Origin of the sequence: Thermomonas sp. S9, from assembly GCF_024704365.1 — a bacterium.
Classification (GTDB): domain Bacteria; phylum Pseudomonadota; class Gammaproteobacteria; order Xanthomonadales; family Xanthomonadaceae; genus Thermomonas.
In genome coordinates, this window is the sequence record NZ_JAJDFY010000001.1 from 1231895 (window position 1) to 1460845 (window position 228951).

Consider the following 228951-nt stretch of genomic DNA (forward strand, 5'->3'; position numbering starts at 1 on the left):
AGACATGGGCAAGCAGGACATGACGACGGAACGCAGCGCGGCCTTCCACATGGCCGACATCCGCAACAAGCGCCCGACCCGCCGCCGCGCGGTGGCGGTGGGCGAATTGCGGGCCGGCCCGGTGGCTTTCCCGATGATCGTGGAGCGCCGCCTGCCCAAGGGCGATGCGCTGGCGATGGCCGAGGTGGCTGGCATGCAGGGCGCGAAGATGGCATCACAGCTGATGCCGCTATGCCACCCGTTGTCGCTGGAACTGGTGCGGGTGCGCTGCGAGCCGGTGCCGGCGCGCCACGCCATCCGCGTCTATTGCGAATGCGCCGCCGAGGCGCGCACCGGCGTGGAGATGGAGGCGCTGGCCGGTGTCAACGCCGCGCTGTTGACCCTGTACGACCTGAGCAAGCCGGTGGAGCCGGCGCTGGCGATCGGCGGCATCCGCCTGCTGTTCAAGGAAGGCGGCAAGAAGGGGCTATGGCTGCATCCAGACGGGATGCGCGAGGACGAGCGCGCGCATTACAAGCCGCTCGATCTGGCGCGCCTCGATGGCGTGCGCTGCGCCGTCATTACCCTCAGTGACCGCGCCAGCAGCGGCGAGTATGAAGACCGCTCCGGTCCGGAACTTATAGACGGGCTGCGCAAGCTCGGTGCGGAGGTGACGGACATCGACATCCTGCCGGACGGCATCGAACCACTGGCGCAGCGGCTGCGCGCGCTGGCGGCCGGTGGCGTGCGGTTGTGCCTGTGCACCGGTGGCACTGGCCTATCGCCGCGCGACCTGACCCCGGAAGCGCTGCGCAGCGCCGCCGACCGGCGCGTGGACGGCCTGGCGGAACTGCTGCGCAGCGAGAGCGCGAAGCACACCCCGCTGGCCTGGCTCAGCCGCGCCGAGGCTGTGCAGGTGGGCGGCATGCTGGTGCTGGCGTTGCCCGGCAGCCCGCGCGCGGCGCGGCAGGGCATGGACATCCTCGCGCCGCTACTGGCGCATGCGCTGGCGATGATCGAAGGCGGGACACACGCATGATCGGTTACGACGAAGCGCTGGCGATCATTTGCCGCGAGGCACATCCGCTGCCGGTGCGGCGGCTCGCGCCGACACGCGGCCTGGTGCTGGCGGAAGATATCGCCAGCGGCGAAGACCTGCCGCCGTTCGACAACTCGGCGATGGACGGCTTTGCCCTGTGTGTGGGTGAGTGTGGCGCCCCGGCGGGCAGCGAGTTCGAGGTAGCCGGTGCACAGGCGGCCGGCGACGCGCGGGTGGACATGGCCAGCGGCGCATGGGAAATCATGACCGGCGCGCGCCTGCCGGGTGGACTGGACGCGGTGGTGCCAGTGGAGCAGGTCGACGTGCTCGCATGCGACGGAGACGGGCGGCCGCGGCGCATCCGCATTCAGTCCGACGTGGCACCAGGCCAACATCTCCGCCTGCGTGGCGAGGATGTCGCGCGCGCTGATGTCGTGCTGACCGCGGGCACCCCCCTGCAGGCGCCGCAGCTGATGCTGCTGGCGGCGCTGGGTGCTGTCGATGTCGCCGCACGACGGGCACCGCGGGTGGCGCTTCTCAATACCGGTCGCGAGCTCGTGGACGATCCTGCGCGACAGCTGGAATCGGGCGAGATCCGCAACAGCAACGGCCCGTATCTGGCCGCGCGCCTGGCTGATGCCGGTGCCGACTGCGTGCTGCGTGAGACCGTTGGCGACGATGTCGCCGCCTTCGCTGCTGCGTTGCAACGTGCCCTGGACGCGGATGCCGACGTGGTGGTCAGCACCGGTGCTGTGTCGATGGGCCGTTACGACTTCGTCCCCGAAGCGCTGCGCGAGCTGGGTGCGCATATCCATTTCCACAAGGTGCGCATCCGTCCGGGCAAGCCGCTGCTGTTTGCGACGCTGCCCGACGGGCAGCTGTTCTGGGGCCTGCCAGGAAACCCGGCGTCCGGCGCGGTGGGGCTGCGGTTTTTCGTCGAACCGGCCTTGCGTCGAATGGCAGGGCTGCCGCCGGAGCAGCCGTTACGTGCGCCGCTGGCCGCGTCGCTGCACAAGCGCCACGCGCTGCGCTTCCACCTCAAGGGCCGATTGTCGGTGGATGCCGGGGGACGGCTGTCCGCGCGGGTGTTGCCGGGCCAGGAGTCGTTCCGCATCGCACCGCTGGCGCACAGCAACTGCTGGATCGTCGTAGACGAGGCGGTGCAGGATCTGCCGGCGGGCGCGCTGGTGGACGTGTACGGTCCTGGGCACCTGCTCGGTCCGCAACTGCAGGAGTGATGTCATGAAGATCGAAGTGAAGTTGTTCGGCGCATTCTGTGACCACCAGCCGGACGCCAGGCTAGAGTTGGAGCTGGCCGACGGCGCGACCGTGGCCGACCTGCGCCGTGCCTTGGAAGCCCACGCGGTCGACCACTGGCCCGGCCTCAAACCGGAGCTGCTGGCCTATTCCGCGTTCGCCAGCGAGCGCGCGGTGCTGCGTGAAGCCGAGGCGGTTCCGACCTGTGGCAGCGTGGCGGTGTTGCCGCCGGTGAGCGGGGGCTGAAATGGTTCTGCACCACTGCGCCATTGTCGATATCGCCGAGGGCAGGCTCGATCCGTCCGCCGCCCTGGCCTTCGTCTCCGCCCCCGGCTTCGGCGGCATTGCGATGTTTGTGGGGCGCGTGCGCGACCTCAACCACGGACGTGCCGTCACCGGGGTCAGTTACGACATATACGATGCGCTGGCGCTGAACGGGTTTGCCGATATCGCCGCGCGCTGTAATGCTGGGTTCGGGCCGAAACTCCGGTTATACATAGCCCACGCGAAGGGCCGCCTTGCCGTGGGCGATCTGGCGGTGGTAGTGGCCGCCGGCACGCCCCATCGCGACGAGGCGTTCCGCGCCTGCCGGCAGGCGATCGAAGAGGTGAAGCACACCAGCCCTATCTGGAAGCAGGAGCATTACGCGGATGGCGACAGCGCCTGGAGCGAGGGCTGTTCGCTGTGTGGTCATGAACCTGCCGCGAACGCCTATGCCGGCCATAGCCACTGATCGGGCCTGGACGGGTCTGGTATTGGCCGGTGGCCGGTCGAGCCGGATGGGGCGCGACAAGGCGGCACTGGTCTGGCATGGCAAGTCGCTGCTGCGGCACATGATCGACATGCTGTGCCTGGCCGGCGCGGCGAAGGTGGTGGTCAGCGGCGACTACCCGGAGTACGGCGGTATTCCCGACGTAGAGCACGATCTTGGTCCGCTTGGCGGCCTTGCCAGCGTCGCTGCCGTGTTGCCGGACGGCCCGCTACTGGTCGTGCCGGTGGACATGCCGATGCTTTCCGTGGACGCGCTGCGCCGGCTGGTGGCCACAGGGGCGCGGTGTGCCTGTTTCCACGGGCACATGCTGCCACTGCGGTTGCAATTGGATTCGCGCGTGCGGGACTGGCTGGCGACGGCATTGCGCCTGCCGCAGGCTGGCCGTTCATTGCATGCACTGCACGCGGCGCAGGGCGGTATTCAGCTGGCGCTACCAGACGGTGCCGTCAGCTGGCTGTGCAATCTCAACACCCCAGAGCAATGGCGGGAGGCTGCAGGATGAAGGTACAGATGCAGGGTCAGCGGCTGCGATTCCGCATCGACGAGGCGGAGCTGGCGGCGCTGCAGGCGGGGCAGACGGTAAAGAACATGACGTGCACCCCCGGCGGCAGCTCAGCGGCAGTCTGTCGCGCTGTCGGATGCGGCAGGGCCGGTGTTCGGGCCGGGGATGCATCTGGCGCTGCCGCGGGATCTTCTGGAGTCCTATGCGCAGCGCCTGCCATGTCGCGACGCGCTGGTGATCCGGTTGCCGCTGGATGGTGGAGACATGCTCCAGGTCGATTTCGAGGTGGATGTGCGCGACAGCGTGCGCAGCCGCGGGCACCGTGCGCCCGTGACTTGACCGGTGTCAAGCGGAGCACGGCCGCGCCGGAGGATTTGATTCCGGTCAAATTTTTCGGCAGGGGTGCAGGCACACTGGTGTCATCGCGATGGCACCGTCCAGCGGCGCGGCCATCGACAGACCGGCTTCCCCCTAGTACAGGCGAATACCATGAGCGCCGAACCGGCCGTCAAGCCACTCAACGGCGGTTTCCTGATCCGCGACTGGCACCCGGAGGACACCGCATTCTGGGCGCAGACCGGCAGTCGCATTGCCAACCGCAACCTCGCCATTTCGATCCCCGCGCTGCTGCTTGCATTCGCGATCTGGCAGATGTTCTCTGCCGTCACCGTCAACCTGCCGCAGATCGGATTCCAGTTCGATACCAACCAGCTGTTCTGGCTGGCGGCGCTGCCGGCGCTGTCGGGGGCGACATTGCGCATCTTTTACTCGTTCGTGGTGCCACTGTTCGGTGGCCGGCGCTGGACAGCGATCGCAACGGCTTCGCTGCTGCTCCCGGCGGTCTGGTTGGGTGTCGCGGTGCAGGATGCGACAACGCCCTACTGGCACTTCGTCGCCATTGCCATTCTTTGCGGCTTCGGCGGTGGCAACTTCGCCTCGTCGATGTCCAACATCTCGTTCTTCTATCCGAAGGCGAGGCAGGGCTTTGCGTTGGGATTGAACGCGGGGCTGGGCAATCTGGGCGTGTCGGCCACCCAGTTCGTGATTCCGATGGTCATCACGGCCGGCCTGTTCGGTAGCATCGCCGGTGGGCCGCAGTTGACCGCCGAGGGCAAGCAGTTGTTCCTGCAGAACGCTGGCTTCGTGTGGGTGCCGTTCCTGGTGATCTGCTCCATCGCCGCGTGGTTCGGCATGCATGACCTGGCCGCTGCGCGTTCCTCGTTTGCCGAGCAGGCGGTGATCTTCAAGCGCAAGCACAACTGGTTGATGTGCTGGTTGTACATCGGTACCTTCGGTTCGTTCATCGGCTTCTCGGCTGGATTTCCGATGCTGATCAAGACCCAGTTCCCGGACGTCAATCCGATGGCCTACGCCTTCCTCGGCCCGCTGGTCGGCGCATTGATGCGGTCGGTGGGAGGCTGGTTGTCCGACAAGCTGGGCGGCGCGCTGCTGACCTTCTGGGTGTTCGCGCTGATGATCGTTGGCGTGTTCTTCGTGCTGCACTTCCTGCCTGATCACGACGGCCGGGGCGGTAGCTTCTACGGCTTCCTCGGCAGCTTCATGGCGCTGTTCGTGCTCAGCGGGATCGGCAACGCCTCGACGTTCCGGATGATCCCGGTGATCTTCCGTACCCTGCACGAGCGCTGGTCCGCCGGCGCCGATGCGGAGGGCAAGGCCGCCGCGGCGCGCCAGGCCGGTATCGAGTCTGCGGCAGTGATCGGTTTCAGCTCGGCCATCGGCGCCTACGGCGGCTTCTTCATCCCGAAGAGCTATGGTTCCTCGATCGCCTGGAGCGGCGGCCCCGAACTGGCGCTGTATGGCTTCATCGTGTTCTACGCCACCTGCCTGGCGGTGACGTGGTGGTGGTACTTCCGGCGCGGCGCGGAGACGCCGTGCTGAGCTTCGACGAGGCAATCGCGGCGGCAGTTTCCGCCATCAGCAGGATACGTGCGCGCGGGTTGTGCACACCAGCTCAAGAGGATGTTCCCATGAGTTATTTCCTTGACCGTCTGCAGTTCTTCAAGCGCAATCCGGAGACGTTCGCCGGCGGCCATGGCTTCACCAAGACCGAAAGCCGAGAATGGGAAAACAGCTACCGCGCGCGCTGGCAGTACGACAAGATCGTGCGTTCCACCCACGGGGTGAACTGTACGGGCTCCTGCAGCTGGAAGATTTATGTCAAGAACGGCCTGGTGACCTGGGAAACCCAGCAAACCGACTATCCCCGCACGCGTCCAGACCTGCCCAATCACGAGCCGCGCGGCTGCCCTCGAGGCGCCAGCTATTCCTGGTACCTGTACAGCGCCAACCGCCTGAAGTACCCGCTGATCCGCGGCGCACTGCTGCGCATGTGGCGGCAGGCGCGCAAGACCATGAGCCCGGTGGATGCGTGGGCCAGCATCGTGGAAGACAAGGCCAAGGCGAAGGACTACAAGTCCCGCCGCGGCATGGGTGGTTTCGCGCGCGTGCGCTGGGAGGAGGCCAACGAGCTGATCGCCGCCGCCAACCTGTACACGGTGAAGCGGTACGGTCCCGACCGCGTTGTCGGGTTCTCGCCGATCCCGGCGATGTCGATGGTGTCCTACGCGTCGGGCGCGCGCTATCTGTCGCTGCTGGGCGGCGCCTGCCTGTCGTTCTACGACTGGTACTGCGACCTGCCGCCGTCGTCACCGCAGGTGTGGGGCGAGCAGACCGACGTGCCGGAATCGGCGGACTGGTACAACAGCCGCTACATCATCGCCTGGGGCAGCAACGTCCCACAGACCCGCACGCCCGACGCGCACTTCTTTACCGAGGCCCGCTACAACGGCACCAAGACGGTGGCGATCACCCCGGATTATTCCGAGGTCGCCAAGCTCACCGACCACTGGCTGCATCCCAAGCAGGGCACCGACGCTGCGCTGGCGTTCGCGTTCGGCCACGTGATCCTGAAAGAATTCCACGTCGACCAGCCTTCGCCGTACTTCACCGATTATTGCCGGAAGTACACCGACATGCCGCTGCTGGTACGGCTGGAGCGGCGCGAGGACGGCCGGCTGGTGGCGGGGCGTTACCTGCGTGCCTCCGACCTGGGCGGGCTGGGCGAAGCCAACAACCCGGAATGGAAGACGCTGGCCTTCGACGAGGCCACAGGTGCCATCACCGTGCCGAACGGCTCGATCGGTTTCCGCTGGGGCGAGAAGGGTAAGTGGAACATCGAGGAGAAGGACAGCGCCGGCCGCGAGACCCGCCTGCAGCTGAGCCTCAAGGACGGCAATGACGGAATCGAGGCGGTCAGTTTCCCGTACTTCGGCGGCGTCGAGCACGAGAAGTGGACGGCCTCGAAGTTCGAGGGCGTGCTGGAACGCAATATCCCGGTGCGCCGGGTTGCCACCGCTGGTGGCGAGACGCTGGTTGCGACAGTGTACGACCTGCTGCTGGCGCAGTACGGCGTCGACCGTGGCTTTGGCGGCGGCAACGTCGCCACCAGCTTCGACGACAACGTGCCGGGCACCCCGGCGTGGCAGGAAACCATTACCGGCGTGCCGCGTCTGGACGTGATCGAGATCGCCCGCGAGTTTGCCCGCACCGCCGACAAAACCCGTGGCCGCAGCATGATCATCGTCGGCGCGGCGATGAACCACTGGTACCACAACGACATGAACTACCGCGGCCTGATCAACATGCTGGTCATGTGCGGCTGCGTGGGTCAGACCGGCGGCGGCTGGGCCCACTACGTGGGACAGGAAAAGCTGCGCCCGCAGACCGGCTGGCAGCCGCTGGCGTTCGCGCTGGACTGGAGCAAGCCGCCGCGCCACATGAACGGCACCTCGTTCTTCTACTTCAACTCCGACCAGTGGCGCTACGAAAAGCTGGACGTGAAGGAGATCCTGTCGCCGCTGGCCGACCCGTCGAAGTTCACCGGCGCGATGGCCGACATGAACCTGCGCGCGGTGCGGATGGGCTGGCTTCCCAGCGCCCCGCAGCTGGACCGCAATCCGATCGAGGTGGTGCGCGAGGCCGAACGGGCCGGCGTGGCGCCGATCGACTATGCGGTGTCGCAGCTGAAGTCGGGCGCACTGGACTTTGCCTTTGCCGATCCGGATGCGCCGCAGAATTACCCGCGCAACATGTTCATCTGGCGCTCCAACCTGCTGGGATCCTCCGGCAAGGGCCACGAATACATGCTGCGCCACCTGCTGGGCACCCGCCATGGCGTGCAGGGCAAGGACCTGGGCGAGCGCGGCGCGGTCAAGCCGGAGGAAGTGAAGTGGCGCGACGAGGCACCGGAAGGCAAGCTCGACCTGCTGGTCACGCTGGACTTCCGCATGTGCACCACTGCGCTGTATTCCGACGTGGTGCTGCCTACCGCCACCTGGTACGAGAAGAACGACCTCAACACTTCCGACATGCACCCCTTCATCCATCCGCTGTCGAAGGCGGTTGATCCGGCGTGGGAGTCGCGCAGCGACTGGGACATCTTCAAGGGCATCGCCAGGACCGTCAGCGAACTGGCCCCCGGCGTGCTGGACGTGGTCAAGGACCTGGTATTGGTGCCGACCCTGCACGACACCCCCAACGAGCTGGCGATGCCGCTGGGCGTCACCGACTGGAAGAAAGGCGAGTGCGAGGCGATTCCCGGTAAGACCATGCCGTCGATGGTGGTGGTCGAGCGGGATTACCCCAATCTGTACAAGAAGTTCACCTCGCTGGGCCCGCTGCTGGACAAGCAGGGCAATGGCGGCAAGGGTATGAGCTGGGATACGAAGGACGAGGTCCACTTCCTTGGCGATCTCAACCACCGCGTGCGTGAGGAGGGTGTCAGCCAGGGCCGGCCGCGAATCGACTCGGCCATCGATGCCTGCGAGGTGATCCTGCACCTGGCGCCGGAAACCAACGGCCACGTGGCGGTGAAGGCGTGGGAATCGCTGGGCACGTTCACCGGACGCGACCATACCCACCTGGCCGCCGGCAAGGAACACGAGGCGATCCGCTTCCGCGACATCCAGGTGCAGCCGCGCAAGATCATCTCCTCGCCGATCTGGTCAGGGCTGGAGGACGAGCACGTCAGCTACAACGCCGGCTACACCAACGTCCACGAGCTGATTCCGTGGCGCACCCTGACCGGCCGCCAGCAGTTCTACCAGGATCATGAATGGATGCTGGCGTTCGGCGAGGGCTTTATGCAGTACCGCCCGCCGGTGGACACCAAGACCATCGTGCCGATCCTTGGCAAGAAGCCGAACGGCCACAAGGAGATCGTGCTGAACTGGATCACCCCGCATCAGAAGTGGGGCATCCACAGTACCTATTCCGATAACCTGATCATGCAGACGCTGTCGCGCGGCGGCCCGATCGTGTGGCTGAGCGAAGACGACGCGCGCAGCGCCGGGATCGAGGACAACGACTGGATCGAGCTGTTCAACGTCAACGGCGCGATCGTGGCGCGAGCGGTGGTCAGCCAGCGCATGATGAACGGCATCGCGATGATGTACCACGCGCAAGAGCGCATCATCAACACGCCCGGCTCCGAGATCACCGGCACCCGCGGCGGCATCCACAACTCGGTCACCCGGGTGGTGCTCAAGCCCACCCACATGATCGGCGGCTATGCGCAGTATTCCTATGGGTTCAATTACTACGGCACCGTGGGCACGAACCGCGACGAACTGGTGGTAGTGAGGAAGATGGACAGGGTCGACTGGCTGGACGGCGAAGCGCATGGATACGCAAGTGCCGAGGATGCAGGAAGCGCAGGAGCGGCCGAACCCGTGCCAGGAAGTGCCCAGGAGGTGGTGTGATGAAGGTCCGCGCACAGATCGCGATGGTGCTGAATCTGGACAAGTGCATCGGTTGCCACACTTGCTCCATCACCTGCAAGAACGTCTGGACCTCGCGCGAGGGGGTGGAGTACGCCTGGTTCAACAACGTCGAGACCAAGCCCGGCGTTGGCTATCCCAAGGAATGGGAGAACCAGGACAAGTGGAACGGCGGCTGGGTGCGCACCCGTACCGGCAAGCTGGTGCCGCGCGCCGGCGGACGCTGGCGGATGCTGTCGAAGATCTTCGCCAACCCCGACCTGCCGCAGATCGACGACTACTACGAGCCGTTCGACTTCGACTACCAGCATCTGCACGAGGCGCCGGATTCCAGGCACCAGCCGACTGCGCGCCCGCGCTCGCTGATTTCCGGCCAGCGCATGCAGAAGATCCACTGGGGTCCGAACTGGGAGGAGATCCTCGGCACCGAGTTCGCCAAGCGCAGCAAGGATCGCAACTTCGACAACGTGCAGAAGGAGATCTACGGCGCGTTCGAGAAGACCTTCATGATGTATTTGCCGAGGCTGTGCGAGCACTGCCTCAATCCGGCCTGCGTTTCCGCCTGCCCGTCGGGCGCGATCTACAAGCGTGAGGAGGACGGTATCGTCCTGATCGACCAGGACAAGTGCCGCGGCTGGCGCATGTGCGTGTCGGCCTGCCCGTACAAGAAGATCTATTACAACTGGAAGTCGGGCAAATCGGAGAAGTGCATCTTCTGCTACCCGCGCATCGAGATGGGCGAGCCGACCGTATGCTCGGAAACCTGCGTGGGCCGCATCCGTTACCTCGGCGTGCTGCTGTACGACGCCGACCGCATCCAGGACGCCGCTTCCGTGCCGGCCGAGAAGGATCTGTACCAGGCGCACCTGGACATTTTCCTCGATCCCAACGACCCGGCGGTGATCGAGGCCGCGCGCAAGGAAGGCATCCCCGACAGCTGGCTGGAGGCGGCGGTCAATTCGCCGACCTACAAGCTCGCCATCGACTGGAAGCTGGCGCTGCCGCTGCACCCGGAATACCGCACCCTGCCGATGGTCTGGTACGTGCCGCCGCTGTCGCCGATCCAGTCCGCTGCCGAGCGCGGCCGGGTGGGCATGAATGGCGACCTGCCGGACGTGGGCTCGCTGCGCATCCCGGTGCGCTACCTCGCCAACATGCTGACCGCCGGCGACGAAGCGCCGGTGATCCGCGCGCTGGAGCGGATGATGGCGATGCGCGCCTGGCGCCGCGCCAAGAACGTGGACGGGGTGGAGGACCTGGCGGTGCTGAAGCAGGCCGGCCTGACCGTGGCGCAGGCCGAGGACATGTACCGCTACCTCGCCATCGCCAACTACGAGGACCGTTTCGTGATCCCGTCGGCGCACCGCGAGTACGCCAACGACGCCTTCGGTGAGCGCGGCGGCTGCGGCTTCACCTTCGGCAACGGCTGCAGTGGCGACTCCCCGGCCGACCTGTTCGGCCAGCGCAAGACCACCACCTACGCGGTACATCCGAACCGTCAGGAAAAATCGCTCGAGGTGGTCGAATGAGCCTGCTCAAGCTTGTCAGCGTGCTGCTGGACTACCCGCAGGACGTGCTGTGGCAGCATGGCGATGAGCTGCTGGCCGCCGCCGCCGATCCCGGCCTGCCGCCGGCGCGCCGCACCGCGCTGGTCGGCTTCGTGCACGAGCTGCTGGACAGCGATCCGCTGGAGGCGCAGGACCGCTGGCTGTCGCTGTTCGATCGTGGCCGTTCGATGAGCCTGCTGCTGTTCGAACACATCCACGGCGAATCCCGCGACCGCGGACAGGCGATGGTCGACCTGATCGAGGCCTACCGCAGAAACGGCTTCGAGCTGGATGCCAGAGAACTGCCGGACTACCTGCCGCTGCTGCTGGAATACCTCAGCCTGCGTCCGCAGGAAGAGGCGCGCGATTGGCTGCATCACGTCAGCCACATCATCGGCCTGCTGGCCGCGCGTGCCGGCGAGCGGCAGAGCCCCTACGCGCTGCCGCTGGAACTGCTGGTCGAATATGCCGAAGGCGGGCTCGACCTCGGCGCCCTGCGCAAGCGCGCCAGCGAAGAGCCCCGCGACGATACCCCCGAGGTGATGGACCGGTTGTGGGAGGAGGAAGCCGTGCGGTTCGGGGCCGAGGCGCCCGGAGAGGACTGCACGCCACCTACCCGCATCCCCGCCCGCGCCGCGTCTCCCGCCGCTCCCCGACAGGTGCAGCCATGAATTACCTCAATACATTCGCGTTCCAGTTCTATCCCTACATCGCGCTGGCGGTGTTTTTCATCGGCAGCTGGGTGCGTTTCGACAAGTCGATGTACACGTGGCGCACCGGTTCCAGCTCAACTGCTGTCCGACAGGGGCATGCGAATCGGCAGCAACCTGTTCCACCTCGGTATCCTCGCCATCCTCGGCGGCCATCTGGTCGGCCTGTTGACCCCGCATGCATTGTACGAGGGCTTCATCACCGCGCCGCAGAAACAGCTGCTGGCGATGGTGGCGGGCGGCGCGTTCGGCGTGGTCTGCCTGGTGGGCATCACCATCCTGACCGTGCGCCGGCTGTTCAACCCGCGCGTGCGCGCCACCGGCACCACCGGCGACACTGCGATCCTGCTGCTGCTGTTCGCGCAGCTGCTGCTGGGCCTGTACACCATCGTGGCATCCACCCACCACATGGATGGCAGCGTGATGATGATGCTGGCCGAATGGGCGCAGCACATCGTCACCTTCCGCGGCGGCGCGGCCGAGTTCGTGGCACCGGTGGCCTGGGTGTACAAGGCTCATATCTTCCTAGGCCTGACCCTGTTCCTGCTGGCGCCATTCACCCGCCTGGTGCACGTCTGGAGCATCCCGGTCAGCTACCTGTGGCGCCCGTACCAGGTGGTGCGTCGTCGCCAGCCGGCGCTGCGCTACGGGCCGAGGGCATAAGAGTAAGAGCGATGGAGACAGGCAAGCCGCGGCGCGAGTTGCCGATCACCGTCATCGACAGCGGGAAGCCGATGACCGAGGAGGCGCATACGCACCACCACGATCACGCCGATGAAGGCCCGCGTTCGCTGGGCCAGGCGGCGCCCGCCTACCTGTTCGTCGGCGCCGTGGCGATCAGCGAAGCGGAGATCGCACGCGAGATGCAGTTCCACCGGGCGATGACCCCGGAGCGCTCGCGCGCCGACGCGGCGCGGGCGCTGGTGGTGCGCGAGCTGCTGCGGCAGGAAATCGTGCGGCTGGGCCTGCAGGACGCCGTGCAGCCGTCCGGCGGCGAGACGGTCGAGGAGGCCTGCATCCGCATGCTGCTGGAGCGCGAGGTGGAGAATCGGGTGCCATCTGAAGACGACTGCCGGCGCTACTACGAGCAGAACCTCGACCGGTTCCGTGCCCCGGATCGCATCCGCGTGCGCCATATCCTGCTGGGCGCCGCCACCGACGACGTCAGCGGCCGATTCGCTGCGCGCGAACAGGCGGAAAAGCTGATCGCCGAGCTGAAGACCAAGCCCCACCTGTTTGCCGACTTCGCCATGCGCCACTCGGACTGCCCGTCGAAGGGCGAGGGGGGCGAGCTGGGCTGGCTGGAGCGTGGCCAGACCACGCCGGAGTTCGACCGCCAGGTATTCCGCCTGCGCGCAGGCCTTGCGGCGTTCCCGGTGGAGTCGCGCTGGGGTTACCACGTGGTGAGCGTGGACGCGATCGAAAGCGGCGAGGAACTTGCGTTCGATCAAGTTCGCCAGCGCATTTCCGACTACCTTGAGCTGCAGGTCCGTCAACGCGAACTCCAGCAGTACCTGCAGGGCTTGCAGGAGCGCTACGAGGTCCGCGGACTGGACGCCATCGAAGCCGAGGCGGCCTGATCCCACGATACGGTCGCCACGGCAACAACGCGTTTCCAAACCTCGACCGGAAGTGACCCATGCAAGACCTTTCGCAAGTCAGTAGCGCCCGCCAGCAGCGGGCGCTGTGGTTGAGCACTATCGCTTTTACCACGTGTTTCGCGGTCTGGATGATCTTTTCGATCATCGGCATCCAGATCAAGCAGCAGCTTTCCCTCAACGACACCGAATTCGGGCTGCTGATCGCCACGCCCGTCCTCAGCGGCTCGCTTCTGCGCATCTTCCTGGGCGTCTGGGCCGACCAGTTCGGCGGGCGCAAGGTGCTCACCGGGGTGATGCTGGCCGGCGCCATTTCCACCTGGTTGCTGACCCATGCGCAGACCTACCCGCAGTTCCTGCTGGCAGCGCTGGGCGTGGGCATCGCCGGCAGTTCGTTCTCGGTCGGGGTGGCCTACGTCTCGAAGTGGTTCCCGGCGGAGAAGCAGGGCACTGCGCTGGGTATCTTCGGCGCCGGCAACATCGGCGCGGCGGTCACCGCAAGCTGCTGGCGCCGATGGTGATGGTGGCGGCTGGCTGGACGATGGTGGCCAAGGTCTGGGCGGTGGGCCTGGCGGTAGTGGCGATCCTGTATTTCCTGTCCTCGCAGGAAGACCCATCGCTGGAGCAGCGCCGCAAGTCCGGCGCCAAGCCGATGCCATTCCACGAGCAGATGGCGCCACTGAAGAACCTGCAGGTCTGGCGCTTCGCGCTGTACTACTTCTTCGTGTTCGGCGGCTTCGTGGCGCTGGCGCTTTGGCTGCCGCGCTACCTGATCGGCGCCTACGGCATGGATGTGAAGACCGCCGGCGTGCTGGCCGCGTGCTACTCGATCCCGGCCAGCCTGTTCCGCGTGGTGGGCGGCTGGATGTCCGACCGGATGGGCGCGCGCAAGGTGATGTACTGGACCTTCGGCGTCTCGGTGATTTGCTGTTTCCTGCTGTCTTACCCGGATACGCAGTACGTGGTGAAGGGTATCAGGGGCGATATCGTCTTTCATCTCGCCATCGGTGTGGTGCCGTTTACCGTGCTTGTATTCGTGCTGGGTTTCTTCATGTCGCTGGGCAAGGCGGCGGTGTACAAGCACATTCCCGTGTACTACCCGCAGTACGTCGGCGCGGTGGGCGGCGTGGTCGGGATGATCGGCGGGCTGGGTGGCTTCCTGCTTCCGATCGCGTTCGGCGCGCTCAACGACCTGACCGGCATCTGGACCAGCTGTTTCATGCTGCTGTTCGTCGTGGCGGGTAGTGCGTTGGCATGGATGCACTTCGCCATCCGCCGGATGGAGCGCCGTCACTTCCCGCAGATCGACCGTGAGACCGACCTGCCGGAAATCATCGACGCGCGGGAGGCGTCGCGCTGAGGGATTGCACGGGGCGTGATGTACGCTGTCACGCCCCATCCGCGTTTTTCCTTCTTTCATCATGTCCGCCGTTTCTCTCGTGCCCCTGATCGACCTGCGTGGCGCAGGCACCAGCCTCACCCCGCAGCGGGCAGGGCTGCTGCAGGCGCTGGATGCGCATGGCTCGATTAGTGCTGCCGCGCGCGCAGTCGGCATGAGCTACAAGGGCGCATGGGATGCCATCGCCGCGCTCAACGGCTTCGTCAGCGAACCGCTGGTCAGCGCGGAGACCGGCGGCAGCGGTGGCGGCGGCGCGCGACTGACCGATATGGGGCGGCGCGTGCTGGCCTTCCATCAGGCGCTGACGGCGCTGCAACGGCGGATGCTGGCGGGGCAGGGTGAGCCCGCCAGCGCCAGCGATCTCGACGAACTGCTCAAGCGACTGGGAAATCTCATGCTCCGGACAAGCGCGCGCAACCAATACGAAGGCACCGTGCAGGCGATCCAGCGCGGCGCGGTGAACAGCGAGGTGATCATCGATCTCGGTGGCGACGACCGGTTGGTCGCCATCATCACCAATCGCAGCGTCGATGACCTCGGCCTGCGCGAGGGGGGCAGTGCAATCGCGCTGGTCAAATCCTCGTTCGTGACGCTGGGCGTGCCCGGGGCGCGCACCAGCGCGCGCAACGCGCTGGCCGGTACTGTGCTGTCCTGCCGTGAGGGCGCAGTCAATGCCGAAGTGGAATTGCAGCTATCCTGCGGTCGGCGACTGGTCGCTACCGTCACCAACGAAAGCGTGAAGGAACTCGGCATTCGCGAAGGTGCATCGCTGCTGGCGCTGGTGAAGGCCTCGCACGTGATCCTTGCGGTGGCGGTGTAAGCGCTCCCGCCAGCACGTGTCAGGCGGGAGCACGATGCGGCATCAGAACCGGTAGCTGACGTTGGCGAACCAGGTCCGCCCCGGCATCGGATAACCCTCCACCAGTTCGTACCACCTGTCGCCGAGGTTGCGCCCGCCGGCTTCGATGTCGAGGCCGTCCAGCGGCGCCCACACCAGCTTCGCACTGAATGTCGCATAGCCGCCCAGTCGCAGGAAGCCGCCCTGGTTGCCTGGCCCGGCGTAGGTGACAATGCGACCCTGTTCGGCCTCGGCGTTGATGAGCGCCTTCCACCGCGGCGAGAACGCCCATCGCGTGTATGCGAACAGGCGCTGGCGCGGGCTGTTGGTCAGCGGTACGGCGGGATCGCCGAGGTTGTCGCGATCCAGCCACGTATAGGCTGCGCCCACTTCACCGCGTTCGCCGAAATGTTGTTGCAGCGACAACTCCACGCCGCGATTGCTCGTCTTGCCGATGTTCTGCGCCTGGTTGCAAACGGTGCTGCCGCACTGGTTGGAGGCGACGATGGCGTCCTGGATCAGATCGTTGATGCGGATGTAGAACAGCGATGCTTCCAGCTGCGCATCGGACCACGGCTCTCCCCGCCAGCCTAGTTCGAGGTGACGCGCGGTTTCCGGTTTCAGGTCAGGGTTGGGCAGGGCTCTGCCCATGCGCGCGGAGTAGCGATCCTTGATGGTGGGGAAGCGGGTCTTGTGCGAGACGCTGGCGAACAACTGGCCGTGACCGCCGAGGTCGCGCTGCAGTTCGACCAGCGCGTTGTTGGCGCTGGTCTTGCCGGTCGGCCAGTAATAGACCCCCTTCGCGTCGCGCTGCTCATGGCTCGCGCCCAGCCGCAGGGTGTAGTCGCCGCCCAGCGCGATGGTGTCCTCCAGCGCCAGCGAGGTCGTGACGTCGCGGTAATTCTTGGTTGGCGACTTCGGGTTGGCCTCCTGATGGCGGTCGTCCTTATAGTGCAGCGCCAAATGCAGGTCGTGATTAGCGATGGCCTGCGTGGACAGTTCAAGGCTGACGCCGCGCGTTTTATCCGAATAGACACTGGGAAAACTGGTGTTGAACAACTGGGTGGTGTAGGTGCCGTCGCTATAGGCTTCCAGCCCGTTGCCATAGCGGTCCTCATACGCCCGCAGCTTCAAGCTGCTGCGTTCGCCAAGGCCCATGTTGCCAATGAAGTACAGGCTTTCCTTGTCCCACCACGGCCAGCGCCAATAGCGGATGCCGCTGTTGGCGCGGCCGGTGTAGACCGGATTGCCCTTCTTGCCATCCTGTCTCACGTAGCCGATGGCGAATTCGCTGCGCTCGCCCGGCGCATAGCCGATCTTGATCGAGGCGCGGTGGTCGCTGCGGTAGGCATTTTCGCGTTCGTCGCCGGTATCGGTCGGCTTGGCCTTGTAGTCCTTGAAACCGTCCGGCAGCGGGAAGCTGTCGGCATCCAGCCACGACCAGCCCGCTTGCAGATACCAATCGCCCCGGAGCATGCCGAGGTTGGCCGCCGCCTTGCGTTCGCCGCCGCTGCCTACGCCGAGGCGCACGTCGCCTTCCAGCGGCAGGGTGGGCTTGCGCGAGACCAGGTTGATCGCGCCGCCCAGCGTGTTCGGGCCGTACAGCAGCGAGGCCGCGCCCTTGGCAACGCGGATTTCGCCGAGGTCGAAGGTGGTGAAGCGGCCGAAGTCGATGTAGCCATCGTAGGGGACGTACTGCGGGATGCCGTCGAGGAACATCGGCACCTGACGCGGATCGAAGCCGCGCACATACACCAGCGATTCGTTGCGGCTGTTGTTGGACAGCGCGACGCCGGGGGCGATGGCGACGGCTTCGCCGACGGTTTCGCGGTTGAGCGCATCGAGCTGTTCGCGGGTGATGGCGGATTCGCCGGTCGGCGGCGGCGCGGTTTTCTGGCCCTGCACCACCACGCGGCCGAGCTCGAACGGCTTGCCGGTCTTGTCGGCGTCCTCGGCGTGGGCGGCGGCTAGGCAGGCGAGGCCGGCGAGCAGGGCGGTGACCAGCGCGCGGCGGCGGGGCGTTGTGCGGAGGGGAAGCATGGTCGTTTCTCGGCGTATGCAAAAGGGGAATCGCGGGCACGACGGGCCGTTGCCGCCGTCCATGCGTCCGGACGACGGGGCGTGCGTGCGGGTTGTGTGCGGCCGGGGCGGCGAAGCGGCCTGCGCCGCCCGCCGCGCGGGGCGTCACTTCATGCGGACGATTTCAATCTCGCTCAGCCAGCGCACGTGGCGCGGGCCGGTCTTGATGTCCTGGCCGGAGATCAGCAGCAGCTGGCCTTCATGCGCGTCCAGCGGCTTGCCGTCCTTTTCCCACGCCACCAGCACGTCCCTGCCGATCGGCGTGTTGTACAGCTCGCTCCACGAGAAGGTGACCACGTAGCCGTCGGTGGCGCGCGCCACGATCACCATGCGGCGGTCGTCCTTGTGCTCCTTCAGGTCGATGCCGACGCGGTCGAGCACATCGGTGAGGCGCACGCCGCGGAAGTTCTCCACCTTGCCGACCACGGCCCCGGAGGCGCAGACCACGTCCACCGGGCCGCTGTTGCGCGGCAGCAGCTTCTTGAGCGCGGCCACGTCGAACTCGGCCGGCGCCTTCACCGCGCCGGTGATGCGGACGGAGTGGCTGGGCGTGCCTGCCATCGGATGCGCGGCGGGCGTGGCGGAGAGCGCCGGGGCTAGCAGCAGGGCGAGCAGGAGAGCAGGGGGTTTCATTGGATATCCTCAATATGTAGTCAAGTACATAGCGAGACGCAGGGTAGCAATGGCCATGCTGCCGCGATTTGATCGGAATCAATCCGCCGGTGTTTGCGGCGCTGTCCGCCACTGCCGGTGCAACGCCCGCAGTTGACCGGCGAACAGCAGCGTCCACGCCGCCATGCCGACGGTGAACGCCGCGTGCGGCAGTCGCCCGAGGAAGGGCAGTTGCAGCGCTTCCATCATCCGCAGCGTGCTGGCCGCATACATGCCCAGCGGGAACACCGCGCCCCAGTACATCGGGTCATAGCTGAAGGGGAAGCGGCGCACGCCGTGCCGCCAGATCGCCAGCACCACCAGCATCGGGATCCACCAGGTACCGGTGGCCCAGTAGAACACCGTAAAGCCCTTGATGAAGGGCAGCATCGAGCGCAGGAACGGTGCATGCGGCGTATTGAGGATCAGCAGCGATCCGGCCAGCGTCGAGATGGCCATCGCGCCCATGTTGATCCAGTACGGCGGCGACAGGTCGGCCGGCGAGAACGTGAAGAAGGTGTAGCGGTAGAAGATCAGGGACATCATCCAGATGTAGAGCATCCCGCCCCACAGCCACATCGACAGCGCAAAGAAGTTCAGTTCCAGCCGCAGCGGCTGCGTTGCGTCCGGTGCGATCAGCGCGGCCAGAACCGCCATCGATTGCGTTGCCACCACCGCCAGCAGCCAGCCACCATTGATGCCGCGGGCCAGCTCGGGCTTGTCACGCTTGACCGTGAGCACGGTAAAGATGGTGTAGGTGAAGGCCACCCAGGCCAGCAGGCCGGCGACGCCGAGCGCGGCCGCCACCCGCAGGCTGCCGCCGATCAGCAGGCTCTGGCTGCCCAGCACCGAGCAGGCGGCGACGAAGGTGAAGAAACCCGGCGCGTTGAGGTGGCTGAACAGGTCGTCCAGCACCCGCCGCGGATGCCAGTACAGGTGCGCCAGCGCCAGTGCGCCGATCACCACGAACAGGCACCAGTTCAGCGCCAGCAGCACGATGGGCAGTACCGGGACATGCAGCATGTGCGCGGCCAGCGACAGGATGCCGGTGGCCATCACCATGCTGAAATAGCCCGGCGACAGGTTCTCGGTGGAGGCGCGGACGCGTTGGAGCAGGGCAGGCATGGCGGTTCAGTTCTCCCGCGGCGAGTTGAGGCGGTGGGCCGGCGCCGTGGGGAGGCTGATCGAGATTAGTGGCGGGGGCGTGCAGGCTGTTTGATCGGGATCAATTCGGGGGCGTGTGGATGTCGCCGCTTATACCAGCAGGGCGACCGCTTTCACCTGCGCCCATAGCGCCATGCCGGGCCGCAGTTCCAGCCGTTCCACCGAACGGTGCGAGATGCGCGCCAGCAGAGGAACGCCGGAGGCATCCAGCCGCGCCAGTACCTGCCCACAGGGTTGCGGATCGAGGCCGAGTAGTGTTGCCGGCAACAGATTCAGAAGGCTGGAATCCGCATGGCGTTGCAGGGCCAGGCTGACATCGCGGGCCTGCACGCGCAGCCGCAGCAATGTACCCGGCGCGTACGCGGGGCCATGCGCATGCAGGGCGCCGGCGCGGGTCTGCAGGGTGAGCAGGCCGTGCGCATCGGCTGCGTCTACCCGCGCTTCCAGCACCACTCCAGCATCCTCGCGTAGTGCCAGCGGCAGGTCGGTGCGGTTGAGTACGTCGAGCGCGGGGCCAGCGGCAACCACCTTGCCAGTGTCCATCAGCACCAGGTGATCCGCCAGCCGCGCTGCTTCATCCATCGCGTGGGTGACGTAGAGGATGGGAATACCGGACTCGCGCCGTACCGCTTCCAGATACGGCAGGATCTCCGCGCGGCGCTCGCCGTCCAGCGCGCTCAGCGGTTCATCCAGCAGCAGCCAATGGGGATTGCAGACGAGTGCGCGCGCCAGCGCCACCCGTTGGCGTTCGCCGCCGGACAACGTGTCGGGACGGCGTGCCAGCAGCGGCGCCAGCGCCAATCGTTCGATCCAGTCATCCAGAAGGGCGTGCGGCGCGCCGGCGCGCTTCCAACCGTAGCGCAGGTTGCCCTCCACGCTCAGATGCGGCAGCAGTGCCGTGTGCTGGAACACTACGCCGGTGGCGCGCCGATGGGCCGGAAGTTGGCGGCGCGCATCCTGCCAGATTTCACTTCCGATGCGCACTTCGCCAACGGCGTTCGGCTCCAGCCCGGCGATGGCACGCAGCAGGGTGCTCTTGCCGCTGCCGGAGGGGCCGAATACGACGGTGACGCCGCGACTAGGCAGTACCAAGTCCACATCTAGCCGGAAACCGCCGTGCGCCACTCGCAGTGCGATGTGAATGTTTCCGCGCATCGACCGGTCAACCGGTGCATGCTCAGACACTGGACACCGCCAGGCGTTGGCCAAGCCATTGCATGATCAGCAGTAGCATGAAAGAGAACAGCAGCAGCCCTGCCGCCAATACATGTGCCTCGGGATAGGCCATTGCCTCCACCTGGTCGTACAGCAATACCGACAGCACCCGCGTCTCACCGTCGATGTTGCCGCCTACCATTAGCACCACGCCGAACTCGCCCACAGTGTGAGCGAAGCTGAACAGCGTGGCGGTAATCAAGGCCGGGCGCGATAGCGGCAATATCACGGTCAGGAAGCGATCGAGTGGTGAGGCACGCAGGGTAGCCGCAGCTTCCAGTGCTGCCGTTGGAATGGCGGCGAAGCCGGCCTGCAACGGATGCACCGCGAATGGCAGTGAATACAGTACCGAGGCTAATAGCAGGCCGTTGAAGGTGAACGCGATCGAGGCGAGTCCAAAAGCATTGGTGAGCTGGCCGATTGGGCCATCTGGGGCCATCCCCAGCAACAGATAAAAGCCCAGCACTGTCGGTGGCAGTACCATAGGCAAAGACACCATTGCGCCGATGGGTATCCGCCAGCGTGATCGGGTAAATGCCAGCCACCAGGCCAGAGGGGTGCCCAGAACCAGTAGCGCCAGAGTGGTCAGCGTCGCCAGCTTTAGCGTCACCCAAATGGCGGAAATCCAGGTGGAGTGGCTGGTGAAATCCATGCGCGTCAGTCGTAGCCGAAGTTGCGGATCTGTTTCTGTGCGGCTGGGCTGCGCAAGTACACAAGGAAGCCGCGTGCTGCGGGATTGCGTTCGCCACGCTTGAGCAGGACAGCGCTTTGCACGATCGGGGCATGCCACGCCGCCGGGATTTCCCAGCTAGAGCCCCGATGCTTGCGGTTGGCTTCCATGGCAAGTGAGCGCGGCAGCAGGCCAAGCGGGGCCGCGCCGGTGATCACGAACTGGCTGGCTTGGTTGATGTTTTCCCCCATCACCAATCGTGGTTTGAGTTCCTCCCAGCGACGTACATGCTGTAACACTTCGCGGGCGGCAGCGCCGTAAGGGGCAAGATCGGGATTGGCGATGGCGAGCCGCTCGATCGGACCCTTGCGCAGCAGCGCCTCGCCGTCTGTCACCCGGGCCGGATCGCGGCTCCACAGCACCAGCCGGCCAGTGGCATAGTCGTGCAGCGTACTGGCATCGGCCAACCCTGCGTCCACCAGCTTGCGAGGGGTTTCCGCATCGGCCGACAGCAGCGCGTCGAACGGTGCGCCACTGACGATCTGCGCGTACAGCTTGCCGGTGGATGCGGAGCTGATCTCGATCTTCTGCCCGCTCTGTTTTGCGTAGTCCGCCGCCAGCTTGCGGGCAGCGTCGGCAAAATTGGCGGCCACCGCGATCCGCGCCTGCATGGTGGGGGGCTTGGCCGGCTGCGCCACCGCCGCCATCGGCAGGCAGGCTGCTAGTGCCGACACCAACAGCAGTTCCGTGAGCCAGTGGCGTGGCATGTCCCGCATCCCGAGTCGAGGTCGCGACAGTTTATCGGGTTGCCCGCTGTGCCGGAGTGACCTGGATCAAGCAGCCGCTATAATCCCAAAAGCGCGTTTCCCCCGCCCCACGATAAGGTCACACTGCGTGTTCGAATCCCTCACCCAACGCCTGTCCGGCACCATCGAGCGCCTGCGTGGCCGCGGCCGTCTGACCGAATCCAACATCAGCGAAGCTGTGCGCGAGGTGCGCATCGCGCTGCTGGAGGCGGACGTGGCGCTACCGGTGGTGCAGGCGCTGGTCCAGCGCATCAAGGTGCGCGCGGTCGGGCAGGAGGTGATGCGTTCGCTGACGCCGGGCCAGGTGCTGGTCAAGATCGTGCGCGACGAACTGGCCGCGGTGATGGGCGCGCAGGCCACCGATCTCAACCTGAACGTGCAGCCGCCGGCGGTGATCCTGATGGCCGGTCTGCAGGGCGCCGGCAAGACCACGACCGTGGCCAAGCTGGCCAGGCACCTGAAGGACAAGCGCAAGAAGAAGGTGATGGTGGTCTCGGCCGACGTGTACCGCCCGGCCGCGATCGAGCAGCTGCAGACCCTGGCCGGGCAGGTGGGCGCGCTGTTCTTCCCGTCCGATGCTGGGCAGAAGCCGGAGGCCATCGTCAAGGCCGCGATCGACGAGGCCCGCCGCTCGTATGTGGACGTGCTGATCGTGGACACCGCCGGCCGCACCAGCATCGATGATGCGATGATGGCCGAAATCAAGGCCCTGCACGCTGCGGTGAATCCGGTCGAGACCCTGTTCGTGGTCGACGCCATGACCGGCCAGGACGCCGCGGTCACCGCCAGGCACTTCGGTGAGGCGCTGCCGCTGACCGGCGTGGTGCTGACCAAGACCGATGGCGACGCCCGCGGCGGCGCGGCGCTGTCGGTGCGCTACATCACCGGCAGGCCGATCAAGTTCGTCGGCACCGGCGAGAAGCCCGACGGACTGGACGTGTTTCACCCCGACCGCGCCGCCGGCCGCATCCTCGACATGGGCGACGTGCTGTCGCTGGTGGAGCAGGTCGAGGCCCAGGTCGACAAGGACAAGGCGCAGAAGCTCGCCGAGAAGGTCGCCAAGGGCAAGAAATTCGACCTCAACGACATGCGCGACCAGCTCGAGCAGATGCAGGCGATGGGCGGCCTGCACGGGCTGATGGACAAGCTGCCGGGCATCGGTCAGCTGCCGGAGCACGTCAAACAGCAGGTCACCGGCAAGGAAGTGCCGCGCATGATTGCGATCATCAATTCGATGACCAAGAAAGAGCGCCGCAACCCGGACCTGCTCAACGGCTCGCGCCGCGCACGCGTGGCGCGGGGTGCCGGCCTGACCCCGGCCGACGTGAACAAGGTGCTCAAGCAGTACCAGCAGATGGAAAAGATGATGGGCAAGCTGGGCCGCGGCGGCATGAAGGGCATGCTGCGCGGTCTGTCCGGGATGATGGGCGGGCGCGGCGGGCTGCCGCTGCGCTGACCGTCGCGGTCGCCTGCGCGCGGCGGAAAGCTTGCAATCCGGGGCGTTGCCGGCTATCTTGCCCGCCTCGCGATGGGGTGCGGTGCCGGGCGTTCGGCGCCCGCCCCTCCACCAGTTTGGATGCCGTGGATGCGGCAGCGGACTCGGGCTCGCGGACGCCGCCTGCGGCATCCGCACTCCAGCGTCATCGGACAAGGGCCCTGCGGGTCCTTTTTTCGTTTCCGGGCGTCCGTTTTTCCGGGCGTTTCGTGTCCCGGGCCGGTTCGCCATTCAGCCATTCATTCGTTCGTTCATTCAACGGGTTTCCTGGGGTATCCCAGGGCAGCTTTTCCAGGATTTCGACAGGCAAGACGTGACTGACAAGGCCGACGACATCGCCGCGCTGCTTTCCCCCACCGTCGCCGCGATGGGGCTGGAACTGCTCGGCATCGAATACCTGCCCGCGCCGGGCGGCGCCACGCTGCGCCTGTACATCGACGTGCCGGCCGCCGAGGCCGCCAGCCGCATGGTGGGCATCGAGGATTGCGAGGCGGTGAGCCGCGAGGTCTCCGCGCAGCTGGACGTGGAAGACCCGATCAGCGGCAACTACACCCTCGGAGGTGTCCTCGCCGGGGATCGACCGCCCGCTGTTCGGCGCCGCGCAGTTCGCGCGCTTCGTCGGCGAGTCGGCCAAGGTCACGCTGAAGCTGCCGCAGGATGGCCGCCGGCGGCTGCAGGGCGGCATCCTGCGGGTCGAAGGCGACACCGTCGTGTTCGCGCTGGACGGCGCCGAATTCGCGGTGCCCGTGGCCAACATCGACAAGGCGCGACTGGTGCCCGACTGGGTGGCGCTGGGGCTGGCGCCGGCGCAGGACAAATCGGGGCGCGACCTGCGCCCGGGCAAGCAGAAGAAGGCCGCCGGCAAGGCGGGCAAGGCACATCCAACCAACATGGCGGCGACCAGCGGGTCGTCAGATGCGGAGTAAGCGGGCATGAGCAAGGAACTGTTGCTGGTCGTTGATGCGGTGGCTGCCGAGAAGGGCGTGCCGGAATCGGTGATCCTGGAGGCGATCGAGGCGGCGCTGGCATCGGCGGCGAAGAAGCGCTATGTGGACCAGGACGTGCTGGTGCGCGTGCAGATCGACCCCAAGGACGGCAGCTACGAGACCTTCCGCCGCTGGGAAGTGGTGGCCGATGACGTGGTGATGGAGTCGCCCGACCGCCAGGTGCGGTTGATGGACGCCATCGAGGAAGCCGAGGGCGTCGAGGTCGGCGATTACATCGAAGAGCAGATCGAGAACCCCGAGTTCGGCCGCATCGCCGCGCAGGCCGCCAAGCAGGTGATCGTGCAGCGCGTGCGCGAGGCCGAGCGCCAGCAGGTGGTGGACGCGTGGAAGGACCGCGTGGGCGAGCTGGTGACCGGCGTGGTCAAGCGCGTGGAGCGCGGCAACGTGTACGTGGACCTGGGCGGCAACGCCGAGGCGATCATCCCCAAGGACAAGGGCATCCCGCGCGACGTGCTGCGCACCGGCGACCGCGTGCGCGGCTACCTGTACGACGTGCGCAGCGAGCCGCGCGGGCCGCAGCTGTTCATCAGCCGCGCCGCGCCGGAATTCATGATGGAGCTGTTCAAGCTCGAGGTGCCGGAAGTCGGCCAGGGCCTGGTCTCGATCATGGCCTGCGCGCGCGACCCCGGCGACCGCGCCAAGATCGCGGTGCTGGCGCACGACAATCGCACCGATCCGATCGGCGCCTGCATCGGCATGCGCGGCTCGCGCGTGCAGGCGGTGACCAACGAGCTCAATGGCGAACGCGTAGACATCGTGCTGTGGAGCGACAACCCCGCCCAGCTCGTGATCAACGCGATGGCCCCGGCCGAGGTGCAGTCGATCATCGTGGACGAGGACAAGCACTCGATGGACCTGGCCGTGGCCGAGGAGAACCTCGCCAAGGCGATCGGCCGCGGCGGCCAGAACGTGCGCCTGGCCAGCCGCCTGACCGGCTGGCAGCTCAACGTGATGACCGCCGACCAGGTGCAGGCCAAGTCCGAGGCCGAGCAGGCTGCCGCGCGCCAGCTGTTCATGGACAAGCTGGAAGTGGACGAGGAGATCGCCGGCATCCTGGTCAGCGAGGGCTTCGGCACCGTGGAGGAGGTCGCCTACGTGCCGGTGGCCGAGCTGCTGGCGGTCGAGGGCTTCGACGAGGACATCGTGGAGGAACTGCGCTCGCGCGCCCGCGACGCCCTGCTGAACGAGGCGCTGGCCGCCGAGGAGACTCTGGAAGAGAACCAGCCGGACGAGGACCTGCTCTCGCTGGAGGGCATGGACGAGGCCACCGCTTACGCCCTCGCCGAGCGCGGCATCCGCACCCGCGAGGACCTGGCCGAGGCGGCGACCGATGAAATCGCAGGCATCGAGGGCATCGGTAAGGAGCGTGCCGCCGCGTTGATCATGGAAGCGCGCAAGCACTGGTTCGAATAAGCGCCGCCGGCCCGGGCGCCGGCAACCGGCGGGGTCGGCCCCGTCCTACAATCGCCACATCCGGCCGTCCGCGCGGCGGCCAATGACACCGGAAACCGAATGTCGCAGCAAACCACCATCCGCAAGCTGGCCGAACTGGTGAACACCCCGGTCGAGAAACTGCTGGAGCAGCTGGCCGAGGCCGGCATGCAGTTCAGCGGTCCCGACCAGGTCATCACCAGCGCCGAGAAACTCAAGCTGCACGGCTTTCTGCGCCGTGCGCACGGCAAGGCCGACAAGCCGGCCGACGAGGCCATCGCGCCCAGCAAGATCACCTTGAAGCGCAGCCGCAAGCAGGAAATCACCGTCGGCGGCAGCGGCAAGTCCGGACGTGGTGCCAGCACCGTGGAGGTGGTGACGCGCAAGAAGATCACCCTCAAGCCGGGCGAAGGCCGCCTGCTGAGCGCGAACGAGAAGCTGGACGCCGAGCGTGCCGATGCGCTGCGCAAGCTGGAGGAATCGCGCGCGCGCAACCTCGCCGAGCAGCGGGCGCTGGCCGAGAAGGACCGCCAGCGCGCCGAGGAGCTGGCCGAGATCCGCCGCCGCGAGCAGGAGGAGGAGGCGCAGCGCGCCGCCGCCGAAGCCGCGGCCGCCGCCGAGATGGCGCTGGAGGAGGGCGGCAAGGCGAAGGGGCATGGCCACGGCCATCCGAAGCCGGCCGGACCCGCGCGCGAAGCCGACAAGGGCACCACGCACAAACCCAAACCGCACCGCGGCTCGCATGTCATGCAGGCCGGCGTCGAGGACGACGAGACGACCGCGCGCTTCGCCGGCCAGTTGCATCTGTCCGCCTCCGACCGCGCCCGTCGCAGCAGCGTCTCGCGCGGGCGCGCGAAGCCGGTCAAGCGCGGTCTCGACCAGTCGCGCACCGGCAGCGGCTTCACCAAGCCCACCGCGCCGGTGGTACGTGAAATCGCGATCGGCGATGCCATCACCGTCGGCGATCTGGCGCAGAAGCTGGCGCTGAAGGGCGGCGAGGTGGTCAAGGCACTGTTCAAGATGGGCGTGATGGCCACCATCACCCAGACCATCGACCACGACACCGCGGTGCTGGTGACCGAGGAACTGGGCCACAAGGCGGTGCACGCCGATGCCGGCGACGCCGAATCCGAGCTGCTGGCGCACGTCGAGCAGGCCCAGGGCGACAAGGCCCCGCGGCCGCCGGTGGTCACCATCATGGGCCACGTCGACCACGGCAAGACCTCGCTGCTGGACTACATCCGCCGCACCAAGGTCGCCAGCGGCGAGGCGGGCGGCATCACCCAGCACATCGGCGCCTACCACGTCACCACCCCGAAGGGCGTGATCAGCTTCCTCGACACCCCCGGCCACGCCGCGTTCACCCAGATGCGCCAGCGCGGTGCCAGGCTGACCGACATCGTGGTCCTGGTGGTTGCGGCCGACGACGGCGTGATGCCGCAGACGGTGGAGGCGATCCAGCACGCGCGCGCCGCCAAGGTGCCGCTGATCGTGGCGATCAACAAGATCGACAAGTCCGACGCCGATCCGTCGCGGGTCAAGAACGACCTGCTGGCGCACGACGTGGTGGCCGAGGAGTTCGGCGGCGATGTGCAGATGGTGGAGCTGTCGGCCAAGACCGGCCTTGGCGTGGACGACCTGCTCGACGCGATTTCACTGCAGGCCGAGGTGCTCGACCTGCAGGCGGTGCCGGAAGGCCGCGCCACCGGCGTGGTGATCGAATCCGCGCTGGACAAGGGCCGTGGCCCGGTCGCCACCGTGCTGGTGCAGCAGGGCCGCCTGGCCAAGGGCGACTACCTGGTGTGCGGCATCCAGTACGGCCGCGTGCGCGCGCTGTTCGACGAGACCGGCAGCCAGGTGCCCAGCGCCGGCCCGTCGATCCCGGTGCAGATCCTGGGCCTGTCCGGGGTGCCCGAGGCGGGCGACGACTTCGTGGTGGTGGCCGACGAGCGCCTGGCCAAGGACGTGGCCCAGCAGCGCGATACCAAGCGCCGCGAGCTGCGGCTGGTGGCCTCCGCGGGCAACCGCATGGAGGACATCATGGCGCAGATGGGCGAGGGCAGCACCCAGCAGACCCTCAACCTGGTGGTGAAGGCCGACGTGCACGGCACCATGCAGGCCCTGCGCGAGGCGCTGACCGGGCTGTCCAACGACCAGATCCGGATCAACGTGATCGGCTCCGGCGTGGGCGGCATCACCGAGTCCGACGCCCAGCTGGCGGTGACCTCCAAGGCCACCGTGATCGGCTTCAACGTGCGCGCCGACGCGTCCGCGCGCAAGGTGATCGAAGGCAATGGCGTCGACCTGCGCTATTTCTCGATCATCTACGACGTGATCGACCAGGTGAAGCAGGTCGCCTCCAACGTGCTGGGCAAGGAAGTGCGCGAGGAGATCATCGGCATCGCCGAGGTCCGCGACGTGTTCCGCAGTTCCAAGTTCGGCGCGGTCGCCGGCTGCATGGTGGTCGAGGGCGTGGTCAAGAAGTCCAAGCCGATCCGCGTGCTGCGCGACAACACGGTGATCTTCGAGGGCGAGCTGGAATCGCTGCGCCGCTTCAAGGAGAACGTGGACGAGGTGCGCGTGAACACCGAGTGCGGCATCGGCGTGAAGGCGTACAACGACGTCAAGCCGGGCGACCAGATCGAGTGTTTCGAGCGGATCGAGGTGCAGCGCACGCTGTAAGGCGTGCGTCCCCGCCATGGCGCAGAAATCCTTCCACCGTACCGACCGCGTCTCCGCCCAGCTCCGTCGCGAGCTGGGCACGCTGGTGCATGCCTTCGTGCGCGAGCACGGCCTCGCCTCGGCCAGCGTGTCCGACGTCGAGGTGACCCGCGACATGGCGCATGCCAAGGTGTTCGTCACCGTGCTCCAGCCCGAGCGCGCGGCGGAGACGCTGAAGGCGCTGAAGGCGCTGGCGCCGGAGATCCGCCACCAGCTGGCGCGCGCGGTGCGGATGCGGCACGTGCCCGAGCTGCATTTCCATTACGACGAATCGGTCGATCGCGGCGAGCGCATCGACAACCTGCTGCGTGACCTGCCCGACGTCAACGGCAGTGGCGACGCCGACTGACCCGCGCGAGCGCCGTCCGCGCACCGTGTTCCGCCGCCTGGACGGCATCCTGCTGCTGGACAAGCCGCAGGGGTTGTCGTCCAACCAGGCCCTGCAGCGCGTGCGCCACCTGTTCCGCGCCGAGAAGGGCGGGCACACCGGCAGCCTCGATCCGCTGGCCACCGGCCTGTTGCCGGTCTGCTTCGGCGAGGCCACCAAGATCGCCGGCGGCCTGCTGGGCGCGCGCAAGGCCTACGAGACCGTGGCCCGCCTCGGCATCACCACCGACACCGACGACGCCGAAGGCCAGGCCCTGCGCGAGCGCCCGGTGCCGGTGCTCACGATCGACGCCATCGACGCCGCCCTGCGCCGGCTGACCGGGCGCATCCGCCAGCGCCCGCCGATCTATTCCGCGCTCAAGCGCGGCGGCGAACCGCTGTACGCGAAGGCGCGCCGGGGGAAACGATCGAGGTGGAGGAGCGCGAAGTCGAGGTGCACGCCTTCGACCTGCTGAACGCCGCCGACCTGCTGGATGGCGGCGAACCGCTGCTGCGTCTGCACGTGGAGTGCGGCTCCGGCACCTACGTGCGCAGCCTGGTCCGCGACCTCGGTGAATTGCTCGGCTGCGGCGCGCACGTGGCCGAGCTGCGGCGGCTGTGGGTGGATCCGTTCCGCGAGCCGCGCATGTGGACGCTGGAAGGCCTGGAGCAGCTGCGCGAGCAGGCTGGCGAGCGCGTGCTGGATGCCTGCCTGCTGCCGATCGAGGCCGGCATGGCCTCCTGGCCCGAGGTCCGGGTGAACGCGGCGCAGGCGCAGCGGCTGGGCCGCGGGCAGGGCCTGCGCGGGCCGTACCCGCCGCGTGGCCGGCAGGTGGCGATCCTGGACGAGCAGGGGCGCGGCCTGGGCCTGGGCGAGGTGGATACCGAGGGCGGCCTGCGCCCGACCCGGCTGTTCCGCTGGGCGGCCATCGCCGGCGCGGCCGAGGCCCACGCGGACGCCCTGCGTTGCTCGTGACCCCCGCGGGGGGCTATACTTCCGCCGCTCTCCAAGGGGCACACCAACATCCTTTCCGCATCATCACGGCGAGCCGTGCGGTGCGGGCGAGCGTTTTCCGCCCGTTCCTGCCGGCCACGCGACTACGAGGCCATCATGTCCATCGATACCCAGAAAGTCATCAGCGAGCACAGGCGCGGCGACAACGACACCGGCTCGCCGGAAGTCCAGGTCGCCCTGCTCACGGCGCGCATCGAGCAGCTCACCGAGCACTTCAAGACCCACAAGCAGGACCACCACAGCCGTCGTGGCCTGCTGATGATGGTCAACCGCCGCCGCAGCCTGCTCGATTACCTGCACCGCAAGGATGCAGAGCGCTACAAGGCGCTGATCGGCAAGCTCGGTCTGCGTCGCTGATCGACCCCCACCGCGGCGCAGGAATGCGCCGCGGTTCGTTGTGCGGTATCCGTTCCACCCGCCGCGGCCAGGCCGCATTCCCGCATCGCTTGCGCGATGCAGCGCAGCAAGCAGGGCTTGCCTGCGCCGACGTTCAAGACATCAAGGATTCCCAAGTGGCAAAGATCAGCAAAACCTTCCAGTACGGCAAACACCAGGTGACCCTGGAGACCGGCGAGATCGCACGTCAGGCCGGCGGCGCCGTGCTGGTGAAGGTCGACGGCACCGAGGTGCTGGTGACCGCAGTGGCGGCCAAGTCGGCACGCGAAGGCCAGGATTTCTTCCCGCTGACCGTGGACTACCAGGAGAAGTTCTACGCTGGCGGCCGTATTCCCGGCGGCTTCTTCAAGCGCGAAGGCCGTCCGACCGAGAAGGAAACGCTGATCAGCCGCCTGATCGACCGCCCGATCCGCCCGCTGTTCCCGGAGGACTACAAGAACGAAGTCCAGATCATCGCCCAGCTGCTGTCGCTGAACCCCGAGGTCGAGGGCGACATCCCCGCGCTGATCGGCGCGTCCGCCGCGCTGTCGCTGTGCGGCAGCCCGTTCCAGGGCCCGATCGGCGCCGCCAAGATCGGCTACATCAACGGCCAGTACGTGCTGAACCCCTCGGTGTCCGAACTCAAGGCCAGCGACCTGGAACTGGTCGTGGCCGGCACCTCGAACGCCGTGCTGATGGTGGAATCGGAGGCCAAGGAACTGTCCGAAGACGTGATGCTGGGCGCGGTGATGCTTGGTCATCGCGAGATGCAGAAGGCAATCAACGCGATCAACGAGCTGGTGACCGAGGCTGGCACCCCGCCGTCCACCTGGCAGGCGCCGGAGAAGAACGCCGCCATGATCGCCGCGCTGAAGGAGGCCGTGGGCGACCAGTTGGCGCAGGCCTTCCAGGTGCGCGACAAGCTGCAGCGCCGCGATGCCATCGCCGCGATCAAGAAGGACGTGATGCAGGCGCTGGCTGGCCGCGCCGAGGCCGAAGGCTGGAGCAGCGCCGAGCTGTCCAAGGAGTTCGGCGAGCTGGAGTACCAGACGATGCGCGGCTCGGTGCTCGACACCAAGATCCGCATCGACGGCCGCAAGCTGGATGACGTGCGCCCGATCAGCTGCAAGGTCGGCGTGCTGCCGCGCGTGCACGGCTCGGCGCTGTTCACCCGCGGCGAGACCCAGGCGCTGGTGGTCACCACCCTCGGCACCGCCCGCGACGGCCAGATCATGGACGACGTGGCCGGCGAGTGGAAGGAACACTTCCTGTTCCACTACAACTTCCCGCCGTACTCGGTGGGCGAGACCGGCCGCTTCGGCGCGCCCAAGCGCCGCGAGATCGGCCACGGCCGCCTGGCCAAGCGCGGCGTGCTGGCGATGATGCCGGGCATGGAGGCGTTCCCGTACACCATCCGCGTGGTGTCCGAGATCACCGAGTCGAACGGCTCTTCGTCGATGGCCTCGGTCTGCGGCTCCTCACTGGCGCTGATGGACGCGGGCGTGCCGATCAAGCGCCCGGTCGCCGGCATCGCGATGGGCCTGGTCAAGGAGGAGGACAAGTACGTGGTGCTGTCCGACATCCTGGGCGACGAGGACCACCTCGGCGACATGGACTTCAAGGTGGCCGGCAGCGAGCACGGCATCACCGCGCTGCAGATGGACATCAAGATCCAGGGCATCACCGAGGAGATCATGAAGGTCGCGCTGGCGCAGGCCAGGCAGGGCCGCCTGCACATCCTCGGCGAGATGGCCAAGGCGATCACCGCGCCGCGCCCGGAACTGTCCGACTACGCGCCGCGCCTGATCACCCTGAAGATCCATCCGGACAAGATCCGCGAGGTGATCGGCAAGGGGGGCTCGGTGATCCAGGCGATCACCAAGGAAACCGGCACCCAGATCGACATCCAGGACGACGGCACCATCACCATCGCCTCGGTCAATGCCGCCGCCGGCCAGGCCGCCAAGGCGCGTATCGAGCAGATCACCTCGGACGTCGAGCCGGGCCGCATCTACGAGGGCAAGGTCGCCAAGATCATGGATTTCGGCGCATTCGTGACGATTGCCCCCGGCAAGGACGGCCTGGTGCACGTCTCGCAGATCTCCAGCGAGCGCGTGGAGAAGGTCTCCGACAAGCTGAAGGAAGGCGACCTGGTGAAGGTCAAGGTGCTGGAAGTGGACAAGCAGGGTCGCATCCGCCTGTCGATCAAGGCTGTCGCCGAAGGCGAGGGCACCGGCGAGTAATCGCCGCGTCCCGCGCCGGACACGAAAAAGCGGGCAGTGCCCGCTTTTTCTTTGCCCTGTCCGCTGGCGGATGCCTGGCCCAGCGCCGTGGTGCGGCTTATTCGACTGGCGACTCGTAGCGGCCCGGCCGCGGGTTCAGCGTGCCGCACTGCGCGCAGGTGCGCAGGTGGTCGTCGCGGTAGAAGCGCTCGAACACGCGGAAGAAATCCTGCTCGATATCGACGAGGTGGAAGAACTCCGCGTAGAGCTTGTGGTTGCAGTTGACGCAGAACCACATCAGCGCGTCGTCCTCGTGCGGCAGGCGCTTGCGTTCGATCACCAGCCCCACGGAGTCCGGCATCCGCTGCGGCGAATGCGGCACCCGCGGCGGCAGGTAGAACACCTCGCCGGCGCGGATGGGAATGTCGCGCACGCGGCCGTGCTCGCCGTCGAAGTCTTCCTGCACGCGCAGCACCATCTCGCCTTCCAGCTGGTAGAACCACTCCGGGCCGTCCTCGAAGTGGTAGTCGGTGCGCGCGTTCGGGCCGCCGACCACCATCACGATGAAGTCCTCCTGCACGATGCACTTGTTGCCCACCGGCGGCTTCAGCAGGTGGCGGTGGTCCTCGATCCAGGCGTGCAGGTTGAAGGCGGCGGGCAGCATGGCGTTCAGTCCTCGATCCGGGCGATGCACTTGAGTTCGATGGCGATCGGCGTGGGCAGCGCGGTGATGCCCAGCGTGGTGCGGCAGGGCGCCAGCGCGGGGTCGGGGAAATACTCGGCCCACACGGCGTTGTAGGCCGTGAAATCGCGCGCCATGTCGGTGAGATAGACCGTCACGTCCACCAGGTCTTCCCAGCGCGCGCCGCTGGCCTCCAGCACCGCGCGCACGTTGGCGAACACCGCGCGCGCCTGCGCCTCGATGTCGTAGCCGACCAGGCGGCCTGCGTCATCATGGCGGTTGCCGGGGACCGCGTTGGTGGCGGGATCGCGCGGGCCGATGCCGGACAGGAACAGCAGTCCGCCCGCCCGGCGCGCGTGCGGGTAGTGGCCCACCGCTTGCGGCGCCTGGCTGGCGTGAATGCCGGTGTTCACGCGCGGCCCCGGCGGCGCCGGCCGACCCCGGCGATCGCCGCGGCCTGCACCTGTTCCAGCGCCTCGGCGGACTCCACGTCCATGCCCAGCTGGCGCACGCGGCCGTCGGCCAGGCTGTACACCAGCTCATGCACGGCCAGCGGCTGGCCGCGCGCCCAGGCATCGGCGATCACCGTGGTCTGGCACACGTTCGCCGCCTGCTCGATCGCGTTCAGCTCGCACAGCGCGTCGTGGCGCTGGTCGTCGGGCAGGCCGTCCAGCAGCGCGGCATGCTTCAGCGCCACGTCGCCGACATGGCGGATCCAGTTGTCGGCCAGCCCCAGCCGGGTGCCGTGCAGCGCGGCGCCGACGCCGCCGCAGCCGTAGTGGCCCACCACCAGGATGTGCTTCACCTTCAGCACGTCCACCGAGAATTGCAGCACCGACAGGCAGTTCAGGTCGGTGTGCACGACCACGTTGGCGATGTTGCGGTGGACGAACACCTCGCCCGGCAGCAGGTCCACCACCTGGTTGGCCGGCACCCGCGAGTCGGAGCAGCCGATCCACAGGTATTCCGGACTCTGCTGGCGCGAGAGGCGGTCGAAGAAGGTGGGGTCTTCCCGGGTGACGCGGTCGGCCCACGCCTGGTTGTTGCGCAGCAGGGTATCGAGGCTGGTTTTCATGAATGCTCGGGTCGAGTGAACGTGGGGAGTGCAATGCAGACATTGCGCGGCTCGGTGAAGAACCGCATCGCCTCCAGCCCGCCTTCGCGGCCAAGGCCAGAGTGGCCGGTGCCGCCGAACGGCGTGCGCAGGTCGCGCAGCAGCCAGCCGTTGATCCACACGATCCCGACCCGCAGCTGCGCGCCGAAGCGGTGCGCGCGGGCCAGGTCGCGCGTCCACACGCTGGCGGACAGGCCGTAGTCGCAGGCGTTGGCCAGCATCAGCGCGTCGTCGTCCGAATCGAAGGCTTGCAGCGTGGCCACCGGGCCGAAGATCTCCTCGCGGTTGCTGGCGCAGTCCGGGCCCAGGCCGTCGATCACGGTCGGCGCGATGAACCAGCCCTCGCGCGCCACCGCCGCGCCGCCGCACAGCACGCGGCCGCCTTCGCTGCGCGCGCGTGCGATCGCATTCATCACCTTGTCGAAATGCGCCTGCGACACCATCGGCCCCAGCTGCGCACCGTCCTCCAGCGGGCCGCCGATGCGCAGCGCGCGGGCGCGTTCGACGAAGGCGTCGCGGAACTCGGGGTAGATCGCGCGCTCGACCAGCAGCCGCGAGCCACACAGGCAGATCTGCCCGCTGTTCTGGAACGCGCTGCGCACCAGGGTGTCGAGCTGCGCGCGCCAGTCGCTGTCGGCGAAGACCACGGTGGCGTTCTTGCCACCCAGTTCCAGCGAGACCTTCTTCAGCTGCGGCCCGGCGATCCCGGCGATGCGGCGGCCCACCGCGGTGCTGCCGGTGAACGAGACCGCCTTGACCTGCGGGTGTGACACCAGCGGCTCGCCCACGTCCGCGCCGGGGCCGTGCACGATGTTGAGCACGCCTGGCGGCAGGCCGGTCTCCAGCGCCAGTTCGCCCAGCAGCGTCGCGGTGGCGGGGGTGATCTCGGAGGGCTTGGCGACCACCGCATTGCCGGCGGCCAGCGCCGGCGCGATCTTCCAGGTGAACAGGTACAGCGGCAGGTTCCACGGGCTGATGCAGCCCACCACGCCCAGCGGCAGGCGCAGGGTGTAGTTCAGGCCGGCCTCGCCGTGGTGCGATTCGCTGGCGAACTGGGTGGCCGCGTGCGCGAAGAAGCGCAGGTTGGAGATGGCGCGCGGGATTTCGATGTCGCGCGCCAGCGCCAGCGGCTTGCCGGCGTCGATCGCCTCGGCGCGGGCGAAGGCGTCCAGCCGCGCTTCCAGTGCGTCCGCCAGCCGCTCCAGATGGCGCGCGCGTTCGCTGCTGCGCAGTGCGGCCCAGCCCGGCGCGGCGGCGGTGGCGGCGGCCACCGCGGCCTCGACGCTGGCGGCGTCACCGGCGGCGACCTCCGCATACGGGTGCGCGTGGGCGGGATCGAACACCGGCATCCAGCGCGTGCTGGTCGCTTCGCCGCAGGCGGCGCCGATCACGTGTCCGAAGCGTGGCATGTGCCAAGTTTACCAGCGGCGCGGCTGGCAGCGTGGGCACAGGAACAGCGGCCGCGACTGGCTGGCGATGCGTGCGATCGGCGTGCCGCAGCGCTCGCAGGGCTCGCCTTCGCGCTGGAACACGCGGAAACGGAAGGCCTCGCCCTCGCGCGCGAGGTAGTCGGCGCGCATGCCGCGGGTGGGTTCGATGCCGCGGGTGGCATAGCTCCGGCGCGGGATCGCCAGCAGTGCCTCGGCCAGCCGCGCGGTCTGCGCGTCGTCCAGATCGCGCGGGCGCAGGGCGGGGTGCAGGCCCGCGTCGAACAGCACTTCTGCGCGCAGATAGTTGCCCATCCCGGCGAGGAAGCGCTGGTCCAGCAGCAGCGCGCCCAGCGCACGGCCGCGGAACGCCGGCGCCTCAAGCCGCGCGGCCACGCTGGCGGCCTCCAGGCTCGGGTCCAGCACGTCCGGGCCGAGCCGCTGCAGGAACGGATGCGCTTCGATCGCGTCGCTGCGCCAGAGTTCGACGTCGGAGGCGGAATAGAGCAGGATCGACGCGCGCCGGGTTTCCAGCGCGACGCGCAGGCGGCGGGATGTCGCCGGGCGCTCGCCCGGGGCGGCCACGCGCCACACGCCGTAGAGCTGGTTGTGGGTGTACAGCGTCCAGCCGTTGTCGAACGCGGTCAGCAGCGCCTTGCCGCGCGGGGTGATCGACAGGATCCGGCTGCCCGGCAGCGTGCGTTCGAAGCGCTTCAGCACCGGGAACGCGAAGTCCGCGCGCACCAGCACCTGCCCGGCTACAGCAGCGGCCAGGCGGTCGGCGGCGCGGCGGATCTCGGGGCCTTCGGGCATGCGCTCAGATCGACTGCATGCGGCCGCCGTCCACCGCGATGGATTGGCCGTTGACGTAGGCGGCGGCGGGGCTGCACAGGAAGGCGATCACCGCGGCCACTTCGTCCGGCGCCGCGAAGCGGCCGGCGGGAACGCTGGCCAGCATCGCCTGCGCCACATCGTCTTCGGTCTTGCCGCTGGCGGCGCTGCGCTCGGCCAGGATCTGCTCCAGCCGGCGCGTGCGGGTGTAGCCGGGCAGCACGTTGTTCACGCTGATGCCGTCGCCGCCGAGTTCCTTCGACAGGGTTTTGGCCCAGCTGGCCATCGCGCCGCGCACGGTATTGGACACGCCGAGGTTGGGGATCGGTTCGTACACCGAGGTCGAAATCACGTTGACGATACGGCCCCAGTGCGCCGCGCGCATGCCCGGCAGCAGCGCCTGCACCAGCGTCTGCGCGGCGATGAGGTGCTGCTGGAAGGCCGCGAGGTAGGCCGCGGCAGGCGCGGCGTGCGCGGGGCCGCCCGGCGGGCCGCCGGTGTTGTTGATCAGGATGTGGACCGGCGTGCGCGCAGCCAGGGCGTCCACCGCAGCGCGCAGGGCCTCGGCATCGGCCAGGTCGGCGGCCAGCAGGGCGTGTGCCTGTCCGGGCGTGCGCGGCAGGCGGCTGACGACTTCACGCAGGGCATCCTCGCGCCGCGCCAGCACGGTGACGCTGGCGCCGAGGCCGGCCAGTTCCAGCGCGGTGGCGCGGCCGATGCCTTGCGAGGCGCCGCAGACCAGCGCGTGTTTTCCGGTGAGATCGAGCTGCATGCGGGCTCCCAGGGCAGGGCCCGATTGTACGGCGTGCCGGGGTCAGGCCATGCCGCCGACCATGCCACCCAGGCCCGCCGCCAGCCACAGCGAGGCGCTGGCCAGCGTGCCGCCGATGGCGGTCGCCGCCAGCACATCGCTGGGGTAGTGCAGGCCCAGCACCACCCGCGAGGCCGCCACGCTGGCGGCGAACGGCACCAGCAGCCAGGCCAGTGCCGGATAGTACGCCACCGCCACCACGCTGAAGGCCACCGCATGCAGGGTGTGCCCGGAGGGGAAGCTGAACTCGTCCAGCGGCGCCACCCAGGCGCGGATGCGGCCGTCGCGGGCGAACGGCCGCGGGCGTCGGGTCCAGCGCTTCAGGCGTTTGTACAGCAGCAGTGCGACCGCGCCGGTGGCCGCCAGGTGCAGCGAGGCGCGCAGCCCGTCCAGCCCGTCCACCACCACCAGCGCCGCCATCAGCGCGTACCAGAACAGGCCATCGCCCAGGCGGCTGACCGCGGCGAAATAGTGCAGGGGCCAGCGCCGCGCGCACAGCGCATTGGCGTGCAGGCACCAGCGGTGTTCGGCCGCCAGCAGGCGCTCAGGAGACATGGGCCGCGGCATGCGCAGGACTCCCGGAGTTGGCCATGGAGTGCAGCAGGCGATCGAAATCCTCGGCGACCCGCGCCGGGCGCAGTGCCGCCACTGCCTCGCGGCAGGCATCGCGCATCGCTTCGCGTAGGGCGTCGTTGGCGCCCAGCCGCAAGGTGGCCGCGATGAAGCCGGTGTCGTCGTCGCAGGCCACCGCCGCGCCGTGCACGCCATCGCGCACCAGCTCGCGGGTGGCACCATAGTCGAAAGCCACCAGCGGCACCCCGCTGGCCAGCGATTCCAGGGTGACGTTGCCGAAGGTTTCGCTGCGGCTGGGGAACAGGAACAGATCGCCGCTGGCGAAGTGGCGCGCCAGTGCGTCCCCCCTCTGCACGCCGCAGAACACGAAATCCGGATGCTCGCGCTGCAACGCCTCGCGTGCCGGGCCATCGCCCACCCACACGAAGCGGGCGTCCGGGCGGATCCGCTGCAGTTCGCGGAAGGCGCGCACCGCCAGCGGCAGGTTCTTTTCCGGGGCGATGCGGCCGACGTAGATCACCGCCAGGGCGTTTGCGTCCAATCCCCATCCGGCCCGCAGCGCCGGATCGCGGTGGCCGGGGTGGAAGGCCTGGGTGTCCACCGCGCGCGGCAGCCGCACGACATTGTGGAAACCGGCCTCGCGCAGGAAGGTCTGCAACTCGCGCGTCGGCACCAGCGTGGCCTGCGCACCGTTGTGGAAACGCCGCATCCAGCGCAGCGCGGTGCCCTGCAGCCAGGGCGCGCCGTAGCTGCGCACGTAGTCGTCGAAGCGGGTATGGAAGCCGGTGGCGGCAGGAATGCCCAGCCGGCGCGCCGCGCGCAGCGCCGACCAGCCCAGCGGGCCTTCGGTCGCGACGTAGATCGCATCCGGCCGCTCGGCCTGCCAGTGCCGCATGAGCGCGCGGGTGGCCGGCAGGCCGAAGCGCAAGCCGGGATAGCGCGGAAGCGCGGCGCCGCGCACCAGCAGGGTATCCGGCCGCTGCAGCCCGTCGTCCGGCTGGCGCGGGCGCACCAGCGTCAGCGCATGCCCGCGTCCGCGCAGTCCCTGCTCCAGCCCCTGCACGGTCAGCGCCACGCCGTTCACTTCCGGCGGATAGGTCTCGGTGACGAGGCTGTAGCGCATGGCCGGTCTTTCCCGGTGGCCGGTGCGCTCTAGCGTGGTCATGCGCCATGACGGCCGCGTGTCGGGCAGATGAAGCCGAAGTGACGCGGGTTCGGATGTCGATTCGGCAGCACGTCCACGCGCCGGATCGGGCACGGGCCGCGGTGGCAGCCTGCCAGCCTCAGTTGCCGGGATCGACGGTCAGGCAGCACTGCTCGCGCACGTACCAGTCGTCCCCGTCGTGGCGGAACCGGGCACAGCGCACCAGCGGCGCCTGGTAGACGTGCACCGACACGGCGACCGCGTCGTCATGCGAATTGCGCAGCACGTGGTGCTCGTGCGGTGGAATCAGGCTGCCCGCGCTGCCAGAGCCGGCGCGCAGCGTTCCGGCGGTGCGGAAGCGGGCGCGTTCGCCGTCGGTTTCCAGCAGTTCGTAGCGGATGATGTCCAGCTCGCCCTGCCATACGCCTTCCACGCACCAGCGGCCGTCGTGGTCGTGCAGCGGGGTGTCCTGGCCCGGGCCCCAGGTCATCGCGACCACGCTGTAGCCGTGGACCGGGCTGCGGTACAGCTCGCGCCGGGCGTAGTGGCCGGCGACCGGCGTGCGTACCACTTCGGGCAGTTGCACCGCCGGGTCGCGGATCAGGGATTCCAGCGCCGCGCGCAGGGCATCGGTGGTGGCCTCCGGCTCGCCCAGCGCCACGGCGGCGTCCAGCAGGGCGTAGAAGCGGTCGCTTCCGGGGAAGGTGGTGGCGGGCAGGGCGTTCACCGTCACGAGTGTACTGCAGCCGGGCGTACATGATCACCCGATGGCATTTCGGTATGTCGGATATGCATGACGTTGCGTGGCCGCGGGCAGGCCGTGGCGCCCATTGCGGGAATGAGGCCAGCAACGCCTGGCGGGGCTGGGGGCGCTGCGCGTTGAGGTGTCGGCGCACGTGCCGCCCCGGAAACGGAAAACCCCGCGGGAGCGGGGTTGCGGGCGGAGCACCGGACCGTCGTGCAGGCCGATGGCGCGGACATGGTGCCGGAAGTGGGACTCGAACCCACACGCTTTTGAGGGCGGCGGATTTTGAGTCCGCTGCGTCTACCGATTCCGCCATTCCGGCGCGGACGGCGAGTATAGCCGAGCGCGGCGGTCAGGCCACCTTGCCGGTGTCGTTGGCGGCGCGGGGCAGGGTGGCGAGGAAGCCGGCCACGGCGGGGGCGAAGCGCGTCTCGTCCACCAGGAAGGCGTCGTGGCCCTGTGGCGAGGGCATCGCCAAAAAAACGCGTCTGGCAACCGGCCTGACGCAGCCCGGCGGCGATCTCCTCCTGCTGCTGGATCGGGAACAGGATGTCGGTCCGCACCCCGATCACCAGCGCCTGCCGCCCCCGGTGAGCGCGGCCAGCCCGGCCGCGGTGTCGCCGCCGTGGGCTTCGCCGAGGTCGAACCAGTCCATCGAGCGGCTCAGGTACAGATAGCTGTTGGGGTCGAAGGCATGCACGAAGCGGCGCGCGTGTCCTTCCAGATAGCGTTCGACTTCGAACTCCAGCCCGAACGGGTCGTCGTCCCGGCGCTCCGCGTCCAGCCGCACGCGGCCGAAGCGGCCATCCCATTCCAGCGCCGAGCGGTAGGTGATGACGCCCAGCTTGCGCGCCATGCGCATGCCGTTCTCCGGATAGGTGCCGGCGGCTTCGTAGTCACCGTCGCGCCAGTCGGGATCGAGCCGGATCGCCTCGCGCTGCAGCGAGCGGATCGCGATCGAGAACGGCAGCGCGCGCGCCGCGCCGCAGATGTTGACGTGGCTGCGGGCGATGCCGGGATGGCGCGCCAGCAGCGCCAGCGCGCTCATGCCGCCCATCGAGTTGCCGACCACGCAGGCCAGCTGCGCGATGCCCAGCCCGCGCACCAGCGCGGCCGCGGCGTCGGCGCCGTCCTCGATCGACAGCGCCGGGAAGTCGAGCCGGTACGGCCTGCCGGTGGCCGGATCGACCGAGGCCGGGCCGGTGCTGCCTTTGCAGCTGCCGAGCGCGTTCATGCAGATCACGAACCAGCGGCGGGTATCGATCGGCTTGCCCGGGCCGATCATCCATTCCCACCAGCCCGGCGCCGGGTTGTCGGCATGGCTGGCGGCGTGCGCATCCGGCGACATGCCGGTGAGGAGCAAAATCGCGTTGGAGGCCTGCGCGTCCAGCTGGCCCCAGGTTTCATAGGCCAGGCGCGCGCCGTACAGCGCGCCGCCGCGCTTCATGGGAAACGGCGATGGCAGCGCGAACCAGCGGGTGCCGGGAGGGATGAACTCGGCCATGAGACGCGGCGGCAAACGGGAACCGGTGCGCCATCATCGCCCAGCGGCGGCCCTATTGACATGCCGGATCGGCATGCCGGCATGCCGATCCGGCGGCGGCCGCCTGCATCCGGGCGCGGGATTCGCGCGTAGGCGTCGCCCTCAGCGTGCCCCGATCACCAGCGTGATGGGCTGGGCGGCCGGCAGCGTCACCCGCACCGGTGCCGATTCGAGATCGCCGTCCTGGCGCATGGCCTGGCCGCTGGCCGACAGCCGCGCCACCAGCTCCACCTCATGCAGCTGCGACAGCGTGAGGGTGGGCATCGGGCTGTCGGCATCGCCCAGCCGGACCGCCAGCGGCAGCGCACTGGCCGGATGCTTCTGCACCGCCACCGGCATCGGCGGCCCGCCGGCCTGGCGGGCGATCACGAAGACCGTGGCGTCCGGCTGCAGGCGCACGCGCGCGGCCAGCGCGGGGTCCAGGGAGACCTTCACGGACAGCAGTGGTGCCGGCGCGGCGGGTGCGGCCAGCGGTGCCAGACCGGCCTGCGCGCGGGCGGCATTGATTTCCTTGCGCAGGCTGGCGGCGGTGGCGGTATCCACCTGCGCCAGCAGCGGCTCCCAGGTGGAGGCCGCCTGCGCATTCTCGCCGCGCTGGCGCTGCGCCACGCCGAGGAACCAGCGCGCGCGCTGGTGCGCGGGATTCGCCTTCAGCGCCGATTCGAGCAGGGCAATGGCCTGCGCATCGAAGGCATGTGCCGGGTCTGCCAGCGCCCGCGCCTGCGCCGCTTCGGTGAGAAGATCGGGATCATCCGGCGCCAACGCCGCCGCCCTGGCGAGGGCATCGCGCGCCTTGCCTGGATCGCCCAGCCGCAGGTAGGCCTGCCCGAGCAGCGCCCAGCCTTCCACTCGCTGCGGATCGCGCGCCAGCGCCGCCTGCAGCTGCGCGACCGCGTCCGCCAGCGTGGCCGGGGCCTGGCGCACGGCCGCATCCAGCGCCTGCGGCGTGCCCACCAGGCGGTACAGCAGCGCGGCGGAAGCCAGCACCACGAGGCCGATGCCCAGCGCCACCCCGCGCGCCTGTGGCCACAGCGGCCGCAGCAGGGTGGCCAGCACCAGCAGGCCCAGCAGCAGCGAGAGGGCGAGGAATACGGCCATCACCACTCCTGCCCGTCGTCGGCGGCGGGCGCGGTCCCCTTTGCGGCGGCGCACCCGCGCGACCACGACCCCGGCGCCGGCCAGCAGCACCAGCCCCGGGCCGAGCCACAGCAGCAGGGTGCGGCCTTCCAGCGGCGGCCGGTACAGCACGAACTCGCCGTAGCGCTGCACCAGATACTCTTTGATCGCCGCGTCGCTTTTGCCCTGCCGCATCAGGTCCAGCACCTCGCGCCGCAGCTGCAGCGCGATCAGCGCGTTGGAATCGGCCAGCGACTGGTTCTGGCACATCACGCAGCGCAGTTGCACGGTCAGCGCGTGGAAGCGCGCCTCCTCGGCGGCATCGCGGAACTGCAGCGGCGCGGCGTCGGCCTGTTGCCCGGCCTGGGCGAAGGCGGGCAGTGCGGCCAGCATCAGCAGGGCGGCGAGCAGGTGGCGGATCATCGCCCGGCCTCGAGCTTGGCCAGCAGCGGCAGCAGTTCCTGCGTGATGATGGCGTCGTCCAGCGGACCGACGTGCTTCCAGCGCACGATGCCCTGGCCATCGACCAGGAAGGTTTCCGGCGCGCCGTACACGCCCCAGTCCAGCGCGGTGCGGCCATCCTGGTCGGCCAGCACCACCATGTACGGGTTGCCGAACTGCTCCAGCCAGCGCAGCGCGTCGCTACGCTCATCCTTCCAGTTGTAGCCGACCACGCGCACGCGCTTGCTCTCCGCGAACCGGGTCAGCACCGGATGCTCGACCCTGCACTCCACGCACCAGCTGCCCCACACGTTGAGCAGGAACGGCTGGCCACGCAGGTCCGAGAGCGTCACGACCTGGCTGGGGTCGTGCAGCACCGGCAGCGCGAATTCGGGCGCCGGCTTGCCGATCAGCGGCGAGGGCAGGGCGTCGCGGTCGGGCTTGCGGCTCATCCACACCCCGGCGGCGAGCAGCGCAGCGAGCAGCACGAACAGGGCCAGCGGTAGCCAGCGCGACGCTTTCATGCGGTTTTTCCCTCTCTCGGAAGACTGCGGAAGCGGCGGTCCAGCGCGGTGACCGCCGCTCCCAGCGCCATCAGCAGCGCGCCGACCCAGATCCAGCGCACGAACGGCTTGACGTACAGGCGCATCGCCCAGGCATCGCCGCCCAGCGGTTCGCCGATCGCAACGTACACGTCGGCCAGGACGCCGGAGGCGATCCCGGTCTCGGTCATCACCTGACCGCCGGCCAGGTAGCGGCGTTTTTCCGGATGCAGGGTGGCGACGGCGTGGCCGTCCCGCAGCACCCGCACGCTGGCGTAGTCGGAGCTGTAGTTGGGCCCCTGCGCCGCGCGGATGCCGTCGAAGCGGAAGACATAGCGGCCCAGCGTCACGCGGTCGCCGGCCTTCACCGCCAGTTCGCGCTGCTGGCCCAGCCCTTCCACCAGCAACGCGCCGACCAGGAACACCGCGATCCCGAGGTGGGCCAGGCTCATGCCCCACATCTCCAGGGTCAGGCGGCCGCTGGCGCGCAGCCGCATCCACACGAAGCGCAGCGTGCCGGCCGCCACCCAGGCCGCGCCGAGCAGGCCGGCGGCGGTCTTCCAGCGGCCCTGCGGGGCCAGCACGAACGCGATCACGCCCACGATCAGCGCCAGCACCGCCCACGGCGCCAGCAGGCGCAGCGGGGTGGCCATGTCCTCGCGCTGCCAGCGGGTCAGCGGGCCCAGCGGCAGCAGCGCCACCAGCGGCGCCATCAGCAGCACGAACATCGCCGCGAAATACGGCGGCCCGACCGAGATCTTGCCCAGCTCCAGCGCATCCGCCAGCAGTGGATACAGCGTGCCCAGCAGCACCATCGCGCAGGCCGTGGCCAGCAGCAGGTTGTTGACGAGCAGCAGGGTCTCGCGCGAGGCGGCGGCGAATGGCTTGCCGTCACTCTCGGGCGCGCGCAGCGCGTACAGCAGCAGCGAGCCGCCGACCACGAGGCCGAGGAAGATCAGCACGAACAGGCCGCGGCCGGGGTCGGCCGCGAACGCGTGCACGCTGGTCAGCACGCCGGAGCGCACCAGGAAGGTGCCCAGCAGCGACAGCGAGAACGCGGCGATCGCCAGCAGCAGCGTCCAGCCACCGAAGCTGCCGCGCTTCTCGGTCACCGCCTGCGAATGCAGCAGCGCCGCGCCGGCCAGCCACGGCATGAAGCTGGCGTTCTCCACCGGGTCCCAGAACCACCAGCCGCCCCAGCCCAGCTCGTAATAGGCCCACCAGCTGCCGATGGCGATGCCCACGGTCAGGAAGGCCCAGGCGGCGTTGGTCCACGGCCGGCTCCAGCGCAGCCACTGCGCGTCGATGCGGCCTTCCAGCAGCGCCGCGATGGCGAACGCGAACGGCACCGAGAAGCCCACGTAGCCGGCGTACAGCAGCGGCGGATGGACGATCAGCCCCGGGTCCTGCAGCAGCGGATTGAGATCGCGGCCGTCCACCGGCATCGGCAGCAGCCGCGCGAACGGGTTGCTGGTGAAGATCAGGAACGCCAGGAAACCGGTCGCCAAGATGCCCATCACGCCCAGCACGCGCGCCACCACCGGCATCGGCAGCGCCGAGGAGAAGCGCGCCAGTGCGGCCGTCCACAGCGCCAGCACCAGCGCCCACAGCAGCAGCGAGCCCTCGTGTGCGCCCCAGACCGCGGTGTAGCGGTACATCAGCGGCAGCAGCGAATTGAGTTCTCGGCCACGTAGCGCACCGAAAAATCGGCGGTGACGAACGCATGCGTGAGCAGCACAAATGCCAGTCCCACCAGCAGTAGCTGCAGATAGGCGGCCGGGCGGGCCACCGCCATCAGCGCCGGCTCGCCGCGCCACGCGCCCAGCAGCGGCAGCAGCGCCTGCAGCGCGGCCACCAGCAGCGCCAGCACCAGCGCCACCTGCCCCAGTTCGGGCAGCATCAGGGCGTGCCCCCGGCGGGCGTGACTGGCGCATCCTGCACCTGGTGCTTCCTGTGCGCGGCGCCCATCTTGTCGGCCACTTCCTTGGGCATGTAGGTCTCGTCGTGCTTGGCCAGCACCTGCTCGGCCACGAACACGTCGCCGCGCATGCGCCCGGTGGCGATCACCGACTGCTTTTCGCGGAACAGATCGGGCAGGATGCCGGTATAGACCACCGGCAGGCGGGCATCGCCGTCGTCCACCTCGAAATGCGCTTCCAGTGAGCCAGGCGCGCGTTTGAACGAGCCGGCGGCGACCATGCCGCCGAGCCGGAAGGTGGCACGGCCGTCACGCACCTCGCGCCCGGCGCTGCCGTCCAGCACTTCGTGCGGGGTGTAGAGGTAGGCGACGTTGCGCTGCAGCGCCAGCGCGACCAGGGCGGTGGCGAGGCCGGCGGCGGCGACCAGTGCCAGGACCAGCCACAGGCGGCGTTTGCGGGTGGGGTTCATCGGTGCAGTTCGGTCGGAGTGGGGGGCGAGGCCTGGCGCGCCAGCCGCCGGCGCACGGCGCGCAGTGCGGCGCGGATCTGCAGCCGTGGCACCAGGAAGTCCCACAGCAGGAACACGGCGAACACCGCGTAGGCGGCGATGACGTAGTCGCGGTAGCTCATCCGGCCCGTCCCGTGGCGGCGAGCCGGGCCACCCAGTCCTTGCCGGCCTCGCGGCGCAGGTTGTCGGCGCGGGCGCGGGCCAGCAGCGCGCCGAGGAACCACAGCTTGGTGCCGACCAGCATCCACACCAGCGGCGGCAGCATGCTCGCGTCCATGCTGGAGGGGCCGAACAGGCGGATGGTCTGGCCCTGGTGCAGCGAGTTCCACCACACCACCGACCAGCGGATCACCGGCAGCAGCGCGACGCCGACGATCGCCAGCAGCCCGGCCGCGCGCGCGGCGTTGCGGCGATCGTCGATCGCGGCGTACAGGCCGATCACGCCCAGGTACAGGAACAGCAGGATCAGCTCGGTGGTCAGGCGCGGGTCCCAGTCCCACCAGGTGCCCCACATCGGCTTGCCCCAGATCGACCCGGTGGCCAGGGTCACCGTGGTGAAGGCGGCGCCGCTGGGCGCGCAGGCCATCGCCAGGATTTCGCACAGCTTGATCCGCCAGATGAGCGCGATCGCGGAATAAAGGGCCATCAGCGCGAACACCGCCATGCTCATCCAGGCCGCGGGCACGTGGAGGTAGAGGATGCGGAAGCTGTCGCCCTGCTGGTAATCGGCTGGCACCTGGAACAGCGCGCCGTAGGCGCCGATCAGGATTGCCAGCAGCCCCAGCCCGTAGCCCCACGGCGCCCAGCGCGCGGCGAAGCGGTCGAAGGTCGGGGGCGAGCCGAGTTGGTGGAACCAGCGGATCAGCGGGTGCATCGTGGCCTGTGCGAAAGCGGCGCGCATCGGGCCGCGGACGATCCAGGCAAGAATACCAGCCCGCGCCAGCGCGGGCGGTCATGCCAGTGCCGACAACATGGCAGATGCAGACCGGGCAGACCTTGATCCGGAGCAAGGGCGGTGCGCCCGCCGGCCGTCCGTGCAGTTGCCCGTTCAGGAATGGGCGATGCGCAGCGCGGCGGCCGCGGTCGCGGGTGCCAGCGCCAGCGCCAGCACCAGCCCGGCGCCCAGCAGCAGCAGCGCGCCGACCGCATCCAGCCCCTGGGCGGACGCGGCGACGGCGCCGGCGCCGAACACCAGCACCGGCACGTATAGCGGCAATGCCAGCAGCGCCAGCAGGATGCCGGCGCGGCGCATGCCCACGGTCAGCGCCGCCACCACCGCGCCGAGCAGGCTCAGGATCGGCGTGCCCAGCAGCAGCGAGAGCAGCAGCACCGGCAGCTGCGTGCGCGGCAGATACAGCAGTTCGCCCAGCAGCGGCACCGCCACGATCACCGGCAGCGCGGTGGTGGCCCAGTGCATCAGGGTGCGCACCAGCACCAGCCACCACAGCGGCACCGGGGACAGCATCCACTGTTCCAGCGAGCCGTCCTCGGCATCGCCGCGGAACAGGTTGTCCAGCGCCAGCAACCCGGCCAGCAGCACCGCCAGCCACAGCACCGTCGAGGCCACCGGCGCCAGCGCGCGCGCCTCGCCGCCGAGGCTGAGCGCGAACAGCACCACCGTCAGCAGCGCGAACAGCACCGGCTGCAGGGCATCGCCGCGGCGCGCCCACAGCAGGCGCAGGTCGCGCAGTACCAGCGCGTGCGCGGCCTGCCACATCATGCCGGCGCTCCCGCGGGCTGCGGCTTTTCCAGCACCAGCAGGGAGGTGCGCACCGGAGGCGCGGCATAGGCGCCGTGGGTGGTGATCAGCGCCGCGCCGCTGGCCTGCAGATGCGCCTGCACCATCCGGTTGACCAGCCCGATCCCGTCCAGGTCGAGGTTGGCGTATGGCTCGTCCAGCAGCCACAGCGGGGCCGGCGACAGCCACAGCCGGGCCAGGCCCAGGCGCTTCTTCTGTCCGGCCGACAGCGTGCGCAGCGGGGCATCCTCGAAGCCGGCCAGGCCGACGAGCGCCAGCGCCTGCTCCAGCCCCAGCCCGGAGCGGCGCCCGTGCAGCCCGCACAGGTAGTCGAGGTTGCGCAGCGCCGACAGGTCGGCCTTCAGGCCGGGCAGATGGCCGAGGTAGGCCATGTGCCGCGCGCGCGCCTGCGGCCGCGCCGGGCGCCCTGCGATTTCCACCGCGCCAGAGTCCGCGTGCAGCAGCCCGGCCAGCACCCGCAGCAGGGTGGTCTTGCCGACACCGTTGCCGCCCTGCACCAGCAGCGCCTCGCCGGCATCCACCGCGAAATCCAGTGGCCCGAACACCGGCAGCTCGTCGCGCGAAAACGCGAGGCCGCGCGCGACGAGCAGGGGGCTGGCGTGGACGGCGGCGGGTGCGGACATCGGGCGCCGATTCTACGGGATGTCCGATGGGAAGCCTGCCCGCATGACGAACGGGCAGCCGCGCACGCATCCGTTCCCGGAGGGATTCCGTACACTTGCAAGCCCGTTTGACACGGCATTGCAATGCACATTGACACCAAACTGCCGAAGGTCGGCACCACCATCTTCACCGTGATGTCGCAGCTGGCGGCCGAACACGGCGCGGTCAATCTCGGCCAGGGCTTCCCCGATTTCCCGGTGCCGGCGCGGCTGGTGGACGCGCTGGGCCGCGCCATGCAGGCCGGCCACAATCAGTACGCGCCGATGACCGGCATCCCCGCGCTGCGCCAGGCGATCGCGGCCAAGACCGAGCGCTGCTACGGCTGGCGCCCCGATGCCGACGCCGAGATCACCGTCACCAGCGGCGCCACCGAGGCGATCTTCAGCGCGATCCACGCGGTGGTGCGCGCCGGCGAGGAAGTGATCGTCCTCGACCCCTGCTACGACTGCTACGAGCCGGCGATCGAACTGGCCGGGGCGAAGGCCGTGCACGTGCCGCTGGACCCGGCCACCTTCGCCCCCGACTGGGACGCGGTGCGCAGCGCCATCACCCCGCGCACGCGCCTGCTGATGGTCAACAGCCCGCACAATCCGTCGGGCGCGATGCTGAGCGCGGCCGACATGCAGGCGCTGCAGGATCTCCTGCACGGCACCGACATCCTGCTGCTGAGCGACGAGGTGTACGAGCACATCGTGTTCGACGGCGCCCGCCACGAATCCGCGCTGCTGTATCCAGCGCTGCGCGAACGCGCCTTCGTCATTTCCAGCTTCGGCAAGACCTACCACTGCACCGGCTGGAAGCTGGGCTACTGCATCGCGCCGCCCGCACTCTCGGCCGAGTTCCGCAAGGTGCACCAGTACAACGTGTTCTGCAGCTTCAACCCGGCGCAGCATGCGTTCGCGGAGATGATCGAGGCCGAGCCGGAGCACCATGAATCACTCGGCGCGTTCTACCAGGCCAAGCGCGACCGCTTCCGCGAACGGCTGCAAGCCACCCGCCTGAAGCCGCTGCCGGTGCCGGGCGGCTATTTCCAGCTGGTGGACTATTCGGCGGTCAGCAGCCTGCCGGACGTGGAGTTCGCGCGCTGGCTGACGGTGGAACACGGTGTCACCGGCATCCCGCTGTCGCCGTTCTACGCCGCGCCGCCGCCGGGGCAGCGCCTGCTACGGCTGTGTTTCGCCAAGAACGACGAAACCCTGAACCTTGCGCTGGATCGCCTGTCCAAACTGTGAGTCCATCCGTCGGAGGTCGCCATGTCCAGCGAGAAAACCGTCGCCCTGTTGCTGGCCCTGCTGGTGACCGCCGGGGCGGTGATCTGGGGCTGGCGTGGGCTGCAGGCGCAGCCGGCGGGAGCCGTGCGAGGAGGTGAAGCCGTGAACGAGGCCAATCTGCAGGACATCTATTTCGGCATGGGCTGCTTCTGGGGCGCGGAAAAGCGCCTGCGCGCGGTGCCCGGGGTGGTGGCGGTGGAGGTGGGCTATGCCGGCGGCGATGCGCCGAAGGTGACCTACGAAGACGTGCTGCGCGAGGAGCGCCTGATCCGCCTCGGCCGCAGCCATGCCCGCAACCACGCCGAGGTGGTGCGGGTGCGCTATGACCCGCGCCGGCTCGACCTGATGACGCTGCTCGCCGCGTTCTGGGAGAACCACGACCCCACCCAGGTGGGCGGGCAGGGCAACGACATCGGCAGCAACTACCGCAGCGCGATCTACTACACGAGCGAGGCGCAAAAGGTGGTCGCCGAGCAGAGCCGCGACATCTATCAGAAGAACCTCGCCCGCGCCGGCTTCGGCCCGATCACCACCGAGATCCTGCCGGTGCGCCACTACAACCGCGCCGAGGACTACCACCAGGACTACCTGGTCAAGAACCCGGATGGCTACTGCGGGCTGGGCGGCACCGGGGTGAAGTTCGGGCTGGACGCCGTGGCCGGCGCCACCCCGCCGCCGGATGGCGCGAGCCTGCATGCCGATCGCCAGCTGGTGGTGTACGAGGCCGAGGACTGCCCGTACTGCGAGAAGTTCGAGGCCGATGTGCTCTCCACCTGGAAGGCCGAGGTGCCGTTCGTGCGCACCCGCGCGCAGCAGGCCCCGACCGGCTGGACGCTGGCCGGGCCGCTGCTGGGCACGCCGACCATCGTACTGTTCGGGCACGGCAAGGAGACCGCGCGTTTCACCGGCTACGCCGGCGACCCGAAGAAGTTCTGGCAGTGGCTGGGGTTCTACCTGCTCACGCCCGAGCAGCAGCGGATCGCCTTTGACAGCGGCACCGAGCTGCCCGGCACCGGCGCGCACCTGTACGAGTCGCGGCCGGGCACCTATTACGACCCGGTGAGCGGGGCGGCACTGTTCCGCAGCGATGCCAAGTTCGACAGCAGCTGCGGTTGGCCGAGCTTCTTCGAGCCGCTGCCGGGCGCGCTGCAGTTCCTGGCCGACGACAGCCACGGCATGCACCGCATCGAGGTGCGCAGCCGCAGTTCCGGCATCCACCTCGGGCACGTGTTCGACGACGGCCCGCCGCCCACCGGCAAGCGCTACTGCATCAACGGCAACGTGCTGAAGTTCGTGCCGGATCCGCCCAAGGCCTGAGCGCGGATTTCCTTCCACGCGCGCAGGTGGAACAATCCGGCACTGTCCTTCTACGCGCCGAGCCCCGTCATGCGCACCGCACCATCGCTTTCCGATCTGCGTGTCTCGCTCGTCCAGGGCGAGACACGCTGGCACGACCCGGACGCCAACCGCGCCTATTACGGTGCGCTGATCGCGCCGCTGCATGGCCTCACCGACCTGGTGGTGCTGCCGGAGACCTTCACCAGCGGCTTCTCGAACGAGGCCATCGCCAATGCCGAAGGCATGGACGGCCCGACCGTGGCCTGGCTGCGCGCGCAGGCGGCGGCGCTGGATGCGGCGATCGCCGGCAGCGTGCAGATCCGCACGCCGCAGGGTGTGTTCAACCGGCTGTTGTTTGCCACTCCGGACGGCAAGCTTGCGCATTACGACAAGCGCCATCTGTTCACCTTCGCCTGCGAACACGAGCGCTACGCGCCCGGGCGCGAGCGCGTGGTGGTGGAGTGGAAGCGCTGGCGGATCCTGCTGCAGGTCTGCTACGACCTGCGATTCCCGGTGTTCTCGCGCAACCGCTTCGACCCGGCGCGCGCCGGCCTGGCCGACTACGACCTCGCGCTGTACGTCGCCAACTGGCCGTCGCCGCGCGCCTATGCCTGGCAGACCCTGCTGCGTGCGCGCGCGATCGAGAACCTGTGCTTCGTCGTCGGCGTGAACCGGGTCGGCAGCGACGGCAATGGCCTGCACTACAGCGGCAACAGTGCAGTGATCGACTTCCTCGGCCAGCCGGTCAGCGAATGCATGGACGAGCCGGTGGTGGTCACCACCACGTTGCAGGCGGCCGAGCTGCTGGCGCACCGCCAGCGCTTCCCGGCGCTGCAGGACGCCGATGGGTTCGATCTGCGCGCTTGAGCCGGGCGCGCTGCATCCACGCGGGCGACCCTGCACGTAGCGGAAACCCGGATGCCGTTAGCATGCCGCTACCGTCTCCAATCCAGACGCCCGCGGCCATGCGTCCGGAGCGGTCCTTTCCATTCCCCGCCAACCCCCAGGAGTCCCACATGTCCAGCGTCACCCTGAAAGGCAACCCGGTCCGCGTCGGCGGCCAGCTTCCGGCCGTCGGCAGCAAGGCCCCGGCGTTCACCCTGGTCGGTACCGACCTGTCCGATCGCTCGCTCACCGACTTCGCCGGCAAGCGCAAGCTGCTCAACATCTTCCCGAGCGTGGATACCGGCGTGTGCGCCGCGTCGGTGCGCCATTTCAACCAGGACGCCGCCAAGCTGGCCGATACCGTCGTACTGTGCATCTCCGCCGACCTGCCGTTCGCGCAGGCGCGCTTCTGCGGCGCGGAGGGCATCGACAACGTGGTGATGCTGTCCACCCTGCGCGGCGGCGCGTTCCTGCGCGACTACGGCGTGGCGCTGGAGGATGGCCCGCTGGCCGGGCTGGCCGCGCGCGCGGTGGTCGTGCTGGATGCCGACGACACCGTGCGCTACGTCCAGCTGGTGCCGGAGATCACCCAGGAACCGGACTACGCCGCCGCGCTGGCCGCACTGGGCTGACGCCGGGGCGGGGTTTCCCCGTTCGCGGCCCTTCGGTCCGTTCGTCGTTTGCCTGCGATGCCTTGTCCACCCTGAGGCCCGTCGCCTGCAATGGCCCGTCCACCCGTTCGTCCTGAGCCTGTCGAAGGATGAACGGGGCGGCGGGCCCGCCCGTGGTTCGACAGGCTCAGCACGAACGGGCTTTCGAGATGCGCCAATAACGGGCTCGCGGCGTGCGCATCGAGCCGGCGTTCGTGAACTCGCCGCAGCGTGCTCGGATGACGAATCCGCTTCCGCGTCCACCCGTTCGTCCTGAGCCTGTCGAAGGATGAACGGGGCGGCGGGCCCGCCCGTGGTTCGACAGGCTCACCACGAACGGGCTTGGACACCAGCACCAACGCCAAGCCGCAACCCGCGCGGCCGTGGAGCGTCAGGAGGCGAGGGTGCCGAAACGGTCGCTGTTGAAATCCGCGATGGCCTGCAGGATTTCCTGCTGGCTGTTCATCACGAACGGGCCGTAGCCGACCACCGGCTCGTCGATCGGCTCGCCGGCGAGCAGCAGCAGCTTGGCATCGCCGCTGGTCTCGATCGTGACGCCGGTGCCCGCGGTGGACAGCGTGGCCATCTGCGCCGGGCGCAGCACCTGCGTGCCGTTCAGCTGGATGGTGCCGTCCAGCACCACCAGCAGCGTGGTCCAGCCCTCCGGCTGCGGCAGTTCCACCGTCTTGCCGGCGGCCAGGCGCAGATCCCACACGTTCATCGGGGTGAAGGTGCGCGCAGGGCCGCGCCGCTGGCCCGCGTATTCGCCGGCGATGATGCGCGCGCTGCCGGCGCCGTCCGCCAGTGCGACCGCCGGGATCTGCGCGTCCAGGATGCTCTGATAGCCGGGTGGGCCGAGTTTGTGTCTGGCAGGCAGGTTCACCCACAGCTGCACCATCTCGAACGGCCCGCCCTTTGCCGCGTAAGCGGCGGAGTGGAACTCCTCGTGCAGGATGCCGCCGGCGGCGGTCATCCACTGTACGTCGCCCGGGCCGATCACGCCGCCGTTGCCGGCGGAGTCGCGGTGCTCCACTTCGCCCGCGTACACGATGGTCACGGTCTCGAACCCGCGGTGCGGGTGCTGGCCGACGCCGCGGCGCTCGGTGGTCGGTTCGAAGCGGGTGGGGGCCGCATAGTCCAGCAGCAGGAACGGGCTGCGCGTTGCCACCCCGGGGCCGCTGTAGCCGAACATCCCATGCACGGGGAAGCCGTTGCCGACCCAGTGGCGGCCGGGGGCGCTGGTGATGCCGAGGATCTGCTTGCGCATGGCGGGACTCCTGTGGCGGCGCGGGCCGGCGGGTAGGCCATGCAGGATGGGGCGGGCGGCGGCGGCGTTCAATTCCATCGCGCGGCGACGGATCGTTGCATCCATGTCGCCCTGCCGCGCGCCTGTCTGCAATCACCTGGTGAAGCTGATCTCCAGCGCGCTGTAAAACGGCGCCTTCGGCGGCACGAACACGGTCTTGTCGCGCACGTAGCGCTGCAGGCAGATCGCCAGCGGCGAGCTGCCCTGGCGCCAGGTCTGCTGCACGCGGCCCTCGGCATCCAGGCGCATGACGATGGTGAACGCGGTGAAGTCGGTCTGCGGCCGGCCCAGGGCGCAGTCCACCACTCCGGCATTCAGCAGCGACTGCTGCGCGGCCAGCATCGCCGCGTGCGCCGGCCCGGTCACACTGGCCTCGTCGGCATCGGCGAGGCGCTTGGCGTCGATGTAATCGAGATCGGCCGGGGCCGCCTGCGCGGCGGCCAGCCACAGACCGAGCAGCAGGGCGGACATGGCCTCAGCGATTCCCGCCGCGCGGGCCGCGGTGGCCACCGCCGGGCTTGCCGCCGGCCGGACGCGGGCCACGCGGGCCGGCGTTGCCGCCCGGGCGGCCGCCACCGCCGGGCTTGCCGCCGCGGGGCCGCTGCGACGCGGCGCCGTAGGGGTTGAAGCCGCCGCCGTGGGCGTGGTCGGAGGGGGAAGTGCGGGGCGTTGCCCGGATGGCCGTAGGGCTTGGGCGCGCGCTGCGGACGGGCCTCGCCTGCGCCACCGAAGCCGCTGCCCGGTGTCCGCGGCTTGCCGCCGAACTTCTTCGGCCCACGCTGGCCGGGATTGCGGTGGCCGGCCGGGCCGGTGTCCACCCCGTCCGGCACGTACCAGGTGCGCATCGCCGCCGGGTTCTCGCCGCGCTGCTCGCCTGGCTTCATGCGTTGACCGGGCTGGCGCGGGCCCTTCACCTTCAGGCGCTTGTCGCGCTGCTGCGCGGCCATCTCGCCGGTGACAGTCAGGCCGCCGGCCTTGCGCGGCGCGGCGCGGCGGCCACGCTCCTCGCGGAACTGGTCGAAGCGGCGCAGCTCGCGGCCTTCATCGGCAGTGGTGTGGCCGCCCACGTAGCCGTGGCCGCGTGCGTTGCCGGCGACCACGGTCTTGCCCGCCTTGCGCTGGCCCAGTACCGGCATCAGCGTCAGCGCGGACGGTGTGCCGTCTTCCAGCCCGACCGCCTTGCGCAGCGCCTCGACCTCGGCCTGCGGCAGCTCCTGCGACTGCCCGCGCAGCAGCGGCTGCGGCAGGCGCACCTGGCCGTAGCGGATGCGCTTGAGGCGGCTGACCTGGCAGCCCTGCGATTCCCACAGCCGGCGCACCTCGCGGTTGCGGCCTTCCTTCAGCAGCACCCGGAACCAGTCGTGGCTGCCTTCGCCGGCGCCCTGGCCGCTGATACGCTCGATCTCGTCGAACCTGGCCGGGCCGTCCTCCAGCGCCACGCCGCGGGCGAGGCGGTCGACGATCTTGTCCGACACCGTTTCTTCGCCCTCCGGCGCGCGCACCCGGCAGACGTATTCGCGTTCGACCTCGTGGCTGGGATGCATCATCGCGTTGGCCAGCTCGCCGTCGGTGGTGAGCAGCAGCAGGCCGGTGGTGTTGATGTCGAGGCGGCCGATCGCGATCCAGCGCGCGCCCTTGAGCGCGGGCAGGGAATCGAAGATGGTCGGGCGGCCCTCGGGGTCCTCGCGGGTGGTGACCTCGCCTTCCGGCTTGTTGTACATCAGCACCCGCGGCGGGTCGGTCAGCGCGGTAGCCACGAAGGTGCGGCCGTCGATCTCGATCTTGTCGCCGCCGGTGATGCTCATCCCGGTCTGCGCGACCTCGCCGTTGACCTTCACCAGGCCATCGGCGATGCGTTGCTCCAGCGCCCGGCGTGAACCGAGGCCGGCCTGCGCCAGCACCTTGTGCAGGCGCTCGCTGATGCGCGGCGCTTCGGCGACGGGGGCGCCGCGCTTGAGGCTCAGCGGGCGGCGGGCGTGTTCCTTATTGCTCATCTGTGTGCTCCGACGATGCGGCGTCCGCCTCGCCTCCATGGGGGGTCTTCGAAAGTGGGGGAAGTGGGATCAGCGTCGATTCCTGTTTCCGGCTGGTCCGGTGCCGCTGGCTCCGGGTCGGGAATCGGCCCCGGCCCGGCTTCCGCGCCGGCGGGGATCGCCGGCGCGAACGGCAGCTGCGGTTCGAGTTCGCCGATGTCGCGCAGTTCCGACAGCGGCGGCAGTTCATCCAGCCGCTTCAGGCCGAAGTAGTCGAGGAAGGTCTTGGTGGTGGCCAGCAGTTCGGGCTTGCCGGGCACGTCGCGGTGGCCGACCACGCGGATCCAGTCGCGCTCTTCCAGCGCCTTGATGATGCTGCTGTTGACGGTGACGCCGCGGATCTGCTCGATCTCGCCGCGGGTGATCGGCTGACGGTAGGCGATCAGCGCCAGCGTCTCCAGGGTGGCGCGGGTGTACTTGGTCTGGCGCTCGGTCCACAGCCGCGCCACCCACGGGTGGACGTCGGCCTTGACCTGGAAGCGCCAGCCGCTGGCCACCTCCACCAGTTCCACCCCGCGCCCGTCGCAGTCGGCGCGCAGCTGCTCCAGCGCGGCCTCCACGCTGCCTTCCGGCGCCGGCTCGTCGAGCGGGAACAGGCCCTTGAGCTGGACCAGGGCCAGCGGCTGGCTGGAGGCCAGCAGCGCGGCTTCGACGATGCGGTTGACGAGGGTCTGGTCGATCTCGGTCATGCGTTCGGCTCGGTTGCGTCCTCGAATTCATCCGGCAGCTCGGAGACCGCCGGCGCGCCTTCGCCGGTGGCCAGCGATTTCACGTAGATCGGCGCCAGCGGCCCTTCCTGCACGATGTCCAGCAGCTGCTCCTTGGCCAGGGTCAGCAGGCCGAGGAAGGTCACCACCACGCCCAGCCGCCCTTCCTCCGGGGAGAACAGCGCCTCGAAGCGGTGGAACGCGCCGTCGGCCAGCCGCTCCAGCAGCTCGCCCATGCGCTGGCGCACGCTCAGGGTCTCGCGCTTGATCGCGTGCTTGCCCTGCAGTTCGGCGCGCTTGAGCACGTCGTGCAGGGCCAGCAGCAGCTCGCGCATGTCCACCGGCGGCGGCAGGCGCACGGCCGCGCGTTCGGGCACGTGGGCCGAGGCCACGCTGGTGTCGCGCTCCAGCCGCGGCAGGGTGTCCAGATCCTCGGCGGCCTTCTTGTAGCGCTCGTATTCCTGCAGCCGGCGCACCAGGTCGGCGCGCGGGTCCTCCTCCACGCCCTCTTCGCTGGGCGGGCGCGGCAGCAGCATCCGCGACTTGATTTCGGCCAGGATCGCGGCCATGACCAGGTACTCGGCGGCCAGCTCGAAGCGCAGCTCGTGCATGGCCTGGATGTAGTCCACGTACTGTCGGGTGATCTCGGCGACCGGGATGTCGAGGATGTCCAGGTTCTGCCGGCGGATCAGGTACAGCAGCAGGTCCAGCGGGCCCTCGAACGCGTCGAGGATGACCTCCAGCGCATCCGGCGGGATGTACAGGTCCTGCGGGATCTGCAGCACCGGCTGGCCGAGCACCACCGCCAGCGGCATTTCCTGCTGCTGGGGGCGCGGATCCGGGTTTTGCGCGGGGGCGTCGGCCACGGCGGCGACGCGGGATTCGGCGGTCATCGGGTTTGCGGCCCCCTCCGGGCCACAGCATGGATCTTCAGGATCGGATCATCGGAAGCTTGCAGGCCGGGGTGCGGCCGGGCGTGTCGCGCTTGCTGCAATCCGCCATGCCTGCACGCCTGCGGCCCGCGCGGGACGGCATCGGAACAAGTGGCGGGAAGGCCGGATCGGCGGGCGCGGGGCGGCGTGGGGAGCCGGCTGGCCGCGCGGGCCGCAGGATCGGGCCGAACACGATGGATCAAGGGTACGGGCTGCCGGCGCGGCTGTCCACTGGGCACCACTACAATGCCGGCTCCGGTTCATGGAGGCAGTGGCATGTGGTACGCGATCGAAGGCTACGACGGGCAGGACGTGCTGGCGCAGCGGCTGGCCGCGCGCCCGGCGCATCTGGCGCGGCTGCAGGCGCTGCGCGATGCCGGCCGGCTGCTGCTGGCGGGCCCGTGCCCGGCGATCGACGCCGAGGATCCCGGCCCGGCCGGGTTCTCCGGCAGCCTGGTGGTGGCGGAGTTTCCCTCGCTGGAGGACGCCCGCGCCTGGGCCGACGCCGATCCCTATGTCACCGCCGGCGTGTACGCGCGGGTCGAGGTGCGGCCGTTCCGCAAGGTGCTGCCATGAGCGCCGGCTGGAGCGAGGCCGACATCCCGCGGCTCAACCCGGCGCGGGTGGAGCGCATCCACGCGCTGCTCACCGCGGCGCTGGCGCCGCTGGCGCTCAAGGTGCACGACGACAGCCACAAGCACGCCGGGCATGCCGGCGCGCGCGGCGGGCAGGGACACTTCCGGGTCGAGATCGTCAGCGCGGCGTTCGCCGGCAAGCCGCCGCTGGCCCGCCACCGCATGGTGTATGCCGCGCTGGGCACGATGATGCAGACCGACATCCACGCCCTGGCGATCGATGCGCGCCCGCCCGACGAGGCCGGCTAGCCCCGCTATACTCGCTGTCCGGCACCCGCGTGCCGCACGGTTTCCCTAGATAAAACAACCATTTAGGGGTCGATCCAGTCCAATTTCTGCAAGCGGCGCGCTGCAGGCGCCGCCGAGGTTCGCCGACGCGCATGCGCCTGTCCACCATCAAGCTGTCCGGCTTCAAGTCCTTCGTCGATCCGACCACGCTGCACCTGCCGACCAACCTCACGGGTATCGTCGGTCCGAACGGATGCGGCAAGTCCAACATCATCGACGCCATCCGCTGGGTGATGGGCGAGAACGCAGCCAGCCGCCTGCGCGGCGACTCCCTGGCGGACGTGATCTTCTCCGGCAGCGCGGGCCGCAAGCCGGTGTCGCAGGCCAGCGTCGAGCTGATCTTCGACAACAGCGACCATGCCATCGCCGGCGAATATGCGGCGTTCAACGAGATTTCGGTCAAGCGCACGGTGAGCCGCGACGGCCAGAGCGCTTATTACCTCAATGGCGCGAAGTGTCGCCGGCGCGACATCACCGATCTGTTTCTCGGCACCGGTCTGGGGCCGCGCAGCTACTCGATCATCGAGCAGGGCATGATCACCCAGGTAATCGACGCCAAGCCGGAGGAATTGCGCGTCTATCTCGAGGAGGCAGCCGGCATCTCCAAGTACAAGGAGCGCCGCAGGGAGACCGAGACCCGCATCCGCCATACCCGCGAGAACCTCGACCGCCTCAACGACCTGCGCGAGGAAGTCGGCAAGCAGTTGCAGCATCTGGCCCGGCAGGCGCGCCAGGCGGAGCAATACACCGCGATCCAGGCCGAGCGCAAGGTCAAGGATGCGCAGTGGCGGGCGCTGGAGTTCCGCGCGCTGGATGCCCAGCTGCAGGCCCTGCGTGAGCAGCTGGCGCGCGAGGAAACCCGGCTGGAACAGCTGGTCGCCGAGCAGCGGCATGCCGAGAGCGAACTGGAGGCCGGGCGCGAGCGCCGCGAATCCGCCAGCGCGGCGCTGAACGCTGCGCAGGCCGAGGTCTACAAGGTTGGCGGCGTGCTGGCGCGGGTCGAGCAGCAGATCGCCCACCAGCGCGAGCTGGGCCAGCGCCTGCAGCGCGCGCGCGACGAGGCGCAGGCGGCGCTGGCGGAACTGGGGGGCCACATCAGCGGCGACGAGCAGAAGCTGGAGGCGCTGCGCGCCGCAGTGGACGAGGCGCAGCCGCGGCTGGAGGCCCTGCAGGACGAGGACATCCAGCGCCAGGACGCGCTGCGCGAGGTGGAGGCGCGGCTGGCCGAATGGCAGCAGCGCTGGGACGCCTACAGCCGCGACCAGGCCGACGCCGCGCGCGCCGGCGAGGTGGAGCGCATCCGCATCGAGCAGCTCGACCGCCAGATCCTGGACGCCGACCGCCGCCGTCAGCAGCTGCGCGACGAGCGCGCCGGGCTCGACCTCGACGCGCTGGCAGAGACTTTCGAGCAGCTGCAGCTGCAGCACGAAACCCAGAAGGAATCGCTGGAAACGCTGACGGCCGAGGTCGAGGCGCGCAAACAGGCCAGCGCCGACGTGCAGGAGCGCCAGCGCCAGGTCCAGGCCGAGCTGGCCGAATTGCGCAAGCAGGCGCAGGCCGCGCGCGGCCGGCTGGCGTCGCTGGAGACCCTGCAGGCGGCTGCGCTGGGGCAGGAACAGGGCGCCGCGCGCCAGTGGCTGCAGGCGCAGGGCCTGCTGGATGCCGCGCGCGTGGGCGAGCGCCTGCGGGTGGAGGCGGGCTGGGAGAACGCGGTCGAGGCCGCGCTGGGCCAGCTGATCGAAGCGGTGCTGGTGGACGCGCCGGAACAGCTGGTGGACGCGCTCGGCGAGCTTGGCGAGGGCCGGCTGGCGCTGGTGGCGGCCGCGGACGATGCCAGCACCTATCCGGCCACCTCGCTGGCGGCCAGGGTGCAGGGCCCGCGCGCGATCCGGCGCCTGCTGGCGCGCCTGCACGCCGCCGATACCCTGGCGGAGGCGCGCGCGCTGCAGGCCACCCTGGGCGAGGGCGAATCGGTCATCACCCGCGGCGGCGAGCGCCTCGGCGCCGGCTGGGTGCGGATCGCACGTTCCGGCGCCGCCACCCAGGGCGCGCTGCTGCGCGAGAAGGAACTGCAGGCGCTGCGCGCGGCGATCGTGCAGCACCAGCAGCGCGAGCAGGCGCTGGAAGCGCAGTCGGCCGAACTGCGCCAGGCGCACCTCGTCGCCGAGCAGCAGCGCGAGGACGCGCAGCGCCAGCTCTACATGGCCCACCGCGGCGTGTCGGAACTGGCCGGCCAGCTGCAGGGCCAGCAGGGCCGGCTGGACGGCGCGCGCACCCGGATCGCCCGGATCGACACCGAGCTGGCGCAGATCGAGGAGGCGCTGGAAGCCAACAAGGAACAGGCGGCGCAAGCGCGCATCCGCATCGAGGATGCGCTGGGGCGCATGGGCAACCTCGAGTCCACCCGTCAGACCCTCGAGAACGAACGCCGCTACCTCACCGACAAGCGCGAAGCCGCGCGCACCGCCGCCCGCGAGGCGCGCGAGGCCGCGCATGCGCTGGCGCTGGCGCTGGAATCGCAGCGGGTGCAGATGGTCGCGCTGGCGCAGGCGCTGGAGCGCATGGGCGGCCAGCGCGGCCAGCTGGATGCCCGCCTGGGCGAGCTGGCCGCGCAGCTGGCCGAGGGCGATGCCCCGGTGCAGGCGCTGGAGGCCGAGCGCCAGTCCGCGCTGGAGGAGCGCGTGCGCGTGGAGCGCGCGCTGGCGCAGGCGCGCTCGCAGCTGGAAGGCATCGATGCCGAGCTGCGCCAGCACGAGCAGGTACGCCAGCAGCGCGACGCGCAGGCGCTGGCGCAGCGCGAGGCGATTTCCCAGCACCGGCTGGAGCAGCAGGCCCTGCTGCTGAAGGCCGAGCAGTTCACCGCCGCGATCGCCGAAGCCGGCTTCGAACTGCAGGACCTGGTCAACGCGCTGCCCGAGGACGCCGCCGCGGCGCAGTGGGAGCGCGCGGTGGCCGAACTGGACGCGCGCCTGCGGCGGCTGGAGCCGGTCAACCTCGCCGCGATCGCCGAGCACGCCGAGGCCGCCCAGCGCAAGGAATACCTGGACGCGCAGGACGCCGACCTCAGCGCCGCGCTGGAGACCCTGGAGGAGGCGATCCGCAAGATCGACCGCGAGACCCGCGGACGCTTCAAGGACACCTACGACCGCGTCAACAGCAATTTCCAGGAGCTCTATCCGCGCCTGTTCGGCGGCGGCCACGCCTACCTGGAGCTGACCGGCGACGACCTGCTGGATGCCGGCGTCACCATCATGGCGCGCCCGCCCGGCAAGCGGGTGTCCAGCATCTCGCTGCTGTCCGGCGGTGAAAAGGCGATGACCGCGGTGGCGCTGGTGTTCGCGATCTTCCGCCTGAATCCGGCGCCGTTCTGCCTGCTGGACGAGGTGGACGCGCCGCTGGACGAGGCCAACGTCGGCCGCTACACCGCGCTGGTCACCGAAATGAGCGAACAGGTACAGTTCCTGATCGTGACCCACAACAAGGTGACGATGGAGGCGGCCCGCCAGCTTTCCGGCGTCACCATGCGCGAGCCGGGCGTGTCGCGCCTGGTCTCGGTGGATCTGGCCGAAGCCGCCCGCCTGGCGGGCGCCGATTGATGCCGGCGGTGGCCGGCGGTGTGATCCTGGTTCTGGAGGACGCGGAATGTCGGACATGACCCTGCTGCGGATCGGCATCGCGGTGGCGATGTCGCTGCTGCTCGGCGCGATCATCTACTTCGGGCGCAGCCGCAACGGCGGGCAGGGCCGGCGCCTGCCGCGCCCGCCGCGCGAGCCCGGCCGCGGCGAGCCGGCGGCGAGCGCCGGTGACGGCGCCGGCGATCGCGGCTGGGACGATGCCGCGGTGGCGCAGGAGGAGCTGCCGCTTTCCGCGCCCGAGCGGCAGCTGCCGGGCAAACGCAACAGCGACCAGTTCGACCGCATCCTCACCCTGTACGTGGCGGCCAAGGCCGACTGCAAGCTGCGCGGCCCCGACATCGTGGTGGCGGCGGAAAAGGCCGGCCTCACCTTCGGCTACATGGACGTGTTCCACCGCCTGGTGGACGGCCGCCCGGAGCTGGGGCCGATCTTCAGCGTGGCCAATATCATCAAACCCGGCAGTTTCGACATGGCCGGCATCGCTGAGCTGGAAACCCCGGCGATCGCCTTCTTCCTGACCCTGCCGGCGCCGGTGCCGGCGCTGGATGCGTGGGAAACCATGGAGCCGGCGGCGCAGCGCATGGCCGACCTGCTGGACGGGGTGGTGCTGGACGAGGAGCGCAACGCGCTTGGCCGCCAGCGCATCCAGCACATCCGTGAGGAGCTGCGCGCCTACGACCGCCAGAACGCCGCGCCGCCGCTGGGCAAGTCCACCCGCTGGTGATCGGCGCATCCGGCGCGCCGCCCGGGGCTTGGGGCGGGCAGCCGGGCAGGCGACAATCGCCGGCATGAACGACACCGCCGCCCGCATCGCCGATCTCCGCCAGCGCATCGAGGACGCCAACCGGCGCTACCACGCGCTGGACGATCCCGACATCACCGACGCCGAATACGACGCGCTGGTGCGCGAGCTGGAAGCGCTGGAGCGCGCGCACCCCGAGCTGGCGGCGCCGGATTCCCCCACCCGGCGGGTCGGCGCGGCGCCCTCGGGGCGGTTCGCGCCGGTGGTGCACGCGGTGCCGATGCTGTCGCTGGGCAATGCCTTCAGCGACGCCGAGGTGGCCGATTTCGTGCGCCGCATCCAGGAGCGGCTGGAGCGCGAGGACCTGGTGTTCTCGGCCGAGCCCAAGCTCGACGGGCTGGCGATCAACCTGCGCTACGAGGACGGGCTGTTCGTGCAGGGCGCCACCCGCGGCGACGGCGCCACCGGCGAGGATGTCACCGCCAACCTGCGCACGATTTCCGTCATCCCGCAGCGGCTGCAGGGCGCGGGCTGGCCGCGGGTACTGGACGTGCGCGGCGAGGTGTACATGGCGCGCGCCGACTTCGAACGCTGGAACGAACACGCACGCCTGCACGGCGGCAAGGTGCTGGCCAACCCGCGCAACGGTGCGGCCGGCTCGCTGCGCCAGCAGGACCCGGCGGTGACCGCGCAGCGGCCGCTGAGCTTCTATGCCTACGGCATCGGCCAGGTCGAGGGCGGCGCGCTGCCGGACACCCATTCGGCCACCCTGGCGCGGCTGCGCGAGTGGGGGCTGCCGGTCAGCGACCTTGCCACCGTCGTGCACGGCGTGGACGGGCTGCTGGGCTACTACCGCCGCATCGGTGCGGCCCGCGACGGCCTGCCGTTCGATATCGACGGCGTGGTGTACAAGCTCGACGACTACGCCGGCCAGCGCGAGATGGGTTTCGTCGCGCGCGCGCCGCGCTGGGCGATCGCGCACAAGTTCCCGGCACAGGAGCAGCCCACCGTGGTGGAGTCGATCGAGGTCAGCGTCGGCCGCACCGGTGCGGTGACTCCGTGGGCGCTGATGCGTCCGGTGCAGGTGGGGGGCGTCACCGTCACCCGCGCCACGTTGCACAACGCCGACCATGTGGCGCGGCTGGACGTGCGCGCGGGCGACACCGTGATCGTGCGGCGCGCCGGCGACGTCATCCCGGAAGTGGTGCAGGTGGAGCTGGCGCGGCGTCCGCCCGGCACCGTCCGCTGGCAGATGCCGATTCACTGCCCGGTCTGCGGCGCGGAGCTGGTGCGCGAGGAAGGGCGCCGCGGTGTGGCGCTGCTCCGGCGAACTGAGCTGCCCGGCGCAGCGGGTGCAGGCGGTGTTCCATTTCGCCTCGCGGCGGGCGATGGACATCGACGGGCTGGGCGAGCGCTACATCGAATCGCTGGTGGACTTCGGCTACCTGCGCGACGTTTCCGACCTCTACCGGCTGACGCTGCACGACCTGCTGGAGATGAAGCGGCGCGCCGATGAGCGCGATGGCACCGTGCCGGAGACAGTCAAGGCCGGCAAGGTCGCCAGCAAATGGGCCGAGAACCTGATCACGGCGATCGACCGCAGCCGCGCCACCACCCTGGCGCGGTTCCTGTACGCGCTGGGCATTCCGCAGGTCGGCGAGAGCACCGCCAAGGCGCTGGCGCAGTGGTTCGGCGATCTGGCGCTGATCCGCCACCTGCCGTGGCCGCTGCTCAAGCGCGTGCCGGACGTGGGCGGCGAGGTGGCGCGTTCGATCGGGCATTTCTTCGACCAGCCCGGCAACCAGCAGGTGATCGACCGCCTGCTTGCGTGCGGCGTGCGCATCCGCGACACGCACGCCCCCGACCCGCGCCTGCGCGACGGACTGGATCTGGCGACGCTGCTGGTGGATCTGGAGATCCCGAAGGTCACCGCGATCCGCGCCGCCCAGCTGGGCGCGGCGTTCGCCGATCCGCAGGCGCTGCTGGACGCACCGGTGCACATGCTGGTCACCGCTGGGCTGCCGGCCGAGACCGCCGAGGCGCTTGCCGCGTGGCTGGAGGTGGAGGCCAATGCCGCCCTGCTGCTGCGCAGCGCGCAGGCGCAGGCGGAGCTGCGTGCGCGCCTGCCCGCGCAGGCGACGGCGGCCGCCGGCCCGCTGCAGGGGCAGACCGTGGTGCTGACCGGCACGCTGGCCGCGATGGGTCGCGAGGCAGCTCAAGGAACAGCTCGAAGCGCTGGGCGCCAAGGTCGCCGGCAGCGTGTCGAAGAAGACCAGCTTCGTGGTGGCCGGGGCCGAAGCTGGCTCCAAGCTGGCCAGGGCAGAGGAACTGGGCGTGCCGATCTGGGACGAGGCCCGGCTGCTGGCCTTTCTGGCGGAGCACGCATGAGCGGAGCCGACGGCTTCGACTGGCGCCCGACCGCAAGCATGGACGCCTTGCGCCTGCGCGCCGCCTTCAACCGGCTGGCGCGCGGGTTCTTCCACGCCCGCGACGTGCTGGAAATCGAAACGCCAGTGCTATCCCGCGCTGGCAACACCGAGCCGAACATCGCCTCGTTCGCGCTGGCGTTCTCCGGGCGCACCGACGGCGCGCCGCGCACGCGCTGGCTGCGCACCTCGCCCGAGTTCGCGCTCAAGCGCCTGCTGGCGGCCGGCATCGGCGACTGCTACGAGCTCGGACGGGTGTTCCGCGACGGCGAAGCCGGCACTCGCCACAATCCCGAGTTCACCCTGCTCGAGTGGTACCGCGTTGGCTGGAATCACATGCAGCTGCTCGATGAAACCGTGGCGCTGGTGCGTGAGGCGCTGGCGCTGGTGGAGCGCACCGCAACCCTGCGGGTGACCACGTTCCGCGACCTCTACCGCGACCGCCTGGGGCTCGACCCGCTGCTGGACGATGTCGAGATGCTGCGCAATGCGCTGGGCGGCGTGGCCATCGCGCCCGACGGCCTGACCCGCGACGACTGGCTGGACCTGCTGATGACCCACCGCCTGCAGCCGGCATTCGATACCGACACCCTGCTGGCGGTGCACGACTGGCCCGCCTCGCAGGCGGCGCTGGCGCGCATCCGCGCAGGCGATCCGCCGGTGGCCGAACGCTTCGAGCTGTACCTGGGGCCGCTGGAACTGGCCAATGGCTACCACGAACTGCTGGATGCCGGCGAGCAGCGCGCCCGCTTCGAACGCGACGGCCGCGTGCGCGCGGCGCGCGGACTGCCGGCGGTGCCGCTGGACGCGGCGCTGGTCGAGGCGCTGGAACACGGGCTGCCGGCCTGCGCGGGAGTGGCGCTGGGCGTGGACCGGCTGCTGATGGCGCTGCTCGGGACCGACCGCATTGCCGACGTGCTGGCCTTCGATTTCGCCCGGGCATGAGCCTCGGCGCCGGCGGGTGCCCATCGCTGAATGGCATCGCTGAATGGCCTGTGTCCGCGCCGGCGCGCCGCGCGGGATTTTCGGGAAGGGTTAATTCCGCGCCGCTAGAGTCGAGGGCGAGGATCGTGCCCGTCCCGGGCCGAGGGAGAGGAGAGGCGAACCATGCGCAGCACCCTGATCGCAACCGGCCTGGCCCTGCTGGGCAGTGCCGCCGCCGCGCCCGCCGCGGCCCAGTACTACGGCGACGGCTACCGTGACGGCTACCGCGGCGACTATCGCGACGGCGAGATCGTGCGCTGCGAATCCAACGACGGGCGCACCCGCGAATGCCCGATCCGCGGTGGGCGCGTGGTGCTGGAGCGCCAGCTTTCGCGCGGGGCCTGTATCGAGGGCGTGAACTGGGGCTACGGCCGTAACGGGATCTGGGTGTCGCAGGGCTGCCGCGCCGAGTTCCGGGTGCTGGGCTGGGCCCGGCCGGGCGGCCCGGGCTACGGCGGGATCGTCCGTTGCGAATCGGATGATGGCCGCTACCAGCGCTGCGCACTGCCCGACCGCGGGCGCGCCCAGCTGGTGCGCCAGCTCTCGCGCGCGGCCTGCATCGAGGGGCGCAGCTGGGGGTCGGATTACGGCAGCGTGTGGGTCGCACAGGGCTGCCGGGCGGAGTTCACCACCACCCGCGGCCGCGCGCGCGGCTGGAGCGACTACGGCCAGGGCATTGGCGGGCGGGTGTTCCGCTGCGAATCGGAGGACGGCCGCTACACCGAATGCGCCGCCAATACCCGCGCCGGGGTGCAACTGGTGCGCCAGCTCTCGCGCGCGGCCTGCATCGAGGGCCGCACCTGGGGCTATGGCCGCGCCGGCATCTGGGTGGCGCAGGGCTGCCGTGCGGAGTTCCGCAGCGACTGAGCAAGGCGGTGGGGCAGGGGGCGTGGTTAAATGCGCGGATGACCGATGCCGCCCTCGCCCTTGCCGATCTCGACTTCGACCGCTACGACCACGTCCGCCCGATCCGCTGGACCGGCGAAGCGCTGGAGCTGCTGGACCAGCGCGTGCTGCCGTTCACGGTGGTGCACGAGTCCTGCCGCAGCAGCGACGAGGTGGCCGCCGCCATCCACGCGCTGGTGGTGCGCGGGGCCCCGGCGATCGGGATCGCCGCGGCCTGGGGCGTGGTGCTGGCCGCGCGCGGTATCGAGGCGACGCATGCGCAGGCCGCGCTGCACCAGCTGGAGCCGGCCCTGCAGCGCCTGAACGCGGCGCGGCCGACCGCGGTCAATCTGATGTGGGCGCTGGCGCGCATGCGCCGCGCGCTGGCGACGGCCGATGGCGATTGGCGCGCCGCGCTGGAGCGCGAGGCACAGGCGATCGAACGCGAGGACCTGGCCGCCAACCGTCGCATGGGGGCGCTCGGCGCCGCCCTGGTCGCGCCCGCCAGCGGCGTGCTGACCCACTGCAATACCGGCTCGCTGGCCACCGCCGGCTTCGGCACCGCGCTCGGCGTGATCCGCGCCGGCGTCGCCGCCGGCCGCGTCGCGCGCGTGTTCGCCACCGAAACCCGCCCCTGGAACCAGGGCGCGCGCCTGACCGTGTGGGAGCTGATGCAGGACGGGATCGACGCCACCCTGATCGCCGATTCCGCCGCCGCGCACCTGATGAAGACCGGGCAGGTGCAGTGGGTGGTGGTCGGCGCCGATCGCATCTGCGCCAACGGTGACACCGCCAACAAGATCGGCACCTACCAGCTGGCGATCGCCGCGAAGCACCATGGGGTGAAGGTGATGGTGGTGGCGCCGTCCTCGACCGTGGACATGGCAACCGCGGCGGGCGATGCGATCGAGATCGAAGAGCGCGATCCGGCCGAGCTGCTCAGCGCCCGCGGCAAGCGCGCGGTGGCCGAGGGCGTGCGCGCCTGGAACCCGGTATTCGATGTCACCCCGCATGCCCTGATCGACGCCATCGTCACCGAGCGCGGTGTGGTCGAGCGGCCCGATGCGGTGCGCATGCGCGCGCTGTTCGGCTGATCCAGGCGGCTGCGCGCAAAGCGCCCGGAGCAGGCCGCGATTCTCCGCGCAAGCGATTGATTTTCCCGGCGAAATCCGGGTGCTTTGGGTGCCTTCGGATGGTACAATCCGACGTTCGCCCGATCCCCGCCTGATGCCCGCGCGGACGCCGCTTCCGCAGGCCTTGCGCGGGCCCGCAATCCCGCCCCAGAACCGCGACAGGACACACACGCACGATGGCCGATCTCGCCAAGGAAATCATCCCCGTCAAGCTGGAAGACGAGCTGCGGCGCAGCTACCTCGATTACGCCATGAGCGTGATCGTGGGGCGCGCGCTGCCGGACGTGCGGGATGGCCTCAAGCCGGTGCACCGGCGCGTGCTGCATGCGATGAACGAGCTCGGCGCGCACAGCAACAAGCCGTATTACAAATCGGCGCGCATCGTCGGCGACGTCATCGGTAAGTACCATCCACACGGCGACAGCGCGGTGTACGACACCCTGGTGCGCATGGCGCAGCCGTTCTCGCTGCGCTACCTGCTGGTGGACGGGCAGGGCAACTTCGGCTCGATCGACGGAGACTCCGCCGCGGCGATGCGCTATACCGAGGCGCGCATGTCGCGTCTGGCGCACGAGCTGCTGGCCGACATCGACAAGGACACGGTCGATTTCCAGCCCAACTACGACGAGAAGGAGCTCGAACCCACGGTCATGCCGACCCGGGTGCCGAACCTGCTGGTCAACGGGTCGGCCGGCATCGCCGTCGGCATGGCGACCAATATCCCGCCGCACAACCTGGGCGAAGTGGTGGACGCCACCATCGCGCTGATCGACGACCCGGGCATCGACATCGACGGCCTGATGGACTACATCCCGGGCCCGGATTTCCCCACCGCCGGCATCATCAACGGCGTCGGCGGCATCCATGTCGCCTACCGCACCGGCAAGGGCCGCGTGCGTATGCGCGCCAAGGCCGAGATCGAGGTGGCCGACAACGGCCGCGAGTCGATCATCGTCACCGAGATCCCCTACCAGGTGAACAAGGCGCGCCTGATCGAGAAGATCGCCGAGCTGGTCAAGGAGAAGAAGCTCGAAGGCATCAGCGAGCTGCGCGACGAGTCCGACAAGGACGGCATGCGCATCTACATCGAGGTCAAGCGCGGCGAGTCGGCCGAGGTCGTGCTCAACAACCTGTACGCGCAGACCCAGATGGAGTCGGTGTTCGGCATCAACATGGTGGCGCTGGTCGATGGCCGCCCGCAGCTGCTGAACCTCAAGCAGATCCTCGAGGCCTTCGTGCGCCACCGCCGCGAGGTGGTGACCCGCCGCACCATCTTCGAGCTGCGCAAGGCGCGCGCCCGCGCCCACATCCTGGAAGGCCTGACCGTCGCGCTGGCGAACATCGATGCGATGATCGAGCTGATCAAGACCTCGGAGAACCCGCAGGTCGCCAAGGAGCGCATGCTGGCGCGCACCTGGCAGCCGGGCCTGGTCGGCAGCCTGCTGGCCGCCGCGGGCGCGGAGGCCTCGCGCCCGGAGGATCTGCCGGCCGGCGTGGGCCTGTTGGCGGAGGGCTACCAGCTCACCGAGACGCAGGCCCAGCAGATCCTGGAAATGCGCCTGCACCGCCTGACCGGGCTGGAGCAGGAGAAGCTCACCGACGAATACCGCCAGCTGCTGGAGGAGATCGCCGGGCTGATCCGCATCCTCGAGAACCCGGACGTGCTGCTGGAGGTGATCCGCGAGGAGCTGCGCGCGCTCAAGGCCGAGTTCGGTGATCCGCGCCGCAGCGAGATCCGCGCCTCCGAGGAAGACCTCGACATCCTCGACCTGATCGCGCCCGAGGACGTGGTGGTGACCCTCTCGCACGCCGGCTACGCCAAGCGCCAGCCGGCCACCGCCTACCGCGCGCAGAGGCGCGGTGGCAAGGCCGCAACGCGGCGGCGACCAAGGACGAGGACTTCATCGACCAGCTGTGGCTGGTGAACACCCACGACACCCTGCTCACCTTCACCAGCTCAGGGCCGCGTGTTCTGGCTGCCGGTGTACCAGCTGCCGGAAGCCGGCCCCAATGCGCGCGGCCGCCCGATCATCAACTGGATCCCGCTGGAGGACGGCGAGAAGGTGCAGGCGGTGCTGCCGGTGCGCGAGTACGAGGATGGCAAGTACGTGTTCTTCGCCACCCGCAACGGTACGGTGAAGAAGACCCCGCTGACCGAATATGCGTTCCGGCTTGCGCGCGGCAAGATCGCCATCAACCTGGCCGAGGGCGACGCGCTGGTGAACGCGGAACTGTCCGACGGCACCCGCGACATCATGCTGTTCGCCAGCAACGGCAAGGCCGTGCGCTTCGGTGGCGACAGCGTGCGCCCGATGGGCCGCACCGCCACCGGCGTGCGCGGCATGAAGCTGGCCGAGGGCGAGCAGGTGGTGAGCCTGATCGTGGTGGACGGCGAGGGCGACATCCTCACCGCCAGCCAGAACGGCTACGGCAAGCGCACCGCGCTCACCGAATTCCCGAAGAAGGGCCGCGGCACCCAGGGCGTGATCGCGATGAAGACCAGCACGCGTAATGGCGCCCTGGTCGGCGCGATCCAGCTCTCCGACCACCACGACGTGCTCTTGATCTCCGACGGCGGCACCCTGGTGCGCACGCGCGCGGCCGAGATCTCGCAGGTTGGGCGCAATACCCAGGGCGTCACCCTGATGCGCCTGGCCGAAGGCGAGACCCTGCAGGCGATCGAGCGCCTGGATGCCAGCCTCGACGGGGACGCCGACACGGATGCCGGCGGCGAGGCGGCCGCCGACTGACCCGGCCGATGTGCGGCTGGCCTGCGCGCGTGCGCCGCCGTGCTCAGTCCGGCAGGTGGGCCAGCACGTGCTCGGCCGAGGACACCCGGTATTCGCCGGGGGCTTCCACCCACAGGCCCTTGACGATGCCGTTCTCGGCGTACAGCGCGAAGCGCTTGCTGCGTATGCCCATGCCGTAGCCGCTGGCGTCCATCTCCAGCCCCAGCGCGCGGGTGAAGTCGGCATTGCCGTCGGCCAGCAGCTGGATCTCGGCCGGGACGTGGTAGGCATTGCCCCAGGCCTGCATCACGAAGGCATCGTTCACCGCCATGCAGGCCAGGCCGATCCCGCGCGCGCGGAATGCGTCGGCATGCGCGATGAAGCTCGGCAGGTGGCGTTCGGAGCAGGTGGGGGTGAATGCCCCGGGCACCGAGAACAGCACCAGCTTGCGATGGTCGAACAGGGTCGGGGTGTCGAGCTTGTGCACCCCGCTGGCGTCGATGAACTGCAGCACCGCCTCCGGGATGCGGTCGCCGATCTGGATGGGCATGGTGCGATCTCCTGCGGCTGAAAAAAACCCTGACTGCCCGCGCCTGCCGGCGCGCGCGCCTCTTGACGGGCGCAAGCGGGATTCCCATCTACCGGCACGCGGCGATGGTGCGCCGCCACCAGCAGGAGGACGACATGAACCCGATCACTCATACCCACGATTCGCGTTTCGCGCAAGCCTCGCGTCGCCAGGCCGCGCCGGCCGACGACCTGCGCCAGCTGTTCGAACGGTTCTTCCAGATGGGCGATCTGTCCGACGGTTCGTCGGTGGTCACCAGCCAGTGGACGCCGCGGGTGGACATCCGCGAGGAGGACGGCCGCTTCGTGATCCTGGCCGACCTGCCGGGGATCGACCCGGACGACGTCGAGATCATGATGGACAAGGGCATCCTGTCGATCAAAGGCGAGCGCAAGAGCGAGGCCGAGCAGCAAAGCGAGCGCTACAGCCGGATCGAGCGCCGCTACGGCATGTTCCACCGCCGCTTCGCGCTGCCTGACAGCGCCGACCCGGAGGCGGTCACCGCGCGCGGCTACAACGGCGTGCTGGAGATCAGCATTCCCAAGCGCCCGGAGACCACCCCGCGCCGGATCCACGTCGGCAAGGGCGAGGGCCGCGTCTCCTGACGCACTTCCCGCGTGCGCGCCGCGGTGCAGTGCCGCGGCGCGCAGGTCTGCACGCTGCGCAGGGACGCTTGCGACTAGACTACGGCCCGCGCCAGGTGCGGGCCGGGTCGTTTGACGGCGGCCTTGCGCGCAGCCGGCGCCGGCGCGATCGTGGGCCGGCGCGATCGGATCAACGGGAAGCAGCTCAGGCATGCAATTCAAGGACTATTACGCCATCCTCGGGGTGGAACCCAGCGCCGGCGAGGCGGAGATCAAGACCGCCTACCGCCGGCTGGCGCGCAAGTACCACCCGGATGTGAGCAAGGAAAAGGGTGCCGAGGAGAAGTTCAAGGCGGTCAACGAGGCCTACGAGGCGCTGCGTGATCCGCAGAAGCGGGCGGCCTACGACCAGCTGCGCGCCGGCGGCTATCGGCCGGGCGACGAGATCCGGCCGCCGCCGGGCGGGTTCCACCGCGGCCCGGGCGGGCAGCCGGACTTCGATTTCGAGGAGATCTTCGCCGGCGGTGGCGCCGGCGGCGGATTCTCCGACTTCTTCGAGAACCTGTTCGGTCGCGGTGGCCCCGGCGGGCGTGGCGGGCGTGCCGGGGCGGCTCCGGCCGGGGATACCCGCGCCAAGCTGGCGGTGCCGCTGAAGGCGGTGTACGAGGGCAGCAGCGTGCGCGTGACCGTCAACGGCAAGACCCTGGACGTGCGCATCCCCAAGGGCGTGCGCCCGGGCCAGGTGATCCGGCTCGGCAAGCAGGGCCGCGGCGGGCGCGACCTGCTGCTGGAAATCGAATACGCCGCCGACCCGCAGTTCGAGGTCGATGGCCGCAACATCCTCTACACCCTGCCGGTGGCGCCGTGGGAAGCTGCGCTGGGGGCTACGCTCAGCGTGCCGACGCTGGGCGGACAGGTAGAACTGAAGATCCCGGCGGATTCCGAGTCCGGGCGCAAGCTGCGCCTGCGCGGGCGCGGCCTGCCGGGCAGTGGCAATGCGCCGGCCGGTGACCAGATCGTGGAGCTGGAGATCCTGGCGCCGAAGGCGCATACCGAGGCCCAGCGCAAGGCCTACGCCAGGATGCGCGACGCCTTCGGGGACGACTGGCGGCGCAGCTGAGGCCTGCGCCCGGTGCGGTGCCTGCCGGCGTCAGGCGGTCCCGCCGCCCAGGTACTGGCCGATCATCGCGGCCAGCTCGGATTCGCTGAACGGCTTGGTGATGTAGGCCTTGGCGCCCTGGCGCATGCCCCACACGCGGTCGGTGTCCTGGTCCTTGGTGGTCACCAGGATCACCGGGATGTGCCGGGTGGTGGGCTCGCGGGTGATCGAACGGGTGGCCTGGAAGCCGTTGAGGTTGGGCATCACCACATCCATCAGGATCAGGTCGGGCAGCTCGCGCTTGGCGGCCTCCACCCCGGCGGCGCCGTCCTCGGCGGTCAGCGCCTCGTGGCCGAGCTTCTCCACGATGCGGCGGATGCTCATCAGCTGGGAGGGCGAATCATCGACGATCAGGATGCGTGCCATGGACAATCCCCGGGGTTTCTTCGTCGATTGTAGCGACCGTCCGGCCGCCTGCAAGCCGCCTATGACTGGCCTGCGACGCGCACCACGGTACGCCCCAGCGAACCGCCGGCCAGCATGCCGGCGAACACCTCCGGCAGGGCGTCCAGACCGACCTCGCGGGTGCAGATCGCGTCCAGCGCGTCCGGTTTCCAGTCACTGGCCAGGCGCCGCCACACCTCGTCGCGGATGGCGCGCGCGGTGCCGGCCGAGGCCACGCCCAGCAGCGACACGCCGCGGATGATGAAGGGCATCACCGTGGCGTGCAGCTCCGGCGAGGCCGCCAGCCCGCAGCTGGCCACGTTGCCGTAAGGCGCGGTTTGCGCCAGCAGGCTGGCCAGCATCGGCCCGCCCACGTTGTCGAGGCCGCCGCCGAAACGCGCCGACTCCATGGGCCGGGTGGTGGACAGCGCGTCGCGCCCCAGCACGGCGCTGGCGCCCAGGGATGTCAGGTAGTCGGCATGCTCCGGTTTGCCGCTGATCGCATGCACCGTAAAGCCGGCTTTGCGGAAGATCGCGATCGCCAGCGAACCCACGCCGCCAGTGGCGCCGGTGACCGCCAGCGGCCCCAGATCCGGCGTCTGCCGGTTCTCGACCATGCGCAGCAGCGCCAGCGCGGCGGTGAAGCCGGCGGTGCCGAGGATCATCGCCTCGCGCAGGGTCAGCCCCGTCGGCAGCGGGATCACCCAGCGCGCATCCAGCCGCGCGTAGTCGGCATAGCCGCCATCGCGGGTTTCCGACAGGCTGCTGCCGGTCACCAGCACCGCATCGCCTTCCCTGAAGGCGGGGTCGGTGGAGGCGACCACGTGGCCGGCGACGTCGATCCCGCCGACCAGTGGGAAGCTGCGCAGGATCTTGCCCTGGCCGGTGCCGGCCAAGGCGTCTTTGTAATTGACCGAGGAATAGGCGGTGCGGATGACGACCTCGCCGGGGTTGAGGTCGTCGAGCGCGATGGTTTCAAGGCCGCTGCGATAGCCGCCCTGGCCATCGTCGCCGTGGATGCGGAAGGCGCGGAAATGGGGCGGGATGCTCATACGTCCTCCGGGGTGAGCTTCAGCTGCGAACGGCGCTTCTCGTCCAGCCACTTGTCGGCGCGGGCCGGCACGTAGGCGTGCATCCACGTCAGCAAGGCGTCGATATCGCTGCCGTACCACATGTCGGCGCGCTGCTCCGGATGCAGAAAGCGCTCGCGCACCATGGTATCCAGCATCGCCATCAGCGGCTGCCAGAAGCCGTTCACGTCGAGGAAGGCGCAGGGCTTCTTGCCCAGGCCCAGCTGGCGCCAGGTCAGCATCTCGAACATCTCGTCCAGCGTGCCGAAGCCGCCGGGCAGGGCGACGAAGCCGTCGGCCAGTTCGAACATGCGCGCCTTGCGGGTGTGCATGGAGTCGACCACCTCCAGCCGGGTCAGGCCGGTGTGCGCCACTTCCCAATCGACCAGTTGCTGCGGAATCACCCCGACCACCTCGCCGCCGCCGGCCAGCACCGCATCGGCCAGCGTGCCCATCAACCCGACGTTGCCGCCGCCGTACACCAGCGCGATGCCGTCGCGCGCCAGGCGCGCACCGAGGGCGCGGGCCAGCCCGGCATAGGCCGGATCTCCGCCGGCGTTGGAACCGCAATAGACGCAGAGGGTCTTCATCCGTGGACCTTGGAATGGGTGAGCAGGAATTGCACCGCGCTCATGCCGGCGAAGGCGGCCAGGGCCGCGAGCAGGAAGCCGAGCCAGACCGGCCAGCCGGCCTTCAGCGCCAGGCTCAGCGCCGGGAAGAACAGCAGGCCGCCGAGCACGAACCAGAAAATCTCCATGGCGAGATTCGCCACCCGCTGCGCATCGCCGGTTTCCGCGTACAGCCAGCCCAGCACCAGCAGCGAGGTGACCGGCAGCGACGCCACCAGCGCCCCCAGCAGGCCGGGGCGCCTGGCCAGGCCGGAGGCGATGAGCACCAGCATCACCGTGATGGCCGTCTTGAGCAGGAACTGCAGCGTCATCGGCGTATCCAGCCTTGAAATGCGAACGGCACCGTGCGGGCGCCGTCCGGGGATGCGGGCGGCCTTCAGGGAAGGTCTGAACAACGCCATCCAGGCGTTGTCAGCCAGCCCTCCATGGCCGGCGGGAACCCCCGAGTTGATCAGAGGTTCCTTAGTTGGCCTTGTGGATCGCCCGCTTGTGTACCGCCATCGCGGCATCGTGCACGGCTTCGCTCAGCGACGGATGGGCGTGGCAGATGCGCGCCAGGTCGTCGGCGCTGCCCTTGAACTCCATCGCCAGTACGCCCTCGTGCACCAGCTCGGAGACGTTGGCGCCGACCAGGTGCATGCCGAGGATGGTGTCGGTCTCGGCATGCGCCAGCACCTTCACGAAGCCCGCCGGTTCGGCCATCGCCACCGCGCGGCCGACCGCCGCGAACGGGAAGCTGCCGGCCTTGTACGGGATGCCCTCGGCCTTCAGCTGCTCCTCGGTCTTGCCGACCCAGGCGATCTCCGGCTCGGTGTAGATCACCCAGGGGATGGTGTCGAAGTTGACGTGGCCCGGCAGGCCGGCGATCAGCTCGGCCACCGCGATGCCTTCCTCGAAGCCCTTGTGCGCCAGCATCGGGCCGCGCACGCAGTCGCCGATCGCCCACACGCCGTCGACCCCGGTATGGCAGTGCGCATCGACCACGATCCGGCCGCGCTCGTCGAGCTGCACGCCGGTGCCCTCGGCCAGCAGGCCCTGGGTGGCGGGGCGACGGCCCACGGCGACCAGCAGCTTGTCTACCACCAGTTCCTGCGCGGCGCCCTTGTCGTCGGTGTAGTGGACGTGCACGCCGTCCTTCTTCACTTCGGTGTTGCTGACCTTGCAGCCCAGCTTGATGTCCAGGCCCTGCTTCTTGAACTCGCGCGCGGCGACCTTGCCGACCTCCGCATCGGCCGCCGCGAGGAAGGTCGGCAGCCCTTCCAGGATCGTGACCTGCGCGCCCAGGCGGTTCCACACGCTGCCCAGCTCCAGGCCGATCACGCCGGCGCCGATCACGCCCAGGCGCTTGGGCACTTTCTCGAGATCCAGCGCGCCGACGTTGTCGATGATGTGCTCGCCGAACCTGGCGAACGGCAGCTCGATGGAGTCGGAGCCCGCGGCGAGGATCACGTTGGTGCCCTTGAGCGCGACTTCGCTGCCGTCGTGCTGTTTCACCTTCACCACGTTGCCCGGCTGCAGCTGGCCGTAGCCGTAGAACGCGGTGATCTTGTTGGCCTTGAACAGCGCCGCGATGCCGCCGGTGAACTGCTTCACGATCGCGTCCTTGCGCGCGATCATCTTCTTCACGTCGATGGCCGGCTTCTCGAAGCTGATGCCGTGCTGGTCGAAGAGGTGGCCCATGTTCCAGAACTGGCGGCTGGAATCGAGCAGCGCCTTGGACGGGATGCAGCCCACGCGCAGGCAGGTGCCGCCCAGCGCCGGCTTGCCGTCCTTGCCCAGCGCGGCGTCGATGCAGGCGGTCTTCAGGCCCAGCTGCGCGGCGCGGATGGCGGCGTGATAGCCAGCGGGGCCGGCACCGATCACGACGACGTCGAATTGCTGTTGTTCGCTCATTGCTAAGGTTCCTTGTCTGCAAGCAGGAAGCCCCGCGGAGCGGGGCTTCGGGCCGGGGTGCTTACATGCCCAGCAGCATGCGGTGCGGGTTCTCGAGCTGGTTCTTGATGTCCACCAGGAACAGCACGGCGTCCTTGCCGTCGATGATGCGGTGGTCGTAGCTCAGCGCGATGTACATCATCGGTGCGGCGACGACCTGGCCGTTCTCGACGATGGCGCGCTCCTTGATCGCGTGCATGCCGAGGATGGCGCTCTGCGGCGGGTTCACGATCGGGGTGGACATCAGCGAGCCGAAGGTGCCGCCGTTGGTGATGGTGAAGGTGCCGCCCTGCAGATCGTCCAGGCCCAGCTTGCCGTCGCGCGCCTTCTTGGCGAAGGTGGCGATGCCCTGCTCGATGTCGGCGAAGCTCATGCGCTCGACGTTGCGCAGCACCGGCGTCACCAGGCCCTTGTCGGTGGCGACCGCGATGCTGATGTCGGCGTAGCCGTGGTAGATGATGTCGTTGCCGTCCACCGAGGCGTTGATGATCGGGTGCTTCTGCAGCGCGTTGGCGGCGGCTTTGGCGAAGAAGCTCATGAAGCCAAGCTTGATGCCGTTGGCCTTCTCGAACTGCTCGCCCAGCTCCTTGCGCATCTGCATGACCTTGGACAGGTTCACCTCGTTGAACGAGGTCAGCATGGCGATGGAGTTCTTGGACTGCATCAGGCGCTCGGCGATGCGGGCGCGCATGCGGGTCATCGGGACGCGTTCCTCCGGGCGCGCGCCGCCGGTCACGCCGGCGGTCTTGCCGCTGGCATAGTTGACGATGTCCTCCTTGGTGACCATGCCGTGGCGGCCGGTACCGGCGACCTCGGCCGGGTCCACGCCGCTGGTGACGGCGGCGAAGCGCGCGCCCGGCGGCAGCGCATCGGCGGCGGGCGCCGCGGCCGTGTTGGCGGGTGCGGCAGCGGCCTTCGGCGCTTCCTTCGCGGCCGGGGCGGCGGCCTTCGGCGCTTCCTTCGCGGCCGGGGCGTCCGCAGTGGTGGTGGCCGCGGCCACGGCGCCTTCCTCGATCACCGCGATCACCTGCTGGCTGGTGACGGTATCGCCCTCCTTGAACTTGATTTCCTTCAGCACGCCGTCCACCGGCGCGGGCACTTCCAGCACGACCTTGTCGGTTTCCAGATCGAGCAGGTTTTCGTCGCGCTTCACCGCGTCGCCGGCTTTCTTGTGCCAGCTGGCGATGGTGGCGTCGGAGACGGATTCGGGGAGAACCGGGACTTTGACTTCGATGGCCATGAGGGCGTCCTGTCGGAAGGCGGGGATGGGTCAGTCGGCGGCGGTGTCGCCGGCGGCGGGGTTGACGAGTGCGTCGGCCAGCAGCTGCGCCAGCTCGGCCATGTGCTCGGCCATGTGGCCGGCGGCGGGCGAGGGCGAGCGCGGACGACCGGCGTAGCTGAGCGATTGCTTCGGCTGCAGGCAGGCGCGCAGGTGGTGCTGGATCTGGTACCACGCGCCCTGGTTCTGCGGCTCTTCCTGGCACCACACGACCTCGGTGGCGGAGGCGAAGCGCTTGAGCTCGGCGGCCAGCTCCGGGCGCGGGAACGGGTACAGCTGCTCCACGCGCACCAGCGCCACGTCCTGGATGCCCTGCTTCTGCGCTTCTTCCAGCAGGTCGTAATAGACCTTGCCGGCGCACACCACCACGCGCCGGACCTTCTTGGCGGTCGCGGTGGTGTCCGGGATCAGGCGCTGGAACTCGCCGTTGGCCAGCTCGTCCAGGGTCGAGACCGCCAGCTTGTGGCGCAGCAGCGACTTCGGCGTCATCACCACCAGCGGCTTGCGCGTGCTCTGGCGCATCTGGCGGCGGATCATGTGGAAGTCCTGGGCCGGCGTGGTCGGCGTGCAGACCACCATGTTGTCCAGCGCGCACAGCTGCAGGAAGCGCTCCAGGCGCGCCGAGCTGTGCTCGGGGCCCTGGCCCTCGTAGCCGTGCGGCAGGTACAGGGCGAGGCCGCACAGGCGATCCCACTTGGCTTCGCCGGCGGCGAGGAACTGGTCGATCACCACCTGCGCGCCGTTGGCGAAATCGCCGAACTGCGCCTCCCAGATGTCCAGGGTCTGCGGGTCGGCGGTGGCGTAGCCGTATTCGAACGCCATTACCGCTTCCTCGCTGAGCAGCGAGTCGATGATGGTGACGTCCTCCGGGTTCTGCGCCAGCTCGCGCAGCGGCAGGTAGTAGGCGTCGGTGTTCTGGTCGTGCAGGATCGCGTGGCGGTGGAAGAAGGTGCCGCGCCCGCAGTCCTGGCCGACCAGGCGCAGGCGGTAGCCTTCGTCGAGCAGGGTGGCGTAGGCCAGGTTCTCGGCGAAGCCCCAGTCGCCCGGCAGCTCGCCGGCCGCCATCTTGCGGCGGTCGTCATAGATCTTGGCCACGCGCGGATGCAGCTTGACCGTGTCGGGCACCGCGTTGATGCGCGCGGCCAGCGCGTCCAGGGTCTTGCGCGGCACCTGGGTCTGCACCGGGTCGGACAGCTTGCCGGCCAGGTAGGGCGTCCAGTCCACGGCCAGCGCGTCCGGCTGGCTGGGGGCGACTTCGGTGGTCAGTTCGCCCGCGTCCAGCTTGTCGCGCAGCGCATCCACCAGCGCCTGCGCCTCGGTGGCCGGCACGCTGCCCTCGGCGTCAAGGCGCGCGGCGTACAGCTCGCGGGTGGTCTTCATCGCGCGGATCTTGCTGTACATCAGCGGCTGGGTGGCGGCCGGCTCGTCGGCCTCGTTGTGGCCGTGGCGGCGGTAGCAGACGAGATCGATCACCACGTCCTTGCCGAAGGCCTGGCGGAAATCGAACGCCAGCTCGGCCACGAAGGCCACCGCCTCCGGGTCGTCGCCATTCACGTGCAGCACCGGGGCGCCGACCATCTTGGCGACATCGGTGCAGTACAGCGTGGAGCGCGCGTCCTCGGCGGCGCTGGTGGTGAAGCCGACCTGGTTGTTGATCACCACGTGCACGGTGCCGCCGACCGCGAAGCCGCGCGCCTGCGACATCTGGAACAGCTCCATCACCACGCCCTGGCCGGCGAACGCGGCGTCGCCGTGCATCAGGATCGGCAGCACCTGCTTGCGCGCCTTGTCGCCGCGGCGATGCTGGCGCGATCGCACGCTGCCGGCCACCACCGGGTCCACGATCTCCAGGTGCGAGGGGTTGAACGCCAGCGCGAGGTGGACCGGGCCGCCCGGGGTGGCAACGTCGCTGGAGAAGCCCATGTGGTACTTCACGTCGCCGGTGTGCGCGTGGTCGCCGGCGCGGGCGTGCTCGAACTTGCCTTCGAATTCGTCGAACAGCTTGCGCGGCGGCTTGCCCAGGGTGTTGACCAGCACGTTCAGGCGGCCGCGGTGGGCCATGCCGATCACGATGTCCTTGACCCCGTTCTGGCCGGCGCGGCGGATGGTGACGTCCAGCAGCGGGATCAGCGATTCGCCGCCCTCCAGCGAGAACCGCTTCTGGCCGACGTATTTGGTGTGCAGGTAGCGCTCCAGCCCTTCCGCGGCGGTCAGGCGTTCGAGGATACGGCGCTTGTCGCCCTGGCTGCGGCCGTAGTTGCCGGCGGCGGCTTCCAGGCGCTCGTACAGCCAGCGGCGCTGGTCGGCGTCGGTGATGTGCATGAACTCGGCGCCGATGCTGCCGGTGTAGGTCGCGCGCAGGCGCGCCAGCAGGTCGCGCAGCTTCATCCGGGCCTGGCCGCCGATGCCGCCGGTGCTGAACTCGGCATCGAGGTCGCGCTCGGACAGGTGGTGGAAGGCCAGCTCGAGGTCCGGCGGGTTCAGCGGCGGGGTCAGGCCCAGCGGATCGAGCTTGGCGCCGAGGTGGCCGCGCGAGCGATAGGCGGTGATCAGGCGGCCGACGTGGCGCTCGCGCTCGTCGCCGGAACCGGTGGCGGTGTCGACCAGCCCGCGCGCGGCCTGGCGGCCGGCCTCCGCGATCTGGTCGATGATCGCCGAATGCGGGATATCGCCGGCCTCGCGCCCCTTCAGGCCGTCGAAATACTGCTTCCACTTCGGATCGACGCTGTCCGGCGCGACCAGGTATTGCTCGTAGAGGTCTTCGATGTACGCGCCGTTGGCGCCGAGTTGCGAGGATTGGGCGAACTGCTTGAGGAGACTGTCCACGGCGTGGCTAGCAACCTGATCGGGTGGGGAAGGGGGACGTGCGGGCCGTGGCAGGTGCCGGGGAACCGCGCGGGCAACACTGAATGCGTACCGCAAAGAATCGAAATTATAGACCCAAGGACGTGCCGGGACACCCGCCGCGAGGTCGGGAGCGGCAGCGAACATGCCTGCGTCAGAGCCCCAGCGCCCGGTATTCAGCCACCGGTCGGGATCGCTCCCAGATTTCCTCGAAGCGCTGCTGCAGCTGGCGGGCGCGGGCGCGGCCGTCCAGACAGGCGCTGCCGGCCACCGCGTCGCCCTGGGCGCGGGCGTAGTAGCCGCCGGCGTCGTTGACGAGCACCGCGCTGCGGTCCTCGCGGTATACCGGGTCGTCCACCTCGCGGAACTGGAACACGCTGGGCAGGCGTTGCGCCAGCTCCAGCAGCATGGCGTGGGCGGCCTGCGGCGCGGCGGCGTCGTGCAGCAGCACGCGCACCTGGACCTCGCGGCCGGAAGTGGCGAAGGCCCGCAGGGCCGCCAGCACCTCGGGATGGTCGAACAGCTCAGGGCTCCAGGTCCAGGCTCTTGATCCACAGCGCACGCCGCGCCTCGGCCACGATCCGTGCGGTGACGGCGATCGCCGCAGGATGGTCGTCGATCCGGAGCAGATCGGTGCGCGCGGGAGCGGCGCCGGCAGCGCCAGGGGCGTCGGTGGGGCGGTGGTCGCTCATTCGGCATCCTCCGGTTCCAGCCGGTAATGGCCGGCGCCGACCAGAGCCAGCAGCACCGCGCGGCCCGGCTCGGACAGGGCGGTGTAGGCCCCGGCGTCGATCCGTTCGGCCGCGGCCAGGCGGCGCGCGTCCCCGGCATCCAGCAGGTGCATGCCGCCGCCGGCGTACAGCCGGGCGTGGCCGTCCGCGCCGCGCCGCCAGGCCATCCGGGACCAGGGGTGACGCAGCAGGCCGCCGCCCGCGGCCAGCCCGCGTTCCAGCGCCTCCACCGATGGCGCGGCCTCGGCGGCTGTGGGCAGCACCGCACTGCGGTAGGTGGTGATGAAGCCGCCGAACCAGTCACCCAGACGGTCGGGGTCGTCCATCCGCAGCTGGCGCAGGGCGGCCTCGACCCGCCCCAGCGCGGCGGCGTCGATTTCGTTGGGGTCGGCCACCGGGGTGATGTCGGGGTCGGCGTAGCGCAGCGTGTCCGGCGCTTCGGCGGCCAGGCTGTCGGCGTAATCGGCCAGCAGCTCGCCGGCACCCGGCGCGCGCATGCCGACCGAGAAGGTCAGGCACGGGTCCTCGGCGATGCCGTGGTGCGGCACGCCCGGCGGCAGGTAGAGCATGTCGCCCGGCGCCAGCACCCAGTCGTGGGTCGGGGTGAAGCGCTGCAGCAGCTTCAGCTCGACGTCCGGGCGGAAATCCAGCGGCGGGTTGGGCGAGGCGTCGATCCGCCAGCGGCGGTGGCCGCGCGCCTGCAGCAGGAACACGTCGTACTGGTCCACGTGCGCGCCGACCGAGCCGCCGGTGGCGGCGAAGCTCACCATCACATCGTCGATCCGCCAGCGCGGCAGGAACGCGAACTGGTCGAGCAGGGCGCGCAGGTCGACGTCCCACTTGTCCATGTCCTGCACCAGCAGGGTCCAGTCGTGGTCGGGCAGGCCGGGAAGTCGTCTTCGGCGAACGGCCCATAGCGGACGCGCCAGCCGTCCGTCGCGCGGTCGTGTTCGATCAGGCGCGCCAGCACGCCGTCCTCGCAGGCCAGCCCGGCCAGGTCCTCGGGCTCCAGCGGTGAGACATAGCCTGGGAAGGCGTTGCGGATCAGCAGCGGGCGCTTCTGCCAGTACTCGCGCAGGAAGCGTTCGGGCGGCATGCCCAGCGGGAAGGGGCCGGCGGCGGCGTCGATTTCGATGGCGGGCAGCAGGCCGGCCATGGGTTCAGATCTCCCGCGCCAGCCGCTCGGCCAGGCCGGTGTAGCGGGCCGGGGTCATGTCCAGCAGGCGCTGCTTGTCGGCGGCGGGCAGGTCCAGCGCTTCGATGAAGGCGCGCATCGACTCCGCGCGGATGCCCTGGCCGCGGGTCAGGGCCTTCAGTTGTTCATAGGGGTTCGGCAGGCCGTGGCGGCGCATCACCGTCTGCACCGCCTCGGCCAGCACTTCCCAGCTGGCGTCGAGGTCGGCGGCCAGCCGCTCCGGGTTGGCGCTGAGCTTGCCCAGGCCGCGCTGCAGGGCGTCGAAACCGATCAGCATGTGGCCGAAGGCGGTGCCCAGCGCGCGCAGCACGGTGGAATCGGTGAGGTCGCGTTGCCAGCGGCTGATCGGCAGCTTGGCGGCGAAGTGTTCGAACAGGGCGCTGGCGATGCCGAAATTGCCTTCCGCATTCTCGAAATCGATCGGGTTGACCTTGTGCGGCATGGTGCTGCTGCCGACTTCGCCGGCCTTCACCGCCTGCCTGAAATAACCTTGGGAGATATAGCCCCAGATGTCGCGGCAGAGGTCGATCGCGATGGTGTCGATCCGCTTGCAGGCGTCGCACAGCTCGGCCACGCCGTCGTGCGGTTCGATCTGGGTGGTGTAGGGCTGCCAGTCCAGGCCCAGCGACTCCACGAAGCGGCGCGAGAAGGTCGGCCAGTCCACGTCCGGATAGGCCGTCACATGCGCGTTGTAGTTGCCCACCGCGCCGTTGATCTTGCCCGGCATCGGCAGGGCGGCCAGCACTTCGCCCTGGCGCCGCAGGCGCGCGCCACCACGTTGGCCAGCTCCTTGCCGACGGTGGTGGGCGAGGCGGTCTGGCCGTGGGTGCGCGAGAGCATCGGCAGCGCGGCGTATTCGTGCGCCAGCGCGCGCAAGGTTTCGATCAGCGCATCGAGCTTCGGCAGCAGCACCTCCTGCCGCGCCTGGCTGAGCATCAGCGCGTAGGACAGGTTGTTGATGTCCTCGCTGGTGCAGGCGAAGTGCACGAATTCCAGCGCCGGGCCGAGTTCGGGGTCGTCCTTCAGACGCTCTTTGATGAAGTATTCGACTGCCTTCACGTCGTGGTTGGTGGTGGCTTCGATCGCCTTCACCCGCGCCGCGTCGTTCACCGAGAAGCCATTGGCCAGCGCCCGCAGGCGTGCCGCGGCGGCATCGGGAAAAGGGCTTGAGCTCGACGATGCCAGGATCGTTCGCCAGCGCCAGCAGCTCATTCCACCTCGACCTGCACGCGCGCCCGGATCAGTCCGTATTCGGAGAAGACCGGCCGCAGCGGGTCCACCTTGCCGGCGTAGCGGCCATCCAGCGGGGACAGGGCGGTGAGGGCGTGCGACATGGGCGGCGGGCGGCGTGCGAAAGGAAGCGCATTCTAAACCGTCGCGGCGTTATCCTCCGGACATTCCCGACCCGGAGCAGGCCATGACGACACGCGCATCCCGCCGCAAGCCGGCAAGCGGCTTCCGCACCGAGCACGACAGCATGGGCGCGCTGCAGGTGCCCGCCGCCGCGTTGTGGGGCGCGCAGACCCAGCGCGCGATCGCCAACTTCCATATCTCCGGACGGCCGCTGCCGCCGGCGTTCCTGCGCGCGCTGGCGCTGGTCAAGGCGGCGGCCGCCGTGGTCAACGGCCATCTCGGGCTGCTGGACGCGGCACGCAGCGAGGCCATCGTGCAGGCGGCCACCGCGATCGCCGCCGGCGCGCATCTGGACCAGTTCCCGATCGACCGCTACCAGACTGGCTCGGGCACCTCCAGCAACATGAACGCCAACGAGGTGATCGCGCACCTCGCCGCAGCGCGCTCGAAGCTGGCGATCCACCCGAACGATCATGTGAATCTCGGCCAGAGCAGCAATGACGTGGTGCCGACCAGCATCCGGGTGATGGCGGTGGTGGAGGCGCGGCAGACCCTGCTGCCGGCGTTGGCGCATTTGCGCAAGACCATCGACCGTCGCGGCAAGGCGCTGAAGGGCGTGGTCAAGACCGGGCGCACGCATTTGATGGATGCGATGCCGCTGACTTTCGCGCAGGAGTTTTCGGCGTGGTCGGCGCAGCTCGCCTCCGCGCAGGCACGGATCGAGGACAGCCTGAAGCGCGTGCACCGGCTGCCGATCGGCGGCACCGCCATCGGCACCGGCATCAATGCGCATCCGAAGTTCGGCAAGCGCGTGGCCAAGGCGCTGGCGGCCGCCACCGGCGCCAAGTTCGAGCAGGCCGGCAACCTGTTCGAAGGGCTGGCCGCGCAGGACGATCTGGTGGAGCTGTCCGGCCAGCTGTCCGCGCTGGCGGTGGCGCTGATGAAGATCGGCAACGACCTGCGCTGGATGAACTCCGGGCCGCTGGCGGGCCTGGGCGAGATCGAACTGCCGGCGCTGCAGCCGGGCAGCTCGATCATGCCGGGCAAGGTCAACCCGGTGATCCCGGAGGCGCTGTGCATGGCCTGCGCGCAGGTGATCGGTCTGCACCAGGCGATCACCGTGGCCGGCCAGAGCGGCAACTTCCAGCTCAACGTGATGCTGCCGCTGATCGCCAGCAATCTCGACGAGCAGCTGGTGCTGCTGGCCAATGCCATGCGCGCGCTGGCCGACCAGGCGATCGCCGGGCTGAAGGTGCGCACCGAGGGTGTGGCCGCCGCGCTGGAGCGCAACCCGATCCTGGTGACCGCGCTCAATCCGGTGATCGGCTACGAAAAGGCCGCGGCGATCGCCAAGCGCGCCTATGCCGAAGGCCGTCCGGTGCTGGCGGTGGCGCTGGAGGACAGCGGGCTGGACGAAGCCCGACTGCGCCGTCTGCTGGACCCGGCCGCGCTCACCCGCGGCGGCATCCATGCCGGCGCGGGCGGTGCAGGCTAGCCAGCGCGCGATTTTCCCGCCTCAATCCTCTTTGAACGCGCGAATGCTGCTGGCGCTTTCCACCACCCGGATGCGGTCGCCGACGGCCAGCGGATGCTCGGGGTCCTTGGCCTGCACCAACACGTACTCCTGGTCGCTGCCATCTTCTCGCCAGGTGATTTCCAGGCCGGCCTGCCTGGCCAGCGCGCGTTCGGCTTTCTCGCCCAGCGCCTGGCCGATGCCGGCCCCGAGCACGCCGCCGACCAGCTGCCCACGTCCGCCGCCGGTTTCGCTACCGGCGATGCCGCCCAGGCTGCCGCCCAGCACCTGGCCGGTGCCGGTGGTCGGGTTCTGCAGCGTCACCTCGCGCAGGGCCACGATGACCCCGTGGTGCACGATCATCTTCTGCATGACGTCCATCGGGCCGTAGGTGCTGGGGGGCGGGGTGCTGGCACAGCTGGAGAGCACACCCAGCAGCAGTGCCAGAAAGATCGGCTGGAGTGGATTGCGGGTGCCGGAGTGATTCGGGCGGAGCGACATACAGGCATCCTGAAAGCGCAGTCGTGGATGAGGAGCCGGGCCGCTGCCGCCGCCGGAACGACGAGGACTGGGGCGGCCCGCTGTCATCGCTATCGGATGCGGGCGTCGTTTTTTCATCGGGTCGGGCGCGTGCCGTGCGCCCGACCGGGCGGCTCACTTCACTGGCTGGTGACCGCCACGCCGCTGCCCTTGCCCTGCGACTTGCCGCAGTCGTCGATATCGGCCTGGGTCATGGTGGCGTAGGGCCTGAACGCCGGCAGCGAGGCCGCCAGCGACTGCTGCAGCGCCAGCAGCGGCGGCAGCTGGACGCACAGCTTGCGCGCCTCGGCCTCGATCTGGTCGCTCTTGGCCTGCATCCGGCGCTCGAAATCCTGGCGCGCCTGCTCGCCGCCGAAGGCAGCGCCCAGCGCGCCGCCCAGCGCCTCGCCGGCGATGTCCGCGCCACGGCCGCCGATCGCGATACCGGCCTCGGCCAGCGCGATCACGTGCTGGCGGTAGTCCAGCAACTGCCGGCGCTGGGCGGCGTCGATGGCGACGGCTTTGCCCTCGATCAGCAAATCGCCCTGCGGGGTGATCTCGGCCTTCGGCAGGCGCGAGGTGTCGTGCCGCACCTGCCTGCCGTTGATGTTGAGGTCGATGTTGCCGTTGAGGCTGAGGTTTTTTTCGCGCAGTTCCTTGCGCGCCTCGGTCAGGGCCTTGTCCACCTGCTGGCCGATGAAGCCGAGCGGGGCGTCGGCGGAGGCAGGGGCGGCCGGCGGCGCGGGCGGGGCCGGGGGGCTTGCTGCAGGCGGCCAGCGGCAGGGTGGCGGCGAGCGCGAGGGCGAGATGGGTGCGGTGCGTGCGGTGCATGGTTGGATCCTCGAAAGAATGGGGCAGTGGCGGGCGCTCAGTTGTCGTCGCGCCAGCGGCGCAGGCGGATGCTGGCGGTGATCATCACCACCCCGGCGGCGACACCGATCCAGAGCTGCGGGGTGGCCAGCGTCGCGTACATCGTCCTGAGCGCGGCCATGTGCCCGAAGTGGCCGTCCTTGAATATGCCGAGGTCGGTCACGCCGAACCAGGAACCGGGGAACACGCCGCCCAGCAGGTGCGCCACCACGTGCTTCCAGAACCAGCTGCTCTGGAGGTCGAACAGGTGCAGCAGGTCGAACCAGCTGATGAACACCCCGGCGAACACCGGCAGCATGATCGCCCACAGGAACGGCTTGCTGCGCGCCCAGGCCGAGCACAGCATCAGCCAGCCGGCGCTGGGCAGCGCCCACAGCGCGTACACCGGGATCGCCGCGATCGCCAGGCCCGCGTTGGCCAGCAGGTTGCCGGGGCTCCACAGCAGGGTCAGCGGGTTGCCGTGGTGGAGCAGCACGAACACGCTGAGCACCAGCAGGAACGCGACCATGCAGGCGATCCCGACCGCCACCGCGAGGGCCGGCGCCACCAGCAGCGCGCTGGCCGCCTTCGCCAGCACGGTGTCGCGGTCGGAGACCGGCAGCGACTTCCAGAACAGCACGCTGCGGTTTTTGCGCTCGTCGTACAGGCTGCCCAGGCAGTAGAAGAACACCACGAAGCCGAGTGCCAGCAGGGGCCAGAACATGGCCGTGGCGGTGCTCATGCTGACGCCGTCGGCCAGCTTCTGCAGGTCCTCCGGCGACATCTTGTCGGTCATCAGGCTCAGGTCGAGGCCGTTGACGATCACCTGGCCATCGACCCGGAGGCCGCCGTGCTCGGTCACCGTCCGGCGCAGCCCCACCTCGGCCATCACCAGCGCCATCAGGGTCAAGAGCAGGGAGATGCCGCCGGCCCAGACCGGCGCCCAGAGGAAGCCGCCCTTGTGCTCCCAGAACTCGCGCTTGAGCAGCAGCCTCAGCTTGTGGGTGGCGTGCGGCGGGGTGCGTGCGGGCGCGCGCGAAGCGGCGTCGAAGCCGTCCATGTCGGTGCGGGCGTTCATGCGTAGGTTCCTTTCATGGTGGCGACGAACAGGTCGGCCAGGCCGGGGGTGCGGGTTTCGCCAAGCTCGGCCAGGCGCGCCGGGTCGGCGCCGTCGAACAGCATCACGGTCTTGCCGAACGGCAGGCTGCGCTCGTCGACCGGCCGCAGTGCGCGCGCTTCCTCGAGCCGGTCGGCGTTCACCAGGACCTCGAGATAGCGCTCGCCGAGCGTGTCCATCGCGGTTTCCAGCACGATCTTGCCGGCGCGGATGAACATCACGTCGGTCAGGATGTGCTCGATCTCCTCGACCTGGTGGGTGGTGACCAGGATGGTCTTGCCCTCGTCGAAGTAGTCCTCCAGCAGGCGCTGGTAGAACTGCTTGCGGTAGAGGATGTCCAGGCCGATGGTGGGCTCGTCCAGCACCAGCAGGCGGGCGTCGATCGCCATCACCAGCGCCAGGTGCAGCTGCACGATCATGCCCTTGGACATCTCGCGCACCTTCATGCCGGGCTTGAGCTGGGTGCCTTCCAGGAAGCGCTGGCAGCGCGCGGCATCGAAGCGCGGGTGCACCCCGGCGACGAACTCGATCGCCTGCGCCACCGTGATCCAGCGCGGCAGCACGGCCACGTCGGCGATGAAGCAGACGTCGTTCATCAATGCGTCGCGCTGGGTGCGCGGGTCCTTGCCCAAGACCTGCAGCTCGCCCTCGAACGGGATCAGGCCGAGGATCGCCTTGAGCGCGGTGGTCTTGCCGGCGCCGTTGGGGCCGATCAGGCCGACGATGCGGCCGGCCGGGATTTCGAAGCGGGCATCATCCAGCGCCAGCGTGTTCTTGTAGGCCTTGCGCAGGCCGCGGGCGGCCACCACGGGCAGGTTCGTGTCGGCGTTCACTTCTTCCCCCATTTCTGCTGCGGATCCAGCAGTTCTTCGATGTTCAGGCCCAGGCGCTGGATGCGTTCCAATACCTGCGGCCATTCCTCGCGCAGGAAGCGCTCGCGCTCGCTCTGCAGCAGGCGCGCGGTGGCGCCCTCGGTGACGTACATGCCAAGCCCCCTGCGTTTTTCGACGAGTTGGTCGTCCGCGAGCTCCTGGTAGGCGCGCGAGACGGTGATCGGGTTCAGCTGGTATTCGGCGGCCACCTGCCGCACCGAAGGCAGGGCATCGCCCGGCTTCAGCACGCCGTCCAGCATCATCGCGATCACGCGCTCCTTGAGCTGGCGGTAGATGGGAGCGCCATCGCTCCATTCGACGGTGGCCATGGCTCAGCTCCGCGGTGCAAAGGAGAAGAACGGCATCCGTACCGATTGTCGCAACGGGCGTGTGCCGGTCCGCGCCGCGGGGGCGTCCAGCGCGGGCGCCAGGCCGGCCAGGGCGGCGTCCTGCAGTGGCGCGTCCTGGGCCAGCGATGCCGGGGCGGAGGAGGTGGCCGGGGTACTGGCCAGCAGCGCGATGACGAACAGGGCGCTCGAGGCCAGGGCCGCCATCAGGGAGTTGTGGAGCTTGCGGTTCATGGGGAACGTCCTGCTCTGGGCATTTGGTGTTGTAGGAAACTATAACACTGGGGCCTTACCTGTCAAGCCCCCTTGTGCCCCCAACCAAAGACAGGGGTGGGCACGGGCCGGCGCGCGCGAAGGCGATGCGAAGGATTGCCGCTGCCGGGCCGGGGAACGACAATGGCGCGTTGCCCGGCCGGCCTGTGTGCCCGTGGCGGGCGCTTCCGGAGAGCGACACGATGCGGTTTTCATTGCGGCGGCCCTGGGCCGCGCTGCTGGCCCTGGCCCTGGTGGTGGGTACGCTGCAGGCGCAGGAAGCAACGCTTTCCGGCGAGCGCGAGCAGGTGGGCTACATGCTGGGCCTGGATGCCGGCCGTAGCGTCGGCCCTGGCCTACCGGACGTGGACATGGCCGCATTCCAGCGCGCGGTCGAGAACGCACTGGCCGGCGGCAAGCCGCTGCTGGCGCCGGACGAGGCGCGCGCCACCTGGCAGGGGCTGATGGCGAACATCGCCGCGCGCAAGGCCGGCAAGCCGGCGGCGACCCTGGACCGCGCCAGGGTGGGCCTGCTGCTGGGCGCCACCGTCGGCCTGACGCTGCAGGATGCGCGCGGAGAATTCGACATGCCGATGTTCCTGCGCGGGGTGAAGGACGGCGCCGACCCGGCCGCCAGGCCGCTGCTGGACGCGGCGCAGCTCGCCCAGGTGCGCAGCCGCTTCTCGGCGCGGCTGGAGGAAAAGCGCGCGGCGGAGCGCAAGCGCGAGGGCGACTCCGCGCTCGAGAAGGAGCAGGCGTTCCTGGCCAGGAACCGCCAGGTGAAGGGCGTGTTCGTCACCCCCAGCGGGCTGCAGTACCAGATCCTGCGCCAGGGCAGCGGCGTGCGCCCGAAGCCCGGTCAGCGGGTCAAGGTGGATTATGTCGGCACCCTGCTGGACGGCACCAAGTTCGACAGTTCCTACGATCGCGGCGAGCCCGCCGAATTCGGCCTCGACCAGGTCATCAAGGGCTGGAGCGAAGGCGTGGCGATGATGCCGGTCGGCGCCAAGTACCGGTTCTGGATCCCGGCCGCGCTCGGCTACGGCGAAAAAGGCGCCGGCCGCGACATCCCACCCAATGCCACCCTGGTGTTCGACGTGGAACTGTTGGGCGTCGAATGAGTCCAACCCCACTGGTTTGCCCGTAATCGCGTTCCTGCCAGCGCCCGCGCCGGCTTTCCCGCCACGCCGTTTCCCATGCCACTTCCCCGGAGTTTCCCGCAGATGAAGCCGATCGTCCGTCCCACCCCTGCTTGCCCTGGCCACCGTGCTGGCCGTGTCCGCCTGCAATACCGAAAAGAAACCGGTGGAGGTGTCCGATGCCGCCGCGCAGGCAAGCCAAGTCCGCCGACGAGAAGACCGGCTACCCCGGCCTGCCGACCGAGAAGGAGCAGGTGAGCTATGCCATCGGCATGGCGATGGGCAAGCAGCTGTCCGAGATCAAGGACGAGGTCAATACCGACACCGTGGTGAAGGCCCTGCGCACCCAGATGACCGGCGGCAAGGCGCTGATCACCGAGGCCCAGGCGCAGCAGATCATGCAAGGCTTCGGCCAGCGCATGCAGGCCAAGCAGATCGCCAGGATGATGGAAGAGGCCAAGGCCAACCTGGAGAAGGGCGAGAAGTTCCTGGCCGAGAACGCCAAGAAGCCGGGCGTGGTCACCACGGCGTCTGGGCTGCAGTACCAGGTCATCACCGAGGGCAAGGGTCCGAAGCCGGGCGCCAATGATGGCGTGAAGGTGAACTACAAGGGCAGCCTGCTGGACGGCACCGAGTTCGACAGCTCCTACAAGCGCGGCGAGCCGGCGGTGCTGCCGCTGCAGGGCGTGATCCCGGGCTGGGCCGAGGGCCTGCAGCTGATGCCGGTCGGCTCCAAGTACAAGTTCTGGATCCCGGCCAAGCTGGCCTACGGCGAGCAGGCGCCGCCGATGATCGGCCCCAACCAGGTGCTGGAGTTCGAGGTCGAGCTGCTGGAGATCGTCAAGCCGCCGCGCGGCGCGCAGTAAGGCCGGCGCAGTAAACTCCGCGCTGTCGTTCGAGGCCCGGCGCTGCGAGCGCGCCCGGGCTTTTTCTTTCCGGAGGCAATGGATATGCGCATCTGCATTTTCGGTACCGGCTACGTGGGCCTGGTGACGGGCACCTGCCTGGCCGAGGTGGGCCACGAGGTGGTGTGCGTGGACATCGATGCGGCCAAGGTCGCGGGCCTGAACCGCGGCGAGGTGCCGATCTACGAGCCGGGCCTCACGCCGATGGTCAAGGCCAACCATGCCGCCGGGCGGTTGCGCTTCACCACCGACGCGGCGGAGGGCATCGCCCATGGCGAGGTGCATTTCATCGCGGTCGGCACGCCGCCGGACGAGGATGGCAGCGCCGACCTGCAGTATGTGCTGGCGGTGGCGCGCACCATCGGCCAGCATCTGCAACGCCCGGCAATCGTGGTGGACAAGTCCACCGTGCCGGTGGGCACCGCCGACCGCGTGCGCGCGGCGATCAAAGACGAGCTGGCATCACGCGGGGTGGAGATTGCCTTCCACGTGGTCTCCAACCCGGAGTTCCTGAAGGAGGGCGCGGCGGTGGAGGACTGCATGCGCCCGGACCGCATCGTGATCGGCACCGACAGCCCGCAGGCGCTGGAGACACTGCGCCGGCTCTATGCGCCGTTCAACCGCAACCACGAGCGGATCGTGGCGATGGACGTGCGTTCGGCCGAGCTGACCAAGTACGCCGCCAACGCGATGCTGGCGACCAAGATCAGCTTCATGAACGAGATCGCCAACATCGCCGAGCAGGTCGGCGCGGACGTGGAGATGGTGCGCAAGGGCATCGGCTCCGATCCGCGTATCGGCTGGCATTTCATCTATCCCGGCGCCGGCTACGGCGGCTCCTGCTTCCCAAGGACGTGCAGGCGCTGGCGCGCACCGCGCAGCAGCATGGGGTGACGCCGCGCCTGCTGGGCGCGGTGGAGGCGGTGAATGCCGCGCAGAAGCAGCATCTGTTTACGTTGATGACGCGCCATTACGGGGGTGCCGAATCCCTGCGCGGCAAGACCGTGGCGCTGTGGGGGCTGGCGTTCAAGCCGAATACCGACGACATGCGCGAGGCGTCCAGCCGCGCCCTGCTGGCGCAGCTGTGGGAAGCAGGGGCGCGGGTGCAGGCCTTCGATCCCGAGGCGATGGGCGAGGCGCGGCGGCTCTTCGGTGCGCGTGAGGACCTGCAGCTGTGTGACAGCGCGCAGGCCGCGCTGCAGGGCGCGGATGCGCTGGTGGTCGTCACCGAGTGGAAGCAGTTCCGCAGCCCGGATTTTGCGCAGCTGCGCACGCAGCTTGCGGATGCGGTGATCTTCGACGGCCGCAACCTGTACGCTCCGGCCGAGGTCGAGGCGGCGGGCATCGCCTATTACGGCATTGGGCGCGGCCGTTCGCTGCGGCGGGAGGCGCTGGCGTGATCGATCCCGAGCTCGAGCGTCGGCTGGTGGATCTGGAAACGCGGCTGGCGTTCCAGGAGCACGCGCTGCAGGAGCTCAGCGATGCGCTGGCCGCCGCGCGCGCCGAGGAATCTGCCAATGCGCTGCGCCTGCATCGCGCATTGGAGGAGTTGCGCCAGCTGCGCAGCGCGCTGGCCAACAGCCCGGCGGTGGGCGATGCTGCCAGCGAGCCGCCGCCCCCGCATTACTGATGGTTCCGATCGTCCGTTTTTCGCCAGCGAGTACGCCATGAGCAATTCCCTCCGCGACCAGCTGCTGGGCCTGGGCTTCAAGGACGTCCCGAAGCCCGCCGCGCGCCCGAAGCAGGAACCGCGCCGGCAGGACGCCCGCAAATCGGCGCCGGGACAGAGCGGCAAGCCCGCGCGTCCGTCGCGCCCGCCCGCGCCGCGCACGCGCGAGGACATCGACCTGGCCAAGGCCTATGCGATCCGCGCGCAGAAGGAAAAGGACGAGCGCATCGCGGCCGAGCGCCGCAAGCAGGAGGAAGCGCGCCAGCGCCGCGAGGCCAAGGCGAAGCTGGAGGCCTTTCTGCAGGGCAAGGCGCTGAACGCGGCCGACGCCGAGCACGTGCGCCATTTCGAATACGGCGGCAAGATCAAGCGCGTGCACGTCACCGCCGGGCAGCTGAAGGCGCTCAACGCCGGCCAGCTCGGCGTGGTCCAGCTCAACGGGCGCTACCTGCTGGTGGACGCCGCGGTGCTGGCCGAGGCCGAGGCCATCTTCGCCCCGGCCGTCGCGCTCAAGGTGGATCCGAATGCTCCGGCCGAGGAAGATCCCTATTCCGACCCGAAGTACCAGGTGCCGGACGACCTGATGTGGTGAGGTCTGGGCGCGCGGCGGTCATCCCGCGGCGCGCTGGCGCATCCACTCCCGCATCGCCTGTTCTGGCAGCGGGCGGCTGAACAGGTAGCCCTGGAAGATGTCGCAGCCGGCCTGCAGCAGGCGGGCATGCTGGGCCTCGGTTTCCACGCCCTCGGCCAGGACCTGCATGTCCAGCTGGTGGGCCATGCCGATGATCGCCTCGATCAGCGCGGCCGGCCGCTTGCCGAGGTCTGGATGCGGCTGCGCGTCGATGTCGATCACGAAGCTGCGGTCGATCTTGAGGGTGTTGATCGGCATCCGCTTGAGGTAGGACAGGCTGGAATAGCCGGTGCCGAAGTCGTCCAGCGCCAGCTTCACGCCGTGCCGGCGCAGCACCTGCATCTTCTCCAGCGTGGCCTCCAGGTCGTCGGACAACACGCTCTCGGTCAGCTCCAGCTCCAGCAGCAGCGGGTTGCCGGCAAGCCGATCCAGCAGGTCCTCGATCCGGTGCACGAAGTCCGGCTCGCGGAACTGGCGCGGGCTCACGTTCACGCCCATGGCCAGGTCATGCGGCCATGGCGCGCCGTCCTCGCGGTTGGCCCGGCAGCGCTGCATGCAGGCCACCGCTTCTTCCAGCACCCAGTAGCCCAGCGGCACGATCAGGCCGCTGGCCTCGGCCTCCGCGATGAACTCGCCCGGGGCCACCAGCCCGCGTTCCGGGTGCTGCCAGCGCACCAGCGCCTCGATTCCGCGCAGCTGGCCGTGCGCGTCCACCTGCGGCTGGTAATGCAGCAGCAGCTGGCCGCCGGCATCCAGTGCGGCCTTGAGGTCGTTGCGCAGGCGCAGGCGCCGGCTGGCGGCCTGCTGCAGGTCGTGGGCGAAAAACCGGATACGGTTGCCGCTGGCCAGCTTGGCCTGGTGCATCGCGGTCTCCGCCTCGCGCAGCAGCTCGCCGGGATCGCGGCTGTCGTTGGGGATCATCGCCACCCCGGCGCTGGCGCTCAGGTGCAGGGTATGGTCCTGCACCGCAAGCGGTTGCTCAAGACTGGCCAGCAACCGTTCCACGGTGCGCGCGGCCTGGGTGGAAGCCTGTTCCAGCGCCGGCTCCAGCTCCGGCATCAGCAGACTGAAGGTGTCGCCATGCAGGCGCGCCAGCAGCTGGCCCTGCTGCAACTGGTGGGTTAGGCGCTGGGCCACCCCGCGCAGCACCGCGTCGCCGACGGCCATGCCCAGCGATTCGTTGATCGCGGTAAACCCGTCGAGATCGAAGGCAGCCAGCGCGGCGTGCTGGCCACGCAGTCTGGTGGTGGCGAGCTCGTCCACCACCCGTTCCTGCAGGTATTTGCGGTTGGGCAGGCCGGTCAGCGGGTCGAAGTTGGACAGCTGCCGGATTTCCTCCTCGGCCGCCAGGCGTTCGCGGATGTCGTGGGCGGCGACCACCCGCAGGCTGTGCCCGCCGCTCTGCCATTCGCGCACCGCCACCTCGGTGGGCACGATGCTGCCGTCCGCGGCCAGGAAGTCCAGCGCCCAGCGCCCCTCCATGCCGCGTGTGGACAGCTCGCGCTTGCGCTGGCGGTCGTGTTCGGCGATCAGGGTGTAGATGTCGCGCCCCCTGAGCGTCTCGGCCGGCAGGCCGATCAGGCGGCCGGCAGCGGCGTTGGCATCGACAATGGTGCCGCCGTCATGGATGAAGATGGCTTCGGTGGCGGCATCCGACAGGTGGCGGTAGCGCGCCTCGCTCTCGGTCAGGGCCAGGCGGCTGTGCTGCAGGTCCTCGGCCATGCGGGCCATGGCGTCCCCCAGCGCCTTGAACTCGCCGCTACCGCGCAGCTGCGGGATCGCATCGAACTGGCCCTGGCCGATCCATTGCATGCCCTGTGCCAGCGCCTGCGCCGGGCGCAGGATGAAGCGCTGGGCCAGTGCGTACAGCAGCAGCATGGTCAGTACCAGCACCGCGGCTGACAGCCCGGCCATCTCCAGGCTGCGTTGCCAGGCCTCGGTCTGCAGCGGCGTCAGGTCGTAGTCGATCAGCAGCAGTCCGATTCGATTCGAGCGCAATTCGTCGGGCCGCAGCTCCATCACCAGGGGCGCCACTGCAAGCAGGTGGTTGTGTGCGGCATCCCACGCCAGGTACTCATGCCGCTGACTGCGGGCCTGCGCGGTCAGCTGGAGGGGGTAGCCAGGAATGACCCTGAGGGCGGGTTGGCCTTTCCATGCAAAGCGCGTGGCGGCCAGCACCTGGTTGCTTTCGTCGATCAGCGCGGCGCGCTGGACCATTGGCTCCAGCCCCAGCTCGGACAGGATGACGTCCACCCCGGGGCCGGTGTGCTGGCGCAGCACGGCTTCCAGGTTGCGGCGGGTCTGCAGCAGCTGCGCATGCGCGTTGCGATCAATGAACGTCTGCAGGTGCTGCCGGTAATTCTGGTGTTCCACCCACAGCAGCATGCCCAGCCGGATGATGGCCACGAAGGCGAGAAACAGCGGCAACCACAGCCGCAGGTTGATGACGCGGAGTGCGGGGATCGAAGTGCGTTCCATGCTCATTGGGCAGCCTCGTCACGGGTGAAACGGCCATCGAGCAGGCCGCGGGTATCCGGTGCGGTGGCCAGCAGGCCGTGCTGCTGCATCAGCGCCGCCTGGCGCCGGGCACTGGCCTGAAGCGCGGGCGTGCTCCCGCCGATCAAGGCCCGGTTGTAAGGCATGTCCGGCAGCACCAGGTCGGACAGCGACTGCGCCACGCCGGCCGGCGGCAGGCCCAGCCGCGGCGCCATCCGGGCCAGCGCATCCTCGCGGTGGCGGGCCAGATAGGCCAGCGCGCGCTGCTGGCCTGCGATCAGGCGGCGGATGTCCTCGGCGCAGCACCTCAGCGCTTCGTCGCGCACCACCAGCACGTCCACGATCTCGCCGGGCAGCTGGCGGCTGTCGAACAGCGCGTGCGCGCCTTCGTTTAGCAGCGACAGGCGCGATGGATCGAAGGTCACCAGCGCGTCCACGCGGCCTTTCCGGAATTCATCCGCATGCGCATCCACCGGTAGCGGGACGATATCGACATCGGCAGGAGTCAAGCCGGCCCGGTGCAACGCGGCATCCAGCAGGTAGGCGCCAGTCGCGGTCTGCTCCACCCCGATCCGGCGGCCGCGCAGGTCGGCAAGGGTCTCCACCCCCGCACGGCCCAGCACCGCATCCGCGCCGGCCGAGACATCCAGCACCCAGACGACGCGCAGCGGCACGCCCTCCGCGACGAGGGTCAGCGCCTCGTCCAGCGTCAGCGCGGCCGCGTCCAGCCGGCCCGAGCGCAGCGCATCCATCGATTGCGTGTTCGAGCTCAGCTCCACCAGCCGCAGCCGGCTGCCGTCGTAATACCCGAGGTCGCGCGCCAGATACAGCGGTTCATTGCCGGTCCAGACGTTGGTGCCGACGGTCAGCGGCTTCTGGTAGGTGGACGAGCAGGTGACAGGCAGCAGCAAAGGCAGGGCGGCCAGAAGCAGTACGCCCAGATGGGGCAGGTATCCCAATCCCTTGGCGAACAATCCCACGCATCCCCCTTGCGTTGCCGGATGGAACCCAGTGGCTAGTGGAACCGACGGTATCGCATTCAAGCGATACCTGCATTTTGCGGATTGCGCATCGCCCGCAGCCTGCTAGGCTTGGCCCCGGAGGGCAGCATCGGTTTCGGGCCGGGGCGTCCGCGGTTTGGTTTCCCGTCCGCGTCGTAGCGCGATGGCCAGATCCCGGGCGCCGGCAGGCCGATGGCCTCTGCGATGATTGCTTCGGCCAGAGGATAGGGCCGGTGCAGCGCAGTGGTCAGGCTGTTCTGGTTGCCGTATCCGTTGAGTTTGGCCAGTTGCCGCAGCGAATAGCCTTTCATGCGCAGCGCAGCGACCACCTCGGCAGGGTGCCAGTCCTTGTGACTGGCTTTTTTCGGGGATTGCTTTGCTGTCACGTCGGCGCTGTCGGGTTGAGTGGGCGGCTTAACTCTCTAGGGTATACGCACAAAATTGCATCAAGTCAAGCAATTTGTTGCGCATTGCGTCTAGGGCGGAAAACTTCGCTCGGGCTTTGGGGCGCAAAAGGATTGACGGAATGTCCGAATTTTTACGGGGCAACGAAAAAAACAGTCAGGCACGGATCTGGCCACGGGATGGACGGTGCGGCATCCGGATCTGCGCACGATAGGGCAGCGTCTAGCGTACATACGTGCATCCATCGGTGGCAGCCAGGCCGACATGGCCGGGCGTATTGGAGTGGCGCTCCGCACCTGGCAGAACTACGAACAGGATCGTCGTTCGCCGGATGCGCAGGCGCTGGTCGCATTGTTCCGTCTGGGCTGGAGCCCGACCTGGGTGTTGACCGGGATGGAGGCGGCCTGCACCGGCGAGCCCGGCACGACTGCGGGACAGGACGGGCAAGGCCTGATGGTGTCCCACGAGCTCGCGGAAGAGGCCTTGCGGGGTCTATGGCTGCCCAAGCACCAATTCTTCGCGCTGATGGCACGCATCCATGCATGGCTGATGCATGGGCGTCCCTACGGTGAAATCCTCGAATTCGCGCGGACCGAGGCCGCACGCCTGGCACAGGATCGCAATAGCGAAGGCAATGCCAGTGGCATCGAGGCCGGGGCCATGCCTCACTCCGGGTCGTAATCCAGCTCGGCCGCCAGCCAGCGCTCGGCCTGGGTGAGTTCGACGCCCTTGCGGCGGGCGTAGTCGGCAACCTGCTCCCGCGTCAGTTGCCCGACCACGAAATAGCGGCTGTCGGGATGGCTGAAGTAGTAGCCGCAGACACTCGCCGCCGGGCTCATCGCGAAGTGCTCGGTCAGGCGGATGCCGGTATGCGCGCGGGCATCCAGCAGGTCGAACAGCGCCTGCTTTTCGCTGTGTTCGGGGCAGGCCGGGTAGCCCGGGGCCGGACGGATGCCGCGGTAGGCCTCGGCGATCAGGGCCTCGTTGTCCAGCGCCTCGTCCGGCGCGTAGCCCCAGAACCCGGTGCGCACGCGCTGGTGCAGGCGTTCGGCGAAGGCTTCGGCCAGGCGGTCGGCCAGCGCCTTGAGCAGGATCGCGCGGTAGTCGTCGTGCTCGGCTTCGAAGCGCGCCACGTGCGCTTCGATCCCGATTCCGGCGGTGACCGCGAACGCGCCGATCCAGTCCTGGCGGCCGCTGTCGCGCGGGGCGACGAAGTCGGCCAGGCACAGGTTCGGGCGGTCGGCGGGCTTGTCGGCCTGCTGGCGCAGGAAGCGCAGCCAGTGTTCGCCGCCATCGGCCTGCAGCACCACGTCATCGCCCACGCTGTTGGCCGGCCACAGGCCGATGACGCCGCGCGCGGTCAGCCATTTTTCGGCCACGATCTGCTCCAGCATCGCACGCGCATCGCGATACAGCTCACGCGCCTGGGGGCCGACCACGGCGTCGTCGAAAATCTTCGGGTATTTGCCGGCAAGCTCCCAGGCGCTGAAGAACGGCGACCAGTCGATGCAGTCGATCAGTTCGGCCAGCGGGTAGTCGTCGAACACGTGGATCCCGGGTTGCCGGGGCATGGGCGGGGCATAGGCCTCCCAGTCGGCGCGGAAGCGGCGCGCGCGCGCCTGTTCCAGCGGCACGAGGAGGCGCCCGCCGCCGCGGTTGCGGTGGCGCTGGCGCACGTCGGCATAGTCGTTGGCCGCGGCCTGCACGAAGCCGCCGCGCAGTTCGGGGCTCATCAGCGACTGCGCCACGTTCACCGCGCGCGAGGCGTCTTTCACCCAGATCGTCGGCGCTGCGTAATGCGGGTCGATCTTCAGCGCGGTGTGTGCGCGCGACGTGGTGGCTCCGCCGATCAGCAGCGGGATGGTGAAGCCCTGCCGCTGCATCTCCTTCGCCACGTGGCTCATCTCTTCCAGCGAGGGCGTGATCAGGCCGGACAGCCCGATCATGTCGGCGCCCACCTCGCGCGCGGTATCCAGGATCTTCTGCGCCGGCACCATCACCCCGAGATCGGTCACCTCGAAGTTGTTGCAGGCCAGCACCACGCCGACGATGTTCTTGCCGATGTCGTGCACGTCGCCCTTGACCGTGGCCAGCACGATCTTTCCATTGCTTTTGCCGGTGTCGCCGCTGCGCAGCTTCTCGGCCTCGATGTAGGGCAGCAGGTACGCCACCGCCTTCTTCATCACCCGGGCCGATTTCACCACCTGCGGCAGGAACATCTTGCCGGCGCCGAACAGGTCACCGACCACGTTCATACCGGCCATCAGCGGCCCTTCGATCACGTCCAGCGGGCGCGCGGCGGCCTGCCGGGCTTCTTCGGTGTCCTGCTCGATGTGCTCATCGATGCCGTGCACCAGTGCATGCGACAACCGGGCGGCGACCGGCTGCTGGCGCCAGGCCAGGCCCTCGGTTTTCTTTTCGCCTTTTTTCTTTTTGTATGTGCCTGCGATTTCCAGCAGGCGTTCGGTGGCATCCGGGCGGCGGTTCAGCACCACGTCCTCGACCCGTTCGCGCAGTAGCGGGTCGAGGTCGTCGTAGATCGGCAGCGCGCCGGCGTTGACGATCCCCATGTCCATCCCGGCGCGGATGGCGTGATAGAGGAATACCGAGTGGATCGCCTGCCGCACCGGCTCGTTGCCGCGGAAGGAGAACGAGACGTTGGAGACGCCGCCGGAGACGTGGCAGTGCGGGAAGCGGCGGCGCAGCGCGCGGGTGGCCTCGATGAAGTCCACCGCGTAGTTGTCGTGCTCCTCGATGCCGGTGGCGATCGCGAACACGTTGGGATCGAAGATGATGTCCTCGGGCGGGAAGCCCACCCGTGTGGTGAGCAGGTGGTAGGCGCGCGCGCAGATCTCGACCTTGCGCGCCGCGCTGTCGGCCTGGCCGGCTTCGTCGAAGGCCATCACCACCACCGCCGCGCCGTAGCGGCGCACCAGGCGGGCCTGGCGCAGGAACTCCGCCTCGCCTTCCTTCAGCGAGATCGAGTTGACGATGCCCTTGCCCTGCAGGCACTTCAGGCCGGCCTCGATCACCTCCCACCTGGAGGAATCCACCATCACCGGCACGCGGGCGATGTCCGGCTCGGCGGCGATCAGGTTGAGGAACTCCACCATCGCCCGCTTCGAGTCCAGCAGGCCCTCGTCCATGTTGACGTCGAGGACCTGCGCGCCGCTTTCCACCTGCTGGCGCGCCACCGCGACCGCCTCGTCGTAGCGGCCTTCCAGGATCAGCTTCTTGAACTGCGCGCTGCCGGTGACGTTGGTGCGCTCGCCGACGTTGATGAAGTTGGACTCGGCCGTGATGACCAGCGGCTCCAGCCCGGCCAGCCGGGTGTGGCGGAGCAGGGCGTTCACGCCGCGGCCTCCGTGGGCACGGCGGCGAGTGCCGGCACCGCGCGCGGCGGCAGGTCGCGCACCGCCGCGGCGATCGCGCGGATGTGCTCGGGCGTGGTGCCGCAGCAGCCGCCGACCAGATTGAGCAGCCCGGATTCGGCGAATTCGCGCAGCAGCGCGCCATGTCCTCCGGGGTCTCGTCGTAGCCACCGAAGGCATTGGGGAGCCCGGCATTGGGATGGGTACTGACGCGGGTATCGGCCACCCGTGCCAGCACGTCGATGTGCGGGCGCAGATCGCGCGCGCCGAGCGCGCAGTTCAGGCCGATCGCCAGCGGGCGCGCATGTCGCAGCGAATACCAGAACGCCTCGGCGGTCTGCCCGGAGAGCGTGCGCCCGGAAGCATCGGTGATGGTGCCGGAGATCATCACCGGCAGCCGCGCGCCGACTTCCGCGAATACATCGTCGATCGCGAACAGCGCGGCCTTGGCATTGAGCGTGTCGAACACGGTCTCCACCATCAGGATGTCCGCCCCGCCTTCGACCAGGCCGCGTGCGGCCTCGCGGTAGGCATCCGCGAGGCCGTCGAAGGTGATGGCGCGAAAGCCGGGGCGGCTGACGTCCGGCGAGAGCGAGGCGGTACGGTTGGTGGGACCGAGTACGCCGATCACGAAGCGCGGCTGCGACGGATCCCGCGCCTCGACGGCATCGCATTCGCTGCGGGCCAGGCGCGCGCCCTCGCGGTTCAGCTCGCGCACCAGGTGCGGCAGGCGGTAGTCGGCCAGCGAGACGCTGGTGGAGTTGAAGGTGTTGGTTTCGATCAGGTCGGCGCCGGCCTCGAGGTAGGCGCGGTGGATGCCGCGGATGATGCCTGGGCGGGTCAGCGTGAGCAGGTCGTTGTTGCCGCGCTGGTCATGCCCCTCGCAGCCACAGCCGGGGCCGTGGGCGTGGCCGGCGGGCGCGCACAGGGCATCGAAGCCGGAGGCGAAGCGCTCGCCGCGGTAGTCGGCTTCGGTCAGGTGGTGGCGCTGGATCATGGTGCCCATCGCGCCGTCGATCACCAGGATGCGGCGAGCCAGCGCATTCTCGAGCGCGGCGACGCGGGCGGGGGCGAGCCAGGGCAGGGACATGGGGGAAGTCCTCCGCTCACGGCTTGACGCCGGTCAGCGCGATCACCTCGAAATGGGGCGGGCGGCGCTCGCGGGTGACGGTCTCGCAGTTGGCGACCGTCAATCCGGCCTTCTCCGCGAACCTGCGCAGTTCCTTGTGGGTGAACCCCAGGTTCACGTGGCCGTAGGCCTCCACCACGCTGCGGTGCTCGTGGCGGGCCAGGCTGGACAGCAGCAGGCGTCCGCCCGGGCGCAGCAGCGCGCGGCCTCGGCCACCGCCTGCGCCGGCCGGGTGGCGTAGGTCAGCGCGTGCATCAGCACCACCAGGTCGAAGCTGGCGTTGGCGAAGGGCAGCGCGTGCATGTCGCCCTCACGCACTTCGACGTTGTCGAAGCGGCGCAGGCGCTCGCTCGCCGCCGCGACCACGCGCGGGCTGGAATCCACGCACACGTAGCGGTCGGCGTGCGGGGACAGCAGTTCCGCCAGCACGCCGTCGCCGGAGGCGATGTCGAGCACGTCGCCCGGCCACAGCAGCGGCAGCGCGGTGCGCGCCAGCGCCTCCCAGGTGCGCCCCGGCGAGTAATGGCGTTCCATGTCGCCGGCCACGCTGTCGGCCCAGTTCTGGTCGGCCGCGCGCATCGCCAGCACGGCGGGCACGCGTTCGGCGTCCTGGCGCAGCAGGGGGTCGTCGCTACCGGTGCGGATGGATTGCCACAGCATGCGCTGGGCCGGCTCGATCGCGGCATCGTCGAAGCGGTAGTAGGCCGAGACCCCGGAGCGGCGGTCGCGTACCAGGCCCGCCTCCTTGAGCTTGGCCAGATGGGTGGACACCCGCGGCTGCGCCAGCTGGGTGATCGCGGACAGCTCCGCGACGGTCAGCTCCTCGCCTTCCAGCAGCGCCAGCAGGCGCACGCGGGTGGCATCGGCGAACACCTTCAGGTGCGCGGACCAGCCTTCCAGATCCATAAATATCTTTCCATCGCGATTCAAAGATAATTATTCCGCGATGGCGCTTGCAGGTCAAGCCGGGCCGACCCGGGGAGCCCGAGGCGATGCGGCCGGCGAGGGCCGTCGGATCGCCCGGTGCGCGATCGGAATGCACGCTGCGCGACGCCTGCATCGGCGTTTCGCACGGGGCCGCCCGCGAAGCGCCGGACGCCGCCGCATGGCTGGGGTTCGTCGCGGCGCGGGGCTACAATGCCGCATCTTCGGAGACACGCATAGAGAGGCGCTCGTGGATTTCGGCTTCAGCGAAGAACAATTGATGATCCAGGACGTGGCGCGACGGATCGCGCGCGAGAAGATCGCGCCCAGCGCCGAGCACCACGACCGCAGCGGCGAGTTCCCGCTCGAGAACATCCGCGCCCTGGGCGAGAACGGCCTGATGGGCATCGAGGTGCCGGTCGAATACGGCGGTGCCGGCATGGATCCAATCAGCTATGTGCTGGCGATGATCGAGATCGCTGCGGCCGATGCCGCCCACAGCACGATTGTCTCCGTCAACAATTCGCTGTTCTGCAACGGCATCCTCACCTTCGGCACCGAGGCGCAGAAGCAGAAGTACGTGCGCGCGATCGCGGAAGGCCGTGAGATCGGCGCGTTCGCGCTGACCGAGCCGCAGTCCGGTTCGGACGCCACCGCGATGCGCTGCCGCGCGGTGAAGCAGGCCGACGGCCGTTTCGTGGTCAACGGCAAGAAGAGCTGGATCACCTCCGGCCCGGTCGCCCGGTACATCGTGCTGTTCGCGATGACCGATCCCGACAAGGGCGCGCGCGGCATCACCGCGTTCATGATCGACACCGGGCGCGCCGGCTTCCACCGCGGCAAGACCGAGCCGAAGCTGGGCATCCGCGCCTCCGCCACCTGCGAGATCGAGTTCACCGACTACGTGGTCGAGCCGGATGAAGTGCTGGGCGAGGAAGGCCAGGGCTTCAAGATCGCCATGGGTGTACTGGATGCCGGCCGCATCGGCATCGCCAGCCAGGCGATCGGCATCGCCCGCGCCGCCTACGAGGCCACCCTGGCCTACGTCAAGGACCGCAAGGCGTTCGGCCAGCCGATCGGCGCGTTCCAGATGACCCAGGCCAAGATCGCCGACATGAAGTGCAAGCTGGATGCGGCCCTGCTGCTGACCCTGCGCGCGGCGTGGCTGAAGGGGCAGGGCCAGCGCTTCACCACCGAGGCCTCGGTGGCCAAGCTGACCGCCTCGGAGGCGGCGATGTGGATCACCCACCAGGCGCTGCAGATCCACGGCGGCATGGGCTATTCCAAGGAAATGCCGATCGAGCGTTACTTCCGCGACGCCAAGATCACCGAAATCTACGAAGGCACCAGCGAGATCCAGCGGCTGGTGATCGCCCGCAACGAAACCGGGCTGCGCTGAGCATGCCTCCCGACGGCCGCGCCCGGGCGCGGCCGTTTCCTTGAAGGTTCCCATTCGATGAAAACCTCCGTCGCACCCTCCGAAAGCGCCGATCTCACCCCCATTCTCGATGCCCTGGCCAAGCGCATGGGCAAGGCCGACCGCGCCGAGGCGCAGGCGTTCGCCGCCGCGTTCTACCGGCGCATGGACGCCGAGGAATTCGCCAGCCGCAGCGCCGCCGGCTGGGCCGAGCTGGCCGCCGACATGCTGGAGTTCGCGCGCAGCCGCAAGCGCGGCAAGGCCAGCGTGCGCCTGTTCAATCCCGCCGATTCGGCCCATACCCTGCTGCAGATCGTCAACGACGACATGCCGTTCCTGGTCGATTCGGTGACGATGGCGCTGGCCGAGGCTGGTATCGGTGTGCACGTGCTGGGGCACCCGGTGATCCGCATGCAGCGCGACAAGGCTGGCAAGCTGCTGGCGGTTGGTGAAGGCGCGCCGGAATCGCTGATGCACCTGGAGATCGACCGCCAGCCGCATGCGGAAATCGCCCGGCTGAAGGCCCACATCGTCCAGGTGCTGGGTGACGTGCGCGCGGTCGTCTCCGACTGGCAGCAGATGCGTTCGAAGATGCAGGGCATCGCGGACGACCTCTCCACCCGCCGCCTGCCGGTGAACGAGGCCGGCCGTCACGAGGCGCAGGAGTTCCTGCGCTGGGCGGCCGACGACCACTTCACTTTCTTTGGCTACCGCGAATACCGGATCGAGAAGCGCGGCAAGGAGGAGGTGCTGGCGGCGGTGCCGGGCAGCGGCCTGGGCCTGCTGCGCGGCGAGGACGACAGCAAGCCGCGTCCGCTGAAGTCGCTGGCGGCGCATTACATGCCGCAGTCCGGCTCGGTGGATGCGCTGATCCTGACCAAGACCAACGCGCGTTCGACCATCCACCGCCCCGGCTACATGGATTACATCGGCGTACTGGAATTCGACGCCAAGGGCCGCGCGGTGGCCGAGCAGCGTTTCCTCGGCCTGTACACCTCCAGCGCCTACACCCGCCGCCCGTGGGACATCCCGCTGGTGCGCGAGCGCTTCAACTACGTGATGGAGAAGTCCGGGCTGGATCCGTACAGCTCACAGCGGCAAGGCGCTGCGCCACATCCTGGAGACGCTGCCGCGCGACGAGCTGTTCCAGTCCGGCGAGGAGGAGCTGCACCGCACCTGCATGGGCATCCTCGGCCTGCAGGAACGCGTGCGCAGCAAGCTGTTCCTGCGCCGCGACCGCTACGGCCGCTACTACTCCGCGCTGGCCTACGTGCCGCGCGACCGTATGAGCACCCAGGTGCGCCAGCGGATCGAGGCGATGCTGATGGATGCCCTGGGCGGCGAGCGGGTGGATACCAACGTGCAGATCGGCGACTCGCCGCTGGCGCAGCTGCACATCATCGTGCGCCAGCGCGCCGGCGAGGACGCGGTGCAGGTGGACATGCCCGCGCTGGAGGCCGGCCTGGCCGACATCGTGCGCGACTGGCGCGACGAGCTGCGCGAGCAGCTGGTGGCAAGGGAGGGCGAGGAAGCCGGGCTCAAGCTCGCGGCCCGCTACGGCGGCGCGCTGCCGGCCGGCTACATCGAGGAGGTCAGCCCGCAGGTGGCGGCCGACGACGTACGCCAGATCGCCGGCCTGCACCAGCCCGGCGACATGTGCCTGAAGCTCTACCGCACCCCGGCCCCGCAGCACGAGCGCCTGCGCTTCAAGGTGTTCCGCTACGCCACCCCGCTGGTGCTGTCGGAGGTGATGCCGGTGCTGGAGAACATGGGGTTGAAGGTGCTGTCCGAGCGCCTGTTCGAGGTCGAGGTCGGCCACGAGTCGGTGTTCATCCAGGACTTCGAGGTGATCAGCCAGCAGGACCAGGTCGGCTTCGAGGCGCTGGACGTGGAGGCCGTGCGCGAGGCGTTCGAGACCGCGTTCGAGCAGGTCCTGCGCGGCAATTCCGAGAACGACGGCTTCAACCGCCTGGTGCTGCTGGCCAAGCTGGACTGGCGCCAGGTCTCGGTGCTGCGCGCGTATTGCAAGTACCTGCTGCAGATCGGGGTGCCGTTCTCGCAGAACTACATGGAAGCCACCCTGGCGCGCTATCCGCTGCTGGCGCGGCTGCTGGTGGAGCTGTTCGAGGCGCGCTTCCACCCCGGCACCGGCAAGGAAAGCCGCGCCGAGATCGAGCAGGGCATGGCCCGCCTGCAGGCGCAGCTGCGCGCGCTGGCGCTCGGCGACGAGGCCACCGTGGCCGCGCTGCAGCCGCTGGTGGAGGCCCGCGGCAGCGACCGCGTGCGCCAGGAGCAGGCCGCGCGCGGCGCCCTGCTGGGGCTGCTGGACCGGGTGTCCAGCCTCGACGAGGACCGCATCGTGCGCAGCTTCATGGGCGTGATCGACGCCACCCTGCGCACCAGTTTCTACATCCATTACCCGCACGGCCTGCGCAAGGACGGCGGCCCGGCCGATTACGTCAGCTTCAAGCTGGATTCCTCGCGCGTGCCCGACCTGCCGAAGCCGCGCCCGTACCGCGAGATCTGGGTGTGCGGCCCGCGGGTGGAAGGCATCCACCTGCGCTTCGGGCCGGTCGCGCGCGGCGGCCTGCGCTGGTCCGACCGCCGCGAGGACTTCCGCACCGAGGTGCTGGGCCTGGTCAAGGCGCAGATGGTGAAGAACACCGTGATCGTGCCGGTCGGCAGCAAGGGCGGCTTCTTCTGCAAGCAGGCGCCGGACCCGGCACAGGACCGCGACGCCTGGTTCAACGAGGGCGTGGCCTGCTACAAGCGCTTCATCAACGGGTTGCTGGACATCACCGACAACCTGTCGGCCGACGGCAAGGTGCTGGCTCCGGCCGGGGTGGTGCGCCACGACGGCGACGATCCGTACCTGGTGGTGGCGGCCGACAAGGGCACCGCGACCTTCTCGGACATCGCCAACGGCATCGCCCAGGCGCATGGCTTCTGGCTGGATGACGCGTTCGCCTCCGGCGGCTCGGCGGGCTACGACCACAAGGGCATGGGCATCACCGCGCGCGGTGCGTGGGAATCGGTCAAGCGCCACTTCCGCGCGCTCGGCCGCGACTGCCAGCGCGAGGACTTCACCGTGGTCGGCATCGGCGACATGTCGGGCGATGTGTTCGGCAACGGCATGCTGCTGTCCCGGCACATCAGGCTGGTATGCGCCTTCGACCACCGCCACATCTTCCTCGACCCGAACCCCGATCCGGCGGCCTCGTTCAAGGAGCGCGAGCGCCTGTTCAGGCTGCCGCGATCGAGCTGGAACGATTACGACAAATCGCTGATCAGCGCCGGCGGTGGCGTGTATGCGCGCTCGCTCAAGGCCATCGAGATCACCCCGCAGGTGCAGCAGGCGCTGGGGCTGGATCCGGAGGTCAAGTCGATGACGCCGAGCGAGCTGATCAGCGCGGCGCTGCGTGCGCCGGTGGGCCTGCTGTGGAACGGCGGGATCGGCACCTACGTCAAGGCCAGCGGCGAGAACAACGCCGACGTCGGCGACCGCGCCAACAACGCGCTGCGTGTCAATGGCGCCGACCTGCGCTGCAAGGTGGTGGGCGAGGGCGGCAATCTCGGCATGACCCAGCTCGGCCGCATCGAGGCCGCGCAGGCGGGGGTGCTGCTGAACACCGACTTCATCGACAACTCGGCCGGCGTGGACACCTCCGACCACGAGGTGAACATCAAGATCCTGCTCAACGGCGAGGTGCAGAAGAAGCGGCTGACCCTGCCCGCGCGCAACAAGCTGCTGGCAGAGATGACCGATGAAGTGGCGCAGCTGGTGCTGAACGACAATTACCGGCAGAACCAGGCGCTGACCCTGATGGAGCGGATGAGCGCCTCGCGTCTCGGCTCGAAGATGCACTTCATCCGCACCCTGGAGGCGCAGGGCCTGCTGGACCGCCAGATCGAGTTCCTGCCCAGCGATGCCGAGATCGCCGAGCGTACTCTGCGCGGGCAGGGCCTGACCCGCCCGGAGCTGTGCATCCTGCTGTCCTACGCCAAGCTGGTGGCCTATCCGCAGCTGCTGGAATCGGACGTGCCGGAGGATCCGTACCTGTCGAAGGAGCTGGTGCGCTACTTCCCCGAGCCGCTGCAGAAGAAGTGCGCCAGGGCGATGGAGAACCACCGCCTGAAGCGCGAGATCATCGCCACCGCGGTGACCAACTCCACCATCAACCGCATGGGCGCGACCTTCTTCCTGCGCATGCAGGAGGACAGCGGCCGCAGCATCGGCGAGATCGCGCGCGCCTACACCATCACCCGCGAGACGCTGGATGCGCGCGAATTGTGGGCGCAGATCGACGGTCTCGACGGCAAGGTGGCCGAGTCGGTGCAGATCGACGCCCTGCAGGTGATCTGGGAACTGCAGCGCAGCTTCACCCGCTGGCTGCTGTCGCGCCCGGGCGCGGTGCCGGCGATCGCCACCGCAGTCGAGCGCTACCACGACGGCTTCCGCGACATCCGCGCCGGCGAGGGCATCCTGCCGCCGTCGCAGCGGCCGGACTACGAGGCCAGCCGCCGGCTGTGGCGCGAGAAAGGGGTACCGGATGCGCTGGCCGACCAGCTGGCGGCGCTGCCCTATCTCGATGCCAGCCCGGACATCATCGAGCTGGCGCGCGAGCGCAAGCTGCGTCCGGTGGAGGTGGCCAAAGTCTACTTCCGTCTCGCCGATGCCCTGCATGCGCCCTGGCTGCGTCAGCAGATCGAGGCGCTGAAGGTGGAGGGGCGCTGGCACGCGGTCGCGCGCGGGGTGCTGCGCGACGAACTGTTCGCGCAGCTGCGCACCCTCACCGGCCAGGTGCTGGCGATGCCGGGCAAGGACGCGGATGCCAAGGTGCAGGCATGGCTGGGCCGCGACGATGCCTCGCTGCGCTTCACCCTGGCGATGCTGGCCGAGCTGGCGGCGCAGAAGAGCGTGGACTATCCCACCGCCTCGGTGGCGGTGCAGCGGGTGGCGCAGCTGGCCCAGCGCGGTTGAGCGCGTCGCCTGCGTTGGCTGCAAAGGGCGTCCCGAACCGGACGCCCTTTGCGTTTTCGCCGTGGAAGCGCAACGCACCGCTGCGCTGCGTCTTGTTATTCTCCAGGCATGAATGCTTCCCGCCTTGCCCTGCTTGCCAGTCCCGCTGCCGAGGCCCAGGCCGCGCTGGCCGAACTGCAGCGTATCCACGGAGCGTATCCACCGGCGGACGCCGACGTGATCGTGGCCCTCGGCGGCGATGGCTTCATGCTGCAGACCCTGCACCGCCACGGCGCGCTGGGGCGGCCGGTGTACGGGATGAAGCTCGGCACGGTGGGGTTCCTGATGAACCAGTATCGCCCCGGCGACGACTTGCTGGCGCGGATCGCGGCGGCGGAACCGGCGGTGCTGCATCCGCTGGAGATGCGCGCCCAGACCGAATCCGGCGCCAGCGTCACCTCGCTGGCCTACAACGAGGTCTCGCTGCTGCGCCAGACCCGCCAGGCCGCGCACATCTGCATCGCGCTCAATGGCGAGGTGCGCCTGGACGAGCTGATCTGCGACGGGGTGATGCTGGCCACCCCGGCCGGCAGCACCGCCTACAACTTCTCCGCGCACGGCCCGATCCTTCCGCTCGGCGCCAACGTGATGGCGTTGACCCCGATCGCCCCGTTCCGGCCGCGGCGCTGGCGTGGCGCGGTACTCAAGGCGGGCACCGAAGTGCGCTTCCGGGTGCGCGACCCGCTCAAGCGCCCGGTCAGCGCCACCGCCGATTCGCATGAGGTGCGCGATGTCACCGAGGTGCTGGTGCGCGAGTCCCGCAACCGCCACGTCACCCTGCTGTTCGACCCCGAGCACAACCTGGAAGAGCGCATCCTGATCGAGCAGTTCACCGTCTAGTCCTGCCCCCCGAGCGCGCCTTGCATGACATTCGAAACCACGCCCAGCGGTAGCGAGCCGATGCAAGGACCAGCGGCGCGCAGGCGCATCCCGGCCTGGGCCTGGGGGCTGCTGGTACTGCTGCTTGGCCTGGGCGGCACGCTGTGGCTGGCCGACCTGGAGCGTGACCGCGGCGAGCGCGAAGCGCGCCGCGAGTTCGTCAAGCAGGTCGGATATTTCTCCTCGAGCCTGCACGAGCAGCTGCGCCAGTGCGAGCACCTGATCCGGGCGTTCCAGTCGATCTTCCTGTCGTCCGACGCGGTGACCCCAGACGAGTACATGCGTGCCTACGAGAACATGCAGGCCAGCGGCGAGGTGCGGGTGAGCCTGCAGGCGCTGGCCTACGCCGAACGCCGCGTCATCGACGGGCGCGAGCACTACATCACCACCCTGTACGCGCCACTGGAGGGGAACGCCGCCCTGCGCGGCCTGGACATCACCCGCCAGCCGATGAACATGGAGGCATTGCGGCGCTCGCGCGACGACAACCAGGTGGCGATGTCGCCGCCGTTCCGGTTGATCCAGAGCCGCGACAGCGCAGGGCCGCTGGACGGCGTCATCCTGCGCCTTCCGGTGTATCGCCCCGGCCCGATTCCGGACAGCATCGAGGCGCGCCGGCTGGACATGGTCGGCTCGCTGGGCGCCTCGTTCCGCATTTCCGACCTGATTGATTCCATCATCCCCGAAGCGTCCTCGGAACTGGCGAGCGTGAAAGTGGAGGACGTGGGCGACGGTTCGCCGCGCCTGCTGTACGCGCGGCGTTTTGCGGCAGTATCCGGCGGGGTGCCGCACGTGGTGGAGTTCAGCTTCGGTGGGCGCACCTGGCGGTTCAGCGCCACCCCGCGGGCGGTTCTGGACGGGCAGGGCAAGTGGTGGACCGTGCTTTGGATCGGCGCCGCGATCAGCGTTTTGCTGGCGGCGCTGGCGTGGTCGCTGGTGAGCACGCGCGAGCAGGCGATTGCGCTCGGCGCCGCGATGAGCGCGCGCTTCCGCGCCAGCGAGGAGCGCTTCCGCACCCTCAACGAGCTGCTGCCCTGCCTGGTCCTGCTGGTGCGCAAGGACGACGGAACGATCGTTTATCGCAACGCGGTCGCACGCCAGAAGCTCGACCCCCACTCCGGCGCCCGCGGCGGCTTCGGCACGCTGCTGGAGATCGGCGGCCAGGACCGCCTGCAGGCGGCGGAGACGGGCAGCTCGCAGGCGCTGGAAGTGCAGATGCGCGATGCCGAGGGCCGACCATTCTGGGCCACCACCTGGATCAGCTCGATCGAAATCGACGACGTGCCGATGTGGCTGCTGGTGGCCAGCGATACCACCGAGCAGCGGCAGTTGACCGAGCGCCTCAGCTACCAGGCCAGCCACGACCCACTGACCCGGCTGTTCAACCGCCGCGAGTTCGAGCTGCGCGCACAGGCGCTGCTGTCCGGCAGCGGGCGCCAGGTCGGCGCGCTGCTGTTCATCGACCTCGACCAGTTCAAGCTGATCAACGACACCTCGGGCCACGCTGCCGGCGACGAACTGCTGGTGCGCCTGGCCATGCTGATGCGGGAGAACCTGCGCCCGCACGACATGCTGGCGCGGCTGGGCGGCGACGAGTTCGGCGTGCTGCTGTCCGGCGTGCGCACCACCGAGGAAGCGCTGCAGGCGGCCGAGCGCATGCGCGCCGGGATCGAGACCTTCGTGTTCACCTGGGAAGGCCGCAACTACACCATCAGCGCCAGCATCGGGGTAGTGATGCTGCGCAGCGCGGCCTCGCTGAAGGAGCTGTTCGCGCACGCGGACGCCGCCTGCTACCTGGCCAAGGAGGCCGGCCGCAACCGCATCCACCTGTATGCCGAGGACGATGCTGCGATCGCGCGCCGGATGGGCGAGATGGAATGGGCCAACCGCATCCGTGAGGCGCTCAACGACGGCCGCCTGCTGCTGGACTACCAGGAGCTGCATCCGCTGCGTGGCGAGGGCAGGGTGCACATCGAACTGCTGCTGCGCCTGCGCGACAAGGATGGCGGCGAGGTGATGCCGGGCGCCTTCCTGCCGGCGGCCGAGCGCTACGGCTTGATGCCGCTGGTGGACCGCTGGGTGGTGGAGACCGCGCTGGCCAACCTGGACCGCCTGCATCCCAGCGGCGCGGCGCTGGCCACCTGCGCGATCAACCTGTCCGCGGCCAGCCTGGAGGATCCGGGCCTGTTCGAGCGCATCGCCCAGCTGCTGGAACTGCACCGGATCGACCCGCGGCGGCTGGTATTCGAGATCACCGAGACGGTGGCGATGCGCGATTTCGCCGCCTCCAGCGCGCTGATCGCGCGCCTGCGCAAGCTCGGCTGCCGGGTGGCGCTGGACGACTTCGGCGCCGGCATGTCCTCGTTCGGCTATCTCAAGGACCTCGAACTGGACATGGTGAAGATCGACGGCATCTTCGTGCAAAACATGGTCAGCGATCGCATATCGCGCTCGATCGTGCGCGCGGTGGCCGAGATCGGTCACGAGCAGGGGCTGCAGGTGGTGGCCGAATGGGTATCCTCGCAGGAGCTGCTGGACCTGCTGGCCGGCATGTCGGTGGACTACGCGCAGGGCTTTGCCCTGCACCGGCCGCAGCGCGTGCTGTTCCAGCGCGATGCCGGCGCCGGCGCGTGACCTGGCCCTGGTTCAGCGCGCGATCCCGCCCTTGCCCGCATACTTGCCCCGATGCCCGACCACGTTCCGCCCGCGCCATCCGATTCCGACGACCGCATCCCGCCGCCGCTGGTGGTGGCGATCACCGCGCGCGCGCTGTTCCACATGGAGGACAGCCATGCGGTGTTCGAGCGCGAGGGCATCGATGCGTTCGCCGAGCACCAGCGCCAGCGCGAGAACGAGGTGCTGCCGCCGGGCATCGCCTTCCCGCTGGTACGCAAGCTGCTGGGCCTGAACGCGGGCGCGCGCCGGGTCGAGGTGATCCTGCTCTCGCGCAATTCCTCCGACACCGGGCTGCGCGTGTTCAATTCGATCCAGCACCATGGGCTGGACATCCGCCGTGCCACCTTCACCGCCGGTGCGCCGGTCTGGCCCTACATCAAGCCATTCGGCGCGCAGCTGTTCCTCTCGGCCAACCCGGAGTCGGTGCGGCGTGCGCTGGAGGCCGGGGTGGCGGCCGCGACCATCCTGCCGGAGAAGGCCAGCGAGCCGCGCCAGCGCCAGCTGCGGATCGCGTTCGACGGCGATGCGGTGCTGTTCGGCGACGAGAGCGAGCGGGTGTCGCGCGAGCAGGGCGTGGAGGCCTTCGGGCGGCACGAGCGCGAGCGTGCCCACGAACCGCTCTCCGGCGGCCCGTTCCGCGGCTTCCTGGCGGCCCTGCACGACCTGCAGGCGGCGTTCCCGCCGGGCCAGGATGCGCCGATCCGCACCGCGCTGGTCACCGCGCGCTCGGCGCCTGCGCACGAGCGGGTGATCCGCACCCTGCGCGAATGGGGCGTGCGCCTGGACGAAGCGCTGTTCCTCGGCGGACGCGACAAGGGGCCGTTCCTGGAAGCGTTCGGCGCCGATATCTTCTTCGACGACTCCCCGCACAACATCGATTCCGCGCGCCGCCACGTGGCCGCCGGACATGTGCCCCACGGCGTGGCCAACGAGGCCGCGTCCGGCTGAGCGTGCGGATCAGTCCGGCAGGCGCAGCCCGGTCAGCTTCCAGTTGAGACCGTCGCGGCGGAACTCGAACACCACCGGCCTGCCTTCGGCGCTGGGGACGGTGGCGGTGAACAGCGAAGGGGACTGAAAGCGGGTTTCCGCCTGTTTCAGGCCGTCATTGGGGGCGCCGGGCGCGGTGGTATGCGCGAGCGCGCTGCCCTGCAACAACGTGGCCAGGCCCTGGGGCGAGGCGATCGCCTTCAGCGCGGGCTCGGTGAAGGCTGCGCTGACCTTGCCGATGGCCAGCGGTCCCGAACGGGAAGCGGTGCGGGCCAGGATGTCGCGCATGATCTTCTCTTCCAGCTGCGGGCGCAGGCTTTCGCGCAGCCGCTGGAAATCCACGAACCGCCACAGCTCGTCCTGCTGGCCCGCGGCCACCAGCCGGCGGATGCCGTGGAGCGCCAGCCACGGCCCCGCGGCCACGTAGGCCAGGAGCAGCAGCGCCAGCAGGCCCAGCGGGATCAGGGCCCATTTCAGTTTCGTGCGCATGTTCTGTTTCTCCGGATCCCGTTCTCCGGATCCCGCCACAGCCTGCCCAAATGGCAACGGCCGGGCAAGCCCGGCCGTTGGTCGCGCGCGGTTTTCAGAACCGGGCGGCGCGCTCGCGCAGCTCCAGCTTGCCCAGCCGGGTCTGGTCGTTGAGTTCCAGCTGGCGCAGCTCGAACGGGGCGCCGTAGCCGGCGGGCAGATGCTCGCGCGGGAATTGCAGCACCAGGGTGCCGCTGCCGGCCTCCATCCAGGCCGCGGCATGCGCTTCGGAAACCGGGCGCAGGCTACCGTCAGGGGCGGTGGCATACAGCGTGCCGCGCGCTTCGTAGCGGCCGGGCGAGGCCGCCTGCACCGGCAGCGAGACGCGCAGCCGGCTGGCATCCAGCGCATAGCTGCCGGCCAGGCGGGCGGTCGGCTGCGCGACGGCGAAGGCGGTGCGCGCATCGCGGGGAATTTCGCCCACGTTGGCGAACACCTGCAGTTCCCACAGCCCGGGCGTCGATACCGCCCGGGTCGGCAGCTGGAACGCCGCGACCTGGCGGCCATCCGGCGTGCTGCGCACCGTCACCGGACGGCTGCTGCCATCCGGGCCCACCAGCAGCGCGCTGGCGCGCAGCGCGCCCGCACCGCGGCCGGAGGCGGCGACCGTCACCTGCATGGGCTCGCCGGCCAGCGCCTGGCTGCGGTCGGCGCGGGCGTGCAGCACCACGGGGCTGCCGGGTTCGAACACGTGGATGACATAGCGCCCCTGCGCGCGCGGCGCCTGCAGGATCGCCTTGCCAGCGCCGCTGCCGCTGCCGAGGCGCAGCACCTGGGTGCCGGCGCTGGCGTCCATCCCGGCACGCCGCAGCGCTTCGGCGTCGGCGCTGTGGGCGATGCCGAGGCGGCGACCCTGCAGGCTCACGCTGAGCTCGTCGGCGCGCAGGGCGGTCGCGCCGGCCGCGGGGCTGACGCGGACCAGCGCGTTGGGCGCCGACATCGGCAGTGTCACGCCCTGCTGCAGCTCGCGCCCCTGCACCGTCAGCCAATACTCCCGGCTCTCGGCCAGGAATGGCGGCGTATTGGTGAGGGCCAGAGTGGGGTCGAGCGCCCAGGCGAAAGACACCGGCTTGCGCTCGAACGCGCCTTGCGGCGCCGGCAGGGTCGCCAGCCGGGTTGGCACCTGGTCATGCCCGCCGGCGGGCAGCAATGGCTGCGCGGCGAAGGCAGGGGCCGCCAGCAGGATCGGGAGTGCGGCCGTGGCCGCCGCGCGCAGAAAGATCGAACGCATCGTCAGGCCCTCACTTCATGTCGTTGCGGAGGATGGCATCCAGGCCGAAGCAGGCGCGCCGGCTCTGGTTGTGGCTGAGCGGTTCGCTGCCGGCCATCCGTGACTTGTCGTAGAACCACACCGCGCCTGCGGCGGACTGGCTGCTGCAGTTGAGGAAGCCGTCGGAGCAGCTGTCCAGCCAGGCCTGGGTGATTTCCAGACCGACGTTGAGGGTGTAGCCGCCGCAGTAGCTGTCCGGATCCCAGACCGCGGTTTCCACGTCGGTACCGACCACGCTGCGGAACTGCCGGGGCAGCGAAGGCCGCCCGCCGGTGCCGTACAGGTAGTTGCCGTTGTAGTAGGCCATCCAGCTCACCTGCTGCTGGCGCACCGCGTCCGACTTGTAGCCCAGCAGCCAGCCGAGCGAGGTTTCGAACACGTTGCCGTTGATCACCGCATCCGCCAGCGGAGTGCCGGCAGAGGAGGGCGCAAGCGCGTTGACCCGCACGATGCGGCTGATGATCGCCGGATAGCGGCTGTCCCAGGTGGGGTTGGAGAGCATCCAGCGCACGATGTTGCCGCCGTTGGAATGGGTGATCACGATCAGGCGGGTGATGCCCTTGGCGTTGATGAACCGGGTGAGCTGGTCGGCCAGGCAGCCGGCGGCGCGGCTGTCCCACATGTACTGGTCGAAGTCGCAGTTGATGACCACGTAGTTGGCGGGATTGGCCAGCCCGGCGCGGACGTTGTTGACCATCGTCGGCTGCCAGTAGTCGTTGTAGGCGTCGGTCTGATTGCCGGTGCCGTGCACGAACGCCACGCCGGTGACATCCGCGGCGCGGGCCGCGGGAGTGGAAACGAGGGCGACGCACAGCGCGAGCGCCGCCAGGACGAGCCTGATCATGAAGAGTCCCCGAAACGATGCCGCGCGGCCTGCGGCAGGCGCCGCCCCGGTCCCCGATGATCGGGCGGCAGCGGGCAGCATACGAAGTGGTATGGAAAAGTCATGCCGCAGCGCGGCAAACCCGGTGCATCAGGCCAGTTCCCGTTCGCGCTGGCGTCCCCAGTCCTCCAGCGCCTCCAGCAGAGACTGCGTGGCGGCGGCATCCGCATGCAGCGCCCGCAGCTGCGCGATTTCCGCGAAGAACTGCGGCAGGGTCAGTTCGGACAGGCCGCTGTCGGTGAGCAGACGCTGGCGGCGGTAGGCGTCCCAGGCCGCGCGGTCATCGGCGCCGAGCGTCTTGGGCCAGTTGCGCGCGCGATAGCGCAGCAGCAGGGTCGGCAGGCGTGCGTCGCAGAATGGGAAAGATGTTTGCCCGAGCTGTTCGGGCGGTGTCGCGCGCACCTGCGCCAGCAGGTGCTTGTCGGATGGCGCGATGAAGCCGTCGTACAGCGCCGCATCCGGGTCGGTGGCTGCCTGCGGGCGGTTGCGCGCGTACACCCGGCGGATCTTCTCGGCCAGCGCGGGGCCGGCGGCGCGCAGGCGGGCGGCGCGCTGTTCCACCACGGCCGGATCGATCTTGAGCCGATCGAAGTCCGACGGGCGCAGGTTCTCCCATTCCACCAGCGCCGGGCATTTGTTGGCGTGCACTTCCTTCAGCGCAATGCGCGATTCGCCCTCCGCCAGATCCTGCTGGCGCACATACAGGCGCGCGGCGATGGCCTCGGCATCCAGCGCGAGCAGCGGCTCCGGGTCGCTGGCCAGATCGAACACGATCGTGCGCGCTTCGTAGTCGGGATGCCGCGCCAGCGGCAGCACCGGCGCCGCGCACAGGCGCGAAGCCGGGAAGCGCTGCGAGACGTGCAGCACCGGCGTCATCGCCACCGGGTCGAGCAGGGAGGCGGCGTAGCGCTTGTCGCGCAGGCGCAGGGCGTAATCCCACAGCCTGGGCTGGTGGCGGCGCAGCCGCCGGGCCAGCCCGATCAGCGCGCGCACGTCGCTCAGCGCCTCGTGCGCCGTGCCCTCGCGCAGGCCGTTGTCCGCGGCCAGGTGCTCGAGCTTGAAGCTGGTGCCCTGGCCGTCTTCGCGCGCGCGCCATGCGATCCCGTCCGGGCGCAGGGCATGCATCAGGCGCAGCACGTCCAGCAGGTCCCAGCGCGAGTTGCCGTGTTTGTATTCGCGCTCGTAAGGGTCGTGGAAGTTGCGGTACAGGCCGTAGCGCACGAACTCGTCGTCGAAGCGCAGCGAGTTGTAGCCCACGCTGCAGGTGCCGGGACGGCCCATTTCCTCGACGATGCGGGCGAATGCGGCCGCTTCGTTGACGCCGTCGCGCAGGGCCTGCTGCGGGGTGATCCCGGTCACCAGGCTGGCGCCCGGCGAAGGCAGCAGGTCGTCCGCCGGCTTGATGAAGAAGCTGATCGGCTCTTCGATCGGGTTCAGGTCGGGATCGGTGCGGATCGCGGCGAACTGGGCGATGCGGCTGCGGCGCGGATCGGCGCCGAAGGTTTCGAGATCGTAGAACAGGAAGGATTCGGCCATCGCCGGGTCAGCGGTTCGGATCGAACTGGATCGGCACCACCACCTCGGCCTGCACCGGCTGGCCGTTGCGCAGGGCGGGGCGGAAGGTCCAGCGGCGCACCGCCTCCAGCGCGGCGCGGTCCAGATAGCGGTTGCCGCTGCCTTCCGCCAGTTCCAGGCGATCCACCCGGCCATCGGGCGCCACCGTCACCCGCACTTTCACGCTGCCGCCGATGTTCATGCGCAGGGCTTCCTGCGGATAGCGCGGGGCCGGGGAGGACAGCGGCGTGGGCTGGGCCTGGTTGTCGCTGCTGCCGCCAGTCGCGGCGGGGGCGGCCTGCGCGGTCGCGGGGTTGCCGGTGGCGGCGTTCGCCACCGTGGCCGCAGGCCGGGCCGGGGGCGGTGGCGATGGAGCGGCCTGCGCATTCGGATCGACCCGCAGCCCGCTGACGTTGCCGCTGGCATTGCCATCGGCCAGATCGGGCGGCAGCGGCGCGGGCAACGCCTCCGGCGGGGTGGCGTTGGCCGGGGCGTCGCCGGCCTTGTAGAAGTCATTGGGCTGGCGCGAACCCAGCCAGACCAGCAGGAACAGCAGCAGGCCGGCGGCGAACGCGAGGGCGACCAGCTTGGGCAGGGTGGGCGACAGCAGCGAGGCGCGCTTCGGGGGCAGGACAGGCTCGGTCATGCCCGCATTCTGGCACAGCCGCGCGGCGCGCCCGCCACCGCGGGCCGGGCTCGGCGATAATGCGGGCCCATCCTTCGCGCCATCCGGTACTTCCATGCTCGATCCCGTCCTGCTGCGCCACCATCCCGCCGACCTCGCCGAGCGCCTGCGCGTCAGCCGCGGCTTCGACCTCGACGTGGCCCGCCTGGAGGCGCTGGAAGCCGACCGCAAGCGCATCCAGGTACGCACGCAGGAGCTGCAGAACCTGCGCAATACCCGCAGCAGGCAGATCGGCATGCTCAAGGCCAAGGGCGAGGACGTGGCCGCGGTGATGGCCGAGGTGGCCGGTTTCGGCGATGAGCTGAAGGCCTCGGAGATCGAGCTGGAGCGCCTGCGCGCCGAGCTGGACGCGATCGCCGCCGGCATCCCCAACCTGCCGGATCCTTGCGTGCCGCTGGGCAGCGACGAGTCCGGCAATGTCGAGCAGCACCGCTGGGGCACGCCGCGCGAATTCGACTTTGCGGTGAAGGATCACGTCGAGCTGGGCGCGCGCCACGGCTGGCTGGACGGCGAGACCGCGGCCAGGCTGTCGGGCGCGCGCTTCACCGTGCTGCGCGGTCAGCTGGCGCGCCTGCACCGGGCGCTGGCGCAGTTCATGCTGGATCTGCACACCGGCGAGCACGGCTACGAGGAAACCAACGTGCCGGTGATCGTCAACGCCGAGGCGATGCGCGGCACCGGGCAGCTGCCCAAGTTCGAGGAGGACCTGTTCTCCACCCGGCTGGGCGACCACACCCGCTACCTCATCCCGACGTCGGAAGTCCCGCTCACCAACATCGTGCGCGACGAGATCCTCGATGCCGAGCGCCTGCCGCTGCGGATGACCGCGCATTCGATGTGCTTCCGCGCCGAGGCGGGTGCGGCCGGCCGCGACACCCGTGGCATGATCCGCCAGCATCAGTTCGAGAAGGTCGAGCTGGTGAGCATCGCCCACCCGGAGCAGTCCGATGCCGAGCACGCGCGCATGACCCGCTGTGCCGAAGTGGTGCTGGAGCGGCTGGGCCTGCCGTACCGGCGCATGCTGCTGTGCAGCGGCGACATGGGCTTTTCCGCGCGCAAGACCTACGACCTCGAGGTCTGGCTGCCGTCGCAGGGCAGCTACCGCGAGATCTCCTCCTGCTCCAACTGCGGCGATTTCCAGGCCCGGCGCATGCAGGCGCGCTGGCGCAACCCCGCGACCGGCAAGCCCGAGCTGGTGCACACCCTCAACGGTTCGGGCGTCGCGGTCGGTCGCGCGCTGATCGCGGTGATGGAGAACTACCAGCAGGCCGACGGCAGCATCGAGGTGCCGGCCGCGCTGCGTCCGTACATGGGTGGGCAGGACCGGATCGCTTGATCGTTCGCGCGTCTCCGCTGCGCGCGCCAGCGGAAGCTTGTACGGGAGAAGAGGCATGCACGATCTCAACGATCTCTACTACTTCGCCGCAGTCGTCGACCACGGGGGCTTCGCCGCTGCGGAACGCGCGCTCGGCATCCCCAAATCGCGCCTGAGCCGGCGCATCAGCGCGCTGGAGGCGGAGCTGGGCGTGCGCCTGCTGCAGCGCTCCACCCGCCGCTTCGCGGTGACCGATGTCGGCATGAGCGTGCACCGGCACGCGCAGTCGATGCTGGCCGAGGCGCAGGCCGCGCGCGAGGCGGTGGACCGCCTCAGCGCCGAGCCGCGCGGCAGCGTGCGGGTCAGCGTGCCGGTGTCGATGGCGCAGCAGCAGATGCCGAAGCTGCTGCCCGAATTCCTGTCCCTGTACCCGCAGGTGCGGGTACAGCTGATCGTCAGCAACCGCCGGGTGGACGTGATCAACGAGGGTGTGGACGTGGCGATCCGCGTGCGCAGCAAGCTGGACGAGGACGGCAGCCTGGTGATGCGCAGCTTCGGCCAGATCCAGGAACTGCTGGTGGCCAGTCCCGGCTACCTCGATCGCGCCGGCCGCCCGCAGGCGCCGGAGGATCTGGCCCAGCACGTCACCCTGAGCATCAGCGAGGACGAGGCGCGCCAGCGCTGGGAGCTGCATGGTCCGGATGACGAGGTGCGCCGGGTCGAGCTGCAGCCGCGCATCACCGGCTTCGATTTCCCGATGATGCAGGCGATGGCCGAAGGCGGCGCGGGCATCACCCTGCTGCCGGAGACCATCTGCGCCGAGGCGGTGCGCAGCCGGCGGCTGGAGGTGGTGCTGCCGCAGTGGCGGCTGCCGCAGGGCATCGCGCACGCAGTGTTCGCCTCACGCCGCGGCATGCTGCCGGCGGTGCGCGTCTTCATCGACTTTCTGGCCGAGAAATTGCCGCCGATGCTGGAGGCCGCGCGTCTGGAGTGCAGCGATCCTGAATGCCTGCAGCGGCTTGCCGCCGGCCGCAGGTGCGCCTGAGGCTGCACCGTCGGGGCGGCCTGCGGCCCCGGGGATGGCAATGGGGAGCGCGATGGGGAACGCGATGGGAGCGGGCGGTACGTGCAGTCCGCCGCGGCGGCGTGTCAAAATCGCGACCACGGAAGCGTGGCCGAGTGGTTTAAGGCACCGGTCTTGAAAACCGGCGACGGTCAAACCGTCCGTGAGTTCGAATCTCACCGCTTCCGCCACCGTCCGGATCGGAAATTTCCGATCCCGCGATGCGGCGTCGCCTGCTGGGATGCCGTCTGGGGACGGTTTAGCGTAGTCGCATCCACATCGTAGCTGGGGAGCTGCCATGTCCATCCGGGTGTTCATCGTCGACGACCATGCGCTGGTGCGAACCGGCTTTCGCCTGATCCTGGGCGCCGAGCCCGACATCGAGGTGGTGGGGGAGGCCGACAGCGCCGAGCAGGCGCTGCCGCAGATCCGCAAGCTCAAGCCGGACGTGGTCCTGTGCGACCTGCATCTGCCGGGATTGAGCGGGCTGGAAGTGACCGAGCGGGTGGTGCGTGGCGACTATGGCAGCCGCGTGATCGTGGTGTCCGTGCTGGAGGACGGGCCAATGCCGCGGCGACTGCTGGAGGCAGGGGCGTTCGGCTACGTGGGCAAGGCCTGCGATGCGGCCGAGCTGCTCAAAGCGGTGCGCGACGTCGCGCGCGGGCGCAAATACCTCTCCAGCGCGATCGCCCAGGGGTTGGCGCTGGCCGGCCTGCAGGGTGAGATGGCCTCGCCTTTCGATGCGCTCACCCCGCGCGAGCTGGAGGTGGCGCTGCTGCTCAACCAGGGACTGCGGCAGGAAGCCATCGCGCGCCAGCTGAGCCTGAGCGCCAAGACCGTCAACACCCACAAGACCCGGCTGTTCGAGAAGCTGGGCATCCACGACAGCATCGCGCTGGCGCGACTGGTCACCCAGTACGGGCTGGCGGATCCCGCGCAGGCCGTGCACTGAGGCCTGCGCGAGAAAGGCCTGACGGATCAGGCGTCCTGCCGGCGGCTGGCGTCGGCGGGATGTGCTGCGGTGGCTGCGGCCGGTGGTTCCTGGCGGGCGGTGTCGAACAGCCCGCGCAGTTGCTCCGCGCGCCGCTGCGCGACGGCGGCGGGCACGCCGTGATCGCGCTCGGCCTCGGCCTGGATTCCGGCATGCGCGGCGGCCGCGACGGCATCCGCCTCGGCGATGGCGACGGTTTCCACTTCGCCCTCGGCCTTGGTACCCACGGCGGTCACGACCGTGGTGGAGGCGGCGACGGCGGGCGCCTCCATCTGCATGGAGCTGGCCGGTGCATCTTCAACCTGGCCCGGTGCCGCCGCGGTGGCGGGGTCTGCCGGCGGCAGCGGCTCTGCGATCGGCGCCGGGGCGACAGCCGGTGCCGGGCTGATGGCGGCCGGTGCCGGGGTCGACGTCGGGGCGGAAGCCGGCGTCGGGGCGGCGACAGGAGCCGGCGGCGCGGCCGGCGTGATGTCGTCGAAATCGAACTCGGGCTGGCTGGCATCGCTGCCGACCACCTCGTCCAGCGCCTCGTCGTGCTCCAGGCTGGCCTCGCCGGCGCCGCCGGCAGCGGCGTCGCCATTGCCACGGCGACGACGGCGGCCACCGCGGCGACCGCGACGGCGCTTGCCGCCGGCCTTCACCCTGCGGGGCGTCTTCGCTGCCGGGGGCGGTGCCGGTGACGGCGGCATCCATCGCGGCAGCGGCAGCCGCGGTCTCGCTGTCAGCGGCGGCGTTGGCTGCGGCCTGCGCGCTCACGACGGCCTTGGCGGCCTCGCGCTCGTGCGCGGCGGGCGCGGTGTCCGCAGCACGCGCCGGCTTGGCGGGACGCGGCTCCTGGCGGGCCTCCTGCGGGCGCGGTTTGTCCTGGCGCGGCTCCTGTTGCGGCTTCGGCTCCTGGCGGGCATCCTGCTTCTGGGCCTGCTTGGACTGGCCCTGCGCCGGCTTGGCCGCCTGCTGCGGCTGCTTCTGCTTTTGCTCTGCGGCCCCTCGTTGCGGGTGTCGCGCTGGCGGCCGTCGTCGCGGCGGGCGTCGCCCTGGCCGCGACCATCACGCCCGTCGCGACGATTGCTGCCACGCTCGTCGCGACGGCCCTGGCCGGGCTGCGGGCGCGCCGGCTGCGCCGGAGCGGGCGCGGCGGCCGGGGTGCCGGTGAACAGGCCGCGCAGCCAGCCGATCACGCCGCCGCCGGCGGGTGCCGGCTTGGTCACCGGCTGGGTGAAGGCGGGGGCGGCAGCCTGCGCGGCCTCGGCCTCCTGCGGCATCGGCTTGGGCTCGCGCAGCGGGCCGGCTGCGCCGGCTTGACCTTGGTGACGGCCGGCGGCGGGATGTTCAGCTGGGCCTTGGTCAGGGCGATCGTGTTCAGCCGGCGCGGGGTGCCGCGCTGGTAGCTGGGCTTGCTGGATTCCTCGCCCAGCTCGTTCACGCGCAGGCGGGTGACCTCGTAGTGCGGCGTGTGCAGCTGTTCGTCGGCGACGATCACGATCGGCGCGTCGTGGCGCTGCTCGATCTCGCGCAGCGCGCTGCGCTTCTCGTTGAGCAGGAAGTTGGCGATCTCCACCGGTGCCTGCACCAGCACCTGCCCGGTGTTGTCCTTCATCGCGTGCTCCTCGGCGACGCGGATGATCGACAGCGACAGCGATTCGACGCTGCGCATGCGGCCGTGGCCCTCGCAGCGCGGGCAGACGATCTGGCTGGCCTCGCCCAGGCTGTTGCGCAGGCGCTGGCGGCTCATCTCCAGCAGGCCGAAGCGGCTGATGCGGCCGATCTGCACGCGCGCGCGGTCGTACTTCAGCGCGTTCTGCAGGCGATTTTCGACTTCACGCTGGTGCTTGTTCGACGTCATGTCGATGAAATCGATCACCACCAGCCCGCCGAGGTCGCGCAGGCGCAGCTGGCGGGCCACTTCCTCGGCCGCCTCCAGGTTGGTGTTGAACGCGGTTTCCTCGATGTCGCCGCCCTTGGTGGCGCGCGCCGAGTTGACGTCGATCGCGGTCAGCGCCTCGGTCTGGTCGATCACCAGCGCGCCGCCGGAGGGCAGGCGCACGGTGCGCTCGTAGGCGCTCTCGATCTGCGATTCGATCTGGAAGCGGTTGAACAGCGGAATGTCGTCGGTGTAGTGCTTGAGCTTGCGCAGGTTGTGCGGCATCACCTGCTCGACGAACTCGCGCGCCTCGGCGTACATCTCCGGGGTATCGACGAGGATCTCGCCGATGTCGCTGCGCATGTAGTCGCGCAGCGCGCGCACGATCAGGCGGCTTTCCTGGTAGATCAGGAACGGCGCCGGCTTGCTGAGGGCGGCCTCGGCGATCGCGCGCCAGATGCTGAGCAGGTAGTCGAGGTCCCACTGCAGTTCCTCGGCGTCGCGGCCGACGCCGGCGGTGCGGATGATCACCCCCATGTCGTCGGGGATGTTGAGCGCGTCCATCGCCCGCTTCAGCTCGGCGCGGTCGTCGCCCTCGATCCGGCGCGAGACGCCGCCGGCGGTGGGCGAGTTCGGCATCAGCACCATGTAGCGGCCGGCCAGCGAGATGAACGTGGTCAGAGCCGCGCCCTTGTTGCCGCGCTCTTCCTTGTCCACCTGCACCACCACTTCCTGGCCTTCGCGCAGGAGTTCCCTGATGCCGGCCTTGTTCGGGTCCACCCCGGCCTGGAAGTAGTCGCGGGAGATTTCCTTCAGCGGCAGGAAGCCGTGCCGCTCGGCGCCGTATTCGACGAAGGCGGCTTCCAGCGAGGGTTCGAGCCGGGTGATGCGGCCCTTGTAGATGTTGGACTTCTTGTTGTCGCGGGCAGGCTGTTCGATGTCGATGTCGTACAGGGACTGGCCATCGACGATGGCAACCCGCAGTTCTTCCGCCTGCGTGGCGTTGATCAGCATTCGCTTCATTGTGCGTTCCTTGTGCGCTGCCCACCCGCGGGGGCGGGTGTCGCGCGGAACGCCATGGGGCGTCTTGCTTCTGGATACCGCAGGCGCACGGCTGCGCAGGGGCGCAGGCCGTGCGGCTCTCTCGTTGTCCAGCGCTGCCACACCACGGCGAACCGCGGGAGCGCTTGTTCCTTCAATTGATGTTGCGGGGCCGGCGACCGCCGCCGCCCACCCGTGGGTGGTTGGCGCGTCGCGCGGGGCATTGTTCAGCGGGTGGGGTCACGGCAGGGCCGGTGATGGGCAGGTCTGCCGCGCAGCCGTTAACATGTCCACCCCGAGGGTGGTGGCAACGTCACTGCGGCGGGGCTCGCCAGGCAGGCCGGCTTTCGGCCGGATGGGCGATGGATTGCCCGACACTTCCTGCGAAATCAAACCCTTGCACCACGCCCCGAGTGTACCAGATCAACCCTCGATGACACAGCCTGCTTCCCCTGCCGGTGGCGGCGCGCGCAGCGTGCGCGTGCCGGATGAACGCGCCGGCCAGCGGCTGGACAACTTCCTGCTGGGCCAACTGGAAGGGTGCGCCGCGCTCACTGGTGTACAAACTGGTGCGCAGCGGGCAGGTGCGGGTCAATGGCGGCCGGGCCAAGGCGGAGCGCAGGCTGGAGGCGGGAGATGAGGTCAGAATCCCGCCTGTTCGCATCGAATCGCCGCAGGATGGCGACCGTTCGCCGCCGAAAGGGCTGCTGGCGGCGCTCGAGTCGGCGGTCGTGTTCGAGGATGCCCGCCTGCTGGCGATCAACAAGCCCTCGGGCATCGCCAGCCACGGCGGCAGCGGCATTTCGTTCGGCGTCATCGAGGCCCTGCGCGCGCTGCGGCCGCGCGACAGCCTGGAGCTGGTGCACCGGCTGGACCGCGATACCTCCGGCCTGATGGTGCTGGCGAAAAAGCGCTCCGCGCTGACCGAACTGCAGCGATTGTTGCGGGAAGATCACGGATCCGGCATCGAAAAACGCTATCTGGCGCTGCTGGTCGGGCGTATGCCCGACGGTACCATGCGCGTGGATGCACCGCTGCACGTCGGCCTGCGCCAGGGCGGCGAGCGCCACGTGCAGGTGAACCCGGCCGGCAAGCCCTCGATGAGCCATTTCCGGGTGCTGGAGCGGCGCGGCGGCCAGAGCTATTGCGAGGTCCGCATCGAAACCGGCCGCACCCACCAGATCCGCGTCCATGCCCGGCATATCGGCCACCCGGTGGCGGGCGACGACAAATACGGCGATGCGGACGCCAACAGGCGCCTGCGCGAGCAGGCGGGCCTGAAGCGGCTGTTCCTGCATGCCTCCACGCTGGAGTTCGCGCTGGACGGTGGCCAGACCCCGTATTCGCTCAACGCGCCGCTGATGCCGGAGTTGCTCGAGGTGCTGGACCGGCTGCGCTAGCCGGAAGCGTGCGGCCGGTTCAGTCCGCGAGCAGGCCGGTCTTGGCGGCGCAGATGAAGTCGTTCTCGCTCAGGCCGCCCACGTCGTGAGTGGACCAGCGCACCACGCAGCGGTCGTAGTGCACCGACAGGTCGGGGTGGTGGTTTTCACGATTGGCCATGTGCGCCAGCGCGTTCACGAACGACATCGTGCGGTAATAGTCCGGGAAGGTGAACGTGCGGGTCAGCGCGTGCCCGCTCTCCGCCAGTTCCCAGCCCGCCACCTGCGGCAGCAGTTCGCGGATGCTGGCTTCGGTCAGCCGGTGCTCGTGGCCGCGGCGCGGGGTGCAGTGGGCGTGGGCGAGGGGGATCAGGTCGGCCATGCGGGGGTCCATCTTGCGGGGGCTGAACATCGGCGCGGCGTGCGCGGCGCAGGCGGCGCCTGGGTGGCTAGAATAGCCGCATGATCCGGATTTCCGAAGCCGCGCAGGCGCATTTCCGCAAATTGATCGAGCGTGAGGCCATGCCCGGGCTGGGCGTGCGCCTGTCGGCCTCGCACGCGGGCACGCCGCGCGCCGACGTGCGCCTGGAGTTCGCCGGCGAGGGCGACCTGCAGGGCGATGAGTGGGCGATCGACTGCGACGGCTTCACCCTGTGGCTGGATGCGCCCAGCGCGCCGTTCCTGGAGGGGGCGGAGATCGACTACGCCAGCCTCGCCACCGGCGGCCAGCTGCAGATCCGCGCGCCGGGCATCAAGGGCCGAGCGCCCGCGCCCGAGGCCCCGCTGGACGAGCGCGTGCGCTGGGTGGTCGAGCACGACATCAACCCGCAGCTGGCGATGCACAAGGGCCATGTCGAGGTCGCCGAAGTGACCGCCGACGGCGTCGCGGTGCTGCACTTCGGCGGCGGCTGCCACGGCTGCAGCATGGTCGATATCACCCTCAAGCAGGGGGTCGAGAAGACCCTGCTGGAGAAGGTGACGGGGCTGGCGGGCGTGCGCGATGCCACCGACCATGCCAGCGGCAGCGCCCCGTACATGCCGCGCGGCCAGGCCTGAGGCGGCCGGCGCGCGTGACGACGGCCACCGACGTCATCGCCGCGCTCAACCAGCGCCGCCTGCTGCGCACCGGGCGATTGGATGCCGCCGGGCGCTTCCCCGCGGGCTGGCAGGGCTGGTTCGATGCGCTCGAACCGATCGACACCGCCGCCGCGCGCGCGCATGTGGAGGCCTGCGTGGCTGGCCTGGCCCAGCGTCCGCCGCCGTTGCGCGGCCAGGGCGGTGGGCTGGGCGCGCCGTTCTTCCAGCTGCTGCGGCGCACGCGCCCGCCGGATCCGCGCGAGGATCGCGGGCTCCGGATCGGCGCCGGGGTGGCCGACCTGCTGCTGCATATCGTGCTGCTGGGCCTGCTGCTGTGGCTGATGTACCTGCGCTTCCTGGCGCTTTCGCCGGCGCCGGAGGAGGAGCAGGCGGTGCAGGTCGAGTTCATCGGGCGCGGCAATGCGGTGGCGGGCGGTGGCGCGCTGGCCAATGCCGGCGCGGAAGCGGCCCCGGCCGCGGCGGCCAGCCGGGCGCTGCCCCTCCCGGTGCAGGCCCCGCCGGCGGCCAGCGCCAGCGCTGCGACCAGCGACAGTGGCCGCCCGCAGCTGGAGCAGCAGGCGCTGCCCCCGCCGCCCGCACTGCAGGCACAGGCGGAGGCCCCGGCGCGCCTGCCGCCGCCGCAGCCGGTGCAGGCGAGCGCAGCACAGGAGCTTGCGGTCAGCAACGTCCCGCAGCCGGCGCCGCAGGCGTTCCAACTGCCGCCGCCGCGCGAACATGCGCTGCGACTGCCGGACCTGCAGCCGCGCGACGTGCCGCTGCAGGCGACGGTCGAAACACTGCCCAACCGCCCGGTGCTGCCGCTGCGCACCCTGCAGCCGGCCGAGCGCGCGCTGCCGCTGCGGGCGCCGGAATTGAAGGAGCAGGTACAGGCGATCGAGGTCTTCACCCCGGACACCCGCGCCATCGCGCACCAGCGTGCGGCGCCAGCGGTCGATCTGCCGCTGCGCGAACCGCAGCTGCGCGGCCAGGTGCAGGCGCTGCCGTTGCGCGAAGGGCAGGCCAGCGCCGTGGCGGCCGGCGGCGCGGTCTCCGCCCAGCCCGGTGCAGGCAGCGCCGCCAGTGGCACCAGCCCGGCCCGCGGCGCGGGGGCGATGCGCGCCTGCCGGCGGGCACCGGCCAGGCCCAGGCCGGCACCGGCGCCGGTGCGCGTGCGGCCGCCGAGGGCGGGCGCGGGGTGGGTACGGTCGGGGCGGGGGCCGGGCCGGGCCTGAAGCCGGCGCCGGGCGGCTGGCCGGGCGCGGCCAAGAGCGACGATTGGGGGCTTCCAACCGCAACGTGGCCGGCACCGGCAACGGCGGCCGCAGTGGCGATGGCAAATCCGGGCTGTTCAATCCCGATGGCAGCGTGCGCCTGCCGGACGAGTGGTCGAAGACCAACCGCCTCGACCTCGACCGCGCCGGCACCTGGCTCAAGCGGCCGGGACTGGAATATCGCGGCACCCGCTTCGACAAGTACTGGATCCCGGACGGCAGCCTGCTGCAGGAGTGGGTGCGGCGCGGGATCAAGGAGCTGTCGATCCCGATCCCGGGGACCGGGCTGCAGCTGAAGTGCGTGGTGTCGCTGCTGCAGTTCGGCGGCGGCTGCCTGCCGGTGGACCCGGATGCCAACGAACAGCCGTCCAGCGGGCGACCCGCGCCCGACATCCCGTTCAAGCCGGAGTTGCAGGAAGACAACGGCAGCGTGCGCCCGTCCGCGCCCGCGCCGCCCGGCGACCGGCCCTAGGCGATGATCATCCCCGGCCTGCGTTCGATGTGCGTGCCAGTGGCGCGCTGTGCGCGGCTGCAGGCGCTCAGCCGCTGCGGGCGAGCGTCTGCACCATCAACGCGCGCAGGGCCTGATCGTCCTGCGCGCGCGGCGGCGCCAGCTCGGCCAGCAGGAAGCCGCGTGCCTGCGCGTCCTCCGCGTCCAGCCCGTCGAACTCGACGAATTCGGCATCCATCAGCGCTGCGCGTGCGGTGTCCACGCTGTCGTAGGGCAGGGTGTTGCCGTCCGCATCGAACACCTCGGCGGTGCCGGCCTCGCGCTCGCGCAGGCGCGCCCACACCACGGTGCGGCCGAGGGTAGCCAGCCACCAGCTTTCGTTCTTGGCCGTCATGAAAGCGCCTGCCCGACGATCCAGAGCACGCCGCCCATCGCCACTCCGTCCAGGATCACCAGCAGCGAAATCCACGCCGGTGTGGCCAGGCCGCTCAGCGCGCGATCCGGATGGGCGCGGTAGCCGCGGCGCAGCAGCCACCACAGCGCCTTCGGCTTGAGGAAGGCGCCTTCGCCCAGCTGCGCGGCGATCGCGGGATGGCGGTCGCGGATGTGCACCAGGGTCAGCGGCCAGAAGATCACGAACGCGGTGGCGCCGGCGATCGCGGTGGCGAACGCGGTCAGGGCCAGGAACAGGATCAGGTCGGCGTCCATCGGCTCAGAACTCGGCGTGTCCGGGCGCGCGCGGATAGGCGATCGCGTCGCGGATGTTGGCCAGCCCGCACACGTACACCACCAGCCGCTCGAAGCCGAGGCCGAAGCCGGCGTGCGGCACCGTGCCGTAGCGGCGGAAGTCGCGGTACCAGGCGTAATGCGCCGGATCCAGCCCGAACTGCGCCATGCGCGCGTCCAGCATGTCCAGGCGCTCCTCGCGCTGGCTGCCACCGATGATTTCGCCGATCCCCGGCGCCAGCACGTCCATCGCGGCAACGGTGCGGCCATCGTCGTTCAGGCGCATGTAGAACGCCTTGATCTGCTCGGGGTAGTTCATCACCACCACCGGGCGGCCGACGTGCTCCTCGGTCAGCCAGCGTTCGTGCTCGGTCTGCAGGTCCAGGCCCCATTCGACCGGGAACTCGAACTTTTTGCCCGATTTCTGCAGCAGGGCGATGGCATCGGTGTAGTCGATCCGCTCGAACGGCGCGTTGATGAACGCCTCCAGGCGGCTGACCGCGTCCTTCTGCACGCGTTCGGCGATGAAGGCCATGTCGTCGCCGCGCTCGTTAAGCACCGCGCGGAACAGATATTTCAGGAAATCCTCGGCCAAGGTAGCGTCGTCGTCGAGGTCGGCGAACGCGATCTCCGGCTCGACCATCCAGAACTCGGCCAGATGCCGCGTGGTGTTGCTGTTCTCGGCGCGGAAGGTGGGGCCGAAGGTATAGACCTTGCTCAGCGCCAGGCAGAACGCCTCCACGTTGAGCTGGCCGGAGACGGTGAGGAAGGTTTCCTTGCCGAAGAAGTCGCGCGAGAAATCCACCGCGCCGTCCTTGCCGCGCGGCAGGTTGGCCAGGTCCAGGGTAGAGACGCGGAACATCTGGCCCGCGCCCTCGGCGTCGGAGGTGGTGATGATCGGCGTAGAGATCCAGTAGAAGCCGCGCTCGTGGAAGAAGCGGTGCACCGCCTGCGCCAGGCAGTGGCGGATGCGGGTGACGGCGCCGAACAGGTTGGTGCGCGGGCGCAGATGGGCGAACTCGCGCAGGTATTCCAGCGAGTGCTGCTTGGGCTGCATCGGGTAGGTCAGCGGGTCCTCGACCCAGCCGATGACGTCGATGCGGGATGCCTGCACCTCGAAGCTCTGGCCCTGGCCCTGCGACTTCACCAGGGTGCCGGTGCACGCCACCGCGCAGCCGGTGGTCAGGTGCTTCACCTCGGATTCGTAATTGGCCAGGGTGTCGGGCGCGACCACCTGGATCGGCGCGAAGCAGGAGCCGTCGCTGACGTTGACGAAGCTCAGCCCGGCCTTGGAGTCGCGGCGGGTGCGCACCCAGCCGCGCACCGATACCTGGCCGCCTTCCGGCACATGCCCGGCCAGCGCCTGGGCCACGGAGATCGTCGTCATCTTGAAATCCTGCGTTGCAAGCCTGAAATAGGACGGGAAGTTTACCGGAGCTACAATCCACGCATGGCCATTTCCCTTACCGATACCGCCCGCGCCCGCATCCTCGGCTACCTCGAGGCCGACCCCAAGGCCATTGGCCTGCGCTTCGGGGTCTCCCGCAGCGGTTGCTCCGGCTGGGGCTACAGGATCGAGATGGCGCGCGAGCAGGGCCCCGACGACGTGGTGTTCGACGCCGGCGGCGTGCGCATCTACGTGGATGCCGGCAGCCTGCCGCAGGTGGACGGCACCCGCATCGACTTCATCAAGCAGGGGCTGAACGAGCAGTTCGCCTTCGACAACCCCAACGTCACCGGCGGCTGCGGCTGCGGCTCCAGCTTCACCACCGGCGCCGACGTCCGCGCCTGAGCGCACACCGGGCACGGGTTTGCGCGCAACCCGTTGATTCGCCATAATAGGCGGCTCCCGCTTGCGGGAGGTTCTTGCCCGAACGCGCCTGTCCGCCCCGCGGCAGGTGGCCGAGGGCTGTCCGGCCGGCATTCCGCCTGCCGCCATCCACAAGGAAATCACCATGCGTCATTACGAAATCGTGTTCCTGGTCCATCCCGACCAGAGCGAGCAGGTCCCGGCGATGATCGAGCGCTACAAGGGCGCGATCGAGGCCGGCAACGGCAAGATCCACCGCCTGGAGGACTGGGGTCGCCGCCAGCTGGCCTACCCGATCCAGAACCTGGTCAAGGCCCACTATGTCCTCATGAACATCGAGGCCGGGCAGGCCGTGCTGGACGAGCTGGTCAACACCTTCCGCTTCAACGACGCGATCCTGCGCCACCTGGTCATGCGTCGCGACGAGGCCGTGACCGAGCAGTCCCTGATCATGAAGAACAAGGACGAGAAGGGCGACAAGCCCGAGCGTCGCCGCCGCGACGACGAGAGCGACAGTGCCGTGGGCACTGGCGACACCGACAACGCCGAAGCCGCCTAAGCGCCGTCCTCCAGGAGCATTCCCATGTCCAAGTTCTTCCGCCGCCGCAAGTTCTGCAAGTTCACCGCCGAGGGCGTCACCGAGATCGACTACAAGGATCTCAACACCCTGCGCCAGTACCTGACCGAGACCGGCAAGATCGTGCCCAGCCGCATCACCGGCACCAAGTCGAAGTACCAGCGCCAGTTGCAGGCCGCGGTCAAGCGCGCGCGCTTCCTCGCGCTGATCCCGTACACCGACAACCACAACGTCTGACGCCTCGCCAGCGCCGGCCGGCCCCGACGCCGGCCCGTCGCCGGCGACGTTCCCGTCCGATTCGGACAGCATCCGTTGCAGGCGCCGCCTGCTAACGAATACGGAGAACCACCATGCAACTGATCCTCCTGCAGAAAGTCACCAACCTCGGCGGCCTGGGCGACCTGGTCACCGTGAAGCCCGGCTACGGCCGCAACTACCTCGTGCCGCAGGGCAAGGCGGTGCCGGCCACCCCGGCCAACATCGCCGAGTTCGAGGCCAAGCGCGCCGAGTACGAGGCCAGGGCCGCCGATGCGCTGGCCGCCGCCAACGCCCGCCTGGCCAAGCTGGCCGACGCCAGCGTCACCGTCAGCGCCAACGCCTCGACCGAAGGCAAGCTGTATGGTTCGGTCGGCCCGCGCGAGATCGCCGAGGCCCTGACCAGGCAACTGGGCGTCGAGGTGCACAAGTCGGAAGTGGTGATGGGCGAAGGCCCGCTGCGCCACACCGGCGAGTTCGAGGTGGCGGTGCACCTGCACGCCGACGTCGACACCACCGTCAAGGTGGTGGTGGTGCCGGAAGCGGCCTGATCCACCGCGATGGCAAGACCGCGACGGGCGCCGCAGGGCGCCCGTTTCGTTTTGCGGGATGCTGTTGGGAATGCCTGCGCGGGCCCGTCGCGCGGCACCGTCGCAGGCGGTGAGACGCCCACCGGTTATCCACAGGGTTATCTGCAACGCTTCCCGGCGCGGACGACTACGATGTCGGCTTCCAGCACACAACAACGAACGGTCCGCGACGACGGGCCGGCAGGGGAGTGACGCCGCCGATGAGCGCCAGGTCAGGGCTACGCCCGGATTCCAGCTTCCAGACCCGCAACGAGCAGAAGGTGGAGCAGCTGCGGATCCCGCCGCAGTCGATCGAGGCCGAGCAGGCGGTGCTGGGCGGGCTGATGCTGGACCCGGCCGCGTTCGACCGCGTGGCCGACCAGCTGCTGGACGAGGATTTCTACCGCCGCGACCACCAGCTGATCTACCGCGCGATCCGCGAGCTGGTGGAGAAGAACCGTCCGTGCGATGCGGTCACCGTCGGCGAATGGTTCGAATCGCAGGGGATCGGCGAGCAGGTCGCCGGCGGTGCCTACCTGGTGGAGCTGGCCGCCAGCACCCCGAGCGCGGCCAACATCCGCGCCTATGCCGAGATCGTGCGCGACAAGGCGGTGCAGCGACGCCTGATCGACGTCGGCACCACCATCGTCAACGACGGCTTCCAGCCGGAGGGGCGCGAATCCGGCGAGCTGCTGGCCAAGGCCGAGCAGGCGGTGTTCGCGATCGCCGAGGGCCATTCGCGCGGCAAGCAGGACTTCGTCCTGATCAAGAGCGCGCTGCGCGATGCGTTCGAGGTCCTGCAGCGGCGCGCCGATAACGGCAGCGGTGTCACCGGCCTGCCCACCGGCTATGCGGAGTTCGACAGGATGACCGCCGGCCTGCAGCCGACCGACCTCATCATCCTGGCCGCGCGCCCGGCGATGGGCAAGACCACCTTCGCGCTCAACATCGCCGAGTACGCGGCGCTGAAGTCGAAGAAGGCGGTGGCGGTGTTCTCGATGGAAATGTCGGCCGAGCAGCTGGCGCTGCGCCTGATCTCCTCGCTGGGCCGGGTCAATGCCAAGCGGCTGAAGACCGGCGATCTGGAGGACGAGGACTGGAGCCGGGTCACCGGCGCCATCGCCCAGCTGAGCAGCGTCAAGATTTTCATCGACGACACCCCGGGGCTGTCGCCCGAGGTGCTGCGCGCCAAGGCGCGCCGGCTCAAGCGCGAGCACGACCTGGGCCTGGTGGTGATCGACTACCTGCAGCTGATGCAGGTGCCCGGCAACAGCGAGAACCGCGCCACCGAGATTTCCGAGATCAGCCGCTCGCTCAAGGGCCTGGCCAAGGAATTGAACGTGCCGGTGATCGCGCTGTCGCAGCTCAACCGCTCGCTGGAATCGCGTACCGACAAGCGCCCGCTGATGGCCGACCTGCGCGAATCCGGCGCGATCGAGCAGGACGCGGACATGATTGTGTTCATCTACCGCGACGAGTACTACAACAAGGAAAACTCCCCCGACAAGGGCCTGGCCGAGATCATCATCGGCAAGCACAGAAACGGCGAGGTCGGGCATTTCAAGCTGAAGTTCTTCGGCGAATACACCCGCTTCGACAACCTCGCCCACGACGACGTGGGCCGCTACGAATAAGGCAAGGCCGCCGTGACCGATCCGATGCAGCAGCGCCCGACCCGGATCGTGGTCGATCTGGCCGCATTGGCCGGCAACCTCGGCGCCATCCGCGCCCACGTCGGGGTGCCGGTGATGGCCATCCTCAAGGCCAATGCCTACGGCCACGGTCTGGTGCCGGTGGCGCGCCACCTGCAGGCGTGCGGCGTGGAGCAGATCGGTGTCGCGTTCGTCGAGGAGGGATTGCCCTGCGCCGTGCCGGAATCCACGTGCCGATCCTGGTGCTGGGCGGCATCCTCGGGCGTCAGGCGCAGCAGCTGATCGGGCACGACCTGGAGATCACCGTGTCCTCGCTGGACAAGCTGCGCCAGGTCGAGGAAGCGGCGCAGGCGCTGGGGCGCAAGGCGGTGATCCATCTGAAGATCGACACCGGAATGGAGCGCATCGGCGTGCACAGCTATTCTTGCGGGCCGTTGATCGAGGCGGCGCTGGCCTCGCGCGGGTGCGTGCTCAAGGGTGTGTATTCGCACCTGGCCTGCGCGGACGATCCGGCATCGCCGATGACCGCGCTGCAGGTGGAGCGCTTCCAGGAGGCTTGCGCGCACTTCACCCGCATCGGCGCGCCGATGCCGCTGCGGCACCTGGCGAACTCCGGCGGCGTGCTGCACTTCCCCGACACCTGGCTGGACATGGTGCGCCCCGGCATCTTGCTGTACGGCGTGTTGCCGGACCCGGCCGCGCGCGCCAGCGTGCCGGTGCGGCCCGCGCTGTCGCTGCTGTCGCAGGTGGTGTACTTCAAGGTGGTGCGCGCCGGGCACCCGGTCAGCTACGGCGCCACCTGGGCGCCGGCCCAGGACACCCGCGTGGTGACCATCCCGATCGGCTACGGTGATGGCTGGCCGCGCGCGCTGTCCAACAACGGCGATGTGCTGGTGCGCGGCCAGCGGCGGCCGATCGTCGGGCGCATCTGCATGGACCAGTTCATGGTCGATCTCGGTCCCGACGGCACGGCCTACAACGGCGATGACGTGGTGCTGGTGGGCACCCAGGGCGACCAGGCGATCCGCGTCGAGGACGTGGCGCAGCGGGCGGGCACCATCGGCTATGAAATCCTGACCCGGCTCAACGAGCGCATCCCGCGCGAATACGTGGGCGGCAGCGCGGCGGCCTGAGCGCGCGGTGCCGGGGCGCAGCCCGCGTTGACCACCCGCAAGGCGGCGTGATTCACTCGCCGTCACCACCGGGGAGGGCGGGAATGGCCACGTCGAAGCCGCGTTTGAAGCGTTCCGCAGCGCCGCGGGGCCGGCGCTCGAGCGCGCGAGCCGATGTCGCGGGTGGACACCGCCTGGCTGCGGATGGAGCGGCCGACCAATCCGATGATGATCACCGGCGTGCTGATGTTCGCCGAGCCGATGTCGCTGGCGCAGCTCAAGCGGGTGATCCAGCAACGCTTCCTCGCCTACGCGCGCTTCCGGCAGAAGCCGGTGGATGGCGCGGCCGGCGCGCAGTGGGTGGAGGACGAACACTTCGACCTGGATTGGCACGTGCGGCTGTCCGGGCTGCCGGGCCGGCCCGGCAAGTCCTCGGAGAAGCGCGCGCTGGAACGCTTCGTCAGCCAGCTCGCGTCCAGCCCGCTGGACCCCACCAAGCCGCTGTGGCAGTTCCACCTGGTCGAACGCTACCAGGGTGGCGCCGCGGTGGTGGCGCGCATCCACCACTGCTACGCCGACGGCATCGCACTGGTGCAGGTGCTGCTCTCGCTCACCGACACCAGCCGGGAATCTTCCTCGGCCTCGCGCCTCGACAAGGCCTGGCTGAAGGAGCAGGCGGCGCCGGTGGCGCGCCGGGTGGGCGCGATGGAGCGCTACATGAAGCTCGGCGGCAAGGCGCTGGGGCAGGGTATGGCGATGATGCAGGATCCGTCGCTAGCCACGCTGCTGGCGAAAGAGGGCGGGGAGATCGCACGCGAGCTGGTCTATGCGCTGGCGCTGCCGGACGATCCGCCGTCGCTGCTGCGCGGCCGGCTGGGCGTCAGCAAGCGCGTGGCATGGGCGGAACCGCTGGATCTGGAGGAGGTCAAGGCGGTCGGTCGCGCCTGCGACTGCACCGTCAACGACGTGCTGATGGCCGCCGCCGCCGGCGCGCTGCGCGGCTACATGCGCGAACGCGGCGAGAAACTGGAGGGGGTGACCCTGCGCGCCACGGTGCCGGTCAACCTGCGTCCGCTGGAGCATGCGCGCAAGCTCGGCAATCATTTCGGGCTGGTGTTCCTGGACCTGCCGGTGGGCGAGGCCAACCCGCTGCGCCGCCTGCAGCGCGTGGCCGACTGCATGAACCAGCTCAAGCGGTCGCGCCAGGCGATCGTGGCCTACGGCCTGCTGGCGGCGCTGGGCATCGCCCCGCAGCCCGTGCAGGAGTTGGCGCTGGAGCTGTTCAGCCGCAAGGCCAGCGCGGTGGCCACCAACGTGCCCGGCCCGCAGCAGCCGTTGTACCTGGCCGGCTGCGAACTGCGCGAGATCATGTTCTGGGTGCCGCAGACCGGCTCGATCGGCCTGGGCCTGTCGATCCTCAGCTACCGCGGTAAGGTGCATTTCGGGCTGATCGCCGACGCGCGCCTGATCCCCGATCCGGATGCGGTGGTGCGGCGGTTCGGGGGAGGAGTTCGAGGCCCTGCTGTACCTCACGCTGATGGGAGACTGGAGCCTGCCGCTGGGCGCGGAGGCGGCGCAGGCCCTGCTCGATCAGGCAACGCCGGCTTAACGCAGCCGCCTCCGTTCACATCCAGGCCACGTGCCCGCGCCTAGCCTCTGCCCGGCGTCTCCCAGCCAATCGCCACATGACTGAAAAGGAGCTTCAAATGAATACCCAGCCGTTCAAGCTTGCCGTGCTCGGCATCTGCCTTGTCGCCTTCGTCGCCGGCTGTGCGTCGTATGACACGCAGGGCGGCTATGACGACCATGCCCGGGCCAAGAAGGGCGCGTTGATCGGCGCGGCCATCGGCGCCGCGGCGGGCCTGCTCAGCGGCGACAGCGCGGTGTCGCGCCGCCAGCAGGCGATGGTCGGCGCCGGCATCGGCGCGCTCGCCGGCGGCGCCATCGGCAACTACCAGGACCGCCAAGAAGCCCAGCTGCGGCGCGAGACCGCCGGCACCGGCATCGACGTCAGCCGCGATGGCGACGTGATCAAGCTCAACCTGCCGGATGGCGTCACCTTCGACTTCAACCGGACCGACATCAAGCCGCAGTTCTATCCCGCGCTGAACGCCGTCGCCGGCACCCTGCGCGAGTACAACCAGACCATCGTGGAGGTCAGCGGCCACACCGACAACATCGGGTCCGACGCGGTCAACCAGCGCATCTCCGAGCAGCGCGCCAATGCGGTGGCCAGCTACCTGATCGCGCAGGGCGTGCAGCCGCAGCGGTTCGAGATCATCGGCATGGGCAAGCGCTTCCCGATCGCCAGCAACGACACCGAGCAGGGCCGGGCGCTCAACCGCCGGGTGGAGATCCGCCTGCTGCCGCTGCGTTCCTGACCCCGCAGCCACGGGGTTCGCGGAACGGGCCGCCACGCGCGGCCCGTTTCCGTTGCGCCGGATGAACGCCCCGGCACACCGGGCTTGTGAACCCCGCCGCCGCCCCTATACTGGCCGGGTCGGTGAAATCGACGCTTCCCGGGGGTGCACTGGCTTCGACGGGGGTCGCGAAATCGCACGGCGCATGCCGAGGGGGTAGCTTTCCTCGTAAATCCAGCTGCAAACACATAGTTGCCAACGACGACAACTACGCTCTGGCCGCCTAAGGCCTAGCCCCGAACCCACTTGTGCCCGTGCTCGTGGATGTAGGGTCATCATCACGGGATAGGTTCCGGCGGCGACCCGCCAACCGGCTCCGAAACGCAGCGGGTGTGGAGGACGGCGTGCTTCGCACGGTGTGTTGCCGGCCTCCGAGACCAAACACCGGGCTAAGCATGTAGTGCCGGGCATGGAGTGCCTTCGGACGGCGGTTCGATTCCGCCCACCTCCACCAATTCAACGTTCCAGAACGTCCAAAGAAGGCCGGAACCTCCAGCAAAATCAAGGGTTCCGGCCTTTTTTGTGTCCGTGGCGGTGCGATGGCATCCCTTGAAAGTTACCGCCTATAGGCAGTAACTTGGGCGGTAACTGGCCTACTGCCAGAACAGTTACCGCCACGGGAGTTACTGCCATGCTCACGGATACCGCGATCCGGAAGGCCAAGCCCGGCGACAAGCCGATGCGGCTGGCCGATGGCGGCGGCCTGTACCTACTGCTGCGTCCGGATGGCGCGCGCTGGTGGCGCTGGGATTACCGCCGTCCAGTGACCGGCAAGCGCAATACCCTGAGTCTTGGCACCTACCCGGATACCAGCTTGGCCGACGCTCGCGAGCGTCACGCCGAGGCGCGCAAGGCGCTGGCGGCGGGCATCGACCCCGGCGAACACCGCAAGGCGGAGAAAGCGGCGGGCGCGGAGCGCGCGGCCAACAGTTTCGAGGTTGTGGCCCGGGAATGGCTGGGCAAGCAAGCATGGGTTCCCGGCTACCTGGACAAGGTGGCGGCTTGGCTGGCGAATGACGTTTTCCCCTACATCGGTGGCCGGCCTGTGGCCGAAGTGACTGCGCCAGAGTTCCTGCGCGTCGCCCGGCGAATCGAGGAACGCGGCGCTGTCGAGTCGGCGCACCGCATCCTGCAAAACTGCGGGCAAGTCATGCGCTACGCCATTGCCACCGGACGGGCGGAGCGCAACCCCGTTGCCGATCTGCGCGGCGCGCTGGCCAGCCCCGAGGGACGCCACCATGCGGCGATTACCGATCCCGGCGAGCTGGGCGGGCTGCTGCGTGCAATCGAGGGATACAAAGGCGATCCGGTGACGCGCGCTGCGTTGAAGCTGTCGGGCCTGCTGTTCGTCCGTCCCGGCGAGCTGCGGCATGCCGAGTGGGCGGAAATCGACCTGGACAAGGCCGAATGGAACATCCCCGCCGCCAAAATGAAAATGCGCCAGCCGCATCTTGTGCCGCTGTGCGATCAAGCGGTTGCGATCTTGCGCGAGCTTCACCCGTTGACCGGGCGCGGCCAGTACGTGTTCCCCGGTGGCCGCTCGCCGCGCCGGCCCATGAGCAACAATGCGATCAATGCCGCGTTGCGGCGCATGGGCTTCGGGGCGGATGTGATGACGGCCCACGGTTTCCGGGCGACGGCTCGCACGATGCTGGATGAATTGCTCGGGTTCCGGCCTGACTACATCGAACACCAATTGGCACACTCCGTGCGCGACCCAAACGGCCGGGCCTACAACCGCACCGCCCATTTGCCAGAGCGCCGAAAGATGATGCAGGCATGGGCGGACTACCTGGACAACCTGCGCGAAGGCGGGAACGTTGTCCCCCTGCGCAAAGCATCCGGCGAGAGCCGGTAAGCGGCGCGACCGGGTGTTAGCGGCACCCGGCCACGCCTTCCACAACCGTTCTACGGAGGAACGATCATGGCAACCCACAGTCTAGCGGCGGACCCGGAGCAATACGGTGCTGCGCCGGTGAAAGGCAATTACACGACAGACGCAAGCGCGCATCTTTGGTGCGCCCAAGCGCTGGGGTATTTGGTGGCGAACGATGAGGCGGCTTTCGGCCATGCCAACGACGATATACAGGCGGCGTTGCGCCACCTGCTGGCATGCGAAATCGGGCGAGCCCATGCGGCACTAGCCGCCGATGCGGCGGAAAGCCGCCAAAGGAGCGAGGCATGAGCGAATCACTGGCGCATTGCGTGGTCTACTCCGACCGCGCACTAGCAATCAGTTTGCTGGACCCGGAAACGGACAACATGCAATCGCACGCAGTGAACTTCGCGAGCGCGGCGAGTGCGGTTGTGCGTGCAGCTGGTCGGTGTGCGAACGATGAGAACGAAACGCGCGAACACCTGGCATCGCTGCTGGTCGCCGCTGAAATGCTCGGGGCCCTTTCACAGGCATGCAGTGAGGAAGCCGCCCGCAACACTCGGTGGGGCGCGCGATAAGCGAACACGCCACGGCTAGGCCGGCCAGCCGAAAGCGGGACACCTTCACCCGTTGCCGTGGCGCTCCTTTGAAGGGCGCAGCGAGGGTGCGCGAATGGGTGACAGTTCGTTGCCAGATGATGCCGACTTTATCGCCGCATCGGCAGTTGCGGCGCTTGCCATAGCGGTTTCTGCCGGAACGAGGATCAAGGGCGATCCGACTCTAAGCGAGTGGGTGCGGGAGGTGGGCGAGCTTCCCAGTTGGCGCGACGATGCGCACGGCTGGGCGGTGGCCCTACATAGAATCCAAAGGAAGTACGCGCATCCAAGCGATACCGAATTGGCGGACCGCACCACCGAACAATCGCTATTCAATCGAGTGCGATCCAGCGCGCTCGATGTGTTGTCGTCGCGGGACCCGAGGGCGCGCCAATTTCATTTGGGCATGGCGAGCATTGCTGCGGGTTCGCTGTTAGCTTTTGCGTACGGCTCAGAATCATCGGCCGCCATTGAAGCGGCATTTGCGACCGCATATGTCGAGTCCGGCAGGCAGGGCGGCGTTATAGCCAATGCGTCGCGCAATGGCTTAAAGGACAAGGCATCTGCCCACCTGTCCCGTTTTTTTCAACGGTTCCGTTGCACGAAAAAGGCGAGGCAAAAGGCAAGCCCGACTTGCCGACGCTTGCCAAAGAGTTGAGGGGGCTTCGAGGGTGTCAGGATTTTTGTGTGAGGGGCCTACCATGACGATGTTCAGGAGCCCCCATGCCACGCAAGAAACCCCCCAGTCGCGAAGCCGGACGCCATTCTTCCCGACGAACTGCTTGAGAAGCTGATCCCCGGCCCGGTGGACGCTGCCGGCGTCGAGGCCGTGTTTCAGAAGCTGAAGAAGGCCGTGATCGAGCGCGCCCTGGGCGCCGAGCTGGGCGTGCACCTGGCCAGCCCCGAGGGCGGTCGCGGCAACCACCGCAACGGCCGCAGCGGCAAGACCGTGCTGACCGACGAGGGGCCGCTCCGGATCGACGTGCCCCGTGATCGTGCCGGCAGCTTCGCGCCGCAGCTGATCCCGAAGCACGAGCGCCGCTTCGCCGGCTTTGATGACCGGATCATCTCGATGTACGCCCGCGGCATGTCGGTGCGCGAGATCCAAGGGCATCTGGCCGAGATGTATGCCGTCGACGTGTCGCCAGAGTTCATCAGCGCGGTCACCGACGAGGTGATGGCCGAGGTGGGCGCATGGCAGACCCGGCCGCTGGAGCCGATGTACCCGGTGGTGTTCTTCGACGCGCTACGAGTGAAGATCCGCGAGGACGGCGTGGTGCGCAACAAGGCGGTGTACTTGGCCTTGGGCGTGCTGCCGGACGGCACCCGCGACATCCTCGGGCTGTGGATCGAGAACACCGAAGGCGCGAAGTTCTGGATGAAGGTCTTCAACGACCTGAAGACCCGCGGCACGCAGGACATCCTGATCGGCGTGGCCGATGGGCTGAAGGGCCTGCCCGAAGCGCTGGAAGCGGTGTTCCCGGCCACGACGCTGCAGACCTGCATCGTGCACCTGATCCGCAACAGCCTCGACTTTGCCAGCTGGAAGGACCGCAAGGCGCTGGCCGCGGCGATCAAGCCGATCTACACCGCGCCCAGCGCGGAAGCCGCAGAAGCCGAACTGGACGCGTTCGAGCAAGGCCCTTGGGGGCAGCGCTTCCCGACCGTCGTCGCGGCCTGGCGGCGAGCGTGGAGCCGGGTGATCCCGTTCTTCGCGTTCCCCCGAGGTGCGGCGGATCATCTACACCACCAACGCCATCGAGAGCGTCCATTCGCGGCTGCGCAAGATCATCAAGAGCCGCGGGCATTTCCCGAGCGACGAGGCCGCGACCAAACTGATCTGGCTGGCCCTGCGCAACATCACCGCCGACTGGAAGCGGGCGAGCAAGGAGTGGAAGTCCGCGATGAACCAGTTCGCGATACTGTACGGCGACCGCTTCACCCTCGCGCCGCGCTGAGCGGCACGAAGGCAGATTCAGAAAACCGCCTCACACACAAAAATTCAGACAGCCCCGGGGCTTCCTGCAACGTCACACCTGCCCGAGAAAACCCTCAAGCAATGGGCCAAAGTGTGGGCCCTAGAAAAATTGAAATGCGCAAGTGACCACAAGGCGTAGCGGTCACCCGTTACACCTGCCGGGAACCCGCTAGGCGTAGCGGTTCGATGACCGGACGTCCGTAGAAATCCAGCATGAACCGTCCCGCCCGCATCGGGCCTACATAGGACGGCAACTATGCATAAGCAACACAAGGCTACGGCAGCGGCCACCCGCAAACCGCCTGCCACTTCGCGGGGCATGCCCGCGCAATACCTGCTGGAGGCCGGCGGCCTGCTGCGCCTTCCGCAGGTGCTGGCGCTGGTCGGAGTGAGCAAATCCACCTGGTGGAAGCTGGTCCGCGAACAGCGCGCGCCTGCGGCCGTGAAACTGTCCGAGCGTTGCACCGCGTGGCGGGCTTCCGACGTGGCGGCCTTCATCGAGGCGGCGGGGCGTCCGGAGGTGCGGGCATGAGCCGGGCACCGGATGAGCCGCAGATTGAGAGCCTCACGCCCGCGCAGCCGGGCTGGTATGCCGTCTGGCGTGACGATGGCGGCGAATTGTTGGAGCCGGTCGCAGCGTGGGCGCTTGTCGAACAGGACGGCTTCCGCTGGGCTGTGGGGATGGTTCCCTATGGCGAACGTTCGGCAGCGTTGGAGGTGGCATCGCGACGGGATGGCTACTGCGGCTTGCGTTACTTCCCCCGGGCGATGAAGCCGCGCCCGCGTGGGCTTCGGACTTGCCGCGATGAGTGCCCCCGCCGTGCCGCATTCCAGCTATGGCCCCGTTGGCGTGCTGCTGTCCCGGGTGGAGCGGGTGCGCAAGTCCGGGCGGGGCTATACCGCGCGCTGCCCGGCCCATGAGGATCGCAGCGCATCCCTGTCCATTGCGGAAGGTAACGACGGCCGCGCGCTGGTGAAATGCTTTGCGGGGTGCGAAGTGCTGGCGGTCGTGCGCGCCCTGGGACTGGAGGTGGCCGACCTGTTCCCGCAGCGAGTTGCGGACGCCACGCCGGAAGGGCGCACCGCCGCGCGCGAAGCGTGGCGGCAAAGCGGTTGGGCGGCGGCGCTTGGCGTGCTGGCGCGGGAGGCATCCATCGTGGTCATTGCGGCGCGCGCCGTGGCCGATGGGCAGCCGCTGGGGCCGGACGATCATGCGCGGCTGCTGGTGGCCGTTGAGCGCATCGAAGGCGCGCGCGAGGTGCTGGCGTGACTTCCAGACTGGAGGAACAGGCGGAACGCGACCTGGCGCGAATGCAGGAAGCGCGCGATGGAAAGCGCCGGAGCAAGGCCAAGGCCGCCGACAAACCCAAGCCTGCCGACGATGCGCAAGCGCGGTTCATCGTGACTGACAGCGAGGCAATGGGCCGGCCGGGCGTCTACTGGATAGGGACCGCGCATGACCGGGCGACGGGCGCAACCATTGAGGCCGAACCGCAGTGGATTTGCTCGCCGCTACAAGTGGCCGCCGTGACCCGCGATGCAAGCGCCAGCGAATGGGGGCGGTTGCTGGTGTTCGCGGATCGCGACGGGCAGGAACACCGATGGGCAATGCCTATGGCGATGCTGGCCGGCAGCGGCGAAGAGCTGCGCGCCGAACTGTTGCGACAGGGGCTAGAAATCACTTCGATGGCGCAGCGGCGCAGTCGCCTGTTGGACTACATCGCCCAAGCGCGGCCCGAGGCGAAAGCCCGTTGCGTGCTGCGAACGGGTTGGCATGGTGGGACGTTCGTCCTACCTGCGGAAACCTTCGGAGAGCCGGACGGCGAGCCGGTTATTTTTCAAGGTGCAACGGTTGATGGCGTGGCGCTCGCGACAGCTGGGACGCTGGAGGAATGGCGCAGCGAAGTCGCCGCTCCCTGCGCCGGGAACTCGCGCCTAGTCTTGGCGTTGTCGGCCGCATTCGCTGGCCCCTGCCTGGGCCTGCTGGATACGGAAGGAGGCGGCTTCCATCTGAAAGGCAGCAGCAGTTCGGGCAAAAGCACGGCGCTTGCCGTGGCCGGCAGCGTGTTCGGGCCGCCCGCATACGTGCGCACCTGGCGCGCGACGGACAATGCACTAGAGGCCGTAGCATCGCTGTACTCGGATTTGCTGCTGCCGTTGGATGAGATTGGCCAGCTGGACCCGCGCAACGCAGGCGCGGCGGCCTATCTGCTAGCGAATGGGCAGGGCAAGAGCCGCAGCCATCGCGACGGCAGCGCGCGCGCGGCGGCTCGATTCCGGTTGCTGTTCCTGAGTGCGGGCGAGGTGGGGTTGGGCGATCTGGTGACCGCAGCCGGCCACAAGACGCGCGCAGGGCATGAGGTTCGCGTAATCGACGTGCCGGCCGACGTGGAAGGCGGTCGGGGCATTTTCGAGCGGCTACCCGAGGGCATGGACCCCGGGCCATTTGCCGATAGCCTGAAACGCGCCGCAGTGGCCCACCACGGCCACGCGCTGCGGGCATGGCTGCGGGCGCTTGCCGCCGGCACAACGGCCGCCATGGACGCACTGCGGGTGCGACGGGATGCAACGGCGGAAAGCCTGTGCGCGCACACCGCAGCCGGACAGGTGCGGCGCGTGGCGCAACGCTTCGCCTTGGCTGCTGCGGCTGGAGAGCTTGCAACCATGCACGGGCTGACCGGATGGCCGCAAGGCGAGGCAGAGCGTGCGGCGCGCGCATGCTTCGCGGCGTGGATTGCTTCCCGTGGAACCGATGGGGCAGCAGAGCCGGCCGCCATGTTGGCGCAGGTGCGGTTGTTCCTGGCGCAGCACGGCGAGGCGAGGTTCAGCCCGTGGCGTGACGCGGACGAATCGCACAAGCCGCGCACGATCAATCGGGCCGGGTTCCGCAAGGGGAAAGACGATGAGGGCGGATTGGCCTACTACATCGAACGCGAGGTGTTCCGTAGCGAGGTATGCAGCGGCTTTGATCCCCAACAGGTGGCGCGCACGCTGGCACTTCATGGCGCGTTGAGGCAGGGCAGTAACGGAGAGTTCACCCGAAGCGAGCGGCTACCGGATGGCCGGCGTGCGCGCGTCTACGTGGTGTTGCCGGAACTGTGGGCAGATGACGGCGACGATGCAGATGGCGGCGGTCCATGAGTGCGGCAGGCGCGAACGCGGATGCCCAAAGGCTGCGGCTAATCCGCATTGCCCAGGCGGAAGGCATGGACGCACGGCGGACTGTGCGCATGGCCGGCGGGGACTTGGACACCTTGGCCGCCTGTACCGACGTAGAGGTGTTGGCCTATGCCCGCGCCTTGCTTGCGCGCGCTGCGCGCCGATCCGGGCACGTGCCGGCGGGATGGTCACAGGCGTGCCAGTGCACCGGCTGCGGGCCCGTTTGGCTGTGGCAGGCCGCACCTGCGCGTGTGATCGCGTGTCCGTGGTGTTGGAACCGCAGGGACGGCTTGCCTGTTCCCTGCCCATTGGACGCATTTTGAAAGCGCGCGGCGGCAGGCGGGGCGGGAGTGCAGCAGGCGCGCGCCGGGCTTGTGGGTCCTCCCTAGGCCGCTCCCTTGCGGGTAATTCGGGCCGCAATGCCTGCCTAGGTAGTGAGCTGGGAACGAGGTTGACGGACGGAGTTGCAGAAATGACGGAACGGCTGGAAAACCATTCGGGAGCGCGGCGCGATGCACTGGCGTCAACATCGCGCGACCTGGAACTAGAGCTGTTGGGCTTGCGGGTCAACGGCGCGCAGCTGGGGTTGATGCTGGGAGTTAGCCGGCAGGCGGTATCCGCAGCGGCAAAGCGCGGAACTATCACTGCGCCGGGGCCTGATGGGCTTTTCGATGCGCGGCGCGCTGTGCGCGAATGGATGGCGAACACCGACCCCGCGCGCGTCCGGGCGCGGGCGATGAAACCCGGGGCGGAAATGGCCGCAGAGCTACGCGCCCGGGTGCAGGAGCTGGCAAGCGAGGTGGCCCGGCTTCGCGATGCCCTGGCTACCGAAAAGGAACGGGCCGACCATCGCGAGAGGGCGGCAGCAATTCGTGCCGAGGATGAGGCGGATCGCAACGTTACGCGACTCACGAGGGCACTTGCGAGCCGGTTTCCAGAGGCCGCAGCGGCACACGCCGATGGCCGGCTGCTGCGTTGGCTGGATGAACTGGTGGCGGTCGAATTCTACGGGCAGGACCTGGCAGCGTATCGGGCCGACTTCCCGGAGGATGAGGGCGCGGAGGGCTGCGAGTCCGCTGCGTGATCTGTCCCGGGTAGACCGTCAACCCGGGACAAACCCGGGACAGGGAAAGCCGCGCCACGGTTGATTGTCCCGGGTGTCCCGGGTGTCCCGGGTAGATACATAAAGGTTCCTTTGCAATCCCGCACCCGCACCCGTTTTCCTGCCCCTGAAAGTCCCCCCTGACCCTTACCCTTGCAGTTTCCGCCCGGGACAAGCGGGGCACCCGGGACACCGCGCCCCGCTTACGTTTCAGCGTCCCGGGTTTGTCCCGGGCAGTGCCGGACCCGGGACAAATAGCGTCCGCCGGCGTGCGATGCAGGCCGGGCCGACTACCAAAACCCCTAAGCCGCTGTTGCGTCTAGCCCGCTTTCGCGGTCCGAATTACCCGCAGGGGGCAGCCCTGGGGAGGACCCATTGCCCGGCCTGGCCATCGCGTCGAGATGGTCGCCCCTGCCTTCAATTCGCGCGCTGCATGCTTCCCCGTCCCCACCCCACAGCGCGCGGGCTACGCTGGCGCGTGAGACTTGCAGGGAGGCAGGCCCCGTCCGGCAACCCATGCCGGTCGCATGCCGAAGCGGCCAAGCGGTCGCCTTGAGGCAGTAACTATGGCGGTAACAGCTGGAGCTGGATTCTTGGAGTCAAGCTGTAGTGCGGGCTGTGGCCGATGATTCGATAGAGCCCACCCCAATAACAAAACCCCAACCGTTCTCGGTTGGGGTTTTTCTGCCCGATCGCGCCGGTTCCCGCGTGTTCTTGGGGGTTCCTGCGGAAGCCTGCGGACTGCACCGGTCAGCCTTCCAGCCCGTTCCGGGCCACATTCCACCTCTCCTGGCCATTCCTCGCTCCGGCATCGCTCTTTGGAAGTGGCCGGAAGTCCGCAAAGGCCGCAACTCAGACCCATACAGATCAAAGGGTTACGCGCGGACGAATCAAGCGGTTGGATTGCAGCATCGGGGGCGAAGGAAACGCTCCCGTTGCGTTTCGTCGGTCGTTATCGAGCACTACGACATATTGCAACGCGGAAGTACGTGCTTGGATGGTGGCCAAGACAAGAAACGCCTTGTCAGGACAATGTCCGGACGCCTACAATAAGGGCATCCAAGATCAGTCCGGAGGGGCACCATGAGCACCCTGAATCTTTCCAAGACCGAACGCATTGACGTTCGTGCCAGCACGCCGGTCAAGCAACTGCTGCAGGAAGCCGCACGCGCCTGCCACAAGAACGTCAGCGAGTTCCTGCTCGACGCGGGCGTGACGGCGGCCGCGCAGACACTGGCGGATCGTCGCCGGTTCGTGCTGGACGACACACAGTGGCAGGCCTTTCAGGAGGCGCTGGACCGCCCGGTGCAAAGCAAGCCGCGTCTGAAGAGGTTGCTGCGTGAGCCCGGGGTTCTGGATTGAGCGGTGCTTACTCCCCCGTTCGCAAGCTGGCTGCAACGGATCAGGTCGATGCCTTCGACTGCGGCCAGGCCGCGCTGAACCAGTTCCTGCAGCGCTACGCGCTCGTCAACCAGAAGGCCAACAGCGCGCAGACTTACGTCTGTTGCCAGGGTGACGTGGTGGTCGGCTTCTACAGCATCGCAGTCGGCAGTGTCGATCCGGAGGCCGCGCCGTCGAGAGTGATGAAGGGGCTGGCGCGCCACCCGGTGCCGGTCATGATCCTGGCCCGGCTCGCGGTGGACAAGGAACATCAGCGTAAAGGTCTGGGCCAGGCCTTGCTCAAGGATGCGCTGCTGCGTACCGCACAGGCTGCCGACATCGCCGGCATTCGTTGCCTGTTGGTCCATGCCAAAGACGACGCAGCGCGGCAGTGGTACGAATCGTGGGAATTTGAACCCAGCCCGACTGATCCGTACCATCTGTTCCTAATGCTGAAGGATCTCAAGGGCATGTTGGGCTGAGGGGTGCCTCCGCCTCAGAGCCCGACTCTCTCCCGCTGCTCATCCCACAACGCGGGTGGACCGACCAGAGTTCCGTAGACACTCATTCGCCGCTCTGCGCGTAGCGCCTTTCGAACTCTACCGGTGACATGCCGCCAGCGGAACCATGCCGGCGGATCGGGTTGTAGAACATCTCGATGTAGTCGAACACGTCCGATGTGGCGGTGGCCCGCGTCGGGTAGATCCGACGCTTGATCCGCTCCTTCTTCAGGACGCTGAAGAAGCTCTCGGCCACGGCGTTGTCGTGGCAGTTCCCGCGACGGCTCATGCTCGGCACCATCCGGTGCGCCTTCAGGAACGGCTGCCAGTTGCTGCTGGTGAACTGGCAGCCCTGGTCGGAGTGGACCATCACGCCCGGGCCGGGCTTGCGCCGCTATGCCGCGGCCGTCAGCGCCTGCAGCACCAGGTCGCTGGTCATCGTCGGCGCCGTCGCCCATCCGACGATCTGGCGCGAGTACAGGTCCATCACTGCCGCCAGGAACAGTTCCAGCCTTCGTAGGTGCGGATATAGGTGATATCCGTGACCCAGACCTTGTTCGGGGTGTGCGGCGAGAAGTCCCGATTGAGCACGTTCGCCACGGCGCCGACCGGACCGCTGCGGTGGCGCGGCTTGCCGCCGTAGCCCACCTGCGCCCGCAGGCCCTCCGCCTTCATCAGTCGCCAGACGCGATGCCGGCTGCATCGCTCGCCAGCGTCCCGCAGATCCAGGGCGATCTTGCGATAGCCGTACACCGCACCGCTAGCCAGCCAGTAGTGCCTGATCAGCCCGAGCAGACGCTGGTCCTCGCGCTCGCGGGCACTGGCTCCTTGGCGCAGCCAAGCGTAGTAGCCGCTGCGGTGCACGCCCAGCACCCGGCACATGGCGACCAGACGGAACTCGCGGATGTGCGCGCGCATGAACGCGTACTTCGCCCTTACCCCTTGGCAAAGTACGCGGCGGCTTTTTTTAGGATGTCGCGCTCCTCGGTCACGCGCCGCAGCTCGGCCTTCAGCCGGCGGATCTCGGCCGAGTCGCTCTGCGCTGCGGCGGCCACGGATAGCGGCGCCGTCCTCCTGGCCGCCTGCACCTGCTCATACAACGTGTGCTTGGGGATCCCGATCCGGGACGCCACGTCCACAACCGTAAAGCCGCGCTCCAGCACCTGCTTCACCGCTTCGGCCCGGAACTCATTCGTGTACTGCTTGCTGTTGCCCATAAACACCTCGGCCATTGCCATCAATTATGGCGTCCGGATGTCTACGAAAAGCTGGTCGGTCCACCGGCCGAATGGCCGGGGTTTTTCCATGCGCACCGCTTGCGGCGGCCCAAGCGGCTGCCTACAATGCGCGCGCTTCCAACTGCGGAGACTCCCCCAAGTGGGCACTTGTTCGAGCGACAGTCGTCGGCCGGCGCATGCCGGCATCTTCTCGGCAAGATAAGCGCAGGTCTCCTGCCGCTGTCTCGCCGGAAGCGAGAAGCGGTCGCGCGCGTCGCCATTCCCGGCGCGCTCCCTTCCCGACAGCTGCATGGCCATCCCCTGGCGGGACGGCCGCGAAGCGCGCTTGCCGTCCGGCAGGCGCGGCCCGGCGCAGGCGGCCGCTGGTCGCCGGGCGCGGGCAGTGCGCGCGGGGTGGCTCTGCCTCGACCAGCGAGGGGACCCCATATGCGCCTCATCCAGATCCACCGCGCCGGATGCGTGTCGGCGGTGCGTCCCGCCGGGTTGGCGCTCGCCTGGCTTGCCGCGGGCGCGGCGCATGCGGACAGCCCGATGGTGGTGGACGATGCCGGCATCGTCGCGCCCGGCCGCTGCCAGCTGGAGAGCTGGGTGCGGCAGGCGCGCCCCGGCACCGAGATATGGGCGCTGCCGGCCTGTAATCCTGGTGATGATCTGGAACTGACCGTGGGCGGCGCAGCCCTTGCGACGCGCGAGGCACGCACCGAGCGCGATGTGCTGGTGCAGGCCAAGACGATGCTGCAGCCGCTGGATGGCGGCGGCTGGGGAATCGCCCTGGCCCTGGGTGGCGTCCGCCACGCGGATGCAGGAACGATCGATGCCTATGCTTACGTGCCGGCCACACGCGCGTTCGCAGGGGAGGCACTGCTGGTGCACGTGAACCTGGGCTGGCTGCGCGAGGGCGCCAGCCGCCGCGACCACCTCAGCTGGGGAGTGGGCAGTGAGTGGCGGCTGGGGAAACGGACATCGCTGCTGGCCGAAACCTTCGGCCAGGACGCGGGCCGGCCGTCGTGGCAGGCCGGCGTCCGCCAGTGGCTGCTGCCGGAGCGCCTGCAACTGGATGCCACCTGCGGCAATCGCCTTGGCGGCGGGGCAGGGCAGCGCTGGGTCGCGATCGGCCTGCGCTGGCTGCCCAAGCCATGGCGCAGCGGATGACGGATTGCCATGTTGCGGCACCAGACTCCTGCTGCTTTCGATGGCGCTGATGCCTTGCCCTGAACCTTTGCCCTGATCCTTGTCCCGAGCCTGATGGACGGCATATCGGCCCCTGCCGCGACAGGGGCCACGGAGATCCCCATGAACTTCACCCTTCTGAAAGAGCTGTTCGCGAATTTCCTCAGCAACCGCCACTTCACCCGCCATTTCCGGCGGCTGGCGGTGCTGGACAGCGTGCTGCGCACGGACGTCAGCCGCGAGCTGCCGGCCGGTCTGGGCCAGCGCCTGGTGTCCGCCGCGCTGGCCGAGCCGGCGGCGCTGCTGGCGCAACTGGGCAGCGGCGAGCACGGCCTCGACGAAGACCAGGCCGAGGTCATCCGCGAACAGGTCGGTCCGAACGAGGTGGAGCAGGAAAAGCCGCTCACCTGGTGGCAGCACCTGTGGCTGTCCTACCGCAATCCGTTCAACCTGCTGCTGACGCTGCTGGCGGTCATCTCCTATCTGACCGAGGACATGAAGGCGACCGTGGTGATTGGCACCATGGTGGTGCTGTCCACCCTGCTGCGCTTCTGGCAGGAGTCCAAGGCGAACAAGGCGGCCGAAGCGCTGAAGGCGATGGTCAGCAACACTGCTACCGTGCTGCGCCCGCAGCCGCGGGACGGGCTGGACGAGGCGCGACCCGGCGCAGCGCGCGCCTACGGCGCCGGCGGCTACCGGGTGGAGCTGCCGATCAAGCAGCTGGTGCCGGGCGACGTGATCGTGCTGTCCGCTGGCGACATGATTCCTGCCGATTGCCGGGTGCTCACCGCCAAGGACCTGTTCGTGGCGCAGGCGGCGATGACCGGCGAGTCGATGCCGGTGGAGAAGTTCGCGTTCCAGCGCGATGCCGGGGCGATCAACCCGCTGGAGCTGGACGACATCCTGTTCATGGGCACCAACGTGGTGTCCGGCTCGGCCACGGCGGTAGTGCTCGGCACCGGCAACGCCACCTATTTCGGCGCGCTGGCCATCCGTGTCACCGCCACCGACCGCGCGCCGACCTCCTTCCAGGCGGGCGTCAACAAGGTGAGCTGGCTGCTGATCCGCTTCATGTTCGTGATGGCTCCGCTGGTGCTGTTCATCAACGGCTTCACCAAGGGCGACTGGATGGAGGCGCTGCTGTTCGCCCTGTCGATCGCGGTCGGCCTGACCCCGGAGATGCTGCCGATGATCGTCACCTCCACCCTGGCCAAGGGCGCGGTGTTCCTGTCGCGCAAGAAAGTCATCGTCAAGCGTCTGGATGCGATCCAGAACTTCGGCGCGATGGACGTGCTGTGCACCGACAAGACCGGCACGCTCACCCAGGACAGGATCTTCCTGGCCCGGCACGTGGACGTGTGGGGCGAGGAATCCGACGAAGTGCTGGAAATGGCCTACCTCAACAGCTACTACCAGACCGGGTTGAAGAACCTGCTGGACGTGGCGGTGCTGGAGCATGTGGAAGTGCACCAGGAGCTGAACCCGGCGAAAAACTTCCGCAAGGTGGACGAGATTCCGTTCGATTTCGAGCGCCGGCGCATGTCGGTGGTGGTGAGCGAGCGCGAAGATCACCACGAGCTGGTGTGCAAGGGGGCGGTAGAAGAAGTTCTGGCGGCCTGCACCCACGTGCGCCACGGCGCGCAGTCCGAGCCGCTGGGGCCGGAGCTGCTGGAGCGCATCCGCCAGGTGACGGCCGACCTCAACGAAGAAGGGCTGCGCGTGGTCGCGGTGGCGATGAAGGAAGTGCCGCCCACCCAGGAGGTGTATGGCGTGGCCGACGAGTGCGGCCTCACCCTGGTCGGCTACGTGGCCTTCCTCGACCCGCCGAAGGAATCCACCGCGCCGGCGCTCAAGGCGCTGGCCGGGCACGGCGTGGTGGTCAAGGTGCTGACCGGCGACAACGAACGGGTGACCGCCAAGATCTGCCGCGAAGTGGGGTTGGCGCAGCCGGGCGTGCTGCTGGGGGGCGACATCGAGCGGATGGACGATGCCGCGCTGGCGCAGGCGGTGGAGCGCCACAACGTGTTCGCCAAGCTGACGCCCGCGCACAAGGAGCGCATCGTGCGCCTGCTGAAGGCCAACGGCCACGTGGTGGGCTTCCTGGGCGATGGCATCAACGACGCGCCGGCGCTGCGCAGTGCCGACATCGGCATCTCGGTGGACACCGCGGTGGACATCGCCAAGGAGGCGGCCGACATCATCCTGCTGGAGAAGAGCCTGATGGTGCTGGAGGAGGGCGTGCAGGAAGGGCGTCGCACCTTCGCCAACATGCTCAAGTACATCAAGATGACGGCCAGCTCCAACTTCGGCAACGTGTTCTCGGTGCTGGTGGCCTCGGCCTTCATCCCGTTCCTGCCGATGCTGCCGATGCAGCTCTTGGTGCAGAACCTGCTGTACGACACCTCGCAGATCGCGATCCCGTTCGACCACGTGGACGAGGAGCTGCTGAAGAGTCCGCAGCGCTGGAACCCGGCCGACATCGGCCGCTTCATGGTGTTCTTCGGCCCGATCAGCTCGATCTTCGACATCGTCACCTTCGCGATGATGTGGTACGTGTTCGGCGCCAGCAGCCCGGCCCAGCAGACCCTGTTCCAGTCGGGCTGGTTCGTCGTCGGCCTGCTCACCCAGACCCTGATCGTGCACATGATCCGCACCCCGAAGATCCCGTTCATCCAGAGCCGGGCCTCGGCACCGCTGCTGGCGATGACGCTGGCGATCATGGCGATCGGCATCTTCCTGCCGATGGGCCCGCTGGCGCACTACTTCAAGCCGCAGGCGCTGCCGCCGCTGTACTTCGCCCTGCTGCCGCTGATCGTGCTGTCCTACATGGCCCTGACCCAGGCGATGAAGGGGTTCTATGTGCGCCGCTACGGCTGGCAGTGAGGGCGCGCCCGGCGCCCTGGTCCCCGCGGCAGGCGGCAAGAAGCATGCGAAGGCAACAACGAAAAACCCCCGGAAGGCCGGGGGTTTTCCGCAATCTGGTGGGCGGTGCAGGGTTCGAACCTGCGACCCTTGCCGTGTGAAGGCAATGCTCTACCGCTGAGCTAACCGCCCGTTGCGAGGCGCGCATTCTACAGCAACGCCCGGATTAGGCAACAGGGCTTTGCGCGCGCGGTAGCGCGCCTGCCGGGCAACGGGGCAGGCGATCACGGAAACGGCCGCTTGTGCGGCCTCCGGCTTGCGCCTGCGGGCCTGCCCCTCATAATGCCAAGTCCCCCGGGAGAGGATTCCGCATGCGCAACGGGTTGCGTTTCTTGTTGGTCTTGATGCTGGCATTGGGTCTGGCCGCGTGTGCCAGCGATGGCGGCGCGCGTTCCGGGCAGGCCAATGCGGTCGCCGGCAATGCCTTGCCGCCGCCGGATACCACCACGGCCTCCGGCGCCTACGAGGGCGCCACCGACTACCGCATCGGTGCCCAGGATCTGCTGGACATCAGCGTGTTCGGGGTACAGGACCTGGACAAGGAAGTGCGGGTGAACTCCAACGGGCAGATTTCGCTGCCGCTGATCGGTGCCGTGCTGGCCGGCGGCAGGACGATCCCGGAACTGGAGGCCGAACTGGCCAGGAAGTATTCCGAGGGCTACCTGCAGAACCCGCAGGTCAGCGTGTTCGTGAAGGAATACGCCAGCCAGCGCATCACCCTGGAGGGCGCGGTCAGCAAGCCGGGGATCTACCCGATCACCGGCAAGACCACGCTGCTGCAGGCGATCGCCCTGGCCGGCGGGCTGGACAACAAGGTGGCCGACCTTGGCGGCATCGTGCTGATGCGCCAGGTCAACGGCAAGCGGATGGCGGCGGTGTTCGACCTGCGCCAGGTCCGCCGCGGCATCGTCGAGGACCCGCAGGTGTACGGCGACGACATCGTGGTGGTCGAGCAGTCCGGTAGCAAATCCGCGTTCCGCAATTTCATCGAGAGCGCGCCGGCGATCGGCGTGTTCCGATGGTTCTTCCCCTGATCGATCAAGGACGATTCTGGAATGACCGACGAACGACTGCCCGCAGGGCCCGCCGGCGATGAGAGCCGGCTGCCGGCCCGGCACGATTCCCCGCATGGCGGCGCGCTTGCGCACCCGCGCGCGTCTGGCGGGATGCTCAGCCTGGAATTGCAGGACGAGCAGCGCCGCGACGACGACGAGATCGACCTGCTGGCGTACTGGCATGTCCTGGTCAAGCGCCGCCGCCTGATCATCGGCGTGCTGGCCGCGGTGGTGGCGCTGGCGCTGCTGGTGACGCTCACATCGACGCCGATCTACCGCGCCACTACCGTGCTGCAGCTGGAGAAGGAGGGCATCCAGGTGGTGCAGGTGAACGGCATCCAGCCCGGCGACAGCGGCGGCTGGGATCCGGAATTCCTGCAGACCCAGTACGAATTGATCCAGAGCCGCGCACTGGCCGAGCGGGTGGCCAATGAGCTGGATGTCGATCCGGCGACGTTGAGCAAGCTGGAGGACAGCGGCTGGCTGGGGCGCATGCTCGCGCTGCTGCATCCGCAGGCCAAACCGCAGCCCGGGCGCGCGCCAGCCGACTCGCGGCAGGACGCCGCGCGCCAGATGCGCGAAGTCGCCGGCATCATCAGCGCCGGCCTGAGCGTGGAGCCGATCCGCAACTCACGGCTGGTGCGCATCAATTTCGATAGCCCGTCGCCGCAGTTCTCCGCGCGCGCGGCCAATGCCATCGCCGAGGGCTATATCGCGGCCGGGCTGGAGCGCCGCTTCGGCGCCTCGTCTTATGCAAAGACTTACCTCGAGGATCAGCTGCGGCTGACCAAGGCCAAGCTGGAGGAGTCCGAGCGCAAGCTGGTGGAGTTCGCGCAGAAGGAAAACCTGGTCAATACCGGCGAGCAGGGGCAATCGCTGGCGGCGCAGAACCTCACCCAGCTCAACGCCGCGCTGGCCACCGCGCAGGACCAGCGCATCCGCGCGCAGGCGCGCTGGCAACAGGCGGCCAGCGGCGCCATGCCGGCCGACATGCTGAGCAACTCCAACGTGCGCGCGCTGCAGCAGCAGAAGGGCCTGCTGCAGGCGCAGTACCAGCTGAAGCTGCAGACGTTCAAGCCGGAGTACCCGGAGATGCTCCAGCTCAAGAGCCAGCTCGACGAGCTGGATCGCCAGATCGGCAAGGAGCTGGCTGCGATCCGCACGTCGGTCAAGGCCGAATATGACGCTGCGGTCCGACAGGAGCAGATGTTGAACGGCCAGATCGCGGCGCTGCGCACCCAGGCGCTGGACGTGGATGGGCGCAGCATCCAGTACAACATCCTCAAGCGCGAGGTGGACACCAACCGCCAGCTCTACGACGGCCTGCTGCAGCGCTACAAGGAGGTGGGCGTGGCCGGCGACGTGCGCGCCAACAACATTTCCATCATCGACCGCGCAGAAGTGCCGACCAGTCGCTTCAAGCCCAGCCTGACCATGAATCTGGCGATCGGTCTGCTGCTGGGAGGCGTGCTCGGCGTGCTGCTGGCGTTCCTGCTGGAGTTCCTCGACGACACCCTGAAGACGCCGGAAGACATCGAGCAGAAGCTGAAGCTGCCGGTGCTCGGCATCATTCCCAAACTCGGGCCGAAGGAGAACGTGGCGGAGGTCGCGGCCAATCCGCAGTCGTCGTTCTCGGAGGCCTATCGTTCGGTGCGCACGGCGCTGCAGTTTGCCACCGACCACGGGGTGCCCAAGACCCTGCTGGTCACCAGCAGCGGGCCGGGCGAGGGCAAGTCCACCACCGCGCTGGCGCTGGCGCGCAACCTCACCCAGCTCGGCAAGCGCGTGCTGCTGGTGGATGCCGACCTGCGCAATCCATCGCTGCACAAGACCCTGGGGCTGCGCGCCGAATTCGGGCTGAGCAATCTGCTGGCCGGCGCCTGCGCCTTCAATGCGGCGGTGCAGGAGACCGGCGACGAACGCCTGCAGGTGATCCTGGCCGGCCCGTTGCCGCCGAATCCGGCCGAGCTGCTGTCCGGTTCCAAGCTGGTCTCGCTGCTGACCGTCGGCGGCGAGCGCTACGACCACGTGATCCTGGACGGCCCGCCGGTGCTGGGGCTGGCGGATGCGCCGATCCTGTCCAACGCGGTCGACGGCACCCTGCTGGTGGTCACCAGCGCCAGAACCAAGATCAGCGCCGCGCAGTCGGCCCTGAAGCGCCTGCTGGCGGCACGCGCGCGGATCGTCGGCGCACTGCTGACCAAGTACGACGCCCGCACCGCCGGCTACGGCTATGGCTACGGCTACCGCTACGATTCGTACTACGCGTATGGCGGCAAGCCGCGGTTGACCAAGGGCTGACCGGTGGACGGCGCGAAGGGGAGCGCGCTGGAATGGGCACTGGCGCTGCTGCAGGCGCCGGGGGAGCGCCACCTGCTGCGGCAAAGGCCGTTGCCGGAGGGCGTGGACGTATTGCTGGGGATCGCCGCCGGCGCGACTCCGGATGTTTCGGCGCAGGCGGCCGCCGCTTTCGGCGAAAGCGAGGCGCGGCTGCGCGAGGCCGCGCAGTTCTATGCGCGCGAAATCCTGTTCTTCCCCGAGGCGGATGCGTATCGCATCCTCGGAGTGGCGGCGGATGCATCTTCCGATCGCATCAAGCTGCATCACCGGCTGCTGCAGTCGTGGCTGCATCCGGACCGCCCGCACAGCGAGGAAGATGCGGCCTTCGCGGCGCGGGTGAACGCCGCCTGGAACCGCCTGCGCAGCCCCGAGCGTCGGCGCGACTACGACCAGTCGCTGCGGCAGGACCGGGCCCAGGGCGCGTTCGACGGCGCCGCTCCGATGCCGGTGCCGGGATGGCGGCCACTGCCCGAGCCGGTCGCGGCCGAGATGCGCTGGCGCCGGCGGCTGCCGATCCTGGCCCTGCTGGCGCTGTGCGCGGTGCTGGCGGTGCTGGCGCTGCGCGATCTGGCCAGCAGCCCGGAGGCCTGGGAGGAGCCAGCGCCGGGCGCGCTGGCGCATGCCGCGGGGAGTCCTGACGATGCGGAGCTTGCGCTGAGCGTGCCGCACGGGCCGGCGCGCGGGGGAGTCGCGCGGAGCGGATGGCAGGACAACGGACAAACCGCTGCAGCCGGCTGCCCGCCCCGCGCCGCGCCGCGAGATGCGGGCGACGGCTGAGCGAACGCCCGCGCGGCCTGCGCCGACGGCGGTGGCCGGCGTCTCCAGCCCCGCGATGCCCAGGCCAGGCCGTTCCAAAGCCGAGATGGCCGCGGCGCGCGCGCCGGAGCCTGCGCCCTCCGGTGTGCGCGACATCACGATGCCCCGGTCTGCGGCGTCGGCCGCCGCCACGGCCCCGCCATCACCGCCTCCGCCGGTCGTGGCGAATGCCATGCAGTCTCCGCAACCGGCGTCGGTTGCTGCCATTGCCCCGGCCGCCGCGCAGTCCCCGATGCCGACACCGGCGGCCAGCGATGGCGGCGCTCCCGATTTCGCCCGTCTCCAGGCGGCGCGGCCAGACCGGCGAGCTGCTGCTGCGCTTCATGCAGTCGCCGGGGCGGGCCTCGCCCCCGATCTGGAACAGCCCGCGGATCGAGGATGAGGCCGAGCAGCTCGCGCCGCCGCCTGCATGCGGGTGGGCGTGTGCGCCTGCTGCCGGCGCAATGGCAGATCGGCAATGACAGCGCGGAGTTGGGTTCCGTCGTTGCGGTTGCCGGAACCACACCCGGCACGGGGCAGCTGCTGGCACACCTGCACTGGCGGGACGGCTACTGGCTGGTGACCGGCATTCGGCTGGAGGGAGCGCCATGAGTCCAACGGCGAAGAGTGCGAATGCAGCGATGCATCCGATGCCTGCCCCCGCATCGAACCCGGCATGGCGCAAGGCCGTGCGGTTGGTCCTCGTGGTCCTGGCCCTCTGGGCCGGCTGGCGGATCTACGGCCAGCTGCGTGCCGAACAGGCGGTCGCGGATGATGCCCCGGCACTGGCCTTGCAGTGGCGTCCGGAGTTTTCCGCGGCCCTGCTGGCGCAGGCCGAACGCCAGCTGGCCGCCGGTGATCTGCAGGCCGCGCAGGACAGCGCGCGCCGGGTGCTGGCGAATTCCCCGCTGCGTGGGCAGGCGTTCCGGATCCTGGCCCAGGTGGCCGAGCGTCGCGGCGATGCGGCGCAGGCGCTGCGTCTCTACCAGATCGCCTCACGGCGCGCTCCGCGCGACCTGCCCAGCCGTGCCTGGCTGGCCCAGCATTACCTGCAGCAGGGGCAATACCCCGCGGCGCTGGCGCAGATCGACAGCCTGCTGCGGATGTCGCCGACCCGCGCCGCTGCGATCAACCCGGTGCTGGTGCAGATGGCGCAGGAGCCGGCGTTCGCGGATGCGCTGGCGCACATGCTGGCCGGCAACCCGCCCTGGCGGGACGGCACCCTGGCCGCGCTGCGCCATCCCAAGATCGGCAACCCCGAAGCCGCCGGCCGCATCATGCAGGCCCTGCAGGCGCAAGGTGGCCTGAGCCAGGACGAATACGACCGCTGGCTGGACAGCCTGATGGCACAGGGGCGCTGGGGCGAGGCCTACGCGCGCTGGGCCAGCGGCGTGCCGAAGCCGGACGGGCGGCTGCCGCTGCTCTACAACGGCGATTTCCGCCAGCCGCCCTCGAACGCCGGATTCGATTGGCGCGTGAAGCGGGTCCCGGGCGTGCTGCTGGATTTCGTCCCGGACGCGGGCATCCGCGGGCAGGCGGCGTATCTGAATTTCCTCGACCGGCGCGTTCCGGAAGGCGGCCTCAGCCAGCCGCTGCTGCTGGGCCCGGGCCACTACCGGCTGGGCTTTCGCGCCCGGGCGACGGCCCTGCGCAGTGAAATGGGCCTGCAGTGGCAGGTGGTGTGTGCGGGGTCGGGCACGGTCCTGGCGCGCAGCGATCCGCTGCAGGGCAATATGGGCTGGACCGGCTTCCAGATGGAGTTTTCGGTGCCGCCGACCGGCTGCCCGGGACAGTGGCTGCGCCTGGTGAATCCGGTGCCCGCCGGCGCCGCGCAGCGGATCTCGGGCGAGCTGTGGTTGACCGGGTTCACGCTTCTGCCACAAACATGAACGTAAGCCCCGGAAAATCATCGGCTTGCAGGTTGCATCGACATATCAATGGTGCTAGCCTGCCGATGCAAGTTGCCCCCTGCTTCAAGGATGATCGCCATGACCAAGTTCGCCGCCGCCCTGATTGCCGCTTCCGTCGCGTTCGCTGCCCCGGCCTTCGCCCAGGAGCAGAACAACAGCATCGTCATCCAGATCAATGCCGGCTCGGCCATGACCAGCACCGGCGGCGACTACATGACCGCCAACAGCGGCCAGCCGGTCGCGGTGGGCGAAAAGGTGATGGTCAACGCCGGTTCCGCCGCCACCCTGGTCTACAGGAACGGCTGCAAGATGGAACTGCGCCAGCCGGGCGTGTACACCGTGCCGGCGGACTGCAAGGTGGCGGGCTGGACGAATAATGGCACTGCGTCTGGTGCCAATGCCGCGATCATCGCCGGCGCGGCCGCGCTCGGAGCCGCCGTTCTGGTCAACGAGAAAGACGTGAAGGTCGGTCCGCTGAGCGCCAGCATCCGTCACTTCTGATCCTCCCGCGTATCGCGTGTTTCCGCAGGGCAGGCCGAGAGACCTGCCCTGCGGCATTCTGGGGTGCTGACTGTCGCCAATCCCGCGGCCTGCCGGATATGCTTGGACGATGATGATCGAGCGCGCCCGCCGTTTCCTGCTTCCCGCCGTGTCGATCCTGCTGCTGGCCTGCTGGCTGGGCGGCGGCGTCACCGTGGACGACACCGGTATCGACTTGGGCCTGCAGTTGCTGGCGCTGCCGGTGCTGCTGCTGGCGGCCTGGTTGCTGCTGGCGGACGGGGCATCGCGCTGGGTGCAGGCAGGCATCGTGATCGCACTGCTGATCGTGCTGGTGCCGCTGGTGCAGCTGCTGCCGATCCCGATGGCGCTCTGGCAACTGCCGCCGGCACGGCAGATGCTGGCAGCGGATCTTGCCGTGGCCGGCGTGCAGGTCAACCCGCACTGGAGCCTGACGCCCGCGGCCACCGAGCGCGGGCTGTGGGCATTGCTGCCGGCGCTGGCGGCGTTTCTTGGCGCGTGTGCGCTCCAGCCGCGCGAGCGCCGCCTGCTCGTGCTGGCGATCCTGGGACTGGTCGTCTTCAATGTGTTTTTCGCGTTCTTCCAGGCCGGGCTGCCGCCGGACAGCCCGCTGCGGCTGTACCAGGATTTCAGCAACGGCTTCGGCGGGCTGCTGGTGAACACCAACCACCAGGCCACGGCCTGCATCATCGGCATGGTGCTGGCGCTCGGCCTGGCCGCCGAGGCGCGCCTGCGCGAGGCCCGCGGCGAGGTCCGTCCGCGCCACCACTGGCGCTACCTCGGGCTGGCGGTGTTCCTGCTGCTGATGGTGCCGCTGGCGACCTCGCGCGCCGGCATGGTGATCGTGCTGCCGGCCTTCGCGGTGGCGCTGCTGCTGACCGGGCTGCTGCGGCCACGCAGGATCCTGCGCAGCCGGCGCATGGCGGCGATCGCGCTGGTCGTGCTGGTGCTGGCGGTGGTCGGCATCCGCGCCGGCATCGGCTGGATGGGTGTGGACCAGGTGGACGAAATGCGCCACGAGATGGCCGCCGCCGCGTTGGCCATCGGCCAGGCCGAGGCCCCGCTGGGCAGCGGTGTCGGCAGCTTCGTGCCCGCGTTCGAGCAGGCCGCGCCGCTGGCGCTGAAGCTGCCGCAGTACATCAATCACGCGCACAACGAATTCGCCCAGTGGTGGATGACCAGCGGCTGGCTGGGGATGCTGGCGCTGGCCGCGGTGATCGGGCTGCTGCTGGCGGCCGGTTGGCGCGTGCTGCGCAGCGAGGGCCGCCAGGCGGTGCTGGCGGCGGCCTGCTGGGCCGCGCTGGTCGCGGTGCTGGCGCATTCGTGGGTGGACTACCCGCTGCGCACGCTCACCCTGATGGCTACCTGCGGCGCGCTGGCGGGGGTGATGCTGGCGGCGGTAGGCGACGCGCGTGTACGCCTGCGCGGCCGGCCGCGCACCGTTGCGCCCGTCTCCGGGGACCCAGGCACGGCCGCCGAAGCCTGAGCACCTCGCCCCCGGCTTGCTTCCGTGGCCTGCACGGAGTAACTTGCGGTGGCGTTCAATCCGTGAACACCGCTACCGATGTCGATCCAGCCCGATGAACTGCAGGTGGCGATCCTGCGCCGGCTGCAGGCCGCGCCGCAGGCCAGCCAGCGCGAACTGGCGCGCGCAACCGGGGTGTCGCTCGGCAAGCTGAATTACGCGCTGCGCGCCCTGATCGAAAAGGGCTGGGTGAAAGCCGGCAATTTCAGCCGCAACCCCGACAAGCTGGGCTATGCCTACCTGCTCACGCCGCGCGGGATCGAGGCCAAGGCGCGCCTGACCCGCCAGTTCCTCGCCCGCAAGATGCGCGAATACGACCAGTTGCGCAGCGAGATCGAGCGCCTGCAGCACGAGGTCGCCGCCTCGGCGGAGCATCCGCCAACCGGAAAGCCGGGCTGATCGCCCCGCGGCAGGGCGTTATCACCGGCGCGCCAGAGCAACGCAGACCGAACACGGAACCAGGGGGACATCAGGGAATGCAACCACACACGGACGCGCGCATCGCCATCGTCGGCCTGGGCTACGTGGGCCTGCCGCTGGCGGTGGAATTCGGCAAGCAGTACCCCACCATCGGCTACGACATCAATCCCGCCCGCATCGCCGAGCTGAAGCAGGGCCGGGACAGCACGCGGGAAGTGGAGCCGGAGCTGCTGGCCCAGGCCACCCGGCTTTCCTTCACCGATGCGCTGGCCGACATCGCCGGCTGCAACGTCTATATCGTCACCGTGCCGACCCCGATCGACGCCGCCAAGCGGCCCGATCTCACGCCGCTGGTGAAGGCCAGCGAGGCCATCGGCCGCATCCTCAAGCCCGGCGATACCGTGGTCTACGAATCCACCGTGTATCCCGGCTGCACCGAGGAAGTCTGCGTCCCCATCCTCGAACGCGTCTCCGGCCTGCGCTTCAATGCCGATTTCTTCATCGGCTACAGCCCCGAGCGCATCAACCCCGGCGACAAGGCCCACCGCGTCACCACCATCAAGAAGGTGACTTCCGGCTCCACTCCGGCCACCGCGGATTTCGTGGACGCCCTCTACGCCAGCATCATCACCGCCGGCACCCACAAGGCGCCCAGCCTGAAGGTGGCGGAAGCCGCCAAGGTCATCGAGAACACCCAGCGCGACCTCAACATCGCGCTGGTCAACGACCTTGCCATCCTGTTCAACAAGCTGGGCATCGACACCCTGGACGTGCTGGAAGCCGCCGGCACCAAATGGAACTTCCTGCCGTTCCGCCCCGGCCTGGTGGGCGGCCACTGCATCAGCGTGGATCCGTATTACCTCACCCACAAGGCGCAGGAAGTGGGCCACCACCCGCAGGTGATCCTGGCCGGCCGCCGCACCAATGACGGCATGGGCCCCTACGTGGCCGACCAGGTCATCAAGCTGATGGTGCGCAAGGGCATCAACCCGGTGAATGCCCGCATCCTGATCCTGGGCCTGGCCTTCAAGGAAAACTGCCCCGACCTGCGCAATACCCGCGTGGTGGACATCGTGCAGGCCCTGCAGGGCTACAACGCCCGCGTGGACGTGCATGACCCGTGGGTGGATGCGGAGGAGGCCCGGCACGAATACGGCATCACGCCGATTGCCACGCCGGAGGCGGGGGCTTACGACGCCGTGGTGTTGGCCGTTGCCCATGACGAGTTCCGGCAGCTGGGCGGGCAGGGCGTGCGCGCCTTCTGCGGGCCGCAGGCGGGTGTGGTGTACGACGTGAAGGGCGTGTTGCCGCGGGGTGCGGTGGATGGGCGGCTGTAAAGTATGAACATCTCGGTCACTGGCAGCGTTGGCTATATCCCTATATCCAGACCCATCCGGTCATCTGTGGTCACCAGAAAAGCGATGCTGGAGTTTCACTGACGTGATTCGGCGCCTGCACTACCACCTTGCCGGAAACGGTTTGGGGGCCACGCTTCTTAAGTCAGTTGGCGGCGCTACTGGGGTGTCGATGCTTGGCATGGCCTTCACTTTTTTGCTTGGCTGGCAACTTGCCAGGGGGCTAGGGGCTGCGGGCTATGGAATATATGGCGTGGCGATGGCGGTCGTCTCGATGCTTGGGGTTCCTTCGCAATTTGGCTTGCCGCAATTGCTTACTCGCGAAGTGGCTGCTGCAAACGCGGTGCATGATTGGGGGCGTCTCAACGGTGTCGTCCGGTGGGCCTTGGTGCTGCCATTTGGTCTTCGATTGGAATTCTTGCCCTATTGATCGCCTGGCTGGTTACTGCCGGCCCCGGTTTGCAGTCGAGACTTGGCAATGCGTTATTGGTTGGGTCGTTGCTGGTGCCATTGATTGCATTCGGTGCGATGGCTGCGGCAATACTGAGAGGGTTGCTGAGGATTGTATACGCCCAGATGCTGGATGGACTGATGCGTCCGGCGTTGCATTCGGCTGTCCTGGTAGTGATTATTTTCTTCGGCATCACGTTGACTCCCGCAAAAGCCTTGGGGGGCGGGGGGTTTTGGCTGTTGCCATCGCTGTCGCCGTAGGCGGATTCCTCATCGCGCGCAGCATGCCCACAGCAGTCTATTCGGCAATTCCACAGATGACGCCGTCGCAATGGCGTTCTTCTGCCCTTCCGATGGCGCTAACGGAAGGTTTGCGCGTGGTGCAGGGGCAGGCGGCAATCCTGGTATTGAGTGCAATGGTGAGCATGGCCGATGTTGGGAAATTCCGGGTTGCAACGTCACTCATGACTCTGCTGGTATTGCCTATTAGCGTGATCAGTCTTGTTACCGGGCCGCATGTTTCGCGCTTGGCGGCGATTGGCGATAGGAGGCGTCTCCGTGTGATGCTGGTGTATTCAGCTCGCGGAATGGTCGCTTCCGTTGCGGTGTTGTTGCTTCCGTTTGTCCTTGCGGGCAACTGGTTGATCGAAAATATATTCGGCTTGGAATACGCTGGTGCCAACCGGATTTTCCTGATGCTCGCGATCGGGGTGCTTGCATATGCTTTATTCGGGGCTGGTGCTAATGCCTTGAATATGTTGGGGCATCAGAAGCATGTAACCCGCGCATCACTGATTTCGGTATTGGTGCTATGTTTGCTGTTGTGGCCTGCTATTGTTTTTTGGGGGAATCTTGGCGCAGCAGCAGCGGTTTCGATTGCATCGGCCTTGTGGGGTGTACTGCTATGGCAGGATATTCGGCGACTCGAGGCGATGGATATTGGGGCCTGGGCGGTGGCTGGCGGAGGCTCTTCACTTCCTCGGCGAGGGAAATAATGATGGAGCTGCACGTTGAGTGGGTGATGGATATCAAGCATGTCTTGCAGGGGCATAACGCCCGGCTGGGCACCTTTGATCTCAGGGTAAAAAGGAGAATATGCGGCACGAACTCGCAGATGCGCACGATCAAGCCCATCGGTTTCGTGGAAGCGAAGAGTGTCTGCTGGGTAAACAGCGCTCTGTGATCCGAGGCGTGAAGCATGTGCTGCCGCGCGCGGCGGTAGACGGGAGACTGTGACATGACCACCTGGCTCATCACCGGCGGCGCCGGTTTCATCGGCGGCAACTTCGTGCTGGAGGCGGTGCGGCGTGGGGTGCGCGTGGTGAATCTGGATGCGCTGACCTATGCCGGCAATCTGGACACGCTGGCGGAGGTTGCCCATGACCCGCACCATGTGTTCGTGCACGGCGACATCGGCGATCGCGCGCTGGTGGCGCGGCTGCTGGCGGAGCATCGTCCGGACGCGGTGCTGAACTTCGCCGCCGAAAGCCACGTGGACCGCTCCATCGACGGCCCGGCGGCCTTCATCCAGACCAACGTGGTGGGCACCCTGGCCCTGCTGGAGATGGTGCGCGATTACTGGAAGGCGCTGGAGGGCGAGGCGCGCGCGGCGTTCCGCTTCCTGCACGTCTCCACCGACGAGGTGTACGGCGCGCTGGGCGAGACCGGCGCGTTCACCGAGAACACGCCGTATGCGCCGAACTCGCCCTACGCCGCGTCCAAGGCCGCGTCCGACCACCTGGTGCGCGCCTTCCACCACACCTACGGGCTGCCCACGCTGGCCACCCACTGCAGCAACAACTACGGCCCGTACCAGTTTCCGGAGAAGCTCATCCCGCTGGTGATCGCCAGGGCGCTGGCCGGCGAACCGCTGCCGGTGTATGGCGATGGCCGCCAGGTGCGCGACTGGCTGCACGTGCACGACCACTGCGAGGCGATCTGCACCGTGCTGGCCAAAGGCCGGACGGGGCAGACCTACAACATCGGCGGCAATGCCGAGCGCGAGAACATCGCGGTCGTGCGCGCCATTTGCGCGCATCTGGATCGGCGTCGGCCGCGCGCGGATGGGCAGTCCTATGCCGCGCAGATCACCTTCGTGCAGGACCGCCCCGGGCATGACCGCCGCTATGCCATCGACGCCGGCAAAGCTGCGCCGCGAGCTGGGCTGGGTGCCGCGGCGCAGCTTCGAGCAGGGCCTGGCCGACACCGTGGACTGGTATCTGGCGCACCAGGACTGGGTGGCGCGGGTGCTGGACGGCTCTTACCGCCTGGAACGCATCGGGACCGCCGCATGAACGCACAGACGCCACGCCTGCGACGCAAGGGCATCATCCTGGCCGGCGGCTCCGGCACCCGGCTGTATCCCATTACCCAGGCGATCAGCAAGCAGCTGCTGCCGGTGTACGACAAACCGATGGTGTATTACCCGCTGGGCGTGCTGATGCTGGCCGGCCTGCGCGAGGTGCTCATCATCACCACTCCGCACGAGCAGGCCCTGTTCCAGCGCCTGCTGGGCGACGGCCGCCAGTGGGGCATGCGCCTGGAATACGCGGTGCAGCCGCGCCCGGACGGGCTGGCGCAGGCGCTGCTGATCGGCCGCGAGTTCCTGGCCGGCGCGCCCAGCTGCCTGGTGCTGGGTGACAACATCTTCCACGGCCAGGGCCTGACCGAGCTGCTGCGGCGCGCGGATGCCCGCAGCGAGGGCGCCACCGTGTTCGGCTACTGGGTGCACGACCCGCAGCGCTACGGCGTGGCCGAGTTCGATGCGCAGGGGCGGGTGATCGGGCTGGAGGAAAAACCGGCCCAGCCGAAATCCCACTACGCCGTGACCGGCCTGTATTTCTACGATGGCCGCGCCAGCGACTTCGCGGCGCAGCTGGCGCCTTCCGCGCGCGGTGAGCTGGAGATCACCGACCTCAACCGCCGCTACCTCGAGGACGGCAGCCTGCACCTGGAGACCCTGGGCCGCGGCTTCGCCTGGCTCGACACCGGTACCCACGAATCGCTGGTGGAGGCGGCGGCGTACATGGAAACCATCGAGAAACGCCAGGGCCTGCGCGTGTGCTGCCCGGAGGAAATCGCCTGGCGCAACGGCTGGATCGACGCCGCCGCGCTGCGCGAACTGGCGCGGCCGCTGGGGAAGAGCGGATATGGAGAGTATTTGCTGGGGTTGATCGGAAGCGGGGGATGACGGTGATTGAGTCATCATGGAACGCGCGGTGATTATGGGTTTCTACCATCAGACCGGTTGGGTTTGCCGTGGTGTTTGCAGGTAAATATGCCGGTTCCATTGCTATTGTTGTGATTGGGGGTGTAGGTTGAGTGACGCAATGACCGTGCGCGACAGAGTGAAATCTGTGACGCCAGAATTTATTCGCCGCATTTTGCGTTGTATTCTTAATTATGTTTGCCGGCTGGGGCGCTGGGTAATAATTCTCTGGCAAATTCGAGGCGCGAAAATTGCGGATGAGGGGGTGCTATGGGTGTCTGCTTTTGTGGCGCCCGTCACGTCATTGTCTAACTTGGGCGGATGGCAGGATCCTGTTCTGTTATGGGATGCAACTTTGAATGTCCAGGGTTTCGGCGTTTTTAGGGTTAGAGCGAGAACTGATGATCTCTGGCATGTGTTGCCCTGGCGTGAGCGCAGATTGTTTCGGGTGATCAGGAAATTTTTGGGGGAAGGAGATGTTTTTGTGGATGCTGGTGCAAACATAGGTGTTTTCTCTGTCTTGGCGTCTCTGATCGTAGGGGGGTGGAAGAGTTTTTGCGATCGAGATGATGCCGGACACTGCCCGCATTCTGAAGAGTCATCTCGACATGAATGGCTGCCGCAATGTTTCTGTGCTGGAATTTGCACTGTCAGATGCCGATGGTGAAAAAGTGACAGCGACTGTTCCGCGGGGGAAAGTATGGGCAGGCATCGATTGCCAGGTCACATGCGGATGCTGCAGAAACGGTTGATGTCACGACGGCTCGCCTGGATGGGCTGCTTTTGCATGTGCCGTCAATCAAAATGATGAAGGTCGATCTCGAGGGTGCGGAATTGGGCGCTTTTCAGGGTGGGATTGATGCGCTGGCAAAAACTTCTGCTGTAATCTATGAGGACAACAGCAGGGATCGCAATGTTTCTGCATCGCTGACTGCATTTTTGCAGGAGCAGGGCTTTCAGGTGCGAGAAATTGATGGGAATAACAGGCTTGCGGTCCGGGTGCTCGATGACCTTGGGCGTTGTCTGGCATGAAAAAGATTGCAATCCTTCTTCCCGACCTGCGCGGCGGTGGAGCCGAGCGGGTAATGGTCGATTTGGCGCAAGAATTCGCCAGCCTCGGCCACTCCGTCGAATTCGTCCTGATGCGGGCTACGGGGGAGTTCCTGCCCGAGGCGCAGCGGGATTTCGCAATCGTCGATCTGGCCGCGCCTCGCGCCCGAAACGCTACAGGCGCACTGATCCGCTATCTGCGCCGAAGACGGCCAGCGGCAGTGATCGCGGCCATGTGGCCCCTGACCGCGATCGCTCCGGTGGCAGCGCGGATGGCCGGGTTTCAAGGCAAGGTTCTGGCCAGTGAGCATGCGATCCTGTCGCGGCAATATGCGCCGTATGGCCGGTTTCACCGCCTTGCGCTGCGTGTCTTGGTCGCTTTGGGCTATCGCCTCGCCTCGGCACGGGCCGGTGTCTCTCGGGGAACGTGTGCCGATATGGCGGCCTTGTCATGGATGACTTCAGATCGGTTCGCGACGGTTCACAATCCTGTGCGCGCCGCCGTCATGCCATGCCGCGAGGCATTGAATGCGGCCGATGCACTCTGGGGGGCAAAGGGCACACGCATCCTGACCGTCGGCAGTCTGAAGCCGGTAAAGAATCACGCGCTACTTCTGCAGGCCTTTGCTGTCTTGCCGCGCTCCGAGGCGCGATTGATGCTGCTTGGTCAAGGGCAGGATGAGGTCGCTTTACGGGTGCTGGCTGCGGAGCTTGGAATCGCGGATCGGGTGATCTTTGCTGGCTTCCATCTCGATCCTTCCCCTTTCTATGCCACTGCGGATCTGTTCGTCCTGTCTTCAGACCATGAGGGTTTTGGCAACGTGATCGTCGAGGCGCTGTCCTTCGGCCTGCCGGTGGTTTCCACCGACTGTCCCTCCGGCCCTGCCGAAATTCTGCAGGGCGGGCGGTATGGGCATTTGGTGCCGGTGGGCGATGCGCAGGCCCTTGCGCACGCGATGGATGAGGCATTGGACACCCCCGCAGACCGCGCTGCCCTGATCCGCCGGGCCGCGGATTTCAAGCCGGAAATCGCGGCGCGCAAATATCTGGAACTGCTGGGGTTGGCATGACTCCGACTCTTTACCTTACCCGCAACGGACTGCTAGAGCCCCTCGGACAAAGCCAGGTTCTGGCCTATCTGCGCGGGCTTGCACGCGATTACCGGGTCACGCTGATCACCTATGAGAAAGACAATGACCGTACCGATGCCGCACGCATGGCGGCGATGCGCGCGGAATGTGAGCGGTTGGGTATCCGCTGGCTGCCGCAGCGGTTCCGGTCGTGGCCGAAGGTGATCGCTCCGGCACTGTCGATGCTGCGCATGGCGTGGCTTGCCTACCGTGAGATTCATACGCAGGGCGTGCGGCTGATCCATGCGCGCTCCTACATACCGGCGGCGGTGGCGCTGCTCGTCTCGCGCCTGACGGGCGTGCCCTTCATCTTCGACATGCGCGCGCTCTGGCCGGAGGAACTGATCACCGCGGGCCGGCTGCGGCGCGGGTCGCTGTTGCATCGTGTGATGGTGGCGGCCGAACGGGCTTGCCTGCGGCGCGCCGGAGCGGTTGTTTCTCTGACTCAGGCCGCCGTCGAGTATCTCGAGCGTACTTATCCGGCGGAAATGGCCGGGCAGAGGGTGGTCGTGATCCCCACCTGCGCCGATCTCGAGCGTTTCAAGCCCGCTCCAGCGCAGCCGGAACGGCGGGTGATCGGTTGCCTCGGTACCGTGCTGAGCGGCTGGTTCCGGCTGGACTGGCTGGCGGGGTTCCTCGCCGTCGCCGCCGCGCATGACCCCGAAGCGGTGTTTCAGATCACCACGCGGGATGATGCGGCGCAGGTGCGTGCTGCGCTTGATCCGGACGGCCGGCTGGGCGACCGCCTGCGCATTGCGCCCTCTGTGCCCGATCTGGTGCCGCAGGTGCTGCAGGCGCAGACGGCTTCGGTCATGTTTTTCACTGACGGTCTTGGCAAGTTGGGCAGTTCTCCTACGCGCATGGGCGAAATCCTGGGCTGTGGCCGGCCGGTGGTGGCCAATGAGGGGGTGGGGGATGCGGCCCGCATCATCCGCGAGCATCGTGTCGGCGTTCTGGTGCAAGGCCCTGAGCCCGCGGCGATGGCCGCTGCCTGGGGCGATCTGCAGGCGCTGCTTTGCGACCCGCAGCTTGCCGCCCGCTGTCGTGCGGCTGCGGAGCAGGTGTTTTCACTCGAGCCTGGAACGGTCGCCTACCAGCGCCTCTATGCCCAACTGACAGAAGAGGGCAGACCATGTGCGGGCTGACCGGGTTTTTCGACGGTTCGGCGCGGCCGGCTGCGGATCTGGTGGGTACGATCCGCCGGATGACGGCGGCCCTGATCCATCGTGGCCCCGATGCGGAGGGCATCTGGGTGGGAGATGGGGTTGCGCTGGGCCACCGACGGCTGTCGATCCTGGATCTCAGTCCGGCCGGGGCGCAGCCGATGCAATCCGCCTGCGGGCGCTATGTGTTCGCTTTCAATGGCGAAATCTACAACCACCTCGACCTGCGGCGGGAGTTGCAGGCGCAGGGCGCCGCGCCGGACTGGCGTGGCCATTCGGACACCGAGACACTGCTGGCGGCGATCGCCCACTGGGGGCTGGACGCTACCTTGCAGAGGGCGGCCGGCATGTTTGCCCTCGCCCTCTGGGACCGGCGGGAACGCTCCTTGTCACTCGCCCGTGATCGCATTGGCGAGAAGCCGCTCTACTGGGGTTGGGCGGGATCTGCGCTGGTGTTCGGTTCGAGCCTCGCGGCCTTGCGGCAGCATCCAGAGTGCCCGCACGCAGTCTGCCCGCAGGCGCTGGCGCAATATCTGCGCTTTACCTATGTGCCTGCGCCGCGCAGCATCCACCCCGGCATCTACAAGCTGGAGCCGGGCTGCATCCTCACAGTCGCGGGTTGCCCGCCTGCCTCGCATCCGGCAGCGCCACTGCGGCCTGGCGATGCCTATGGGACGCTGTCGATCCGGCGCTACTGGTCCCTGAACGCGATGATCGAGGCGGGCGCGCAGGACATGCTCGACGATGAGGCGCAAGCGTTCGTGCAGGTCGAGGAGGCGCTGCATCAGGCCGTCCGTCGCCAGATGATCGCGGATGTGCCGCTCGGCGCGTTCTTGTCGGGTGGCATCGATAGTTCCCCGATCGTCGCGCTCATGCAGGCGCAATCGGCGCGCCCGGTCCGTACCTTCACCGCCGGGTTTGAGAACGCGGCGTTCAACGAGGCCCCGTTTGCCGCTGCGGTTGCCCGGCACCTGGGGACGGATCACACCGAACTCACCGTCACCGAAACCCAGGCCCGCGACATCATTCCGCTGCTGCCGGCGATGTATGACGAACCGTTTGCGGATTCCTCGCAGATCCCGACCCATCTGGTCTGCCGGGCTGCGCGGTCGCACGTGACCGTCGCCCTTTCCGGGGATGCGGGGGATGAGCTGTTTGGCGGCTACAACCGCTATTTCTGGGGGCCGCGCATCTGGAGCAAACTGCACTGGATGCCGCATGCCGTGCGGCGCGGAGTCGGGCGCGCGATCACCGCAGTCCCAATTGCGGCATGGGACAGGCTGGGAGTGCTGGCCGGGGGCAGCGTATCGCGACCGGGTGACAAGGCGCATCGGCTTGCCGAACGGTTGCGCAGCGTCAGGACGGTGGACGATCTCTACCGCAGCCTCGTATCGGAATGGCAGCCCGAGCGACTGGTGACCGGGCTGGATCTGGCGGTGCAAACCCTGCTGGACGATCCATTGCCCGCGGCAGTCGCCGATGATGCAGCCGCCCGGATGATGGCGCAGGATCTGCGGAGCTATCTGCCCGATGACATCCTGTGCAAGGTGGATCGCGCCGCCATGGCGATCAGCCTCGAGACCAGGGTTCCCTTTCTCGATCCCGAGGTGCTCGCCGTGTCTGCCCGCTTGCCGATGCGGATGAAGATTCGCGCTGGGAAAGGGAAATGGGTATTGCGGGAAATTCTGCATCGGCACGTCCCACGCGCACTGATCGAGCGGCCAAAGGCCGGTTTCGGCATTCCGGTTGGCGAATGGCTGCGTGGTCCGCTGCGCACCTGGGCCGAGGATCTGCTGTCAGAGGATGCGTTGCGGCGCAGCGGTCTGATCAACCCGGGCCCTGTCCGGCAGGCCTGGGCCGAACATTGCGCGGGCCGGCGCGACTGGACGCACCGGCTATGGAGCATCCTGGTGCTGCGGGCCTGGCAGGAACATTGGACATGAGGCTGCAAGCGCTGACGCGGTATGGTCGAATGGGGGCGTCGAGCCGGCTGCGGATGATGCAGTTCGCTCCGGCGCTGGCCAGGCATGGCATCGATGTCCGTTTCGATTGTCTGCTGGACGATCGTTATCTCGGTGGGCTTTACAGGGGCGCCTCTCGCTTCGATGCCGTTGTTCGCGCCTACACCCGGCGGTTGCGGGATGGGTTCCGGTCGCGGAATGCGGATGTGATCTGGCTTGAAAAAGAGGCACTGCCCTGGGTTCCGGCCTTCATCGAGGCGAAGCTGATTCCCGCGAGCGTGCCCATCGTCAGTGATTACGACGACGCGATTTTTCATCGTTACGACCAGCACGAAAGCGCCATCGTTCGCCGTCTCCTCGGGAAAAAGATCGACCAGGTGATGGCGCGTTCGGCGCTGGTGATGGCGGGCAATCGCTATCTGGCGGATCGGGCGTTGGCGGCCGGAGCGCAGCGTGTGGAGGTCATCCCGACCGTGGTCGATAGCGCTTCGTACCAGATGCGGCCTCAGGCGGATGCCCGCCAGCTGCCGGTGATCGGCTGGATCGGGACACCCAGCACCTGGAACGAATATATGGCCCCGATGCTGCCCTTGCTGACAGACGTGGCAGCAAGGCAGGGCGCCCGCCTGCTGGTCGTTGGCGCCGGACGTACCGTCGCGCCACATGCCCTGATCGATAGCCTGCCATGGTCGGAAGAGAGCGAGGTCGCGCGCATCCAGCAGATGGACATTGGCCTCATGCCCCTGACCGACACTCCCTGGGCACGGGGCAAATGCGGATACAAGCTGATTCAGTACATGGCCTGCGGTCTGCCAGTGGTCGCCTCGCCGGTCGGGGTCAACTGCGAGATCGTCGAGCACGGCGTCAACGGTTTTCTCGCCAGTACCGACGCGGAGTGGCGGGATGCGGTTGGAACATTGGCCGGCGATGCCGGCCTGCGCTTCCGCATGGGGGCGGCTGGGCGTCGCAGGGTGGAAACCCAATATTCACTCCAGGCCTGGGAGGATAGGATCGTGGAATTGCTTCGTGGCACAGCAGGGAAATGATCCTGTGGGCGGACGTGCAAGGGATATGGGGCGCGTTGGCGGTTGGTCATGGCGCCCTGGAATTACTGCCGGTGGGCGCTGCCATGATTTTTTCTGAATCGGCAAGGATATTCTTAAAATGTGGCCTTATTGGCTGATGTTTCTTGTTCCCGCGTGGGCGGTGGTGCAGCCAGGGCGGCTCAGGCGGACACAGGTGTGGCTGCCGTGGGGATTGGTGTTTCTGCTGTATTCCCTGATGATCGGGTTTCGGTATGAAGTGGGGGGCGACTGGTTCAATTACCTGGCGCAGTTCAATTACTACGGGTCTTCGTCCATCGGCGAGGTGTTCGAGAGAGGGGACGCTGGCTACTACGGGCTCAACTGGCTGGTTTATCGGCTGGGCGGCGAGATTTACTGGGTCAATCTGGTCTGCGCAGTCCTCCTGGTCTGGGGGGCGATTGTTTTCTCGCGCGCCCAGCCCAATCCGTGGCTGGCGATGCTGGCGGCGGTGCCCTACATGCTCATTGTCGTGGGGATGGGGTACACCCGGCAGTCAGCAGCGTTGGGTTGCGCGTTGCTTGGCCTGACTGCGCTTGGGCAGGGGCGGGTACGGAAGTTCGTGCTGTGGGTGGCGCTTGGGGCGCTGTTTCACAAGACGGCGGTTCTGCTGATGCCGATTGCCGCGTTGGCGGCGAGCAGGAATCGGCTGCTCACTGCGTTCCTGGTCATCGCGGCTTCGGTCCTGTTCTATTATCTGCTGCTGGCCGACTCCTCGGAATCGTTATGGGTTAATTATGTCGTTTCGCAATATCAGTCCGAGGGGGCGGGATCCGCGTTGCGATGAACGCGGTGCCCGCCGTTCTGTTTTTGATTTTCAGGAAGCGCTTGGCGCCAGACAGGGTCGAGCGAAAGCTGTGGGTGTGGATGGCGCTGTTTGCCATCGCCTGCATTCCCTTGGTTTCGCAGGCGTCCACTGCGGTGGATCGGGTTGCGCTTTATTTCATTCCATTGCAGCTTTTCGTTTTTTCGAGAATAGCCAGGCTTGCCGTGGCCGCGAGGCGGAAGGGGATTCTGGTTGTTTCCGTCATGGCCTACTATGCGGCAGTACAGCTTGTGTGGCTCAATTTCGCGACGCATTCACAGTATTGGATTCCGTATCGGATCGTCTGGCTTTAGTTCTGGGATTGAAGGCATGGAAATCAAGGATACCGGGTTGGCGGATTGCGTCCTGATCGCGCCGGCGATTCATTGCGATGGGCGCGGCTGCTTTTACGAGGGCTGGAATGCGGCGCGCTATGGCGCGGCCGGCCTACCGGCGAGGTTCGTTCAGTACAATGTGTCATGTTCGCATCGTGGAGTGCTGCGCGGGTTGCACTATCAATGGCCGGGTAATCCGCAGGAAAGCTCGTCAGCGTCATGCATGGGGAGGTGTTCGATGTCGCCGTGGATCTGCGCAGGGGTTCGCCGACCTTTGGGAAACATTTCTCCGTAATTTTGAATTCGGAAAACAGGCTGCAGCTTTGGGTGCCCCGGGATTTGCGCATGGATTCCTCGCGCTCACAGATGATGCAGCTTTTTCCTACCTCTGTACTGCGCCTTATGATCCGTCCAGCGAGAAATCGATTCGCTGGAACGATCCCGATCTGAAAATTGCCTGGCCTTTGGATGATGTCAGGCTTTCGGCGAAAAGACGCGGTGGCGCCGGTCTTGAATGGAATCCGGGTGGATTGGCTCCCGGTATATGAAGCGGGCGCATTCGGTGGTCGCATCTGATCCTGGTTTGCGCCGCCTTTTTGCGCTTTATTGATCATTTCTCTTCGGTATTCATCGTGAGCATGATGCGTGTGCTGGTACTTTCGGTTAACAGCGCTTGAACGTGGTCAACTTCCGCGCCGGGCTGGTTGCGGCGCTGCAGAAGGCTGGGTTTCATGTGGTGGTGCTGGCACCCGCGGATGATCATGCCCGGCGTGTGCGGGAATTGGGGTGCGAACTGATTCCGCTGCGAATGAATGCGCACGGGGTCAACCCCGTGCAGGATTTGCAGCTGCTGTTTTCATACTGGCGGCTATTGCGGCGCTTGCGTCCAGCCGCTTTTCTTGGCTTCACCATCAAGCCCAATGTCTATGGCTCACTCGCGGCTCAGCTGTTGGGTATTCCGGTGGTCAACAACATTGCCGGGCTGGGGACGGCATTCATTCGCCGGGGGTGGTTGAATCGGGTAGCAAGATTTTTATACCGGAGCGCGTTGCGGCGCTCCCATCGTGTTTTTTTCCAGAATCGCGATGATCGTGCCCTGTTCGTGGATGCCGGGCTGGTGGCGCCGGGAAAGACCGCCGTTCTGCCCGGCTCTGGTGTTGATCTCGACCGTTTCTCGCCGGTCGCGTCCGCGTCCGAAGATGGACGCCCCCTGGTGGCTTTGATGTGCGCGCGCCTGCTGCTGGACAAGGGCGTGCGTGAATTCGCCGAGGCTTTTCGCATGCTGCGTGCCCGTGGGATTCACTATGATGCGCGCCTGCTCGGATTCCTGGATGAGGCCAACCCTGCTGCCGTGCCGCGACCGGAAATCGAAGCCTGGCAGCGCGAGGGACTGGTGTCATTCCTGGGCGCGGCGGATGATGTGCGGCCTCATCTGGCCGAGGCGGACGTCGTGGTACTACCCTCTTATCGAGAAGGGACGCCGCGATCCTTGCTGGAGGCGGCCGCCATGGGCAAGCCGCTCATAACCACGGATGCGCCGGGCTGCCGCGATGTGGTGCGGCACGGCGATAATGGATACCAGGTCCCAGTTCGGGATGCGCGGGCCCTGGCCGATGCACTGGCGCGGTTTGCAGCGCTACCGGCGGTGGCGAGAAAGGCGATGGGCGTTGCCTCGCGCCGGCTGGTGGAAGAGGAATATGATGAGCGCGTCGTGATCCGGGCCTATCTCGATGCTGTCACTGACGCGGTCAACTCCTGCATGATGTGTCGGAATTGATTTGATGTTTTTATCGGGAAATTCGACTGCGGGATGGGGTGCAGGAGATGGGCAGGGATCCGGTGCAATTCCATGACACCCTATCACATTCGTGGTCATCGCGGTACCGCTCTGGGGCTTTCGCGCGCCGGTTTGCAATACTGAATGACCTGTTGGCCTCCGTGGTGGTTGCTGGCCAGCGCTGGCTCGATCTTGGCTGCGGTAGTGGGGTATTTACGCGTGTCTTGCTCGATCGCGGCGCGTGCGTCGCTGCGCTGGATGGATCACGCGCCATGCTCGATGCTGCGAAGGTGGCTCTGGAAGGCCCTGCAGTCCAGGTGGATTGGATTCATGGGGATGTTCGTGACTTGTCGCGTTTTGAAGATGGTCACTTCGATGGGATCGTTTGTTTTAGTGTCATCGAGTATCTCCCTGATGCATCCCGCCTGATTGGCGAGGTGTCAAGAGTGCTTCGGAATGACGGTTTTTTCATTTTCTCTGTTCCCCCGAACTTTTCTTTATCGCGTGGTTTACAGAAGCTGGTGAGAAAGTTCCTCGGATTGTTTGGGGTCAATGTTTTTGAGTATCTGTCGGTTTCGATTCTCGAAATTTCCCGCACGGGGGTAGAGTCGCTTGTCAGGAATTTTGGCATGTCTGTGATGGATGTGCGCGGTTTCGACTCCTGTGTTCCGGCCTGGATGAGGCTTGTTATTTCTCGTCCTGCCTTGATGATCTATGTCGCGAGGAAAGATCAGAATGCAACCGCAGGCTGAAACATGAAACAGATCCTGCAAAGCCTCAAGACCGGCCAGACCACGCTGCTGGAGGTGCCGGCGCCGCGCCCCGGGCCCGGTCAGCTGGCCATCCAGACGCAGGCCACGCTGGTGTCGGCCGGCACCGAGCGGATGCTGGTGGAGTTCGGCAAGGCGGGCTGGATCGCCAAGGCGCGCAGCTCAGCCGGACAAAGTGCGGATGGTGCTGGAAAAGGTCCGCACCGACGGCCTGGCCGCCACCCTGGAAGCGGTGCGCAGCAAGCTGGACCAGCCGCTGGCGCTGGGGTACTGCAATGTGGGGACGGTGATCGCGGTCGGGCGCGGCGTCAGCGGCTTTGCGGTCGGCGACCGGGTGGTGACCAACGGCAGGCATGCGCAGGTGGTGTGCGTGCCGCAGACGCTGTGCGCGAAGGTGCCGGATGGGGTCGGCGACGAGCAAGCGGTGTTCACGGTGCTGGCGGCCATCGGCTTGCAGGGCATCCGCCTGGCGCAACCGACGCTGGGCGAGTGCGTGGTGGTGACCGGCTTGGGCCTGATCGGCCTGCTGACCGTGCAGCTGCTGCGCGCGCAGGGCTGCCGGGTGCTGGGCATCGACTTCGACCCCGCGCGCTGCGCGCTGGCGCGCCAGCTGGGCGCGGAAGTGGTGGTGAATCCGGGCACGGGCGAGGACGTGCTGGCCGCGGCGCAGGCATTCTCGCGCGGGCGCGGGGTGGACGCGGTGCTGATCACCGCCTCCACCCGCAGCAACGCGCCGGTGCACCAGGCCGCGCAGATGTGCCGCAAGCGCGGCCGCATCGTGCTGGTGGGGGTTGCGGGCCTTGCGCTGTCGCGGGCGGATTTCTACGAGAAGGAGCTGAGCTTCCAGGTCAGCTGCAGCTACGGCCCGGGCCGCTACGACCCGGCGTACGAGGAGCAGGGGCACGACTATCCGGTGGGCTTCGTGCGCTGGACCGAGCAGCGCAATTTCGAGGCAGTGCTGGACATGCTGGCCAGCGGCGCGCTCACCGTGGCGCCGCTGGTGTCGCATCGCTTCCCGCTGGAGCAGGCCGAGGCGGCCTATGCGCTGCTGTCCTCCAGCGAGCCGTCGCTGGGCATCGTGCTGGAGTACCCGCGCGACGATGCGGCGCGCCTGCTGGAACGCACGGTGGCGCTGGCCCCGCCGGCGGATGCTGCCGTGGCGGCACAAGGCACGCTGGCCTTCATCGGTGCGGGCAACTATGCCGGGCGGGTGCTGATCCCGGCGTTCAGGGCAGCGGGCGCGCAGTTGCACTCGCTCGCCAGTGGTGGTGGCGTCAGTGCGGTGCATTTCGGCAGGAAGTTCGGCTTCCGCAAGGCGTCCACCGATTGGGACGCGTGCGTGGCGGATGCCGACGTGGACACGGTGGTGATCGCCACCCGCCACGACGCCCATGCACGCCAGGTGCTGGCGGCGCTGCGGGCCGGCAAGCATGTGTTCTGCGAGAAGCCGCTGTGCCTGACGCTGGAGGAGCTGGCCGCGATCGAGGCCGAGGCGCGGGCGCGGCCGGGCCAGCGGCTGATGGTGGGCTTCAACCGCCGCTTCGCGCCGCAGGTGGTGAAGATCCGGCAACTGCTGGCCGGGGTCGCGGAGCCCAAGAGCTTCATCATGACGGTGAATGCCGGCGCGATTCCGGCCGACCACTGGACGCAGGACAAGGCCGTGGGCGGCGGGCGCATCGTCGGCGAAGGCTGCCACTTCATCGACCTGCTGCGGCACCTGGCCGGCGCGCCGATCGTGGACTGGCATGCACAGGCGCTGGGCGCGCATCCGAGCCTGGCCGTGCGCGACGACAAGGCGACTCTTACCCTGGTCTTTGCGGACGGCTCGGTGGGGACGATCCACTATCTTTCAAACGGCCATAAAGGCTTTCCCAAGGAGCGCCTGGAGGTGTTCTGCGCCGGGCGCGTGTTGCAGCTGGACAACTTCCGCGTCCTGCGCGGCTGGGGCTGGACGGGCTTTTTCGCGCCTGCGCCTGTGGCGGCAGGACAAGGGCCAGGCCGCCTGCGCCCGCGCCTTCATGGACGCGGTACGCGGGCAGACGCCCGCGCCCATTCCGCTGGACGAGGTGCTGGAGGTGAGCCGCGCCAGCATCGAGGCGCAGCGGGTGCTGGAGGGCGGCGCGTGAGCGTGCTGCTGGACATCATCGCGGGCGCGCGCCCGAACTTCATGAAGATCGCGCCGATCCTGCACGCGCTGCAGGCGCGGCGTGACGCCGGCGGGCCGCTGCGCTGGCGGCTGGTGCACACCGGGCAGCACTATGACCCGCGCATGTCGGGCGAGTTTTTCGCGCAGCTGGGCATCCCCGCGCCGGACGTGAACCTGGAGGTCGGCTCGGGGACGCAGGCCGAGCAGACCGCCGGAATCATGCTTGGCTACGAGCGCGTGCTGATGCAGCAGCGCAGCGCCTGCTGCCTGGTGGTGGGGGATGTCACTTCCACCATGGCCTGCGCCATCACCGCGCAGAAGCTGCACGTGCCGGTCGCGCACGTGGAGGCCGGGATCCGCTCCGGTGACTGGACGATGCCGGAGGAAATCAACCGGCTGGCCACGGATGCGGTGACCAACTGGTTCTTCACCACCAGCGAGCACGCCAATGCCAACCTGCGCCGCGCGGGCGTGGAGGAGGCGCGCATCTTCTTCGTCGGCAACACCATGATCGACACCCTGCTGGCGAACCTGGAGCGTCTGCGGCCGCCACCGTTCGTGGAAACCATAGGCCTGCAGCCGGGTGGATATTTCGTCGCCACCTTGCACCGGCCGGCCAACGTGGACAGCGCCGAGAGCTTTGGTCGCCTGCTGCGCGCGATCGGCGATGGCTGCCGCGGCTTGCCGGTGGTGTTCCCGGTGCATCCGCGCACGGCCAGGACCCTGCGCGAGCTGCCCGATTTCCCGGCCAATCTGCTGCTGGTCGATCCGCAGCCTTACCTGGAGTTCAATTGGCTGGCGAAGCACGCCAAGGGCGTGATCACCGATTCCGGCGGCATCACTGAGGAAACCACGGTGATGGGCGTGCCCTGCCTGACCCTGCGCGACAACACCGAGCGCCCGGAGACCGTGGAGATCGGCACCAACGAACTGATCGGCACCGATCCGGCCAAGCTGGCGCCGGCACTGGCGCGGTTGTTCGACGGGCAGTGGAAGCAGGGGCAGGTGCCGCCACTGTGGGATGGCCACACGGGCGAGCGCATCGTGGCAACGCTGGAGCGGCTGCTGGCGTGCGGGTGACCGGACTCGTCAGATGACGGATTAGGGCTGGCTCCGATCCCTGCAGTTCGGTGCGGGGTGGATCAAGCCTCCGCCGTAACCACGCCAACGCCGGCGGCACGGGCGGCATCGGCCAGCGCGGCGTCCACGGTGGCGATGGGGAGTTGCAGGCGCAGTGCCAGTTCCAGATAGGCGGCGTCGTATGCGCTGAGGTCGTAGCGCAGCGCCAGCGCGAGTAGTTGCGCTGGTTCCGGCGGGACCTTGTCGGTCTGGATCGGCAGCAGCGCCAATTGTTGGATGGCGGCCTGGGCCTGCTGCGCGATCATCACTCCGCGCTTGCAGGCGGTACGCATGACGTTGGCGTACTCCAGGTGAAGCAAGGGCGGCGCATGCGCATGGTCGTGCAGCAGCAGTTGGGCCACGGCTTCGGTGTAGGGATTGGATTGCGAGTCCAGCAGCCAGCCGCAGACCACCGAGTTGTCCAGTACGAACGGCATCAGTCCAGGCCCTGCCGGGCGATGGCCTTGAGATCGCCATCCAGGGTCGTGCCGCGCCGAAGTTGGGCCAGGCGCTGGAATGCCTGTTGCGTCTGCGCTTGCCGGGACTTGCTGCCGATACGGGCACGGGCTGGCACCAACCGCGCCACGGGCTTGCCGTGCCGGGTGACGGCGATGTCCTCCCCGGCTTCGGCGCGTGCGACCAGTTCGGAGAACCGGTTCTTGGCTTCGGCGATCGGAATGCTGGGCATCGCGAATTCTCAAAATATAGCTAGCCAGAATATAGATTGGCTGGACAGCGTTGGCAATGCCTATGCATTGGATATGATGCACCGGATAAAGGCAGCGGAGCCGGCATGGCCGGAAGGAACGTTCTCGCTCGCTACTGGCACACCCTGCGCTGGCTGCGGCCGGTGCAGTGGTATGGCCGTGCCTGGCATCTCCTGTACCGGCCGACGCCCGACCTGCGCCCGGCGCCGGCGCTGGCGTTGCCGCCGGGACGCTGGCAGCCCTGCGCGCGCGTGCCGTCGCTGCTGGGGCCGGAAGTGTTCCGCTTCCTGTCGGTCGAGCGCCGGGTCGTGGCCGCGGCCGACTGGAACCGCGCCGACTGGCCCAGGCTGTGGCTGTACAACGCGCACTATTTCGACGATCTGGTGGCGGATGGCGCCGAGGCGCGCACGGAGTGGCATCGCGCCCTGATCGCGCGCTGGATCGCGGAGAATCCGCCGGGGCAGGGCAACGGCTGGGAGCCGTATCCCACCTCCCTGCGCATCGTGAACTGGCTGAAATGGCTGCTGGCTGGCCACGCGCCGGTGCCCGGCATGCGCGATAGCCTGGCCGTGCAGGTGCGCTGGCTGCGCCGCCGACTGGAGCATCACCTGCTGGGCAACCACCTGTGGGCCAATGCGAAGGCGCTGGTGTTCGCGGGGGTCTGCTTCGACGGCGACGAGGCCGCGCGCTGGCGGCGCGAGGGCCTGCGCCTGCTGCAACGCGAGCTGCGCGAACAGGTGCTGGCGGATGGCGGCCATTTCGAGCGCAGCCCGATGTACCACGCGATCCTGACCGAGGACGTGCTGGACCTGCTGCAGCTTTCGCGGTCTTTCGACGTGCTGGGCGCGGAGGCTTCGCGCTGGCAGGAAGCGGCGGTGCGCATGCTCGACTGGGCCACGTCGATGGCGCATCCGGATGGGGATGTGGCCTTCTTCAATGATGCGGCTTTCGGCATCGCGCCGCCTTTGCCCGCCTTGCAGGCCTATGCCGCCGGGTTGGGCCTGGCGTTGCCGCCCTTGCCATCGTCGGGCCTGCACCTGTTGCAAACCTCCGGGTATGCGCGGATGCAGGCGGGGCCGGCGCTGCTGCTGGCGGATGTCGCGCCGGTCGGGCCGGATTACCTGCCGGGGCATGCGCATGCCGACACGTTGAGCTTCGAGTTGTCGCTGCACGGTCGCCGTGTGCTGGTCAACGGCGGCACCTCCACCTACGAGAACAACGCCGAACGCCAGCGCCAGCGCGGCACTGCGGCGCATAACACGGTGGTGGTGGACGGCGCGGATTCCTCGGAGGTGTGGGCGGCGTTCCGGGTGGCGCGGCGTGCGCGCGTGCACGACATCCAGCGCAGGGGGAGGATGGCGTGCTATCCCTGTCGGCCTGGCACGACGGCTATCTGCGCCTGCCGGGGCGGGTACGCCATCGACGGGAGTGGCATCTGCAAGCGCGATCATTACAGGTAGTGGATGTGCTGGAGGGGCATTTCTGCGAGGCCGAGGCGCAGTTCCTGTTCGCGCCCGGTGGCGAGACGGCCCTGCGCTGGCAGGTGGAGGGCGGCGCGGCGAGAATGGAAGAGACCGTCTGGTGTCCGCGTTTCGGGGAATCGCAGCCCGCCCGCAAGCTGGTGGTGCGCTTCCTGCAGCCCCGCTGCGCGGTCACCTTCCACTGGGATTGAACTCATCCGTGCGCATCCTGTTCCTGTCCGACAACTTCCCGCCCGAGGGCAACGCCCCGGCGACCCGACTCTACGAGCACGCCACGCGCTGGGTGCGCACCGGCCATGAGGTCACGGTCATCACCTGCGCCCCGAACTTCCCGGAGGGAAAGCTCTTCGCCGGCTATCGCAATGCCTGGCGGCAGGTGGAGTGGATGGACGGCATCCGGGTGGTGCGGGTCAAGACCTACATCACCGTCAACGAAGGCTTCCTCAAGCGCACGCTGGACTACCTCAGCTTCATGCTGATGGCGACCGTGATGAGTCTGTTCGAGCGTCGCCCGGACGTGGTGGTGGCGACCTCGCCCCAGTTCTTCTGCGCCCTGGCCGGCTGGATGGTGGGCGTCCTGAAGTGGCGGCCGTTCGTGTTCGAGCTGCGCGACCTGTGGCCGGCCTCGATCGTGGCGGTGGGAACGCTGCGCAATCCCTTCATGATCGGCCTGCTGGAACGGTTGGAGCTGTTTCTGTATCGGCGCGCGGATGCCATCGTGGCGGTCACCGGAGCCTTCCCCAAGAACCTTACCCTGCGCGGGATCGCTGCCGAGAAAATCCACGTCGTCATCAACGGAGTGGATCTCGAGCCGCTACCAACCGCGCGAGCGGGATGCCGCGCTGGCAAGGAAGTTCGACCTCGAGGGAGGTTCGTCGCGGGCTACATCGGCACGCTCGGCCTGGCGCATGCGTTGCCGAAGGTGCTGGAGGCGGCGGAACTGCTGCGCGACCGCGCCGATATCGCGTTTTTCTTCGCCGGTTCCGGTGCCGCGCGTGCGCGCGTGGAGCAGATGGTTTTCGAGCGGAATTTGCACAATGTACGCCTGATCCCACGCCAGCCGAAAGAGGCGATGCCGGCGCTGTGGAGCCTGTGCGACCTGGCCATCGTGCCGCTGCTCGATACGCCATTATTCGCGACCGTGATTCCCTCCAAGATGTTCGAGGCGATGGGCATGGGTGTGCCGATCCTGATGAGCCTGCCGGAGGGCGAGGCCACCGGCATCGTGCGCGCCACCGGCAGCGGCGTGTGCGTGCCACCGGAAAATCCGCCGGCGATGGCGGCGGAAATCGCGCGCCTGGCGGATGCGCCGGCGGAGATGGCGCGCCTGCGCCGGCAGGCGCGGGCGGCTGCTCCGCAGTTCTCGCGCGAGACGCTCGCGCAGCGCATGCTCGCCGTGCTGGAGCGGGTGGCCGCACGATGATCGCAGCAGCCCCCAGCCTGCCGATCAAGCATGCGCGGCGAGCGTTGGCGCAGGCCCTGCTGGGCGCGCCCTTGCCGCTGGCGCTGGCGGATGCGGATGGCCTGGCGCTGGCGCGGCGCGAGGGCGTGCTGCCCTTGCTGGAGGCGGCTCTGCGCGCATCGCCGCAATGGCCGGAACTGCCGCAGGCGTTCCGGTACGGGCTGCAGGCGGAGGTCCGGCAGGCGATCGGGCTGGATCTGTTCCGCCGGCACGAACTGGCGCGGGCGGCTGCCGCGCTGGCGGCCGGTGGATTGCGGGTGTTGCTGTTGAAAGGCAATGCGCTGGGCCTGTGGCTGTATCCGCAGCCGCACCTGCGCGTCACCCGCGACATCGACCTGCTGTTCGCCTCGCGCGCGGAGGCCGACCGCGCGGTGGACCTGCTGTCTCCGCTGGGCTATGAGGCGGAGCCGGATCCCGGGCGGCTGTTCTTCGAGCGCAAGAGCACGCTGCGGGTGGACGGTCGCAGTCGCTGTGAGCTCGACCTGCATTGCCGCCTGCTCAATGCCCCGCTGTTTGCGGAGGCGTTCCCGTTCCAGCGGCTTTGGTCGCAGGCGCAGCCGCTGCCAGGATTGCCGGACGGCATCCGCGGGCTGTCGCCCGTGCACGCCGTGCTGCATGCCTGCCTGAACCGCGTGCTCGACATCCAGACCGGCGAGCCGCAGCGGTTGAAGCTGCTGTTCGACGTGCATCTGCTGGCGGCGCGTTTGGAGGCCGGGCACTGGATCGAGCTCGTGGGGCAAGCGCGCGCGCGCGGTATCGCGGGTGGCTGCCTGCGGGTATTCGATGAAACATCCGCCTTGTTCTGCACCCGGTTCCCCGACGATGTGCTGGAGGACCTGCGCCGTGCCGCCGCGAGCGAGGCGCTCGACTGGACACGCCTGACCGACTGGCGCTACATGCAGTGGCGCAATTTCCTGGCGGTGCCGGGATGGAGGGCGCGTTTGCGCTGGCTGTCAAGGCGGTTGCTGCCGACGCACGCGCAACTGGTCGCGCTTTATGGAGCGGAAGGCTATGCACGTTTACTGATGATGCGATGCCGCCGCTTTTTGGGGCACATGATTTCCAATAGATAAAAAATCTCAGCTGTCTGGAGTAATGAAATGCGAGTTTTGGTCACCGGCACCGCCGGCTTCATCGGTTCCCACGCCGCCCAGCGCCTGCTGGCGCGCGGCGACGAGGTCGTCGGCTTCGACAACCTCAACGACTACTACGACACCACCCTGAAGCAGGCACGGCTGGCGCGGCTGCTGGAGCGGCCTGGCTATACCCACGTCACCGCCGATCTGGCCGACCGCGCTGCGGTGGAGCAGGTGTTCGCCGCCCACAGGCCGCAGCGGGTGGTGCATCTGGCCGCGCAGGCCGGCGTGCGCTACGCCGCGGAGAACCCGCATGTGTACATGCAGAGCAACGTGGTCGGTTTCTTGCACGTGCTGGAGGGCTGCCGTCATCACGGCGTGGAGCATCTGGTGTATGCCTCCACCAGCTCGGTATATGGCGCCAACACCGCGATGCCGTTCTCCGAGCATGCGCCCACCGAGCATCCGCTGACGCTGTACGCAGCCAGCAAGAAAGCCAACGAGATGATGGCGCACAGCTACGCCCATCTGTACGGGATTCCCTGCACCGGGCTGCGCTTTTTTACCGTGTATGGTCCGTGGGGACGGCCGGACATGGCGCTGTTCCTGTTCACTCGCGCCATCCTCGAGGGCAAGCCGATCCGGGTGTTCAACCACGGCCGCCATAAGCGCAGCTTCACTTACGTGGACGACATCGTGGAGGGCGTGGTGCGCATCCTGGACCGGGTGCCTGGCAAGAATCCGGCGTGGTCGGGAGCGCAGCCGGACCCGGCCACCAGCGGCGTGGCGCCTTACCGCCTGTACAACATCGGCAATGAACAGCCGGTGGAGCTGCTGCGCTACATCGAGGTGCTGGAGCAGTACCTGGGCCGCAAGGCGCAGATGGAACTGCTGCCGTTGCAACCGGGCGACGTGCCGGATACCGAGGCCGATGTCTCCGATCTGGTGGCCGCCACCGGCTATCGCCCGCAGGTCTCGGTGGAAACGGGCGTGGCCCGGTTCGTGGACTGGTATCGCGGCTATTACGGCGTGTGAGCCCGAGGCGGCGGGCCGACCGGGGCTCCCGCGCAGCCCGGCGTGTTTTCCAGCATCGACAGCAGCAAGGTTTCCACCTGCGGCAGCGCCTCGTAGCGGCGCGGATAGTCCAGCCGGTAGCTGATGCCGGCGCGCGCCAGCGCCGCCACGTGCCGGAACTGGCGCGTCAGCACCTGCCGGTCGTGCACGTCCAGCAGGAACCCGTGCTGCACCCAAGCCAGGTGCGCCTGCGGCGGCGGCAGGGGTTCGAGGATTGGGCGCGTCGCGCTGCCATCGCCCAGGAAGCAGGCCATGCGCAGCGGCACGGGTGTATCGCAGACGGATAGCCAGCCCTGCGCGGGGAAGCGCTGTTTGCGGGTATAGGCCACCGCTGCCGACGGCATGGCCTCGGCCGGGAGCAGGGCGTCGCGGCTGTCTTCCCACAGGCGGACCGAGGGCTGGTTGGGAACCGCCAGCCAGCCGGATCCGGACTGCCGCAGTTCGAGGCCGTCATCGCTGAGCAGGGCATGCCCGCGCCGCGCCAGGAAGGTGGCGAGGGTGGATTTCCCGCGCCCGCTGCTGCCCAGAAAGGCTACGGCGCCGCCGCCGACGGCCAGCGCGCTGGCATGGAACACCGGGCGCTGCTGCAGGCCCAGCGTGGCGGGCAGCACCTGGTTGGCGAACAGGTGCTGGAGGGTGGGGGGCGTCGGTGTCGGCCGCCGGGATGCAGTCCACCTGCAGCCCGTCGCCGGACAGCAGGAAATCGGCCAGCGCCGGAAACCGCATCCGGTAGCCTGCGGGGGTGCGGTGTACCAGGCACCAGGGCTGGCCATCGGGCAGGGTCCAGCAGTGCAAGGGCGCGCGGGTGTCCTCTACCTGCGGCTGCGCGGCGTGGATGGTGAGCGTCGGCGGGGCGGCATGTGCGGGCATCGGTTCAATCATGGTCGCTGGCCCGTGTGGGCCGGAACGGGGTATGTTCCAGAGGCGAGGGGTCGAGGCTGGTGCCTTCGAGCTCCACCCAGGCATGCATCGCCGGCTGGCCGTCCGTCCGGCGCAGGCCGAGCAACAGCTGCGGGGCCAGCCCGCGCCGGCGCAGCAGCAGGTGCAGCAGCAGGGCCTGGCGCAGGCAGGTGGCCGGTAGCCCGCGGCGGCCGGCAATCGCCAGCAGCCCCGCCAGGCGGCGCGCCGCTTCCAGCTCTTGCGTAGTGGCGGGATGGCGCTGGCGACGGTGGCCAACGCGTTCGACCAGGGCCAGCATGCGGCGGTAGCCCAGCAGCGACAGGCCCAGCGAAACCAGCGGAAGCATCAGCAGCAGCAGCGGGAACAGCCCAGCGTTCGCGCGCGGGCAGTGCCCACCAGCGCGCCAGATGCCGCGCCAGGCTCATTCCAGGGTGATCAGGCCGGCGGCGTGCAACTGCTCTGCCAGCGCCAGCAGGTCGCGCTCGATGCGCTCGGGGGGCGTCGAATTCCGCGCACAGAACCCGGTGGACCTCCTGCAGGGAGATGCGGTGTTCCAGCAGCTGCCAGACACGGGTACCGACCGTGTTCAGCCCGAAATAACGCTCGCCGGCCAGGTCCAGCAGGACGGCCTCACCGCCATCGTCCTGCGACAGCACATGCCCGGAGCGGCATGCGCTCCGGGACATGAGGGATGATAGAGCCATTAATGCGATGCGGTTATCAGGGTTTCTTCGCAGGAGTCGGCATACCGCCTTCCGGCGAACTGGCAGTACCAGATTGCGTCAGCGCGGTTAAGGTGCCGAATTCGATCAGTGCGGGAGCTTGATAGGGTTTGCGATCGGCAAGCTGCATCGGCGTGTTTTGAGTCATTGGATTTCTCCAGAAGCGAACATGGTTTAGTACAAATATAGTTGCAGGTTGACGCCTTCACTCCCGCCGCCCAAGGGCACCGCGATGATGCGAGCCGCAGGAGGCAGGTTTTTCCCGCCCATCAGCAACAGGCGATTGGCCCATTCACTCGCTAGAGTTTCATCTGCAAAGCCCGCGCTAATCAAACAGCGTCGCCCACGGCACGTGGTTTGTAGTCCAACGGGGCGCGCGGCATCCGATGGCATGCTCTGGATGGCCTGCTGGAGCGCCTTGACACGAAGCTGTTCAACACCGGGAATGGAAGGCTCCTGGCTCATGAGCTTATCCATCTCGCGCGCTGCTTGATCCGGAGGTTGAACGTTTTTCAGCCGGCTGATCACTTGTGCCCTGTCTTCAGTTTGGGGGGCAAATGTTGGAGCCGACCTGGCCAGCACACGCGATTGCGAGGGGGGTGTCCAGCCCTCGTTTGCGAGATCCTGATCATCTGCATCATCCCTGTGCAGCTGCGAGCCAAGTTGCATCTGTAGGTGCGTAAGCCGATCTGTCAAGCGAATATACAACAGCACGTTGATCGCTGATGCCAGACAGGCAACAGCGAGCAGAAGTGCCATCCAGTGCGGCGTGCGCGTCGACATTTAGGAGTGTAAAGGGAGTGCGATTGCTTCGATTTTAATGGTCGTAAGCGACGTAGGTGTCATCCAGTTCTGAGCGTGCCGGCATGGTGCAGCGAACGCTGATGGGGCCGTAGAAGTAGCGGCCAGTGGAAGTAGGATCCCATGAAAAAGCAATCTGAGCTCCATTCGTGAAAGTCTTGGGATTTCCACCGATAGGCTGATACGTAGCGGCACCCGACTGGGCAAAGAACCCTTCGCTCATGACGCAGGACATTGAGCCGTAGGGGGTGCTAATGGGGCGAGCAAAAACCGCGACGTAGGTCACCACGCCGCCACCCAATGCGGTTGCCGTAAGGTCGGAGGCTAGTTCGCAGACGACATCCACAGGCGAAGACGTATTGTTCATGAGGCGCCCAGCTGCCCGGGTGAGCTTGCTGTCGTTGATGGCATTCACGCCGTGGCAGGCCGCGCCAGCGTTCTGGTAGAAGGAACGGGTCACCGCCGATGCCGGTGCCGAATAAAGCGCCCCGCAGGCCAGCGCGATGGCGCCGAACATCAGGGTCTTGGAGAAGCCGTTCGAAGTGCTCATTGGGTAGTCCCTCCCGGTGGATTGGCATGTGTGGGGCGCGGTAGTCCAAGAACGCCAAAGCTGCCGCCTCGAGGAGGCAGGCAGCACTCGGCGACTGATTGACCCAAGCCTATTTAATCTTGATAAGCTCGCTCGTCAAGTGGAACTTTGTGACGCGAAGCGAAGGCGGCGGGCCAGGGACGAGGTGTGAATGCGCGGGGTGGTGGGAGAGTTCCGGCTGGACGGTGGCCAGGTCGCCGCGGGCCACGGGCTGGGGGCGGTGGAGGGTGTTGGCTGGCGCTCGCCGGATGGCGCGCTCGCGGTGCGCAGCTGGGGCGTGCCGCTGCCCGGGGAAGGGCTGGGCTGGCTGCAGGATCCCGCGGCCGGCGTGCTGCTGGTGGCCGATGCTGCGCTGTATGAGGCCGAGCGCCTGCGCCGTGCGCTGGGGGCGCCCGCGGACGAGGTGCGGGCGCCGCTGGCGCTGCTGCTGCATGCCTGGCACCGCTGGGGCGAGGGCCTGCTGGACCGCCTGGATGGCGACTTCGCGCTGCTGGTATGCGACTGGCGCCGGCGCCAGGTGTTCGCGGCCATCGATCCGATCGGAATGCGCTCGCTGTTCTACCGGTTCGATCCTGCGCGCGGGATCGCGTTCGGCACCACGCCCGAGGCCGTGGCCGAATGCTGCGGGCTGGATACGCGGATCCCGGAGCGCCGCCTGCTGGAGCCGCTGTTCGGCGCCGAGCAGCTGGCGCACCGCGAGCCCGAGATCGCCGGGGTGGAGCGGCTGCCGGCCGCGCACGTGCTGACGGCGACGCCAGGGCAGTTGCAGGTGCGGCGCTGGTGGCGGCCGGGGCAGCGCGATCCCGGTCTGGCGGCGGACGACCTCGAAGGCTGGACGGAAGGGGTGCGCTGGCATCTGGACGAAGCCGTGCGCAAGCGGCTGGCGGATGGCGTGCAGGCCGGCGTCCAGTTCAGCGGCGGGCTGGATTCGGCCGTGGTGCTGGCGCTGGCGCAGCGGCACGCACCCGGGCGGCTGCAAGCCTTTTCCCTGGTGGATCATGGTCAGGCCGACTGCCCCGAGACCCGCGCCATCGCGGCCACGTTGGCGTTTCTCGATACCCCGGCGCAGGTGATCGATCTGGCCGATCCGCAGGCATCGCCTGCGCAGGCGCGCACGGTCACCGCGCAGCTGCCGCGCTTCATCTACGGGCGCAACGGGTTTCTGCCCCTGTTCGAGCGGCAGGCGGCAAAGGCAGGCGTGCAGGTGATGATGAATGGCCTGGACGGCGACCTGCTGTTTTTCTACGAGGATCTGCTGGAGCGTCAGGTGCGCGCCGGGCGCGGCGAGGCCCTGCGCAATGCGCGGCTGCAGGATGCGCTCTCCGTCGCGCCCTGGATGGAAGCGGAAGTGCGGCGCCTGCGCGTGAGCAGCCGTTTGCCCTGGTGGCTGCGCGAGCGCATCCGCGATGTGCGGGCGCATCTGGAGGTCGCGCCCCGCCTGCGTGTGGCCTGTCTGAATCCGCAGGCCATCGCGCGCTTGAAGCTGCGCGCGCGCATGCGCGACTATCTGGCGTCGCTACGCCGGCCGCGCCCGCCGGCTTCTGGCTTGCCCACCGAGAGCTTCATGGGGCTGATCACGCAGGAGGGCACGGCCCGGTTCCAGCAGCGCATGCGGCATGCCGGGATCGAAATGCGCTGTCCGCTGCTCGATCGCGCCCTGATCGAGTTCGCGGCCTGGCTGCCGCTGGAGTTTCGCCTGCGCGAGGGGCATCTGAAATGGATCATGCGGCGCGCGGTCGCGCCGCTGCTGCCGGCCGAGGTGGTGTGGCGCGGCGACAAGGTGCACCTGGGCTCGCACTTCGACCGCCTCATGCTGCAGTCGGTACTGGATGGCATGGTGCGGAGCTTTCAGCGCGGCAGCGGCCCGGCGGTTGCGCTCTGGGTGGATCGCGCGCGCTTCCTGCGCCTGGCCCGGCGCTGGCAGGACGGGTATCTGGACGGCGTCTGGCAGCTGCGCGTGCTGGTGTTGCTGGAGCACTGGCTGCAGCACAATGCACACAAGGTGGCATGGGAGCATTGATGGGCGCGGGACGGCCAGCATGAGCGCGGGGTTTCGGGATGCGTGGCGCGCCGGCGCGCCGTGGCTGCGCCCGCATCTGCCGGCATTGGGGCTGGCCCTGCTGCTGATGCTGCTGCAGAGCATCGCGACCCTGGTGCAGCCGTGGCTGGGCGGGCAGGTGGTCGCGCGGCTGCTGCATGCGCAGGGCGTCGGCCCGCTGCTGTGGGGGCTGTTCGGCGCGTTTTCCGCGCAGGCCGTCCTGGGCTATGTCACCGCGGTGCAGCTGCAGAAAGTCAGCGGCCGGCTGGTGGCAGAGGCGGGCAGTCGCGTGTATGCCCATTTGCAGGCCTTGCCATTGGGCTGGCATCACGCTCGTCAGCGCGGCGAGGTGCTGGCGCTGCTCACCGGGGACATCCATCGGATCGGGGATTTCCTCACCGGCGCCATCCTGCCGCTGCTGCCGCTGCTGGTGACCCCTGGCCGGGGCCTGGCTGGTGATGTGGCACCTGGCGCCCCTCATCGCCTGGGCGGTGGCCCTGGCGCTGCCGTTGATCCTGCTGCTGCTCAAGCTCGCCGGCCGCCGCCTGCGGCCGCTGGGGCAGGCCACCATGCAGGCCTGGGCCGCGCAGTCCGGGCTGGCCGAGCAGAATCTGGAACTGCTGCCGGTGCTCAAGGCGTTCGCCACCGATGCCCTGGAGGCGCGCCGGTATCGGGAGGGGGCGCACCGGCTGGCGGAGGCGCAGTTGCGCCAGGTGCGCTGGCAGGGGGCGATCCTGCCGCTGGTGCAGATCGCGGGCGCCGGGCTGGTGCTGGCGCTGCTGGGGCTGGCGGGCCGGCAGATCCTGGCGGGCCAACTGCAGGTCGGCGGGCTGGTCAGCGTGTTCCTGTACGGGCTGGTGCTGGTGAACCCGCTCAGCCAGCTCGCCAGTGTCTATGGACAGGCGCAGACGGCCCGCGGTGCCGCGCAGCGGCTGCTGGAGGTGATGCGGACGGCACCGGAAGCGGATGTGGGCGATGTCGATGCCATTCCCAAAGGCGGTGATCTCGTGTTCGACCGCGTCGCCTTCGCCTATCCCGGGCGGCCGCCGCTCTTCACCGATGTCTCGCTGCGCATTCGGGCCGGGGAGACGCTGGCCATCACCGGGCCCAATGGGGCAGGCAAGAGCACCCTGGCGCATCTGCTGCTGCGCCTGCACGAGCCGCAGCGGGGCCAGATTCGCATCGGCGGGATACCGCTGGCGCGCTTTCGCCTGAGCGCCCTGCGCGGCGGGATCGGGCTGGTGTCGCAGCAGGTCCTGCTGTGGCATGCCTCGATCCGCGACAACATCGCCTACGGGCGCGCCGATGCGGACCAGGCGGCGATCGAACGGGCCGCACGCGCGGCGCGCGCGCACGACTTCATCCAGGCCCTGCCGCAGGGCTACGACACCGTGATCGGCGATCAGGGCGTGCGGCTGTCGGGCGGGCAGCGGCAGCGCATCGCCCTGGCGCGGGCACTGCTGAAGGATCCGCCGATCCTGATTCTGGATGAGGCGACCGCGATGTTCGACCCTGCTGGCGAGGCCGAATTCATCGCGGAATGCCATGCGGTGCTGCGCGAGCGCACCGTGCTGCTGATCACCCACCGCCCGGCCAGCCTGGCGCTGGCGGACCGGGTGATCCGGCTCGTGGACGGGCGTTGGGAAAAAATCGGTGATGCCCATCACGATCATGCCGAAAGCGATTAGACTGGGCCCAACTGCAGGGAAGGCAGGCCGATGTTCTCGAAGTTCCAGGGGTTCGATGCGAACTGGATGCTGGCGGCGTTCGTCCTCACCGCCGGCTTGCTGTGGGCGTTGCAGCCGCTGGCGCGGCGGCTGAACCTGCTGGACCATCCGGCCGGGCGCAAGGATCACGCCGTGCCGACCCCGGTCACCGGTGGGATCGCCATCTTCCTCGCCGTCCTGGTTCTGTTTCTCTGGAGCGGCACGCTCAGCGCGGCGGCGCTGTCGTTCCTGGCCGCTTCCGCACTGCTGATCGTGCTCGGCGTGCTGGATGACCTGTACGACCTGCGCTGGTACTGGCGCATCCTCGGCCAGACCGTGGCGGCGCTGCTGATCATCTATTGGGGCGGGGTACGGGTGGAGTACCTCGGCCCGGTGTTCGGGATGAGTCCGACCGCGTTGGGCTGGCTCTCGGTGCCGTTCACCCTCTTCGCCACCCTCGGCGTGATCAATGCGATGAACATGATCGACGGCGCCGACGGCCTGTGCGGGCTGCTCGGGCTGGCGGCGCTGGCGATGCTGACCGCGGCGGCGATCTACTCGGGCAACGAACTGCTGGCGGCGCGGCTGTCGGTGCTGGTGGGCGCGCTGGCGGGCTTTCTGCTGTGGAACATGCGCCTGCCGTGGCGGCCGCGCGCCAAGGTGTTCCTGGGCAATGCCGGCAGCGCGATGCTGGGGCTGGTGATCGCCTGGGTCAGCTTCCGCCTGACCCAGACCCCCTGCGCATCCGGTGATCCCGGTGCTGGCGCTGTGGATGCTGCCGATCCCGGTGATGGACTGCCTGGTGCTGATCGTGCGCCGGCTCAAGGAAGGGCGCTCGCCGTTCTCGGCCGATCGTAATCACATCCACCACATCCTGCAGGACGCCGGCTTCGGGCCGACCCGCGCTGCCGTGCACCTGGCCTGGGTCAGCCTGCTGCTCGGGTTCACCGCCGCCTGGCTCAAGCGCATGCAGGTGCCGCCGCCGCTGCTGCTGCTGGCCTTCGGGCTGCTGTGCGTCGGCTGGTACTGGCTGACCGCGCGCCGCGAACGCGCGGTGGCCTTCTTCCGCCGCCTGCGGCGCGCGCCGGCCTGCCCGGAAAGCCGTCGCGCCGCGCTGCCGGAAGCGGAGTGAGGCTGATTTCCGCGCGCGCGACGCCAAGTTCCCGTTCGTCGTAGGGCTCGGTTCCCGTTCGTGGTGAGCCTGTCGAACCATGAACGGGAATGGCGATCGGCCTGATCCTGCCGCGGCGCCCTTCGACACGCTCGGGGCGAACGGGGCAGCCGCTTATTCCAGCTGATCCGCCGCCCAGGCGGCGTCCAGTGCTTCCATCGCGTCCAGCGGCTTGCACTTGCTCGCTTTTTCGTAGGCCGCGGCGGCGGCGTCCTCGTTGCGGCGTTCGTCCAGCAACAGCAGCACGTTGCCGTGCTCGACGTGCGCGATCGGCGAAGCCGGGGTCAGCTTCAGCGCGGTGGCGATGTGCTTTTCGGCTTCCACAGCCTTGGCGCCGTAGGTCAGGCCGGCCAGCATCGCGCCGATCTTGGCGACGATCTCGGCGTGGTACACCGCCATCGCGGTATGCGCCTCGGCATGCTTGGGGGCCAGCTCCAGCGCGGTGTCCAGCGCCGTGCGCACCTTGCCGGCGATGCCCAGCTTCAGCGCCTTGGCGATCGACAAGCCCTGGCTGTAGCGGCCGAGGGCGAATGCCAGCCGGTAGTGGCTGTTGGCCTCGTCCGGCAGTGCCTGCACCGCCGTCTCGGCCAGTGCGGCGGCGCGCTCGAAGCGCTTGAGCTTTTCATCGTCGTCGTCCACCAGGTAGGTGGCGTGGATGCCGATGGCCTTCACCGCCACCGAGGCGCCGACCGGCCCCAGCGCCTCGCCGGCGCGGAACGCGGCCTGGAAATCGCCGCGATGGAAGGCCCGCCAGGCCTCCTGCAGCGCGGTCGCCAGCGCGTCGGCATCCAGTTTGGGGGCGGCCTTGCCCGCCGCTTTCAGCAGCGCGGCGGCGCGCTTCGCGTCGGGATAGGGCTCGCCATCGCCGGCGTGCAGCTTGGGCCAGGCGTTCTTCAACGCCTCGCCCGCATACGCGAACGGCTTGGCATCGTGCGGGAAGGGCGCCCAGGCGGCGGCTTTCTTGCTGGCCATGCGGAAGGTCCTGTCGGGAAGCGCGAAGGCCAGCATCCTGCGGGCGGCGGCGGCTGGCAAGAGGGGCGTGGGGCTCGGTGGGGGTAGTGTGTTTGCTCCAGCCGCCGGCCGCACCCTGCGGCCATCGCGCCCGGGAGGAAGCCCGCCATGCCCGCATCCCGCAAGCCCGCCCCGCGCCGGCTGCCGCTGCTGCGGTTCGTGCCGACCGCCCGCCACTGGTGGCTGGCCGCCCTGGGCCTGCTGGCGCGGGTGCGGCGGACGCCGCGACCGCCGCGCGATCAGTCGAGGTAGGCGCGGGTCAGGGTGTTGAGGTGGACGCGCTCGGCGTCGCGCAGGAACGGGGCGATCAGCATCATCACCTGCACGATGCCGTCGCGGATCGAGGCCTGCTCGTCGCGGTCGCCGCGCGCGGCGGCGTAGTTCATCCAGAAGGTGGCCACCACCAGCACGTTGGTGGCCGCGGCGTCCAGCTCGTCGGCCGAGGCGCGCATCACCCCGGCCTGCACCAGCCCTCGCATCACCGCATGTGCCTGTTCGTCGGCGCGCTTGAGGATGCGCGCGAAGCGCAGGCGCAGGCGCCGGTTGCGGCTGAGGATGTCCACCAGGTCGCGGTACAGGAAGCGGTAGTCCCAGATGCACTCGAACACCAGGTGCAGCTGCAGCTCAGACATCCTCCAGCCCCGGCAGCCGCCCTTCCGGTGCCGACAGCGCGGCATCCATCCGCGCCTCGTAGCCGGCGAACAGCTGCTCGATGATGTCGTCCTTGTTGCGGAAGTGGTAGTACAGGTTGCCGGGGCTGATCTCCAGCTCGTCGGCGATGTGGTTGGTGGTGACGTTCGGCTCGCCCTGCGCGTTGAACATGGCAAGTGCGGCATCGAGGATGCGCTGGCGGGTCTGGCGGGCCATCGGCGGCGACGGGCGCGGGTCAGGCGGTCAGCTTCTTCACTAGGTCCACGTACTTCTGCATCGCCTCGTCCTGCGAAGTGCCCTTCAGCTTGGCCCAGGCCTCGTACTTGGCGGTGCCCACGAAGTCGAAGAACCCGGGCTTGGGGCCGCTGACGTCGCCTTCCGAACCCTGCTTGTAAAGCGCGTACAGGCGCAGCAGGGTGTCGTTGTCGGGGCGCTCGGACAGGGTCTTGATGTCCTGCGCGGCTTGCTCGAACAGGGCTTTGAGGTCGGCCATGGTGGTTCCCCGTGCTGTTGGAAGCGGCATATCAGCATGCACCCGGTGGCCGGTCAATACGCGGGGGAATTGTCGGGCGCGCGCGGCTCTGGCAACGTAGGCCGGAGGCGGCGCACCATCGCGCCGATGACATCCTGGGGAGCGCGCAATGGCTTACTTCGTCACCGGCGGCACCGGCTTCATCGGCCGTTTCCTGATCGACAACCTGCTCAAGCGCAAAGGCAGCATCCATGTGCTGGTGCGCAAGGACTCGCTGAAGAAGTTCGAGGCGCTGGCCAGGCAGCGCGGCTGGGACCGCAAGCGCGTGCTGCCGGTCACCGGCGAGATGACCGGAGCGCGCTGCGGGCTGTCCGCCGCCCAGCTGCGCGCGCTGTCCGGCAAGGTCAGGCATTTCTTCCACCTGGCCGCGATCTACGACATGGCCGCCAGCGCCGAGAGCATGCGCGCGGCCAACGTCGAGGGCACCCGCAATGCGCTGGAGCTGGCGGGGGCGCTGGATGCCGGCTGCTTCCACCACGTCAGCTCGATCGCCGCGGCGGGGCTGTACCCGGGCGTGTTCCGCGAGGACATGTTCGAGGAGGCCGAAGGGCTGGACGATCCCTACCTGCGCACCAAGCATGAGTCCGAGGGGCTGGTGCGCGCCGAGCAGCGCATCAAGTGGCGCATCTACCGCCCGGGCATGGTGGTGGGCCACTCGCAGACCGGCGAGATCGACAAGATCGACGGCCCGTACTACTTCTTCACCTTCCTCAAGAAGCTGCGCCAGGCGCTGCCGCCGTGGATGCCGATGCTGGGCATCGAGGGCGGGCGCATCAACATCGTGCCGGTGGATTTCGTGGCCGATGCGCTCGACCACATCGCGCACAAGCCGCGGCTGGACGGGCACTGCTTCCACCTCACCGATCCCGAGCCGCTGCGGGTGGGCGAGGTGCTGAATGTGTTTGCGCGCGCCGGGCATGCGCCGGAGATGAGCATGCGCATCGACGCGCGCATGTTCGCGTTCGTGCCCGGCAGCGTGCGCATGGCGGTCGGCGGCCTGCCGCCGGTGCGGCGCTTCATGACCATGCTGCTGCGCGACTTCCGCATCCCCAAGGAAGTGCTGAAGTTCATCACCTATCCCACCCGCTTCGACAACCGCGAGGCCGAGCGCGCGCTCAAGGGCAGCGGGATCGCGGTGCCGCGGCTGGAGGACTACGCGTGGCGGCTGTGGGATTACTGGGAGCGCCACCTCGACCCCGACCTGTTCATCGACCGCAGCCTGAAGGGCAAGGTCAAGGGCAAGGTGGTGGTGATCACCGGCGGTTCCTCGGGGATTGGCCTGGCCACCGCGCAGAAAGTGGCGGCGGCGGGCGCGACCACCGTGATCGTGGCGCGCGGCGAAGAGGAGCTGTTCAAGGCGCGCGATGCGATGAAGGCGGCCGGCGGCAAGGTGTTCGCCTACACCGCCGACCTCGCGGACATGGCCGACTGCGACCGCCTGGTGGCGACCGTGCTCAAGGAGCATGGGCACGTGGACATCCTGGTCAACAACGCCGGCCGCTCGATCCGGCGTTCGATCGAGCTCAGCTACGACCGCTTCCACGACTTCGAGCGCACCATGCAGCTGAACTACTTCGGCAGCCTGCGCCTGATCATGGGCTTCATGCCGTCGATGACCCACCGCCGCAAGGGCCACATCATCAACATCAGCTCGATCGGGGTGCTGGCGAATTCGCCGCGGTTCTCGGCCTACGTCGCCAGCAAGGCGGCGCTGGATGCGTTCAGCCGCTGCGCGCAGGGTGAGCTGTCGGGCAAGGGCATCTGCTTCACCACCATCAACATGCCGCTGGTGAAGACGCCGATGATCGCACCGACCAAGATGTACGACAGCGTGCCGACCCTGACCCCGGACGAGGCCGCCGACCTGGTGGTGAAGGGCATCATCGAGAAGCCCAGCCGGATCGCGACCCGCCTGGGCATCTTCGCGGCGGTGATCAATGCGCTGGCACCGAAGGCCTACGAGGCGGTGATGAACACCGCGTTCGAGCTGTTCCCGGATTCCGCCGCGGCCAAGGGCGACAAGCAGGCGCTGCGCGATGAGACGCCCAGCCAGGAGCAGATCGCGTTCGCGGCGCTGATGCGCGGGGTGCACTGGTAGGGCGCAGCCGGGGAGCAGGCGCCCGGCCGTTCCCGTTCATGGTTCGACAGGCTCACCACGAACGGGAGCGCGCGCTCACGCGAACGGGGACGTGGGAGCATTCGGATCGGGAGGCTGCGTGGTCGCACCCGACGGGAGCGCGCGCTTTACGGCCCGCGTGGCCGGCCCGGGATCAGTAGGTGCGGCACTGCTTGAAGCGCACCGGCTTCTTGCTGCCGGCCGGTGGCTGCAGCTGCACGCGCGAGGCGGCCAGTTCCGGATAGCGCTCCAGCAGCGGGCACAGCTCGCTCACCGGATCGGCATCCTCGCTGTTGAGGTATACCAGCAGCGTGGACTGGGTGGACCACAGCGCGCGATCCACGCCGAACAGGGTGGAGATGGCGTTGGCGGCCTCGCGCCGGCGCTGCTCGAGCTGGGCGGGGTCGGTGGGGATCGCCTCCATCGCCATCGGCGCCTGCGCGGCGGCCTTGGCCTTGGCGATGACCGGCGGTGGCGGCGGCATGTCGTCATCGGCGCCGCCAGCCGGCAGCAGGGCCTGCGCCAGCCCCCATGCCAGCACGCCGATCACCGCCGCGCCGCCCCAGGCCAGCAGCGGGCCGCGCGCCTGTGCGCCGGCCTGGGCCGCGTCGGTGGGCGGCTCTTCCGGATGCGCCACGTACGGCCGCACTTCCGGCCACAGGGCTTCGCCGTCGATCAGCTCGATGTTCTGCTGCAGGGCCAGGCGGGTGGCCTCTTCGTCGAAGCGGCCCGGGGTGACCACGATCACCCGGGCGGCGCCGCGCAGGGTCGCGGACTTGGCCAGCCCCAGCAGGGCCGAGGCACCCACCAGCGAGGCGGTGCCGTATTTGCTGGCGAGCAGGGCGCGCTCGCCGTCGCGCTCCAGCAGGATGTCGTTGCCGTTGGTGGGGATGCCGTCGGCCGGCATGCCGTCTTCGATCACCGGGTCGAAGCCGCGCGCATGCATCGCCTGCAGCACGAGCTTGGCGAACTCGCGCCAGTGCAGCTTGGCCAGCTGGTCGGCGCCGCGCGGCTGCGGCTGGCTGGCCTGGCGCGCCGCGCTGTTGCGCTGCAGCCAGTAGCCCAGCCCGAAGCCGGAGAGGGCGAAGACGATCAGGGCGATGACGATGGCGATCATGCGTGGACGCGGCAGTTCGGGGGGATGCGAGGGGCGTCACTATACGTCAGGGACGCGAAACGGGGCCGCGGGCAGGCCATTCTCGCGGGATTCCAGAGACGGCTTCCTGAAAACGCAACGCCCCCGCAGGGCGGGGGCATCGGGCAGTGCGGGAAGGGTTTACTGGGCCTGTTCGGCGGAAGCGGCCGGCTTGGCCGTGGATTGGGCCGGTGCCTTGCGCGTCACCTTGCGCGCGGTCCGCGTGACTTTCGCAGCCGCCTTGCGCGCCGGTTTGGCGGCCTTGGCCGGCTTGCCGGTGGTTTTCTTCGCCGCTGCGGATTTGGCCGGCGCGCCGCCGCTGGCCTTGCGCACGGCCTCGGTCAGGCGTTCCACCCGCTCGCTCAGCGCCTGCAGGTCGTCGCGGCCGGGCACGCCCAGTTTCACCAGCGCGCGCTGCACCCGGTCCTCGAACACCTTTTCCAGCTTGTCCCAGGTGTCGGCGGCGCGTTCGCGGGCCTGGCCGACCTGGCCTTCCACCGCATCACGCACGGCGTTGGCGCGGCTGCCGGCGAACTGGCGCGCGGTCTGCTCCAGCGACAGCCCGTCGCGGACCAGGGTTTCGAACAGCTTGCCGCCTTCGGCCTGGGCACGGGTGAAAGCGCCCATGCCGGCCAGCCAGATCTGCTGCGCGGATTCGGTGAGGCTCCTGGGGTTGAACGCGACGTGCAGCTTGCCGGCGGCGCCGGCCTTGCCCTTGCTGCCGCCGGCCGGCTTGCTGCCCGGCTTGCGGGTGGTCTTGGCGGCGGTCTTCTTCAGCTTGGCCATGGTGGAGCCTCCCTGCGTCGATGGACGCGTGCGGTGTGGATTCCAGGGCAGGATCGGCGCGCTGTCTAGAGCATTCACACCATGCGTTGACGCAGGCCGTGTTCGAGGTCGTCCAGGGCACGCGCCAGGCGCGCGGTGGTGACGGTGGCGCGGCGCGCGGGCGGCAGGTGCGCGACGATCGAGCGCGGGCGGTCGGCGATCACGTCTTCGCGCAGATGGATGCCATGCCGCGCCAGCAGCGGTGCGAGCTCTGCGCGGCGGCGGCGCAGGTCGGCCAGGGTGTTGCGGTAGGCCAACTGCGAGATGCGGCGGCGCGCCGAGAAGCTGAAGATGTTGGTGTAGAACAGCTCGCGGTCGCCGGCATTGGGTTCGAACACCAGCTGGTCGATCCCCGGGTACTGCTGCGGATAGCGTGCCAGCCCCACCTGCATGCGCGACTGCAGCATGGTGCGCAGGGTCTGCGAGAGCACGCCGGGCAGCCCGCCCTGGGCGATCCGGCGGTCGCTGAAGCGGTGGGCCTCGGCCTGCGCGCCGGCATCGGTGGCGGGGTTGAACGGCACCAGCGGGTTGATCCCCAGCATCAGGTCGATCCCGCGATTCAGCACCATCGAGGCGTGCATGGTGCGGCGCAGGGCCCCGTCCACCACATGGCGCACGCGGCCGCGGCGGTCGCGCAGTTCCACCGGTGGATAAAGCCCCGGCAGCGCGGCGCTGGCCTGCACGGCGCGCGAGATCGGTACATCGTCCCAGCCAGGCGCGCCGAAGGGGATGGTTTCGCCGCTGTCCAGATCCACCCCGATCACGTACAGCGGGCGTCCGAGTGTGCGGAAATCGTTGCTGCGGCCGCGGCGGGTGAAGACCTCGCGCAGGAAGCGTTCCACCGCCGCGTTGTCGAACAGCCCGGTCGGCACCAGGCTGCCGGCGCGGGTGATCAGGTCGGACCAGCGCGAATCGGTGCGGCCGGACCAGGCATCGCGCAGCAGGCGCGCGCTGAGCCGCGGCAGCGAGGCGGCGCGCGCCAGGTATTCGCCCAGCGCCGGGCGCAGGAAGGTCTCCGGGCGGAAGCGCACGTCCGGGTCGTCGCCGGTGATGAAGATCCGGCACAGGGTGGCGGTGTCCATGCCGTTGGCCAGGCCGGCGGCGAAGAATGCGCCCGAGCTGACCCCGACGTAGCTGTCCAGGCGGGTGAGGTCCAGGCCCTCGCAGGCTTCGTCCAGCGCGCGCAGCGCGCCCAGTTCGTACATCGCGCCGACCGGGCCGCCGCCGGCGATCGCCAGCCCGATGCGGGGCGGCGGGTGGGCGGGGCGCGGGGCGTGGGCGGTGTGCAGGGACAGCATGCAGGGAAGCGATCGACGGCGAAAACCGGGCAGGGGCGAGTGTATACCCTTGCGTATGGGCGGTTGCGCCGGACGCGCGGACGGCCCGACACTGGCGGTATGCCGTCCTCCCGTTCCGACCTGCAGGCGCGGCTGCAACGGCGCCTGCAGCTGCACCAGCGCCTGTGTGATCCCGCCTGCGAGCCGCGCAACCGCCTGCCGTGGCTGCCGCGCCTGCAGCGCTGGCAGGCGCAGCGGCTGGAACGGAGCTTCGCGGCGTTCCTGCGCGATCCGGCGCAGCGCCCGGCCGCGCGCTTCTTCCTCACCGACGTGTACGGCGACCGCGATTTCCGCCAGCGCGATGCCGACATCGCGCGGGTGCTGCCGATGATGCAGCGGCTGCTGCCCGAACCCTTGCTGCAGACGCTGGCGGAGGCGATCGCGCTGGCGGCGCTCAGTCATGCCTTCGACCTGCGCATGGCGCAGGCGCTAGAGGCGCTGGTGCCGGCCGGGCGCGCGCTGGATGCGGACCTGTACGCGCAGGCCTATCGCCGGGTCGGGCATCCGCGCCTGCGTGCGCGCCAGATCGCGCTGATCGCGGAGGTCGGCGGCGGCCTGGCCGCGGCGCTGCGGATGCCGGGCGTGGGCCGCCTGCTGCGGCTGTCGCGGCTGCCGGCGCGCGCGGCCGGCCTGGGCGCGCTGCAGTCGTTTCTCGAACGCGGCTTCGAGGCGTTCGCCGCGCTGGGCGATGCGCAGGCCTTCCTGGAACGCATCCGCGGTTCGGAAACCCGGGTGATGCAGCGCCTGTTCGCGGGCGACCCGGCGCCGTTCGCGCCGGCCTGACCGGCTGCGCTCAGCGCGCCCCGAACACCAGCAGCGCCCACATCCCCGCGGCCAGCAGCAGGGCCACGACCAGCAGCCACGGCACGCGCTGGCTCCAGTGTCGGAGCGGGGCAGGCGGCGCCTCCGCGGGCGGCTCCGGCAGCGGATCGGTCGCCACCGCCGACGGCGGCGGGCCTTCCAGCACGAAGCGGTGACGGCCACCGAATACCAGCTGGTCGCCCGCCTGCAGCACCGCCTGGCGCGCCGGGGTGCCGTTCACCAGCACCTCGGCCGCGGTCTGGTGCAGCAGCGGCTGGCCGTCCACCAGCTCCAGCACGGCATGCTCGGGGGCGATGCCGTGATCGTCGATGCGCAGGTCGGCGCGCGCGCTGCTGCCGATCCGGCGCGGTTTTTCCAGGCTCAGGCTGCGGCCGTGGTGGTCGCCGCCGATCCCGCGCAGCACCAGCCGCAGCGACCCTTCCCCGGTCGCGCCGGAGACGCCGGCAGCGGCTGTTCGCCGCGCGTGCCGACCAGCAGCAGTTCCTGGCCATCGACGTGGATGCTGTCGCCGGCGCGCAGCATGGCCAGCTGCTGCACCGGGCGGCCGTTGACGTGGATGCCGCGCGTGCCCGGCGCCACCGTCATCCAGATGCCGCGGCGGTCATGGCAGAGCTGCAGCAGCCACGGGCCATCGCTGGCCACCGGCGCCAGCCCGGCGCCCTGGCGCGCGAGCGCATGCACGCCGGTGTCCAGCGGCAGGTCGGGGCGGGAGTCGTCGCAGAAGCGCAGGCGCAGGGCAGTCATCGCCGCGCAATCTAGCATGCAGGCGCGCGGTTTCCGCTTTCGCGGCGGACCGCGCGTGGGCGGTTGTCGCGGCCTGCGGGCTGCCGGCAGAATGCGGCATCGCCCACGCCTGCCGAGTCGCCATGTCCCGCATCGATATCCGCCATGCCCACGCGCTGTCCAAGGCACAGGCCCGCAAGGCGGTGGAGGAGGTGGCACACAAGCTGCAGGAGCGTTTCCAGGTGGACTACGCCTGGCAGGGCGATGCCCTGCATTTCTCGCGCTCCGGGGTGGACGGGCAGATCGAGGTGCAGGACAAGGCGCTGCACGTGCACGCCAGGCTGGGCTTGCTCGCGGCGATGTTCAAGGAGCCGATCGAGGCCGAAATCCGGCGCGTGCTCAAAGAGCGCTTCTGAGCAGCGCCGCGGGCGCGCCGGGCTGCTGCGCTGCGGCATACTTGCGGCTTCCCTCCATGGCTGGACCTTCCACGATGACCCGCGCCTACAACTTCAGTCCCGGCCCGGCGATGCTGCCTGAGCCGGTGTTGCGGCAGGCGCAGGCGACGCTGCTGGAGTACGCCGACGCCGGCGCCTCGATCCTGGAAATCAGCCACCGCGGACCGGAGTTCCTCGCGGTCGCGCGCCAGGCCGAGGCCGACCTGCGCGCGCTGCTGGCGATCCCCGACGACTACGCGGTGCTGTTCACGGCGGGCGGGGCGACCACGGTGCAGGCGCTGCTGCCGCTGAACTTCGCCGCGCCAGGCCAGCCCTGCGACTACGTGATCAGCGGGCACTGGGGCAAGACCGCGCTGAAGCAGGCCGCGCCCTGCGTGGAGGCGCGCATCGCCGCCAGCAGCGAGGCCGGCGGCTTTCGCGACCTGCCACCACGCGCGCGGTGGCGGCTCTCGGACGCTGCGGCCTACGTCCACGTCACCGCCAACGAGACCATCCACGGCGTGGAGTGGCGCGACATCCCGGAAGCGGGCGAAGTGCCGCTGGTCGCGGACTTCAGCTCCTCGATCGCCTCCGGGCCGCTGGATCTGACGAAGTTCGGCGTCGTCTATGCCGGCGCGCAGAAGAACCTCGGGCCGGTCGGCATCACCGTCGTCATCATCCGCCGCGACCTGCTGGAGCGCGCCGGGCGCCGCGCGCGCCGATCCTCGACTACCGCGCCCAGCTGGCGGCCGAGTCGATGCTCAACACCCCGCCGAGCTGGAACTGGTACGTGCTGGGCCTGACCGTGCGCTGGATGCTGGACGAAGGCGGCGTGGCCGAGTTCGCCTGCCGCACTGCGCGCAAGGCGGCGCTGCTGTATGCCGCCATCGATGGCTCCGGTGGGTTCTATCGCAACGAAGTCGCTGCTGTTGCGCGCTCGCGCATGAACGTGCCGTTTTTCCTGCACGATCCGGCGCTGGATCCGGTCTTTCTGGCCGAAGCCCGCCAGGCCGGGTTGATCGGTCTGAAGGGCCACCGTGTGCTCGGCGGAATGCGCGCCTCCCTCTACAACGCGATGCCGGAGGCCGGCGTGCAGGCCCTGGCCGAGTTCATGCGCGAGTTCCAGGCCCGCCATGGCTGAGGCGTCGGATGTGGTTGATCGCGCGGCTGGCCACGCCATGTGCACGCGCCAGGATTGGCAGGCCGCCCCGATGGGGCCGCTGCGCGGGACGCTGGCCATCCCCGGCGACAAATCGGTGTCGCACCGTGCGGTGATGCTGGCGGCGCTGGCCGACGGCACCTCGACCATCGACGGCTTTCTGGAAGGCGAGGACACCCGCGCCACCGCAGCGATCTTCGCGCGTCTGGGCGTGCGCATCGGGACGCCGTCGCCGTCGCGGCGGATCGTGCACGGCGTGGGCATCGACGGCCTGCAGGCACCGGATGGCCCGCTGGACTGCGGCAACGCCGGTACCGGCATGCGCCTGCTGGCCGGCCTGCTGGCGGCGCAGCGCTTCGATGCGGTGCTGGTGGGCGATGCCTCGCTGTCGAAGCGGCCGATGCGCCGCGTCACCGTGCCGCTGGCGGCGATGGGCGCGCGCATCGACACGGCGGATGGCGGCACGCCGCCGCTGCGCATCCACGGCGGGCAGCGCCTGGTCGGGGCCGAGCACACGCTGGAGGTCGCCAGCGCGCAGGTGAAGTCGGCGCTGCTGCTGGCGGGTCTGTACGCCGCCGGCGAGACCGTAGTGCGCGAGCCGCACCCGACCCGCGATTACAGCGAGCGCATGCTGGCCGCGTTCGGCGTGGAGATCGATTTCGCGCCCGGGTACGCGCGCCTGCGTGGTGGCCAGCGCCTGCGCGCCACCGACGTGGCGGTGCCGGCCGATTTCTCCTCGGCGGCGTTCTTCCTGGTCGCCGCCAGCATCGTGCCCGGGTCCGAGCTGCGCCTGCGGCAGGTGGGGTTGAACCCGCGCCGCACCGGGCTGCTGCACGCGCTGCGGATGATGGGCGCGGACATCCGCGAGGAAAACCCGGCCAGCCACGGCGGCGAGCCGGTCGCGGATCTGGTGGTGCGCCACGCGCCGCTGCGCGGGATCGCGGTGCCCGAGGCGCTGGTGCCAGACATGATCGACGAGTTCCCGGCGCTGTTCGTGGCCGCCGCCTGCGCCGAGGGGGTGACGCGGGTCAGCGGCGCGGCCGAGCTGCGGGTGAAGGAATCCGATCGCCTGGCGGTGATGGCGGCGGGCCTGCGCGCGCTGGGGCTGCGGGTGGACGAGACCGCGGACGGCGCCACGATTCATCCCGGATCGCTGCAGGGCGGCGCCGTGTGCAGCCACGGCGACCACCGCATCGCGATGGCGTTCGCGGTCGCTGCCCAGTGCGCGGCGGGCGCGGTGCGCATCTGCGACGTGGCCAACGTCGCCACCTCGTTCCCCGGATTCGACGCGCTGGCGCGGCAGGCGGGCTTCGGGCTGGCCTGAGCCGCCGTGCTCAGGCCGCCGCGTCCAGCGGCGGCAGCTGCGCTCGACCGCGGCATCCAGCGCGGCCCAATCCACCTGCGCGAGGGTTTCGATGCCGCGGGTGGCGGCCTGCAGCAGCCCGCGCTGCACCTCGCTGCGGTGCAGCGCCAGCGCGTACGGGATGCGCATGAAGGTGACCATCGCGTAGTGCGGGACGAAGCGGCCGGGATGCCGGTCCTGCAGCGCCAGTTCCAGCGCGCGCTGCAGCAGGTAATCGGCATCGTCCACCCGGTCGCGCATCTCGATGTAGTTCTCCAGCGCCATCTGCTGGATCGCCGCCGCGTTCGGCTTGCGCTCGGCCTCGAACGCGGCGAACGCCTCGGCCAGCGTCGGGGCGCGTTCAAGGTGGTCGGCCAGCGCCACGCAGTCCTCGAACGCGCAGTTCATGCCCTGGCCGTGGAACGGCACCATCGCGTGCGCGGCATCGCCCAGCAGCACCGCGCGGTCGTCCAGATGCCAGCGGTCGAGCCGGAGTGTCCCGAGGTGCCCGACGGGGTTGGTTTCGTAATCGCATCGCAGCTGCGGAATCAGCGCCAGCGCATCCGGGAACTGCTCGCGGAACAGCGCCAGCGCATCGTCGCCGGTCTGCACCGTTTCGAAGCTGGGGTCGCACCGCGGTGCGGCAGGAACAGCGTCACCGTGAAGGTGCGCTCGTCGTTGGGCAGGGCGATGCACATGTAGTGCCCGCGCGGCCAGATGTGCAGCGCATTGGGTTCGATCCGGAAGCCGCCGTCGGCGGCCGGCGGGATCTCCAGCTCCTTGTAGCCGTGGTCGAGCCATTCGGTGCGTTCGCCCAGCGGCCGCACCTTCGCCATCTCGGCGCGCAGGGTGGAGCCGGCGCCATCCGCGCCGATCAGCGCGCGGAACGGGTGCGAAACGGCCTCGGCATGATGGCGGAAGCTGGCGCTGCGGGCGTCGAAATCGACCCGCTCCAGCGCGTGGTCGAAATGCAGGCGCGCGCCGTGTGATTCGGCGATGGTGAGCAGCACCAGGTTCAGCTCGCCGCGGTTGATCGACCAGATCACCTCGGAATCGTCGCGCCCGTAGCGCTGCAGGCCGGGCGTGCCCTGCAGCGGGTGCACATAGCGGCCGCGCATCATCACCGCCTGCTCCAGCACCGCGCCGTCCGCGCCGGCCAGGCGCAGCGCGTGCAGGCCGCGTTCGGCCAGCGCCAGGTTGATCGAGCGCCCGCCGGCATAGCCTTCCACGCGCGGGTCGCCGCGCCGTTCGAACACGTCCACCGACCACCCGCGCCGGGCCAGCAGGGTGGCGAGCAGGGCGCCGGCCAGGCCGCCGCCGATGATGGTGAGCGCATGGTCAGCCCGCATGGCGCCACCTCCGCACGCTGCGCGCGAACCGCAGCACGTCGGCAAAGGTGTTGTACAGCGGTACCGGCGCGATCCGGATCACGTCCGGCTCGCGCCAGTCGCCGAGCACGCCGCGCGCGGCCAGGAACTCGAACAGCGCCCGTCCGCGCTCGCGCCCGCCGCGCACCCGCAGCGACAGCTGGCAGCCGCGCTGCGCGCCGTCGCGCGGGGTCAGCACCTGCAGCACGTCGCCCAGGCCGGCATCGATCAGTTGTTCCAGGTAGCCGGTCAGGCGTTCGGACTCTGGCGCGCAGCGCCGGCATCCCGGCGCGGTCGAACAGCGCCAGCGCGGCGCGCAGCGGCGCCAGCGCGAGGATCGGCGGATTCGACAGCTGCCAGCCGTCGGCACCGGGGGTGGGCGAGAACTGCGGGCCCATGCGGAAGCGGGTCGCCTCGTCGTGGCCCCACCAGCCGGCGAAGCGCGGGCGGTCGCTGCGCGCGTGACGCGCGTGCACGAACGCGCCGGCCACCGCGCCGGGGCCGGCGTTCATGTACTTGTAGTGGCACCAGACCGCGAAGTCGGCGCCGGCATCGTGCAGCGCCAGCGGCAGGTTGCCGACCGCATGGGCGAGGTCGAAGCCGACCACCGCGCCCGCCGCATGGGCGAGGCGGGTGATCGCGGCGAGGTCGAACGCCTGCCCGGTGCGGTACTGCACGCCCGGCCACAGCACCAGCGCCAGGCGATGGCCGTGGGTGGCGATGGCGCGCTCGATCGCCGCCATCGAGATGGTGCCGCCGTCGGCATCGGGCTCCACTTCGATCAGGTCGGTGGCCGGGTCGAAGCCGTGGAAGCGCAGCTGCGATTCCAGCGCGTAGCGGTCGGAGGGGAAGCTCCCGGCTTCCAGCAGGATCGCCGGACGCTCGCGGGTGGGGCGGTAGAAGCTGACCAGCAGCAGATGCAGGTTCACGGTCAGCGAATTCATCGCCACCACTTCCGACGGCTGCGCGCCGACCACCCGCGCCAGGCCGTCGCGCACCAGCGCGTGGTAGTCCAGCCACTGCGCCTCGCCGGTGAAGTGGCCTTCCACCGCCTCGCTCGCCCATTTCTGAAGCACCTGCTCGACGTGCGCGCGCGCGCCCTTCGGCTGCAGGCCCAGCGAATTGCCGACGAAATAGGCCTGCGGCGCGCCGGCGTGCAGCGGGAGGTGGAACTCGTCGCGGAAGCCGCGCAGGGGGTCGGCGGCGTCGAGGGCGGCGGCGTGGGCGTCGGAGTAGAGGTCGGTCATCGGTATTTTCGGCAATGATCAGGCGAAGCGCGCGGCGGGCAACCCCAGCCATTCCAGCGCGGTGCCGTGGTACAGACGGGCGCGCTCGGCCGCGTCCAGCGCCAGGCGTTCGATGCCTGCGCCCGGTACCTGCTCACCCAGCGGGAAGGGGTAGTCGGTGCCCAGCATCACGCGGTCGCTGCCGCAGGTCTCCAGCAGGTAGCGCAGCGCGGCCTCGTCGGCCACCCAGGAATCGAAATACAGCCGCTTCAGGTATTCGCGCGGATTGCGGAAGTTGTCGGTGGCCACCAGATCCGGGCGCATGTGGAAGCCGTGCTCGATCCGGCCGATGGTGTAAGGGAAGCTGCCGCCGCCGTGGGCCAGCGCGATGCGCAGCTTCGGCAGGCGCTCCAGAACGCCGCCGAAGATCAGGCAGCAGGCCGCGCGCGACTGCTCGGCCGGCATCCCCACCAGCTCACGGCAGCCAGTACTTCGGCATCGATTCCGCGCCCATCATGTCCCACGGGTGGACCAGGATCGCCGCGCCGAGGTCGCTGGCGGCCTCGAAGAACTCGAACAGCTCCGGCGCATCCAGATTCCAGTCGCCCACGTGCGAGCCGATCTGCACGCCCTGCAGGCCCAGCTCGTCCATGCAGCGTTCCAGCTCGCGCACCGCCAGCGGCGGCGACTGCAGCGGCACCGTGCCGATCCCGGCGTAGTGGCGCGGATAGGTGCGGCAGGCCTCGGCCATGTGGTCGTTGAGCGCGCGGTGCAGCTCCAGCGCCTGGTGCGCCTTGGCCCAGTAGCTGAACATCACCGGCACCGTCGAGAGCACCTGCACCTGCACGCCGAAGCCGGCGTAGTCGTCGATGCGGATCTGCGGGTCCCAGGTCTTCGGCCAGATTTCGCGGAAGAACTTGCCGTCCTTGTAGATGCGGTGGCGGCCGTCGTCGCCGTGATGGATCACCGGGAAGCGGTTGTCGCCGTATTTGCTGGCAAGGTCGGGCCAGTCGCGCGGCAGGTAGTGGGCGTGGGTGTCGATCTTGAGCATGGTGGCCGCCTAGCCTTTCCTCTGCAGCAGGGCTTCCACCTGTGCCAACAAGAGCGGCAACCGGGTTTGCACGATGTCCCAGGCCAGCGCATCGTCGACATCGGCGTAGCCGTGGATCAGGATGTTCCGGAACGCGATGATGCGCCGGTGATCGGGGATGCGCGCAAGCAGCGTGGAATCACGGCGACCTAGCTGCGACGAGGCTTCGCCGATGATCTCGAACTGGCGTTCCACCGCGGCGCGCAGCATTGCATCGCGCTGGCGGGAATCCCCGTCGCGGCCTGCCACGAATCCGGCAAGTGTCCGCGCCGCGCTTTGGACATCGAACAGGTATTTGGTGGATTCAAGCTGCATAAACCGGCTCCCGGTGCGTCTGCACCGCCTGGCGGAAGTAGGGGTTGCGGATCGCGCGCTCGACCATGAGTTCAACCGGCGAATCCAGCAACTCCTGCAGCTCTTCCAGCAAGCCGAAATACGCATCTGCATAACCGCCAGGTGGCAGCGGCGCGAACTCCACCAGGAAGTCGTAATCGCTGCCCGTGGCGGCCTGCCCCCGCGCGGCGGAGCCGAACAGTTCCAGCCTGCGGACGTGATGACGGCGGCGCAGCGCTTCGAGTTCCGCGCAGTGCGCGTGCAGGCGTTGCAGCGAAGGGGTGGTTGCGTTCATGGCAACAGCTTACGGGCACATTGGTCGATAGGGGCGAACAAGCGGCCAGGGCGTATGACGCGATGCGTTGGCCGGGTCGATTGACCGGAGAAGTCGCGGCGGCGGGTGTCGATCCTGGGCACGGCGGTGGCATCCGTTCAAAGCGGCACGAATGGAGGCCCAATCGCGCTGCTTGGGCATCACGAAGTGGTATTCTCGCCTGCACGGCGTGCCCACAGTTCCCCCACGCGGCGCTTTTCGACCTATGCGGGCTGGTCACAGGGCCTTCAGCGCCAGCAGGTTGTCGCCCTGCACGATCAGGTTGCCGCTGTCTTCCGGCGTGTCCTCCGTGGGGGGCGCAGGACAATTCCGGCACCGGTTCCAGCAGCCGATACGGCACGTCCTTGTGATGGGTCACGACGGCATCTTTGCCGATCCGGTTCAGCGTGGGCATTCAGCGGGGTTTCCGTAGGTCAGGTTCGATTTGGCCGATTGTCTGCGCGACGGTCTCACAGACCGCGATCACATCCGTCACCAGCCGCTCCTCCACGTCCACATGCCCTTCGTACTCGGCCAGGTTGCGCAGCTCATGCGCCTTGGCCAGCACGCGCCAGACCTCGGGACCCAGGCCCAGCGTCTGCGGCAGCGCCTGGAACACGATGTAGCGGTGGCGGGGGCGATAGCCTTGCCGGCGCAGCGCGGCCAGGCAGAAGGCGTGGGCGGCGTTGTAGGCAAGGTCGAAGCGGCTGTCCAGCGACAGCGAGGCATTGCGGGCATCCGCCAGCCGTGCCTGCCCCGAGCGCAGCAGGCCGGCGATTTCGTTGGCGTCGGGCGGTTCGGGCGCCAACGGCTTGCCCGGACCGGCCAGGTGTTCAAGCGGCGAGGTCATGCTCGCCTCCGATCAGCCAGAGGCGCGGCTGGGCCAGCACGCGGGTGATGAAGCTGTTCCCCGCTGCAATGCGTTTACGCAGGTCGGCCGCGGTGTAGAGGGGGTGGGGTTGATCTCACGGCCTAGGCGTTCGATCAGCGGATGCAAGGCGGCCATGACCTCCGGGTAGGTCAGGTCCTCGGTGACCAGCATCAGGTCGATGTCGCTGGCGGCGGTGTCGCTGCCCTTGGCAACGGAGCCATAGACGAAAGCCATCCGCAGCCGGTCCGCCAGCGGTGCCAGTGCTTCGCGCAGCGGGGCGGCCAGCCCGAAGGTTTTGCGCACGATGGACGCCAGCTCGTCGTGGATGGGCGCATCCGGGTTGGCGCGGTAGCGCTTCTGGTTGCCCAGCGGCGCCATCAACAGTAGGCCACTGCCTGCAAGGCGGGCGACTTCGCGCTGCACCGCGCCGCTGCCGGCACCGGTGACCTGGATCAGTTCGCTGATGGAGAAGGTGCGCCCCGGTTCGCCGAACAGGCAACCCAGCACGCGCTGCTGGGTGGTGGTGAACAGCGCATCCGCCAGATTGGTGCTGGCATAGAGCGCTGCGGCTTCGCTGACGCGCTGGCGGGGAGGGGTGCCCATATCGGGCAAAGTAATGCCCAAATCGGGCAAATGCAAGCGGCCGCGCTCAGGCGCTTTCCAGCAGCTTCCTCGCCGCCGCCCGCGCTTCCTTGCTGACATCCGCACCGCCCAGCATGCGGGCGATCTCGTCGATGCGGCCGGCGGCGTCCAGCGCGACCACGGAGGACTGGGTGATGCCATCCTTCGCCGCCTTGCTGACCCGGTATTGCGCATGGCCGGCGGCGGCGACCTGCGGCTGGTGGGTGACACAGCACCTGCCGGGTGGCGCCCAGCGCGCGTAGCTTGGCGCCGACCGCGGCGGCTACCGCGCCGCCGATGCCGGCATCCACTTCGTCGAACACCAGGGTGGCGGCGGCGTCCTGGCCCTGGGTGGCCACCTCGATCGCCAGCGAGATGCGCGAAAGCTCGCCGCCGGAGGCGACCTTGCGCAGCGGCCGCGGCGGCTGGCCAGGGTTGGCGGAGACCAGGAACTCCACGCGCTCGCGGCCCAGTGGATCGGGCGTCCCGGTGGGGCCTGGCTCCAGCAGGACTTCGAAGCAGCCCCGGCCATGCCGAGCGCGCCCATGAGCGCGGTGATCGTGCGCCTCAGCGCATCGGCCGCCGTGCGGCGGGAGGCGGACAGCGCGGCGGCGGCGGCCTGCCAGTCGCTGAGTGCCGCGGCGATGGCGCGATCCAGTCGCTGCAGGCGTGCATCGGCATCCGCCAGCGATTCGAGTTCGGCGGCCAGCGCGTCGCGGTGCGCCGCCAGTTTGTCCGGGCTGACGCGGTGCTTGCGCGCCAGGTCCTGCACCCGCACCAGCTGGCGTTCGATCTCGGCCAGCGCGGCCGGATCCAGGTCGAGGTCGTCGCGGATGCGTTGCAGCAGCGCCAGCGCCTCGTCCAGCTGGATCGCGGCGGAATCGAGCATGGCGTCCACCTCGGCCAGCCGCGGCTCGTGGTCGCTCTCGCGCTGCAGGCCGCCGCGCAGGTGCTGCAGGCGGTGGGTCAGCGCGTCGTCGCCGCCGAGTGCGTCCAGCGCGCCGTCGCAGGCGGCGATCAGGGCGGCGGCGTGGGCATGGCGGCGATGACTGGCATCGAGTTCGGCCAGCGCGGCCGGGTCCAGCGGCTGCGCCTGCAGCTCGTCCAGCTGGTGCTGCAGCCAGGCCTGGCGTTCGCCCACGTCGCCGCGGGCGAGCAGGGCGTCGCGCTCCTGCTGCAGCGCTTTCCAGCGCCCGGCGCTGCCGGCCACGGCGGCGAGCAGCGCGGGATGGCGGGCGAAATCGTCCAGCAGCCGGGTCTGCTGCGGGCGCACCAGCAGCGCCTGCTGGGCGTGCTGGCCGTGGATGTCCACCAGCAGCGCGGCCAGCTCGGCCAGCTGCGCCAGCGTCACGCTGCGCCCGTTGATCCAGGCACGCGAGCCGCCGTCGGCGCGCAGGGTGCGCCGCAGCTGGCAGGCGCCGGCGTCGTCCAGCTCCGCTTCGGCCAGCCAGGCAGCGGCGGCCGGGCAGTCGTCCAGCGCGAATTCGGCGGACAGCTCGGCGCGCTCGGCGCCGTGGCGCACCGCGCCGGCGTCGCCGCGGGCGCCGCACAGAAAGCCCAGCGCATCCACCAGCAGCGACTTGCCGGCGCCGGTTTCGCCCGAGATCACGGTCAGCCCCGGGCCGAATTCCAGCTCGGCCTGGGCGACCACGGCGAAATCACGGATCGAAAGTCGGGTCAGCATGGGGCGGCATTGTGCCTGCGGCGGTCGCTGGCCGGGTAGCAGTTGCACGCCGGCCGGCCGGCGCTTACAACCGCGGCATGGCCCGCAAGCCCCACGACATCCGCCAGGACCCGCGCGCGCGCCAGCTGCTGCGCACGCTGGTGGCGCGCCACATCCGCAGCGGTGAGCCGGTGGGGTCGCAGACCCTGGCCCGCCACGCGGGCCTCGACATCAGCCCGGCCACCATCCGCAACATCCTGGCCTCGCTGGAGGATGCCGGCCTGCTGGCCGCGCCGCACAGCTCGGCCGGCCGCGTGCCCACGGCGCAGGGCTACCGGCTGTTCGTGGATTCGCTGCTGCAGGTCAAGCCGCTGGCGGCCGAGGAATTGAACCGCCTGCGCAGCGGGCTGCCCGCCGGTGCCGGCACCCAGGCGCTGCTGGGCAGCACTTCGGAGCTGCTGTCGGCGATGACCCATTTCGCCGGCATGGTCAGCGTGCCCAGGCGCGAGAGCTTCGCGTTCCGCCAGATCGACTTCGTGGCGCTGGATCCGCAGCGGGTGCTGGCGATCCTGGTGTTCGCCGATGGCGAGGTGCAGAACCGGGTGGTGCAGGTGCGGCGCGCGTTCTCGCCGTCCGAGCTGGAGCAGGCCGCGAACTACCTCAACGCCCATTTCGCCGGGCAAGCCGCTGGCGCTGATCCGTGCCGCCCTGCTGCGCGAGCTGCGCGACGCCCGCAGCGAGATGGAGCGGCTGCTGGCCAGCTCCGTGGAACTGGCCGAGCAGGCGTTCGCGCCGGCGCCCGAGGACGACATGGTGGTGGCCGGCCAGACCCGCCTGCTGGGGCTGCAGGAGCTGGGCGATCTCGAGCGCCTGCGCGCGCTGTTCGAGGCGTTCGCCGAGAAGCGCGAGCTGCTGCAGCTGCTGGAGCGCACCGCCAGGGCGCCCGGCATGCGCGTGTTCATCGGTGAGGAAACCGGGCTGGCGCCGCTGGAGGGCATGTCGCTGGTCTCCGCGCCCTACGGCCGCGACGGCCAGGTGCTGGGCGTGCTGGGGGTGATCGGCCCCAGCCGGATGGCCTACGAGCGGGTGATCCCGGTGGTCGAGGCCACCGCGGCGGTGCTCGGGGCCGCCTTGAATCCCGACTCCTGAGGCCCCATAGCCCGGTTCGGTGCGGCAGCCCGCCGCGACAATGAACCGTGGACATGAGCAACGACCCGACCCAGGACCCCACGCAGGACGCGACGCAGGACGCGAACGACACCACCGCCGCGGCGGAGCCGCAGGACGAACTGGAGGCGCTGCGCGCCGAAGTCGAGCAGCTCAAGGCGCAGTCGTTGATCGAACGCGCCGACCTGGAGAACCAGCGCAAGCGGCTGGCGCGCGACATCGAGATGGCGCGCAAGTTCGCCAACGAGCGCCTGCTCAGCGACCTGCTGCCGGTGTTCGACAGCCTGGACGCCGGCCTGGCTGCGGCCGGCGCCGAGGCCGGCGCGCTGCGCCAGGGGCTGGAGCTGACCTACAAGCAGCTGCTGAAGGTGGCGAGCGACAACGGCATGGAAGTGCTGGACCCGACCGGCCAGCCGTTCGATCCCGAACATCACCAGGCGATCGCCAGGGCGAGGCCGAGGGCGTCGCGCCCGGGCACGTCATCAACGTGTTCCAGAAGGGCTACCGGCTCAACGGCCGGCTGCTGCGGCCGGCGCTGGTGATCGTGGCCAGGCACGACTGAATGCCGCCCGCCGCGCGGCCTTGAAGGCGCCGCCGGCACCCCCAGATAGCAGCTCATCGGCGCAGCGCGCCACCGGCATCGACATTCGCAACGACATTTCAGAGGACACACGCATGGGCAAGATCATCGGCATCGACCTGGGGACCACCAATTCCTGCGTCGCCATCATGGAAGGCGGCAAGGCCCGCGTCATCGAGAACAGCGAGGGCGACCGCACCACGCCGTCGATCGTCGCCTGGACCAAGGACGGCGAGGTGCTGGTGGGCGCCTCGGCCAAGCGCCAGGCGGTCACCAACCCGAAGAACACCTTCTACGCGGTGAAGCGCCTGATCGGCCGCAAGTTCACCGATGCCGAGGTGCAGAAGGACATCGGCGTGGTGCCGTACACCATCACCCAGCACGACAACGGCGACGCCTGGGTGGCGCTGGCCGATGGCAGGAAGCTGGCCCCGCAGGAAGTCTCCGCCAAGGTGCTGGAGAAGATGAAGAAGACCGCCGAGGCCTTCCTGGGCGAGACCGTCACCGAGGCGGTGATCACCGTGCCGGCCTACTTCAACGACAGCCAGCGCCAGGCCACCAAGGACGCCGGCCGCATCGCGGGCCTGGACGTCAAGCGCATCATCAACGAGCCGACCGCGGCCGCGCTGGCCTATGGCCTGGACAAGGGCGACGCCAAGGACCGCAAGGTCGCCGTGTACGACCTCGGCGGCGGCACCTTCGACGTGTCGATCATCGAGATCGCCAACGTCGACGGCGAGAAGCAGTTCGAGGTGCTGGCCACCAACGGCGATACCTTCCTCGGCGGCGAGGACTTCGACAACCGTGTCATCGACTACCTGGTCGAGGAGTTCCAGAAGACCGACGGCGTGGACCTGCGCAAGGACCCGCTGGCCCTGCAGCGACTGAAGGACGCGGCCGAGCGCGCCAAGATCGAGCTGTCCTCGAACCAGCAGACCGACGTCAACCTGCCGTACGTCACCGCCGACGCCAGTGGCCCGAAGCACCTGAACATCAAGCTGACCCGGGCCAAGCTCGAGGCGCTGGTGGACGACCTGATCAAGAAGACCATCGAGCCCTGCCGGGTGGCCCTGAACGACGCCGGCCTGCGCGCCAGCGACATCAGCGAGGTGATCCTGGTCGGCGGCCAGACCCGCATGCCGAAGGTGCAGCAGGCGGTGGCCGAGTTCTTCGGCAAGGAGCCGCGCAAGGACGTCAACCCGGACGAGGCCGTGGCCATCGGCGCGGCGGTGCAGGGCGGCGTGCTGGCGGGCGACGTCAAGGACGTGCTGCTGCTGGATGTCACCCCGCTCAGCCTGGGCATCGAGACCCTGGGCGGCGTGTTCACCAAGATCATCGAGAAGAACACCACCATCCCGACCAAGGCCTCGCAGGTGTTTTCCACCGCCGAGGACAACCAGTCGGCCGTCACCGTGCACGTGCTGCAGGGCGAGCGCGAGCAGGCCCGCTACAACAAGTCGCTGGCCAAGTTCGACCTGACCGGCATCGAGCCGGCGCCGCGCGGCATGCCGCAGGTGGAGGTGAGCTTCGACATCGACGCCAACGGCATCGTCCATGTCACCGCCAAGGACAAGAAGACCGGCAAGGAGCAGAAGGTCGAGATCAAGGCCGGCTCGGGCCTGTCGGACGAGGAGATCCAGCGGATGGTGCAGGACGCCGAGGCGCACCGCGAGGAAGATCGCAAGTTCCATGAGCTGGTGCAGGCCCGCAACCAGGCCGACGCCCTGATCCACGCCACCCGCAGCACCATCAAGGACAACGGTGACAAGCTGCCGGGCGACGCCATCGGCCGCGCCGAGGCCGCCATCGCCGAGCTGGAGGTGGCGATCAAGGGCGACGACAAGGCCCAGATCGAAGCCAAGGCGCGGGCGCTGGAGGAGGCCGGCCAGGCCCTGTTCGCCGCCGCGGCCGCAGCCGGCCAGCAGGCGGGCGGCGGCAACCCCGGCGAGGCCGCCGGCAAGCCGGCCGACGACGTGGTGGATGCCGAGTTCACCGAGGTCAAGGACGACAAGAAGGCCTGATCGGCCCGGCGTGATTGCGACGGGCAGGCCCATGGCCTGCCCGTCGTCTTGAAGGAAACCAGGTGGGTCGATGAGCAAGCGCGACTACTACGAAGTGCTGGGCGTGTCCCGCGACGCCGGCGACGAGGAGCTGAAAAAGGCCTATCGCCGCTGCGCGATGAAGTACCACCCGGACCGCAATCCCGGCGACAAGGCCGCGGAAGCCGCGTTCAAGGAGTGCAAGGAGGCCTACGAGGTCCTGAGCGACGGCGGCAAGCGCCGGATGTACGACCAGCATGGGCACGCCGCGTTCGAGCACGGCATGGGCGGCGGCAACGCCGGTCCGGGCTTTGCCGACATGGGCGACATCTTCGGGGACATCTTCGGCAACATCTTCGGCGGCGGCCGCCAGCAGGGCCCGCGCCGCGGTGCCGACGTCGGCTACATGATGGAGCTGGACCTGGAAGAGGCGGTCGCGGGCGTCGAAAAGACCATCCACATCCCCACGCTCGCCACCTGCGAGCCCTGCAAGGGCAGCGGCTCCGAGGATGGCAAGATCGAAATCTGTTCCACCTGCCAGGGGCGCGGCCAGGTTCGCATGCAGCGCGGCCCGTTCATGATGCAGGCCCCGTGCCCGCACTGCGACGGCAGCGGCAAGACCATCGCCCGTCCCTGCAGGCACTGCAACGGCAATGGCCGCGTGCACGACGAAAAGACCCTGCAGGTGCGGATTCCGGCCGGAGTCGACAACGGCGATCGCATCCGTCTGGCCGGCGAGGGCGAGGCCGGGCCGGCCGGCGCGCCGCCGGGCGACCTGTACGTGGAGGTGCGGGTGCGCCCGCATTCGATCTTCGAGCGCGACGGCGACGACCTGCACTGCGAGGTGCCGATCCGGATCTCGCAGGCCGCGTTGGGCGACAGCGTGCGGGTGCCGACCCTGGGCGGCGAGGTGGAGCTGCGGATTCCCGCCGAGACCCAGAGCGGGCGCGTGTTCCGCCTGCGCGACCGCGGGGTGAAATCGGTGCGCAGCCGGCATCCGGGCGACCTGTACTGCAAGGTGGTGGTGGAAACCCCGGTCAACCTCACGCCCGAGCAGCGCGAGCTGCTGGAGAGGTTCGAGGCCACCTTCACCGGCGAGAACGCGCGCCGGCATTCGCCGAAGTCCAGCACCTTCCTGGACGGCGTGAAGGGCTTCTGGGACCGCATGGTCTCTGATCCCCGCCACGTGGTTTCCCGTGGCGGGCGGAAGACCCGGGTGGCGCGGACGGATGGTCGCACCGGTGCGATGGGCGGTATCCGGGCGCTCCGGAACCATGACGGCAATCAATAATTGCAGTCCTGCTTTCCGCTACCGTTAACGGTAGGGCCACTCTGCCATTCCTGCCGCCATGAGCCTCCGTTCCCCCGCGGACTCCATCCCTGTTTCCAGCGCCCCCAACGTGGCGCTGCTCGACGCCGTGCAAAAACACCTGCTGGACCAGGTAGGGCCGGCGCTGGACAGCGCCCTCGCCGACGTCGATGACTACCTGTTCGACCGCAGCCAGAATGGCGAGGAAACCCTCGGCATGCTCGCCCTGCGCGACATGCGCCGCGCCCGCGGCGAGATCGTGCAGAAGTTCCGCCAGGCCCTGCTGGACCGCTTCCGCCAGCTGCGCGAGCGCCAGTCCGCCGGAGTGGAGGCTGCCAGCGCCGGTTTGAGCCTGCTTTCGGAGCAGGCGCTCGAGCAGCAGCTGGCGATCGAACAGCTCGCCGCCTCGGTGCTGCGAATCCACGCCCCTGCCTACGAGGTCGCCGGCAAGCGGCTGGCGGTGGCGGCCGGCCGCGGTGAGCTGGCCAATCGCGAGAATCCGCTGGGGCCGGCGTTCCTGGCCGAGGCGCTGGGCAACGCGATGGGCCAGCTGGAGATGGACGCTGCGCTGCGCATCGTGGTGTTCAAGTATTTCGAGCGCGAACTGACGGCCGCGCTGGGCGAGGTGTACGAGCGCTGCAATGCCCTGATGGTGACAGCCGGCGTGTTGCCGGAGCTGCGCGCCACCACGCGCGCGCAGGCACCGCAACCCGCACGTGCGCGGCCGGCGCCGCCGGAGCCGGCCGCGGCACCGGCCGCGCACGTGCCGGGAATGGGCGGAATGGCCGGGCCGGCGGCGGAAGCCGCGCCGGCGATGCAGGTCAGCCCGGCCGACCAGGCCCTGTTCGCCAGCATGCTGGGGCAGCTGCAGATGTGGCGCGCCGCGGTGGGCATGGCCGGGCAGGCAGCCCCGTCGGCCGTGCCCGTCGGCCCGGTGCTGCCGACCCAGGACCTGATGTCGATCCTGTCGCTGATGCAGCACGACACCAGCGCCGCGTTCATGCCGTCCGCCTCCGGCGACCAGGCCTCGCTGGCGGCGCAGCTGCGCCAGCAGATGGCGCAGAGCGCGCGCAAGCTGGGCGTCACCGGCGACAACCTCAACCTGGACGGGCTGGACGGCGATGCGGTGGACCTGGTCGCGCTGCTGTTCGACGTGCTGCTGGACGGCCCGCAATACGACAACCGCATCCGCCAGAAGATCGGGCGCATGCTGGTCCCCTACGTGAAGGTGGCGGTCAAGGACCGGCGCATGTTCCTGTACAAGGAACATCCGGCGCGGCGCCTGCTCAACACCGTGGCCGAGGCCTGCGAGGGCAACCGCGGCGAGGCCCCGCAGGAGCGCGAGCTGCTCAACCACGTCGATCACACCATCGACCGCCTGGTGGCGGAGTTCAACGAGGATGTGGCGATCTTCGAGACGCTGGAGCAGGAGCTGCGCGCCTACATGGCCCAGCACCGCAAGCGCTTCGAGCTTGCCGAGAAGCGCAGCGCCGAAGCCCAGCGCGGGCGCGAGCGCCTGGAACAGGCGCGCGCCAGCGTGCAGGCCGACCTGGAATGGCATCGCGGCAACCGCGCCCTGCCGCCGGTGCTGGACGATTTCGTCTCCAAGCACGCCGCTCACCATCTGGTGCAGATGGCGCTGCGCGACGGCAAGGGCTCGCCGCGCTACGACAGCGCCATGCGCGCCATCGACGACCTGCTGAGGGCGTTCGACCGTGCGGTCCAGCGCAAGCCGCTGGATCCGGCGCGGCCGCTGCCCGAGGCCGAGCTGCTGGCGATGCTGGCCAGCGCCGGCTGCATCGGCGATGCCGGCGAAGCGGCGCTGGATGCGCTGAACGACGCCCTGGCCCGGCTGGCGGCAGGCGAGCCCGCGCTGCAGACCGATCCGCGCATGCCGGCGCAGGCGGTCGCAGCGGAGCCGCCTGCGCCGGAGCCGGAGCCGCACCTGGAAGTGGTGGCGGGGACCGCCGGGCTGGATTACGACGCCGCCATGCTGGCGCGCATCCGCAAGCTGCAGGTCGGCAGCTGGGTGCAGCTGCAGGCCGGCGACGGCCATTTCGCGCCGGCCAAGGTGTCGTGGATCAGCCCGATCTCCTCGCGCCTGCTGCTGGTGAACCGGCGCGGCATCCGCGTGCTGGTGGCCTCGGTCGAGGAACTGGCGGTGATGGCCAAGCTCGGCAAGGTGATCGTGCGCGAGGCCGCCACCGCGTTCGAGGACGCCATGCACCAGGTGGCCGACCGCCTGCAGAGCGTGGCGGCCAAGCCCTGATCCACACCTGATGCGCGCTTGAACCAACTCCGCGGCTTGCCGCTGCGGCGGACGCCGGCTAGCCTGCACGCATGCAGACTCAGGTTCGCGTATTGATCCACGGCGCCACCGGCAGGATGGGGCAGGCGCTGCTGCGCCTGTGCCGCGAGGAATCCAGCGGATGCGAAGTGGTCGCCGCCGTTGCACGAACCGTCGGCGCACGCGTGGTCGAGGGCGTGCCGCATTTCACGTCCGCCGAGCTGACCGGGGGTTCCCGCGTTCGATGTCGCCATCGATTTCAGTCTGCCGGAAGGCTTCGATGCGGTGCTGGCGCTGTGCCAGGCGCGCGGCGCGGCGCTGGTCTCCGGCACCACCGGCCTGTCCGTTGACCAGAAAGCGCGGCTGGAGGCGGCGGCCGCGCACATTCCGCTGGTCTGGGCCAGCAACTTCAGCCTCGGGGTGGCGGTGCTGCACGATCTGGTCGCGCGCGCCTCGGCCCTGCTGCCCGGCTGGGACTGCGACATCGTCGAGGCCCACCACGCCCGCAAGCTGGATGCGCCCTCGGGCACCGCGCTGACGCTGGGCGCGGCGGCGGAATCCGGTGGTGCGCATCCGCATTACGCCTCGCTCCGCGCTGGCGACATCGTCGGTGAGCACCTGGTGCAGTTCGCCACCGCCGGCGAGCGCATCGAGCTGGTGCACCGCGCCACCAACCGCGACATCTTCGCGCGTGGTGCGCTGCACGCGGCGCGGCGTCTGAATGGGCGTGCGCCGGGGCGCTACCGGCTCGCCGATCTGCTCTGAGGGCCGCTGAAGGCTGGCGCCGGCCTGCGCGCGCCGGTACAATTCCGGTTCGCCTGAACCCCTCCAGCTCGAACCGGCGCCGCCGCTTCGGCGCTTTCTTGCAACCCGACGCAAGGCGACGCACTTGAATATTCCCGCCATCCTCGCGCTTGAAGACGGCACGGTCTTCGAGGGTATTTCCGTGGGCGCCCCCGGCCTGGCCGTGGGCGAAGCGGTGTTCAACACCGCCATGACCGGCTATCAGGAAATCCTCACGGATCCTTCCTACGCCCGCCAGCTGGTCACCCTGACCTATCCGCACATCGGCAACACCGGTTGCACCGACCAGGACGACGAGGCCGCCAGGGCCTGGGCCGCCGGCCTCATCGTGCGCGACGTGCCGCGCCGCCCCAGCAACTGGCGCAGCCAGGTCGCGCTGCCGGACTGGCTGCGCACGCGCGGTATCCCGGCCATCGCCGGGATCGACACCCGCAAGCTCACCCGCCTCCTGCGCGAGCGCGGCGCGCAGAGTGCCGCACTGCTCGCCGCCGGGCGCCATGACGACGTGCTGGACGTCGAACATGCGATCGAGGCCGCGCGCAAGTTCCCCGGCCTGAAGAACATGGATCTGGCCAAGGTGGTCAGCACCCCCAGCCGTACCGCTGGAGCGAGGGCCAGCTGGACCTCGACCGCAACGCGTTCGCCGCGACCGCGCCGCGCTTCAAGGTGGTGGCCTACGACTTCGGCGCCAAGCGCAACATCCTGCGCATGCTGGCCGAGCGCGGCTGCGACGTGCACGTGGTGCCGGCGCAGACGCCCGCATCCGAGGTGCTGGCGATGAAGCCCGACGGCGTGTTCCTGTCCAACGGCCCCGGCGACCCGGCGCCCTGCGACTACGCGATCAAAGCGATCCGCGACTTCCTCCAGGCGAAGATCCCGCTGTACGGCATCTGCCTCGGCCACCAGCTGCTGGGCTTGGCGGTGGGCGCGCAGACCATGAAGATGGCGCACGGCCACCACGGCGCCAACCACCCGGTGCAGGAGCTCGACAGCGGCCGGGTGATGATCACCTCGCAGAACCACGGCTCTGCATCGACGAAGCCACGTTGCCGGCGAACGTGCGGGTCACCCACCGCTCGCTGTTCGACGGCACCAACCAGGGCATCGAACTGACCGACGCGCCGGCCTTCGGCTTCCAGGGCCACCCGGAAGCCGCCCCCGGCCCGCACGACGTGGCCCCGCTGTTCGACAGGTTCATCGCGCTCATGGAGCAGACCACCAATGCCTAAGCGCACCGACATCCGCACCATCCTCATCATCGGCGCCGGCCCGATCGTGATCGGCCAGGCCTGCGAGTTCGACTACTCCGGCGCACAGGCGTGCAAGGCGCTGCGCGAGGAGGGCTACCGGGTGGTGCTGGTCAACAGCAATCCGGCCACGATCATGACCGATCCGGACATGGCCGACGCCGTGTACATCGAGCCGATCAACTGGCAGACGGTTGAGAAGATCATCGCCAAGGAGCGCCCGGACGCGCTGCTGCCCACCATGGGCGGGCAGACCGCGCTCAACTGCGCGCTGGACCTGGCCGACCACGGCGTGCTGGAGAAGTACGGCGTCGAGCTGATCGGCGCAAGGCGCGAGGCGATCCGCATGGCCGAGGACCGCGAGCTGTTCAAGCAGGCGATGTCCGAGATCGGGCTGGACAGCCCGAAGTCCGAGATCGCGCGCAGCTACGAGCAGGCGGTCGCGATCCAGGCGCAGGTCGGTTTCCCGACCATCATCCGCCCGTCGTTCACCCTCGGCGGCAGCGGTGGCGGCATCGCCTACAACCGCGAGGAATTCGAGGAGATCGTCAAGCGCGGCCTGGAGCTGTCGCCGACCCACGAGGTGCTGATCGATGAATCGGTGCTGGGCTGGAAGGAATACGAGATGGAAGTGGTCCGCGACAGCGCGGACAACTGCATCATCGTGTGCAGCATCGAGAACTTCGACCCGATGGGCGTGCACACCGGCGACTCCATCACCGTCGCCCCGGCGCAGACCCTGACCGACAAGGAATACCAGCGCCTGCGCGATGCCTCGATCGCGGTGCTGCGCAAGATCGGCGTGGACACCGGCGGTTCCAACGTGCAGTTCGGCATCAATGCCCAGAACGGCCGGGTGGTGGTGATCGAGATGAATCCGCGGGTGTCGCGCTCCTCGGCGCTGGCGTCCAAGGCCACCGGCTTTCCGATCGCCAAGGTCGCGGCCAAGCTCGCCGTCGGCTACACCCTGGACGAGCTGAAGAACGAGATCACCGGCGGGCTGACCCCGGCCTCGTTCGAGCCCGCGATCGACTACGTCGTCACCAAGATTCCGCGTTTTGCGTTCGAGAAGTTCCCGGCCGCGGATGCGCGCCTGACCACCCAGATGAAGTCGGTAGGCGAGGTGATGGCGATCGGCCGCTGCTTCCAGGAATCGCTGCAGAAGGCCCTGCGCGGGCTGGAGACCGGCAAGGCGGGGCTGGACCCGACCGGGCTCGATCTGAACTCGGAGGAAGGCCTGCTGACCCTGCGCCGCGAGCTCAAGGAGCCCGGCCCGGAGCGCATCTTCCACATCGCCGATGCCTTCCGCGCCGGCATGGGCGTGGAGGACGTGCATGCCCTGTCGTTCGTCGATCCGTGGTTCCTCGACCAGATCGAGGAACTGGTGGATGCCGAGATGGACGTGGTCCACCGCGGCCTGGACGGGCTCGACGCCCGCCGCCTGCGCGCGCTCAAGCGCATGGGCTTCTCCGACGCCCGCATCGCGCGCCTGACCGGCACCAACGAGACCGCGGTGCGTGCGCTGCGCAAGGCGTTCGGCGTGCGCCCGGTGTACAAGCGCGTGGACAGCTGCGCCGGCGAGTTCGCCACCGGCACCGCCTACCTGTATTCGACCTACGAGGACGAGTGCGAGGCCGCGCCCAGCGACCGCAGGAAGGTCATGGTGCTCGGCGGCGGCCCCAACCGCATCGGCCAGGGCATCGAGTTCGACTACTGCTGCGTGCACGCAGCGCTGGCCCTGCGCGAGGACGGGTTCGAGACCATCATGGTCAACTGCAACCCGGAGACCGTTTCCACCGACTACGACACCTCCGACCGCCTGTACTTCGAGCCGCTGACGCTGGAGGACGTGCTGGAGATCGTGGAGCTGGAGAAGCCCTTCGGCGTGATCGTGCAGTACGGCGGCCAGACCCCGCTGAAGCTTGCGAAGGCGCTGGAGGCCAACGGCGTGCCGATCATCGGCACCTCGCCGGAGTCCATCGACCTGGCCGAGGACCGCGAACGTTTCCAAAAGCTGGTGGACGAGCTCGGCCTGAAGCAGCCGCCGAACCGCACCGCGCGCAGCGCCGAGGAGGCGCTGGCCCAGGCCCGCGAGATCGGCTACCCGCTGGTGGTGCGCCCGAGCTACGTGCTGGGCGGCCGCGCGATGGAAGTGGTGCACGCCGACGCCGACCTGGCGCGCTACATGCGCGAGGCGGTGAAGGTGAGCAACGATTCGCCGGTGCTGCTGGACCGCTTCCTCGACAATGCGGTGGAAGTGGACATCGACGTGATCGCCGACCGCGATGGCAACGTGCTGGTGGGCGGCGTGATGGAGCACATCGAGGAGGCCGGCGTGCATTCCGGCGATTCGTCCTGCTCGCTGCCGCCGTATTCGCTGTCCGCGCGCACCCAGCAGCGCCTGCGCGAGCAGGTGGTGGCGCTGGCCAGGGCGCTGCACGTGGTCGGGCTGATGAACACCCAGTTCGCGGTGCAGGTGGGCGTGGCCGATGGCGAGGAGGCCGACACCATCTACCTGCTGGAAGTGAACCCACGCGCCAGCCGCACGGTGCCATTCGTATCCAAGGCGATCGGGCGGCCGCTGGCGAAGATCGCGGCGCGCTGCATGGCCGGAAAGACGCTGGCGGAGCAGGGCGCCACGAGGGAAATCGTGCCTTCGTACTTCTCGGTGAAGGAGGCGGTGTTCCCGTTCGCCAAGTTCCAGAACGTCGATCCGATCCTGGGCCCGGAAATGCGCTCGACCGGCGAGGTGATGGGCGTGGGCCGCAGCTTCGCCGCCGCGTTCGCGCGCGCCGAGGAGGCCGCCAACATCCGCGCGCCGCAGCCGGGCAAGGCCTTCATCTCGGTGCGCGATCCCGACAAGCCGCGCGTGCTGGACGTGGCCCGCACCATGCTGGCGCGTGGCTTCAGCCTGGTCGCCACCCGCGGCACCGCGGACTACCTGAGTGCGCAGGGCGTGGCCTGCGCGCGCGTGAACAAGGTCGCGGAAGGCCGCCCGCACATCGTCGATCTGATCAAGAACGGCGAAATCAGTTATATCGTCAACACCACCGAAGGACGGCAGGCGATCGCCGACTCCTTCTCGATCCGGCGCGAGGCCCTGCAGGCGCGCGTCACCTATTCCACCACCGTGGCCGGCGCGCGCGCTTTGTTGCACTCGCTGGACCACCGCGGCCAGGGCGACGTGCTCTCGCTGCAGGAACTGCACAAGGAGCTGGCATGAGCCGTGCACCCATTACGGCGAAAGGCGCGCAGCGGCTGCGCGCAGAACTCGATGAACTGAAGTCGGTCAAGCGCCCGGCGGTGATCAATGCGATCGCCGAGGCGCGCGCCCACGGCGACCTCAAGGAGAACGCCGAGTACCACGCCGCGCGCGAGCAGCAGGGCTTCATCGAGGGCCGCATCAAGCACCTGGAGGCGGAGCTGTCGCACGCGCAGGTGATCGACGTGGCGCAGCTGTCGGCAGGCGACAAGGTGGTGTTCGGCGCCACCGTGGTGCTGGCCGATGCGGACAGCGGCGAGGAGCGCACCTACCAGATCGTGGGCGACCTCGAGGCCGACATCAAGCAGGGCCTGATCGCGATCTCCTCGCCGGTCGCGCGCGCGTTGATCGGCAAGCACGAGGGCGACATCGCCACCATCGAGGCCCCCGGCGGCACCCGCGAGTACGAGATCGTGTCGGTCGAATACAGGGGCTGAAGGGTGGCGCGGCTGACGCTGCTGCTGCCGCCGCCGGCGCGGTTCGCCGGCATCGCGCTGCCGCCGGCGTTGGCGCAGGCGCTGGGGCGCGCGGACCGGGCGCGCGCGGAAGCCGGGGAAGCGGCGCAGCTGGCCCGCCATTTCGACCTGCTGCCGCGGGCCTGGCCCTCGGCGGCGTTGACCCGGCTGCTGGACACAGGCGAGGCCGATGCCCGCCACGGGCCGTGGCTGCGGGTGGACCCCGCGCATATCCGGCCCGACATCAACGGCGCGCGCCTGCTGGGCGTGGGCGCCAG

187 protein-coding genes, 3 tRNA genes, 1 other RNA gene and 34 pseudogenes (1 of these 225 running past the window's edge) are annotated in these 228951 nt (G+C 68.9%); 132 read left to right on the top strand and 93 right to left on the bottom strand.

What is annotated here, in order from left to right:
- Positions 1–19 precede the first annotated feature (19 nt).
- From moaCB to LJB71_RS06210, 15 genes and pseudogenes are all read left to right on the top strand, one after another.
- Positions 20–1018, top strand: coding sequence for a bifunctional molybdenum cofactor biosynthesis protein MoaC/MoaB (moaCB, locus tag LJB71_RS06140; protein ID WP_259304752.1), 999 nt, complete (start codon positions 20–22; stop codon positions 1016–1018).
- Positions 1015–2256 (top strand): gephyrin-like molybdotransferase Glp, encoded by a 1242-nt coding sequence (glp, locus tag LJB71_RS06145; protein WP_259303481.1) that lies wholly within the window; start codon positions 1015–1017, stop codon positions 2254–2256. Before moaCB ends, glp begins: the two co-directional genes overlap by 4 nt.
- Before the next feature lie 4 nt (positions 2257–2260).
- Positions 2261–2521 (top strand): MoaD/ThiS family protein, encoded by a 261-nt coding sequence (locus tag LJB71_RS06150; protein WP_259303482.1) that lies wholly within the window; start codon positions 2261–2263, stop codon positions 2519–2521.
- Position 2522: 1 nt separating this feature from the next.
- Positions 2523–3008 carry a molybdenum cofactor biosynthesis protein MoaE gene (locus LJB71_RS06155; RefSeq protein WP_259303483.1) on the top strand — a complete coding sequence of 162 codons (486 nt, stop codon included), beginning with the start codon at positions 2523–2525 and terminating at the stop codon, positions 3006–3008.
- Positions 2989–3549 carry a molybdenum cofactor guanylyltransferase gene (locus LJB71_RS06160; RefSeq protein ID WP_259304753.1) on the top strand — a complete coding sequence of 187 codons (561 nt, stop codon included), beginning with the start codon at positions 2989–2991 and terminating at the stop codon, positions 3547–3549. The genes LJB71_RS06155 and LJB71_RS06160 overlap by 20 nt, the downstream gene beginning before the upstream one ends.
- Before the next feature lie 165 nt (positions 3550–3714).
- Positions 3715–3888, top strand: a complete 174-nt coding sequence (locus LJB71_RS06165) for a hypothetical protein (RefSeq protein WP_259303484.1) — start codon at positions 3715–3717, stop codon at positions 3886–3888.
- Positions 3889–4038: 150 nt separating this feature from the next.
- Complete coding sequence (locus tag LJB71_RS06170) at positions 4039–5448, top strand: NarK family nitrate/nitrite MFS transporter (RefSeq protein ID WP_259303485.1); 1410 nt, start codon at positions 4039–4041, stop codon at positions 5446–5448.
- Between the two features lie 89 nt (positions 5449–5537).
- The gene (locus LJB71_RS06175; RefSeq protein ID WP_259303486.1) at positions 5538–9329 is read left to right on the top strand and encodes a nitrate reductase subunit alpha; all 3792 of its coding nucleotides are present in this window, start codon (positions 5538–5540) and stop codon (positions 9327–9329) included.
- Positions 9329–10876 (top strand): nitrate reductase subunit beta, encoded by a 1548-nt coding sequence (gene narH, locus LJB71_RS06180; RefSeq protein WP_259303487.1) that lies wholly within the window; start codon positions 9329–9331, stop codon positions 10874–10876. Before LJB71_RS06175 ends, narH begins: the two co-directional genes overlap by 1 nt.
- Positions 10873–11565: a nitrate reductase molybdenum cofactor assembly chaperone gene (narJ, locus tag LJB71_RS06185; RefSeq protein WP_259303488.1), complete on the top strand. Its 693-nt coding sequence runs from the start codon at positions 10873–10875 to the stop codon at positions 11563–11565. The genes narH and narJ overlap by 4 nt, the downstream gene beginning before the upstream one ends.
- A pseudogene (locus LJB71_RS06190) lies at positions 11562–11629 on the top strand (hypothetical protein); the annotation flags it as partial. The gene narJ and the pseudogene LJB71_RS06190, both read left to right, overlap by 4 nt.
- A 74-nt stretch (positions 11630–11703) precedes the next feature.
- Positions 11704–12267, top strand: a complete 564-nt coding sequence (narI, locus tag LJB71_RS06195) for a respiratory nitrate reductase subunit gamma (protein ID WP_259303489.1) — start codon at positions 11704–11706, stop codon at positions 12265–12267.
- An 11-nt stretch (positions 12268–12278) separates the two neighbouring features.
- Positions 12279–13184, top strand: coding sequence for a peptidylprolyl isomerase (locus LJB71_RS06200; RefSeq protein ID WP_259304754.1), 906 nt, complete (start codon positions 12279–12281; stop codon positions 13182–13184).
- Between the two features lie 59 nt (positions 13185–13243).
- Positions 13244–14562: pseudogene (locus tag LJB71_RS06205) on the top strand (nitrate/nitrite transporter).
- Between the two features lie 61 nt (positions 14563–14623).
- Complete coding sequence (locus LJB71_RS06210; protein WP_259303490.1) at positions 14624–15421, top strand: TOBE domain-containing protein; 798 nt, start codon at positions 14624–14626, stop codon at positions 15419–15421.
- Between the two features lie 42 nt (positions 15422–15463).
- Here the strand turns inward: LJB71_RS06210 and LJB71_RS06215 are convergent, their stop codons facing one another.
- The 6 genes from LJB71_RS06215 to modA form a co-directional block, all read right to left on the bottom strand.
- Entirely contained in the window at positions 15464–17479 is a 2016-nt protein-coding gene (locus LJB71_RS06215; protein ID WP_259303491.1) for a TonB-dependent receptor, read from the bottom strand.
- Positions 17480–17623: 144 nt separating this feature from the next.
- Positions 17624–18151: a molybdopterin-dependent oxidoreductase gene (locus LJB71_RS06220; protein ID WP_259303492.1), complete on the bottom strand. Its 528-nt coding sequence runs from the start codon at positions 18149–18151 to the stop codon at positions 17624–17626.
- A 78-nt stretch (positions 18152–18229) separates the two neighbouring features.
- Positions 18230–19294: a tellurite resistance/C4-dicarboxylate transporter family protein gene (locus LJB71_RS06225; protein ID WP_259303493.1), complete on the bottom strand. Its 1065-nt coding sequence runs from the start codon at positions 19292–19294 to the stop codon at positions 18230–18232.
- A 129-nt stretch (positions 19295–19423) separates the two neighbouring features.
- Positions 19424–20488 (bottom strand): molybdenum ABC transporter ATP-binding protein, encoded by a 1065-nt coding sequence (gene modC, locus LJB71_RS06230; protein WP_259303494.1) that lies wholly within the window; start codon positions 20486–20488, stop codon positions 19424–19426.
- Between the two features lie 22 nt (positions 20489–20510).
- Positions 20511–21200 carry a molybdate ABC transporter permease subunit gene (gene modB, locus LJB71_RS06235; protein WP_259303495.1) on the bottom strand — a complete coding sequence of 230 codons (690 nt, stop codon included), beginning with the start codon at positions 21198–21200 and terminating at the stop codon, positions 20511–20513.
- Positions 21201–21205: 5 nt separating this feature from the next.
- Positions 21206–21985, bottom strand: a complete 780-nt coding sequence (gene modA / locus LJB71_RS06240; protein WP_259303496.1) for a molybdate ABC transporter substrate-binding protein — start codon at positions 21983–21985, stop codon at positions 21206–21208.
- Between the two features lie 127 nt (positions 21986–22112).
- Between modA and ffh the strand changes: the two genes are divergently transcribed.
- The 8 genes and pseudogenes from ffh to pnp all read left to right on the top strand — a co-directional run bounded on the left by ffh (position 22113) and on the right by pnp (position 32677).
- The gene (ffh, locus tag LJB71_RS06245; protein ID WP_259303497.1) at positions 22113–23480 is read left to right on the top strand and encodes a signal recognition particle protein; all 1368 of its coding nucleotides are present in this window, start codon (positions 22113–22115) and stop codon (positions 23478–23480) included.
- 352 nt (positions 23481–23832) lie between these two features.
- Positions 23833–24445 (top strand): annotated as a pseudogene (gene rimP / locus LJB71_RS06250) (ribosome maturation factor RimP).
- Positions 24446–24451: 6 nt separating this feature from the next.
- Positions 24452–25939, top strand: a complete 1488-nt coding sequence (gene nusA, locus LJB71_RS06255) for a transcription termination factor NusA (protein ID WP_259303498.1) — start codon at positions 24452–24454, stop codon at positions 25937–25939.
- 99 nt (positions 25940–26038) lie between these two features.
- Positions 26039–28639: a translation initiation factor IF-2 gene (infB, locus tag LJB71_RS06260; protein ID WP_259303499.1), complete on the top strand. Its 2601-nt coding sequence runs from the start codon at positions 26039–26041 to the stop codon at positions 28637–28639.
- A 16-nt stretch (positions 28640–28655) separates the two neighbouring features.
- Complete coding sequence (gene rbfA / locus LJB71_RS06265) at positions 28656–29027, top strand: 30S ribosome-binding factor RbfA (RefSeq protein ID WP_259303500.1); 372 nt, start codon at positions 28656–28658, stop codon at positions 29025–29027.
- Positions 29011–30020, top strand: a pseudogene (gene truB / locus LJB71_RS06270) (tRNA pseudouridine(55) synthase TruB). The gene rbfA and the pseudogene truB overlap by 17 nt, the downstream one beginning before the upstream one ends.
- Before the next feature lie 135 nt (positions 30021–30155).
- Positions 30156–30416 (top strand): 30S ribosomal protein S15, encoded by a 261-nt coding sequence (rpsO, locus tag LJB71_RS06275; RefSeq protein ID WP_259303501.1) that lies wholly within the window; start codon positions 30156–30158, stop codon positions 30414–30416.
- A gap of 155 nt (positions 30417–30571) precedes the next feature.
- Positions 30572–32677 carry a polyribonucleotide nucleotidyltransferase gene (pnp, locus tag LJB71_RS06280; protein ID WP_259303502.1) on the top strand — a complete coding sequence of 702 codons (2106 nt, stop codon included), beginning with the start codon at positions 30572–30574 and terminating at the stop codon, positions 32675–32677.
- 97 nt (positions 32678–32774) lie between these two features.
- Here pnp and LJB71_RS06285 read toward each other — a convergent pair whose 3' ends face one another.
- From LJB71_RS06285 to ccmA, 20 genes and pseudogenes are all read right to left on the bottom strand, one after another.
- On the bottom strand, positions 32775–33320 hold the full coding sequence (locus tag LJB71_RS06285; RefSeq protein ID WP_259303503.1) for a 3-hydroxyanthranilate 3,4-dioxygenase: 546 nt from the start codon (positions 33318–33320) through the stop codon (positions 32775–32777).
- A gap of 5 nt (positions 33321–33325) precedes the next feature.
- Positions 33326–33751, bottom strand: a complete 426-nt coding sequence (locus tag LJB71_RS06290) for a RidA family protein (protein WP_259303504.1) — start codon at positions 33749–33751, stop codon at positions 33326–33328.
- A complete protein-coding gene (gene can, locus LJB71_RS06295) occupies positions 33748–34413 on the bottom strand; it encodes a carbonate dehydratase (RefSeq protein ID WP_259303505.1) in 666 nt (221 codons plus the stop codon). The genes LJB71_RS06290 and can overlap by 4 nt, the downstream gene beginning before the upstream one ends.
- On the bottom strand, positions 34410–35861 hold the full coding sequence (locus tag LJB71_RS06300; RefSeq protein ID WP_259303506.1) for an aldehyde dehydrogenase: 1452 nt from the start codon (positions 35859–35861) through the stop codon (positions 34410–34412). The genes can and LJB71_RS06300 overlap by 4 nt, the downstream gene beginning before the upstream one ends.
- 9 nt (positions 35862–35870) lie before the next feature.
- A complete protein-coding gene (nei, locus tag LJB71_RS06305) occupies positions 35871–36692 on the bottom strand; it encodes an endonuclease VIII (RefSeq protein WP_259303507.1) in 822 nt (273 codons plus the stop codon).
- A gap of 4 nt (positions 36693–36696) precedes the next feature.
- Complete coding sequence (locus LJB71_RS06310; protein ID WP_259303508.1) at positions 36697–37482, bottom strand: SDR family oxidoreductase; 786 nt, start codon at positions 37480–37482, stop codon at positions 36697–36699.
- A gap of 42 nt (positions 37483–37524) precedes the next feature.
- Complete coding sequence (locus LJB71_RS06315) at positions 37525–38088, bottom strand: phosphatase PAP2 family protein (RefSeq protein WP_310649400.1); 564 nt, start codon at positions 38086–38088, stop codon at positions 37525–37527.
- Positions 38066–39217 (bottom strand): glycosyltransferase family 1 protein, encoded by a 1152-nt coding sequence (locus LJB71_RS06320; RefSeq protein WP_259303510.1) that lies wholly within the window; start codon positions 39215–39217, stop codon positions 38066–38068. Before LJB71_RS06320 ends, LJB71_RS06315 begins: the two co-directional genes overlap by 23 nt.
- 160 nt (positions 39218–39377) lie before the next feature.
- Positions 39378–39971: a cysteine dioxygenase family protein gene (locus LJB71_RS06325; RefSeq protein WP_259303511.1), complete on the bottom strand. Its 594-nt coding sequence runs from the start codon at positions 39969–39971 to the stop codon at positions 39378–39380.
- A gap of 247 nt (positions 39972–40218) precedes the next feature.
- Positions 40219–40305, bottom strand: a tRNA-Leu gene (locus LJB71_RS06330).
- 30 nt (positions 40306–40335) lie between these two features.
- Positions 40336–41487 (bottom strand): annotated as a pseudogene (locus tag LJB71_RS06335) (homoserine O-acetyltransferase).
- Between the two features lie 141 nt (positions 41488–41628).
- A complete protein-coding gene (locus LJB71_RS06340; RefSeq protein ID WP_259303512.1) occupies positions 41629–42624 on the bottom strand; it encodes a tetratricopeptide repeat protein in 996 nt (331 codons plus the stop codon).
- Positions 42624–43065 (bottom strand): annotated as a pseudogene (locus LJB71_RS06345) (cytochrome c-type biogenesis protein). The gene LJB71_RS06340 and the pseudogene LJB71_RS06345 overlap by 1 nt, the downstream one beginning before the upstream one ends.
- Positions 43062–43607, bottom strand: coding sequence for a DsbE family thiol:disulfide interchange protein (locus LJB71_RS06350; RefSeq protein WP_259303513.1), 546 nt, complete (start codon positions 43605–43607; stop codon positions 43062–43064). Before LJB71_RS06350 ends, LJB71_RS06345 begins: the two are co-directional and overlap by 4 nt.
- Positions 43604–45525: pseudogene (locus LJB71_RS06355) on the bottom strand (heme lyase CcmF/NrfE family subunit). The gene LJB71_RS06350 and the pseudogene LJB71_RS06355 overlap by 4 nt, the downstream one beginning before the upstream one ends.
- Positions 45525–46013 carry a cytochrome c maturation protein CcmE gene (ccmE, locus tag LJB71_RS06360; RefSeq protein WP_259303514.1) on the bottom strand — a complete coding sequence of 163 codons (489 nt, stop codon included), beginning with the start codon at positions 46011–46013 and terminating at the stop codon, positions 45525–45527. Before ccmE ends, LJB71_RS06355 begins: the two are co-directional and overlap by 1 nt.
- On the bottom strand, positions 46010–46174 hold the full coding sequence (gene ccmD, locus LJB71_RS06365; protein ID WP_259303515.1) for a heme exporter protein CcmD: 165 nt from the start codon (positions 46172–46174) through the stop codon (positions 46010–46012). The genes ccmE and ccmD overlap by 4 nt, the downstream gene beginning before the upstream one ends.
- On the bottom strand, positions 46171–46926 hold the full coding sequence (locus LJB71_RS06370; RefSeq protein WP_259304755.1) for a heme ABC transporter permease: 756 nt from the start codon (positions 46924–46926) through the stop codon (positions 46171–46173). The genes ccmD and LJB71_RS06370 overlap by 4 nt, the downstream gene beginning before the upstream one ends.
- Before the next feature lie 174 nt (positions 46927–47100).
- On the bottom strand, positions 47101–47772 hold the full coding sequence (gene ccmB, locus LJB71_RS06375; protein ID WP_259303516.1) for a heme exporter protein CcmB: 672 nt from the start codon (positions 47770–47772) through the stop codon (positions 47101–47103).
- Complete coding sequence (gene ccmA / locus LJB71_RS06380) at positions 47769–48434, bottom strand: heme ABC exporter ATP-binding protein CcmA (RefSeq protein ID WP_259303517.1); 666 nt, start codon at positions 48432–48434, stop codon at positions 47769–47771. The genes ccmB and ccmA overlap by 4 nt, the downstream gene beginning before the upstream one ends.
- A 123-nt stretch (positions 48435–48557) precedes the next feature.
- On the opposite strand from ccmA, the gene LJB71_RS06385 reads away from it, so the two are divergent.
- The 4 genes from LJB71_RS06385 (at position 48558) to tpx (ending at position 52600) form a co-directional block, all read left to right on the top strand.
- A complete protein-coding gene (locus LJB71_RS06385) occupies positions 48558–49706 on the top strand; it encodes a pyridoxal phosphate-dependent aminotransferase (protein WP_259303518.1) in 1149 nt (382 codons plus the stop codon).
- 21 nt (positions 49707–49727) lie between these two features.
- Positions 49728–51062, top strand: a complete 1335-nt coding sequence (gene msrA, locus LJB71_RS06390; RefSeq protein ID WP_259303519.1) for a peptide-methionine (S)-S-oxide reductase MsrA — start codon at positions 49728–49730, stop codon at positions 51060–51062.
- A 69-nt stretch (positions 51063–51131) separates the two neighbouring features.
- Positions 51132–51950 (top strand): amidohydrolase, encoded by an 819-nt coding sequence (locus tag LJB71_RS06395; protein ID WP_259303520.1) that lies wholly within the window; start codon positions 51132–51134, stop codon positions 51948–51950.
- A 149-nt stretch (positions 51951–52099) separates the two neighbouring features.
- Positions 52100–52600 carry a thiol peroxidase gene (tpx, locus tag LJB71_RS06400; protein ID WP_259303521.1) on the top strand — a complete coding sequence of 167 codons (501 nt, stop codon included), beginning with the start codon at positions 52100–52102 and terminating at the stop codon, positions 52598–52600.
- Positions 52601–53009: 409 nt separating this feature from the next.
- On the opposite strand, the gene LJB71_RS06405 is transcribed toward tpx, so the two are convergent.
- The 5 genes and pseudogenes from LJB71_RS06405 to LJB71_RS06425 form a co-directional block, all read right to left on the bottom strand.
- The gene (locus LJB71_RS06405; protein ID WP_259303522.1) at positions 53010–53885 is read right to left on the bottom strand and encodes a pirin family protein; all 876 of its coding nucleotides are present in this window, start codon (positions 53883–53885) and stop codon (positions 53010–53012) included.
- Positions 53886–54017: 132 nt separating this feature from the next.
- The gene (locus LJB71_RS06410; RefSeq protein WP_259303523.1) at positions 54018–54395 is read right to left on the bottom strand and encodes a hypothetical protein; all 378 of its coding nucleotides are present in this window, start codon (positions 54393–54395) and stop codon (positions 54018–54020) included.
- A 4-nt stretch (positions 54396–54399) separates the two neighbouring features.
- A pseudogene (rluB, locus tag LJB71_RS06415) lies at positions 54400–55918 on the bottom strand (23S rRNA pseudouridine(2605) synthase RluB).
- A gap of 170 nt (positions 55919–56088) precedes the next feature.
- Positions 56089–56637 (bottom strand): annotated as a pseudogene (gene scpB, locus LJB71_RS06420) (SMC-Scp complex subunit ScpB); the annotation flags it as partial.
- A gap of 5 nt (positions 56638–56642) precedes the next feature.
- Positions 56643–57557, bottom strand: a complete 915-nt coding sequence (locus tag LJB71_RS06425) for a ScpA family protein (protein ID WP_310649401.1) — start codon at positions 57555–57557, stop codon at positions 56643–56645.
- Positions 57558–57872: 315 nt separating this feature from the next.
- On the opposite strand from LJB71_RS06425, the gene LJB71_RS06430 reads away from it, so the two are divergent.
- The 9 genes and pseudogenes from LJB71_RS06430 to gyrA all read left to right on the top strand — a co-directional run bounded on the left by LJB71_RS06430 (position 57873) and on the right by gyrA (position 71074).
- A complete protein-coding gene (locus tag LJB71_RS06430) occupies positions 57873–58172 on the top strand; it encodes a YciI family protein (RefSeq protein WP_259303524.1) in 300 nt (99 codons plus the stop codon).
- Entirely contained in the window at positions 58169–58480 is a 312-nt protein-coding gene (locus LJB71_RS06435; protein WP_259303525.1) for a BolA family protein, read from the top strand. Before LJB71_RS06430 ends, LJB71_RS06435 begins: the two co-directional genes overlap by 4 nt.
- A gap of 131 nt (positions 58481–58611) precedes the next feature.
- Entirely contained in the window at positions 58612–62115 is a 3504-nt protein-coding gene (gene smc / locus LJB71_RS06440) for a chromosome segregation protein SMC (RefSeq protein ID WP_259303526.1), read from the top strand.
- Positions 62116–62161: 46 nt separating this feature from the next.
- Complete coding sequence (gene zipA / locus LJB71_RS06445; RefSeq protein WP_259303527.1) at positions 62162–62878, top strand: cell division protein ZipA; 717 nt, start codon at positions 62162–62164, stop codon at positions 62876–62878.
- A gap of 64 nt (positions 62879–62942) precedes the next feature.
- Positions 62943–65284: pseudogene (gene ligA, locus LJB71_RS06450) on the top strand (NAD-dependent DNA ligase LigA).
- A complete protein-coding gene (epmA, locus tag LJB71_RS06455; RefSeq protein ID WP_259303528.1) occupies positions 65281–66267 on the top strand; it encodes an EF-P lysine aminoacylase EpmA in 987 nt (328 codons plus the stop codon). Before ligA ends, epmA begins: the two are co-directional and overlap by 4 nt.
- Before the next feature lie 162 nt (positions 66268–66429).
- On the top strand, positions 66430–67173 hold the full coding sequence (locus LJB71_RS06460) for a DUF3011 domain-containing protein (RefSeq protein ID WP_259303529.1): 744 nt from the start codon (positions 66430–66432) through the stop codon (positions 67171–67173).
- A 38-nt stretch (positions 67174–67211) separates the two neighbouring features.
- Positions 67212–68285 (top strand): S-methyl-5-thioribose-1-phosphate isomerase, encoded by a 1074-nt coding sequence (gene mtnA, locus LJB71_RS06465; protein ID WP_259303530.1) that lies wholly within the window; start codon positions 67212–67214, stop codon positions 68283–68285.
- Between the two features lie 215 nt (positions 68286–68500).
- A pseudogene (gene gyrA / locus LJB71_RS06470) lies at positions 68501–71074 on the top strand (DNA gyrase subunit A).
- Between the two features lie 43 nt (positions 71075–71117).
- On the opposite strand, the gene LJB71_RS06475 reads toward gyrA, so the two are convergent.
- Positions 71118–71603: a peroxiredoxin gene (locus LJB71_RS06475; RefSeq protein WP_259303531.1), complete on the bottom strand. Its 486-nt coding sequence runs from the start codon at positions 71601–71603 to the stop codon at positions 71118–71120.
- A 134-nt stretch (positions 71604–71737) separates the two neighbouring features.
- Between LJB71_RS06475 and LJB71_RS06480 the strand changes: the two genes are divergently transcribed.
- Together LJB71_RS06480 and LJB71_RS06485 are read left to right on the top strand one after the other, a co-directional pair.
- Positions 71738–72226, top strand: coding sequence for an Hsp20/alpha crystallin family protein (locus LJB71_RS06480; RefSeq protein ID WP_259303532.1), 489 nt, complete (start codon positions 71738–71740; stop codon positions 72224–72226).
- 190 nt (positions 72227–72416) lie between these two features.
- On the top strand, positions 72417–73325 hold the full coding sequence (locus LJB71_RS06485; RefSeq protein ID WP_259303533.1) for a DnaJ C-terminal domain-containing protein: 909 nt from the start codon (positions 72417–72419) through the stop codon (positions 73323–73325).
- A gap of 30 nt (positions 73326–73355) precedes the next feature.
- Here LJB71_RS06485 and LJB71_RS06490 read toward each other — a convergent pair whose 3' ends face one another.
- The 11 genes and pseudogenes from LJB71_RS06490 to purB all read right to left on the bottom strand — a co-directional run bounded on the left by LJB71_RS06490 (position 73356) and on the right by purB (position 84762).
- Complete coding sequence (locus LJB71_RS06490) at positions 73356–73730, bottom strand: response regulator (RefSeq protein WP_259303534.1); 375 nt, start codon at positions 73728–73730, stop codon at positions 73356–73358.
- 59 nt (positions 73731–73789) lie between these two features.
- Positions 73790–74800 carry a YhdH/YhfP family quinone oxidoreductase gene (locus tag LJB71_RS06495; protein ID WP_259303535.1) on the bottom strand — a complete coding sequence of 337 codons (1011 nt, stop codon included), beginning with the start codon at positions 74798–74800 and terminating at the stop codon, positions 73790–73792.
- Positions 74797–75408 carry a TIGR00730 family Rossman fold protein gene (locus tag LJB71_RS06500; protein ID WP_259303536.1) on the bottom strand — a complete coding sequence of 204 codons (612 nt, stop codon included), beginning with the start codon at positions 75406–75408 and terminating at the stop codon, positions 74797–74799. The genes LJB71_RS06495 and LJB71_RS06500 overlap by 4 nt, the downstream gene beginning before the upstream one ends.
- Complete coding sequence (locus LJB71_RS06505) at positions 75405–75758, bottom strand: DUF3147 family protein (protein ID WP_259303537.1); 354 nt, start codon at positions 75756–75758, stop codon at positions 75405–75407. Before LJB71_RS06505 ends, LJB71_RS06500 begins: the two co-directional genes overlap by 4 nt.
- 151 nt (positions 75759–75909) lie before the next feature.
- Positions 75910–77340: a dihydrolipoyl dehydrogenase gene (lpdA, locus tag LJB71_RS06510; protein ID WP_259303538.1), complete on the bottom strand. Its 1431-nt coding sequence runs from the start codon at positions 77338–77340 to the stop codon at positions 75910–75912.
- A gap of 61 nt (positions 77341–77401) precedes the next feature.
- Positions 77402–78619, bottom strand: coding sequence for a dihydrolipoyllysine-residue succinyltransferase (sucB, locus tag LJB71_RS06515; protein WP_259303539.1), 1218 nt, complete (start codon positions 78617–78619; stop codon positions 77402–77404).
- A 30-nt stretch (positions 78620–78649) separates the two neighbouring features.
- Positions 78650–81484: a 2-oxoglutarate dehydrogenase E1 component gene (locus tag LJB71_RS06520; protein ID WP_259303540.1), complete on the bottom strand. Its 2835-nt coding sequence runs from the start codon at positions 81482–81484 to the stop codon at positions 78650–78652.
- A 172-nt stretch (positions 81485–81656) separates the two neighbouring features.
- Positions 81657–82007, bottom strand: coding sequence for a hypothetical protein (locus LJB71_RS06525; protein WP_259303541.1), 351 nt, complete (start codon positions 82005–82007; stop codon positions 81657–81659).
- Positions 82008–82026: 19 nt separating this feature from the next.
- The gene (locus LJB71_RS06530; protein ID WP_259303542.1) at positions 82027–82194 is read right to left on the bottom strand and encodes a hypothetical protein; all 168 of its coding nucleotides are present in this window, start codon (positions 82192–82194) and stop codon (positions 82027–82029) included.
- A pseudogene (locus tag LJB71_RS06535) lies at positions 82191–83389 on the bottom strand (cupin domain-containing protein). The gene LJB71_RS06530 and the pseudogene LJB71_RS06535 overlap by 4 nt, the downstream one beginning before the upstream one ends.
- Positions 83390–83393: 4 nt before the next feature.
- Positions 83394–84762 (bottom strand): annotated as a pseudogene (purB, locus tag LJB71_RS06540) (adenylosuccinate lyase).
- A gap of 83 nt (positions 84763–84845) precedes the next feature.
- Here purB and LJB71_RS06545 point away from each other — a divergent pair.
- On the top strand, positions 84846–86276 hold the full coding sequence (locus tag LJB71_RS06545; RefSeq protein WP_259303543.1) for a class II fumarate hydratase: 1431 nt from the start codon (positions 84846–84848) through the stop codon (positions 86274–86276).
- 21 nt (positions 86277–86297) lie between these two features.
- On the opposite strand, the gene LJB71_RS06550 is transcribed toward LJB71_RS06545, so the two are convergent.
- The 6 genes from LJB71_RS06550 to LJB71_RS06575 form a co-directional block, all read right to left on the bottom strand.
- Positions 86298–86795, bottom strand: a complete 498-nt coding sequence (locus tag LJB71_RS06550; protein ID WP_259303544.1) for a hypothetical protein — start codon at positions 86793–86795, stop codon at positions 86298–86300.
- A 158-nt stretch (positions 86796–86953) separates the two neighbouring features.
- Positions 86954–87499 (bottom strand): YggN family protein, encoded by a 546-nt coding sequence (locus tag LJB71_RS06555; protein WP_259303545.1) that lies wholly within the window; start codon positions 87497–87499, stop codon positions 86954–86956.
- 182 nt (positions 87500–87681) lie between these two features.
- Positions 87682–88740, bottom strand: coding sequence for an ABC-2 transporter permease (locus tag LJB71_RS06560; RefSeq protein WP_259303546.1), 1059 nt, complete (start codon positions 88738–88740; stop codon positions 87682–87684).
- On the bottom strand, positions 88737–89612 hold the full coding sequence (locus tag LJB71_RS06565; protein ID WP_259303547.1) for an ABC transporter ATP-binding protein: 876 nt from the start codon (positions 89610–89612) through the stop codon (positions 88737–88739). The genes LJB71_RS06560 and LJB71_RS06565 overlap by 4 nt, the downstream gene beginning before the upstream one ends.
- The gene (locus tag LJB71_RS06570) at positions 89609–89980 is read right to left on the bottom strand and encodes a GntR family transcriptional regulator (protein ID WP_259303548.1); all 372 of its coding nucleotides are present in this window, start codon (positions 89978–89980) and stop codon (positions 89609–89611) included. The genes LJB71_RS06565 and LJB71_RS06570 overlap by 4 nt, the downstream gene beginning before the upstream one ends.
- A 3-nt stretch (positions 89981–89983) precedes the next feature.
- Positions 89984–90232, bottom strand: a complete 249-nt coding sequence (locus LJB71_RS06575; RefSeq protein ID WP_259303549.1) for a hypothetical protein — start codon at positions 90230–90232, stop codon at positions 89984–89986.
- Between the two features lie 221 nt (positions 90233–90453).
- Between LJB71_RS06575 and LJB71_RS06580 the strand changes: the two genes are divergently transcribed.
- From LJB71_RS06580 to LJB71_RS06600, 5 genes and pseudogenes are all read left to right on the top strand, one after another.
- The gene (locus LJB71_RS06580) at positions 90454–91371 is read left to right on the top strand and encodes an FKBP-type peptidyl-prolyl cis-trans isomerase (protein WP_259303550.1); all 918 of its coding nucleotides are present in this window, start codon (positions 90454–90456) and stop codon (positions 91369–91371) included.
- A 197-nt stretch (positions 91372–91568) separates the two neighbouring features.
- The gene (locus LJB71_RS06585; RefSeq protein WP_259303551.1) at positions 91569–92255 is read left to right on the top strand and encodes an FKBP-type peptidyl-prolyl cis-trans isomerase; all 687 of its coding nucleotides are present in this window, start codon (positions 91569–91571) and stop codon (positions 92253–92255) included.
- An 84-nt stretch (positions 92256–92339) separates the two neighbouring features.
- Positions 92340–93694: pseudogene (locus tag LJB71_RS06590) on the top strand (UDP-glucose/GDP-mannose dehydrogenase family protein).
- Complete coding sequence (locus tag LJB71_RS06595; protein WP_259303552.1) at positions 93691–93924, top strand: SlyX family protein; 234 nt, start codon at positions 93691–93693, stop codon at positions 93922–93924. The pseudogene LJB71_RS06590 and the gene LJB71_RS06595 overlap by 4 nt, the downstream one beginning before the upstream one ends.
- A gap of 37 nt (positions 93925–93961) precedes the next feature.
- A complete protein-coding gene (locus tag LJB71_RS06600; protein WP_259303553.1) occupies positions 93962–94555 on the top strand; it encodes a DUF2058 family protein in 594 nt (197 codons plus the stop codon).
- Between the two features lie 18 nt (positions 94556–94573).
- Here the strand turns inward: LJB71_RS06600 and LJB71_RS06605 are convergent, their stop codons facing one another.
- From LJB71_RS06605 to LJB71_RS06615, 3 genes are read right to left on the bottom strand one after another with little or no spacing between them, the layout of a single operon-like run.
- The gene (locus LJB71_RS06605; protein WP_259303554.1) at positions 94574–97078 is read right to left on the bottom strand and encodes an EAL domain-containing protein; all 2505 of its coding nucleotides are present in this window, start codon (positions 97076–97078) and stop codon (positions 94574–94576) included.
- On the bottom strand, positions 97075–98070 hold the full coding sequence (locus LJB71_RS06610) for an ABC transporter substrate-binding protein (protein WP_259303555.1): 996 nt from the start codon (positions 98068–98070) through the stop codon (positions 97075–97077). The genes LJB71_RS06605 and LJB71_RS06610 overlap by 4 nt, the downstream gene beginning before the upstream one ends.
- A 59-nt stretch (positions 98071–98129) precedes the next feature.
- Positions 98130–98477: a helix-turn-helix transcriptional regulator gene (locus LJB71_RS06615; protein WP_259303556.1), complete on the bottom strand. Its 348-nt coding sequence runs from the start codon at positions 98475–98477 to the stop codon at positions 98130–98132.
- Positions 98478–98682: 205 nt separating this feature from the next.
- Between LJB71_RS06615 and LJB71_RS06620 the strand changes: the two genes are divergently transcribed.
- A complete protein-coding gene (locus LJB71_RS06620; RefSeq protein WP_259303557.1) occupies positions 98683–99177 on the top strand; it encodes a helix-turn-helix domain-containing protein in 495 nt (164 codons plus the stop codon).
- Here LJB71_RS06620 and metH read toward each other — a convergent pair.
- From metH to LJB71_RS06635, 3 genes and pseudogenes are all read right to left on the bottom strand, one after another.
- Positions 99162–101849, bottom strand: a complete 2688-nt coding sequence (gene metH, locus LJB71_RS06625; protein ID WP_259303558.1) for a methionine synthase — start codon at positions 101847–101849, stop codon at positions 99162–99164. The two genes, LJB71_RS06620 and metH, sit on opposite strands and share 16 nt — an antisense overlap.
- Positions 101846–102957, bottom strand: a pseudogene (locus tag LJB71_RS06630) (homocysteine S-methyltransferase family protein). Before LJB71_RS06630 ends, metH begins: the two are co-directional and overlap by 4 nt.
- A 16-nt stretch (positions 102958–102973) precedes the next feature.
- A pseudogene (locus LJB71_RS06635) lies at positions 102974–103902 on the bottom strand (metalloregulator ArsR/SmtB family transcription factor).
- 268 nt (positions 103903–104170) lie between these two features.
- Between LJB71_RS06635 and LJB71_RS06640 the strand changes: the two are divergent.
- From LJB71_RS06640 to LJB71_RS06660, 5 genes and pseudogenes are all read left to right on the top strand, one after another.
- Positions 104171–105319: an acyl-CoA dehydrogenase family protein gene (locus tag LJB71_RS06640; RefSeq protein WP_259303559.1), complete on the top strand. Its 1149-nt coding sequence runs from the start codon at positions 104171–104173 to the stop codon at positions 105317–105319.
- Positions 105320–105376: 57 nt separating this feature from the next.
- A pseudogene (locus tag LJB71_RS06645) lies at positions 105377–110318 on the top strand (NAD-glutamate dehydrogenase domain-containing protein).
- 108 nt (positions 110319–110426) lie between these two features.
- Positions 110427–111197, top strand: a complete 771-nt coding sequence (locus LJB71_RS06650; RefSeq protein WP_259303560.1) for an NAD kinase — start codon at positions 110427–110429, stop codon at positions 111195–111197.
- 24 nt (positions 111198–111221) lie between these two features.
- Positions 111222–113870, top strand: coding sequence for an EAL domain-containing protein (locus LJB71_RS06655; RefSeq protein WP_259303561.1), 2649 nt, complete (start codon positions 111222–111224; stop codon positions 113868–113870).
- Positions 113871–113921: 51 nt separating this feature from the next.
- The gene (locus LJB71_RS06660) at positions 113922–114860 is read left to right on the top strand and encodes a 5'-nucleotidase (protein ID WP_259303562.1); all 939 of its coding nucleotides are present in this window, start codon (positions 113922–113924) and stop codon (positions 114858–114860) included.
- Between the two features lie 9 nt (positions 114861–114869).
- On the opposite strand, the gene LJB71_RS06665 is transcribed toward LJB71_RS06660, so the two are convergent.
- The 5 genes from LJB71_RS06665 to LJB71_RS06685 all read right to left on the bottom strand — a co-directional run bounded on the left by LJB71_RS06665 (position 114870) and on the right by LJB71_RS06685 (position 119780).
- Complete coding sequence (locus LJB71_RS06665) at positions 114870–115388, bottom strand: DUF2939 domain-containing protein (protein WP_259303563.1); 519 nt, start codon at positions 115386–115388, stop codon at positions 114870–114872.
- Positions 115389–115482: 94 nt separating this feature from the next.
- Positions 115483–116658 carry a DUF4785 family protein gene (locus tag LJB71_RS06670; protein ID WP_259303564.1) on the bottom strand — a complete coding sequence of 392 codons (1176 nt, stop codon included), beginning with the start codon at positions 116656–116658 and terminating at the stop codon, positions 115483–115485.
- Positions 116659–116668: 10 nt separating this feature from the next.
- A complete protein-coding gene (locus LJB71_RS06675) occupies positions 116669–117541 on the bottom strand; it encodes a hypothetical protein (protein WP_259303565.1) in 873 nt (290 codons plus the stop codon).
- A gap of 129 nt (positions 117542–117670) precedes the next feature.
- Positions 117671–119116: an exodeoxyribonuclease I gene (gene sbcB / locus LJB71_RS06680; RefSeq protein ID WP_259303566.1), complete on the bottom strand. Its 1446-nt coding sequence runs from the start codon at positions 119114–119116 to the stop codon at positions 117671–117673.
- A gap of 7 nt (positions 119117–119123) precedes the next feature.
- Positions 119124–119780, bottom strand: a complete 657-nt coding sequence (locus tag LJB71_RS06685) for an energy transducer TonB (RefSeq protein ID WP_259303567.1) — start codon at positions 119778–119780, stop codon at positions 119124–119126.
- A gap of 94 nt (positions 119781–119874) precedes the next feature.
- Between LJB71_RS06685 and serS the strand changes: the two genes are divergently transcribed.
- The 4 genes and pseudogenes from serS to LJB71_RS06705 all read left to right on the top strand — a co-directional run bounded on the left by serS (position 119875) and on the right by LJB71_RS06705 (position 123149).
- Positions 119875–121155, top strand: coding sequence for a serine--tRNA ligase (gene serS / locus LJB71_RS06690; protein ID WP_259303568.1), 1281 nt, complete (start codon positions 119875–119877; stop codon positions 121153–121155).
- A gap of 55 nt (positions 121156–121210) precedes the next feature.
- Positions 121211–122128 (top strand): annotated as a pseudogene (locus LJB71_RS06695) (LysR family transcriptional regulator); the annotation flags it as partial.
- A gap of 171 nt (positions 122129–122299) precedes the next feature.
- A tRNA-Ser gene (locus tag LJB71_RS06700) sits at positions 122300–122388 on the top strand.
- 107 nt (positions 122389–122495) lie between these two features.
- Positions 122496–123149 carry a response regulator transcription factor gene (locus LJB71_RS06705; protein ID WP_259303569.1) on the top strand — a complete coding sequence of 218 codons (654 nt, stop codon included), beginning with the start codon at positions 122496–122498 and terminating at the stop codon, positions 123147–123149.
- Between the two features lie 26 nt (positions 123150–123175).
- Here the strand turns inward: LJB71_RS06705 and LJB71_RS06710 are convergent, their stop codons facing one another.
- Together LJB71_RS06710 and LJB71_RS06715 are read right to left on the bottom strand one after the other, a co-directional pair.
- Positions 123176–123829 (bottom strand): hypothetical protein, encoded by a 654-nt coding sequence (locus LJB71_RS06710; RefSeq protein ID WP_259303570.1) that lies wholly within the window; start codon positions 123827–123829, stop codon positions 123176–123178.
- A 563-nt stretch (positions 123830–124392) separates the two neighbouring features.
- Entirely contained in the window at positions 124393–126072 is a 1680-nt protein-coding gene (locus tag LJB71_RS06715) for an Rne/Rng family ribonuclease (RefSeq protein WP_259303571.1), read from the bottom strand.
- A 451-nt stretch (positions 126073–126523) separates the two neighbouring features.
- On the opposite strand from LJB71_RS06715, the pseudogene LJB71_RS06720 reads away from it, so the two are divergent.
- Positions 126524–127490, top strand: a pseudogene (locus LJB71_RS06720) (RluA family pseudouridine synthase).
- 19 nt (positions 127491–127509) lie between these two features.
- On the opposite strand, the gene LJB71_RS06725 reads toward LJB71_RS06720, so the two are convergent.
- On the bottom strand, positions 127510–127851 hold the full coding sequence (locus tag LJB71_RS06725) for a 4a-hydroxytetrahydrobiopterin dehydratase (RefSeq protein ID WP_259303572.1): 342 nt from the start codon (positions 127849–127851) through the stop codon (positions 127510–127512).
- 80 nt (positions 127852–127931) lie between these two features.
- Here LJB71_RS06725 and LJB71_RS06730 point away from each other — a divergent pair, with 80 nt between their 5' ends.
- Genes LJB71_RS06730 through LJB71_RS06740 form a run of 3 tightly spaced genes read left to right on the top strand, consistent with a single transcriptional unit; the run spans position 127932 to position 130289 of the window.
- Positions 127932–128525 (top strand): NfuA family Fe-S biogenesis protein, encoded by a 594-nt coding sequence (locus LJB71_RS06730; RefSeq protein WP_259303573.1) that lies wholly within the window; start codon positions 127932–127934, stop codon positions 128523–128525.
- A gap of 14 nt (positions 128526–128539) precedes the next feature.
- Positions 128540–129778, top strand: a complete 1239-nt coding sequence (locus LJB71_RS06735) for a hypothetical protein (protein ID WP_259303574.1) — start codon at positions 128540–128542, stop codon at positions 129776–129778.
- Between the two features lie 43 nt (positions 129779–129821).
- Entirely contained in the window at positions 129822–130289 is a 468-nt protein-coding gene (locus tag LJB71_RS06740; RefSeq protein WP_259303575.1) for a hypothetical protein, read from the top strand.
- Between the two features lie 67 nt (positions 130290–130356).
- Here LJB71_RS06740 and LJB71_RS06745 read toward each other — a convergent pair whose 3' ends face one another.
- Genes LJB71_RS06745 through asnS form a run of 3 tightly spaced genes read right to left on the bottom strand, consistent with a single transcriptional unit; the run spans position 130357 to position 132381 of the window.
- Complete coding sequence (locus LJB71_RS06745; protein WP_259303576.1) at positions 130357–130662, bottom strand: hypothetical protein; 306 nt, start codon at positions 130660–130662, stop codon at positions 130357–130359.
- Positions 130659–130976: a hypothetical protein gene (locus LJB71_RS06750; protein WP_259303577.1), complete on the bottom strand. Its 318-nt coding sequence runs from the start codon at positions 130974–130976 to the stop codon at positions 130659–130661. Before LJB71_RS06750 ends, LJB71_RS06745 begins: the two co-directional genes overlap by 4 nt.
- Positions 130977–130980: 4 nt before the next feature.
- Positions 130981–132381, bottom strand: a complete 1401-nt coding sequence (asnS, locus tag LJB71_RS06755; RefSeq protein ID WP_259303578.1) for an asparagine--tRNA ligase — start codon at positions 132379–132381, stop codon at positions 130981–130983.
- Positions 132382–132444: 63 nt separating this feature from the next.
- Between asnS and LJB71_RS06760 the strand changes: the two genes are divergently transcribed.
- The 20 genes and pseudogenes from LJB71_RS06760 (at position 132445) to LJB71_RS06855 (ending at position 149962) form a co-directional block, all read left to right on the top strand.
- Positions 132445–132786 carry an iron-sulfur cluster assembly accessory protein gene (locus LJB71_RS06760; protein ID WP_259303579.1) on the top strand — a complete coding sequence of 114 codons (342 nt, stop codon included), beginning with the start codon at positions 132445–132447 and terminating at the stop codon, positions 132784–132786.
- Between the two features lie 163 nt (positions 132787–132949).
- Positions 132950–133363 carry a 30S ribosomal protein S6 gene (rpsF, locus tag LJB71_RS06765; RefSeq protein WP_259303580.1) on the top strand — a complete coding sequence of 138 codons (414 nt, stop codon included), beginning with the start codon at positions 132950–132952 and terminating at the stop codon, positions 133361–133363.
- A 24-nt stretch (positions 133364–133387) separates the two neighbouring features.
- Complete coding sequence (rpsR, locus tag LJB71_RS06770) at positions 133388–133618, top strand: 30S ribosomal protein S18 (RefSeq protein WP_259303581.1); 231 nt, start codon at positions 133388–133390, stop codon at positions 133616–133618.
- A 113-nt stretch (positions 133619–133731) separates the two neighbouring features.
- Positions 133732–134187 carry a 50S ribosomal protein L9 gene (rplI, locus tag LJB71_RS06775; protein WP_259303582.1) on the top strand — a complete coding sequence of 152 codons (456 nt, stop codon included), beginning with the start codon at positions 133732–133734 and terminating at the stop codon, positions 134185–134187.
- A gap of 239 nt (positions 134188–134426) precedes the next feature.
- Positions 134427–135839: a replicative DNA helicase gene (locus tag LJB71_RS06780; protein ID WP_259303583.1), complete on the top strand. Its 1413-nt coding sequence runs from the start codon at positions 134427–134429 to the stop codon at positions 135837–135839.
- A gap of 24 nt (positions 135840–135863) precedes the next feature.
- A pseudogene (gene alr, locus LJB71_RS06785) lies at positions 135864–136990 on the top strand (alanine racemase).
- 162 nt (positions 136991–137152) lie between these two features.
- On the top strand, positions 137153–138622 hold the full coding sequence (locus LJB71_RS06790; RefSeq protein WP_259303584.1) for a wax ester/triacylglycerol synthase family O-acyltransferase: 1470 nt from the start codon (positions 137153–137155) through the stop codon (positions 138620–138622).
- A 53-nt stretch (positions 138623–138675) separates the two neighbouring features.
- Positions 138676–139350, top strand: a complete 675-nt coding sequence (locus LJB71_RS06795; RefSeq protein ID WP_259303585.1) for an OmpA family protein — start codon at positions 138676–138678, stop codon at positions 139348–139350.
- 140 nt (positions 139351–139490) lie between these two features.
- Positions 139491–139843: a transfer-messenger RNA gene (gene ssrA / locus LJB71_RS06800) on the top strand.
- A 177-nt stretch (positions 139844–140020) separates the two neighbouring features.
- A complete protein-coding gene (locus tag LJB71_RS06805; RefSeq protein WP_259303586.1) occupies positions 140021–141247 on the top strand; it encodes an integrase arm-type DNA-binding domain-containing protein in 1227 nt (408 codons plus the stop codon).
- A 66-nt stretch (positions 141248–141313) separates the two neighbouring features.
- Entirely contained in the window at positions 141314–141574 is a 261-nt protein-coding gene (locus LJB71_RS06810; RefSeq protein ID WP_259303587.1) for a hypothetical protein, read from the top strand.
- Positions 141571–141843 carry a hypothetical protein gene (locus LJB71_RS06815; RefSeq protein WP_259303588.1) on the top strand — a complete coding sequence of 91 codons (273 nt, stop codon included), beginning with the start codon at positions 141571–141573 and terminating at the stop codon, positions 141841–141843. The genes LJB71_RS06810 and LJB71_RS06815 overlap by 4 nt, the downstream gene beginning before the upstream one ends.
- A gap of 94 nt (positions 141844–141937) precedes the next feature.
- Complete coding sequence (locus LJB71_RS06820; protein ID WP_259303589.1) at positions 141938–142519, top strand: hypothetical protein; 582 nt, start codon at positions 141938–141940, stop codon at positions 142517–142519.
- 65 nt (positions 142520–142584) lie between these two features.
- Positions 142585–143819: pseudogene (locus LJB71_RS06825) on the top strand (IS256 family transposase).
- 339 nt (positions 143820–144158) lie between these two features.
- Entirely contained in the window at positions 144159–144371 is a 213-nt protein-coding gene (locus tag LJB71_RS06830; protein ID WP_259303590.1) for an AlpA family phage regulatory protein, read from the top strand.
- A 333-nt stretch (positions 144372–144704) separates the two neighbouring features.
- Positions 144705–145109: a hypothetical protein gene (locus LJB71_RS06835; protein ID WP_259303591.1), complete on the top strand. Its 405-nt coding sequence runs from the start codon at positions 144705–144707 to the stop codon at positions 145107–145109.
- The gene (locus LJB71_RS06840; RefSeq protein WP_259303592.1) at positions 145106–146980 is read left to right on the top strand and encodes a DUF927 domain-containing protein; all 1875 of its coding nucleotides are present in this window, start codon (positions 145106–145108) and stop codon (positions 146978–146980) included. The genes LJB71_RS06835 and LJB71_RS06840 overlap by 4 nt, the downstream gene beginning before the upstream one ends.
- A gap of 490 nt (positions 146981–147470) precedes the next feature.
- Positions 147471–148082 (top strand): hypothetical protein, encoded by a 612-nt coding sequence (locus LJB71_RS06845; RefSeq protein ID WP_259303593.1) that lies wholly within the window; start codon positions 147471–147473, stop codon positions 148080–148082.
- Between the two features lie 1101 nt (positions 148083–149183).
- Entirely contained in the window at positions 149184–149462 is a 279-nt protein-coding gene (locus tag LJB71_RS06850) for a DUF1778 domain-containing protein (protein ID WP_259303594.1), read from the top strand.
- Positions 149459–149962 carry a GNAT family N-acetyltransferase gene (locus LJB71_RS06855; protein WP_259303595.1) on the top strand — a complete coding sequence of 168 codons (504 nt, stop codon included), beginning with the start codon at positions 149459–149461 and terminating at the stop codon, positions 149960–149962. Before LJB71_RS06850 ends, LJB71_RS06855 begins: the two co-directional genes overlap by 4 nt.
- Before the next feature lie 82 nt (positions 149963–150044).
- Here the strand turns inward: LJB71_RS06855 and LJB71_RS06860 are convergent.
- Positions 150045–151197: pseudogene (locus tag LJB71_RS06860) on the bottom strand (IS3 family transposase).
- Between the two features lie 168 nt (positions 151198–151365).
- Here LJB71_RS06860 and LJB71_RS06865 point away from each other — a divergent pair.
- Together LJB71_RS06865 and mgtA are read left to right on the top strand one after the other, a co-directional pair.
- Entirely contained in the window at positions 151366–152370 is a 1005-nt protein-coding gene (locus tag LJB71_RS06865; protein WP_259303596.1) for a hypothetical protein, read from the top strand.
- 141 nt (positions 152371–152511) lie between these two features.
- On the top strand, positions 152512–155271 hold the full coding sequence (gene mgtA, locus LJB71_RS06870) for a magnesium-translocating P-type ATPase (protein WP_259303597.1): 2760 nt from the start codon (positions 152512–152514) through the stop codon (positions 155269–155271).
- 96 nt (positions 155272–155367) lie between these two features.
- Here the strand turns inward: mgtA and LJB71_RS06875 are convergent.
- Positions 155368–155442 (bottom strand) — tRNA-Val (locus LJB71_RS06875).
- A gap of 179 nt (positions 155443–155621) precedes the next feature.
- On the opposite strand from LJB71_RS06875, the gene LJB71_RS06880 reads away from it, so the two are divergent.
- The 27 genes and pseudogenes from LJB71_RS06880 to wecB all read left to right on the top strand — a co-directional run bounded on the left by LJB71_RS06880 (position 155622) and on the right by wecB (position 182186).
- A complete protein-coding gene (locus LJB71_RS06880) occupies positions 155622–156344 on the top strand; it encodes a polysaccharide biosynthesis/export family protein (protein WP_259303598.1) in 723 nt (240 codons plus the stop codon).
- 21 nt (positions 156345–156365) lie between these two features.
- Entirely contained in the window at positions 156366–158666 is a 2301-nt protein-coding gene (locus LJB71_RS06885) for a polysaccharide biosynthesis tyrosine autokinase (protein ID WP_259303599.1), read from the top strand.
- Between the two features lie 3 nt (positions 158667–158669).
- A complete protein-coding gene (locus tag LJB71_RS06890; RefSeq protein ID WP_259303600.1) occupies positions 158670–159482 on the top strand; it encodes a DnaJ domain-containing protein in 813 nt (270 codons plus the stop codon).
- 462 nt (positions 159483–159944) lie between these two features.
- Entirely contained in the window at positions 159945–160112 is a 168-nt protein-coding gene (locus LJB71_RS06895) for a hypothetical protein (protein WP_259303601.1), read from the top strand.
- A gap of 77 nt (positions 160113–160189) precedes the next feature.
- Positions 160190–161389 carry a tetratricopeptide repeat protein gene (locus LJB71_RS06900; protein ID WP_259303602.1) on the top strand — a complete coding sequence of 400 codons (1200 nt, stop codon included), beginning with the start codon at positions 160190–160192 and terminating at the stop codon, positions 161387–161389.
- Between the two features lie 99 nt (positions 161390–161488).
- Positions 161489–161911 (top strand): hypothetical protein, encoded by a 423-nt coding sequence (locus LJB71_RS06905; protein ID WP_259303603.1) that lies wholly within the window; start codon positions 161489–161491, stop codon positions 161909–161911.
- 109 nt (positions 161912–162020) lie between these two features.
- Positions 162021–163415 (top strand): O-antigen ligase family protein, encoded by a 1395-nt coding sequence (locus LJB71_RS06910; RefSeq protein ID WP_259303604.1) that lies wholly within the window; start codon positions 162021–162023, stop codon positions 163413–163415.
- A 78-nt stretch (positions 163416–163493) separates the two neighbouring features.
- Entirely contained in the window at positions 163494–163853 is a 360-nt protein-coding gene (locus LJB71_RS06915; protein WP_259303605.1) for a MarR family EPS-associated transcriptional regulator, read from the top strand.
- 77 nt (positions 163854–163930) lie between these two features.
- Entirely contained in the window at positions 163931–165211 is a 1281-nt protein-coding gene (gene tviB / locus LJB71_RS06920) for a Vi polysaccharide biosynthesis UDP-N-acetylglucosamine C-6 dehydrogenase TviB (protein WP_259303606.1), read from the top strand.
- A 103-nt stretch (positions 165212–165314) separates the two neighbouring features.
- A complete protein-coding gene (locus LJB71_RS06925) occupies positions 165315–165659 on the top strand; it encodes an oligosaccharide flippase family protein (RefSeq protein WP_259303607.1) in 345 nt (114 codons plus the stop codon).
- Positions 165656–165940, top strand: a complete 285-nt coding sequence (locus LJB71_RS06930; RefSeq protein WP_259303608.1) for a hypothetical protein — start codon at positions 165656–165658, stop codon at positions 165938–165940. The genes LJB71_RS06925 and LJB71_RS06930 overlap by 4 nt, the downstream gene beginning before the upstream one ends.
- A gap of 23 nt (positions 165941–165963) precedes the next feature.
- Positions 165964–166674 (top strand): lipopolysaccharide biosynthesis protein, encoded by a 711-nt coding sequence (locus LJB71_RS06935; protein WP_259303609.1) that lies wholly within the window; start codon positions 165964–165966, stop codon positions 166672–166674.
- 2 nt (positions 166675–166676) lie between these two features.
- Positions 166677–166862, top strand: coding sequence for a hypothetical protein (locus tag LJB71_RS06940; RefSeq protein ID WP_259303610.1), 186 nt, complete (start codon positions 166677–166679; stop codon positions 166860–166862).
- A gap of 54 nt (positions 166863–166916) precedes the next feature.
- A pseudogene (rfbB, locus tag LJB71_RS06945) lies at positions 166917–167973 on the top strand (dTDP-glucose 4,6-dehydratase).
- Positions 167970–168869, top strand: coding sequence for a glucose-1-phosphate thymidylyltransferase RfbA (rfbA, locus tag LJB71_RS06950; protein ID WP_259303611.1), 900 nt, complete (start codon positions 167970–167972; stop codon positions 168867–168869). Before rfbB ends, rfbA begins: the two are co-directional and overlap by 4 nt.
- Positions 168870–169008: 139 nt before the next feature.
- Entirely contained in the window at positions 169009–169554 is a 546-nt protein-coding gene (locus tag LJB71_RS06955; RefSeq protein WP_259303612.1) for a hypothetical protein, read from the top strand.
- Between the two features lie 47 nt (positions 169555–169601).
- Positions 169602–169919, top strand: coding sequence for an FkbM family methyltransferase (locus LJB71_RS06960; RefSeq protein WP_259304756.1), 318 nt, complete (start codon positions 169602–169604; stop codon positions 169917–169919).
- Complete coding sequence (locus LJB71_RS06965; RefSeq protein WP_259303613.1) at positions 169916–171007, top strand: glycosyltransferase; 1092 nt, start codon at positions 169916–169918, stop codon at positions 171005–171007. Before LJB71_RS06960 ends, LJB71_RS06965 begins: the two co-directional genes overlap by 4 nt.
- Positions 171004–172212 carry a glycosyltransferase family 4 protein gene (locus LJB71_RS06970; RefSeq protein ID WP_259303614.1) on the top strand — a complete coding sequence of 403 codons (1209 nt, stop codon included), beginning with the start codon at positions 171004–171006 and terminating at the stop codon, positions 172210–172212. The genes LJB71_RS06965 and LJB71_RS06970 overlap by 4 nt, the downstream gene beginning before the upstream one ends.
- Positions 172200–174173 carry an asparagine synthase (glutamine-hydrolyzing) gene (gene asnB, locus LJB71_RS06975; RefSeq protein ID WP_259303615.1) on the top strand — a complete coding sequence of 658 codons (1974 nt, stop codon included), beginning with the start codon at positions 172200–172202 and terminating at the stop codon, positions 174171–174173. The genes LJB71_RS06970 and asnB overlap by 13 nt, the downstream gene beginning before the upstream one ends.
- Positions 174170–175237 (top strand): glycosyltransferase family 4 protein, encoded by a 1068-nt coding sequence (locus tag LJB71_RS06980; protein WP_259303616.1) that lies wholly within the window; start codon positions 174170–174172, stop codon positions 175235–175237. The genes asnB and LJB71_RS06980 overlap by 4 nt, the downstream gene beginning before the upstream one ends.
- A 118-nt stretch (positions 175238–175355) precedes the next feature.
- Positions 175356–176060, top strand: a complete 705-nt coding sequence (locus LJB71_RS06985) for an EpsG family protein (protein ID WP_259303617.1) — start codon at positions 175356–175358, stop codon at positions 176058–176060.
- Complete coding sequence (locus LJB71_RS06990) at positions 176057–176392, top strand: EpsG family protein (RefSeq protein WP_259303618.1); 336 nt, start codon at positions 176057–176059, stop codon at positions 176390–176392. The genes LJB71_RS06985 and LJB71_RS06990 overlap by 4 nt, the downstream gene beginning before the upstream one ends.
- 16 nt (positions 176393–176408) lie before the next feature.
- Positions 176409–176989: pseudogene (gene rfbC / locus LJB71_RS06995) on the top strand (dTDP-4-dehydrorhamnose 3,5-epimerase).
- 103 nt (positions 176990–177092) lie between these two features.
- Complete coding sequence (locus tag LJB71_RS07000) at positions 177093–178190, top strand: glycosyltransferase family 4 protein (RefSeq protein WP_259304757.1); 1098 nt, start codon at positions 177093–177095, stop codon at positions 178188–178190.
- 161 nt (positions 178191–178351) lie between these two features.
- The gene (locus LJB71_RS07005; RefSeq protein WP_259304758.1) at positions 178352–178942 is read left to right on the top strand and encodes a class I SAM-dependent methyltransferase; all 591 of its coding nucleotides are present in this window, start codon (positions 178352–178354) and stop codon (positions 178940–178942) included.
- Between the two features lie 199 nt (positions 178943–179141).
- The gene (wecB, locus tag LJB71_RS07010) at positions 179142–182186 is read left to right on the top strand and encodes a UDP-N-acetylglucosamine 2-epimerase (non-hydrolyzing) (protein ID WP_259303619.1); all 3045 of its coding nucleotides are present in this window, start codon (positions 179142–179144) and stop codon (positions 182184–182186) included.
- 62 nt (positions 182187–182248) lie between these two features.
- On the opposite strand, the gene LJB71_RS07015 is transcribed toward wecB, so the two are convergent.
- Positions 182249–182662, bottom strand: a complete 414-nt coding sequence (locus tag LJB71_RS07015) for a type II toxin-antitoxin system VapC family toxin (protein WP_259303620.1) — start codon at positions 182660–182662, stop codon at positions 182249–182251.
- A complete protein-coding gene (locus LJB71_RS07020) occupies positions 182662–182913 on the bottom strand; it encodes a type II toxin-antitoxin system prevent-host-death family antitoxin (protein ID WP_259303621.1) in 252 nt (83 codons plus the stop codon). Before LJB71_RS07020 ends, LJB71_RS07015 begins: the two co-directional genes overlap by 1 nt.
- Before the next feature lie 105 nt (positions 182914–183018).
- Here LJB71_RS07020 and LJB71_RS07025 point away from each other — a divergent pair, with 105 nt between their 5' ends.
- The 5 genes from LJB71_RS07025 to LJB71_RS07045 are packed head-to-tail and all read left to right on the top strand — an operon-like array spanning position 183019 to position 187986.
- Positions 183019–184392 (top strand): heparinase II/III family protein, encoded by a 1374-nt coding sequence (locus tag LJB71_RS07025; RefSeq protein WP_259303622.1) that lies wholly within the window; start codon positions 183019–183021, stop codon positions 184390–184392.
- Positions 184392–184604: a hypothetical protein gene (locus LJB71_RS07030; RefSeq protein WP_259303623.1), complete on the top strand. Its 213-nt coding sequence runs from the start codon at positions 184392–184394 to the stop codon at positions 184602–184604. The genes LJB71_RS07025 and LJB71_RS07030 overlap by 1 nt, the downstream gene beginning before the upstream one ends.
- Positions 184605–184612: 8 nt before the next feature.
- Positions 184613–185836 (top strand): glycosyltransferase family 4 protein, encoded by a 1224-nt coding sequence (locus LJB71_RS07035; RefSeq protein WP_259303624.1) that lies wholly within the window; start codon positions 184613–184615, stop codon positions 185834–185836.
- On the top strand, positions 185833–186948 hold the full coding sequence (locus tag LJB71_RS07040) for a nucleotidyltransferase family protein (protein WP_259303625.1): 1116 nt from the start codon (positions 185833–185835) through the stop codon (positions 186946–186948). The genes LJB71_RS07035 and LJB71_RS07040 overlap by 4 nt, the downstream gene beginning before the upstream one ends.
- 27 nt (positions 186949–186975) lie before the next feature.
- Positions 186976–187986, top strand: a complete 1011-nt coding sequence (locus tag LJB71_RS07045; RefSeq protein ID WP_259303626.1) for an NAD-dependent epimerase — start codon at positions 186976–186978, stop codon at positions 187984–187986.
- On the opposite strand, the gene LJB71_RS07050 is transcribed toward LJB71_RS07045, so the two are convergent.
- From LJB71_RS07050 to LJB71_RS07070, 5 genes are all read right to left on the bottom strand, one after another.
- A complete protein-coding gene (locus tag LJB71_RS07050; protein ID WP_259303627.1) occupies positions 187974–188636 on the bottom strand; it encodes a hypothetical protein in 663 nt (220 codons plus the stop codon). The two genes, LJB71_RS07045 and LJB71_RS07050, sit on opposite strands and share 13 nt — an antisense overlap.
- Positions 188637–188899: 263 nt before the next feature.
- Positions 188900–189334, bottom strand: coding sequence for a lasso peptide biosynthesis B2 protein (locus LJB71_RS07055; protein WP_310649438.1), 435 nt, complete (start codon positions 189332–189334; stop codon positions 188900–188902).
- 311 nt (positions 189335–189645) lie between these two features.
- On the bottom strand, positions 189646–189795 hold the full coding sequence (locus LJB71_RS07060) for a lasso RiPP family leader peptide-containing protein (RefSeq protein ID WP_259303628.1): 150 nt from the start codon (positions 189793–189795) through the stop codon (positions 189646–189648).
- A gap of 26 nt (positions 189796–189821) precedes the next feature.
- Positions 189822–190430, bottom strand: a complete 609-nt coding sequence (locus LJB71_RS07065) for a hypothetical protein (RefSeq protein ID WP_259303629.1) — start codon at positions 190428–190430, stop codon at positions 189822–189824.
- Between the two features lie 34 nt (positions 190431–190464).
- Positions 190465–190998, bottom strand: coding sequence for a hypothetical protein (locus LJB71_RS07070; RefSeq protein ID WP_259303630.1), 534 nt, complete (start codon positions 190996–190998; stop codon positions 190465–190467).
- A gap of 190 nt (positions 190999–191188) precedes the next feature.
- Here LJB71_RS07070 and LJB71_RS07075 point away from each other — a divergent pair, with 190 nt between their 5' ends.
- The 4 genes from LJB71_RS07075 (at position 191189) to LJB71_RS07090 (ending at position 195913) form a co-directional block, all read left to right on the top strand.
- Positions 191189–193057, top strand: coding sequence for an asparagine synthase-related protein (locus LJB71_RS07075; RefSeq protein WP_259303631.1), 1869 nt, complete (start codon positions 191189–191191; stop codon positions 193055–193057).
- 476 nt (positions 193058–193533) lie between these two features.
- Positions 193534–194763: an ABC transporter ATP-binding protein gene (locus LJB71_RS07080; RefSeq protein ID WP_259303632.1), complete on the top strand. Its 1230-nt coding sequence runs from the start codon at positions 193534–193536 to the stop codon at positions 194761–194763.
- 30 nt (positions 194764–194793) lie between these two features.
- A complete protein-coding gene (locus LJB71_RS07085) occupies positions 194794–195639 on the top strand; it encodes an MraY family glycosyltransferase (RefSeq protein WP_259303633.1) in 846 nt (281 codons plus the stop codon).
- Complete coding sequence (locus tag LJB71_RS07090) at positions 195584–195913, top strand: hypothetical protein (protein WP_259303634.1); 330 nt, start codon at positions 195584–195586, stop codon at positions 195911–195913. The genes LJB71_RS07085 and LJB71_RS07090 overlap by 56 nt, the downstream gene beginning before the upstream one ends.
- A 153-nt stretch (positions 195914–196066) precedes the next feature.
- Here LJB71_RS07090 and LJB71_RS07095 read toward each other — a convergent pair whose 3' ends face one another.
- On the bottom strand, positions 196067–196924 hold the full coding sequence (locus LJB71_RS07095; protein ID WP_259303635.1) for a hypothetical protein: 858 nt from the start codon (positions 196922–196924) through the stop codon (positions 196067–196069).
- A 147-nt stretch (positions 196925–197071) separates the two neighbouring features.
- On the opposite strand from LJB71_RS07095, the gene LJB71_RS07100 reads away from it, so the two are divergent.
- Entirely contained in the window at positions 197072–197215 is a 144-nt protein-coding gene (locus LJB71_RS07100) for a hypothetical protein (RefSeq protein ID WP_259303636.1), read from the top strand.
- Here the strand turns inward: LJB71_RS07100 and LJB71_RS07105 are convergent.
- The 3 genes from LJB71_RS07105 to LJB71_RS07115 are packed head-to-tail and all read right to left on the bottom strand — an operon-like array spanning position 197203 to position 198107.
- Positions 197203–197595 (bottom strand): TetR/AcrR family transcriptional regulator, encoded by a 393-nt coding sequence (locus LJB71_RS07105; protein ID WP_259303637.1) that lies wholly within the window; start codon positions 197593–197595, stop codon positions 197203–197205. The two genes, LJB71_RS07100 and LJB71_RS07105, sit on opposite strands and share 13 nt — an antisense overlap.
- Positions 197588–197830, bottom strand: a complete 243-nt coding sequence (locus LJB71_RS07110; RefSeq protein WP_259303638.1) for a TetR/AcrR family transcriptional regulator — start codon at positions 197828–197830, stop codon at positions 197588–197590. The genes LJB71_RS07105 and LJB71_RS07110 overlap by 8 nt, the downstream gene beginning before the upstream one ends.
- 19 nt (positions 197831–197849) lie before the next feature.
- Entirely contained in the window at positions 197850–198107 is a 258-nt protein-coding gene (locus tag LJB71_RS07115; protein WP_259303639.1) for an acyl-CoA-binding protein, read from the bottom strand.
- Positions 198108–198255: 148 nt separating this feature from the next.
- Here LJB71_RS07115 and LJB71_RS07120 point away from each other — a divergent pair, with 148 nt between their 5' ends.
- Positions 198256–200244 (top strand): SDR family oxidoreductase, encoded by a 1989-nt coding sequence (locus LJB71_RS07120; protein ID WP_259303640.1) that lies wholly within the window; start codon positions 198256–198258, stop codon positions 200242–200244.
- A 172-nt stretch (positions 200245–200416) separates the two neighbouring features.
- Here the strand turns inward: LJB71_RS07120 and LJB71_RS07125 are convergent, their stop codons facing one another.
- The 3 genes from LJB71_RS07125 to LJB71_RS07135 form a co-directional block, all read right to left on the bottom strand.
- Positions 200417–201379, bottom strand: a complete 963-nt coding sequence (locus tag LJB71_RS07125) for a restriction endonuclease (protein WP_259303641.1) — start codon at positions 201377–201379, stop codon at positions 200417–200419.
- A gap of 159 nt (positions 201380–201538) precedes the next feature.
- Positions 201539–202183 carry a phasin family protein gene (locus tag LJB71_RS07130; protein ID WP_259303642.1) on the bottom strand — a complete coding sequence of 215 codons (645 nt, stop codon included), beginning with the start codon at positions 202181–202183 and terminating at the stop codon, positions 201539–201541.
- 74 nt (positions 202184–202257) lie between these two features.
- On the bottom strand, positions 202258–203520 hold the full coding sequence (locus tag LJB71_RS07135) for a patatin-like phospholipase family protein (protein WP_259303643.1): 1263 nt from the start codon (positions 203518–203520) through the stop codon (positions 202258–202260).
- Positions 203521–203619: 99 nt separating this feature from the next.
- Here LJB71_RS07135 and LJB71_RS07140 point away from each other — a divergent pair, with 99 nt between their 5' ends.
- Positions 203620–204342 carry a hypothetical protein gene (locus LJB71_RS07140; RefSeq protein WP_259303644.1) on the top strand — a complete coding sequence of 241 codons (723 nt, stop codon included), beginning with the start codon at positions 203620–203622 and terminating at the stop codon, positions 204340–204342.
- Positions 204343–204352: 10 nt separating this feature from the next.
- On the opposite strand, the gene LJB71_RS07145 is transcribed toward LJB71_RS07140, so the two are convergent.
- Positions 204353–204784: an FHA domain-containing protein gene (locus LJB71_RS07145; RefSeq protein ID WP_259303645.1), complete on the bottom strand. Its 432-nt coding sequence runs from the start codon at positions 204782–204784 to the stop codon at positions 204353–204355.
- Positions 204742–205125, bottom strand: coding sequence for a hypothetical protein (locus LJB71_RS07150; RefSeq protein WP_259303646.1), 384 nt, complete (start codon positions 205123–205125; stop codon positions 204742–204744). The genes LJB71_RS07145 and LJB71_RS07150 overlap by 43 nt, the downstream gene beginning before the upstream one ends.
- A gap of 122 nt (positions 205126–205247) precedes the next feature.
- On the opposite strand from LJB71_RS07150, the gene LJB71_RS07155 reads away from it, so the two are divergent.
- From LJB71_RS07155 to aroA, 3 genes and pseudogenes are all read left to right on the top strand, one after another.
- Positions 205248–205520 (top strand): polyhydroxyalkanoic acid system family protein, encoded by a 273-nt coding sequence (locus LJB71_RS07155; RefSeq protein WP_259303647.1) that lies wholly within the window; start codon positions 205248–205250, stop codon positions 205518–205520.
- A gap of 74 nt (positions 205521–205594) precedes the next feature.
- Positions 205595–206679: pseudogene (serC, locus tag LJB71_RS07160) on the top strand (3-phosphoserine/phosphohydroxythreonine transaminase).
- 70 nt (positions 206680–206749) lie between these two features.
- On the top strand, positions 206750–208021 hold the full coding sequence (gene aroA / locus LJB71_RS07165; RefSeq protein ID WP_259303648.1) for a 3-phosphoshikimate 1-carboxyvinyltransferase: 1272 nt from the start codon (positions 206750–206752) through the stop codon (positions 208019–208021).
- A 10-nt stretch (positions 208022–208031) separates the two neighbouring features.
- Here the strand turns inward: aroA and LJB71_RS07170 are convergent.
- The 9 genes and pseudogenes from LJB71_RS07170 to recN all read right to left on the bottom strand — a co-directional run bounded on the left by LJB71_RS07170 (position 208032) and on the right by recN (position 215544).
- Positions 208032–209388, bottom strand: a pseudogene (locus tag LJB71_RS07170) (NAD(P)/FAD-dependent oxidoreductase).
- Positions 209378–210653: pseudogene (gene kynU, locus LJB71_RS07175) on the bottom strand (kynureninase). Before kynU ends, LJB71_RS07170 begins: the two co-directional pseudogenes overlap by 11 nt.
- A gap of 18 nt (positions 210654–210671) precedes the next feature.
- A complete protein-coding gene (locus LJB71_RS07180) occupies positions 210672–211097 on the bottom strand; it encodes an amidohydrolase (RefSeq protein WP_259303649.1) in 426 nt (141 codons plus the stop codon).
- 10 nt (positions 211098–211107) lie between these two features.
- Positions 211108–211683: an amidohydrolase family protein gene (locus LJB71_RS07185; protein WP_259303650.1), complete on the bottom strand. Its 576-nt coding sequence runs from the start codon at positions 211681–211683 to the stop codon at positions 211108–211110.
- A 9-nt stretch (positions 211684–211692) separates the two neighbouring features.
- The gene (locus LJB71_RS07190; RefSeq protein WP_259303651.1) at positions 211693–212037 is read right to left on the bottom strand and encodes a HepT-like ribonuclease domain-containing protein; all 345 of its coding nucleotides are present in this window, start codon (positions 212035–212037) and stop codon (positions 211693–211695) included.
- Positions 212027–212350, bottom strand: a complete 324-nt coding sequence (locus tag LJB71_RS07195) for a nucleotidyltransferase domain-containing protein (protein ID WP_259303652.1) — start codon at positions 212348–212350, stop codon at positions 212027–212029. The genes LJB71_RS07190 and LJB71_RS07195 overlap by 11 nt, the downstream gene beginning before the upstream one ends.
- Before the next feature lie 433 nt (positions 212351–212783).
- The gene (locus tag LJB71_RS07200; protein WP_259303653.1) at positions 212784–213218 is read right to left on the bottom strand and encodes a hypothetical protein; all 435 of its coding nucleotides are present in this window, start codon (positions 213216–213218) and stop codon (positions 212784–212786) included.
- Between the two features lie 12 nt (positions 213219–213230).
- The gene (locus tag LJB71_RS07205) at positions 213231–213872 is read right to left on the bottom strand and encodes a nucleotidyltransferase domain-containing protein (protein WP_259303654.1); all 642 of its coding nucleotides are present in this window, start codon (positions 213870–213872) and stop codon (positions 213231–213233) included.
- Between the two features lie 16 nt (positions 213873–213888).
- Positions 213889–215544: pseudogene (gene recN / locus LJB71_RS07210) on the bottom strand (DNA repair protein RecN).
- Between the two features lie 77 nt (positions 215545–215621).
- On the opposite strand from recN, the pseudogene hrcA reads away from it, so the two are divergent.
- From hrcA to LJB71_RS07260, 10 genes and pseudogenes are all read left to right on the top strand, one after another.
- A pseudogene (hrcA, locus tag LJB71_RS07215) lies at positions 215622–216672 on the top strand (heat-inducible transcriptional repressor HrcA).
- A 53-nt stretch (positions 216673–216725) separates the two neighbouring features.
- Positions 216726–217252: pseudogene (gene grpE, locus LJB71_RS07220) on the top strand (nucleotide exchange factor GrpE).
- Positions 217253–217365: 113 nt separating this feature from the next.
- Positions 217366–219291 carry a molecular chaperone DnaK gene (gene dnaK / locus LJB71_RS07225; protein WP_259303655.1) on the top strand — a complete coding sequence of 642 codons (1926 nt, stop codon included), beginning with the start codon at positions 217366–217368 and terminating at the stop codon, positions 219289–219291.
- Positions 219292–219361: 70 nt separating this feature from the next.
- Positions 219362–220483, top strand: a pseudogene (gene dnaJ / locus LJB71_RS07230) (molecular chaperone DnaJ); the annotation flags it as partial.
- A 175-nt stretch (positions 220484–220658) separates the two neighbouring features.
- Positions 220659–222887 (top strand): DUF1631 domain-containing protein, encoded by a 2229-nt coding sequence (locus LJB71_RS07235; protein ID WP_259303656.1) that lies wholly within the window; start codon positions 220659–220661, stop codon positions 222885–222887.
- A 71-nt stretch (positions 222888–222958) separates the two neighbouring features.
- Positions 222959–223670, top strand: a pseudogene (gene dapB, locus LJB71_RS07240) (4-hydroxy-tetrahydrodipicolinate reductase).
- Between the two features lie 124 nt (positions 223671–223794).
- Positions 223795–224938: pseudogene (carA, locus tag LJB71_RS07245) on the top strand (glutamine-hydrolyzing carbamoyl-phosphate synthase small subunit).
- Entirely contained in the window at positions 224931–228179 is a 3249-nt protein-coding gene (gene carB / locus LJB71_RS07250; protein WP_259303657.1) for a carbamoyl-phosphate synthase large subunit, read from the top strand. The pseudogene carA and the gene carB overlap by 8 nt, the downstream one beginning before the upstream one ends.
- Positions 228176–228655, top strand: a complete 480-nt coding sequence (greA, locus tag LJB71_RS07255) for a transcription elongation factor GreA (RefSeq protein WP_259303658.1) — start codon at positions 228176–228178, stop codon at positions 228653–228655. Before carB ends, greA begins: the two co-directional genes overlap by 4 nt.
- 12 nt (positions 228656–228667) lie before the next feature.
- Positions 228668–228951 (top strand): annotated as a pseudogene (locus LJB71_RS07260) (phosphoglycerate mutase); it runs 630 nt beyond the window's last position.

What these genes read in the sequence shown, in the direction of transcription:
- moaCB (WP_259304752.1), top strand. Translation starts at nt 20, where the DNA reads ATGACGACGGAACGCAGCGCGGCCTTCCACATGGCCGACATCCGCAAC.
- glp (WP_259303481.1), top strand. Translation starts at nt 1,015, where the DNA reads ATGATCGGTTACGACGAAGCGCTGGCGATCATTTGCCGCGAGGCACAT.
- LJB71_RS06150 (WP_259303482.1), top strand. Translation starts at nt 2,261, where the DNA reads ATGAAGATCGAAGTGAAGTTGTTCGGCGCATTCTGTGACCACCAGCCG.
- LJB71_RS06155 (WP_259303483.1), top strand. Translation starts at nt 2,523, where the DNA reads ATGGTTCTGCACCACTGCGCCATTGTCGATATCGCCGAGGGCAGGCTC.
- LJB71_RS06160 (WP_259304753.1), top strand. Translation starts at nt 2,989, where the DNA reads ATGCCGGCCATAGCCACTGATCGGGCCTGGACGGGTCTGGTATTGGCC.
- LJB71_RS06165 (WP_259303484.1), top strand. Translation starts at nt 3,715, where the DNA reads ATGCATCTGGCGCTGCCGCGGGATCTTCTGGAGTCCTATGCGCAGCGC.
- LJB71_RS06170 (WP_259303485.1), top strand. Translation starts at nt 4,039, where the DNA reads ATGAGCGCCGAACCGGCCGTCAAGCCACTCAACGGCGGTTTCCTGATC.
- LJB71_RS06175 (WP_259303486.1), top strand. Translation starts at nt 5,538, where the DNA reads ATGAGTTATTTCCTTGACCGTCTGCAGTTCTTCAAGCGCAATCCGGAG.
- narH (WP_259303487.1), top strand. Translation starts at nt 9,329, where the DNA reads ATGAAGGTCCGCGCACAGATCGCGATGGTGCTGAATCTGGACAAGTGC.
- narJ (WP_259303488.1), top strand. Translation starts at nt 10,873, where the DNA reads ATGAGCCTGCTCAAGCTTGTCAGCGTGCTGCTGGACTACCCGCAGGAC.
- narI (WP_259303489.1), top strand. Translation starts at nt 11,704, where the DNA reads ATGCGAATCGGCAGCAACCTGTTCCACCTCGGTATCCTCGCCATCCTC.
- LJB71_RS06200 (WP_259304754.1), top strand. Translation starts at nt 12,279, where the DNA reads ATGGAGACAGGCAAGCCGCGGCGCGAGTTGCCGATCACCGTCATCGAC.
- LJB71_RS06210 (WP_259303490.1), top strand. Translation starts at nt 14,624, where the DNA reads ATGTCCGCCGTTTCTCTCGTGCCCCTGATCGACCTGCGTGGCGCAGGC.
- LJB71_RS06215 (WP_259303491.1), bottom strand. Translation starts at nt 17,479, where the DNA reads ATGCTTCCCCTCCGCACAACGCCCCGCCGCCGCGCGCTGGTCACCGCC.
- LJB71_RS06220 (WP_259303492.1), bottom strand. Translation starts at nt 18,151, where the DNA reads ATGAAACCCCCTGCTCTCCTGCTCGCCCTGCTGCTAGCCCCGGCGCTC.
- LJB71_RS06225 (WP_259303493.1), bottom strand. Translation starts at nt 19,294, where the DNA reads ATGCCTGCCCTGCTCCAACGCGTCCGCGCCTCCACCGAGAACCTGTCG.
- modC (WP_259303494.1), bottom strand. Translation starts at nt 20,488, where the DNA reads ATGCGCGGAAACATTCACATCGCACTGCGAGTGGCGCACGGCGGTTTC.
- modB (WP_259303495.1), bottom strand. Translation starts at nt 21,200, where the DNA reads ATGGATTTCACCAGCCACTCCACCTGGATTTCCGCCATTTGGGTGACG.
- modA (WP_259303496.1), bottom strand. Translation starts at nt 21,985, where the DNA reads ATGCCACGCCACTGGCTCACGGAACTGCTGTTGGTGTCGGCACTAGCA.
- nusA (WP_259303498.1), top strand. Translation starts at nt 24,452, where the DNA reads ATGAGCAAGGAACTGTTGCTGGTCGTTGATGCGGTGGCTGCCGAGAAG.
- infB (WP_259303499.1), top strand. Translation starts at nt 26,039, where the DNA reads ATGTCGCAGCAAACCACCATCCGCAAGCTGGCCGAACTGGTGAACACC.
- rbfA (WP_259303500.1), top strand. Translation starts at nt 28,656, where the DNA reads ATGGCGCAGAAATCCTTCCACCGTACCGACCGCGTCTCCGCCCAGCTC.
- rpsO (WP_259303501.1), top strand. Translation starts at nt 30,156, where the DNA reads ATGTCCATCGATACCCAGAAAGTCATCAGCGAGCACAGGCGCGGCGAC.
- LJB71_RS06285 (WP_259303503.1), bottom strand. Translation starts at nt 33,320, where the DNA reads ATGCTGCCCGCCGCCTTCAACCTGCACGCCTGGATCGAGGACCACCGC.
- can (WP_259303505.1), bottom strand. Translation starts at nt 34,413, where the DNA reads ATGAAAACCAGCCTCGATACCCTGCTGCGCAACAACCAGGCGTGGGCC.
- LJB71_RS06300 (WP_259303506.1), bottom strand. Translation starts at nt 35,861, where the DNA reads ATGCCACGCTTCGGACACGTGATCGGCGCCGCCTGCGGCGAAGCGACC.
- nei (WP_259303507.1), bottom strand. Translation starts at nt 36,692, where the DNA reads ATGCCCGAAGGCCCCGAGATCCGCCGCGCCGCCGACCGCCTGGCCGCT.
- LJB71_RS06310 (WP_259303508.1), bottom strand. Translation starts at nt 37,482, where the DNA reads ATGCAGCTCGATCTCACCGGAAAACACGCGCTGGTCTGCGGCGCCTCG.
- LJB71_RS06315 (WP_310649400.1), bottom strand. Translation starts at nt 38,088, where the DNA reads ATGCCGCGGCCCATGTCTCCTGAGCGCCTGCTGGCGGCCGAACACCGC.
- LJB71_RS06320 (WP_259303510.1), bottom strand. Translation starts at nt 39,217, where the DNA reads ATGCGCTACAGCCTCGTCACCGAGACCTATCCGCCGGAAGTGAACGGC.
- LJB71_RS06340 (WP_259303512.1), bottom strand. Translation starts at nt 42,624, where the DNA reads ATGGCCGTATTCCTCGCCCTCTCGCTGCTGCTGGGCCTGCTGGTGCTG.
- LJB71_RS06350 (WP_259303513.1), bottom strand. Translation starts at nt 43,607, where the DNA reads ATGAAAGCGTCGCGCTGGCTACCGCTGGCCCTGTTCGTGCTGCTCGCT.
- ccmE (WP_259303514.1), bottom strand. Translation starts at nt 46,013, where the DNA reads ATGAACCCCACCCGCAAACGCCGCCTGTGGCTGGTCCTGGCACTGGTC.
- ccmD (WP_259303515.1), bottom strand. Translation starts at nt 46,174, where the DNA reads ATGAGCTACCGCGACTACGTCATCGCCGCCTACGCGGTGTTCGCCGTG.
- LJB71_RS06370 (WP_259304755.1), bottom strand. Translation starts at nt 46,926, where the DNA reads ATGCACCCGCTGATCCGCTGGTTCCACCAACTCGGCTCGCCCCCGACC.
- ccmB (WP_259303516.1), bottom strand. Translation starts at nt 47,772, where the DNA reads ATGATGTGGCAGGCCGCGCACGCGCTGGTACTGCGCGACCTGCGCCTG.
- ccmA (WP_259303517.1), bottom strand. Translation starts at nt 48,434, where the DNA reads ATGTCCGCACCCGCCGCCGTCCACGCCAGCCCCCTGCTCGTCGCGCGC.
- LJB71_RS06385 (WP_259303518.1), top strand. Translation starts at nt 48,558, where the DNA reads ATGCACATTGACACCAAACTGCCGAAGGTCGGCACCACCATCTTCACC.
- msrA (WP_259303519.1), top strand. Translation starts at nt 49,728, where the DNA reads ATGTCCAGCGAGAAAACCGTCGCCCTGTTGCTGGCCCTGCTGGTGACC.
- LJB71_RS06395 (WP_259303520.1), top strand. Translation starts at nt 51,132, where the DNA reads ATGCGCACCGCACCATCGCTTTCCGATCTGCGTGTCTCGCTCGTCCAG.
- tpx (WP_259303521.1), top strand. Translation starts at nt 52,100, where the DNA reads ATGTCCAGCGTCACCCTGAAAGGCAACCCGGTCCGCGTCGGCGGCCAG.
- LJB71_RS06405 (WP_259303522.1), bottom strand. Translation starts at nt 53,885, where the DNA reads ATGCGCAAGCAGATCCTCGGCATCACCAGCGCCCCCGGCCGCCACTGG.
- LJB71_RS06410 (WP_259303523.1), bottom strand. Translation starts at nt 54,395, where the DNA reads ATGTCCGCCCTGCTGCTCGGTCTGTGGCTGGCCGCCGCGCAGGCGGCC.
- LJB71_RS06425 (WP_310649401.1), bottom strand. Translation starts at nt 57,557, where the DNA reads ATGACCGCCGAATCCCGCGTCGCCGCCGTGGCCGACGCCCCCGCGCAA.
- LJB71_RS06430 (WP_259303524.1), top strand. Translation starts at nt 57,873, where the DNA reads ATGTGGTACGCGATCGAAGGCTACGACGGGCAGGACGTGCTGGCGCAG.
- LJB71_RS06435 (WP_259303525.1), top strand. Translation starts at nt 58,169, where the DNA reads ATGAGCGCCGGCTGGAGCGAGGCCGACATCCCGCGGCTCAACCCGGCG.
- smc (WP_259303526.1), top strand. Translation starts at nt 58,612, where the DNA reads ATGCGCCTGTCCACCATCAAGCTGTCCGGCTTCAAGTCCTTCGTCGAT.
- zipA (WP_259303527.1), top strand. Translation starts at nt 62,162, where the DNA reads ATGTCGGACATGACCCTGCTGCGGATCGGCATCGCGGTGGCGATGTCG.
- epmA (WP_259303528.1), top strand. Translation starts at nt 65,281, where the DNA reads ATGAGCGGAGCCGACGGCTTCGACTGGCGCCCGACCGCAAGCATGGAC.
- LJB71_RS06460 (WP_259303529.1), top strand. Translation starts at nt 66,430, where the DNA reads ATGCGCAGCACCCTGATCGCAACCGGCCTGGCCCTGCTGGGCAGTGCC.
- mtnA (WP_259303530.1), top strand. Translation starts at nt 67,212, where the DNA reads ATGACCGATGCCGCCCTCGCCCTTGCCGATCTCGACTTCGACCGCTAC.
- LJB71_RS06475 (WP_259303531.1), bottom strand. Translation starts at nt 71,603, where the DNA reads ATGCCCATCCAGATCGGCGACCGCATCCCGGAGGCGGTGCTGCAGTTC.
- LJB71_RS06480 (WP_259303532.1), top strand. Translation starts at nt 71,738, where the DNA reads ATGAACCCGATCACTCATACCCACGATTCGCGTTTCGCGCAAGCCTCG.
- LJB71_RS06485 (WP_259303533.1), top strand. Translation starts at nt 72,417, where the DNA reads ATGCAATTCAAGGACTATTACGCCATCCTCGGGGTGGAACCCAGCGCC.
- LJB71_RS06490 (WP_259303534.1), bottom strand. Translation starts at nt 73,730, where the DNA reads ATGGCACGCATCCTGATCGTCGATGATTCGCCCTCCCAGCTGATGAGC.
- LJB71_RS06495 (WP_259303535.1), bottom strand. Translation starts at nt 74,800, where the DNA reads ATGAGCATCCCGCCCCATTTCCGCGCCTTCCGCATCCACGGCGACGAT.
- LJB71_RS06500 (WP_259303536.1), bottom strand. Translation starts at nt 75,408, where the DNA reads ATGAAGACCCTCTGCGTCTATTGCGGTTCCAACGCCGGCGGAGATCCG.
- LJB71_RS06505 (WP_259303537.1), bottom strand. Translation starts at nt 75,758, where the DNA reads ATGACGCTGCAGTTCCTGCTCAAGACGGCCATCACGGTGATGCTGGTG.
- lpdA (WP_259303538.1), bottom strand. Translation starts at nt 77,340, where the DNA reads ATGAGCGAACAACAGCAATTCGACGTCGTCGTGATCGGTGCCGGCCCC.
- sucB (WP_259303539.1), bottom strand. Translation starts at nt 78,619, where the DNA reads ATGGCCATCGAAGTCAAAGTCCCGGTTCTCCCCGAATCCGTCTCCGAC.
- LJB71_RS06530 (WP_259303542.1), bottom strand. Translation starts at nt 82,194, where the DNA reads ATGAGCGACCACCGCCCCACCGACGCCCCTGGCGCTGCCGGCGCCGCT.
- LJB71_RS06545 (WP_259303543.1), top strand. Translation starts at nt 84,846, where the DNA reads ATGACGACACGCGCATCCCGCCGCAAGCCGGCAAGCGGCTTCCGCACC.
- LJB71_RS06550 (WP_259303544.1), bottom strand. Translation starts at nt 86,795, where the DNA reads ATGTCGCTCCGCCCGAATCACTCCGGCACCCGCAATCCACTCCAGCCG.
- LJB71_RS06560 (WP_259303546.1), bottom strand. Translation starts at nt 88,740, where the DNA reads ATGAACGCCCGCACCGACATGGACGGCTTCGACGCCGCTTCGCGCGCG.
- LJB71_RS06570 (WP_259303548.1), bottom strand. Translation starts at nt 89,980, where the DNA reads ATGGCCACCGTCGAATGGAGCGATGGCGCTCCCATCTACCGCCAGCTC.
- LJB71_RS06575 (WP_259303549.1), bottom strand. Translation starts at nt 90,232, where the DNA reads ATGAACCGCAAGCTCCACAACTCCCTGATGGCGGCCCTGGCCTCGAGC.
- LJB71_RS06580 (WP_259303550.1), top strand. Translation starts at nt 90,454, where the DNA reads ATGCGGTTTTCATTGCGGCGGCCCTGGGCCGCGCTGCTGGCCCTGGCC.
- LJB71_RS06585 (WP_259303551.1), top strand. Translation starts at nt 91,569, where the DNA reads ATGCCGCCGCGCAGGCAAGCCAAGTCCGCCGACGAGAAGACCGGCTAC.
- LJB71_RS06600 (WP_259303553.1), top strand. Translation starts at nt 93,962, where the DNA reads ATGAGCAATTCCCTCCGCGACCAGCTGCTGGGCCTGGGCTTCAAGGAC.
- LJB71_RS06605 (WP_259303554.1), bottom strand. Translation starts at nt 97,078, where the DNA reads ATGAGCATGGAACGCACTTCGATCCCCGCACTCCGCGTCATCAACCTG.
- LJB71_RS06650 (WP_259303560.1), top strand. Translation starts at nt 110,427, where the DNA reads ATGAATGCTTCCCGCCTTGCCCTGCTTGCCAGTCCCGCTGCCGAGGCC.
- LJB71_RS06655 (WP_259303561.1), top strand. Translation starts at nt 111,222, where the DNA reads ATGACATTCGAAACCACGCCCAGCGGTAGCGAGCCGATGCAAGGACCA.
- LJB71_RS06660 (WP_259303562.1), top strand. Translation starts at nt 113,922, where the DNA reads ATGCCCGACCACGTTCCGCCCGCGCCATCCGATTCCGACGACCGCATC.
- LJB71_RS06665 (WP_259303563.1), bottom strand. Translation starts at nt 115,388, where the DNA reads ATGCGCACGAAACTGAAATGGGCCCTGATCCCGCTGGGCCTGCTGGCG.
- LJB71_RS06670 (WP_259303564.1), bottom strand. Translation starts at nt 116,658, where the DNA reads ATGCGTTCGATCTTTCTGCGCGCGGCGGCCACGGCCGCACTCCCGATC.
- LJB71_RS06675 (WP_259303565.1), bottom strand. Translation starts at nt 117,541, where the DNA reads ATGATCAGGCTCGTCCTGGCGGCGCTCGCGCTGTGCGTCGCCCTCGTT.
- sbcB (WP_259303566.1), bottom strand. Translation starts at nt 119,116, where the DNA reads ATGGCCGAATCCTTCCTGTTCTACGATCTCGAAACCTTCGGCGCCGAT.
- LJB71_RS06685 (WP_259303567.1), bottom strand. Translation starts at nt 119,780, where the DNA reads ATGACCGAGCCTGTCCTGCCCCCGAAGCGCGCCTCGCTGCTGTCGCCC.
- serS (WP_259303568.1), top strand. Translation starts at nt 119,875, where the DNA reads ATGCTCGATCCCGTCCTGCTGCGCCACCATCCCGCCGACCTCGCCGAG.
- LJB71_RS06705 (WP_259303569.1), top strand. Translation starts at nt 122,496, where the DNA reads ATGTCCATCCGGGTGTTCATCGTCGACGACCATGCGCTGGTGCGAACC.
- LJB71_RS06715 (WP_259303571.1), bottom strand. Translation starts at nt 126,072, where the DNA reads ATGAAGCGAATGCTGATCAACGCCACGCAGGCGGAAGAACTGCGGGTT.
- LJB71_RS06725 (WP_259303572.1), bottom strand. Translation starts at nt 127,851, where the DNA reads ATGGCCGACCTGATCCCCCTCGCCCACGCCCACTGCACCCCGCGCCGC.
- LJB71_RS06730 (WP_259303573.1), top strand. Translation starts at nt 127,932, where the DNA reads ATGATCCGGATTTCCGAAGCCGCGCAGGCGCATTTCCGCAAATTGATC.
- LJB71_RS06745 (WP_259303576.1), bottom strand. Translation starts at nt 130,662, where the DNA reads ATGACGGCCAAGAACGAAAGCTGGTGGCTGGCTACCCTCGGCCGCACC.
- LJB71_RS06750 (WP_259303577.1), bottom strand. Translation starts at nt 130,976, where the DNA reads ATGGACGCCGACCTGATCCTGTTCCTGGCCCTGACCGCGTTCGCCACC.
- asnS (WP_259303578.1), bottom strand. Translation starts at nt 132,381, where the DNA reads ATGACGACGATCTCCGTGGCCCAGGCGCTGGCCGGGCATGTGCCGGAA.
- LJB71_RS06760 (WP_259303579.1), top strand. Translation starts at nt 132,445, where the DNA reads ATGGCCATTTCCCTTACCGATACCGCCCGCGCCCGCATCCTCGGCTAC.
- rpsF (WP_259303580.1), top strand. Translation starts at nt 132,950, where the DNA reads ATGCGTCATTACGAAATCGTGTTCCTGGTCCATCCCGACCAGAGCGAG.
- rpsR (WP_259303581.1), top strand. Translation starts at nt 133,388, where the DNA reads ATGTCCAAGTTCTTCCGCCGCCGCAAGTTCTGCAAGTTCACCGCCGAG.
- rplI (WP_259303582.1), top strand. Translation starts at nt 133,732, where the DNA reads ATGCAACTGATCCTCCTGCAGAAAGTCACCAACCTCGGCGGCCTGGGC.
- LJB71_RS06780 (WP_259303583.1), top strand. Translation starts at nt 134,427, where the DNA reads ATGAGCGCCAGGTCAGGGCTACGCCCGGATTCCAGCTTCCAGACCCGC.
- LJB71_RS06795 (WP_259303585.1), top strand. Translation starts at nt 138,676, where the DNA reads ATGAATACCCAGCCGTTCAAGCTTGCCGTGCTCGGCATCTGCCTTGTC.
- LJB71_RS06805 (WP_259303586.1), top strand. Translation starts at nt 140,021, where the DNA reads ATGCTCACGGATACCGCGATCCGGAAGGCCAAGCCCGGCGACAAGCCG.
- LJB71_RS06810 (WP_259303587.1), top strand. Translation starts at nt 141,314, where the DNA reads ATGGCAACCCACAGTCTAGCGGCGGACCCGGAGCAATACGGTGCTGCG.
- LJB71_RS06815 (WP_259303588.1), top strand. Translation starts at nt 141,571, where the DNA reads ATGAGCGAATCACTGGCGCATTGCGTGGTCTACTCCGACCGCGCACTA.
- LJB71_RS06820 (WP_259303589.1), top strand. Translation starts at nt 141,938, where the DNA reads ATGGGTGACAGTTCGTTGCCAGATGATGCCGACTTTATCGCCGCATCG.
- LJB71_RS06830 (WP_259303590.1), top strand. Translation starts at nt 144,159, where the DNA reads ATGCCCGCGCAATACCTGCTGGAGGCCGGCGGCCTGCTGCGCCTTCCG.
- LJB71_RS06845 (WP_259303593.1), top strand. Translation starts at nt 147,471, where the DNA reads ATGACGGAACGGCTGGAAAACCATTCGGGAGCGCGGCGCGATGCACTG.
- LJB71_RS06850 (WP_259303594.1), top strand. Translation starts at nt 149,184, where the DNA reads ATGAGCACCCTGAATCTTTCCAAGACCGAACGCATTGACGTTCGTGCC.
- mgtA (WP_259303597.1), top strand. Translation starts at nt 152,512, where the DNA reads ATGAACTTCACCCTTCTGAAAGAGCTGTTCGCGAATTTCCTCAGCAAC.
- LJB71_RS06880 (WP_259303598.1), top strand. Translation starts at nt 155,622, where the DNA reads ATGCGCAACGGGTTGCGTTTCTTGTTGGTCTTGATGCTGGCATTGGGT.
- LJB71_RS06885 (WP_259303599.1), top strand. Translation starts at nt 156,366, where the DNA reads ATGACCGACGAACGACTGCCCGCAGGGCCCGCCGGCGATGAGAGCCGG.
- LJB71_RS06905 (WP_259303603.1), top strand. Translation starts at nt 161,489, where the DNA reads ATGACCAAGTTCGCCGCCGCCCTGATTGCCGCTTCCGTCGCGTTCGCT.
- LJB71_RS06910 (WP_259303604.1), top strand. Translation starts at nt 162,021, where the DNA reads ATGATGATCGAGCGCGCCCGCCGTTTCCTGCTTCCCGCCGTGTCGATC.
- LJB71_RS06915 (WP_259303605.1), top strand. Translation starts at nt 163,494, where the DNA reads ATGTCGATCCAGCCCGATGAACTGCAGGTGGCGATCCTGCGCCGGCTG.
- tviB (WP_259303606.1), top strand. Translation starts at nt 163,931, where the DNA reads ATGCAACCACACACGGACGCGCGCATCGCCATCGTCGGCCTGGGCTAC.
- LJB71_RS06935 (WP_259303609.1), top strand. Translation starts at nt 165,964, where the DNA reads ATGCCCACAGCAGTCTATTCGGCAATTCCACAGATGACGCCGTCGCAA.
- LJB71_RS06940 (WP_259303610.1), top strand. Translation starts at nt 166,677, where the DNA reads ATGGAGCTGCACGTTGAGTGGGTGATGGATATCAAGCATGTCTTGCAG.
- rfbA (WP_259303611.1), top strand. Translation starts at nt 167,970, where the DNA reads ATGAACGCACAGACGCCACGCCTGCGACGCAAGGGCATCATCCTGGCC.
- LJB71_RS06955 (WP_259303612.1), top strand. Translation starts at nt 169,009, where the DNA reads ATGACCGTGCGCGACAGAGTGAAATCTGTGACGCCAGAATTTATTCGC.
- LJB71_RS06965 (WP_259303613.1), top strand. Translation starts at nt 169,916, where the DNA reads ATGAAAAAGATTGCAATCCTTCTTCCCGACCTGCGCGGCGGTGGAGCC.
- LJB71_RS06970 (WP_259303614.1), top strand. Translation starts at nt 171,004, where the DNA reads ATGACTCCGACTCTTTACCTTACCCGCAACGGACTGCTAGAGCCCCTC.
- asnB (WP_259303615.1), top strand. Translation starts at nt 172,200, where the DNA reads ATGTGCGGGCTGACCGGGTTTTTCGACGGTTCGGCGCGGCCGGCTGCG.
- LJB71_RS06980 (WP_259303616.1), top strand. Translation starts at nt 174,170, where the DNA reads ATGAGGCTGCAAGCGCTGACGCGGTATGGTCGAATGGGGGCGTCGAGC.
- LJB71_RS06985 (WP_259303617.1), top strand. Translation starts at nt 175,356, where the DNA reads ATGTGGCCTTATTGGCTGATGTTTCTTGTTCCCGCGTGGGCGGTGGTG.
- LJB71_RS06990 (WP_259303618.1), top strand. Translation starts at nt 176,057, where the DNA reads ATGAACGCGGTGCCCGCCGTTCTGTTTTTGATTTTCAGGAAGCGCTTG.
- wecB (WP_259303619.1), top strand. Translation starts at nt 179,142, where the DNA reads ATGGTGCTGGAAAAGGTCCGCACCGACGGCCTGGCCGCCACCCTGGAA.
- LJB71_RS07015 (WP_259303620.1), bottom strand. Translation starts at nt 182,662, where the DNA reads ATGCCGTTCGTACTGGACAACTCGGTGGTCTGCGGCTGGCTGCTGGAC.
- LJB71_RS07020 (WP_259303621.1), bottom strand. Translation starts at nt 182,913, where the DNA reads ATGCCCAGCATTCCGATCGCCGAAGCCAAGAACCGGTTCTCCGAACTG.
- LJB71_RS07025 (WP_259303622.1), top strand. Translation starts at nt 183,019, where the DNA reads ATGGCCGGAAGGAACGTTCTCGCTCGCTACTGGCACACCCTGCGCTGG.
- LJB71_RS07040 (WP_259303625.1), top strand. Translation starts at nt 185,833, where the DNA reads ATGATCGCAGCAGCCCCCAGCCTGCCGATCAAGCATGCGCGGCGAGCG.
- LJB71_RS07045 (WP_259303626.1), top strand. Translation starts at nt 186,976, where the DNA reads ATGCGAGTTTTGGTCACCGGCACCGCCGGCTTCATCGGTTCCCACGCC.
- LJB71_RS07060 (WP_259303628.1), bottom strand. Translation starts at nt 189,795, where the DNA reads ATGACTCAAAACACGCCGATGCAGCTTGCCGATCGCAAACCCTATCAA.
- LJB71_RS07065 (WP_259303629.1), bottom strand. Translation starts at nt 190,430, where the DNA reads ATGTCGACGCGCACGCCGCACTGGATGGCACTTCTGCTCGCTGTTGCC.
- LJB71_RS07070 (WP_259303630.1), bottom strand. Translation starts at nt 190,998, where the DNA reads ATGAGCACTTCGAACGGCTTCTCCAAGACCCTGATGTTCGGCGCCATC.
- LJB71_RS07075 (WP_259303631.1), top strand. Translation starts at nt 191,189, where the DNA reads ATGCGCGGGGTGGTGGGAGAGTTCCGGCTGGACGGTGGCCAGGTCGCC.
- LJB71_RS07080 (WP_259303632.1), top strand. Translation starts at nt 193,534, where the DNA reads ATGTGGCACCTGGCGCCCCTCATCGCCTGGGCGGTGGCCCTGGCGCTG.
- LJB71_RS07085 (WP_259303633.1), top strand. Translation starts at nt 194,794, where the DNA reads ATGTTCTCGAAGTTCCAGGGGTTCGATGCGAACTGGATGCTGGCGGCG.
- LJB71_RS07095 (WP_259303635.1), bottom strand. Translation starts at nt 196,924, where the DNA reads ATGGCCAGCAAGAAAGCCGCCGCCTGGGCGCCCTTCCCGCACGATGCC.
- LJB71_RS07100 (WP_259303636.1), top strand. Translation starts at nt 197,072, where the DNA reads ATGCCCGCATCCCGCAAGCCCGCCCCGCGCCGGCTGCCGCTGCTGCGG.
- LJB71_RS07105 (WP_259303637.1), bottom strand. Translation starts at nt 197,595, where the DNA reads ATGTCTGAGCTGCAGCTGCACCTGGTGTTCGAGTGCATCTGGGACTAC.
- LJB71_RS07110 (WP_259303638.1), bottom strand. Translation starts at nt 197,830, where the DNA reads ATGGCCCGCCAGACCCGCCAGCGCATCCTCGATGCCGCACTTGCCATG.
- LJB71_RS07115 (WP_259303639.1), bottom strand. Translation starts at nt 198,107, where the DNA reads ATGGCCGACCTCAAAGCCCTGTTCGAGCAAGCCGCGCAGGACATCAAG.
- LJB71_RS07120 (WP_259303640.1), top strand. Translation starts at nt 198,256, where the DNA reads ATGGCTTACTTCGTCACCGGCGGCACCGGCTTCATCGGCCGTTTCCTG.
- LJB71_RS07125 (WP_259303641.1), bottom strand. Translation starts at nt 201,379, where the DNA reads ATGATCGCCATCGTCATCGCCCTGATCGTCTTCGCCCTCTCCGGCTTC.
- LJB71_RS07130 (WP_259303642.1), bottom strand. Translation starts at nt 202,183, where the DNA reads ATGGCCAAGCTGAAGAAGACCGCCGCCAAGACCACCCGCAAGCCGGGC.
- LJB71_RS07135 (WP_259303643.1), bottom strand. Translation starts at nt 203,520, where the DNA reads ATGCTGTCCCTGCACACCGCCCACGCCCCGCGCCCCGCCCACCCGCCG.
- LJB71_RS07140 (WP_259303644.1), top strand. Translation starts at nt 203,620, where the DNA reads ATGCCGTCCTCCCGTTCCGACCTGCAGGCGCGGCTGCAACGGCGCCTG.
- LJB71_RS07150 (WP_259303646.1), bottom strand. Translation starts at nt 205,125, where the DNA reads ATGACTGCCCTGCGCCTGCGCTTCTGCGACGACTCCCGCCCCGACCTG.
- LJB71_RS07155 (WP_259303647.1), top strand. Translation starts at nt 205,248, where the DNA reads ATGTCCCGCATCGATATCCGCCATGCCCACGCGCTGTCCAAGGCACAG.
- aroA (WP_259303648.1), top strand. Translation starts at nt 206,750, where the DNA reads ATGGGGCCGCTGCGCGGGACGCTGGCCATCCCCGGCGACAAATCGGTG.
- LJB71_RS07180 (WP_259303649.1), bottom strand. Translation starts at nt 211,097, where the DNA reads ATGCCGGCCGAGCAGTCGCGCGCGGCCTGCTGCCTGATCTTCGGCGGC.
- LJB71_RS07185 (WP_259303650.1), bottom strand. Translation starts at nt 211,683, where the DNA reads ATGCTCAAGATCGACACCCACGCCCACTACCTGCCGCGCGACTGGCCC.
- LJB71_RS07190 (WP_259303651.1), bottom strand. Translation starts at nt 212,037, where the DNA reads ATGCAGCTTGAATCCACCAAATACCTGTTCGATGTCCAAAGCGCGGCG.
- LJB71_RS07195 (WP_259303652.1), bottom strand. Translation starts at nt 212,350, where the DNA reads ATGAACGCAACCACCCCTTCGCTGCAACGCCTGCACGCGCACTGCGCG.
- LJB71_RS07200 (WP_259303653.1), bottom strand. Translation starts at nt 213,218, where the DNA reads ATGACCTCGCCGCTTGAACACCTGGCCGGTCCGGGCAAGCCGTTGGCG.
- dnaK (WP_259303655.1), top strand. Translation starts at nt 217,366, where the DNA reads ATGGGCAAGATCATCGGCATCGACCTGGGGACCACCAATTCCTGCGTC.
- LJB71_RS07235 (WP_259303656.1), top strand. Translation starts at nt 220,659, where the DNA reads ATGAGCCTCCGTTCCCCCGCGGACTCCATCCCTGTTTCCAGCGCCCCC.
- carB (WP_259303657.1), top strand. Translation starts at nt 224,931, where the DNA reads ATGCCTAAGCGCACCGACATCCGCACCATCCTCATCATCGGCGCCGGC.
- greA (WP_259303658.1), top strand. Translation starts at nt 228,176, where the DNA reads ATGAGCCGTGCACCCATTACGGCGAAAGGCGCGCAGCGGCTGCGCGCA.